This window comes from Acinetobacter sp. SH20PTE14 (genome assembly GCF_021391555.1).
GTDB lineage: Bacteria > Pseudomonadota > Gammaproteobacteria > Pseudomonadales > Moraxellaceae > Acinetobacter > Acinetobacter amyesii.
The window spans coordinates 230,686-461,371 of the sequence record NZ_CP090067.1; the positions used below are offsets into that span (position 1 = coordinate 230,686).

Annotated in this window: 228 protein-coding genes, 6 tRNA genes, 2 pseudogenes and 1 riboswitch (2 of these 237 running past the window's edge); of the genes and pseudogenes, 144 read left to right on the forward strand and 92 right to left on the reverse strand. The window is 41.6% G+C overall.

Features of this window, described 5'->3' with window-relative positions; genetic code table 11:
- From lptG to LXF01_RS01090, 3 genes are all read left to right on the forward strand, one after another.
- Window positions 1–582, forward strand: partial view of an LPS export ABC transporter permease LptG gene (lptG, locus tag LXF01_RS01080; protein WP_180129621.1) — the 3' portion only. Its footprint begins 489 nt before the window's first position; the window shows 582 of its 1,071 coding nt (coding positions 490–1,071); its start codon lies beyond the left edge, outside the window; it ends in the stop codon at window positions 580–582.
- 122 nt (window positions 583–704) lie between these two features.
- On the forward strand, window positions 705–2,252 hold the full coding sequence (gpmI, locus tag LXF01_RS01085) for a 2,3-bisphosphoglycerate-independent phosphoglycerate mutase (RefSeq protein WP_180077179.1): 1,548 nt from the start codon (window positions 705–707) through the stop codon (window positions 2,250–2,252).
- Between the two features lie 17 nt (window positions 2,253–2,269).
- Window positions 2,270–3,445 carry a S41 family peptidase gene (locus LXF01_RS01090; protein WP_233944918.1) on the forward strand — a complete coding sequence of 392 codons (1,176 nt, stop codon included), beginning with the start codon at window positions 2,270–2,272 and terminating at the stop codon, window positions 3,443–3,445.
- 22 nt (window positions 3,446–3,467) lie between these two features.
- On the opposite strand, the gene LXF01_RS01095 is transcribed toward LXF01_RS01090, so the two are convergent.
- From LXF01_RS01095 to gacA, 3 genes are all read right to left on the reverse strand, one after another.
- On the reverse strand, window positions 3,468–4,844 hold the full coding sequence (locus LXF01_RS01095; RefSeq protein WP_233945406.1) for a sigma-54-dependent transcriptional regulator: 1,377 nt from the start codon (window positions 4,842–4,844) through the stop codon (window positions 3,468–3,470).
- A 70-nt stretch (window positions 4,845–4,914) separates the two neighbouring features.
- Window positions 4,915–6,480 (reverse strand): sensor histidine kinase, encoded by a 1,566-nt coding sequence (locus tag LXF01_RS01100; protein WP_111884855.1) that lies wholly within the window; start codon window positions 6,478–6,480, stop codon window positions 4,915–4,917.
- Between the two features lie 22 nt (window positions 6,481–6,502).
- Window positions 6,503–7,138, reverse strand: a complete 636-nt coding sequence (gene gacA / locus LXF01_RS01105; protein ID WP_078189449.1) for a response regulator transcription factor GacA — start codon at window positions 7,136–7,138, stop codon at window positions 6,503–6,505.
- 212 nt (window positions 7,139–7,350) lie between these two features.
- Here gacA and LXF01_RS01110 point away from each other — a divergent pair, with 212 nt between their 5' ends.
- Window positions 7,351–8,400 (forward strand): serine hydrolase, encoded by a 1,050-nt coding sequence (locus LXF01_RS01110; RefSeq protein ID WP_233945407.1) that lies wholly within the window; start codon window positions 7,351–7,353, stop codon window positions 8,398–8,400.
- 122 nt (window positions 8,401–8,522) lie between these two features.
- On the opposite strand, the gene thrC is transcribed toward LXF01_RS01110, so the two are convergent.
- From thrC to xerD, 4 genes are all read right to left on the reverse strand, one after another.
- Window positions 8,523–9,662, reverse strand: coding sequence for a threonine synthase (gene thrC / locus LXF01_RS01115; protein ID WP_233944920.1), 1,140 nt, complete (start codon window positions 9,660–9,662; stop codon window positions 8,523–8,525).
- Window positions 9,663–9,724: 62 nt separating this feature from the next.
- Window positions 9,725–11,029 carry a homoserine dehydrogenase gene (locus tag LXF01_RS01120; RefSeq protein WP_078192857.1) on the reverse strand — a complete coding sequence of 435 codons (1,305 nt, stop codon included), beginning with the start codon at window positions 11,027–11,029 and terminating at the stop codon, window positions 9,725–9,727.
- A 130-nt stretch (window positions 11,030–11,159) separates the two neighbouring features.
- A complete protein-coding gene (locus LXF01_RS01125) occupies window positions 11,160–11,972 on the reverse strand; it encodes a DsbC family protein (protein ID WP_078189446.1) in 813 nt (270 codons plus the stop codon).
- A 96-nt stretch (window positions 11,973–12,068) separates the two neighbouring features.
- Window positions 12,069–12,986 carry a site-specific tyrosine recombinase XerD gene (gene xerD, locus LXF01_RS01130; RefSeq protein ID WP_233944921.1) on the reverse strand — a complete coding sequence of 306 codons (918 nt, stop codon included), beginning with the start codon at window positions 12,984–12,986 and terminating at the stop codon, window positions 12,069–12,071.
- 172 nt (window positions 12,987–13,158) lie between these two features.
- Here xerD and LXF01_RS01135 point away from each other — a divergent pair, with 172 nt between their 5' ends.
- The 5 genes from LXF01_RS01135 (at window position 13,159) to ftsW (ending at window position 18,296) form a co-directional block, all read left to right on the forward strand.
- On the forward strand, window positions 13,159–13,422 hold the full coding sequence (locus tag LXF01_RS01135) for a FeoA family protein (RefSeq protein ID WP_111884859.1): 264 nt from the start codon (window positions 13,159–13,161) through the stop codon (window positions 13,420–13,422).
- Window positions 13,419–15,281 carry a ferrous iron transport protein B gene (gene feoB / locus LXF01_RS01140; protein ID WP_233944922.1) on the forward strand — a complete coding sequence of 621 codons (1,863 nt, stop codon included), beginning with the start codon at window positions 13,419–13,421 and terminating at the stop codon, window positions 15,279–15,281. The genes LXF01_RS01135 and feoB overlap by 4 nt, the downstream gene beginning before the upstream one ends.
- Before the next feature lie 39 nt (window positions 15,282–15,320).
- Window positions 15,321–15,572, forward strand: coding sequence for a DUF6587 family protein (locus LXF01_RS01145; protein WP_233944923.1), 252 nt, complete (start codon window positions 15,321–15,323; stop codon window positions 15,570–15,572).
- A gap of 159 nt (window positions 15,573–15,731) precedes the next feature.
- Window positions 15,732–17,078: a UDP-N-acetylmuramoyl-L-alanine--D-glutamate ligase gene (murD, locus tag LXF01_RS01150; RefSeq protein WP_180122587.1), complete on the forward strand. Its 1,347-nt coding sequence runs from the start codon at window positions 15,732–15,734 to the stop codon at window positions 17,076–17,078.
- 21 nt (window positions 17,079–17,099) lie between these two features.
- Complete coding sequence (gene ftsW / locus LXF01_RS01155) at window positions 17,100–18,296, forward strand: putative lipid II flippase FtsW (protein ID WP_111884862.1); 1,197 nt, start codon at window positions 17,100–17,102, stop codon at window positions 18,294–18,296.
- Here the strand turns inward: ftsW and LXF01_RS01160 are convergent.
- The 7 genes from LXF01_RS01160 to LXF01_RS01190 all read right to left on the reverse strand — a co-directional run bounded on the left by LXF01_RS01160 (window position 18,285) and on the right by LXF01_RS01190 (window position 25,028).
- Entirely contained in the window at window positions 18,285–18,545 is a 261-nt protein-coding gene (locus LXF01_RS01160) for a zinc ribbon domain-containing protein (RefSeq protein ID WP_233944924.1), read from the reverse strand. The two genes, ftsW and LXF01_RS01160, sit on opposite strands and share 12 nt — an antisense overlap.
- Window positions 18,546–18,630: 85 nt before the next feature.
- Window positions 18,631–19,548 (reverse strand): tRNA glutamyl-Q(34) synthetase GluQRS, encoded by a 918-nt coding sequence (gluQRS, locus tag LXF01_RS01165; protein ID WP_442781348.1) that lies wholly within the window; start codon window positions 19,546–19,548, stop codon window positions 18,631–18,633.
- Between the two features lie 4 nt (window positions 19,549–19,552).
- On the reverse strand, window positions 19,553–20,080 hold the full coding sequence (gene dksA, locus LXF01_RS01170; RefSeq protein WP_078189438.1) for an RNA polymerase-binding protein DksA: 528 nt from the start codon (window positions 20,078–20,080) through the stop codon (window positions 19,553–19,555).
- 209 nt (window positions 20,081–20,289) lie between these two features.
- Complete coding sequence (gene cpdA / locus LXF01_RS01175; protein WP_233944925.1) at window positions 20,290–21,093, reverse strand: 3',5'-cyclic-AMP phosphodiesterase; 804 nt, start codon at window positions 21,091–21,093, stop codon at window positions 20,290–20,292.
- 10 nt (window positions 21,094–21,103) lie between these two features.
- Window positions 21,104–21,724, reverse strand: a complete 621-nt coding sequence (locus LXF01_RS01180) for an NUDIX domain-containing protein (RefSeq protein WP_078192575.1) — start codon at window positions 21,722–21,724, stop codon at window positions 21,104–21,106.
- A gap of 76 nt (window positions 21,725–21,800) precedes the next feature.
- Window positions 21,801–23,696: a phosphomethylpyrimidine synthase ThiC gene (gene thiC / locus LXF01_RS01185; RefSeq protein ID WP_078189435.1), complete on the reverse strand. Its 1,896-nt coding sequence runs from the start codon at window positions 23,694–23,696 to the stop codon at window positions 21,801–21,803.
- A gap of 116 nt (window positions 23,697–23,812) precedes the next feature.
- A riboswitch (TPP riboswitch) is annotated at window positions 23,813–23,939 on the reverse strand.
- Window positions 23,940–24,041: 102 nt separating this feature from the next.
- Entirely contained in the window at window positions 24,042–25,028 is a 987-nt protein-coding gene (locus LXF01_RS01190) for a hypothetical protein (RefSeq protein WP_180004716.1), read from the reverse strand.
- A 314-nt stretch (window positions 25,029–25,342) separates the two neighbouring features.
- On the opposite strand from LXF01_RS01190, the gene LXF01_RS01195 reads away from it, so the two are divergent.
- Both LXF01_RS01195 and phoU read left to right on the forward strand, forming a co-directional pair.
- Complete coding sequence (locus LXF01_RS01195) at window positions 25,343–26,698, forward strand: TolC family outer membrane protein (protein WP_180116046.1); 1,356 nt, start codon at window positions 25,343–25,345, stop codon at window positions 26,696–26,698.
- Between the two features lie 83 nt (window positions 26,699–26,781).
- Window positions 26,782–27,498 carry a phosphate signaling complex protein PhoU gene (phoU, locus tag LXF01_RS01200; protein ID WP_078189433.1) on the forward strand — a complete coding sequence of 239 codons (717 nt, stop codon included), beginning with the start codon at window positions 26,782–26,784 and terminating at the stop codon, window positions 27,496–27,498.
- Between the two features lie 58 nt (window positions 27,499–27,556).
- Here the strand turns inward: phoU and LXF01_RS01205 are convergent, their stop codons facing one another.
- Complete coding sequence (locus LXF01_RS01205) at window positions 27,557–29,353, reverse strand: ABC transporter ATP-binding protein (RefSeq protein ID WP_233944926.1); 1,797 nt, start codon at window positions 29,351–29,353, stop codon at window positions 27,557–27,559.
- Window positions 29,354–29,525: 172 nt separating this feature from the next.
- Between LXF01_RS01205 and LXF01_RS01210 the strand changes: the two genes are divergently transcribed.
- The gene (locus tag LXF01_RS01210) at window positions 29,526–30,152 is read left to right on the forward strand and encodes an alpha-ketoglutarate-dependent dioxygenase AlkB family protein (RefSeq protein ID WP_233944927.1); all 627 of its coding nucleotides are present in this window, start codon (window positions 29,526–29,528) and stop codon (window positions 30,150–30,152) included.
- A 230-nt stretch (window positions 30,153–30,382) separates the two neighbouring features.
- On the opposite strand, the gene LXF01_RS01215 is transcribed toward LXF01_RS01210, so the two are convergent.
- Window positions 30,383–31,159, reverse strand: coding sequence for an IclR family transcriptional regulator (locus tag LXF01_RS01215; RefSeq protein WP_078189430.1), 777 nt, complete (start codon window positions 31,157–31,159; stop codon window positions 30,383–30,385).
- A 462-nt stretch (window positions 31,160–31,621) separates the two neighbouring features.
- Here LXF01_RS01215 and LXF01_RS01220 point away from each other — a divergent pair, with 462 nt between their 5' ends.
- The 3 genes from LXF01_RS01220 to LXF01_RS01230 are packed head-to-tail and all read left to right on the forward strand — an operon-like array spanning window position 31,622 to window position 34,938.
- Entirely contained in the window at window positions 31,622–33,721 is a 2,100-nt protein-coding gene (locus tag LXF01_RS01220) for an FUSC family protein (protein WP_233944928.1), read from the forward strand.
- Window positions 33,714–33,920, forward strand: a complete 207-nt coding sequence (locus tag LXF01_RS01225; RefSeq protein WP_180024254.1) for a DUF1656 domain-containing protein — start codon at window positions 33,714–33,716, stop codon at window positions 33,918–33,920. The genes LXF01_RS01220 and LXF01_RS01225 overlap by 8 nt, the downstream gene beginning before the upstream one ends.
- Before the next feature lie 34 nt (window positions 33,921–33,954).
- Window positions 33,955–34,938, forward strand: coding sequence for an HlyD family secretion protein (locus LXF01_RS01230; RefSeq protein ID WP_233944929.1), 984 nt, complete (start codon window positions 33,955–33,957; stop codon window positions 34,936–34,938).
- Between the two features lie 105 nt (window positions 34,939–35,043).
- Here LXF01_RS01230 and ruvX read toward each other — a convergent pair whose 3' ends face one another.
- Both ruvX and LXF01_RS01240 read right to left on the reverse strand, forming a co-directional pair.
- Entirely contained in the window at window positions 35,044–35,487 is a 444-nt protein-coding gene (gene ruvX / locus LXF01_RS01235) for a Holliday junction resolvase RuvX (protein ID WP_078192570.1), read from the reverse strand.
- Window positions 35,480–36,034: a YqgE/AlgH family protein gene (locus LXF01_RS01240; protein ID WP_180022050.1), complete on the reverse strand. Its 555-nt coding sequence runs from the start codon at window positions 36,032–36,034 to the stop codon at window positions 35,480–35,482. The genes ruvX and LXF01_RS01240 overlap by 8 nt, the downstream gene beginning before the upstream one ends.
- 308 nt (window positions 36,035–36,342) lie before the next feature.
- Between LXF01_RS01240 and LXF01_RS01245 the strand changes: the two genes are divergently transcribed.
- Window positions 36,343–37,068 (forward strand): hypothetical protein, encoded by a 726-nt coding sequence (locus LXF01_RS01245; protein WP_162689751.1) that lies wholly within the window; start codon window positions 36,343–36,345, stop codon window positions 37,066–37,068.
- A gap of 61 nt (window positions 37,069–37,129) precedes the next feature.
- Here LXF01_RS01245 and recN read toward each other — a convergent pair whose 3' ends face one another.
- Window positions 37,130–38,791, reverse strand: coding sequence for a DNA repair protein RecN (gene recN / locus LXF01_RS01250; protein ID WP_180156706.1), 1,662 nt, complete (start codon window positions 38,789–38,791; stop codon window positions 37,130–37,132).
- Window positions 38,792–39,391: 600 nt separating this feature from the next.
- On the opposite strand from recN, the gene ppnP reads away from it, so the two are divergent.
- The 3 genes from ppnP (at window position 39,392) to LXF01_RS01265 (ending at window position 41,577) form a co-directional block, all read left to right on the forward strand.
- Window positions 39,392–39,715, forward strand: a complete 324-nt coding sequence (gene ppnP, locus LXF01_RS01255; protein WP_067763086.1) for a pyrimidine/purine nucleoside phosphorylase — start codon at window positions 39,392–39,394, stop codon at window positions 39,713–39,715.
- A gap of 177 nt (window positions 39,716–39,892) precedes the next feature.
- Window positions 39,893–40,651, forward strand: coding sequence for a 23S rRNA (guanosine(2251)-2'-O)-methyltransferase RlmB (rlmB, locus tag LXF01_RS01260; protein ID WP_233944930.1), 759 nt, complete (start codon window positions 39,893–39,895; stop codon window positions 40,649–40,651).
- Between the two features lie 8 nt (window positions 40,652–40,659).
- Window positions 40,660–41,577: a DMT family transporter gene (locus LXF01_RS01265; protein WP_373684229.1), complete on the forward strand. Its 918-nt coding sequence runs from the start codon at window positions 40,660–40,662 to the stop codon at window positions 41,575–41,577.
- Window positions 41,578–41,595: 18 nt separating this feature from the next.
- On the opposite strand, the gene coaE is transcribed toward LXF01_RS01265, so the two are convergent.
- Genes coaE through pilB form a run of 4 tightly spaced genes read right to left on the reverse strand, consistent with a single transcriptional unit; the run spans window position 41,596 to window position 46,036 of the window.
- Window positions 41,596–42,198 carry a dephospho-CoA kinase gene (gene coaE / locus LXF01_RS01270; protein WP_233944931.1) on the reverse strand — a complete coding sequence of 201 codons (603 nt, stop codon included), beginning with the start codon at window positions 42,196–42,198 and terminating at the stop codon, window positions 41,596–41,598.
- Between the two features lie 9 nt (window positions 42,199–42,207).
- A complete protein-coding gene (locus LXF01_RS01275; RefSeq protein WP_180156713.1) occupies window positions 42,208–43,068 on the reverse strand; it encodes a prepilin peptidase in 861 nt (286 codons plus the stop codon).
- Window positions 43,068–44,294 (reverse strand): type II secretion system F family protein, encoded by a 1,227-nt coding sequence (locus tag LXF01_RS01280; protein ID WP_078192563.1) that lies wholly within the window; start codon window positions 44,292–44,294, stop codon window positions 43,068–43,070. The genes LXF01_RS01275 and LXF01_RS01280 overlap by 1 nt, the downstream gene beginning before the upstream one ends.
- A 32-nt stretch (window positions 44,295–44,326) precedes the next feature.
- Window positions 44,327–46,036: a type IV-A pilus assembly ATPase PilB gene (pilB, locus tag LXF01_RS01285; RefSeq protein WP_233944932.1), complete on the reverse strand. Its 1,710-nt coding sequence runs from the start codon at window positions 46,034–46,036 to the stop codon at window positions 44,327–44,329.
- Window positions 46,037–46,311: 275 nt separating this feature from the next.
- Between pilB and tpiA the strand changes: the two genes are divergently transcribed.
- The 12 genes from tpiA (at window position 46,312) to LXF01_RS01345 (ending at window position 54,551) form a co-directional block, all read left to right on the forward strand.
- Complete coding sequence (tpiA, locus tag LXF01_RS01290) at window positions 46,312–47,103, forward strand: triose-phosphate isomerase (RefSeq protein ID WP_180084538.1); 792 nt, start codon at window positions 46,312–46,314, stop codon at window positions 47,101–47,103.
- A gap of 13 nt (window positions 47,104–47,116) precedes the next feature.
- Window positions 47,117–47,446, forward strand: coding sequence for a preprotein translocase subunit SecG (gene secG, locus LXF01_RS01295; protein ID WP_180084539.1), 330 nt, complete (start codon window positions 47,117–47,119; stop codon window positions 47,444–47,446).
- A 52-nt stretch (window positions 47,447–47,498) separates the two neighbouring features.
- Window positions 47,499–47,583: transfer RNA gene (locus tag LXF01_RS01300), tRNA-Leu, on the forward strand.
- A 48-nt stretch (window positions 47,584–47,631) separates the two neighbouring features.
- Window positions 47,632–47,708: transfer RNA gene (locus LXF01_RS01305), tRNA-Met, on the forward strand.
- Between the two features lie 73 nt (window positions 47,709–47,781).
- Window positions 47,782–47,858: transfer RNA gene (locus LXF01_RS01310), tRNA-Met, on the forward strand.
- 58 nt (window positions 47,859–47,916) lie between these two features.
- Window positions 47,917–47,993: transfer RNA gene (locus LXF01_RS01315), tRNA-Met, on the forward strand.
- Window positions 47,994–48,083: 90 nt separating this feature from the next.
- Window positions 48,084–48,160 (forward strand) — tRNA-Met (locus LXF01_RS01320).
- A 216-nt stretch (window positions 48,161–48,376) separates the two neighbouring features.
- Complete coding sequence (gene rimP / locus LXF01_RS01325; RefSeq protein WP_078192559.1) at window positions 48,377–48,901, forward strand: ribosome maturation factor RimP; 525 nt, start codon at window positions 48,377–48,379, stop codon at window positions 48,899–48,901.
- 35 nt (window positions 48,902–48,936) lie between these two features.
- A complete protein-coding gene (gene nusA / locus LXF01_RS01330) occupies window positions 48,937–50,421 on the forward strand; it encodes a transcription termination factor NusA (protein WP_078192558.1) in 1,485 nt (494 codons plus the stop codon).
- Between the two features lie 10 nt (window positions 50,422–50,431).
- On the forward strand, window positions 50,432–53,125 hold the full coding sequence (gene infB / locus LXF01_RS01335) for a translation initiation factor IF-2 (RefSeq protein ID WP_111884116.1): 2,694 nt from the start codon (window positions 50,432–50,434) through the stop codon (window positions 53,123–53,125).
- Window positions 53,125–53,532 carry a ribosome-binding factor A gene (locus tag LXF01_RS01340; protein WP_078189413.1) on the forward strand — a complete coding sequence of 136 codons (408 nt, stop codon included), beginning with the start codon at window positions 53,125–53,127 and terminating at the stop codon, window positions 53,530–53,532. Before infB ends, LXF01_RS01340 begins: the two co-directional genes overlap by 1 nt.
- Window positions 53,533–53,936: 404 nt before the next feature.
- On the forward strand, window positions 53,937–54,551 hold the full coding sequence (locus tag LXF01_RS01345; protein ID WP_233944933.1) for a hypothetical protein: 615 nt from the start codon (window positions 53,937–53,939) through the stop codon (window positions 54,549–54,551).
- A 2-nt stretch (window positions 54,552–54,553) separates the two neighbouring features.
- On the opposite strand, the gene LXF01_RS01350 is transcribed toward LXF01_RS01345, so the two are convergent.
- From LXF01_RS01350 to LXF01_RS01405, 12 genes are all read right to left on the reverse strand, one after another.
- Window positions 54,554–54,955, reverse strand: a complete 402-nt coding sequence (locus tag LXF01_RS01350) for a Na+/H+ antiporter subunit G (RefSeq protein ID WP_111884120.1) — start codon at window positions 54,953–54,955, stop codon at window positions 54,554–54,556.
- Between the two features lie 12 nt (window positions 54,956–54,967).
- The gene (locus LXF01_RS01355; protein ID WP_078192553.1) at window positions 54,968–55,243 is read right to left on the reverse strand and encodes a monovalent cation/H+ antiporter subunit F; all 276 of its coding nucleotides are present in this window, start codon (window positions 55,241–55,243) and stop codon (window positions 54,968–54,970) included.
- A complete protein-coding gene (locus tag LXF01_RS01360) occupies window positions 55,240–55,761 on the reverse strand; it encodes a Na+/H+ antiporter subunit E (protein ID WP_111884121.1) in 522 nt (173 codons plus the stop codon). The genes LXF01_RS01355 and LXF01_RS01360 overlap by 4 nt, the downstream gene beginning before the upstream one ends.
- A gap of 1 nt (window position 55,762) precedes the next feature.
- Window positions 55,763–57,571 carry a monovalent cation/H+ antiporter subunit D gene (locus LXF01_RS01365; protein ID WP_233944934.1) on the reverse strand — a complete coding sequence of 603 codons (1,809 nt, stop codon included), beginning with the start codon at window positions 57,569–57,571 and terminating at the stop codon, window positions 55,763–55,765.
- The gene (locus tag LXF01_RS01370) at window positions 57,571–57,936 is read right to left on the reverse strand and encodes a Na+/H+ antiporter subunit C (RefSeq protein WP_078189407.1); all 366 of its coding nucleotides are present in this window, start codon (window positions 57,934–57,936) and stop codon (window positions 57,571–57,573) included. Before LXF01_RS01370 ends, LXF01_RS01365 begins: the two co-directional genes overlap by 1 nt.
- 1 nt (window position 57,937) lies before the next feature.
- Window positions 57,938–60,778 carry a monovalent cation/H+ antiporter subunit A gene (locus tag LXF01_RS01375; protein WP_233945410.1) on the reverse strand — a complete coding sequence of 947 codons (2,841 nt, stop codon included), beginning with the start codon at window positions 60,776–60,778 and terminating at the stop codon, window positions 57,938–57,940.
- 344 nt (window positions 60,779–61,122) lie between these two features.
- Complete coding sequence (locus LXF01_RS01380; RefSeq protein ID WP_233944935.1) at window positions 61,123–62,526, reverse strand: ATP-binding protein; 1,404 nt, start codon at window positions 62,524–62,526, stop codon at window positions 61,123–61,125.
- A gap of 45 nt (window positions 62,527–62,571) precedes the next feature.
- A complete protein-coding gene (locus tag LXF01_RS01385) occupies window positions 62,572–64,074 on the reverse strand; it encodes a UvrD-helicase domain-containing protein (RefSeq protein ID WP_111884125.1) in 1,503 nt (500 codons plus the stop codon).
- Between the two features lie 9 nt (window positions 64,075–64,083).
- Window positions 64,084–64,866 carry a bifunctional phosphoribosyl-AMP cyclohydrolase/phosphoribosyl-ATP diphosphatase HisIE gene (hisIE, locus tag LXF01_RS01390; RefSeq protein WP_233944936.1) on the reverse strand — a complete coding sequence of 261 codons (783 nt, stop codon included), beginning with the start codon at window positions 64,864–64,866 and terminating at the stop codon, window positions 64,084–64,086.
- Window positions 64,867–64,962: 96 nt separating this feature from the next.
- Window positions 64,963–66,264 (reverse strand): FAD-dependent oxidoreductase, encoded by a 1,302-nt coding sequence (locus tag LXF01_RS01395; RefSeq protein WP_233944937.1) that lies wholly within the window; start codon window positions 66,262–66,264, stop codon window positions 64,963–64,965.
- A gap of 103 nt (window positions 66,265–66,367) precedes the next feature.
- A complete protein-coding gene (locus LXF01_RS01400; RefSeq protein WP_233944938.1) occupies window positions 66,368–67,255 on the reverse strand; it encodes an SDR family NAD(P)-dependent oxidoreductase in 888 nt (295 codons plus the stop codon).
- Between the two features lie 402 nt (window positions 67,256–67,657).
- A complete protein-coding gene (locus LXF01_RS01405) occupies window positions 67,658–68,935 on the reverse strand; it encodes an O-acetylhomoserine aminocarboxypropyltransferase/cysteine synthase family protein (protein WP_078189399.1) in 1,278 nt (425 codons plus the stop codon).
- Between the two features lie 319 nt (window positions 68,936–69,254).
- Here LXF01_RS01405 and ettA point away from each other — a divergent pair, with 319 nt between their 5' ends.
- Entirely contained in the window at window positions 69,255–70,916 is a 1,662-nt protein-coding gene (gene ettA, locus LXF01_RS01410) for an energy-dependent translational throttle protein EttA (protein ID WP_180042172.1), read from the forward strand.
- A 64-nt stretch (window positions 70,917–70,980) separates the two neighbouring features.
- On the opposite strand, the gene LXF01_RS01415 is transcribed toward ettA, so the two are convergent.
- Window positions 70,981–71,391 (reverse strand): SEL1-like repeat protein, encoded by a 411-nt coding sequence (locus LXF01_RS01415; protein ID WP_180024277.1) that lies wholly within the window; start codon window positions 71,389–71,391, stop codon window positions 70,981–70,983.
- 354 nt (window positions 71,392–71,745) lie between these two features.
- Here LXF01_RS01415 and LXF01_RS01420 point away from each other — a divergent pair, with 354 nt between their 5' ends.
- Window positions 71,746–72,717: a zinc transporter gene (locus LXF01_RS01420; RefSeq protein WP_180042170.1), complete on the forward strand. Its 972-nt coding sequence runs from the start codon at window positions 71,746–71,748 to the stop codon at window positions 72,715–72,717.
- Window positions 72,718–72,742: 25 nt separating this feature from the next.
- Here LXF01_RS01420 and LXF01_RS01425 read toward each other — a convergent pair whose 3' ends face one another.
- From LXF01_RS01425 to LXF01_RS01440, 4 genes are all read right to left on the reverse strand, one after another.
- Window positions 72,743–73,084 carry a hypothetical protein gene (locus LXF01_RS01425; protein ID WP_078189395.1) on the reverse strand — a complete coding sequence of 114 codons (342 nt, stop codon included), beginning with the start codon at window positions 73,082–73,084 and terminating at the stop codon, window positions 72,743–72,745.
- Window positions 73,085–73,238: 154 nt separating this feature from the next.
- Window positions 73,239–73,314 (reverse strand) — tRNA-Glu (locus LXF01_RS01430).
- A gap of 91 nt (window positions 73,315–73,405) precedes the next feature.
- A complete protein-coding gene (gltX, locus tag LXF01_RS01435) occupies window positions 73,406–74,914 on the reverse strand; it encodes a glutamate--tRNA ligase (RefSeq protein WP_233944939.1) in 1,509 nt (502 codons plus the stop codon).
- 169 nt (window positions 74,915–75,083) lie between these two features.
- Window positions 75,084–75,377, reverse strand: a complete 294-nt coding sequence (locus LXF01_RS01440) for a hypothetical protein (protein ID WP_078192541.1) — start codon at window positions 75,375–75,377, stop codon at window positions 75,084–75,086.
- Window positions 75,378–75,758: 381 nt separating this feature from the next.
- Here LXF01_RS01440 and LXF01_RS01445 point away from each other — a divergent pair, with 381 nt between their 5' ends.
- From LXF01_RS01445 to LXF01_RS01485, 9 genes are all read left to right on the forward strand, one after another.
- The gene (locus tag LXF01_RS01445; RefSeq protein WP_233944940.1) at window positions 75,759–76,766 is read left to right on the forward strand and encodes a sulfate ABC transporter substrate-binding protein; all 1,008 of its coding nucleotides are present in this window, start codon (window positions 75,759–75,761) and stop codon (window positions 76,764–76,766) included.
- Between the two features lie 249 nt (window positions 76,767–77,015).
- Window positions 77,016–78,032, forward strand: coding sequence for a sulfate ABC transporter substrate-binding protein (locus LXF01_RS01450; RefSeq protein ID WP_078189545.1), 1,017 nt, complete (start codon window positions 77,016–77,018; stop codon window positions 78,030–78,032).
- 185 nt (window positions 78,033–78,217) lie between these two features.
- Window positions 78,218–79,129 carry a 16S rRNA (cytosine(1402)-N(4))-methyltransferase RsmH gene (gene rsmH / locus LXF01_RS01455; RefSeq protein ID WP_180011304.1) on the forward strand — a complete coding sequence of 304 codons (912 nt, stop codon included), beginning with the start codon at window positions 78,218–78,220 and terminating at the stop codon, window positions 79,127–79,129.
- 10 nt (window positions 79,130–79,139) lie between these two features.
- A complete protein-coding gene (gene ftsL / locus LXF01_RS01460) occupies window positions 79,140–79,472 on the forward strand; it encodes a cell division protein FtsL (protein WP_180106813.1) in 333 nt (110 codons plus the stop codon).
- 12 nt (window positions 79,473–79,484) lie between these two features.
- On the forward strand, window positions 79,485–81,311 hold the full coding sequence (gene ftsI, locus LXF01_RS01465) for a penicillin-binding protein PBP3 (protein WP_078192538.1): 1,827 nt from the start codon (window positions 79,485–79,487) through the stop codon (window positions 81,309–81,311).
- Between the two features lie 10 nt (window positions 81,312–81,321).
- Entirely contained in the window at window positions 81,322–82,818 is a 1,497-nt protein-coding gene (locus LXF01_RS01470; RefSeq protein WP_233944941.1) for a UDP-N-acetylmuramoyl-L-alanyl-D-glutamate--2,6-diaminopimelate ligase, read from the forward strand.
- Between the two features lie 9 nt (window positions 82,819–82,827).
- On the forward strand, window positions 82,828–84,237 hold the full coding sequence (locus LXF01_RS01475; protein WP_233944942.1) for a UDP-N-acetylmuramoyl-tripeptide--D-alanyl-D-alanine ligase: 1,410 nt from the start codon (window positions 82,828–82,830) through the stop codon (window positions 84,235–84,237).
- Window positions 84,237–85,355, forward strand: a complete 1,119-nt coding sequence (gene mraY, locus LXF01_RS01480; RefSeq protein ID WP_078189386.1) for a phospho-N-acetylmuramoyl-pentapeptide-transferase — start codon at window positions 84,237–84,239, stop codon at window positions 85,353–85,355. Before LXF01_RS01475 ends, mraY begins: the two co-directional genes overlap by 1 nt.
- A 77-nt stretch (window positions 85,356–85,432) precedes the next feature.
- A complete protein-coding gene (locus tag LXF01_RS01485; protein WP_180106972.1) occupies window positions 85,433–86,236 on the forward strand; it encodes a putative RNA methyltransferase in 804 nt (267 codons plus the stop codon).
- Between the two features lie 53 nt (window positions 86,237–86,289).
- On the opposite strand, the gene ponA is transcribed toward LXF01_RS01485, so the two are convergent.
- Entirely contained in the window at window positions 86,290–88,830 is a 2,541-nt protein-coding gene (gene ponA / locus LXF01_RS01490; RefSeq protein ID WP_233944943.1) for a penicillin-binding protein PBP1a, read from the reverse strand.
- Between the two features lie 165 nt (window positions 88,831–88,995).
- On the opposite strand from ponA, the gene LXF01_RS01495 reads away from it, so the two are divergent.
- The 17 genes from LXF01_RS01495 to LXF01_RS01575 all read left to right on the forward strand — a co-directional run bounded on the left by LXF01_RS01495 (window position 88,996) and on the right by LXF01_RS01575 (window position 108,518).
- The gene (locus tag LXF01_RS01495) at window positions 88,996–90,054 is read left to right on the forward strand and encodes a pilus assembly protein PilM (RefSeq protein WP_078192532.1); all 1,059 of its coding nucleotides are present in this window, start codon (window positions 88,996–88,998) and stop codon (window positions 90,052–90,054) included.
- On the forward strand, window positions 90,054–90,740 hold the full coding sequence (locus LXF01_RS01500; protein WP_078189382.1) for a PilN domain-containing protein: 687 nt from the start codon (window positions 90,054–90,056) through the stop codon (window positions 90,738–90,740). The genes LXF01_RS01495 and LXF01_RS01500 overlap by 1 nt, the downstream gene beginning before the upstream one ends.
- Window positions 90,737–91,459 carry a type 4a pilus biogenesis protein PilO gene (locus tag LXF01_RS01505; RefSeq protein WP_233944944.1) on the forward strand — a complete coding sequence of 241 codons (723 nt, stop codon included), beginning with the start codon at window positions 90,737–90,739 and terminating at the stop codon, window positions 91,457–91,459. The genes LXF01_RS01500 and LXF01_RS01505 overlap by 4 nt, the downstream gene beginning before the upstream one ends.
- Window positions 91,456–91,983 carry a pilus assembly protein PilP gene (locus tag LXF01_RS01510; RefSeq protein WP_078192530.1) on the forward strand — a complete coding sequence of 176 codons (528 nt, stop codon included), beginning with the start codon at window positions 91,456–91,458 and terminating at the stop codon, window positions 91,981–91,983. Before LXF01_RS01505 ends, LXF01_RS01510 begins: the two co-directional genes overlap by 4 nt.
- A 61-nt stretch (window positions 91,984–92,044) precedes the next feature.
- Window positions 92,045–94,159, forward strand: a complete 2,115-nt coding sequence (gene pilQ / locus LXF01_RS01515; protein WP_233945411.1) for a type IV pilus secretin PilQ — start codon at window positions 92,045–92,047, stop codon at window positions 94,157–94,159.
- A gap of 36 nt (window positions 94,160–94,195) precedes the next feature.
- The gene (gene aroK, locus LXF01_RS01520; RefSeq protein ID WP_078189378.1) at window positions 94,196–94,741 is read left to right on the forward strand and encodes a shikimate kinase AroK; all 546 of its coding nucleotides are present in this window, start codon (window positions 94,196–94,198) and stop codon (window positions 94,739–94,741) included.
- A 14-nt stretch (window positions 94,742–94,755) separates the two neighbouring features.
- Entirely contained in the window at window positions 94,756–95,838 is a 1,083-nt protein-coding gene (gene aroB / locus LXF01_RS01525; protein ID WP_180173216.1) for a 3-dehydroquinate synthase, read from the forward strand.
- A 7-nt stretch (window positions 95,839–95,845) separates the two neighbouring features.
- Window positions 95,846–96,685 carry a hypothetical protein gene (locus LXF01_RS01530; protein WP_180173217.1) on the forward strand — a complete coding sequence of 280 codons (840 nt, stop codon included), beginning with the start codon at window positions 95,846–95,848 and terminating at the stop codon, window positions 96,683–96,685.
- Between the two features lie 445 nt (window positions 96,686–97,130).
- Window positions 97,131–101,606 (forward strand): glutamate synthase large subunit, encoded by a 4,476-nt coding sequence (gene gltB / locus LXF01_RS01535; protein ID WP_233944945.1) that lies wholly within the window; start codon window positions 97,131–97,133, stop codon window positions 101,604–101,606.
- Window positions 101,607–101,675: 69 nt separating this feature from the next.
- Window positions 101,676–103,097, forward strand: coding sequence for an FAD-dependent oxidoreductase (locus LXF01_RS01540; RefSeq protein ID WP_233944946.1), 1,422 nt, complete (start codon window positions 101,676–101,678; stop codon window positions 103,095–103,097).
- Between the two features lie 239 nt (window positions 103,098–103,336).
- Window positions 103,337–104,221 (forward strand): metal-dependent hydrolase, encoded by an 885-nt coding sequence (locus LXF01_RS01545; RefSeq protein WP_233944947.1) that lies wholly within the window; start codon window positions 103,337–103,339, stop codon window positions 104,219–104,221.
- Window positions 104,222–104,383: 162 nt separating this feature from the next.
- Complete coding sequence (locus LXF01_RS01550) at window positions 104,384–104,974, forward strand: LemA family protein (RefSeq protein ID WP_180093075.1); 591 nt, start codon at window positions 104,384–104,386, stop codon at window positions 104,972–104,974.
- 29 nt (window positions 104,975–105,003) lie between these two features.
- On the forward strand, window positions 105,004–106,071 hold the full coding sequence (locus LXF01_RS17495; protein ID WP_267967503.1) for a TPM domain-containing protein: 1,068 nt from the start codon (window positions 105,004–105,006) through the stop codon (window positions 106,069–106,071).
- A complete protein-coding gene (locus LXF01_RS01560; protein ID WP_233944948.1) occupies window positions 106,065–106,625 on the forward strand; it encodes a TPM domain-containing protein in 561 nt (186 codons plus the stop codon). Before LXF01_RS17495 ends, LXF01_RS01560 begins: the two co-directional genes overlap by 7 nt.
- Window positions 106,626–106,947: 322 nt before the next feature.
- Complete coding sequence (locus LXF01_RS01565; RefSeq protein ID WP_004994346.1) at window positions 106,948–107,484, forward strand: hypothetical protein; 537 nt, start codon at window positions 106,948–106,950, stop codon at window positions 107,482–107,484.
- A gap of 250 nt (window positions 107,485–107,734) precedes the next feature.
- Window positions 107,735–108,043, forward strand: a complete 309-nt coding sequence (locus LXF01_RS01570) for a hypothetical protein (protein ID WP_233944949.1) — start codon at window positions 107,735–107,737, stop codon at window positions 108,041–108,043.
- Between the two features lie 211 nt (window positions 108,044–108,254).
- Window positions 108,255–108,518 (forward strand): hypothetical protein, encoded by a 264-nt coding sequence (locus tag LXF01_RS01575; RefSeq protein WP_227552263.1) that lies wholly within the window; start codon window positions 108,255–108,257, stop codon window positions 108,516–108,518.
- A gap of 31 nt (window positions 108,519–108,549) precedes the next feature.
- On the opposite strand, the gene LXF01_RS01580 is transcribed toward LXF01_RS01575, so the two are convergent.
- Together LXF01_RS01580 and LXF01_RS01585 are read right to left on the reverse strand one after the other, a co-directional pair.
- Complete coding sequence (locus LXF01_RS01580) at window positions 108,550–109,170, reverse strand: HAD family hydrolase (RefSeq protein ID WP_004994339.1); 621 nt, start codon at window positions 109,168–109,170, stop codon at window positions 108,550–108,552.
- A gap of 104 nt (window positions 109,171–109,274) precedes the next feature.
- On the reverse strand, window positions 109,275–109,541 hold the full coding sequence (locus LXF01_RS01585) for a hypothetical protein (RefSeq protein WP_004994337.1): 267 nt from the start codon (window positions 109,539–109,541) through the stop codon (window positions 109,275–109,277).
- Window positions 109,542–109,700: 159 nt separating this feature from the next.
- On the opposite strand from LXF01_RS01585, the gene LXF01_RS01590 reads away from it, so the two are divergent.
- Window positions 109,701–109,928, forward strand: a complete 228-nt coding sequence (locus tag LXF01_RS01590; RefSeq protein WP_004994336.1) for a helix-turn-helix domain-containing protein — start codon at window positions 109,701–109,703, stop codon at window positions 109,926–109,928.
- A gap of 118 nt (window positions 109,929–110,046) precedes the next feature.
- Here the strand turns inward: LXF01_RS01590 and LXF01_RS01595 are convergent, their stop codons facing one another.
- Window positions 110,047–110,643 carry a LexA family transcriptional regulator gene (locus tag LXF01_RS01595; RefSeq protein ID WP_004994334.1) on the reverse strand — a complete coding sequence of 199 codons (597 nt, stop codon included), beginning with the start codon at window positions 110,641–110,643 and terminating at the stop codon, window positions 110,047–110,049.
- A 75-nt stretch (window positions 110,644–110,718) separates the two neighbouring features.
- On the opposite strand from LXF01_RS01595, the gene LXF01_RS01600 reads away from it, so the two are divergent.
- The 6 genes from LXF01_RS01600 to LXF01_RS01625 all read left to right on the forward strand — a co-directional run bounded on the left by LXF01_RS01600 (window position 110,719) and on the right by LXF01_RS01625 (window position 117,264).
- Window positions 110,719–110,916, forward strand: coding sequence for a hypothetical protein (locus LXF01_RS01600; RefSeq protein WP_004994331.1), 198 nt, complete (start codon window positions 110,719–110,721; stop codon window positions 110,914–110,916).
- A 17-nt stretch (window positions 110,917–110,933) separates the two neighbouring features.
- Window positions 110,934–111,287, forward strand: coding sequence for a phage antirepressor N-terminal domain-containing protein (locus tag LXF01_RS17585; protein ID WP_004994328.1), 354 nt, complete (start codon window positions 110,934–110,936; stop codon window positions 111,285–111,287).
- A 198-nt stretch (window positions 111,288–111,485) separates the two neighbouring features.
- Window positions 111,486–112,913, forward strand: a complete 1,428-nt coding sequence (locus LXF01_RS01610; protein ID WP_075314570.1) for a tyrosine-type recombinase/integrase — start codon at window positions 111,486–111,488, stop codon at window positions 112,911–112,913.
- Window positions 112,910–114,847 (forward strand): hypothetical protein, encoded by a 1,938-nt coding sequence (locus tag LXF01_RS01615; protein ID WP_196077190.1) that lies wholly within the window; start codon window positions 112,910–112,912, stop codon window positions 114,845–114,847. Before LXF01_RS01610 ends, LXF01_RS01615 begins: the two co-directional genes overlap by 4 nt.
- Window positions 114,844–116,901: a hypothetical protein gene (locus LXF01_RS01620; protein WP_233944950.1), complete on the forward strand. Its 2,058-nt coding sequence runs from the start codon at window positions 114,844–114,846 to the stop codon at window positions 116,899–116,901. Before LXF01_RS01615 ends, LXF01_RS01620 begins: the two co-directional genes overlap by 4 nt.
- 3 nt (window positions 116,902–116,904) lie before the next feature.
- Window positions 116,905–117,264, forward strand: coding sequence for a hypothetical protein (locus tag LXF01_RS01625; RefSeq protein ID WP_233944951.1), 360 nt, complete (start codon window positions 116,905–116,907; stop codon window positions 117,262–117,264).
- Window positions 117,265–117,336: 72 nt separating this feature from the next.
- Here LXF01_RS01625 and tfpZ read toward each other — a convergent pair whose 3' ends face one another.
- From tfpZ to LXF01_RS01645, 3 genes are all read right to left on the reverse strand, one after another.
- Window positions 117,337–118,071, reverse strand: a complete 735-nt coding sequence (gene tfpZ, locus LXF01_RS01630) for a TfpX/TfpZ family type IV pilin accessory protein (protein ID WP_233944952.1) — start codon at window positions 118,069–118,071, stop codon at window positions 117,337–117,339.
- Between the two features lie 65 nt (window positions 118,072–118,136).
- A complete protein-coding gene (locus tag LXF01_RS01635; protein WP_326489495.1) occupies window positions 118,137–118,601 on the reverse strand; it encodes a pilin in 465 nt (154 codons plus the stop codon).
- Between the two features lie 189 nt (window positions 118,602–118,790).
- A complete protein-coding gene (locus tag LXF01_RS01645; protein ID WP_326489496.1) occupies window positions 118,791–119,318 on the reverse strand; it encodes a pilin in 528 nt (175 codons plus the stop codon).
- Between the two features lie 538 nt (window positions 119,319–119,856).
- Between LXF01_RS01645 and LXF01_RS01655 the strand changes: the two genes are divergently transcribed.
- The 3 genes from LXF01_RS01655 (at window position 119,857) to LXF01_RS01670 (ending at window position 124,352) form a co-directional block, all read left to right on the forward strand.
- Window positions 119,857–120,027, forward strand: a complete 171-nt coding sequence (locus LXF01_RS01655; RefSeq protein ID WP_178895792.1) for a hypothetical protein — start codon at window positions 119,857–119,859, stop codon at window positions 120,025–120,027.
- A 243-nt stretch (window positions 120,028–120,270) separates the two neighbouring features.
- Entirely contained in the window at window positions 120,271–120,654 is a 384-nt protein-coding gene (locus tag LXF01_RS01665; RefSeq protein WP_326489497.1) for a pilin, read from the forward strand.
- Window positions 120,655–120,716: 62 nt separating this feature from the next.
- Window positions 120,717–124,352 carry a fused MFS/spermidine synthase gene (locus LXF01_RS01670; protein ID WP_233944953.1) on the forward strand — a complete coding sequence of 1,212 codons (3,636 nt, stop codon included), beginning with the start codon at window positions 120,717–120,719 and terminating at the stop codon, window positions 124,350–124,352.
- Between the two features lie 90 nt (window positions 124,353–124,442).
- Here LXF01_RS01670 and bfr read toward each other — a convergent pair whose 3' ends face one another.
- From bfr to gmk, 6 genes are all read right to left on the reverse strand, one after another.
- Complete coding sequence (gene bfr, locus LXF01_RS01675) at window positions 124,443–124,907, reverse strand: heteropolymeric bacterioferritin subunit Bfr (protein WP_180049188.1); 465 nt, start codon at window positions 124,905–124,907, stop codon at window positions 124,443–124,445.
- A 257-nt stretch (window positions 124,908–125,164) separates the two neighbouring features.
- Window positions 125,165–125,359 (reverse strand): bacterioferritin-associated ferredoxin, encoded by a 195-nt coding sequence (locus LXF01_RS01680; RefSeq protein WP_078192519.1) that lies wholly within the window; start codon window positions 125,357–125,359, stop codon window positions 125,165–125,167.
- A gap of 217 nt (window positions 125,360–125,576) precedes the next feature.
- Window positions 125,577–125,960, reverse strand: coding sequence for a RidA family protein (locus LXF01_RS01685; protein WP_078189365.1), 384 nt, complete (start codon window positions 125,958–125,960; stop codon window positions 125,577–125,579).
- A 54-nt stretch (window positions 125,961–126,014) separates the two neighbouring features.
- Complete coding sequence (locus LXF01_RS01690; RefSeq protein WP_233944954.1) at window positions 126,015–128,120, reverse strand: RelA/SpoT family protein; 2,106 nt, start codon at window positions 128,118–128,120, stop codon at window positions 126,015–126,017.
- Between the two features lie 218 nt (window positions 128,121–128,338).
- Window positions 128,339–128,620, reverse strand: coding sequence for a DNA-directed RNA polymerase subunit omega (gene rpoZ, locus LXF01_RS01695; protein ID WP_067762989.1), 282 nt, complete (start codon window positions 128,618–128,620; stop codon window positions 128,339–128,341).
- 76 nt (window positions 128,621–128,696) lie between these two features.
- The gene (gene gmk / locus LXF01_RS01700) at window positions 128,697–129,320 is read right to left on the reverse strand and encodes a guanylate kinase (RefSeq protein WP_078189363.1); all 624 of its coding nucleotides are present in this window, start codon (window positions 129,318–129,320) and stop codon (window positions 128,697–128,699) included.
- 133 nt (window positions 129,321–129,453) lie between these two features.
- Here gmk and ispH point away from each other — a divergent pair, with 133 nt between their 5' ends.
- From ispH to rplS, 12 genes are all read left to right on the forward strand, one after another.
- The gene (ispH, locus tag LXF01_RS01705; RefSeq protein ID WP_233944955.1) at window positions 129,454–130,404 is read left to right on the forward strand and encodes a 4-hydroxy-3-methylbut-2-enyl diphosphate reductase; all 951 of its coding nucleotides are present in this window, start codon (window positions 129,454–129,456) and stop codon (window positions 130,402–130,404) included.
- A gap of 163 nt (window positions 130,405–130,567) precedes the next feature.
- The gene (locus tag LXF01_RS01710; protein ID WP_233944956.1) at window positions 130,568–130,990 is read left to right on the forward strand and encodes a pilus assembly FimT family protein; all 423 of its coding nucleotides are present in this window, start codon (window positions 130,568–130,570) and stop codon (window positions 130,988–130,990) included.
- A 17-nt stretch (window positions 130,991–131,007) separates the two neighbouring features.
- On the forward strand, window positions 131,008–131,496 hold the full coding sequence (gene pilV / locus LXF01_RS01715; protein ID WP_111884162.1) for a type IV pilus modification protein PilV: 489 nt from the start codon (window positions 131,008–131,010) through the stop codon (window positions 131,494–131,496).
- Window positions 131,497–131,521: 25 nt separating this feature from the next.
- Entirely contained in the window at window positions 131,522–132,481 is a 960-nt protein-coding gene (locus LXF01_RS01720; RefSeq protein ID WP_442781363.1) for a PilW family protein, read from the forward strand.
- A complete protein-coding gene (locus LXF01_RS01725; protein WP_111884164.1) occupies window positions 132,481–133,167 on the forward strand; it encodes a pilus assembly protein PilX in 687 nt (228 codons plus the stop codon). The genes LXF01_RS01720 and LXF01_RS01725 overlap by 1 nt, the downstream gene beginning before the upstream one ends.
- 17 nt (window positions 133,168–133,184) lie before the next feature.
- Window positions 133,185–137,312 (forward strand): pilus assembly protein PilC, encoded by a 4,128-nt coding sequence (locus LXF01_RS01730; protein ID WP_233944958.1) that lies wholly within the window; start codon window positions 133,185–133,187, stop codon window positions 137,310–137,312.
- 97 nt (window positions 137,313–137,409) lie between these two features.
- Window positions 137,410–138,006 (forward strand): type IV pilin protein, encoded by a 597-nt coding sequence (locus tag LXF01_RS01735; RefSeq protein WP_180133282.1) that lies wholly within the window; start codon window positions 137,410–137,412, stop codon window positions 138,004–138,006.
- Complete coding sequence (locus LXF01_RS01740; protein ID WP_180173227.1) at window positions 138,006–138,416, forward strand: type IV pilin protein; 411 nt, start codon at window positions 138,006–138,008, stop codon at window positions 138,414–138,416. The genes LXF01_RS01735 and LXF01_RS01740 overlap by 1 nt, the downstream gene beginning before the upstream one ends.
- Window positions 138,417–138,560: 144 nt before the next feature.
- Window positions 138,561–138,818 carry a 30S ribosomal protein S16 gene (rpsP, locus tag LXF01_RS01745; RefSeq protein WP_078189354.1) on the forward strand — a complete coding sequence of 86 codons (258 nt, stop codon included), beginning with the start codon at window positions 138,561–138,563 and terminating at the stop codon, window positions 138,816–138,818.
- Window positions 138,819–138,835: 17 nt separating this feature from the next.
- On the forward strand, window positions 138,836–139,384 hold the full coding sequence (rimM, locus tag LXF01_RS01750) for a ribosome maturation factor RimM (RefSeq protein WP_078189353.1): 549 nt from the start codon (window positions 138,836–138,838) through the stop codon (window positions 139,382–139,384).
- 42 nt (window positions 139,385–139,426) lie between these two features.
- Window positions 139,427–140,167, forward strand: coding sequence for a tRNA (guanosine(37)-N1)-methyltransferase TrmD (gene trmD / locus LXF01_RS01755; protein ID WP_180004770.1), 741 nt, complete (start codon window positions 139,427–139,429; stop codon window positions 140,165–140,167).
- Window positions 140,168–140,306: 139 nt separating this feature from the next.
- Window positions 140,307–140,678, forward strand: a complete 372-nt coding sequence (rplS, locus tag LXF01_RS01760) for a 50S ribosomal protein L19 (protein ID WP_078189351.1) — start codon at window positions 140,307–140,309, stop codon at window positions 140,676–140,678.
- A 63-nt stretch (window positions 140,679–140,741) separates the two neighbouring features.
- On the opposite strand, the gene LXF01_RS01765 is transcribed toward rplS, so the two are convergent.
- The 5 genes from LXF01_RS01765 to LXF01_RS01785 form a co-directional block, all read right to left on the reverse strand.
- The gene (locus LXF01_RS01765; RefSeq protein WP_180173228.1) at window positions 140,742–141,701 is read right to left on the reverse strand and encodes an esterase/lipase family protein; all 960 of its coding nucleotides are present in this window, start codon (window positions 141,699–141,701) and stop codon (window positions 140,742–140,744) included.
- A gap of 224 nt (window positions 141,702–141,925) precedes the next feature.
- Window positions 141,926–142,891, reverse strand: coding sequence for an esterase/lipase family protein (locus tag LXF01_RS01770; RefSeq protein ID WP_180173229.1), 966 nt, complete (start codon window positions 142,889–142,891; stop codon window positions 141,926–141,928).
- 202 nt (window positions 142,892–143,093) lie between these two features.
- Window positions 143,094–144,104 (reverse strand): esterase/lipase family protein, encoded by a 1,011-nt coding sequence (locus LXF01_RS01775; RefSeq protein WP_180173230.1) that lies wholly within the window; start codon window positions 144,102–144,104, stop codon window positions 143,094–143,096.
- A 366-nt stretch (window positions 144,105–144,470) separates the two neighbouring features.
- Window positions 144,471–145,451 carry an esterase/lipase family protein gene (locus LXF01_RS01780; RefSeq protein ID WP_373684461.1) on the reverse strand — a complete coding sequence of 327 codons (981 nt, stop codon included), beginning with the start codon at window positions 145,449–145,451 and terminating at the stop codon, window positions 144,471–144,473.
- Between the two features lie 42 nt (window positions 145,452–145,493).
- Complete coding sequence (locus LXF01_RS01785; protein WP_180084582.1) at window positions 145,494–146,522, reverse strand: lipase secretion chaperone; 1,029 nt, start codon at window positions 146,520–146,522, stop codon at window positions 145,494–145,496.
- Window positions 146,523–146,675: 153 nt separating this feature from the next.
- Between LXF01_RS01785 and truB the strand changes: the two genes are divergently transcribed.
- The 3 genes from truB (at window position 146,676) to LXF01_RS01800 (ending at window position 148,981) form a co-directional block, all read left to right on the forward strand.
- Window positions 146,676–147,584: a tRNA pseudouridine(55) synthase TruB gene (truB, locus tag LXF01_RS01790; RefSeq protein ID WP_180021670.1), complete on the forward strand. Its 909-nt coding sequence runs from the start codon at window positions 146,676–146,678 to the stop codon at window positions 147,582–147,584.
- Between the two features lie 26 nt (window positions 147,585–147,610).
- Complete coding sequence (locus LXF01_RS01795) at window positions 147,611–148,384, forward strand: sulfite exporter TauE/SafE family protein (RefSeq protein ID WP_180173233.1); 774 nt, start codon at window positions 147,611–147,613, stop codon at window positions 148,382–148,384.
- Between the two features lie 135 nt (window positions 148,385–148,519).
- On the forward strand, window positions 148,520–148,981 hold the full coding sequence (locus tag LXF01_RS01800; protein WP_078192502.1) for a hemerythrin domain-containing protein: 462 nt from the start codon (window positions 148,520–148,522) through the stop codon (window positions 148,979–148,981).
- An 83-nt stretch (window positions 148,982–149,064) separates the two neighbouring features.
- Here LXF01_RS01800 and LXF01_RS01805 read toward each other — a convergent pair whose 3' ends face one another.
- The 3 genes from LXF01_RS01805 to serA form a co-directional block, all read right to left on the reverse strand.
- A complete protein-coding gene (locus tag LXF01_RS01805) occupies window positions 149,065–149,943 on the reverse strand; it encodes an EamA family transporter (RefSeq protein ID WP_180145428.1) in 879 nt (292 codons plus the stop codon).
- Between the two features lie 117 nt (window positions 149,944–150,060).
- Window positions 150,061–150,930 (reverse strand): EamA family transporter, encoded by an 870-nt coding sequence (locus tag LXF01_RS01810; protein WP_180173234.1) that lies wholly within the window; start codon window positions 150,928–150,930, stop codon window positions 150,061–150,063.
- Window positions 150,931–151,047: 117 nt separating this feature from the next.
- Window positions 151,048–152,280 (reverse strand): phosphoglycerate dehydrogenase, encoded by a 1,233-nt coding sequence (gene serA, locus LXF01_RS01815; protein WP_180021554.1) that lies wholly within the window; start codon window positions 152,278–152,280, stop codon window positions 151,048–151,050.
- 371 nt (window positions 152,281–152,651) lie between these two features.
- Between serA and LXF01_RS01820 the strand changes: the two genes are divergently transcribed.
- The 5 genes from LXF01_RS01820 (at window position 152,652) to craA (ending at window position 158,514) form a co-directional block, all read left to right on the forward strand.
- On the forward strand, window positions 152,652–154,061 hold the full coding sequence (locus LXF01_RS01820) for an FAD-binding oxidoreductase (RefSeq protein ID WP_078189543.1): 1,410 nt from the start codon (window positions 152,652–152,654) through the stop codon (window positions 154,059–154,061).
- Window positions 154,062–154,252: 191 nt separating this feature from the next.
- On the forward strand, window positions 154,253–154,624 hold the full coding sequence (locus LXF01_RS01825; protein ID WP_180004761.1) for a hypothetical protein: 372 nt from the start codon (window positions 154,253–154,255) through the stop codon (window positions 154,622–154,624).
- Between the two features lie 91 nt (window positions 154,625–154,715).
- Window positions 154,716–156,089, forward strand: coding sequence for an AbiH family protein (locus LXF01_RS01830; protein ID WP_180084586.1), 1,374 nt, complete (start codon window positions 154,716–154,718; stop codon window positions 156,087–156,089).
- Window positions 156,090–156,152: 63 nt separating this feature from the next.
- Window positions 156,153–157,034: a pirin family protein gene (locus LXF01_RS01835; protein ID WP_233944959.1), complete on the forward strand. Its 882-nt coding sequence runs from the start codon at window positions 156,153–156,155 to the stop codon at window positions 157,032–157,034.
- Window positions 157,035–157,284: 250 nt separating this feature from the next.
- Window positions 157,285–158,514: a chloramphenicol efflux MFS transporter CraA gene (gene craA / locus LXF01_RS01840; protein ID WP_180173235.1), complete on the forward strand. Its 1,230-nt coding sequence runs from the start codon at window positions 157,285–157,287 to the stop codon at window positions 158,512–158,514.
- Between the two features lie 79 nt (window positions 158,515–158,593).
- Here the strand turns inward: craA and LXF01_RS01845 are convergent, their stop codons facing one another.
- The 7 genes and pseudogenes from LXF01_RS01845 to LXF01_RS01875 form a co-directional block, all read right to left on the reverse strand.
- Window positions 158,594–158,893 carry a DUF3817 domain-containing protein gene (locus LXF01_RS01845; protein ID WP_078189335.1) on the reverse strand — a complete coding sequence of 100 codons (300 nt, stop codon included), beginning with the start codon at window positions 158,891–158,893 and terminating at the stop codon, window positions 158,594–158,596.
- Window positions 158,894–159,035: 142 nt separating this feature from the next.
- Entirely contained in the window at window positions 159,036–159,335 is a 300-nt protein-coding gene (locus LXF01_RS01850) for a hypothetical protein (RefSeq protein WP_180173236.1), read from the reverse strand.
- A gap of 10 nt (window positions 159,336–159,345) precedes the next feature.
- On the reverse strand, window positions 159,346–159,528 hold the full coding sequence (locus LXF01_RS01855; protein ID WP_180156791.1) for a hypothetical protein: 183 nt from the start codon (window positions 159,526–159,528) through the stop codon (window positions 159,346–159,348).
- A gap of 18 nt (window positions 159,529–159,546) precedes the next feature.
- Window positions 159,547–161,698: pseudogene (yccS, locus tag LXF01_RS01860) on the reverse strand (YccS family putative transporter).
- A gap of 124 nt (window positions 161,699–161,822) precedes the next feature.
- Complete coding sequence (sodC, locus tag LXF01_RS01865) at window positions 161,823–162,371, reverse strand: superoxide dismutase family protein (protein WP_180084590.1); 549 nt, start codon at window positions 162,369–162,371, stop codon at window positions 161,823–161,825.
- A 116-nt stretch (window positions 162,372–162,487) separates the two neighbouring features.
- Window positions 162,488–163,609 (reverse strand): AI-2E family transporter, encoded by a 1,122-nt coding sequence (locus tag LXF01_RS01870; protein WP_180084640.1) that lies wholly within the window; start codon window positions 163,607–163,609, stop codon window positions 162,488–162,490.
- Between the two features lie 150 nt (window positions 163,610–163,759).
- Window positions 163,760–164,404 (reverse strand): ParA family protein, encoded by a 645-nt coding sequence (locus LXF01_RS01875; RefSeq protein ID WP_180035641.1) that lies wholly within the window; start codon window positions 164,402–164,404, stop codon window positions 163,760–163,762.
- Window positions 164,405–164,536: 132 nt separating this feature from the next.
- Between LXF01_RS01875 and LXF01_RS01880 the strand changes: the two genes are divergently transcribed.
- On the forward strand, window positions 164,537–165,007 hold the full coding sequence (locus LXF01_RS01880) for a Holliday junction resolvase-like protein (RefSeq protein WP_078192492.1): 471 nt from the start codon (window positions 164,537–164,539) through the stop codon (window positions 165,005–165,007).
- 55 nt (window positions 165,008–165,062) lie between these two features.
- Complete coding sequence (locus LXF01_RS01885; protein ID WP_180173237.1) at window positions 165,063–165,656, forward strand: hypothetical protein; 594 nt, start codon at window positions 165,063–165,065, stop codon at window positions 165,654–165,656.
- Window positions 165,657–165,703: 47 nt separating this feature from the next.
- On the opposite strand, the gene LXF01_RS01890 is transcribed toward LXF01_RS01885, so the two are convergent.
- Window positions 165,704–166,330: a class I SAM-dependent methyltransferase gene (locus tag LXF01_RS01890; protein ID WP_180161334.1), complete on the reverse strand. Its 627-nt coding sequence runs from the start codon at window positions 166,328–166,330 to the stop codon at window positions 165,704–165,706.
- Window positions 166,331–166,613: 283 nt separating this feature from the next.
- Here LXF01_RS01890 and LXF01_RS01895 point away from each other — a divergent pair, with 283 nt between their 5' ends.
- Window positions 166,614–167,174: a hypothetical protein gene (locus LXF01_RS01895; protein WP_078189325.1), complete on the forward strand. Its 561-nt coding sequence runs from the start codon at window positions 166,614–166,616 to the stop codon at window positions 167,172–167,174.
- A 72-nt stretch (window positions 167,175–167,246) separates the two neighbouring features.
- Entirely contained in the window at window positions 167,247–167,675 is a 429-nt protein-coding gene (locus LXF01_RS01900; protein ID WP_233944960.1) for a protease inhibitor I42 family protein, read from the forward strand.
- A 90-nt stretch (window positions 167,676–167,765) separates the two neighbouring features.
- Here LXF01_RS01900 and LXF01_RS01905 read toward each other — a convergent pair whose 3' ends face one another.
- On the reverse strand, window positions 167,766–168,098 hold the full coding sequence (locus LXF01_RS01905) for a HopJ type III effector protein (RefSeq protein ID WP_078192490.1): 333 nt from the start codon (window positions 168,096–168,098) through the stop codon (window positions 167,766–167,768).
- Window positions 168,099–168,266: 168 nt separating this feature from the next.
- Between LXF01_RS01905 and crcB the strand changes: the two genes are divergently transcribed.
- Window positions 168,267–168,650 carry a fluoride efflux transporter CrcB gene (crcB, locus tag LXF01_RS01910; protein ID WP_180173238.1) on the forward strand — a complete coding sequence of 128 codons (384 nt, stop codon included), beginning with the start codon at window positions 168,267–168,269 and terminating at the stop codon, window positions 168,648–168,650.
- 121 nt (window positions 168,651–168,771) lie between these two features.
- Here the strand turns inward: crcB and LXF01_RS01915 are convergent, their stop codons facing one another.
- Both LXF01_RS01915 and LXF01_RS01920 read right to left on the reverse strand, forming a co-directional pair.
- Complete coding sequence (locus LXF01_RS01915) at window positions 168,772–169,026, reverse strand: type B 50S ribosomal protein L31 (protein ID WP_078189321.1); 255 nt, start codon at window positions 169,024–169,026, stop codon at window positions 168,772–168,774.
- A gap of 107 nt (window positions 169,027–169,133) precedes the next feature.
- Window positions 169,134–170,432 carry an ABC1 kinase family protein gene (locus LXF01_RS01920; protein ID WP_233944961.1) on the reverse strand — a complete coding sequence of 433 codons (1,299 nt, stop codon included), beginning with the start codon at window positions 170,430–170,432 and terminating at the stop codon, window positions 169,134–169,136.
- 201 nt (window positions 170,433–170,633) lie between these two features.
- On the opposite strand from LXF01_RS01920, the gene LXF01_RS01925 reads away from it, so the two are divergent.
- Window positions 170,634–170,846, forward strand: a complete 213-nt coding sequence (locus LXF01_RS01925; RefSeq protein ID WP_078189319.1) for a DUF1737 domain-containing protein — start codon at window positions 170,634–170,636, stop codon at window positions 170,844–170,846.
- On the opposite strand, the gene LXF01_RS01930 is transcribed toward LXF01_RS01925, so the two are convergent.
- The 3 genes from LXF01_RS01930 to LXF01_RS01940 form a co-directional block, all read right to left on the reverse strand.
- Window positions 170,843–171,274, reverse strand: a complete 432-nt coding sequence (locus LXF01_RS01930; RefSeq protein WP_180170873.1) for a hypothetical protein — start codon at window positions 171,272–171,274, stop codon at window positions 170,843–170,845. The two genes, LXF01_RS01925 and LXF01_RS01930, sit on opposite strands and share 4 nt — an antisense overlap.
- A gap of 126 nt (window positions 171,275–171,400) precedes the next feature.
- Entirely contained in the window at window positions 171,401–172,759 is a 1,359-nt protein-coding gene (locus LXF01_RS01935; protein ID WP_326489498.1) for an MATE family efflux transporter, read from the reverse strand.
- Between the two features lie 41 nt (window positions 172,760–172,800).
- The gene (locus LXF01_RS01940; protein ID WP_180003411.1) at window positions 172,801–173,259 is read right to left on the reverse strand and encodes a DMT family transporter; all 459 of its coding nucleotides are present in this window, start codon (window positions 173,257–173,259) and stop codon (window positions 172,801–172,803) included.
- A 125-nt stretch (window positions 173,260–173,384) separates the two neighbouring features.
- Between LXF01_RS01940 and hemW the strand changes: the two genes are divergently transcribed.
- Together hemW and LXF01_RS01950 are read left to right on the forward strand one after the other, a co-directional pair.
- A complete protein-coding gene (hemW, locus tag LXF01_RS01945; RefSeq protein WP_180173239.1) occupies window positions 173,385–174,539 on the forward strand; it encodes a radical SAM family heme chaperone HemW in 1,155 nt (384 codons plus the stop codon).
- 133 nt (window positions 174,540–174,672) lie between these two features.
- Window positions 174,673–175,080: a hypothetical protein gene (locus tag LXF01_RS01950; protein ID WP_078192483.1), complete on the forward strand. Its 408-nt coding sequence runs from the start codon at window positions 174,673–174,675 to the stop codon at window positions 175,078–175,080.
- A gap of 43 nt (window positions 175,081–175,123) precedes the next feature.
- Here LXF01_RS01950 and LXF01_RS01955 read toward each other — a convergent pair whose 3' ends face one another.
- The gene (locus LXF01_RS01955) at window positions 175,124–175,426 is read right to left on the reverse strand and encodes a hypothetical protein (protein WP_180173240.1); all 303 of its coding nucleotides are present in this window, start codon (window positions 175,424–175,426) and stop codon (window positions 175,124–175,126) included.
- 331 nt (window positions 175,427–175,757) lie between these two features.
- Window positions 175,758–177,581: an acyl-CoA dehydrogenase C-terminal domain-containing protein gene (locus LXF01_RS01960; RefSeq protein WP_233944962.1), complete on the reverse strand. Its 1,824-nt coding sequence runs from the start codon at window positions 177,579–177,581 to the stop codon at window positions 175,758–175,760.
- A gap of 230 nt (window positions 177,582–177,811) precedes the next feature.
- On the opposite strand from LXF01_RS01960, the gene LXF01_RS01965 reads away from it, so the two are divergent.
- Window positions 177,812–180,322, forward strand: a complete 2,511-nt coding sequence (locus tag LXF01_RS01965; protein WP_233944963.1) for a hypothetical protein — start codon at window positions 177,812–177,814, stop codon at window positions 180,320–180,322.
- 84 nt (window positions 180,323–180,406) lie between these two features.
- Here LXF01_RS01965 and aroE read toward each other — a convergent pair whose 3' ends face one another.
- The 3 genes from aroE to hemF form a co-directional block, all read right to left on the reverse strand.
- The gene (aroE, locus tag LXF01_RS01970) at window positions 180,407–181,195 is read right to left on the reverse strand and encodes a shikimate dehydrogenase (RefSeq protein WP_180084599.1); all 789 of its coding nucleotides are present in this window, start codon (window positions 181,193–181,195) and stop codon (window positions 180,407–180,409) included.
- Between the two features lie 102 nt (window positions 181,196–181,297).
- The gene (locus tag LXF01_RS01975; protein ID WP_078189308.1) at window positions 181,298–181,519 is read right to left on the reverse strand and encodes a hypothetical protein; all 222 of its coding nucleotides are present in this window, start codon (window positions 181,517–181,519) and stop codon (window positions 181,298–181,300) included.
- Window positions 181,520–181,750: 231 nt separating this feature from the next.
- Window positions 181,751–182,692, reverse strand: coding sequence for an oxygen-dependent coproporphyrinogen oxidase (gene hemF, locus LXF01_RS01980; protein ID WP_180173242.1), 942 nt, complete (start codon window positions 182,690–182,692; stop codon window positions 181,751–181,753).
- 277 nt (window positions 182,693–182,969) lie between these two features.
- Here hemF and hemN point away from each other — a divergent pair, with 277 nt between their 5' ends.
- Complete coding sequence (hemN, locus tag LXF01_RS01985; RefSeq protein ID WP_180173243.1) at window positions 182,970–184,343, forward strand: oxygen-independent coproporphyrinogen III oxidase; 1,374 nt, start codon at window positions 182,970–182,972, stop codon at window positions 184,341–184,343.
- 95 nt (window positions 184,344–184,438) lie between these two features.
- On the opposite strand, the gene ribA is transcribed toward hemN, so the two are convergent.
- On the reverse strand, window positions 184,439–185,041 hold the full coding sequence (ribA, locus tag LXF01_RS01990) for a GTP cyclohydrolase II (RefSeq protein ID WP_168379100.1): 603 nt from the start codon (window positions 185,039–185,041) through the stop codon (window positions 184,439–184,441).
- 311 nt (window positions 185,042–185,352) lie between these two features.
- On the opposite strand from ribA, the gene dxs reads away from it, so the two are divergent.
- From dxs to LXF01_RS02030, 8 genes are all read left to right on the forward strand, one after another.
- A complete protein-coding gene (dxs, locus tag LXF01_RS01995; RefSeq protein ID WP_180121430.1) occupies window positions 185,353–187,263 on the forward strand; it encodes a 1-deoxy-D-xylulose-5-phosphate synthase in 1,911 nt (636 codons plus the stop codon).
- A 112-nt stretch (window positions 187,264–187,375) separates the two neighbouring features.
- On the forward strand, window positions 187,376–188,206 hold the full coding sequence (locus LXF01_RS02000) for an inositol monophosphatase family protein (protein ID WP_078189303.1): 831 nt from the start codon (window positions 187,376–187,378) through the stop codon (window positions 188,204–188,206).
- A gap of 456 nt (window positions 188,207–188,662) precedes the next feature.
- On the forward strand, window positions 188,663–190,474 hold the full coding sequence (locus tag LXF01_RS02005) for a DEAD/DEAH box helicase (protein WP_078189302.1): 1,812 nt from the start codon (window positions 188,663–188,665) through the stop codon (window positions 190,472–190,474).
- 407 nt (window positions 190,475–190,881) lie between these two features.
- A complete protein-coding gene (locus LXF01_RS02010; protein WP_111885426.1) occupies window positions 190,882–191,700 on the forward strand; it encodes an ABC transporter ATP-binding protein in 819 nt (272 codons plus the stop codon).
- Entirely contained in the window at window positions 191,697–192,476 is a 780-nt protein-coding gene (gene mlaE, locus LXF01_RS02015; RefSeq protein ID WP_180077073.1) for a lipid asymmetry maintenance ABC transporter permease subunit MlaE, read from the forward strand. Before LXF01_RS02010 ends, mlaE begins: the two co-directional genes overlap by 4 nt.
- Window positions 192,476–193,156: an outer membrane lipid asymmetry maintenance protein MlaD gene (gene mlaD / locus LXF01_RS02020; RefSeq protein ID WP_233944965.1), complete on the forward strand. Its 681-nt coding sequence runs from the start codon at window positions 192,476–192,478 to the stop codon at window positions 193,154–193,156. The genes mlaE and mlaD overlap by 1 nt, the downstream gene beginning before the upstream one ends.
- A gap of 17 nt (window positions 193,157–193,173) precedes the next feature.
- A complete protein-coding gene (locus LXF01_RS02025) occupies window positions 193,174–193,809 on the forward strand; it encodes an MlaC/ttg2D family ABC transporter substrate-binding protein (RefSeq protein ID WP_233944967.1) in 636 nt (211 codons plus the stop codon).
- Between the two features lie 39 nt (window positions 193,810–193,848).
- Window positions 193,849–194,109 carry an STAS domain-containing protein gene (locus LXF01_RS02030; protein WP_218945760.1) on the forward strand — a complete coding sequence of 87 codons (261 nt, stop codon included), beginning with the start codon at window positions 193,849–193,851 and terminating at the stop codon, window positions 194,107–194,109.
- Between the two features lie 80 nt (window positions 194,110–194,189).
- Here LXF01_RS02030 and LXF01_RS02035 read toward each other — a convergent pair whose 3' ends face one another.
- Window positions 194,190–195,203, reverse strand: coding sequence for a CorA family divalent cation transporter (locus LXF01_RS02035; RefSeq protein ID WP_233944968.1), 1,014 nt, complete (start codon window positions 195,201–195,203; stop codon window positions 194,190–194,192).
- Between the two features lie 155 nt (window positions 195,204–195,358).
- On the opposite strand from LXF01_RS02035, the gene LXF01_RS02040 reads away from it, so the two are divergent.
- Together LXF01_RS02040 and LXF01_RS02045 are read left to right on the forward strand one after the other, a co-directional pair.
- Window positions 195,359–195,967 (forward strand): TIGR00730 family Rossman fold protein, encoded by a 609-nt coding sequence (locus LXF01_RS02040; protein WP_180024338.1) that lies wholly within the window; start codon window positions 195,359–195,361, stop codon window positions 195,965–195,967.
- A complete protein-coding gene (locus LXF01_RS02045) occupies window positions 195,964–196,371 on the forward strand; it encodes an NUDIX hydrolase (protein WP_180173244.1) in 408 nt (135 codons plus the stop codon). The genes LXF01_RS02040 and LXF01_RS02045 overlap by 4 nt, the downstream gene beginning before the upstream one ends.
- Before the next feature lie 43 nt (window positions 196,372–196,414).
- Here LXF01_RS02045 and LXF01_RS02050 read toward each other — a convergent pair whose 3' ends face one another.
- Together LXF01_RS02050 and recG are read right to left on the reverse strand one after the other, a co-directional pair.
- On the reverse strand, window positions 196,415–197,047 hold the full coding sequence (locus LXF01_RS02050) for a ComF family protein (protein WP_180173245.1): 633 nt from the start codon (window positions 197,045–197,047) through the stop codon (window positions 196,415–196,417).
- A 139-nt stretch (window positions 197,048–197,186) separates the two neighbouring features.
- Window positions 197,187–199,232 carry an ATP-dependent DNA helicase RecG gene (recG, locus tag LXF01_RS02055; RefSeq protein ID WP_233944969.1) on the reverse strand — a complete coding sequence of 682 codons (2,046 nt, stop codon included), beginning with the start codon at window positions 199,230–199,232 and terminating at the stop codon, window positions 197,187–197,189.
- A gap of 59 nt (window positions 199,233–199,291) precedes the next feature.
- Here recG and LXF01_RS02060 point away from each other — a divergent pair, with 59 nt between their 5' ends.
- Together LXF01_RS02060 and LXF01_RS02065 are read left to right on the forward strand one after the other, a co-directional pair.
- Window positions 199,292–200,071, forward strand: a complete 780-nt coding sequence (locus LXF01_RS02060; protein WP_180173247.1) for an NAD-dependent epimerase/dehydratase family protein — start codon at window positions 199,292–199,294, stop codon at window positions 200,069–200,071.
- Window positions 200,072–200,222: 151 nt separating this feature from the next.
- Window positions 200,223–200,552, forward strand: a complete 330-nt coding sequence (locus LXF01_RS02065; protein ID WP_233944970.1) for a class I SAM-dependent methyltransferase — start codon at window positions 200,223–200,225, stop codon at window positions 200,550–200,552.
- A gap of 346 nt (window positions 200,553–200,898) precedes the next feature.
- Here the strand turns inward: LXF01_RS02065 and plsB are convergent, their stop codons facing one another.
- Complete coding sequence (gene plsB / locus LXF01_RS02070; protein ID WP_180024343.1) at window positions 200,899–203,472, reverse strand: glycerol-3-phosphate 1-O-acyltransferase PlsB; 2,574 nt, start codon at window positions 203,470–203,472, stop codon at window positions 200,899–200,901.
- A gap of 287 nt (window positions 203,473–203,759) precedes the next feature.
- Between plsB and LXF01_RS02075 the strand changes: the two genes are divergently transcribed.
- Together LXF01_RS02075 and LXF01_RS02080 are read left to right on the forward strand one after the other, a co-directional pair.
- Window positions 203,760–204,632: an acyl-CoA thioesterase gene (locus LXF01_RS02075; RefSeq protein WP_180026061.1), complete on the forward strand. Its 873-nt coding sequence runs from the start codon at window positions 203,760–203,762 to the stop codon at window positions 204,630–204,632.
- Between the two features lie 247 nt (window positions 204,633–204,879).
- Window positions 204,880–206,139 carry a dicarboxylate/amino acid:cation symporter gene (locus tag LXF01_RS02080; RefSeq protein ID WP_233944971.1) on the forward strand — a complete coding sequence of 420 codons (1,260 nt, stop codon included), beginning with the start codon at window positions 204,880–204,882 and terminating at the stop codon, window positions 206,137–206,139.
- On the opposite strand, the gene LXF01_RS02085 is transcribed toward LXF01_RS02080, so the two are convergent.
- The 7 genes from LXF01_RS02085 to LXF01_RS02115 form a co-directional block, all read right to left on the reverse strand.
- On the reverse strand, window positions 206,136–206,561 hold the full coding sequence (locus LXF01_RS02085; protein ID WP_233944972.1) for a VOC family protein: 426 nt from the start codon (window positions 206,559–206,561) through the stop codon (window positions 206,136–206,138). The two genes, LXF01_RS02080 and LXF01_RS02085, sit on opposite strands and share 4 nt — an antisense overlap.
- 220 nt (window positions 206,562–206,781) lie before the next feature.
- Window positions 206,782–207,726 (reverse strand): metal-dependent hydrolase, encoded by a 945-nt coding sequence (locus LXF01_RS02090; protein WP_180173251.1) that lies wholly within the window; start codon window positions 207,724–207,726, stop codon window positions 206,782–206,784.
- A 157-nt stretch (window positions 207,727–207,883) separates the two neighbouring features.
- The gene (yihA, locus tag LXF01_RS02095; RefSeq protein ID WP_180173252.1) at window positions 207,884–208,744 is read right to left on the reverse strand and encodes a ribosome biogenesis GTP-binding protein YihA/YsxC; all 861 of its coding nucleotides are present in this window, start codon (window positions 208,742–208,744) and stop codon (window positions 207,884–207,886) included.
- 85 nt (window positions 208,745–208,829) lie between these two features.
- Window positions 208,830–209,273 (reverse strand): RrF2 family transcriptional regulator, encoded by a 444-nt coding sequence (locus LXF01_RS02100; protein ID WP_233944973.1) that lies wholly within the window; start codon window positions 209,271–209,273, stop codon window positions 208,830–208,832.
- An 86-nt stretch (window positions 209,274–209,359) separates the two neighbouring features.
- Window positions 209,360–210,568, reverse strand: a complete 1,209-nt coding sequence (gene hmpA, locus LXF01_RS02105) for an NO-inducible flavohemoprotein (protein ID WP_078192460.1) — start codon at window positions 210,566–210,568, stop codon at window positions 209,360–209,362.
- A gap of 150 nt (window positions 210,569–210,718) precedes the next feature.
- On the reverse strand, window positions 210,719–212,302 hold the full coding sequence (locus LXF01_RS02110; RefSeq protein WP_233944974.1) for a helicase HerA-like domain-containing protein: 1,584 nt from the start codon (window positions 212,300–212,302) through the stop codon (window positions 210,719–210,721).
- Window positions 212,303–212,316: 14 nt separating this feature from the next.
- Window positions 212,317–213,519, reverse strand: a complete 1,203-nt coding sequence (locus LXF01_RS02115) for a PLP-dependent transferase (RefSeq protein ID WP_180173255.1) — start codon at window positions 213,517–213,519, stop codon at window positions 212,317–212,319.
- Between the two features lie 158 nt (window positions 213,520–213,677).
- On the opposite strand from LXF01_RS02115, the gene LXF01_RS02120 reads away from it, so the two are divergent.
- The 31 genes and pseudogenes from LXF01_RS02120 to LXF01_RS02270 all read left to right on the forward strand — a co-directional run.
- Complete coding sequence (locus LXF01_RS02120) at window positions 213,678–214,415, forward strand: type 1 glutamine amidotransferase (RefSeq protein WP_078189281.1); 738 nt, start codon at window positions 213,678–213,680, stop codon at window positions 214,413–214,415.
- Between the two features lie 268 nt (window positions 214,416–214,683).
- Window positions 214,684–214,995, forward strand: coding sequence for a 30S ribosomal protein S10 (gene rpsJ, locus LXF01_RS02125; protein WP_000070912.1), 312 nt, complete (start codon window positions 214,684–214,686; stop codon window positions 214,993–214,995).
- A 59-nt stretch (window positions 214,996–215,054) separates the two neighbouring features.
- Window positions 215,055–215,693, forward strand: coding sequence for a 50S ribosomal protein L3 (gene rplC / locus LXF01_RS02130; protein ID WP_078189280.1), 639 nt, complete (start codon window positions 215,055–215,057; stop codon window positions 215,691–215,693).
- A gap of 11 nt (window positions 215,694–215,704) precedes the next feature.
- The gene (gene rplD, locus LXF01_RS02135) at window positions 215,705–216,307 is read left to right on the forward strand and encodes a 50S ribosomal protein L4 (RefSeq protein WP_078189279.1); all 603 of its coding nucleotides are present in this window, start codon (window positions 215,705–215,707) and stop codon (window positions 216,305–216,307) included.
- Window positions 216,304–216,624, forward strand: coding sequence for a 50S ribosomal protein L23 (gene rplW / locus LXF01_RS02140; RefSeq protein ID WP_005012992.1), 321 nt, complete (start codon window positions 216,304–216,306; stop codon window positions 216,622–216,624). Before rplD ends, rplW begins: the two co-directional genes overlap by 4 nt.
- An 11-nt stretch (window positions 216,625–216,635) precedes the next feature.
- A complete protein-coding gene (gene rplB, locus LXF01_RS02145; RefSeq protein WP_078189278.1) occupies window positions 216,636–217,460 on the forward strand; it encodes a 50S ribosomal protein L2 in 825 nt (274 codons plus the stop codon).
- 19 nt (window positions 217,461–217,479) lie between these two features.
- Complete coding sequence (gene rpsS, locus LXF01_RS02150) at window positions 217,480–217,755, forward strand: 30S ribosomal protein S19 (RefSeq protein ID WP_004281508.1); 276 nt, start codon at window positions 217,480–217,482, stop codon at window positions 217,753–217,755.
- A gap of 11 nt (window positions 217,756–217,766) precedes the next feature.
- Entirely contained in the window at window positions 217,767–218,096 is a 330-nt protein-coding gene (rplV, locus tag LXF01_RS02155; RefSeq protein WP_035265103.1) for a 50S ribosomal protein L22, read from the forward strand.
- Window position 218,097: 1 nt separating this feature from the next.
- Window positions 218,098–218,914 (forward strand): annotated as a pseudogene (gene rpsC, locus LXF01_RS02160) (30S ribosomal protein S3).
- Window positions 218,854–219,267: a 50S ribosomal protein L16 gene (gene rplP, locus LXF01_RS02165; protein ID WP_068909575.1), complete on the forward strand. Its 414-nt coding sequence runs from the start codon at window positions 218,854–218,856 to the stop codon at window positions 219,265–219,267. The pseudogene rpsC and the gene rplP overlap by 61 nt, the downstream one beginning before the upstream one ends.
- On the forward strand, window positions 219,267–219,464 hold the full coding sequence (gene rpmC / locus LXF01_RS02170) for a 50S ribosomal protein L29 (protein ID WP_005012982.1): 198 nt from the start codon (window positions 219,267–219,269) through the stop codon (window positions 219,462–219,464). Before rplP ends, rpmC begins: the two co-directional genes overlap by 1 nt.
- The gene (gene rpsQ, locus LXF01_RS02175; RefSeq protein WP_078192456.1) at window positions 219,461–219,718 is read left to right on the forward strand and encodes a 30S ribosomal protein S17; all 258 of its coding nucleotides are present in this window, start codon (window positions 219,461–219,463) and stop codon (window positions 219,716–219,718) included. Before rpmC ends, rpsQ begins: the two co-directional genes overlap by 4 nt.
- A gap of 89 nt (window positions 219,719–219,807) precedes the next feature.
- On the forward strand, window positions 219,808–220,176 hold the full coding sequence (gene rplN, locus LXF01_RS02180; RefSeq protein WP_005012978.1) for a 50S ribosomal protein L14: 369 nt from the start codon (window positions 219,808–219,810) through the stop codon (window positions 220,174–220,176).
- 9 nt (window positions 220,177–220,185) lie between these two features.
- Window positions 220,186–220,503 carry a 50S ribosomal protein L24 gene (rplX, locus tag LXF01_RS02185; protein WP_078189274.1) on the forward strand — a complete coding sequence of 106 codons (318 nt, stop codon included), beginning with the start codon at window positions 220,186–220,188 and terminating at the stop codon, window positions 220,501–220,503.
- Between the two features lie 15 nt (window positions 220,504–220,518).
- Window positions 220,519–221,055 carry a 50S ribosomal protein L5 gene (gene rplE, locus LXF01_RS02190; RefSeq protein WP_067762907.1) on the forward strand — a complete coding sequence of 179 codons (537 nt, stop codon included), beginning with the start codon at window positions 220,519–220,521 and terminating at the stop codon, window positions 221,053–221,055.
- Between the two features lie 9 nt (window positions 221,056–221,064).
- Window positions 221,065–221,370 (forward strand): 30S ribosomal protein S14, encoded by a 306-nt coding sequence (gene rpsN / locus LXF01_RS02195; protein WP_067762906.1) that lies wholly within the window; start codon window positions 221,065–221,067, stop codon window positions 221,368–221,370.
- A gap of 12 nt (window positions 221,371–221,382) precedes the next feature.
- The gene (gene rpsH, locus LXF01_RS02200) at window positions 221,383–221,778 is read left to right on the forward strand and encodes a 30S ribosomal protein S8 (RefSeq protein ID WP_078189273.1); all 396 of its coding nucleotides are present in this window, start codon (window positions 221,383–221,385) and stop codon (window positions 221,776–221,778) included.
- A 13-nt stretch (window positions 221,779–221,791) separates the two neighbouring features.
- The gene (rplF, locus tag LXF01_RS02205; RefSeq protein ID WP_078189272.1) at window positions 221,792–222,325 is read left to right on the forward strand and encodes a 50S ribosomal protein L6; all 534 of its coding nucleotides are present in this window, start codon (window positions 221,792–221,794) and stop codon (window positions 222,323–222,325) included.
- A gap of 14 nt (window positions 222,326–222,339) precedes the next feature.
- Window positions 222,340–222,690 carry a 50S ribosomal protein L18 gene (gene rplR / locus LXF01_RS02210; RefSeq protein ID WP_067762903.1) on the forward strand — a complete coding sequence of 117 codons (351 nt, stop codon included), beginning with the start codon at window positions 222,340–222,342 and terminating at the stop codon, window positions 222,688–222,690.
- 2 nt (window positions 222,691–222,692) lie between these two features.
- Window positions 222,693–223,190 carry a 30S ribosomal protein S5 gene (rpsE, locus tag LXF01_RS02215; protein WP_067762902.1) on the forward strand — a complete coding sequence of 166 codons (498 nt, stop codon included), beginning with the start codon at window positions 222,693–222,695 and terminating at the stop codon, window positions 223,188–223,190.
- A gap of 6 nt (window positions 223,191–223,196) precedes the next feature.
- On the forward strand, window positions 223,197–223,373 hold the full coding sequence (rpmD, locus tag LXF01_RS02220) for a 50S ribosomal protein L30 (RefSeq protein WP_005012961.1): 177 nt from the start codon (window positions 223,197–223,199) through the stop codon (window positions 223,371–223,373).
- A 3-nt stretch (window positions 223,374–223,376) separates the two neighbouring features.
- The gene (gene rplO, locus LXF01_RS02225; RefSeq protein WP_078189271.1) at window positions 223,377–223,817 is read left to right on the forward strand and encodes a 50S ribosomal protein L15; all 441 of its coding nucleotides are present in this window, start codon (window positions 223,377–223,379) and stop codon (window positions 223,815–223,817) included.
- 45 nt (window positions 223,818–223,862) lie between these two features.
- Entirely contained in the window at window positions 223,863–225,182 is a 1,320-nt protein-coding gene (gene secY / locus LXF01_RS02230) for a preprotein translocase subunit SecY (protein ID WP_171263746.1), read from the forward strand.
- A 20-nt stretch (window positions 225,183–225,202) separates the two neighbouring features.
- Complete coding sequence (rpmJ, locus tag LXF01_RS02235; RefSeq protein WP_000867907.1) at window positions 225,203–225,319, forward strand: 50S ribosomal protein L36; 117 nt, start codon at window positions 225,203–225,205, stop codon at window positions 225,317–225,319.
- A 107-nt stretch (window positions 225,320–225,426) separates the two neighbouring features.
- On the forward strand, window positions 225,427–225,783 hold the full coding sequence (gene rpsM, locus LXF01_RS02240) for a 30S ribosomal protein S13 (protein WP_078189269.1): 357 nt from the start codon (window positions 225,427–225,429) through the stop codon (window positions 225,781–225,783).
- 19 nt (window positions 225,784–225,802) lie between these two features.
- Window positions 225,803–226,189 (forward strand): 30S ribosomal protein S11, encoded by a 387-nt coding sequence (gene rpsK / locus LXF01_RS02245; protein WP_001040166.1) that lies wholly within the window; start codon window positions 225,803–225,805, stop codon window positions 226,187–226,189.
- Between the two features lie 12 nt (window positions 226,190–226,201).
- Complete coding sequence (gene rpsD / locus LXF01_RS02250) at window positions 226,202–226,828, forward strand: 30S ribosomal protein S4 (protein WP_078192454.1); 627 nt, start codon at window positions 226,202–226,204, stop codon at window positions 226,826–226,828.
- Between the two features lie 17 nt (window positions 226,829–226,845).
- A complete protein-coding gene (locus LXF01_RS02255; protein ID WP_004650465.1) occupies window positions 226,846–227,853 on the forward strand; it encodes a DNA-directed RNA polymerase subunit alpha in 1,008 nt (335 codons plus the stop codon).
- Between the two features lie 18 nt (window positions 227,854–227,871).
- Entirely contained in the window at window positions 227,872–228,237 is a 366-nt protein-coding gene (rplQ, locus tag LXF01_RS02260) for a 50S ribosomal protein L17 (RefSeq protein WP_005012953.1), read from the forward strand.
- 216 nt (window positions 228,238–228,453) lie between these two features.
- The gene (locus LXF01_RS02265; RefSeq protein ID WP_180173256.1) at window positions 228,454–229,944 is read left to right on the forward strand and encodes a flavin-containing monooxygenase; all 1,491 of its coding nucleotides are present in this window, start codon (window positions 228,454–228,456) and stop codon (window positions 229,942–229,944) included.
- 132 nt (window positions 229,945–230,076) lie between these two features.
- Window positions 230,077–230,686: the 5' portion of an alpha/beta fold hydrolase gene (locus LXF01_RS02270; RefSeq protein ID WP_233944975.1), read on the forward strand. The gene runs 188 nt beyond the window's last position; 610 of the gene's 798 nt are visible here — the first part of the coding sequence; its start codon is at window positions 230,077–230,079; its stop codon lies beyond the right edge, outside the window.

Consider the following 230,686-nt stretch of genomic DNA (forward strand, 5'->3'; position numbering starts at 1 on the left):
AATTCGAAAGGTCAAATTAAAGATGTTCAGGTTGTTGATTTTGATGAAAAATATCGTTTGCGAGGCACTTTGGATGCGGAGCAAGGGAATTTTGTCCAAAATGGTTCTTGGTCGCTGCAAAATTCAACCCAAGTGGATCTATTAGCGACGGGTGATGCTGTAGCGAAGCAAAATGCTGAACAACCGCTTTCATTGGCCTTGCAACCCAAATATGTGCATATGGTTACCATTGACCCTGAAGATCTATCACCGAGTCAATTGGTGAGCTTTATGAGCTATATGCATGAATATAGCCAAGTCCCGAAAACTTACCAATTGGCGTTTTGGCAAAAGTTTGGTTCGCCCTTTGCTTTAATTGCCTTGGTGGTGATTGCTTGTTCATTTATTTTTGGACCTTTACGTCAACAGTCGATGGGTTTCCGCTTGGTGATTGCCTTATTTGCTGGACTGGGTTTTTACTACTTACAAGATTTCTTGGGTTATGCAAGTTTGGTGTACGCGCCATCGCCTGCATGGTTCGTCTTTATACCAATTATTTTGATGTTTGTAGCGGGTGGCTACTTGCTGCATCGCGCACGTTAAGTGCATGCAAGATTGAGTAAAACAATGTTGATGACCTAGATAAACCATGGTTGTCACATAGAGTCTTCACCGAAAATTCGGTAAGATAGTATGATTAATTTATAAACGAAAGAGTGTTCATTATGACGGATGCAACTGCTGGCAAAATCCCACACGTATTGGTAATTATGGATGGTGTGGGTCATCGCGAAGCGGTCGAGGACAATGCCTTTTTAGCAGCAAAACGACCAAACTTGACTGCAATGCAGGAAAAGCATCCGCATGGATTGATTTCAGGCTCTGGCGAAGACGTTGGTTTACCTGATGGTCAAATGGGTAACTCTGAAGTGGGCCACATGAACCTTGGTGCAGGACGTGTGCTGTATCAAGACTTTACTCGTATTACCAAAGATATTCGTACCGGTGCATTCTTTGAACATGATGTTTTAGTTGATGCGGTTGAAAAAGCCAAAGCTGCCAATGGTGCAGTGCACATCATGGGCTTATTGTCTGAAGGTGGCGTGCATTCACATGAAGATCACATTGTGGCGATGGCTGAATTGGCATTAAAACGCGGTGCAAAAGTTTATCTTCATGCATTCCTTGATGGTCGTGATACACCGCCAAAAAGTGCACAACCTTCGCTTGAAAAATTAGATGCACTGTTTGCTCAGTATCCGGGTCAAGGTCGTATTGCCACCATGATTGGTCGCTACTTTGCAATGGATCGTGACAACCGTTGGGATCGTGTTGAGCAAGCCTATCGTCTTTTAACTGAAGGTGAAGCAGTGCGTACAGCAGCGACTGCTGTTGAAGGTCTAGAGCAGGCTTATGCTGCTGAAGAATCAGATGAATTTGTGAAAGCGACGCGTATTGGTGATTTAGCACCGATCCAAGATGGTGATAGCGTTGTCTTCATGAACTTCCGTGCTGACCGTGCGCGTGAAATTACCAAAGCTTTTGTGGAAAAAGATTTTGCAGGTTTTGAACGTAAAGTGGTTCCCGCTTTATCAAAATTTGTCATGTTGACACGTTACCAAGCAACAATTGATGCACCTGTGGCTTATATGCCAGAAGCGCTGCATAACTCGATTGGTGAATACCTGTCTAATTTGGGTAAAACACAACTGCGTATTGCTGAAACTGAAAAATATGCACACGTGACCTTCTTCTTCAGTGGTGGTCGTGAAGATGAATATCCGGGTGAAAAACGTATTTTGATTCCATCACCAAACGTTGCGACTTATGATTTAAAACCAGAAATGAGTGCTTATGAAGTCACTGATGAATTGGTTGCCGCAATTAATTCAGGTGAGTACGACTTACTGGTGGTGAACTATGCCAATGGTGATATGGTTGGCCATACCGGTGTGTTTGATGCAGCAGTCAAAGCGGTTGAGGCTGTAGACACGTGCTTAGGCCGTGTATATGAAGCTGTGATGGCAAATAAAGGTCACATGCTAGTGACTGCCGATCATGGTAACGTAGAGCAAATGCAGGATTACCAAAGTGGTCAGGTGCATACTCAACATACCACTGAACTAGTGCCATTTATCTATGTTGGTCCGACCAATGCAACAATTGCAGAAGGTGGTGTTTTGGCTGACGTAGCGCCGACAATGTTAACGCTTATGCACATTCCTGTACCAACAGAAATGCAAGGTCGTAACTTGATTACTCTTGAAGCTTAAAATGTAAGGAAGCATGAATGACTAGAGCACACTGGACGTCAGTTGTAAGCCTTACAGCCTTGCTGCTGTGTTCTAGTCATTCGACATGGGGAGCCGACAAAGCAAAGTCGGCTTTCGATGAATTTGATGGCAGCTATGAACAAAGTTATGCCGAAGTACCTGTCGAATCGATCCAACAATTTGTTCAGATCTATGGCATTGTCAAAGAAAATTATGTAGTTGAAAAAAATGACGATGCATTATTCCAACAAGCCATCAAAGGCATGGTCAGTGGTTTAGACCGCTATTCACGATATCTTTCACCTGAAGACTATAAGCAGCTTTTGCAATACACTGAAGGGGATATTGCGAGTGTCGATTTCAATTTGCGCTTTGATGTAGGTTTACAGCAATGGGTCATCACCAATTTAAAGCCTGATGCTGATTCAGCAAAGCTAGGTCTGAAAAATGGCGCGGCGGTGTTTAAAATTGATGATCAAGAACTCAAAAAACTTAATCAAGATCAAGTGCGACACCTGCTCACAGGCAGTATCGGCTCGACGCTGAATCTACAGCTGATAACTGCAAGTCAACCGGTCAATTTGGTCAGAAACACTAAAGTTGAAACAGATATAGAATCTAAATTATTAAATAATCAGGTTTTAGTTTTACACGTTAAAGTTTTTCAACAAGATACTGCCAACGAAATAAAGCGTTTAATTGAAAGTCATGGCTCACGTGTCAAAGCGGTATTGTTTGATTTAAGAAATAACCCCGGGGGGTTACTGTCAGCAGCAGTGGAGTCTGCCGATTTATTTTTGAATCAGGGCATTATTGTGTCGACTCGAAGTCGATCTGAAGGTGACCAACAATTTCAGGCTTTACCAAGTTTTGAATTTCAAAATATGAAAGTTGGTATTTTAATCAACAATCGTTCTGCTTCTGCCGCAGAGGTCTTTACCGCAGCATTAAAAGAGCATAAACGTGCATGGGTAGCGGGTGAGAAAAGTTATGGTAAAGGTGTGGTTCAAAAACTATTTCCATTGAGTAATGGTGCGGCTTTACAAATGACTGTGTCGCAATATCTGACACCGAATGGCAAAATGATTGAAGGAATTGGGGTGCAGCCAGACTATAACTATCCGCTGCAACATGATGCACGTGAAGATCACTATGTCGATCATGTTGCAGAGTTATTGCTGAATCAAAAATAAACAGCAATACGCTGGAAAACTTTTACTCTTCGTCTTCGGTATCTAAGCCGAATTTTTTCAAACGATAGCGTAATGAACGGAATGACATACCTAATTTTTTGGCGGCAAGTGTTCTGTTCCAGTGAGTCAAATTCAACGCATTCATGAGTACTTCTTTTTCGATATTTTCTAAAAAGAGTTCTAAACCTTCTTCAGGTAGTTTGCGAGGGATCAAACTCTGTTCGTTGCTGTTTGCAGCAAGCTGAGTAGAATCATTCGTTGTTGGAGCGGAATTGAACTGAGTATTCGGTTGTCTTAATGGCGCACTTTGCAGATGTTGAAGATCAATTTGCTCATCATCGCAGAGGGTCATGGCACGTTCGATAATATTGCGGAGTTCACGGACATTACCCGGATAATATTGGTTGAGTAGGAAGTTTTTCGCTCGTTCAGTCAGAGGCTTAGTGGCAATTTCCCATTCATGGCTAATTTTTTGAATAAAATGTTGCGCCAATAAGAGGATATCTTCGCCACGTTCACGTAAGGCAGGCAACACTAAATCCATCACATGGATACGGAAAAATAAATCTTGGCGGAATCGACCTTGTTGGACGAGAGCTTCTAAGTCCTGATGACTGGCACTGATCACACGGAAATCAACATCAATTTCACAGTCTGAACCTACGGGGCGAATACGTTTTTCCTGTACAGCACGTAGCAGTTTAACTTGCATGGCTAAAGGTAATTCGGCAATTTCGTCCAGAAATAAGCTACCGCCATGTGCAGATTGAATCAGACCTTGCTTGTCTTGGGTGGCACCACTAAAGCTGCCTTTTTTATGGCCAAAAAGTTCACTTTCCATTAACTCTGTGGGAATTGCTCCACAGTTAATAGCAATAAATGGCCCTTCATTACGGTTGCTTAAACGGTGAACCAGATTGGCCACGACTTCTTTACCCGTACCAGATTCACCCGTAATAAAAACTGGTGCTTGTGAACGTGCAATTTTCTTTAGAGTTCGACGCAATTGCTGGATTGGAAGCGATTCACCAATCAACATTTTATGTTCTAAAGCATCTTGCGAAGTAATGTCTTCGTCCAAAGGCTTATTCAGGGCTTTTTGTAGCAGTTGTTCAAGATGTTTCGGATTGATCGGTTTGCTGACAAAGTCGAAAGCTCCCGCCTTTAATGCGGCAATGGCAATATCCATGTTGCCATAGGCTGTGAGCACAGCAACGGGCAGGGCAGGACAGTGTTCATTCATCCAATCTAAGAGCTGTAGACCATTACCATCGGGTAAGTTGAGATCGGTTAGACAGGCATCGTAGCTATAGGTAGACAAGGCTTTTTTAGCTTCGTCGAGGCGATGTGCAACATGCGTTTTAACCCCCATCCTTGATAAAGACATTTGCATCAGCATACATAAGTCTTCTTCGTCATCAACTAACAATACCAGTGGTTGTGAATCCACAGTTTTCCCCTAAAAACAATTAAATAACAGCTTGTAAGCACTCAATCCTAAAGCAAGCTCCCTGTTTTTGTTCTACATAGGAAAGCTGTGCTTGATTCGCTTCACAGAAGCTATGAGCAAGATATAATCCTAAACCAGTTCCAGTAATTTCGGTACTAAAAAATGGTTGAAATAACTGTGCGCGGTTTTGTAAAGCAACCCCATGACCAAAATCTCGGACATCGATCTGGACTTTTTTCTGATCGGTACGCGCCACCACTTCGATATACGACATGTCCGGATTGTTATGGCGAATCGCATTACGAATTAGGTTGATTAAAATTTGTCTGAACTGTGCCTCATCAAAATCAATCAAGGTTTTGGCTTGCACATTGAGCCGAATGTTCTGTTGAATGTCTGCCAGATCTTCTTGCAGGAACAGCGGTAAAAATTGTTCTAGATTTAGACGAGTCGGATGGGTTTCCTTATTGCGCACCATATTTAGGGTGTCTTGAATAATTCGGTCAATCCGCACCGCTTGACGTGAAATCATATGATTCAACATGTGCTGTTGTTCGGTATCACTTTGCGGATATAAATCATTGGCATGCACAATTGCGGCTAAAGGATTGCGAATTTCGTGGGCAATACTGGCGGAGAGTTGCCCTAAAGCGGCTAATTTTAGTTGTTGCACTTGCTGATTGAGTTTTTGTGCATCTTGTAAAATCAGCAAGGTCAGCATTTGATGCGGCACAACGAGTTTTTGTACCAGTACCTGAATGTGGTATTGGCTTTGTTGGGATTCAAATTGGAATTTTTCACCGCTTTTTAAATCTTCAAATTTGAGTAATTCAAATAAATCGGGCTGCGTGGTATACAGTGGATATTGGTCATGATGATAAGAATTTGGCATGCCGAGTAAATGGCAAGCAGCAGGATTACTCAACACCACATGACAGTTTTCATCCAATACTAAATAGCCCGTGTCAATCTGCTCTAAAATATAGCGATTAATGTTTTGTAGCCGATGGAGCTCTAAGGATTGCGAAAAATTCAGATTTTCTAATAACTGGAAACGTTTCACGGCAATTTGCGCACTGCCATACACTACACAAAATAAAAAAGCCAAAATCGCACTGTTGGTTAAATTTTTAAGTGAGGTAAATTCAAGAATTGAACCTAAAAACAGTTGATATACCACACAGATCACAGCGATGAGGGTGATGACCAAGGCTTTTTGGGCATCTAATAACAGGGATGCTGCAAAAATCGTAATCACAAACAGCAAACTCAAATGTAAATTGGGTCCATCGATGGCTAAGGTCAGTAAGCTCAGCGAAATCACATCTACGATGAATAACAGCAGTAGCTGGTTTGGAATACGGACTTTGAAGCGTCCAAGCGACATGAATTGAATGCTGGTAAACAGCAAATAAATCGTCAATACATATAGGTATAAACGTGGGTATTCATAATCTGAAGTGAATTGAGTGTAGGTCAGTAAAAAGACCAGTAACAGACAGGCACTGATGATAAAGCGATAAGCACTGTACCAAAGGCCTAAATGATACTGGTTCAATTCACTATGAATTGAACGCTGTGTCATAAGTAACAGGATGTACGTTGTGTTAAGGTTTGATTAACCCGTAGCGAATCGCCAAGTGAGTTAGTTTGACATCACTATCAATATTCAGTTTTTCAAAAATGCGGTAACGGTAGGTATTCACTGTTTTAACACTAACGAATAATTTATCGGAAATTTCTTGTGCACTAATACAATTGACCACCATCATGGCAACTTGCATTTCACGCTCAGACAGGGCGTCAAAAGGTGATTGTTGGGTATCAGACAAATATGAGCTGGCCAGTTGTTCTGCAATGTCTGCACTGAAATATTTGCCGCCTTGCATCACTTTATTAATCGCACGGACCATTTCAGTAACTGGTGCACCTTTGGTGATATAGCCTTTGGCACCTGCTTTTAACAATAAAGACGGGTAGGGTTCTTCAGCAAGTCCACTGACGGCGAGGACTTTTGTATCTGGCGCTGTTTGAAGTAGGCGACGTGTGGTTTCTACACCTCCGATCCCCGGCATATTGACATCTAATAGAACGACATTTGGATGGTGTTGGCGAACAAGTGTAATCGCATCTTCACCCGATTCGGCTTGTCCAATGACTTGGACATCTGCATGGTCTTCGAGCATACGGCAAATACCAGTACGGACTAATTCATGGTCATCTACCACCAAAACTGTGATCACCTACACTCTCCCTCAAATCAAAACCTGTTTTTTTTGTTACATAAAGCAAAATAAGCTTGCAATGAAACGACAAAATTAGCAATCCTATTCTTATATGAAATGAAAAACTTCATACACAATGTGTGAGCAAAAAATGTTCGTAGTTGTGACCAATGTACGGCATATTGCTGGTCTTGCGCAAATGTTTAGTATCCTGAGTTGAGTGAGCAATGGTGAAAAAATTAAATAAATCCTTCATGCACGTTTTGGGCATGTCAATTTTATTCAGTATGAGCAGTTTCAGTTCTGCTGAAATTGTGATGAATAGTGCTGCAAATCAGCAGTCAAATATTAGCTGGTCATCTGAAGATGCAAACCAGTTACTCAATGGTGACGTGTCTTATAGCGCTGAAGAGCCATCTCCTCAAGGGTCAACGAAAGTGACTACTTCTGTACGTAGTACAGGCGGCGTGGTACAGACAGCACCATCGAAAACGGTCCGTATTATTGATACCCATCAATACGCAGGACAGCCCTCTGTAAATGCGCGTGCAGCACTGGTTATGGATGGTCAAACTGGTGAAGTGCTATATAGCAAAAATAGCAATACCGCTTTACCGATTGCATCAATTACCAAACTCATGACAGCAGTAGTGATTTCAGATGCCCGATTAAACATGTCTGAAAAGATTACCTTACAACAGTCTGATTTCTCATGTTCAGGTTGTAAAAGCTCAAGTTCAACGCTGCGTGCTGGCGACAGTATGAATCGTGCAGAAGCATTGCTGTTTGCTTTGATGAAATCTGAAAACCCAGCTGCTTCGGCATTAGCACGTACTTATCCAGGTGGTCGTTCTGCATTTATTGCAGCGATGAATGCGAAAGCACGCTCATTAGGGATGAACTCGACTCATTATGTGGAATCGACTGGCTTGCACCCAGGCAATGTCGCTTCGGCACGTGACTTAGGTATTTTGGTGAATACCGCTTCGCAGTATGGTTTGATTCGTCAATTTTCAACCACACCAAGTTATGACTTTAATTTGGGCTACCGCGTATTGAAATCAAACAATACTAATGCTTTAGTGCGTAATGGTGGTTGGAATATTAATATTTCAAAAACTGGATTTATTAATGAAGCAGGGCGCTGTGTAGTGATGCATACCACATTGAATAACCGTCCAGCGGTAGTGGTGTTATTGGGTGCGGATTCTTCAGTTGCACGAACCAATGATGCGACACGTTTAATGAATTGGGCGAGCCAGTTACCAAAACGTATTTAATAAGATTTCAGATTTTTCATTCTTTCAGTATTTGGATTTACTCAACGTTTAAATGCTGAAGTGAATGCAAGATATAAAAAGCCCTGCAAGAGCAGGGCTTTTTTATTTAGTCAGCATATGAATTACATATTTGACAGAATTGAATCGCGAACTTGATCCATAGTTGCATCAATCGACAACATTACTGCATCTTGGCATTGCTTGATGGCAGTGTCAGGATCTTTTAAACCGTTACCTGTCACAGTACATACGATCACAGAACCTTCAGCAATTTTACCTGCTTTGATGTCACGAATCGCGCCACCGATAGACGCTGCAGAAGCAGGTTCTACGAATACACCTTCGTACATAGACAGTAGACGCTGTGCTTCTAAGATTTCAGCATCTTGAAGTTCATCGAACCAGCCTTCTGAATCGCGGACTACTGCTTTAGCATGGTTCCAGCTTTGTGGATTACCGATACGGATTGCAGTTGCTACTGTTTCAGGGTTTTCTACAGGTGCGCCGCGTAGGAATGGTGCCGCACCAGCAGCTTGGTAACCCACCATTGTTGGTAGACCCGCAGGTTTTGGACCTGTGAATTGATCAGTTTCAGGATCATAAACGACTTGTACAAATTCTTCTTTAGGCTGATTCGCTACAGCTTCGGTATAACCCATCCAGTGTGCTGTAATGTTACCCGCATTACCTACAGGTAAGCAGTGGTAATCTGGCGTACGACCTAATTCGTCAACGATTTCGTAAGCAATTGTTTTTTGACCTTGCAGACGATATGGGTTGATTGAGTTTACAATCGTAACTGGTGCTTGATCTGCAACTTCTTTTACAAGACGCATACCGTCATCGAAGTTACCGTGAATTTGCATCGTTACCGCGCCATACATCATCGCTTGTGCCATTTTACCCATGGCAATTTTGCCTTCTGGGATGAGCACAAATGCTTTAATGCCTGCACGTGCAGCATAAGCAGCCGCTGCAGCAGATGTATTACCTGTAGATGCACAGATAATTGCTTTAGAGCCTTCTTCAACTGCTTTTGTTACAGCCATGGTCATACCACGGTCTTTAAATGAACCAGTCGGGTTTAAGCCCTCGTACTTCACATAAATTTCAACATTTTTGCCAATAATGCGTGGAATATTCTCAAGCTTAATCAGTGGCGTATTACCTTCGCCCAAAGAAATTGCGCGAGTAGTTGCAGATACGGGTAAACGGTCGCGATAGCGGTCAACTAAACCAGTATAACGATTGGCATTAGACATGATGATGTTCCAATTGTGTGTAGAGCTTGGCGAGAGGAACTGAAATATTCCCCTCGACCCGATTAATTATCAAGCGATTCTAAACGAATTCGTACAATTTCGCCATGAATGACAGGCAATGCTTGAATTTGTTGAAGTGCTTCATCCATTTTAGATTCTTTGACTGGATCAGTCAGAATCACGATAGGAATAAGATCTTTTAAGCGCGGTTGTTGCATGATCGCATCGATGCTGATTCCTGCACGGCTTAAAATCGTAGTGACATCTGCAAGAACGCCAGTTTGATCTTCGGCATTAATACGGATGTAGTATCCAGTGGTCATTTCTTCACGTGGAAGAATTGGTAAATCAGTTAGGGCTTCAAACGCAAGCTGTGGAATTGTACCTGCGCCATCTTCGGTATATGAGATGTCACGGACAATATCGACAACATCAGCAACCACCGCTGATGCGGTCGGGCCTGCACCTGCGCCTGCGCCATAGTAAAGCGTTGGACCAACGGCATTGGCTTGAACCAATACGGCATTTTTAACGCCATTTACATTGGCAATCAGTTGGTCTTCAGGGATCAGCGTTGGATGCACACGAAGTTCAATACCCGTTGCAGCACGACGTGCAATACCTAAATGCTTAATACGGAAACCAAGGTCTTCTGCATATTTCACATCTTGCGCAGTAACTTTGCTAATGCCTTCAGTGAAGACTTTGTCAAATTGGAGTGGGATACCAAAAGCAATAGAAGCCAGCAATGTTAACTTGTGCGCCGCATCGATCCCTTCGACGTCGAATGTTGGATCTGCTTCGGCATAACCGAGTTCTTGCGCTTCTTTGAGAACGTCTGCAAAGGCACGACCTTTTTCACGCATTTCAGTCAGGATAAAGTTACCAGTACCGTTAATGATACCTGCAAGCCAGTCAATTTTATTGGCTGCCAAACCCTCACGGAGGACTTTAATAATTGGGATACCACCTGCGACAGCTGCTTCATAAGCAATCTGAACGTGATGATCATCGGCCAATTTAAATAATTCATTACCGTGTTCAGCTAATAAAGCTTTGTTGGCTGTGACCACTTGTTTGCCATGAACGATTGCTTCACGAATCACTTCATACGCAGGGTGAATGCCGCCCATAACTTCAACCACAACGTCTACATCGGGTTGACGGACGATATCCAATAAATCAGCACTTTGCTTCACTGAAGCAGGCAGTTCTAAATCAGGACGAGGGCGACGCGTACCCACATGGGTAATTTCAATTTCACGACCGGTGCGACGTTTAATCTCAGCAGCATTTTCTTTTAGTAGTTTAAGGGCACCACCACCCACAGTACCAAGACCGAGGATTGCCAGACGAACTGGTTTCACGTCACACTCCATTTATTTCATCATTGCTTTAAGTGAGTTTAGATCATAGCTAAAAAAACGTTCGGACTCTAGGGTAGAAATCACTTTATTCCCACCCATAAAAAACATTCATTTAGCCTATAAAAATTAGTTATTTAAGCGCACTTTCAAGTTCGGAAGCCGACATGTAAGCACCGATGTGTTTGCCTTCTGCGTTATAGATCGCTGGCGTACCATTCACACCAATATTTAGCCCCATTTCATACATGCTGCGCACTGGGTTTTTACATGATGCTGGCTCGATTTGCTCACCGGCAATGGCTTTATCAAATGCGGCACGACGGTCTTTGCTACACCAGATAGTTTCCATCATTGGCATGTGTTGTTCACCACGTGGCCAAGCGATGTAACGGACTTCAATGCCACGGGCATTAATATCATCCATTTGTTCATGTAATTTGTGGCAATAAGGACAGCTGACATCGGTAAACACATAAACCACGTGTTTGGTTTTACCTTTGGCTTTATAAATCAGTAGGTCTTCAGTTTTTAATTGATCAAATAATTTTTTGTTGGCCTCTGCTTGTAGTGTATCGCCTACATTAAAGAGTTGTTTTTCACCTAAACGAACCACGTCGCCTTGGAAAATGTATTTACCATCAGCTGTAGCATAGACCGCAGGCATGCCTTCAAAGCTTACCCAAAACAAATTAGGAACTTCAGTCGCTTTCACCCCAGTGACTTTGGCATTGATATTGGCTTTTTGCAGATTGGATTGCAAAGTATCAATTAAACGCTGCTGAGCATTACGTTCAGATAAATTCGAAGCTTCACCAGTTGCAGGCGTACTTGCCGTTAATGTCGCATCTTTCTTTTCGTCATTATTTGAATTAGAACAAGCCACTAACGCCATACTGGCAACAAGTGTCGATGCGAGAAAAATTTTTGAACGGGTAAATAACATAAACAACCCTTTTCTTTTAGCTTTATCAAACAGGTGAGTAAGCATAGCAAAAAATATCGGGCACGATAGAACTTCTTGGTCTGATATTTCCTGCCGTTAAGCTCTCGGATGATAGTCTGCATGTAATTTTTGCATACGAACCTGCGCAACATGGGTATAAATTTGTGTGGTGGATAAGTCACTGTGGCCGAGCAGCATCTGCACGACACGTAAGTCGGCACCGTGGTTGAGCAAATGCGTGGCAAAGGCGTGGCGTAAGGTATGTGGTGATAATTCGGCTTGAATGCCTGCAATGAGCGCATAGCGTTTAATCGCGTACCAAAAGTTTTGGCGACTCATCATTCCACCAAGTTGAGTGAGAAATAAAGCATCGGTTGCACTTTTGTATAAGACGGGACGTGCTTCAGCTAAATACTTCTCGATCCATTCCACCGCCATTTGTCCTAAAGGGACTAAGCGTTCTTTATTGCCTTTACCGGTAATTCGTAAATAGCCTTGTTTAAGATTGATCAGTTCTAATCTTAAATTTAATAACTCAGAGACACGTAAACCACAGGCATACAGCACTTCGAGCATGGCACGATCACGTAGACCCAAAGCGGTGCTGAGGTCTGGGGCATTGATCAGGGCTTCGACATCTGCTTCGGATAAGTCCTTTGGTAGGGCACGACCCAATTTGGGTGTTTTGTGGATTGCAACAGGATTGTCGCTGCGTATTTTTTGTTCGCGTAAGAACTTGAAAAATGAACGCAGTGCAGAAAGTGAGCGGGCGATCGAGCGTGGACTTTTTCCTTGTTTAGTCAGGCTAAGCAAGACATCTGAAATGTCGTCACTGCTCCAATCAGTCATGACATGCGTATGACATTCACTGCATTGAATTAAATCAGATAAATATGCATTTCGAGTGTGTGGACTGACGGTTTGAGCTATTAAATGATCACGATATCCGTGTAAAAAACTGAGTGATTCTGGAATTTGGACTGGGGTTGGAATACGTGGTTTTTTATTTAACATGTGCCGCTCATTTTCGAAATTAAACCAAGAAATCACAATGGTTTAATGCAATGTAATTTAAAAAAATAGTCGTGTCGATGCTAAATTGTTAAATGAGAATTGAAATCGAATCCGATTTGTTAATTATTCTCATTTGTTTGTATAATGTTCAAAATTTTTTAGGGTTAGTTGCGTGCGATTATCTGATTTGAAAGTGAAACAAAGCGCAGTCATTCATAAGGTACATCGTAACCAGAATGGCAACAATGCTCCGGCTGATTTAGTCGCTAGCCGTTTAGAGACTTTGGGTTTTGTTCCCGGAACAAAAGTACAGGTGATTACCAAAGGTATTTTTGGTGGTGACCCGATTTTAATTCAAGTTGGGTTTACTCGTTTCGCACTGCGAAAAATAGAAGCTGAAAAAGTGGAAATAGCAATGGAAGGGGCATCAGCATGAGTGATGCGTTACGTATTGCCCTCGTTGGTAATCCAAACTGTGGTAAAACTTCATTATTCAATCATTTAACGGGTACACGTCAGAAAGTTGCGAACTATGCTGGGGTAACGGTTGAGCGCAAGGTTGGTCAATTTACGTTGCCATCGGGTAAATCTGTTCGAGTTTTGGATTTGCCGGGGACGTATAGCTTAGACGCGACGAGTCCTGATGAAGCGATTACGCGTGATGTCGTGCAAGGTAAAATTGCAGAAGAAGGGCATCAAGATGTCTTTTTATGTGTAGTTGATGCGACAAACTTAAAATTGCACCTCGGTTTGGTCATGGAAATGATCGATTTGGGTCGTCCAATTTTACTTGTCCTCAACATGATGGATGAAGCACGTCGTCGTGGCATGCAAATCAATACCCAAAAGCTGTCTCAGCGTTTGGGTGTGCCTGTCGTAGAAACCGTTGCTGTACGTAATGCGGGTATTGAAAACTTAATGGGTGCTTTGGATGCTGAAGGTTTCAGAAAACCAGATGAATCATTAAGTGATACCAATCTTTCTGGGACTAACCACGAAAAAATTGAACAAATTTTAAAAGACGTGGTGGTGTTTGTTGATCATGAAGATAAACGCTCAGACTTTCTCGATAAAATTTTTCTACATCCAGTCTTTGGTTTAATTACCTTAGCAGTGATGATGTTTATTATCTTCCAAGCGGTGTTTGCGTGGGCTGCGCCGTTTATGGATGGTATTGAAACCTTCTTCGGTTGGTTCGGTGAATTAGTCGGTGAACACATTTCACATCCACTCCTGAACAGCTTGGTGGTTGATGGGATCATTGCTGGTGCAGGCGGTGTAGTGGTGTTCTTGCCGCAGATTTTAATTTTATTCTTCTTTATTTTGGTTTTAGAAGAATCAGGTTATTTACCACGTGCAGCATTCTTGCTAGATAAGCTGATGTTTAAAGCGGGTTTGAGTGGACGTGCTTTTATTCCTTTGCTGTCGAGCTTTGCCTGTGCTGTACCGGGCATCATGGCAACTCGGAGTATTCAAGACCCCCGAGATCGTCTGGTAACGATTTTAGTTGCGCCATTGATGACCTGTTCGGCACGTTTACCGGTTTATGCCTTGCTGATCTCAGCATTTATTCCACAGCAAATGGTCTGGGGCGTCTTTAACTTACAAGGCTTGGTGCTATTTGCATTATATGCAGCAGGGATTGTGAGTGCCTTAATTGTGGCAACAGTGCTGAAATTCTTCCAAAAAGATAAATCACAGCATGCCTTATTGATGGAACTTCCAAGCTACCGTTTCCCAGATATTAAGAGTGTTTGGATTGGTTTACTGGACCGTGCCAAGATTTTCTTGAAACGTGTCGGTGGCATCATCTTCGCTTTATCGATTTTGTTATGGTTCTTGTGTACTTTCCCGCAACCGCCAGAAGGCGCAACTTTGCCGGATATTGATTATTCATTGGCAGGTATGCTTGGGCATGTGCTACAACCGATCTTTGCACCATTAGGTTTTAACTGGCAGATTTGTATTGCCTTAATTCCAGCGATGGCGGCACGTGAAGTCGTTGTGGCGGCATTGGGTACGGTGTATGCCTTGTCTGCAACAGATGAAGATGCCATGTCTCAAGGTCTGGCAAATTTAATTAGTAGCGATGGGTCATTGGGTTGGTCATTGGCAACCGGTCTATCATTATTGGTATGGTTTATTTATGCGCCACATTGCTTGGCGACACTGGCGACAGTTAAACGTGAAACTGGCTCCTTGAAAACGGTGAGTTTCATGACTATCTATTTATTTGGTTTGGCTTATCTAATGGCATTCATCACGTATCAAATTGCAACACGCTATTTTGGATAGTGAATCTTGAATGGCAAAAGCTGAACAAAGGAGAGAGACATGCTTGAATCAATAATTATTGCGGTATTGGTGATTTGGAGTGCTGTCGTGGTGTTTAAGAAGGTATTTCCAAAAACATCGAACTCAGTCTTCACAACTTTATCTGAGCACTGTGCAAACCGTGGTTGGAGCAGTTTAGCCAAATGGTTAAAGCCAAAAATGGCCGCAGGCTGTGCAGGCGGTTGTGGATGTTCAGCTTCGGATAATTCATCTGCAAAAAAAGCTGAAGTACAAGCGGTGAAATGGAAATAAATTCACCGTCAATTGCTTGAAGAAACCGCCCAAGATGGGCGGTTTTTTTACGAGCGGACACAAAAAAACTGCGAGAAAGTGAAAACATAAAAAGCATTCAAAACAGCAAAGTGCTAACATTTTGTCAGATTTAAAAACCGACCAAAAAATGGGGCGAAAATGTTAATACAGCGTGGTGGATTGAAGGTTGTTGCCGGATTAGGGATTTCTGGTGTTTCCGCAGTGAATTTCTTACATAGCCATGGCTACCGCGTTGCAGTCACCGATTCACGAGCAGTTCCACCGGGTCATGATCAAATTCCAAGTGATGTACAAACTAGTTTCGGTCAGTTGGATCAAGATTTATTACTTCAAGCAGAAGAAATTATAATCAGTCCAGGGCTAGATCCAAAATTACCACAAATTCAGGCGGCCATTGCAGCCAACATTCCTGTGGTTTCAGAAATTCAAATTTTACGTCGTGCGACAGATAAGCCAATTGTCGCGATTACAGGTTCGAATGCGAAAAGTACCGTAACGACTTTATTTGGTCTCATGGCAGCAGATGCAGGCAAAAAAGTGGCAGTGGGTGGAAACTTGGGTCGTCCGGCTTTGGATCTCACCAAAGATGATCCTGAACTTTATGTTTTAGAGCTTTCAAGTTTTCAATTAGAAACCACGTCGAACTTGGCTGCAGAGGTTGCTGTTGTGTTAAACATGAGTGAAGACCATTTGGACCGTCATGGCGATATGATGGGCTATCACACTGCGAAGCATCGTATTTTCCAAGCGGTGAAAAAAGTGGTGTATAACCGTGATGACTCATTAACACGTCCATTGGTTCCAGATGTCACCCCAATGCAAAGCTTTGGCCTAAATGCACCGGATATGAATCAATTCGGTATTTTACGCGATACTGATGGCACAATTTGGTTGGCACGTGGTCGTGAGCGTTTACTGAAAAGTGCGGACATGTATATCCAAGGGACTCATAATGTGGCAAACGCCTTGGCATGTTTGGCTTTGGGTGAAGCGATTGGTTTGCCACTAGAAGGCATGTTGGAAACTTTGAAAACCTTTAAAGGTTTAGAGCACCGCTGTGAATTTGTCAAAGAAGTGCATGGTGTTCGTTATTATAACGACTCTAAAGGTACCAATATTGGTGCGACTTTAGCTGCGATTGATGGTCTAGGTGCTGCGATTGAAGCCAAAGGCGGTAAAGTGGCGATTATTTTAGGTGGTCAAGGCAAAGGGCAGGACTTTACTGCGCTGCGTGATTCACTTTCAAAATATGCCAAAGTTGCGGTGTTGATTGGTGAAGATCGTCCAATTATTGAAAAAGCGGTTGAAGGGACAACCACGCTGATTCATGCTGAAAGTTTGAAACAAGCGGTTGAGCTGTGCCAACAAAATGCGGTAGCCAATGATGTGGTCTTATTGTCTCCAGCGTGCGCAAGTTTTGATATGTTTAAAGGCTACAGTGAGCGTGGACACCAATTTGTTGATTGTGTGAATGCACTCGTTTAAAAGAACGATAAGGAAAGTTGTATGGCTGGGTTGGCTCAGACGACCATAAATAGAATAAATGAAGTTGTAGAGCGTTGGCTTCCTCGGTTACCTGCCGAGGTCAACGTGCGCAATGTTTTGGTGTTCTGTGTTTTGGCATTGTTGTGTATTGGTTCGATCATGGTAGCATCTGCATCTATGCCCTATGCAGAACGCATGCATGAAAATGCCTTCCATTACATTTCACGACATGGGATTTCGATTGCCGCCGCCGCCGCCGCTGCCTATATCGCCTATAAAGTGCCGTTGAATGTTTGGTTTAATAACACCTTCTTTTTATGGATTATCACGATTATCTTACTGGCTGCTGTATTGGCTGTCGGGACAGAGGTCAATGGTTCTAAACGTTGGATTCGTATTGCTGGTTTCACCTTACAGGCTTCGGAAGTCGCCAAAGTCATGATGGCGATATTTACCGCGGACTATGTGGTACGACGTGCTGAAGAAGTCCGCAATAACATCAAGGGCTTGGTACGATTGGCAGTGATTATGGCTGCAACCGTCGGTTTAGTCATGGCAGAGCCCGATTTAGGGGCGACGGTGGTGATTGCCTTAACCATGCTAGGGGTATTCTTCCTCGCAGGTGCACCGTTGATTCAGTTCGCAATTGCCTTTGGTGCGATCATCATGGCCTTTGTGTTCTTGATTTTATTTGAACCTTATCGTTTAGAACGTTTGATGTCCTTCTCAAATCCATGGAATGATCCATTAGGCGCAGGCTATCAGTTGTCCAATGCATTAATGGCTTTTGGTCGCGGTGAATGGTTTGGTGTCGGCTTGGGTCATAGTATTCAAAAAATGTCGTATTTACCTGAGGCACATACCGACTTCATGTTGGCGGTTTTGGGTGAAGAATTTGGCTTCTTTGGAATTTTGACCGTATTGACGCTATCATTTGTGATGTTGGTCTGCTGTATTCGCATTGGTCATCGTGCCTTGCGTCATCAGTATTTACGTGCAGGCTACTTGGCTTATGGCATTAGTATTATCTTCTTGCTGCAAATTTTGGTGAATGCCGGCATGAACATGGGCATGCTTCCTACCAAAGGTTTGACCTTACCGTTTATTAGTTATGGGGGGTCTTCTTTGATTATCTGTGCGGTTATGGTGAGTCTGATCTTAAAGATCGATGCGACGACCAAAGAAGTAAACCCAAGTAAAGAAGAATCAAGCTTCTAAATTCGTATCTCGTTGCGGATCGGGAGATGCATGGTGCAGTACACTCGCCGGCATCTCCGTTCCACAATGGAGACATTTGACAAAGCTCGCCTTGGCTTTAGATAGTGGAATCAATGGAATAAAAAATAAAGAAAAATAATTACGTTGCTGTTTCAACTCATACTGAGTTCTGCTGCGGCAGACAGGGCAAGTAAATTGGCTCTTTTCAATGACTTTGGTTTTCGGACCAACTCCAAAAATAAAAAACATTAGGCTCTCCAATGGTCGATTGATCACTTTATTAAAGCATAATTCAATTGAATATCGAGTGATTGGCTCAGATAGGGATGTGGGTTTATTGATAGATTTGAGGCAATGCTGTGCCATGGGGAATTTGTTGAATATCCCACTGCGCAATCGCCTGTTGTAGCATAATACGCGGCGTATCCAAGTCGACTGGCGGTTGGTGTAGGGCTTGCAATGCTTGTTGTAATAAAGGTGCCGCTTGGCTTAAATCAAGAGCTTGAGCCATATTCTGTTTTGACAGCTTTTGTCCCTGATTATTCATTGCCAATGGCAAGTGCATGTATTCAAGGCGCGGATAACCCAAAACCTGTCCGAGCCAAATTTGACGTTCGGTATTGTCCAAAAGATCAGCCCCACGTACGACATGGGTCATCCCTTGTAGGTAGTCATCCACCACGACAGCAAGTTGATAATTGATAATGCCGTCACGGCGTTTTAAGACAAAGTCCCCCAAATCCTGTTGCAGATTGGAGCAATGCGTCCCTTGTAAGCGGTCGGTAAAACAAATGTTCTGAGCATCGACTTTAATTCGAATGGCCTGATCCTGAAGAGGAAGGCCAAGATTACGACATGTACCTTGATAGATATGATTCGAACCGAGCATTTTTCGGGTGCATTGACAAGCATAGACCAAGTCTTGGGCATGCAAATGCGCAATGACTTGCTCATAGATTTCGAGGCGGTCTTTTTGGAAAATGATCTCGGTATCTGGTTCGAATTGAAATGCATCAATACAACGTAAAATGTGTTCTTCGCTGCCGGGGAATATACGTGGAATGTCGGTATCTTCGATACGAACGACCCATTGCCCCTGATGGGCACGGGCATCGCAGTAGCTTGCGACTGCTGTAATTAAAGAGCCAAAATGCAAAGGGCCGGTTGGCGATGGCGCAAACCGACCCACGTAATGCTCTGCAACTTTCCCTCCCTTTTTTAAAGGGAGGGCTAGAGAGGAATTACTCAACACAGAATTAACCGTTATTTTGCTTCTCTTTGATTTCTGCAAGTGTTTTGCAGTCGATACATAAAGTTGCTGTTGGACGTGCTTCTAGGCGACGTAAGCCAATTTCGATACCACACGTTTCACAGAAGCCGTAGTCGTCATTTTTGATCGCTTCAATTGATTGTTCAATTTTACGGATCAGTTTACGTTCACGGTCACGTGTACGAAGTTCAATCGCAAATTCTTCTTCTTGCGTTGCACGGTCGTTCACATCTGGAAGCGCAGTATTTTCGTCTTGCATGGTATTCAAAGTACGGTCTACTTCTGACATTAACTCAGCTTTCCACGCCAATAAGATGTGGCGGAAATGCTCAAGTTGCCCTTCAGACATGTATTCTTCATTCTTTTTAGGCTGATAAGGTTCAATACCAAATAAGCTTGCAGTAGAACCACCTTCAGTCGCCTTTGGCTTTGATTTGCGCACGCGTTTGGTAGACTTTTCGTCTACTACATCAGTTTGTTCGTCTAAGACTTGATTTTGGTTGTCATTCGCCATGTAGGGCATTCCTCATCATATGCATATATCTATACGCAAAAAATATGGTGATATGCAAGTTTTTTATCCACCCAACACAGAGTTTCCTTCTGTGGGGGTCGTCATCATATAGACTTTTTCTGCTTATTGATAGTCTTTGATGTTTGGATTCTAACTATCACTTTTCCTTTAGAAGCCATAAAGTAAAGCAAAAAAATCAAATTGAAAAGTTAATAACCTGAAATTTCAACATTAATTTGAGGTTGTTTCAATTTGACCCGAACAACTTCAGTTTTAAATTCACCATTATCATTCAGATAGAGTGCACGATACCCTGGTAAAGCCTCATCTAAGGCAAAATTTTCACTATGTGGTTTGAACTGAACACTGGTCGAAGGCGTCGATAAAAACTGAATATTGCGCCATTGATTAGACGAGTCTTGATGTACGTGTCCGCATAGTACAATTTTGACATTGTCATGGCGTGAAAGCACATCTATGAGATGTTCAGCGTTCTTTAGTTTATGCTGATCTATCCAATGCGATTGCATGGCAAAAGGGTGGTGGTGGCATGCCACAATGATGTGTTGCTGTTGGTGTGCTGTGAGTAACTGATCTAATTGTTCCAACTGCTGTTGTGATACCCAACCATCCACTTTTCCTTTAACCGCACTGTTCAGTAAAATCAGACACCAATTGCCTAATGCGATGCAGTGAGCACGATCTTCCTGTTGATGAAATGGGAAGCAAGACGCTTCGTCATGGTTCCCCGGAATCTGATAAAACGGAAACGGCTGCTGTTGCATATATTCGAGATAACGCGCATAGGTACGCTCTACCGGCACTTGTGCAAGATCGCCAGTATGGACAAGCGTATCGATGTGATGATGGTTCAACTGAATTTGTTGAATCACATCGTGAAAACTTTGCTCTGGATTCATGCGGACAAATTCAAGATCTTCCTGATCCATTAAATGTGTGTCCGAGATCTGGATCAGTGTCCAGTCGTATTGTGGTGTATCCCTTAAAGTCATGTCCTTCCCCTTAGACATTCCTTGTAGTATGTATTTGTTGTTGTAACCATTGCAAGGCCATAATGACAGGTGCATTTTTTAGCCGACCATTGGTTAATAATTCAGGAATATCAGCATAATCTAAGATATGCAATTGAATATTCTCTCCTTCATCAGGCATGCCAAAGACTCCGCCATGTTCAGGAAGTTCAGCTTCAGCACTATAAAGGTGGAATAATTCCGCGCAGGCACCCGCAGAGGGATAAAAACTAAATAAATGCTGTAGTGCATCTAATTCACAGCCTGATTCTTCCAAACTTTCACGGCGGATGCAGCTTTCAGCAGATTCATCACCATCGAGCACGCCGGCAATAATCTCTAGTTGCCATGGCGAAGTTTCATCATCAATCGCCCCAATGCGGAATTGTTCAATTAAGGCAAATTTTTGTTGTTGATGACTATAGATCAGCACACCTGCTGCTTCAGGACGATGAATCAATTCACGCTGAATGGTTGGAATCATGCTGTCTTGATGGAATAAGCGGTGTCGAAGCTGAACTTTTTCAACTTGAATAAAGCCTTTATAAAGATGTTCACGCCCTTCAATGCTGTAATCTTTTTTGTTATATGTGGCCTGTTTAATAATATTCATAAGCGCTAATTAGGATGAAATCTTCCATTTCATCCTAACCGAGATTTTGTTGAATACAAAAGATTTTTTTTAAGCTTTACACTTTATGGTACAACTTTTGACCATGTTCATGATAGGCCGCTTTCATGCTTTGTAAACCTGTCTCAATTTCAGGATTAGATTCTGAAGAAAGCTGCATATCTTGCTGATTTTTTGCATAATCTCTCACATTTTGTGTGATTTTCATCGAGCAAAATTTAGGTCCACACATTGAACAAAAATGGGCCGATTTATGTGCTTCTTTCGGCATAGTTTCATCATGCATGCTGCGTGCTGTATCAGGGTCTAAGCTCAGATTAAATTGGTCTTCCCAGCGGAATTCAAAGCGTGCTTTCGATAATGCATTATCACGGGCCTGCGCACCAGGATGACCTTTAGCAAGGTCTGCGGCATGGGCTGCAATTTTGTAGGTGATAATGCCATCTTTGACGTCTTTTTTATCTGGTAGACCAAGGTGCTCTTTCGGGGTCACATAACACAGCATCGCGGTGCCGTACCAACCAATCATTGCCGCACCAATCGCAGAGGTAATGTGGTCATAGCCCGGGGCAATATCGGTGGTGAGCGGCCCAAGCGTATAGAAAGGCGCTTCTTTGCAAACCTCGAGTTGTAGATCCATATTTTCTTTGATCATGTGCATTGGGACATGGCCTGGGCCTTCAATCATGACTTGTACATCATGTTCCCATGCCCGGTGAGTCAATTCACCTAAGGTGCGTAATTCACTAAATTGAGCTTCATCGTTGGCATCTTGAATACACCCCGGACGTAAACCATCACCTAAACTGAATGACACATCATAGGCTTTCATGATTTCGCAGATTTCATCAAAATGCGTATACAGGAAGTTTTCTTCATGATGCGCTAAGCACCACTGCGCCATGATGGATCCGCCACGTGACACAATACCAGTTAAACGGTTGGCGGTGAGTGGAACATAACGAAGCAGCACGCCTGCGTGAATCGTAAAGTAATCGACACCTTGCTCGGCTTGTTCAATCAGTGTGTCTTTGAAAATTTCCCAGGTTAAGTCCTCTGCGACACCGTCAACTTTTTCTAAAGCTTGGTAAATCGGCACGGTGCCAATCGGTACAGGTGAGTTGCGAATAATCCATTCGCGGGTCTCATGGATATTTTTACCTGTCGATAAATCCATGATGGTGTCAGCGCCCCAACGAGTTGCCCAAGTCATTTTTGCCACTTCTTCATCGATGCTTGAACCAAGTGCTGAGTTACCAATGTTGGCATTGATTTTCACCAAAAAGTTACGACCAATAATCATCGGTTCACATTCAGGGTGGTTAATGTTGGCAGGGATAATGGCACGACCTTCAGCCACTTCTTGACGTACAAATTCTGGGGTGATTTCAGTTAAATTGCGTGCGCCAAAATTTTGACCGGCATGTTGGCGCATATCAACACCTTCACGCTGGCGCTGATTTTCACGAATCGCAATGTATTCCATTTCAGGGGTGATGATACCTTGTTTGGCATAGTGCATTTGAGACACATTGTGTCCACGACGAGCGCGACGGGGTTTTGAAATATGCGCAAAACGAATCTCTGCAGTACGAATATCTCGAAGACGCTCTTGTCCAAATTTTGAAGTTAAGGTATCGAGTATTTCCGTATCATTTCGTGACTCAATCCAAGATTCACGGACATTAGGTAGACCTTGATTCAGGTCAATTTGAATATTGGGGTCGGTATAAGCACCAGAGGTGTCATAGACCATAATGGGTAGATTTTTTTCTCCACCCAGACCTGTAGGCGTATCTGTAAGGCTGATCTCACGCATTGGTACGCGAATATCAGGACGTGAGCCTTGGATATAGACTTTCTTTGACGCGGGGAGAATACGAGTGAGATCTTTAGCATCTTGTTCATGTTGAGCAGCGCGATCTGAAGCGGTGAGATTCGTTAATTGGTTCATTGCAATGATCCTTATGAATGACATCAACGAATCAAGCACGACCAAAAACGTGGCAGTTTATCTGATGGATTCACCTGAAAATAAAGGCGTAAAACCAAGAGATAAGAAGGGCTTAAGTTTTTAGATGGCTTGATTCCTACGCAGGTATTAACCTGATCAGGTTCAACGGTACTCATCCTTAAATTTAGCGAACTAAATTTAGATGATCTCAGCAGGAAATTACCTGCGCTCCGTCAAGCTTTGTGCGGATATTAGCATGAAGGCTGTTTTAAAACAGTGTTATTTTTCATCGATTTTCAAGTGCAGAATTTTGGCTAGGCCCGTGTGCAATTGAACTTGCATTGGCTAAGTAGAGGACTGATTTACACAGATGGCGTCACTAAAACAGTCTTTCTTATAATGCGGATCAGGATTGCGGACACCAATTAAATTCAACAGCTGTGCTTCTGATCGCTGATTAGATGCAGCAGTATTTTGATCTAATAATTTTAAAAATAAACGCGCCTGATCTGCCAATTTGGAGTTTTTTAATTGAGCCAAGCGTTCAATTTCTTCTAAAGAACTGGCTTGAATACTGAGGCGGTCTGAAAAATCATTGGAAACTGGACTGTGTGCCGAACCAATAAATAACAACTGGCTATATTGATATAGCAATTGTTGTGCATCTTTTTTGTAGGGGCTATCTGGATATTGTTTGAGATAGTCTTCCCAAAAAATTGCACGTGTCGCAATCTCTTGCGGCTCAATGGCTAAACTTTGTTGCAGCAAGGCGGGTTGTGCATTTTGTTCAGCCAGTTTTTCAATGAAGACCTGCTCAGATTCTTCCATATAAGGCGCAAAAATTTTGGCTAAATATTCAGGACTGCGGCGATAGCGTAATTGTCCTTCACCTGCATCGAACAACTCCACATAAGCTTGGCCTTTATGTTTCAGTAAATACTGATCTCGGGCAGTGAGCTGCTCATAATGATTTTGTTGAATGGTGGGATGCTGAGCCATATCAAAGGCAAATTGTTCGAACGCCATTTGCTGTTGAGCTGTACGTTCAACATGTAAAAAGTTGCGATACATTTGATTGGACAAACGCAGTAATTTTTTTTGTTCGTCCGCTTTTAATAGCGGTAAGCAGACTTTGAGATCTTGGTTGATTTGTTCTAAAGCGAAAGTTGTTCGTTGATCGTCTATTTCCAGCATGTTTTTTTCAAGTTTTTTGCACAGCAAAGACAAATCGACTGCTTCTTTTTGAACAGTCTTATTGTTGGGAAACTCTGGTGCAGGTTGAGGTTCAGGCTGTTGTTGGCATCCATTCAACATACTGAAACATAAAAACATTGCACTAAACTTTGCAGGCAGCTGAAAAAATTTTGACACAGGAACTCGATGCGCTATAGAAGTGGTATTGTCCGATAGAATGTCGACTATTTTATAGATGAAACACGTGCAATATGTGTACTATTGTACAGTTCTTTGTTATAGCGTTGTGAGTAGTGTCTGAAAACGACTGAAATTATCCGGTTTTGTCGCATTTGATATAAAAAATTAATAAAAATCATACGGAAATTTGCAAGGATATGATTAGTATCTGCTTAGTTTTAGGCTTGAATATTCAATCTCGGGTATTTGAATATTAGGAATTTACAAAAAAAATGAACAAAAAAGTTGTGGTGGGTCTTTGTTTGCTTTTCACGAGTCAATGGGCGTGTGCGCTAGATCTTGTGCAAGCTTATGAACGTGCAAAACAAGAAGACCCCAATTGGCAAGCCAATAAACTACAATATGAAGCGGATAAATTGAATTTGGGGATTGCCAATGGGAACTTACTCCCGACGGTAACAATCTCCGGAAATGTGACCCGAAAAAATCAAAATTCCAACCAAAGCGGCGCTCAAGCCGGGCTGATCATGCCAGACAGCACCACAACAAGACAAATTGCGCTTACTGCTCGTCAGCCCATTTTTCGTTGGGATGCATGGGAAGGGCTGAAGCAAGTCAAGACCTCGATTAATTTAAGTGAAATCAATCTGCGGATTCAAAAACAAGATCATATTTTAAATGTCTCTGAAGCTTATTTTAATGTCCTACGTCAGCAAGCATTGACGGTTGCCAACTTACAAGAAGAACAGGCGCTATCTGAACAGCTGCGCATGATGAATGCTAAATTAAAAGAAGGTTTGGTGGCAAAAAGTGATGTCAGTGAAGCCAATGCTCAATATCAAAATGCTCGGGCCAACCGCATGGCGACCAATGTTCAATTGGTTTTGGCGCAGGAACAATTACAACAGTTGATTGGGCCATATCGAGAAAATTTGGCGGTGTTACGTGAAGATTTTCAGTTTGAAAAACCGATTCCAAACAATGTACAAGCGTGGGAAGAACTGGCTCAGGAGCAGAACTTAGGCATTTTACAAGCGCGTATGCAACAACGTTATGCGGAAGATGGCAAACGCGTCGAAAAAGCTGCCTTATATCCTCAGATTGAAGCGGTAGGGACCTATGGTTATAACAAGCAAAGTCCACAATCCATCATGTCGCAAGATGGTCAATTTGATCAGGTGGGGATTGAAATGAACTGGAATGTGTTTAATGGCGGACGGACACAGAAATCCATTAAGCAAGCGGCGATCAATGTTGAAAAAAGCCAAGCACAGGTGGATGCAGCAATTCGAAAAGCACAAACCGATGTAAAAAAATCATATATGCAAGTCGAAACGGATCAAAGTAAATTACAGGCACGTAAAGCCGCGATGGATTCTTCCGCGCAAGTGTCGTTGGCCTCACAAGCCCAGTACCAAGAAGGTCTGAAAACTATGGTTGATGTGCTACTGGCACAGCGTAATGCCTTTTCAGCCCGTCAAGATTATTTAAATTCCAAGTACGATTATTTAATACATGTATTACAACTCAAAGCCTCCGTTGGGAAATTAACGGAAGCTGATTTAGTGGAAATGAATGCATGGTTGGTCGATCAGAAAAATCAGCCATCGATCCTACTAAAGAAATAATCCATGGTCATAAAAGTTTCACAATCAATATGCTTTAATATGGCACTAAAATCTGCCGATTCACGTTGTAGTGGAGACTCGCTTTGCCTAATAATCCTGTTTTAAACCATCACATTTCTTCGCAATTCAATGAAGAGTTGCAGGATGTGCATACCAAATTTATGACCATGGGTGGTTTGGTGGAGCAGCAGGTTGCAAATGCCATTCATGCCTTATTGGATACAGATGCAACGATGGCGATCGATGTTCAATTTCAAGACAATACGGTGAACCGTATGGAAACTGAAATTGATGAAGCGCTTACCCTGATTTTGGCGCGCCGTCATCCTGCTGCGATTGATCTACGCATGGTGATTGCGATGTCGAAAGCCAACACCGATTTAGAACGGATTGGTGATGAAGCGGCAAAAATTGCCCGTATTGCACAAAGCTTGTGTGAAGAGGGTGGTTCACCGCGTGGTTATATGGAAACACGGCATATTGGCAACCAAGTCCGGGTGATGATTCATGATGCGCTCGATGCCTTTGCACGTTTGGATGTAGATCAGGCTTTACGTGTTCTTTTGGCCGATGCTGATATTGACCGCGAGTACCAATCGGCAACCCGTACCCTCATGACGTATATGATAGAAGATCCACGGCACATTACTCGGGTGATGAATGTACTTTGGGTGCTGCGTTCACTTGAACGTATTGGTGACCATGCTCGAAATATCTCTGAACAAGTGATTTATATGGTGAAAGGTCTAGATGTCCGTCACACCAGTGTTGAAGAAATTGAGCAAAAAGTTCAGCGTTAATTGAATAAAACAAATATGAACGAAGCCCATCAAACGATGGGCTTTTTTCGGTCTAAAATTAACTATGTGTTTCTTCGTCTTCCTCAAAAGTACGGGCAATTTTGTCAATATTTAAACTTTTCGCCATCGCATCGAAGATTTGCTTATAAGCACCTTCTTGATGGTACAAATCATGATGCTCCCCGTGTTCTACGATTTGTCCGTCTTTCATCACATAGGTGTAATCAGCATCGATAATTTGCGACAAACTATGCGAAATCATGATAACGGTACGCCCTTGCTTAATTTGATCCAGACTATTTTTAATTTGTTCAGCCGCGATAGCATCTAAACTTGCAGTCGGTTCATCCAAAAAAATAATCGGCGGATTTTTTAGGAACATACGTGCCAAGGCAATGCGCTGTTGCTGTCCACCTGAAAGCAGTAAGGCATCTGCTTCATAGGCATGTGGTAGTTTTAAGATCTGATCATGGATCGAGGCTTTCCGTGCTGCATCGAAGACTTCTTGCTCTGTAGCTGTACTTTTGCCATAGCGAATATTTTCAAAAATTGAACCTGGAAAAATATGATTTTTTTGCAATACCAAACCAATATTTTCACGTAAATACTGTGTATCAATCTGTTCTAAATCGATGCCATCGAGTTTGATATTGCCCGCTTGAGGATGATAAAACTTATCCAGTAAGCTAATTAATGTCGATTTACCAGCCCCAGATAAACCAACCAAGGCGGTAATTTTGTTTGGTTGGATGGTCAGATTGATACGGTGCAGTGCCTGAAAACCATTGGGATAGCTAAAGTCGACATTGCTTAATTCAAACTGACCTTGAATCGGAGGTTGAGCAGTGCCACTGGTTTCAATTTCATGATCCGCTTCTAAGATGTTAAAGAAGCTTTCCGAATAAATCATCGCAGAGTTAATTTCATCATAGATACGATGCAGCGAGCGAATCGGGGCAGAGACATTATTAAATAACAACACGTGATACATAATCATCCCGATACTCATTTGCCCATCCAAAACAAAATAGGCTGTCAGAATGATGATCAGTACCACACCGACCTGTTCAATAAAGGTTTTGAGTCCGTCAAAGATATAACTGGTTTGCCGTGTCTGCATCTGGTTTTCAGTCAGCGACTTTTGCAGATTTAATTGCTTTTTCGATTCGACGGCTTCTTTGTTAAAAGATTTAATGACCGTTATCGAATTGATAATACTCAGAATACCCTGATTTTTCTTTTCAAAATTATCGCGTAGGGCACGGCGTTTGCCTGCCAGTTTTTGTGATTGTTTGAAGGTCAGCCAAAAATAAATCGGCACAATAATTGTGGCCACCACGCCAACCCAAACATTGGCATAATACATTAAGCCCAGTGCAATAATCGCACTGGTAAAAAGCGGTAAAATATCAATAAAAAAGATTTGAACCAGTCGTGTGAGCGAGCTAACCCCCCGATCAATTCGAGTTTGGAGTTTGCCTGCTTGGTTGTCTTGTTGATCGAAGAATGCCAATCGATAGGTGATAAATTTTTCAATAATGCCTTGGGACAAATCCTGAGAAATTAAAATACGTAATTTTTCACCAAACGATTTTTGTCCAAATTGCACGATGGCATTGATGACTTCTTTTCCCAGTAAAACTACGGTGATGGTGATTAATATATGCCAACCATTGGCTAGACCGAGGCCTTGCTGTAAAAGCTGATTGATGCTGTCTACGGCATATTTGAGTGTCAGGGCATTCACCTGTGCCGTGAGTGAGCCAATTAAGGTCAAGATCAGCGTCACGACCACCAGCCAGCGGTATGGCTGTACGAATGGACGTAATTTTTGGAAAAGCTGCCACAAGTTCATAAGCAATTATTTTTATTGTGAATATGAGCTTTAGTCTAAGACTGAAAATTCTATGCGACAAGTAATGACAATGTTTTGATTTGTGACGAGAGTTTTTCGGCTAAGATATTTTTTAAATGTGCTCACGACATCAGCATCACGCTGCTGTGCCAAACAGTGTTGAGTTGAACCGATGAATTTTGAATTATTTACGCCTGAACCGCATGCAAATCTGTTGCCCTATGATGGTGAAGTTGAAGATTATGGATTGATCTTCAATGCTGAAGACAGTGAAAAATATTTACGCTATTTCCTCACGCATTTGGCTTGGCAGCATGATGAAGTCATTTTGCATGGACAGTATTTTCAAACGGAACGAAAAGTGGTTTGGTATGGAGATGCTCATTATGAGTATCACTATTCAGGCATGCAAAAGCAGGCATTGATCTGGAATCCAGCTTTACTGCGCTTAAAGAAATATATTGAGCAACGGGTGGGTCAGACGTTTAATTCCTGTTTGGCCAATTTATACGAAAATGGTACGCAAGCGGTGGGGTGGCATAGTGATGATGAGCCATCTTTGCTTTCACCCACACAGCAGGTGGTGATCGCATCTTTGAGTTTTGGTGCAAGCCGAAAGTTTTGCTTTAAACATAAAAGCACTCAAGAGAAAGTACAGCTTTTACTGCAAAGTGGACAGTTGATTGTGATGCGTGGGAAAACCCAACGGTATTGGAAACATGCCCTAATGAAGTCGATGAAAGTGACCGAGCCGAGGGTGAATTTAACCTTTCGTTATTTCTATGATCAACAGCCGTAAAAAAAGCCCATATCTAGATGAGCTTTTTTCTTTCTCTGAGGAAGAGTATAGCGACAATCAACTGAAATCATGGAACACATGGTTGAGATGACTGCTAAAGAACAATAATCATATTATGATAATTTATCTAATATTTATAATTAATAAATTCAATTAATAATATAAATTTATCAGATTAATTAAATATCATCTTTACAACATCGCATCAGTTGTGCGCAATCTGATCAGATTTAAATGGCGTCCGATTCTTCCATCATACTGCTGTATTTTTTCTCAATACGCGCTGTACAGTCTTGCATCATTTCTACGACTTTTTGAAAATTCATAAATTCAAAACGATTTTTAGACGCCAATAGGGTCAAAGCAAGCGGGGGTTCTTTACTGGAAAATTTAATCGGAATCGATAAGCTCGACATATTCGGGTCAACTTCACCATTGGAAAAATAGTAACCCTGCTTTTTAATCTTTTTCATTTGCTGCATAAATTCTTCTTCATTATGCGCAAAACCAACTTGTGATAACTCGTCCGCAAAACGGTGGTAATAATCTAAAATCCGTTGCTTAGGTAACTGCGACAAAATCACTTTAGACGATGAGCCTTTGTACATCGGACGCGGGCTACCTCGACCATAAGCCAAGGCTGCATAGTCTTTATACAGTTCATGATGTACATCAATACATGAGTCGATATTCAGATGCGTCAATAAGCAACAAGACTCTGTGCGTTCCACAATTTCTTTCATGAAGGGAATGCTAATTTGCACCAATGGATCGGTGGTGCGAGAAATAAAATCAAGCACAGCAATTTTTGAACCCAGTGTGTAATCGCCAGAAGTCCCACTGAGGCGCTGCAATAATTCAGCAGAAACCAGTTCTTTTAAATAGCGATAGCTCGTTGGTTTAGATAAGCCTAATTCTTCACTAATAATGTCGACATTGATGATGGGACGAGCAACTGAAAATAAGTCGAGTACGGTGAGAATTTTACCAAAACTGGAAAGCGCCATAAGAACCTGCTTGGTCACAATAAAAATGAATCGTTAAGTTACTTTATAACAAATTGCTCGGCCTGATGTTGCGCTTTTCTACACTGGAAATGAAACAAATCTGAAATATCACAGGGTTTCTTGGGTTATTCTGATAAAAGCATAATAAAAAATTGAAATACGCATTTAAAATATAGGTAAATTATCAAAATAAGATATTGATATTGACTTTAATTTGTTTTTTAGCAAAATTGTTGTGAAAATATCTTATATTGAATAAATATTGCCCATTCTTTCGATGCGCAGGCAATGTTGCACACTACTTTTTGTATTCAAATAGTTTGAAACACGATTTGAATCGCTTCTTTACTTATTGAAATTTCTAGTCATTCCTGTGCCGTGATACAGGTTGTGCTGTCGAATGTTTAAGCATTCGATACGAGGCCGTTTTCACTAAAAAGAAGCAAACCGACGAGATCAATCATGCTGCTGACGAAACAAATACTCGCTTTTCGGCCCAATAAAATGGACTGGATTTTTGCGACCAAAACGTTCATCGCGGGCATGTTGGCATTGTATGTAGCCTTTGTACTGAATTTGGCTTATCCGATTTGGGCAATTGGCACCGTTTTCGTGATCGCGAATCCATATTCAGGGATGACGTCTTCAAAAAGTTTGTATCGTGTATTAGGAACATTCTTAGGGGCGGCTGTGTCAGTGGTGGCACTGCCACATCTTATTCATATGCCAGTACTGTTTACGGTTTTTTTGGCTGTTTGGGTTGGGTTTTGCTTGTATTTGTCACTGCTAGACCGTACGCCTCGTAGTTATGTTTCCATGTTGGCGGGTTATACCACGGTCATTATCTGTTTTAACGTGGTGTATTTTATTGATACCGCTTCGATTTTTGATATGGCCTTGGGGCGTTTTCTCGAAATTACGGTGGGTGTGGTATGTAGTGCCATCGTGACTACGACATTATTTCCAATGCATATTGGTCCTGCAGTCGAAACACGGGTGAGCAAAACCTTTGCCGATACCAAAGAAATTTTTGATCAGATTTTATTAGAGCCTGCCGAACTAGAAAATTATTCAAAAAATCTCGGCAATATTGCACGAGATATCGCGGATATACATGTCATGGCGGTGCATTTGTCATATGAAAAATCCACCTTAAAAGGCATGACACGTCCGTTGCAGGAAATCTTGCATCAGTTGAGTTTGTTGGTCAGTAACTTGGTGGCCATGTCTGAACGGATGAAACAATTAGACGGTCTGGACACACATTATCGGACGGCACTCAAGCAAGCCCATGAACATATTGCCGCGTTTTTATTAGATCAACATCAGATTGAGGAAAGTGAACTTAATCAATTACCTGAACAATTTGAGCAAGATTTTCAACACATTCAGACACAGGCATTGCCATCACAGCAGGTGATTTTGGGTAGTCTAAAAATGGATATTCGCCATTTTATTCAGAATATCCGTGCGATTCGCTTGCTTTGGCAGCGGGTACAGCAAGGCGACTCCACTTTACCAACCACACTGACCGCCTTGAGCAATAGTCATTATCCGACTTTGCACCGAGATGCGGGGGTTGCTATTCGTGGCGGAGTGTCTGCGTGTCTGATTATTTTAATTTCTACGGGTTTTTGGATTGTGAGTGGTTGGAAAGCTGGATTTATGATGGCTGAAATGGCTGCGATCAGTGCCTGTATTTTAACGGCAATGGATAACCCTGTTCCTGCATTGAAAATGTTTATTCGCGCCAATATGTATGCGGCTTTCATGGTGTTTATCTACGCCTATGGCATTTTCCCGCATGTGACCGCTTTTTGGCAGTTGATCGTGGTGTTAGCACCGTTTGTGATGTTCTGTCTGATGCTATTTTTACATCCACCTTTGATTGGAATTAGCTTGCCATTACTGATGGGGGCGATTATGGGACTGAATATTCAAAACCGCTTTAGCCTCGATCAGGTGTTTTTCTTTGATGCATCGATTGGGACGGTTTTGGGACCCATTATTTCGGTGTTTATTATTCATTTAGTGCGTGCGATGTCACCAGATATGACGGCCCAACGCATACTTTCACAGCATTACAAGGCACTGCGTCAGGCTTTATATCTGCCGTACGGCTTACCGTTTCGGGTGCATTTACGCAGTATGTTGGACCGAATCGGCATCCTAAATAGCAAAATGGTGCAATCAGGGAACTTGAAACAACAGATCGAGTGGGCTTTGGTGGAAGCCAGTGCGGTGATTGATTTGACCCGCTTGCAAGAACTCATGAATAAACTCGATCCGAATGATGCACTAGTCAGCGAACTCGAAGAGTTACAACAAGATTTAGATGACTATTTTCGTGCCATGGAACAAGGGCAAAATAATGTGTATATGAGCTTGAAACAGCAAATTGTAGAGCGAATTCAACGATTGAATCAGGCCGTTCAGGGTATTGAAAACGACGATGTTATGCATCGAATTCAGTATTCACTGAACAATATTCAAAGCAGTTTGTGTCATGTTCTAACACAGCAGACTCCAAATCATTTACAGGTCGAGGCACAACATGGGTGAGCTAAATGTATATGGCATTTATGTGCCCATTCTATTGATTCAAGCGGTATTGGCCTATCTGTTATTGCGGGTCATCATGCGTTTGCTTGACCGATGGATGGCGCAAGATTGGGTGCCGATGCCCAATATTTTTTATTTGGGTGTATTTGTGATGTTGCTTTGGCTGGTGCATGAAATCTTTATTTTCTGCCAGTTCTAAGCCCCTAAAAAAATGAAATGATTGAGGTAATCGTATGACCAATTTGAATGTCCGAAAATATGTTCGGCCTGTATTGCTAATAATTGTGCTATGTGGCGCATTACTTGCGCTAAAACATATTTGGGAATATTACAATTCGGAACCTTGGACGCGTGATGGACGGGTACGTGGTGACGTGATTCAAGTGTCATCGGATGTTTCAGGTTTGGTCACAGACGTTTTGGTTCAAGACAACCAACAAGTGAAAAAAGGCCAAGTGTTATTTCGTATAGATGTGGCACGTCAAGCCTTGGATGTTGAGCAAGCCAAAGCAGGACTGGCAGGGGCTGAAGCACAGCTTGCTGAAGCCAAAGCCAATCTAGTGAAGTCACAAGCCAATATCAATCTTGCAGATAAAAATGCAAATCGTTATGCAAGTTTGATGGACGGTGCGATTTCAAAACAAGAACAAGATCAAATGTTTGCAGTGCGTGATCAATCACATGCAGAGCATGAGCAAACTCAGGCAGCGATTGAACAAGCCAAAGCCAGTGTGGTGCAGCAAAAAGCCCTAATTGAAGCAGCGAATAGCAGTTTGCATTTGGCTGAGTTGAATTTAAAACGTTCGGAAGTGGTTGCACCAACAGATGGAACTTTGTCTAACTTTGAACTCAAAGCAGGGAATTACGTCAAAGTAGGACAAGCCGTGGCGGCTTTAATTGATCGTCAACAATTGTATGTTGTGGGATATTTTGAAGAAACCAAACTGGATAAAATCTATGTTGGCGCACCTGCAACAATCCAACTGATGGGAAGTTCTGAAGTTTATAAAGGCCATGTACAAGGCGTTGCCACAGGGATTGAAGACCGTGAACGTACGTCGACTGATGGTTTGCTTGCTAATGTTAATCCAACCTTTAGTTGGGTCCGTTTGGCACAGCGTGTACCAGTGAAAATTGTACTGGATGAAGTGCCGCATGATCAGTTGGCTTTTGTCGCAGGTCGAACCACTACGATTCATATTGTGGATAAAAACTAAGTTATCCCCAATCATTTCATTTGCGCAGCATTGAGTGATCAATCTTGCGCATAAAAAAGCATCCTCTTTTGGATGCTTTTTTATTTGCCTGTTTGTTGAAAGCGCTTAAGGTTTTAGCCCGACTGGATTTCGATACCAACTTTCAATAAACAATGCTGCAGCAAGGCTGTCGGCAGAAAGATTCTTCGCACGGCCTTGGGCTTGATAATGATCTAATTCATCACGCGCTTCACGTGTCGTTAAGCGTTCATCGACCATCAAGGTTTCAATATTGGTTTGGTGGCGAAGGCGTCGTGCAAATTTACGCGCACGTGTGGAGAGTTCAGACTCGCTATCATCCATATTGAGCGGTAGACCCACGATGAACAAATCCGGCTGATACTGTTTCACAATCTTGAGTAGATTATCCCAATTGGGAATGCCATCTTTCATGGGAAAGAGTGGCAGGGGATTTGCACTTTCAATCAAGGCTTGTCCCACAGCCATTCCTGTTTTTTGTGTGCCAAAGTCAAAGGCCATAATCATTTGATATTGTGGTAAATCAGGCATGTCCAATCTCAGATGATAACCACGTGCGGTCTACGCCCATTTTTTTATAGGCAGCGTCCCAGCGGTCGTCATAAGGTAAGTTAAATATTAAATCCATGTCTGAGTCACAAATGAGCCAATCACCCCGAGCAATTTCTTCTTCTAATTGGCTTTTACCCCAACTGGCATAGCCTAGAGCCACCTGATAACGACCAACACCTTCATTGTGTGCAATCGCATCTAAAATATCTTTAGACGTGGTAATGCAGACATTTTCACCTACAGCAATAGATGAATGCCATGTCGGTTGACCGGTATGAAGAACAAAACCTGCCTCTGGGCGCAAAGGACCACCTTGCAACACTTCATGAGGATGCACATTATCTGCCTCAATTTCCAAATCATTCAATAGTTCTTTGATCTGCAAGCCAGAAGGACGATTAATAATGATGCCTTGAGCGCCATCTTCATCATGTCGCGCTAAATAAATCACCGTATTGGCAAAGAATTCATCGTTCATTTCGGGTGGAGCAATCAGGCAGCGGTGTGTGAGGTATTGTTTAGTCACCTAATGGCTTCTCCTTATTGGGGTAAGTTTCATTCTTGGGGTGAATTGCATTCGAATAACGTTGTATTTATCAACATACTAGACTCACAAGTTTTCAACAATGAGTTTTTCCGCAAATTCAATATTTGTCATGCACGACCGGTGAGGGACATGCTAAAAATCTTCATCGTGCAGGCAGGTCTGCAATGTGGTGAATTGTGAAGCGATGATTGGTGATTTGAACAACAGCAGTACAAAAGTGAGGAGAAGATATACGTGATGGATGATAAGGATTGCTTAAAATAGCAGGATAAACTGAGGGTAAAACAATGACACATTTTTCAAAAATAATAGGGATGGCACTCTGTGCAAGCCTACCTATTTCAGGCTTTGCAGGAAGCGCTGACTTACAAAAACATGAATCTCAGGTGATTAAAAAATATAAAAACTTAAATTTTTATGAGGTCAATGAAGCGATAGAACGTGAAATTGTGGATGTCATTGCGGCAGATCCGAGCAGTTTTCACTACGGATTTACGCAACTCGAAAAGCAAGGTTTTGTTCATGTGCAATATTCACCAGATAAAAAACTTAAATTTTATAGTTTTGATGTGTCTGGCGGAGGCACCATGGGGGAGTGGAGCAGCTATGTGCAATATGCAACGGGAAAAACGCAACATTTAGATCAATTTGACTCAGGCTATATCAATCAAATTTTGCCGGTCAACATCCAAAATAAAACCGTATATTTGGTGAAGAGTTATTATAAAGGTGATAATTGCAGTGGACTACATCATTTAAGAGCTGTTGAAGTTGGACCAAAACAGTTACTTAAATCTTATGTATTTCAAACTAAGCAAAAGAAACTAGATCAAATCTCGGTAGATTATGACTGCCATTATGAAACCGATCGTCGTAGCGGTAATGAATATCTCAAAATCAGTCCGAAACACGTGGATGTTATGTTACTCAATCAACAACATCAGCCGCAGTATAAATATTTACGCTATAGCTTAGGCTCGAAAGCCTTTGTGTATCAGGGGATTGTCAAATAGTGTATTTAAGAAAAAAGCCTGTGTACTTTGAATACACAGGCTTTTTTGAAAGCATCAAAAATTAACTATGTTGAAATTTTAATTGTCGCAACTGTTTTGCGTGTTGTAAGGTCGTTTGACTAATCTCCACACCACCAGTCATTCGAGCCAGCTCTTGGATCCGATCATCTTCTTCTAATTCGATAATGATACTGCTTGCAGGATCCGTTTGACGTTTTTTCACCAACAAGTGCTGATCGGATTGTGCTGCAACTTGCGCTTGATGCGTGATACATAGAATTTGAACATGCTGCGCCAAATCAGCCAACAAACGCCCGACAATTTCTGCCGTTCCGCCACTGATCCCGACATCAATTTCATCAAAGACTAACACTTCGGATTCGGTTTTTTCAGCATTCATCACTTGCATGACTAAGGCGATACGTGACAATTCACCCCCCGATGCCACGCGTGCTAGAGGCTGAGCAGGAATCCCTTTGTTGGCTGTGAATAACAGCTGAATAAAGCTTAAACCTTCACTCGAAACATGTTCAAGCGGTTCAAATTTAAATTCAAAATGTGCTTCTGGGAGCGCGAGCTGCTTCACTTGTTCGGTCAATTGCTTCGCCAATGGGGTAGACGCTTCACGACGAATATCATCCAAATGCTGTGCTTTGGCTAAAAAGTCTTGATGAGAAACCTCAACTTGTTCTGCCAACGTTTCAGGATCTTCCAGCTGATGCAGTTGCTCTAACTCAAGTTGCCATGCTTCGTATTCTTGTTTTAAATCTTCAGGCTGAGTACGATATTTACGCGCTAAGCGATGAAAAACTTCCAGTTTGGTATTTAATTCGTCCATACGTTCAGGATCAAAACTTTGACGATCAATAAACTGACGTAAATTTGCGGTGGCATCTTCAATTTCACTTTGAGCGTTCAGTAGCGACGTATAAATTTCAGAAAGTTGTTCACTACGTCCTGCATGCGATTCAATCCGACGAATGATCGCGCCCATTTCTTGATTGATATTTTGCTCGGCGTCATCGAGGGCATTTAGACCATAGCTACAATCTTGCATGATATGTTCATGATGACTGAGACGGTCAAATTCTTGCTCGATTTCTTTGTAGTCCGTTTGCACAAGGTCTTCAAGTTCTTCCAATTGAAGTTCAAGCGTTTCTATCCGTTGCTTACGTGTGGCTTGGGCATCGAGCGCTGCTTGGTGCTGACGAATGTCCTTTTGCCATTTGCTATAGGCATCACGCACGGCTTGAGCAGGCTGATAAAAATTGTAATAGCGATCTAGCCAATGTTTTGGATAAGGCGGTTCCAAGAGTTGTTGTTGGCTGTGTTGGCTATAGAGTTGTACCAATAAGCGGCCAATTTCTTTTAACTCAGATAAGCTGCTCGGACGTCCATTAATCCATGCTTTGCTACGACCTGTTGCAAAAATCACGCGACGTAAATGGATTTCTCCAGACTCATCATCCAGCTCATGTTCTTTGAGCCACAGTGCTTCAGGACTGTGCTCTTGGTAGCTAAAGGTCGCTGTCACATCGGCTTTGTCTGATCCATAGCGCACATAGTTGGTGTCTGTTCGTTCACCTAAACATGCTGATAGTGCGTCTAGCAGCAAAGATTTACCAGCACCTGTTTCACCCGTCAGGACGTTAAAGCCTTGTTCAATGTCGATGGCTAAATGGTCGGCTAATGCAAAATTGATCAGAGTTAAATGTGTCAGCATAAACGCATCCGAGCTGCGAAAAGTTCTAGTTAAAGATAATTAAGTTTTGTTTTGGTCACAAGATAAGTTTTATTTTAAGATGACGAAAAACCTCATAATTCTATCCTAAATTTCAGTTTAATAAGAAATTAGTTTCGTATCTGCCGTAAGCACGCAGTGTAGTGATGCAAAGAGTAAATGATCTTGCATAACGTGAGCTTAAATCATCCAACATTTTGCTAAGTTCTCACAAAACACGTTTGTGTATGTATTCTTGTATCTAATCTAACGTGTTATTGCCTTAAAACGTCATGATTTGGTCTCTTAAATCCGTCCATATAATTCATTATCCATGTATATATCTGTGAAATGATTTTGCAGCGTTTCAATAGACCCTAACTAGGACTTTAGTGGATGAAACAAAAAAGTATTTTGTACAACAGCACAGCTTGTTTTAGACTCTCAATGTTGAGGTGGTGGGATGAAATAGGGGCACATCCAGTACTCAGATTTTTGTAATTATCTATCGCACAGTTTTCAACACAGATTGATTAGTTTTTGCAGCACAATTAAACTACATCGATCAAAATATTATAAATATGCTTTATCTGGAGAAAACGCATGTCAGCACAGTTTGATCATGTATCAGTCATCAAAAAATCAAATGTTTATTTTGGCGGTCTATGCATCAGCCATACTGTGCAATTTGAAGATGGAACAAAGAAAACACTGGGTGTGTTGCTTCCAACTGAACAAGCGCTGACTTTTGAAACCCATGTACCTGAACGTATGGAAATTATTTCAGGTGAATGTCGTGTTCAAATTGCAGATAGCGAAGAAAGCGAACTATTCCGTGCGGGTCAATCATTCTACGTGCCAGGTAATAGCCGATTTAAAATTGAAACAGACGAAGTGTTGGATTATGTGTGCCACTTAGAAGGCTAATGATTCAATCCATTTAGGCACAGTTTTTTAACCTCAAATCGGTTAAACTATGTGTCATAGCATAAATCCTGTAAAGCTTGCTTTGCAGGATTTTTCTTTTTGGCAGCCTATGCTGTGCTCTAGGGATATCATACCCTGTTCAAAAGTTTATCGAAGTTTGCAATTTAGAGGTCGTTCATGGCGAAACCGGAATATTATTATGGCGTTCATTCAGTGGAGTCATTACTGGAACTTGAGCCAGAACGCGTTTTAACTTTATTTGCGTTAAAAGGACGTGATGATCAGCGTTTAAAACGTATTTTTGAGCTTGCAGAACCGTTTGATGTCAGCATTCAAAAAGCTAGCCGTGATAGTTTGGAAAAACTTGCGGGACAACCGTTCCATCAAGGTGTGGTTGCTGCTGTACGTCCACATCCAGTTTTGAACGAAAAAGATTTAGAGGCTTTATTACAAGCCAATCCAAATGCGTTGCTATTGGCATTAGATCATATTACAGATCCACATAACCTTGGTGCATGCATTCGTACAGCGGCAGCCATGGGTGTTGAAGCGGTGATTGCACCGCGTGATCGTTCAGCGACGCTTACCCCAACAGCCCGTAAAGTTGCTGCAGGTGGTGCTGAAAAAGTGAAGTTTATTCAGGTGACGAACTTGGCACGTACCTTGGCTCAAATCAAAGAAGACTTTAATGTACGTGTGGTCGGCACTATGCTAGATGAAAAAGCATTGCCGATTCAAAATTTTGACTTCACAGGTACGGGTGTATGTGTGGTGATGGGCGCTGAAGATACAGGTTTACGTCCTATTACGCAGGCGCAATGTGATCAAACTGTTTACATTCCAATGGCTGGTAATTTGCAAAGCTTAAATGTCAGTGTCGCAACCGGTATGGCATTGTATGAAGCATGCCGTCAACGTAATAATGAATTGAAATAGCAGTGATGATGTCTCCTCAAAAGCAAGGTTATTTATATGTGTTCATTACCATGTGTATTTGGGGTGGATTTACCTTAACGGCGCGTTTAAGCGCCAATTGGGGAATCAGTGCTTGGGATATCACGGCGCTCAGGTTTGCTTTGGCATTTTGCATCTTAATGCCAATTTTGATTTATAAAAAAGATACGGCTTTTTTATGGAAAAAAGAGCCTTTTATCCTTGCTATGCTCGGTGGGGTGACCTATTGTTTAACGGCCTATAGCGCATTTCATTATGCTCCTGCGGCCCATGCTGCAATTTTCCTCAATGGTTGTATTCCTTTATGTACAGCCATAGCCGCGTTTTTGATCTTCAAGCAGCCGCTCGATAAGCATACGTGGATCAGTGTGGTGATTATGGTCTCTGCCATTAGCTTAATGAGCTATTTAATGTACGTCGAGACTGGTGTGGCATTTGGTTTAGGTGATTTGCTATTTTTTATCAGTGCCATTTGGTGGGGGATATTTACGGTATTGCTTAAGCAATGGAGGCTCTCTGCTTGGCATGCCATGGCGGGGGTTGCGGTTTGGTCTGCCGTGGTATTCGTACCTATTTATCTACTATTTTTCCCTAAACATTGGTCTGACCCAGAGCCATTGCAACTCATTGGACAAGTTATCTTTCACGGTATTTTTGTGGTGATTATTGCGACTTTAACGTATGTAGAGGCGATCAAGCGTCTGGGTGCATTTAAAGCCGGAAGTATCGTAACTTTGGCACCTTTTATTGCTGCAATTTTAGCGGTACCGCTGCTGAATGAACCCTTAAGTTTTGCAATTGTGTGTGGATTGGTCGGGATGGGGATTGGAGCGATTCAACCGTGGAAATGGTTGGGACGAAAGGACAGTCTAGAGCAGCAACTCGAACAACAAAAAAAAGCAGTCTGAGTAAGACTGCTTTTTTATTTAGCTTTTTTCAGCGTGCGCTAAGTACTTGAGATGCAACGGCCGAAGCTGTGCATAAAGATGATCTAAATGACCATCATTCAGCACGATATCATCTGCAATTTTTTGCTTTTCCTGACGCGACATTTGCACTTGAATGATTTTTTGGATTTGCTCGATATTTTGACCATCGCGCTGTGATGCACGCTGAATTTGCAATTGTTCTGTGGCATCAATAAGTAAGGTGTGATTGGTTAATTCATGTTGATTGGTTTCAAATAACAGCGGCGAAACCAAGATGACATAGGGGCTGGTGGCTTCATTTAACTGTTGGATAATGGACTGACGTATTGCAGGATGGGTAATGGCTTCAAGTGCTTGACGTGCTGTAGGATCTTTAAAGATATATTCACGTAAAGCGCGCCGATTTAACTCACCATTTTCCAGTAGAACCCAATCACCAAATTGTTGTTGAATCTGAATCAGTGCGGGTTGCCCCGGTTCGACAACCTCGCGTGCAATGATATCAGCATCGACCACTTGAATGCCTTGGAGTTCAAACCAATTGCTTGCAGCAGATTTACCGCTACCAATACCACCTGTTAAACCCAAGACAAATGTCATACAACGACCTTATTGACCCAAATAAATTTTCATAATTTGATCACCCCATAAAAAGGCGATCCATCCAGCGATGGCAATATAGGGACCAAATGCAAAAGGTTGGTTTTCTTTACGAACTTTGAGCAAAATAATGCCAATAATTGCACCTACTAGTGAAGAGAGTAATACAATCAGTGGGAGCAGGAAAGGGCCCATCCATGCACCCAACGCAGCTAAAAGTTTAAAGTCACCATAGCCCATGCCTTCTTTGCCAGTTATGATTTTAAATAAAAAGTAAACAATCCATAGGCATAAGAACCCGATGATATACCCCCAAATGGCTGAGGTTGCAGAGGTATAAATGGCATAGCTATTCACGCCAAGCCCGAATGCAGCCAAAGTAAGGGTATAGCGGTCAGGTAAAAGTTGGGTGTCAAAGTCAATAAATGTTAAGGCAATCAATACATAAGTCAGCACTAGACCAAACAGCATTTGGATAGTTGGACCAAAAACTGCAACAACAATCAGCGCACAGATCATGGTGAGTAATTCAATCAGTGGATAACGGCTACTGATTGAATTTTGGCAACTTCCACATTTTCCGCGTAACACGATCCAACTGATGACTGGAATGTTTTGATACCAACGAATGGGCGTTTTGCATTTTGGGCAGGTTGAAGCAGGTGTGCTCAGGGTGATCTTTGTTTCGTCAATAATCGGTTGATCCGGATGTAAAAACAGTTGGCAATCCGTACGCCATTCTTGTTCCATCATCTTTGGTGTGCGGTAAATTACTACATTCAAAAAACTACCGATGCAAAGACTAAAAATCCCAACTGCGATATATAACGCAATTGGTGTATTAATTAAATATGTTATTAATTCTTGCATTAAACCACAGAACCCATTTGGAAGATTGGAAGATACATTGCAATCACAAGACCACCAACGAGGACACCTAGTACCGCCATAATCAAGGGTTCCATCATCGAAGTTAAGCCATCTACGGCATTATCCACTTCATTTTCATAATGCGTTGCCACTTTGTCTAGCATAGCATCCAAGGCACCGGATTCTTCACCAATAGCCACCATTTGAATCGCCATAGATGGGAATTTATCGGTGACACGCATCGCAAACTGCAGCTGTTGACCAGTCGCCACATCTTCACGAATTTTCATGACCGCTGTTTCATAGACCACGTTGTTGGTTGCACCTGCGGTTGATTCAAGCGCATCAATTAAGGGTACACCGGCAGCAAAAGTGGTTGCCAAGGTACGGCTATAGCGGGCAATAATTGCTTTATAAACCAAATCCCCAAAAATTGGTGCTTTGAGTGCAGCTTTGTCTAAGAAGTCTCTGAAAGCTTTGCTACGTTTTTTTGCTTCCATGAAACCAGCAATCACAGCGCCAATTCCAATGATGAGGAAGAACCAATATTTTTGCATCCATTCCGACATGTTCACTACCATTTTGGTAAAGGCAGGTAGGTCTGCACCAAACGATGAAAACAAGTCTTGGAATACGGGAACTACTTTCACCATCAAAATGATCGTCACAATAACCGCGACAACAATTACCGCAGCTGGGTATTTCATGGCTTTTTTAATTTTTTGCTTAAGCAATTCACTTTTTTCTTTGTAAATTGCAACACGGTCTAACATGGTTTCAAGTGCACCCGATTGTTCACCTGATTCAACTAATGAGCAAAATAGGTTGTCGAAATACTGCGGATATTTACGGAGTGCACCAGCAAATGTATTGCCACCTTCAACTTCACCTTTAATCCCCAAGACCACTTCACGCATGGCTGGGTTTTCTAAGCCTTCCGCCACGATTTCGAACCCCTGAACGAGCGGTACACCGGCTTTCATCATGGTTGCAAGTTGGCGCGTGAATACCGTGATATCCAAAGTGGATACTTTCTTTTTCATCAAGCCTTCGAGAATGTTTTTACGTTTTTCTCGAATGGTTTTAATGGTGATGCCTTGCTTACGTAAAGTGACTTTAGCTAAAGCCATATTACGCGAAGGCATTTCCCCTTTGATTTTCGCCCCTTTGCGATCCACGCCTTCATAACTGAAGGTTGGCATCATCTGCGCTTTTTTTACAGCCATGAATTTATCCTTATTTTTAAATACTAATTCACTTACTCACTGGTCACACGATTGACTTCTTGAAGTGAAGTCACCCCCTGCATGACCTTAATTAAGCCTGAACGGCGTAAATTGTTGAAACCTGCTTGATTTGAAGCTTCGGCAATTTGTAAGGCATTGCCGTCTTCCATAATAATTCTTGAAATTTCAGGTGTCACTTTCATGACTTCGTAAATACCCACACGACCTTTATAGCCTTCACGGCATTCGGCACAACCAACAGGCTGGTATATTTGGAATTCTGGTGTATTTAAATCATCTTCGGTAAAACCAAGCTCCAATAGACTTTGTTTTGGTACGTCTACTGTTTCTTTACATTGTGAACATAGGCGACGTGCAAGTCGCTGCGCAATGACAAGGTTCACGGATGTCGCGATGTTAAATGAAGGCACGCCCATATTGCGTAAGCGTGTCAGTGTTTCAGGTGCACTATTGGTATGCAGTGTAGACATCACCATGTGACCTGTTTGAGCCGCTTTAATTGCAATTTCAGCCGTTTCTAAATCTCGAATCTCACCGACCATCACAATATCAGGGTCTTGACGTAAGAATGATTTTAAGGCTGCAGAGAAGGTGAGGCCGACTTTATTATTTACGTTGACCTGATTGATCCCTTCTAAGTTAATTTCCACAGGGTCTTCGGCCGTTGAAATATTGGTATCTTCACGGTTGAGAATATTTAAACCTGTATATAGAGATACGGTTTTACCGGAACCCGTTGGACCGGTAATGAGTAGCATGCCTTGTGGTTTTTCTAAAGCCTGCATGAACAGTTCTTTTTGATCCGGTTCATAACCCAACGCATCAATCCCTAGCATCGCACTAGATGGATCAAGGATACGTAGAACAAGTTTTTCACCAAACAATGTCGGTAAAGAGTTCACACGGAAGTCGATAGCTTTGTTCTTTGACAGCTTTAACTTGATACGACCGTCTTGAGGTATACGCTTTTCCGAGATGTCCATTTGTGACATGACTTTTAAACGTGAAGCGAGTCGTGTAGCGAGCTGTAATGGCGGATTTGTAATTGTTCTTAACACGCCATCGACACGGTAGCGGACGCGATAGGTTTTTTCGTAGGGTTCAAAATGTAAGTCAGATGCACCCATACGAATGGCGTCGACCAGTAGTTTATTGATGTATTTAACAATCGGAGCTTCATCCCCTGTTGCCTCATCTTCATCTTCTTTCGCTGGATCAATATTTTCCTGTTCTAAATCAAGATCAAAGTCATCATCAAAGTCAAAAGTACTTTCTTCAGCAAAGTTCTGTTCAATTAACTTTTCAAGTTTGTCATGTTCAACAATAATGGTTTCGGTATTGAGCTTACTACCAAATCGGATGGCATCTACGGCTTCAATATTGGTGGGATTACTGATCGCAACGAATAATAAATTGCCATGTTTAAAAATAGGCAAAATACGATGCTTGGTAATGAGTTTATCTTCAAATTCATCACGTATAATTAAAGACGTATCATAAGTTGAAATATCAAAAACCGGTTCACCGAACTCTATCGAGATGGTTTCTGCGATCAGGCGTGCTGAAAGGTGATATTCCTGAATCAAATGCGGCACGATATCTTGATGAGCCTTTTTTGAATTTTGCAGCGCTGTTTGCATTTTTTCGGCAGACAGATGCCCTTCGTCAACTAAGCGACGAATAAACCCCGTAAATCTTGAAGAACCTTGAACTGCTGTCATGCTTTTACTTGCCTATGCTTCAGTCTGTTTATAATTGGTATAGCAAAATTATACTTTTGTTGCACAAAAATACCATATCTTAAAGTGTTGTCACTAGCTAAGAATTGGTAAAAAGCATGAACCAGTCCTTAAATCTGCTTAATTTTTTTACAGAAAAGTGAAGATCTTGGAATGACTGGTGTGCTTCGAAGATGCAAATGTGTTGAAATTTATCTTCAAAATTATGAATTACGTGTAGAATGTGCCCGATTTCATCTTTGTCATGTGGGATAAATATGTCGGGTTCGACGATTACGCCTTGGGTAGTGGGTAACTGGAAAATGAACCCATTGCAAGCCGATGCTGGCGCACTTCTTAAGAATTTTAAGCAATTATTAGATGAACAAAATATTGCTGAAGCGGCATGCCATATTGGGGTTGCACCAACAGCTATTGCTTTGACCACGGTGCAAAATGAATTAGCACAAGCAAGCCGTAACATCATAACCGTTGCACAAGATGTTTCTCGCGTCGCAGGTACAGGCGCATATACGGGTGAGCTCAGTGCAGAGCTATTAAAAGATTATGGTGTTGAGTTTGTACTGATTGGTCATTCGGAACGCCGTGAAATATTCGCTGATCAACCGCATATCATTAATGAAAAAGTAAAAAATGCATTAAACGCAGGTTTGACTGTGATTTATTGTGTGGGTGAAAGCTTAGAACAACGTGAAAGCGGCCAAGCAGAACAGATTGTGTTACAACAAATATGTGATATTGCTGCTGTCGTACAAGCAGAGCAGTGGAAACAAATTGTGGTTGCTTATGAGCCAATTTGGGCTATTGGCACAGGTAAAACGGCGTCACCTGAAGATGCGCAAGCGATGCATGCTAAAATTCGTGAAGGTTTAAGCCAAATCACCCCAATGGGACTTCATACTGCGATTCTTTATGGTGGTAGTGTAAAACCTGAAAATGCAGTAGAGTTGGCAGCCTGTCCGGATATCAATGGTGCGCTGGTCGGTGGTGCATCATTAAATGCAGAGTCGTTTTATAAAATTGCTCAAGCATTTGCAAATACAAAATAATTAGGAGTTCAGCATGCATACGTTTGTGCTGGTGGTACATATTATCTTAGCGATTTTAATGATCGTGCTGATTTTAGTTCAGCATGGTAAAGGCGCAGATGCGGGTGCATCTTTTGGTGGCGGCGGTGCTGCAACTGTATTTGGTGCATCGGGTTCGGGTAACTTTATGACCCGTTTGACTGCGATTTTAACGGCTTTGTTCTTCGTTACGAGCTTGACACTTGCTGTGTTTGCAAAGAAACAAACGACAAATGCTTATAGTCTGAATGCGATTTCTTCAGTACCGACTGCGCCTGCAAAATCGGCTGAAACTTCGCCAACTGCACCAAAAAGCGCTGAATAATTTATTTAGCACTTTCTTTTTTGACGTGTTGCGACTAGAATGCGTCACAGCTGCGGTGGTGGTGGAATTGGTAGACACGCTACCTTGAGGTGGTAGTGCTTTCGGGCGTGGGGGTTCAAGTCCCCCCTTCCGCACCAACTTATAATCCAGAACATAAGTTGGTGTATGCAGCAAAACTCTGTTGATGCGGGATGGAGCAGTCTGGTAGCTCGTCGGGCTCATAACCCGAAGGTCGTTGGTTCAAATCCAGCTCCCGCTACCAATCAATTCTATTTTTAAGATGCAAACTTTTAAATGGACAGCTTTTAAAGCTGAGAAAACTATTTGCATATTGATGCGGGGTGGAGCAGTCTGGTAGCTCGTCGGGCTCATAACCCGAAGGTCGTTGGTTCAAATCCAGCCCCCGCTACCAATCTTATATAGCACACAATCTATATAAGCAGTTTATCTGAAAGTCATTGTGATGTTGATGCGGGATGGAGCAGTCTGGTAGCTCGTCGGGCTCATAACCCGAAGGTCGTTGGTTCAAATCCAGCTCCCGCTACCAATCCTCTGAGATGCAACTCAGTAGGGCAATTCTTCAGGTTGTTTTAGATTGAAAATGACCAAGAAATTGTATATAATTTTTGCATGTTGATGCGGGATGGAGCAGTCTGGTAGCTCGTCGGGCTCATAACCCGAAGGTCGTTGGTTCAAATCCAGCTCCCGCTACCAAGTTTCTAAAAGAGGCTCACAACTAGGTGGGCCTTTTTGCACAGTGGACTATGGTTTTCTGTGTAATAATGGGGCGATTTACGCCCTTTTTTATTGGCTATCGTGTAGTGTCGACAGTATTTTGGTCAAACCGTCATGTTTCACTACTACTATAGTTTCGCATTGGTCTGTAGTGGTCATTTCGACCATCGAATCGCACAAATTTGACGAGAGTAAATGAAGCTATCAAATAAAACTCAAGCACTTCAGGACTTAATTGCCCCAGCGGTGCAAGCATGTGATGTAGAACTTTGGGGGATTGATTTCCAACCTCAAGGAAAACGTTCACTGTTACGTATTTATATCGACCGTGAAGTTGATGAAAATGCAGAACCTGTCATCAATGAAGATGGCGAAGTTGAGCAAGGCCGTGGTATCGGCGTGCAGGACTGTGTTCGTGTCACTCAGCAAGTGGGTGCGATGTTGGATGTACATGATCCAATTTCAGGCGAATATGCATTAGAAGTGTCATCTCCAGGTTGGGATCGTCAGTTCTTTAAATTGGAACAAATGACGGCATACATTGGTCAGCAAGTCGCTTTGCGTTTGATCAGTGCTGTAGATAATCGTCGTAAATTCCAAGCCAAACTTGTAAACGTAGACCTTGAGAACGAAATGATTCAGGTTGAAGTTGAAAAGCAACAAGTGTTGGATATTGACAGCCACAATATTGATAAAGCAAATCTGGTTTTCCAAGATTAATTTAATAAATAAGAATCTGAACGAATAGGTGACTTATGGCTCGTGAAATTCTTACCGTAGTAGAAACGGTTAGTAACGAAAAAGGTGTAAGTCGTGATGCAATTTTTGAAGCGCTTGAACAAGCTTTAGTTGCAGCGACTAAGAAGAAATTCTACGAGGGAACTCACTCGGAAGAAGCTCGTCTACGTGTAGAAATCGACCGTCGTACTGGTGATTACCGTACTTTCCGTCAATGGGAAGTGGTTGCCGACGAAGATCACGAAATGCCAGCATGCCAAGATGCGATCTCTGATGTAGATCCTGCAAAATGGGCAATTGGGGATATCCGTGAACTTGAAGTTGAATCGATTGATTTCGGTCGTATTGCGGCACAAATTGCGAAACAAGTAATTGTTCAAAAAATTCGTGAAGCAGAGCGTGCGCTAATTGCAGATGCTTACGAATCTAAAGTTGGTGAACTCATCTACGGTGAAGTGAAAAAACAAACCAAAGATGGCTTTATCATTGATTTAGGTGACAATGCAGAAGCATATCTTGCGCGTGAAGAAATGATCGCTAAAGAAATTCTACGTCCTAAACAACGTGTAAACGCGATTTTGTTTAACGTAAACCGTGAAGGCCGTGGTGCTCAGTTATTACTTTCTCGTTCTAAACCAGAAATGCTCATTGCATTGATGAAGAAAGAAATTCCTGAAATTGCTGAAGAAATCATTGAGATTAAGGCTGCTGCACGCCAACCTGGCGTTCGTGCTAAAATCGCTGTGAAAACAAACGATCACCGTATTGATCCTGTAGGTGCATGTATTGGTATGCGTGGTACACGTATCCAAGCAGTTCAATCAGAGTTAAATGGTGAGCGTATTGATGTAGTCGTTTGGTCTGATGACGCGGCACAGTACATTGCAAGTGCTCTAGAGCCTGCTGATGTATCAGGTATCGTGATTGATGAAGAAGAACGTACTGCAGATATTATTTTTGCAACGAGTGATCAGTTAGCACGTGCAATTGGCTCTCAAGGTCAAAACGTACGCTTAGCATCTGAATTGACTGGTTACAAGCTCAATATGATGCTTGAAGAAGAATATCACGCACGCCAACAAAACGAAGCGCAACAATATTTAGATATGTTTGTTACACGTCTAGATATTGATGAAGACTTAGCGATGGCGTTAGTTGAAATGGGTTTCACGTCATTAGAAGAAATCGCGTATGTTCCTGCGGAAACATTCGATGAGATCGAACTTGATGCTGAAACTGTTGAAATGCTACAAGGTCGTGCAAAAGAAATTGCATTGGCTGATGCATTGAAGCAACAAGAAAACATCCAAGAGCCAAGCGAAGAGCTTGCTGCAATGGAAGGCGTGACTAAAGAAATCGCATATGCGCTTGCCGCTCGCGGTGTGGTAACTGTAGATGATCTTGCAGATCAAGCCACTGACGATATCTCTGATATCGAAGGTTTAGGTGCTGAAAAAGCAGGTCAACTTATTATGAAAGCGCGCGAATCATGGTTTAACTAGGAGGTAATATATGACGGACAAGTCGATTAAGGAGTTAGCTCTCAGCGTGGGTCGTCCAGTTGAGAAGCTGCTGGAACAGGTTCGTGATGCGGGTTTACCACAAACTAAACCTGACGATATTATCTCCACTGAACAACAAAATGCCCTCGTTAACCATTTGAAAAAAGTTCATGGTCAGGATGCGGGCAATGCAGGACAAATCACGTTGAAACGTAAAACTACCAGTACTGCTAAAGTGGCGAGTACATCGGGCAAGGCAAAAACGATTAATGTAGAAGTTCGTAAGAAACATACATTTGTTAAACCGGATCCTGAGCAAATTAAAGCTGAAGCATTAGCGAAAGCACAAGCTGACCAACAAGCACGTAAACAGGAACCTAAGGTTGAAGCGAAAGCTGAAGAACCGAAGCAACAACCAGTATCTAAAGCGAAACAAGCTTTAGAAGCAATGCGTGCTGCTGCGAAGCAAGAACATGCGAAGCAAGAAACACCGAAAGCTGCGGTTGTTGTAAAACGTAAGTCAAACAACAAGCCAATTACAAAACCTGTTGAAACTCTAGAACAGAAAAAAGCACGTGAAGCTCAAGCAGCACAATTGAAAGCTGTAGAAGAAGCGGCGCGTCGTAAAGCCGCTGAAGAAGCGCAACAACGTACGCTTGAGCAAATGCGTCAAATGGCGTCTAAGTATTCTAACGAAGACACTACTGCGACCATTCGTGTTGTAGATGATTCTCCGCTTGCTGCCGGCCTTGTAGGTCAGGCATATGAAGATTCATTTGCGAAAGAAGACCGTGAAATTAAACGTGGTACCAATACCAACAATTCACGTTCACCTAAAAAAGGTGGTCGTCGTGGCGAAGAGCAATCTTTCCGTGATAACTCACATAAACGTGGTTTAAAAACAAGTCAAGCGAACAAGCATGGCTTTGAAAAACCAGTTAAAAAACAAGTTTATGATGTTGAAATTGGTGAAACAATTGTTGTTGCTGACTTGGCTGCGAAAATGGCGGTTAAAGTTCGCGAAGTTATCAAATCACTCATGAAAATGGGCGAATTGGTTACTCAAAACCAAGCGATTGATCAAGAAATTGCAGCACTTGTTGTTGAAGAAATGGGTCACAATCCAGTACTTGTTTCGGATACACAAGCAGAAGACAACTTACTTGAAGCAGCTGAAGAAGCGCGTGGTGTCCAAACCACTCGTCCGCCAGTTGTGACAATTATGGGTCACGTTGACCATGGTAAAACATCACTTCTTGACCGTATTCGTCGCTCTAAAGTGGCTGCAGGTGAAGCAGGTGGTATCACACAGCATATTGGTGCTTACCATGTGAAAACTGAAAAAGGTATTATTACTTTCTTGGATACACCGGGACACGCAGCATTTACTGCAATGCGTTCACGTGGTGCGAAATCTACAGATATCGTAGTGTTGGTTGTTGCAGCAGATGATGGTGTTATGCCACAAACTGCGGAAGCGATTGACCATGCACGTGCAGCAGGTACGCCAATTATTGTTGCTATCAACAAAATGGATAAAGAGTCTGCTGATCCAGATCGCGTATTGAATGAGTTGACGACGAAAGAAATCGTACCTGAGCAATGGGGCGGTGACGTTCCAGTAGCAATGGTTTCTGCGCACAGCGGTGCAGGTATCGACGAGCTTCTAGACTTGATCTCAATTCAAGCCGAACTTCTTGAGCTTAAAGCATCTGAAGAAGGTGCAGCACAAGGTGTTGTAATTGAAGCACGTGTAGACAAAGGGCGTGGTGCGGTAACATCGATTCTTGTTCAAAACGGTACATTGAAAGTGGGTGACCTTGTTCTTGCAGGTTCGTCATACGGTCGTGTACGTGCGATGACAGATGAAAATGGTCAACGTATTAAATCTGCTGGTCCTTCGATTCCTGTGGAAATCTTGGGTCTACCAGAAGCGCCAATGGCAGGTGATGAAGTTCTTGTTGTAAATGACGAGAAAAAAGCACGTGAAGTTGCTGATGCGCGTATGGATCGTGAACGTCAAAAACGTCTTGAACGTCAATCTGCGATGCGTCTTGAAAATATCATGGCGTCTATGGGCAAGAAAGATGTGCCTATTGTCAACGTGGTATTGAAAACAGACGTACGTGGTACTTTGGAAGCATTACACGTTGCACTTGCTGAACTTGCAACTGATGAAGTGAAAGTACGTATTATTGGTTCAGGTGTTGGTGCGATCACTGAGTCTGACGTAACACTTGCTGAATCTTCAGAAGCGGTTCTTCTCGGCTTTAACGTACGTGCTGATAATACTGCACGTCAAAAAGCTGATGCTGATGGTATCGACATTCGTTACTACTCGATCATCTATCAATTAATTGATGATGTGAAAGATGCGATGAGCGGTAAATTGGCGCCTGAACACCGTGAAACAATTCTGGGTGTTGCTGAAGTACGTGAAGTGTTCCACTCAAGTAAATTCGGTGCTGCTGCAGGTTGTATGGTACTTGAAGGTACATTACACCGTAATAAACCGATTCGCGTATTACGTGATGACGTGGTGGTATTCCAAGGCGAGCTTGAATCTCTTCGTCGCTACAAAGATGTGGTTGAAGAAGTTCGTGCCGGTATGGAATGTGGTCTTGCGGTGAAAGGCTATAAAGACATCAAAGCACAAGATAAGATTGAAGTGTACGATGTTCAATTAATTAAACGGAGTCTTTAATGGCGGGTAGTCAACGTCTGAAGCGTATGGCGGATACAGTACAACGTGAGTTGTCAGAACTGATCCGTCAGGAGCTGAAAGATCCACGCTTAGGTGGTCTCGTGACCATCTCTGCCGTGAAGGTGAGCCCAGACTTAGGATATGCCGAAGTTTATGTGACTGTAATGGGTCGTGAGCTAGGCGATGAGCAAAGTGAAGCCGCAAATAAAGAGACTTTAGATGTCTTGAATAAAGCATCTGGTTTCTTGCGTCATGAACTAAGCCGTCGTATCAAAACACGTATTACGCCACGTTTGCGTTTCCATTACGACAAAACAAATGCTTATGGCAACTATATGTTTGGTCTAATTGCGGAAGCAGTCAAGGACTTACCTCCTACTGACGAAGCAAAAAAAGATGATGAATAATTCAGTTTGCTGAATGAAAAAAGCCACCTTTGGGTGGCTTTTTTATGTTTGAATAACGGTAATTTAAAAACTCAATCACTTTAAAATTATAATATGCCAATGAAAGACAGGTCGAACATGATATTTAATCCGCCAATCTGTAAAAATAATGAATTGAAAAAAAATAATCCTTTTGAGTAGCGCATTATTTATTACTATGCCAAGTTGGGCATGTTTAAATACCTATGTAGAAGATTTTTTATACATCTGATTCACAAAAAGAAAATCGACGCGAAGAACATCATGACGAGAAATTGAATCACTTTGTCTCAAGCATCCTAGCCCAATAGACTATCAGGCAGAAAATGATTATGCCGTAGATCAGATCTGCGCAGGCCGTTACGATTTAGCCATTAAGGTTTTACGTGCAATTGGAAATTGAGCATCTAGGTTTACCGAAGACGGCAGTGAATTTAGGCACAGCTTATGAGTTGATCGGCAATATTAAACTGGCCAAAAATTGGATTGCAGAAGGTATGAAGCGTGATCCATTGATACATCTTGGCAGTGAATGGATTCATCTGAATATTTTAGAAGCCAAAACCAAGCGCGCGACACCAAAATATTTTCATGAATATCCATTGTTAAATGTACATTATGGAACAGGCTATGTTCCTGATGGACATTGGAGTGATCAGCGCAAACCCACAACAGCGGAATACGATGCCATACGAGAACAGGTCAGCTTACAAATCAGTGAGCGGAAAAATTTTGTTTCAAGACAGGATGCCGTGATGGCACAGCTGTTTTATGAATTGGCGAATCTTGAGATGAGTCAATATCAGCCTAAATGGTCTGATCATTTTCAAAGTCGTTATGAAACAAATATGCTGATTGATTTAGCTGAAAAATATGGTTTAAAAACGACGCCATATAACCAAAAGCGTTTGCAATATATGGCTCAGGGAAATATATTTGAGAAATTATGGATGAAAATTAAAGACTTTTGGGCTATAAGGGATAATCAAAACTGGATCTAGATTTAATCCAGATCCTCCGGTTTTGAATGGCGTTTAGAGTGAAATGCACGGCGCCGAGTTCGCTGCCAAGGAAGAGGGCGATTCAGAGCCTCTGGTGCATCACCACTCATCGAGCGCAGTCGTAAATGTAATGCCGCTTGTGCCATGAGGTTTGCAGAAACCGGTGCAGTGATAAAAGCAAAAAGCGTGATCAGGATTTCTGCAAATCCAAAACGGCCTTGAAATGCTGCATAAATAATTGCAGCAATTAGAAAACTTCCTAAACCTAAGGTGCTTGATTTAGTCGGTGCGTGCAGTCGCATAAATAAGTCAGGTAGGCGAACCATGCCAATACCGCCGACCAACATGAAAAAAGCGCCAATCACCAAAAAAATCGAGACCAAAATTTCCATGACTAATTGCATATTAAAGGACTCCTAGTCGATGACGTGGCCAGTAGTGAAATAACGCGCTAAAGCAGCTGTAGATACAAACCCAAGCATGGCAACCAATAAAGCCCCTTCAAACATTGATGTACTTGCCCAATAAATACCTAAAATGACGATTAAGCAGGTGGCATTTAAGAACAAAGTATCTAAAGCAAGTAGTCGGTCCACAACTGAGGGTCCCATCACCAAGCGGATGAGGCACAGTAACATCGAGATCGTCACCGCAACTAAACAAATGCCAAGCGCATAAGGTAAAATTGTCATGCAGACTCTCCTGTATCAGCGCCAAAAATAAGGATGAGAGGGCGCTCATAGCGCTCTTTAATGGTTTGAATTTCTGCTTCAGGATCATCCGTGCTCAGCGCATGGACCAAAATATCACCACGGTCTTGGTCAATTCCGGCAGACACCGTACCGGGTGTCGTGGTGATGATCATCGCAAGCAGAGAATTGACTTCTTCATGCTGTGTATCGAGAGGAACACGGAACCATTTCGGATGTAATTTATGTGTCGGACCAAGGACGAGTTTTGCAACATGGATATTACTGACAATAATATCCCATAACACCACAAAGAATAATTTACATGCTGCCAGCCAGTTGATATTCGGTGTTCGATCAATAAAAGGGCGAACCATTCGCGGAATAACAATGGCTAAAACCAAGGCCATGCATAGTGTGGCCGCATCTAAACTGTGCGCTAACATCACCCAGCTCAGACCAACCATGACTGATACCAATGGATGCGGAAACCAGCGATTAAATAAAGATAGTGTCGCCATGTTAAGGTACCTCCATCGGTTTCAGCTGGGTCTCTTCAGGCAATTTTTCTTCTTGTTGCTGTCCCTGAATTTGGCGTTGCTTATATTCAGAAATATGTTCGCCATTTAAGGTTTCAGGCGCAATCAATGCAGGGATGAGGTGTGCATTTGGATCCGCTGATTCGCCACCATATTTGGTTTCAGGTAAATTTTCAGGATCATAAGGTTGAACACTGATAATTTGACCTTCTTTATCCTTTTTCAATAGCAACGATTCATATAATGGGTTGTCTTGAATTTGCTGCGCAGTCTTGTAGGTATAGTCATAGATTGGTGCAGCAAAGACCATATATCCCACAAGCGCTGTTAATAGTAGATAAATGGTCTTGTCATTGCGTAGCGGAGCCTTATTCGGCAAAGCCTGATAACGTTGATATTCTTCAGTATCAATATCATCTTCTGGACGAGATGAACGCCAGAAAAGTACAAAACCAACGCGGGTAAATGCCATGATACTGAGTAAACTCACCAACAAAACAATTATAATAATCATGATTTGGTAAGGTGAATTGGCTGTTGCTTGTAAGATAAATACTTTACCCAAAAAGCCGCTAAATGGTGGTAGACCAGCCATCATCAACGCAATGATGAAATAGCAGACAGCAACTGTATTATGCTGTTTCATGCGGGGCGCAATTTTAAAATGATCTTTAAATTCGCCGCGTTGTGAGGTAATCCAACCCGATAGAATATAAAAAGCTGCACCAATAATGGTACTGTGAATCAGGTAATAAAGTCCTGCAGCCCATGCATCCGTATTAAAGAGTGAAATCGCAACCAATATTGTGCCGATAGAAGACAAAATCATAAAACCGACAAAACGACGTAAACGATCCGTTCCGATAGCACCATAGGCACCATAGAGCGAGGTTACTAAGCCAATCGGTAATAGCCACTGCTGTAAGATTTCACGGCTAATCCCATCGTCAAACACAGTGCCATTAACACGGAGAATGGCATAAATGCCGACCTTGGTCATAATGGTGAACAAGGCTGCGACAGGAGTGGTTGCCACAGCATAGGTCTTCGGTAACCAGAACCCTACAGGCAGCATTGCTGCCTTGATGCCAAAGACGGTAAACAGTAACAATGCACCAGCTACAGCAATACGATGTTGATCCGCTTCAAGCAAATGCATAAGTCGTGCAACATCTGCCATATTTAAGCTACCTACACTGCCATAAATCATCCCGAGTCCAATCAGGAAGAGGGCAGAGGCAAATAGGTTAATGGTGACGTAATGAATACCCAATTGAAAACGTGCTTTGCCTTGGCCGTGTAAGAGCAAAACGTACGATGCCATCAACAGGATTTCAAAGAACACAAACAGGTTAAATAAATCGCCTGTCAGGAACGCACCACACAAACCCATCAGTAAGAAATGGCACATGGCATGGAAATAACGACCACGCTCGTCCCATTCTTTGCTGGCAAACCACATCACTGGCACAGCAAGTCCATAGGTCAGCACCAACATGAAAGCTGAGAGTCGATCTAGGACTAAGACAATACCAAACGGTGCAGCCCATTCACTCAGGTTATAAACCAAGACTTGGCCAGAGCTGGCGATCATCAAATAACTGATAGATGTGATCAGCCCAAGGATGCCAGAAACATAGCTGATTCCACGACGCCAAGGTTGTCGCCAGTCATGTGCCAACGAGCCAGAGCCGGGGTTGCCCAGCAGGACTAAAATAAATGCAGTAATGGCAGGAATTAAAATACTGAAAATCGGGCTGTGGGTAGTCCAAAATTGGATGAAATCATGCATTATGGCTCATCCTCCCGCGGGTCAATTTGCGGTATTTCTTCTTTGGAGTCCACATGATCTGTTCCGGTTTCATAGCGGCTACGCAGAGCCAATTGTACGATAAACGCAGTGGTCGCAAAGCCAATCACAATGGCGGTTAGGACCAAGGCTTGTGGTAAAGGATCGGTCGCTTTGGTTGTTTCCGTTAACACAGCCGGTGCGTTGACATGAATACGCCCCATGACAAATAAAAATAAGTTCACAGCATAGCCAATCATGGCTAAACCCAGCACGACAGGAAAGGTACGTGCCCGCAAAATCAGGTATACCCCTGTTGCGGTCAGTAAGCCAATGGCTGAAGCGAGTAAAAATTCTAAACTAATCATCTTATTCGCCTCTTGGAACTGGACCAGACATACTCGAGTGACGCGAGTCGCCTAAGACGGAAATCATTAACATCGTCGCGCCCACAACAGTGATATAGACACCTGTGTCGAAGAGGGCAGCGGAGGCAAGGTGCATTTCACCTAAAATGGGTGGTGAGACATAGATATGAGCACTGGTCAGGAATGGGCGGCCCCATAGCCAAGCAGCGATCCCTGTCAAACCCGCAATGGTTAAACCAATACCAATCCACACTTCATATAAGCGACCTGATTTTGCACCAATCAATTGTTCGGCACGGTCTTGACCGAGCGCGATATATTGAATCACTAAGGCTAAAGAGGTAATTAAACCTGCAATAAAGCCACCGCCCGGTAAGTTGTGACCTCGTAGGAAAATATACAGACTGACCACCAAGGCCAAAGGCAAAATCCAAGATGAGGTAATACGGAACATCAGTGGCGACGGATTAAAACGATAGGTCAGACCTTGCGTAATGGTGGTGCCATGAGCACGCATACCATCCATCATGCATAGCGTACCAATTGCAGCAATTCCCAGTACGGTAATTTCACCAAAGGTATCGAAACCACGGAAGTCCACCAAGATCACGTTGACCACATTGGTACCACCACCAAGTGGGATAGACTGCTGCATGAAGAACCATGAAATGGAGTTATGATCACGGGTCATGATCAACCATGAAATCCATGCGATCCCTAGACCTACAATAATCGCAATCAATGCATCTCGCCAACGACGTGACACGCTCGACTCATAAGGGGTGAGCTGTGGTAATAACGATAAGCTCATGAGTAAGAGCACTGTGGTCACCACGTCAACAGTAATCTGTGTTAACGCCAAATCGGGAGCGGAGAAACAGATAAACACCATGGTCACAACCAGACCGACTGCACCACTGATGAGGACGGCTTTAATCCGTTCATGGTGGAACCAAAGCATCATCCAACATGCAGAGAATAATAATAGCCACAGAACGATCGCGATGACCGGTGCATGTACCAGTTCACGACTGCCTGTGCCGATGCCTTGCAGCCAAAATGGAACGATGACGATGGCTACACTAAAGATTAAAATCCACAATACATAGCTTTGTAATTTGCCGTTTTCAGTAAAGCGACGAAATTTTCTTGAGCTGAGTAAAAGATATTTTAAAAATAAGTCGAACAGCACTTTACCTTGCAAACGACCCAAAAATGGATCTAAGTCGATCCGGCGTAATTTGCCGCCCTTTGCCAATGCGAAGTAGAAAATTAAACCACCCAAGAGTGCTATTACACTCATCAAAAGCGGTGCATTTAAACCATGCCAAATCGCTAAATGTGCACCTTCAAACGTTAGGTTTTGAATACTCGCACGTGCTGTGCTGTTGACTATATGCTCAACTAATAGGGCAGGGAATAATCCAACTAAAATACATAAAGCAGCCAGTAATGTTGCTGGTGCGCGCATACCAAACGGTGGTTCATGTGCTTCTTTATTGGGAATTTCTTTCCCCAGTGGACCATCAAAAAACACCCCGTGAACTAAACGTACTGAATACGCGACAGCAAAGATACCGGCAAAGGTGGCAATGATGGCTGATACGATCATCACAGGCCCAGTCAGGTTGGCCAAAAGTTCAGTAAAGAACATCTCTTTAGAAAGGAAACCATTGGTTAATGGGACACCTGCCATAGAGGCCGCAGTGATCATGGTTAGCGTTGCGGTAAACGGAAGTAATTGCCATAAACCAGAGAGTTTTCGTAAATCACGTGTGCCTGTTTCGTGGTCAATAATCCCCGCGATCATAAATAGGGCTGCTTTGAAGGTCGCATGGTTAATGATATGGAAAATGGCAGCCGCAACTGCAAGGGGAGAACCGATCCCCAGTAAGCAAACGATCAGACCTAAATGGCTGATGGTGGAATAGGCCAAAAGCCCTTTTAAATCTTCTTTGAAAATGGCAAAGAATGCTGCCATACATAAGGTAAATAAGCCAATAAAGGTGACCAAGTTGTGATACAACGTAGCGCCTGCAAAAATCGGTAATAAGCGTGCAAGCAGGAAAATTCCGGCTTTCACCATCGTGGCAGAGTGTAAATAGGCCGAGACGGGGGTCGGTGCCGCCATAGCATTTGGCAACCAAAAATGGAAAGGGAACTGCGCACTTTTAGTAAAAGCCCCCATTAATATTAATAGCAGTGTGGGTACAAAAAGCGAGTGCTGCTGAATTTGACTACTCATGGTTAGGATTTGATCAATCTGATAGGTGCCCGTGATTTGCGCCAACAGAACAAAACCACCCAGCATACATAAACCACCCATACCTGTAATGGTCAAAGCCATTCGAGAGCCACGCTGAGCTGCGTCGTAATTACTCCAATAACCAACCAAAAGGAAAGATGAAATGCTGGTAAGTTCCCAGAAAATAAGCAATAAAATTAAATTATTAGACAATGAAATGCCGAGCATGGCAGCCATGAACAGCATCAATAAAACATACAGTTTACTGAGCGAATTCTTTGGACTTAAATAATAGTAGGCATAGATATAAATTAAGGTGCCGATCCCGGTAATGAGCAGGGAAAACAATAAGCCCAGTGCATCAAGACGGAAACTGAAATCAATGCCAACTTGAGTGAGCCATGGCCATGTTTGAATGATGGTTTTGCCATTAAATACATCTTGAGCCTGACTCAATAATAAAACTAAACTGCTGAGGCTGACGCCAATCGCCCCTAAAGCTGTTACCCCGCGAGAGAATTGCTTCAACCACGAGACAAGTGTTGTGCCTAGTATTAACGGTAACAATATAATAATCGGTAGCACACTCGTATCCATTGTCATGATTAGGCGGTGAAACCTAGGTGTATTTCATCTTTCAAGGATTACAGGACAGCAAAGAGCAGTCCAAAAATTCAATCTTGAAAGCCATGTGTGTCAAAAAAAAATTAAAAACAAGCTGTGTTGCGCAACTCGTGAAGCGATAGCAATTTCCGATGTTACTATGAAAATTGCAAATAAAACCGATCATATTACATGCGTAAAACAACATCAATCTTTTTTATGAACCACTTACACATTATACGCCTGACGAAACTGTCTAGACATCTATTGCGGCCTTGTTGCTGAATATTTAAACATCGAGTCGGTGTATTATACTCAGCCAATCAGCCTCAGTATTTTTAACTCAGTGGTTGGATTGTAACGTCCTGATCACCTCGCTGTGATAAAGCCCTAACCAATTCTTGTTGCTGCTGCTCGGTCAGTTGTGTCTGAATTAATTGCAACATGTGTTGGATGGTATCCAGATGGTTCAGCGGCTCATTTAATTCAGTCTCTTCAGTTTTAGGTGGAAGCGATGGTTTAGATCCGAGTTGCAACTGCTGATAAATTTGATCATAGGTTTCTTGTAGTTTTTCAGGCTGAATTTCACTGAGCTTTTTATTCTGTAATTGTAAGCACTGAAAGCGAGAAGCCTGTTCCATCAGTTCAGGACGGTTGCCGCTGGCAATGATTTGGAGTCGTGGAAACGCTTGATTTAAACGGGTCAAAATCACTTGAGTCATGTTTTGATCGAGTTGGTGGTCTATGGCGTCGATCAATAAAATACCGTCACCTTCTTGGCAAGGATATAAGCTATGAGGATTGAGTAGACACAGGCGACGTACAATATCACCAATTAAGGCCACAAGGTTGCGCACACTATTCGACAGCTGTTGAAATAACATGTCTTTGCCTTGATAGCAGACCATTAACTGTAATTTGGGGTGATATTGCAGATAAATATTGCTCACATCGGGCAACACGGTCTCTAACGCTTGTTTTAATGATCTGAGTGACGGCGCGTGTAGATCGGCCTGAGCTTGTGCTAGTTTATGCCCAAAAAGAGGCGTGTCTGATGCGTTGGGTATATCGGCTTGGGTTTTAGGATGTAATAAATTTTGAATTAATTCGGCACTTTGCGCATTTTCAATGTCGGATATTTCTCGAAACCACTCAAAAAAACGAATAAACGTGGTAAAGGGAATGGCCGATATTTCATAAGCATGCGAAGGCTGAAAAATAGCAGGATTATTTTTATTGAGAATATTCACATCGTTGACGAAACGTTCAGCAGGGTAATAGGCAATGAGTGGCAACCCTTGTAACGGATCGGCTTTGAGGGCTTTTTGATACAGCGCAACCATCGATTCTAATTGCTGTGTTTCGGCCTTACTGAGGCCGACGCCTTGACTGTTTAAAGTTTTATACAATTGCCATGAACAACATTGTGGGTCTTGGTCTTGTTGATCACTTGAAAGCTGAAATGAGCCAATCTCTTCGGGAAAACTGACTTGAATATCAAGTTTCGATTGCAAGCGATTTAACATGATGTCTTGATCGAGCATTACCACGCCTGCGGTGCGTAAATCTTTATAACGTGCAGCGAACCAAGTGAGGGCCTGATAACTAAAGCGTAGTAGGGAGGTTTTTCCAGAACTTTGATCACCCAAAATTAAGGTGATCGGCAGATCGTGGTAATTAAAATTGAGGGTGATATCAGTAAAATGAAGGGTGTGCTTGAGTTGGATCGATTGTAATTTCATGGTGCACCTTTACTGATTTATTGTTTATTCACCTTTTTCATCATACTAGCTGACCGCTTGTGCCAAAGATTTGGGCATTTGACGTTTTAAGTGCTGCATCAAGTCATAAATATGATGGATATTTAAACTTACTTTAGCACGTGTGCAAGCCACGTAAAGTAACCGTAACTCTTCGTCACTAATTTTATAATCTTTATCGTTGAGCTTAAATTGGTAGTCATCTTCAATATGTACCCGATCCCATTCTAAACCTTTGGCTTTATGGGCGGTCGAGATGATGTAGTCGGCTTGATCAATCGGGGTGATTTTCGCCAGCGCCTTTTTCAGTGGGTCAGTACCGTGGTCATCGACCAACTTCACTAGCGGTTTAATATCGCTGCCATCGTTGGTTTCACAATATTCATGCACATCATGCCATGAGTTAAACCACGCAAGCTCTGGGACATCGACTACGCGCTTGCCTTGCTTGAGCATGGCTGCAGCATCGACAAAACGATTGAGTCGCGCATGATCTGCTTGCAGGCTAACTTTTTCGCCCTTAACCAAACCCGCCAATAACAGTTCCATCGCACGTGCATTGGTACGACATAAAATGGCATCGCGCATCTTGGTATGTGGTTTATTGACCACTTTAGAGTTGAGCTGCGGATTACCCAATAAAGGCACGGTTTCGTTCAATGCGCCCAGTAGAGCATTGGCGTTCAAGGCAATTTCTTCACCAAAACGGAACGACGTGGTTAAACGTGATTCAGGTAATGGGAGTTGCTGCATGGCATTGACTGCGCCACGCCATGCATAAATTTGTTGATGCGCATCGCCAACATAGATGACTTGAGTATTCCGCTGTTTCAGTAAAATCCCTAGCATTAGCGGGTCAGCATCTTGAGCTTCATCGAACAGCACATAATCCGCAGGAATATTCGGTTCAGACAAAGCCCAAAGTTTTAAATAAATATCGTGTCCAATCCCTGCTGCATGGTTCGGATCAATCGACTCTAACCAACGACGTTCAATGGCAGGATACAAATGCTTTTGTAAGCTTTCGATATCGTCAGGATGCAGCCAACTCGGTGCTTGTAGATGTCGTGGGGCAGGGTATTGCGAACTGGTCGAACAGAAATAACTGACAGCGTTTGCCACCAGACTTGCCAAACGCGAAGGCATGAGTACATATTTTTCATAACGACCGCCCATCATACGACGTAAGGTGATCGGTTCTAGTCGATATTCTTTGGCAATAAAGCTCGGACTTAAACGTGGTAGACGCAGTTTGTCAGTCACTCCACGTGGAACACTACGATAAGCCAATGAGTGGAAGGTTCGACAGTCGACATTTTGATGAAAACGATTCTGTGCTTCGGTGGCAATGGCTTTGTTAAAGGCCAAGTACATGCCACGCCGCTGAGGCATGGCATCACTGATCATTTGCAGTGTGGTTGTTTTACCTGTGCCAGCATAGGCAATCACTTTAAATGATTTACCAAGACGTGCGTTATCTATGGCGGTGGCCTGCTCATAGGTCGCGGTCGGTTTTTTAAGATCTGGCACGGTTGCGTCTTAGTGCTGACGGTTGGCTTTTTCAACCAAACCGGGAAGGCCTTGACGACGAGCGAGTTCGTTAAGTACCAATTGAGGATCAATATCGAAATAACCCAACATCACAATGGTATGGAACCAAAGGTCTGCTACTTCGTAAATCAAATCGTTTTTGTTGTCTTCATTGGCTTCGATTTTGAAATCTTTAGCGGCAATGATGGTTTCAACACTTTCTTCACCGATTTTTTCTAAAATTTTATTCAGGCCTTTATGGTAAAGCTTTGCCACATAAGAGGACTCAGGATCAGCTTGTTTGCGTTCAGCCATCATTTTACCTAAGTAGTCGAGTACTTCGACTTGCTCAGATTGCGCATTGGATGCATTCATCGCAAGGGTATGCGGATTTGCTGATTTTACACCATAAATTGCAGCAGGATCTTTCAATTGCGCATCGACAATTTCCCAGCCATTGGCAGTAAGCTTGCGGTAGAAGCATGACTCACGGCCGGTATGGCAGGCAATGCCGCCATGCTGTTCAATTTGTAGCACAATCACGTCAGCATCACAGTCCAAACGGATTTCATGTACGGTTTGGAAATGGCCAGATTCTTCACCTTTATGCCATAGCTTATTGCGTGAACGTGAAAAGTACACCGCTTGATTTTTTTCTGCAGTTTGCGCCAACGCTTCACGGTTCATCCATGCCACCATCAATACGCGCCCGCTTTGATGATGCTGTGCAATAGCAGGCACTAAGCCTTGTTCGTTAAATTTTACTTCATCGAGCCATTGCAGGTTGTTCATGAGGATTTCACCAATTCAAAAATCAAAAAATAAATGCCGCAGCATTTGAGCAGCACTATAGTGTAAGCCATCAAGAGAATGATGGGGAGTTAATTCTTAATCAAATTTTAAATTGCGCAGTTCAGCCGCAGAATCATCTGCAGGCTTTCGGGCAATGTCAGCATAATTCATTTGCCCAAATGCACCCGTTTTTAAGCCGGAAATCGTAATCGCCATTTCTTTGCGGAAAAACGGCAGCTGATACATGGCACGAAATGAAAAATCACGGAGCGGTGCTGTCCAGCGATGATGTGATTGATAAAAAGGAGTCAGCAGGCGGCTAAAAAGTTGGTAAAACCGTACGGACGGCAACCGCAGTTGATGATACTGCTGCCAGAGGTTTTGCAGTGAGGAGTCCTGTTGATATTGAAGCAGAGCTTGACTGATGGCCCATGCATCGAGCAAAGCCATATTGGCGCCTTGTCCAAGCTGTGGACTCATGGCATGAGCAGCATCGCCTAATATGCCGATACGACCTTCACCAAGTTTGCTCAGCACCACATCACGATAATTGGCAGATAGCCATTGCTGCGGATCATCTGGATGTGGAATCACATGCGCTAACCATTCTGCAGCACTCGGCCAGCGTTTCGAAACTTCAAACAGCCATTGTTGCTGTGCGTTCTTGGTTTTTAAGAATCCTTCTAAATCTGCTGTAGGTAAGCTCCAGAAAATGCTCGAAAGGCGCTGTTCAGGCTGTGTTGGAATTGCTCCTGTTGGCATCACACCCATCATGATGTTGGAGCGGTCATAGAACTGATGCAAGATCTGCGGATTCAGCACTTCGCATTCAGGCACGATGATCCACTTTGCACCCCAAGGATAGGCTTGGTTGAGCTTTTCCCATGCTTTAGGGCGTAAATGGCTGCGTGCGCCATTAGCAATCAGCACGAGATCAAACTGACGTTGAAAGGATTGATCTGCGGACTGCCCAATCACGTTTATACCGTCACTGGATTCTTGAAGTTCATGCACTTCATGCGCCATGCACCACTCAACGTGTTGAGGATATTCACGGACTTTGGATGCGAGGACATGACAGAGCGTGGCACGGTGAATGCCAAGTCCATATGAACGGTCGTCGGCTTGTCGATAATGACTGTTTATCAGCAAGTCGCCGCCTGCCAGTTGACCTTCCAGACCGGTTACCACAGCGCCAAGGCTTAAGGCTTGTTCTAAAATGCCTAAATGTTCGAAAACTGCCAGTCCGGCAGGCTGTAATAATAATCCTGCGCCCACAGGTTCAAGCTGTGGGGCTTTTTCATATAAGCAGATCTGATGGCCTTGAGCAGCAAGCATTGCCGCAGCAGCCAATCCTGCCGTGCCTGCGCCGATGATGGCAATGTTTTGAATTTTCATTGTTATTAAAGTTGATTTTATCCAGCTCCAATGTAGCAAAAGCGCCGTATAAAACCCAATAAAAAAAGCCCATAGAAGGGCTTTTTAAGGAGTGAGTCATGTCTTACCAGTGTTCACCCGGGAATAGGCGGGCATAGGCCTTTTGCACCCAGTTGAGTTTTTCTTGCTTACCAATAGACGCTGAAGAGCTTGGGAACAGGTTATAACCGATCGACATCAATTTGTTGTTAATGTCCGGGGCAATTGAATAAGTAATGGATGCTAAACGGCCCAAACTGGTTGCCACTTTTTTCGGACGTTTCACAATGGCATAGGCAATCAGGTCGGCAGCCTGTTCAGGCGACAGCGTCGGCACGTATTTATAAATTTTGGTCGGCGCAATCATCGGCGTACGCACCAAAGGCATATAAATGGATGTAATGGCGATTTTATGTGAATGCACTTCTGCGGATAGGCAGCGGCTGAAAGCATCCAGCGCTGCTTTAGATGCGACATATGCAGAGAAGCGGGTGGCATTCGCCAGCACGCCAATCGAACTGATGTTGATAATATGGCCGTCACGGCGGATCATCATTTGAGGCAGAATATTCATGACCAAGCGGATCGCGCCGAAATAGTTCAGCTGCATGGTGCGTTCAAAGTCATGAAAACGGTCTGTTGATTCATGCACAGCGCGGCGGATTGAGCGGCCGGCATTGTTGATTAAAATGTCAATATGATCGACTGAAGCCAGAATTTGATTGGATACCTCATCAATCGAGTTCATGTCATTTAAGTCGCAAGGGAATACAGAGGCTTTCCCGCCTTTTGCTTCAATTTCGGCCTGCACTTCCTCTAAAGTTTCTTTGGTGCGCGCAACCAAAAGCACATGCGCGCCGGCATCTGCAAGCTTATGCGCAGCGGTTAAACCGATGCCGCTGGATGCGCCGGTGATTAAAATGGTTTTGCCGTTGACACGGTCAACGAAACGTTTCTCAAGTCTTGAATTCACGATGAGGTTCCCTGTTAAATCAGTTTTATTGTATTCATTTATCGGCCCGACAACGCTATGTGCAGGGCTGTTTTAAGTCAGCGGTATGATAGCGTTTTATTTAAAAAAAGCTATATGATAAGTAATTGATAATAAAAAAATATTTAGAGTTTTTACTCTAAATTAAAATCCCTATTTACTCATTTTTTAACACATAAATATGTGAAAGAGAAGTGCTTTTATCCACATCGTTGCAACGTAAAAAAAGTCGATTTTCAAGATAAATAAAATTGTAAATAAATATAGAAGCAGGGCCATAGATGCGCAAAATTGAAAGGCGGATAATGTGGGGGTGGTTATTTAAATGAAATGGAAATAAAAACAGGCCTTAAAAATAAGACCTGTGGATTGTGCACTTGTGGTTTAAACAGCAGCTAAGGCTTGCTCTAAGTCGGCAATCAAGTCATCTGCATGCTCGATCCCAATCGATAAACGGACCATATCAATGCTGACACCGGCTGCTTTGAGTTCATCTTCATTGAGCTGACGATGTGTCGTGGTCGCAGGATGGCAAGCTAAACTTTTGGCATCACCAATATTCACAAGGCGGGTAAACAGCTGCAAGGCATCGATGAAACGCGTGCCGCCTGCAAGGCCGTCTTGAACGCCGAATGAAAGAATTGCCGACGGTTTGCCTTTGACATATTTTTGCGCCAAAGCATGCTGCGGGTGGTCTTTTAGGCCAGCGTAGTTGACCCATTTTACTTTTGGATGCGCTTGTAAATATTCAGCCACTTTTTGCGCATTTTCGGTATGGCGTTCCATGCGCAGGCTTAAGGTTTCCAAACCTTGTAAGATTAAAAACACATTGTGCGGGCTGATGGCAGCGCCAGTATTACGTAATGGCACTACACGCGCACGGGCAATGTAGGCTGCTTCACCTAAAGCTTCGACATAATTCACCCCGTGGTAGCTTGGGTCAGGGGTGTTGAGGGATTTAAAGCGTTCAGGGTATTTTCCCCAAGGGAACTTGCCACTATCGACAATAATGCCGCCGATTGAATTGCCGTGACCGCCAATATATTTGGTCAATGAATGCACCACGATGTCGGCGCCAAATTCAAATGATTTTTGCAGCACAGGAGTAGCCACGGTATTGTCTACGACTACAGGTATGCCATATTCATGCGCAATTTTCGAAATCGCTTCGAGGTCAATAATATTGCCCAATGGGTTGCCGATAGATTCGACAAAGACCAGCTTGGTCTTGTCATCGATGAGGCTGCGCAGCGCTTCGGGGTTTTGATAATCAAAGAAGCGAACTTCAATGCCTTGTTTCGGCAGGGTGTGGGCAAACAGATTATATGTGCCGCCGTAAAGGGTCGAAACAGAAGCGATATTGTCGCCCGCTTCAGCAATGGTTTGAATCGCGTATGTAATGGCAGCCATACCTGATGCCAACGCCAGTGCGCCTATACCGCCTTCGAGCGCTGCAACACGCTGTTCAAGTACCGCGGTGGTTGGATTCATAATGCGGGTATAAATATTGCCCTGAACTTTTAAGTCAAATAAATCAGCACCATGCTGCGTATTGTCAAAAGAATATGAGGTGGTTTGATAAATCGGCACCGCAACTGCTTTGGTGGTCGGCTCCGGTGTATACCCCGCGTGAATTGCTAAAGTTTCGTCTTTATAGGTCATGGTTGCTTCATCTAAGTGAGTTGGTTTTTTAAACAGTCTATCAGTTATATATATTAATAAAAGTGCTTTATTTCTAAAATTAATATCATAATTATTCATATTGTTGAAAAATTTTCAGCTAAAGATGAGCGAAATCATGCCTAAAACCGCATGTTTAAATTTTGTTCGCCATTAAACTTGTAACAATGCATTGAAGCCGTGTGCGAAACCTTATTTTTTCACGACTTTATGCGTATAATAGCCGATTATTTTTTCGCTCAATTGAGCAGGGGCAGCTTTGTGCTGTTCCTTATATGTTTTGACTATTGAGGAGTCCTAAGTGGCCCAATATATTTACACGATGAACCGTGTGTCGAAGATGGTTCCGCCTAAGCGCGAAATCCTGAAAGACATCTCTTTATCATTTTTCCCAGGCGCAAAAATTGGTGTGCTTGGTCTAAACGGTGCAGGTAAATCTACCTTGCTTCGTATTATGGCGGGCGTAGATAAAGATTTCTCAGGTGAAGCACGTGCTCAACCGGGTATCAAAATTGGTTACCTTGAACAAGAGCCGCCATTGGATGAAAGCAAAGACGTTCGCGGTAACGTTGAAGACGGTTTACGTGAACCGTTAGATGCTTTGGCGCGTCTTGATGAAGTGTTTGCAGAATATGCAGCAGAAGATGCTGATTTTGATGCGCTTGCGAAAGAACAAGAGAAGTTAGAAGCGATTATCCATTCATGGGATGCACATAACATTGTCAACCAAATGGATCAGGCTGCTGCAGCTTTGAACCTTCCAGCTTGGGATGCAGATGTATCTAAGTTGTCTGGTGGTGAGCGCCGCCGTGTTGCGCTTTGCCGTTTGTTATTGTCTAAACCGGACATGCTGCTTCTAGACGAACCGACGAACCATTTGGATGCTTCATCAGTTTCTTGGTTAGAACGTTTCTTGAAAGATTTCCCTGGTACGATCGTTGCGATTACCCATGACCGTTACTTCTTGGATAACGTGGCAGAGTGGATTCTTGAGCTTGACCGCGGCATGGGTATTCCATACCAAGGCAACTACTCTTCTTGGTTAGAGCAGAAAAATGCCCGTTTAGAGCAAGAACAGAAGCAAGAAGAATCTTTTGCTAAAGCATTGAAAAAAGAACTTGAATGGGTTCGTTCAAATGCTAAAGGTCAACAAAAGAAAAACAAAGCGCGTATGGAGCGTTTTGAAGAGCTTAACTCACGCGAATTCCAACAGCGTAACGAAACGTCTGAAATCTATATTCCACCTGGTCCACGTCTAGGTAATAAAGTTGTAGAAGTTGAAGGTATTAGTAAATCCTTTGGTGATCGCACGCTTTATAAAGATTTATCATTCGTTGTACCACCTGCTGCAATTGTAGGTATCGTGGGCGAAAACGGTGCGGGTAAAACGACTCTGTTCCGTATGATGACAGGCGAACAACAACCAGATACAGGTACAGTTACACTGGGTGAGTCTGTTAAAGTGGCTTATGTTGGTCAGATTCGTGACACCTTAGATGACAACAAAACTGTTTGGGAAGAAGTTTCTGGCGGTTTAGATATCTTGAAAATTGGTGAATACGAAATCGCATCTCGTGCGTATATCGGTCGCTTTAACTTCAAAGGTCAAGATCAGCAAAAACGTGTAGGTCAATTGTCAGGTGGTGAACGTAACCGTTTACAACTTGCGAAAATCCTGCAAATGGGTGCAAACGTCATCTTACTCGATGAACCGTCAAACGACTTGGATATTGAAACTTTACGTGCGCTTGAAGATGCCATTTTAGTATTCCCGGGTACAGTCATGGTGATCTCGCATGACCGTTGGTTCCTCGACCGTATTGCAACGCACATCTTGTCATTTGAAGGTGAAACCCCTGAATTCTTCACGGGTAACTACCATGAATTTGAAGAATACCGTCGTAAACGTGATGGTGATGACCTTGTTGCAAAGCGTCAAAAATACCGCAAAATTGGCAACTAAGTTCCGGTTTTAAAATAAAAAAACCAGCCTGCGGGCTGGTTTTTTATTACTTAGGATGCAATGACTATACGACAATGTCTTCATAGGCATGATGTAAGACGTAGTCTGCTTGTTCATGGCCTTGTGCAGCTGCTTTACTGAGCCAAAGCTCTGCAAGTTCATAATTGCGGTCTAAGCCGAGTTCTCCACGTAAATAACCGAGACCTAAGCGATATTGGGCATCTTTATGACCTTTTAATGCGGCACTTAAGAAATTCCACATGGCATTGCGATAGTCAGTAGGGGATTGGTCTGCTGAATCCATAGTATGGTGACTGAGAAAGTCTTGATGGTGTTGAGCCGCAAGAATTTCAAAATAAGTCCCTTGGGCGTAATCACCTTCGGCTTCTGGAATCGAAAGATGCATTCCTTGCAATTTTGGATTCATCTGTTGTGACAACAGTGCATAGATTTTTTTCAGAGCTTGTATCATCATTGTTAAACTCCTTGTTGCTAAATATAACCACTTGATTAATAAAAATATTAATTGCAGTCATTCGTGCGCTGCGATGAATGATTTAATTGTTTTAAACAGATCACACTTAAGATGAAAATTAGCATGCTTGTCATGATATGTGAATAGGTATTGAAAAATATTTATAAGTGATTTCAGTCATCTAGATCGCGAAAAATTAATTTGAATAAATTGAAAGTAGATGCTGAAAAAAGCAGTTTTAAAGTTTGAAGGTAAAACGTAGTACTGAAGGTTGAATAATGTAATTTTATTACGTTTACTGCACCTGTTAAGCTCAAGACTGAAGAATATATAATTTATAAAGGTCAGAAAATAATGAGTGAGCATCATGGGCATGACCATAGCCATGCCGTTGTGACGGAAGGGAATGTCAAAAAATTAAGTTTTGCCTTAGCACTGACCACGACGTTTTTGATTATTGAAGTCATTGCAGGATTTATGACGCAAAGTTTGGCGCTATTGTCAGATGCGGCACATATGTTCACCGATGCCGCAGCCCTTGCCATAGCATTGGTCGCGATCAAAATTGGCAAGCTTCCTGCTGACAACAAACGCACCTTTGGCTATCAGCGTTTTGAAATTTTGGCAGCCTTGTTTAATGCCTTGATGCTATTTGTGGTGGCGATTTATATTTTGTATGAGGCCTATCAGCGCTTTTCAACGCCGCCGGAAATTCAAAGTATGGGCATGATGATGGTCGCCGTTATTGGTTTGATCATTAACTTAATCTCGATGCGTATTTTATTTTCCAGTTCACAAGAAAGCTTGAATGTGAAGGGGGCGTATCTAGAAGTGTTGAGTGATGCCCTAGGTTCGGTTGGTGTAATTATTGGCGCAGCGATTATTTATTTTACCGGCTGGATGTGGGTCGATACACTAATTGCAGTGCTCATTGGCTTTTGGGTTTTACCAAGGACTTGGATTTTATTAAAACAAAGCATCAATATTTTATTGGAAGGTGTACCAGAAGAAATTGACATAGAAAAGTTACGCAATGATTTATTGGCACTCAATGGGGTAGAGAGTATTCACCAGTTAAAGGTCTGGGCAATAACATCAAAGAATGTGCATTTGACAGTTCATCTCTTTGCACCTGAAGCCGATCGTAATGCCTTGTATTTTGAGGCTATTGAAATGTTGCAACATGAACATGGAATCACGGAGATGACATTACAAATCGAAGAAGATGAATGTGTGGTACACCAACATACCCAAAAGTCTGATCATGCACATGGGCATCATCAAGATGATCACGCGCATTCTCATGATGAATCACATCAGCACTAACGCTGATGTAATTTAAATGGCCGGCTTAGATTTCCCACTCATGATTACATTCGCGGCATTTCCATTTTTTCTGTGATTGCATAAAACCTTGCATTGAAATTTTGAAATCTGGCAGGTCGCGATAGAACATGAAGCCAGCAATCAAGCAAGCAATAAATACAACAACAGTCGCAGTTTGTAATGTAGTGCCTGCACCGTCACCAAAAATCCACATTGCGATGCTGATAATCACCAACAGTAAAAGAATAAATACCGCAGGGATGAGGATAATCAGGCTTTTAGGCACGACAGGACGAGCAACAGGCTGGCCTGCTTGCGCAAGAGGCATAATTTTAGGGCTTTGACATTTTGGGCAACGGTATTGCATTGCAACTCCATAATTTTAATCTATGGTTTATTTTAATCAGAATGACGCAGAAAGCAAAAATACCGTAAATTTAAATTAGATAAAATTTAGGCAATAAAAAACCCAAGTCATAATGCTTGGGTTTTTTATAAGATGATTTGCATCACCTTGAATATGGCGTCCCTACGGGGATTCGAACCCCGGTTACCGCCGTGAAAGGGCGATGTCCTAGGCCTCTAGACGATAGGGACAATTTGAGGCAACTTAGAGTTGGTTGACACCATCTCTCGGTATGGGCGCTATATTAGGGGGATAACGCCCATCCGTCAACTAAAAAATCAATTAAGCTTCATCAACTGCATCATTTTTCGGCAGTTTTAAGGTTTCATTGAGTTTTTCCCATGCTTTTGTTTCTTTTTTACTCGGGCCACCCACAATTTCAAGTGCATGACGTAAGCGAGCAAAGGTTAAATCAGGACCAATGGTTACCATCGATTGCATAACCGGTGTCGAAGATGTCGAACCAGCAATAGCAATAAAGAAGGTTGGCATGAAGTCACGAAGTTTAATGTCCATTTGGTTCGCCAAATCCATAAGCGTTTGGCTGACGGTGTCATTGTTCCAAGTGAACATGCTTTCTAGACGCCAAATGGCAAATTGAAGGCTTTGACGCACTTGTTCTTCAGTCAATTTTTTGCTTTCAAACTGTTCTTTGCTGAGTGTTGGGAATTGGTTGAAATAAAAACCTGCCCAATTCACTGCTTCAGATAATAAATTAATACGCGGTTGAATCGCAGCCGCAATTTCTTCCAAGGTATTACGATCTGATTTCCAAGCCAGCAGGGTGTCGAGCAATTGACCTGGTGTTAAACCTTTAATCCATTGACCATTTAACCAGTTCAACTTTTCAACATCAAAGATTGGACCGCCTAGTGATACACGTTGAATGTCAAAGTGTTCAATCATTTCAGCCAAAGTGAATTTTTCACTTTCATCCGGCATTGACCAGCCCATACGGCCTAAGTAGTTCAATAATGCTTCAGGTAAAACGCCGATGTCTTTGTAGTAGTTAATTGACGTTGGGTTTTTACGTTTAGACAGTTTTGATTTATCTGGGTTACGTAACAGCGGCATGTGGCAAAGTACAGGCATGTCCCAACCAAAATATTTGTACAATAATTGGTGTTTAGGCGCAGATGGAATCCATTCTTCACCACGAATTACGTGAGTGATTTCCATTAAATGGTCATCAACCACGTTTGCCAAGTGATACGTCGGTAAACCATCGGTTTTCAGTAGAATTTGCATGTCGACTTGCGCCCAAGGAATTTCGACTTCACCACGCAGTAAGTCGTTAAATTTACAAACCCCTTCTTCAGGCACTTTCATTCGAATAACATGCGGTTCACCAGCAGCCAAACGCTGTGCCACTTCTTCTGGAGTGTGTTTTAAGCCACGACCGTCATAACGCGGTGATTCACCACGCGCTTGTTGTTCCGCACGCATTTGATCGAGTTCTTCTGCTGTTGCGAAGCAGTAGAATGCATGGCCTTTTTCAACCAGTTCCAAAGCATATTGTTTATAAATGTCCATACGTTCAGATTGACGGTATGGCGCATGAGGGCCACCCACATCTGGACCTTCTGACCAGTTCAAACCTAACCAACGCAATGAATCTAAAATCATTTTCTCAGATTCTGGGGTAGAGCGCAGTTGGTCTGTATCTTCAATACGAAGAATAAATTCACCGCCATGTTGCTTCGCAAAACATAAGTTAAACAATGCAATATAAGCAGTCCCAACATGCGGGAAACCAGTAGGAGAAGGTGCGATACGAGTACGAACAGTCATAATCAGCTTTTAATCAGAATGTAAATTGGGATCTATTATAACGAAAAAGCCTGATCACTTAATGCTTAATTCAACATTGAATGATCAGGCGTTTTTTAGTATTTTTTAGACGACAGTAGGGGAACTCGTCTAAAACAATAGCTTGAACAGCATCAATATACTGATGTCGTTATGAGTTGCTACCAGAGAAAATGGCTTGAACAAAACGAGAAAAACTTTGGTTTTGTGATGCAAAGAAACTTTGAGTCGGTGCAGCTTTAATAGACGTAAGTACTTTTAAATTATCGTCTGTACGGCCTTTACCTTCAGATTTTTGCTGATTAATCGCTTTTTCGATCAATGAGGTACGTTCAGCAGGCATCGTAAGTTTGTTATTCGATGCGGTGCTGGTTGCAGCACAAAATCCAGTCTGTGCAGTCACGCTTAAACTTAAGCCTAGGCATAGTGCGTATGAAAATTTCATGTCCAAATCTCCCCCTAGTTTTGGTGATGGAACTTTTTATTTGCAAAATAGTTTTAATATTTAGACTACGATTTAACCATCTTTCGTAATTAAAAAGTAGAACTACGTCACAATTTTTACAAAAAAACTAAAAAAGTCTGTACTAGGATTACCTAAATAGACTGTTTTCTCCAGATTTTCGGATGTTTTAGCAAACAACTATGAAGATAGCATGGAGATCGCTTCTGATTGTTGCTGTATTAGCAGAATTAAAGCTTTAAATACGTTATTTTTAGATATCTTTAAAACAGAAATAGATTTGAATTTGTATTATAGATAGTTGATTGTTAAAGTTATTTTTGATTTATATAGTGCTCTCAAGATCAATTTGAGTTTGAGCAGATGAAAAAAATAATAGCATCGGGCATTTTCGCTTTGTTGGGTGGGGTGGCGGTACAGGTGTATGCCGCAAAAGATTTCTTAAATGTTTCTTATGACCCAACACGTGAGTTTTATCAGGAATATAACCAAGAATTTGGACAATATTGGAAAAAACGTACAGGACAAGAGATTAACTTTAAACAATCTCACGGTGGCTCTGGGAAGCAAGCTCGTGCAGTGGCAACAGGTTTGCAAGGAGACGTTGTCACTTTGGCATTGGCCAATGATATTGATGAAATTGTGGCGACCGGACAAATCAAGAAAAATTGGCAAAAACAATTTCCGCATAATTCTGCACCGTATACCTCAACCATCGTATTTTTGGTGCGTAAGGGCAACCCGAAAAAAATTAAAGATTGGAATGACCTGACCAAACCGGGTGTTGAAATTATTACGCCAAATCCAAAAACAGGTGGGGCACCGCGTTGGATCTATTTATCAGCTTGGGGATATGCTTTAAAACAACCGGGTGGAAATGAGGCCAAAGCCAAAGAATTGGTGAAAAAACTCTATAGCAATGTCAAAGTATTGGATTCTGGTGCACGTGGTTCGCTCACGACCTTTGCTGAGCGTGGCATTGGAGATGTCTTACTATCTTGGGAAAATGAGGCACTATTAGCGACTCAGGGCCTAGGCAAAGATAAATATGACATTGTTTATCCGTCTATTTCGATTTTAGCTGAACCTTCGGTGGCTGTAGTAGATAAAACCGTCGACAAAAATGGTAATCGAAATTTGGCGAAGGGTTATTTAAACTATCTATATTCACCTAAGGGCCAAGAGCTGGCAGGTAAATATTTCTTCCGCCCTCGCGATGCAAAAGCCACAGCAAAATACGCTGCTCAATTCCCGAAAGTTCAAACCTTTACCATTGATAAAGTGTTTGGAGGTTGGGCAAAAGCGCAAAAGACACATTTTGTGAATGGTGCGATTTTCGATCAAATCTATAGTGAAAAGAATAAAGAGTAAGTCTGCAAATAAAGTTGATTGGTGTAAAAACGGATAATTGGGGTTATCCGTTTTTTTGCATATGTAATGCATAAAAATCTATATATAGGGAATAAGTAGATTGTTTTTGTGTATTTTAATATGAAAAACAAACAATTAAATTCGCTGCGTTAGCTGTATCCAGCAAGACGTTTAAACACGCTGCAATTGCGATTTATGACTTTATTTCATATATTTAGCAGTATTGAATATAACTTTATGCTGGCTGTTATGAAAACTCAATTTAAGGCGTGGCTCAGTGCTGCGTTGCTTGCCACTGGTGTTGCTTTCTCAGCGTCTGCTCAGGCCGCTGATCGTGAATTTTTAAACGTTTCTTATGATGCAACGCGTGAATTTTATGACGAATTTAATAAGTCATTTGGCGCATATTGGAAAGAGCGTACGGGTAAAACGGTTGCATTTAAACAATCACATGGTGGTTCAGGTAAACAAGCCCGTTCTGTAGTAGACGGTTTAAAAGGTGATGTCGTGACTTTGGCCTTGGCCAATGACATCGAAGAAATTGTAAAGTCTGGTCAGATTCAGCCGGGTTGGCAAAAAGAGTTTCCACATAACTCAGCGCCATATACGTCAACGATTGTCTTCATGGTGCGTAAGGGCAACCCGAAACATATTAAAGATTGGTCTGATTTAACCAAGCCGGGCGTACAAATTATTACCCCGAACCCGAAAACTGGCGGTCTCCCACGTTGGGTTTACTTGTCAGCTTGGGGTTATGCTTTGAAACAGCCGGGTGGTAATGAAGCGAAAGCCAAAGATTTCGTGGGTAAGATGTACCATAACGTAAAAGTAATGGACTCTGCGGCACGTGCATCGATGACTACATTTGCAGAACGTGGTATTGGTGATGTGTTATTGACTTGGGAAAACGAAGCTTTAGTTACGCAAAAAACTTTGGGTAAAAATAAATTTGATATCGTGTATCCATCGATGTCGATTTTGACTGAGCCTTCAGTGGCAATCGTAGACAAAACTGTCGATAAGAATGGTAATAAATGGTTAGCTCAAGGCTATATCAATTATCTTTATTCTCCATTAGGTCAAGAGATGGCAGCTCGTCATTTTTACCGTCCACGTAATGCAGCAGTTTTAGCAAAATATAAATCACAGTTCCCGCCATTAAAAACCTTTACCATCGATGAAGTGTTTGGTGGTTGGGCAAAAGCACAACAAACACATTTTGTGAATGGTGCGATCTTCGATCAGATCTACAATAACAAGCGTTAATACATCGAAATCTAGGATTTGAGATGTTCAAAGACCTCCTTCGGGAGGTTTTTTAATGGATGGCAAAAAATAAAAACGGTTTTCTCTATGGAAAGTAATATTTCTGTACAAAAAGACGTTTGGAGCTTTGCTAAAACAAGGTAATAATGTGCAGTTACATTTTTAGCTGTGTTGAACGAACCCTTATGTCGCATATTTCTGTATTACTTCATGAAACTGTTGATGCTTTACTGGCAGATCGCAATACAGGAATTTTCGTAGATGGCACATTTGGGCGTGGTGGTCATACGCGTTTATTACTGTCTAAATTAGATGAAAATGCACGTGTTTATGCCTTTGATAAAGATCCGCAAGCGTTGGCTGTTGCAGCAGAATTAGAACAAGAAGATGCGCGTTTTAAAATCATTCACGCTAGTTTTGCCGATTTAAAAGAGGAACTGCGTAGTCGTGGTATCGACTTGGTCGACGGTATTATGGCGGATTTAGGGGTGTCATCTCCGCAGCTAGACCAAGCAGAGCGTGGCTTTAGCTTTATGAAAGATGGCCCACTTGATATGCGTATGGACAATTCACAAGGTCCAACAGCCGCAGAGTGGTTGGTTGATATTGAAGAAGAAGATTTGGCCAATATTATTTTTAAATATGGTGAAGAGCGTTATAGCCGCCGTATTGCCAAAGCGATTAAAGCGGCAGGATATATTGAAACTACAGCTCAATTGGCAGAAATCGTGAAAGTTGCCCACCCGAAATGGGAAAAAAATAAACATGCAGCGACACGAACTTTCCAAGCAATTCGTATTGCTATTAACAAAGAACTCGACGATATTGATATCTTCTTACCTCAAGCGGTGGAGATGCTGAAACCTGAAGGCACTCTGGCAGTGATCAGTTTCCATTCTTTAGAGGATCGTTTAATTAAACAATTTATTCAAAAAGAATCTACACTTGCAGAAGACACAGGCTGGGGGTTGCCACAAAAACGCGAAGATACCCGCCGCTTAAAAAAAGTGTCACGAATTAAAGCAAGTGAAGAAGAAGTTAAAGCCAATCCACGATCTCGTAGTGCTTGGCTTCGTGTGGCAGAGCGTTTAGCTTAAAAGGCAAAGAATGAAAACCGAAGCAATCGAAAAAAACTCTGATCAATCGCAGTCTAAGAAAATCATTACATACAGCATTTTATTGCTCTTGGTTTTTGTGAGTGCGATTATGGTGGTGTTTCAAGTCTTTGAATATCGCCAAGATTATCGTCAATTGAGTACCTATATGCGTGAAAGGGATGACCTCAATGCAGAATGGGGACGTTTGCTGATCGAACAACAAACTTTTGGTGCAACAGCCCAAATTGGGACACGTGCAGTTACCCAATTACGGATGTATTCGCCTCCTATTGCACAAACCGTTGTTATTTCATTGCCACAAACTCCAGAACAGAAAAAATAGGCTGCCGGTCACATGGTTGAAAAGAGAAACAAACAAACTCCGCGTAAAAAACAGCAGTCTGTTACTGGTCGTACAGCAATTTCGGTGGAGATGTGGCGCTATCACTTGATGTGGGCGGTGGTTTTACTGTGCTTTATTGCATTGGTCGGGCGGGCTTTTTATGTACAAATCATCAATAAAGACTTTTTACAAAATAAAGCCAATGCCAAAATTTTAAGAACTGAAACCTTAAAAGCCATGCGCGGTGTAATCTATGACCGTCACGGCGTTCCTTTAGCCATTAGTACTCCGATCATGAAAATCGTGATCGATCCACGTGATTATTTTGACAATAAAAAACTCTTTGAAGAAATTACGGCCGAATTGGCTAAAGATCCAAACAACCGTAAGTTAAAACGTCAATTACCAGATAAAAATCTGAATTTAGATGAACTCGCTGATGCTGTAGGGATGGATCGTGCTGAACTGAGACGCAAAATGAATGAGCGTCCACGTTCACGTTATTTAGTTTTAAAGAAAGAAGTGCCACCACAACAAGCTGAATTGATCATGAAACGTGACTTTCAGGGGGTATATACCGAGAAAAACTATAAGCGCTACTATCCACAGCCTCAGCCAAACTCACAAATTATTGGTTTAACCAATAGTGAGGGTATGGGCATCGAAGGTTTAGAGATGCAATTGAATGAACGTCTTGCAGGCGTAGATGGTGCGCAGCAAATTGTCCGAGATAAAAAAGGCAACCGCGTTAAAGACCCTGAGATCGTGAAAGAGGTTGAGTCGGGTGAAAATATCACGCTGAGTATTGATTCACGTTTGCAATACATTATGTATCGTGAGTTGACTGCAGCCGGCGTAGCCAATAACGCACGTTCTGCAACCGCGATTGCCGTGGATGTCAAAACAGGTGAAATTTTAGCGATGACGTCTTGGCCGTCGTACAACCCGAATGATAAAAAAGGTGTCTTAAATAAAGATGCTATGCGTAACCGTGGTGCGATTGACTCCTTTGAGCCAGGTTCAACCATGAAGCCATTGACCGTGGCAATGGCATTGGAAAGCGGTAAATACACGGCAAATACCGTTGTAAATACCACACCCGGTTCTATGCGTGTAGGGAATCATACTATCCGAGATACGCATAACTATGGCCCTCTGACTTTGGGCGGAATTATTCAAAAATCGTCTAACGTCGGTGTGGCAAAAATCGCTTTATCTCTCCCTTATGAAACATTACCAACGTTCTATCAACGTCTTGGCTTTGGTCAACGTTCAGCGGTGAAATTCCCCGGCGAAAGTGCTGGTCTGATTTTGCCGAAGAGTAAATGGAATGTGTCAGAAGTAGCGACCATGGCTTATGGTTATGGTTTGAACGCTACAGTGCTTCAACTGGCTGATGCTTATGCCATGATTGCCAATAAGGGCGTCAAAATGCCACTGAGCTTGTACAAGCTTGAGGAAAAGCCGAAAGGTGAGCAGATGGTTGACCCTAAAATTGCTGATCAAGTACTTTTAATGATGGAAGCAGTGACCTTGCCGGGTGGTACAGCACGTCAAGCCAATATTCCGGGTTATCGCGTGGCGGGTAAAACTGGTACAGCACATAAATTACGTGCAGACCGTAAAGGCTATTCGACTTCAGAATATCGAGCACTCTTTGCCGGTGTTGCACCAGTGAGTGATCCACGTTTGGCCATGATTGTTGTAGTGGAAAACCCGACAGGTCAGTATTACGGTGGTCTGGTGGCTGCACCCGTTTTTGCTCGTGTAATGCAAGAATCTTTACGTTTAATGAACGTACCATTAGATAAACCTTTAGACACTCCTAAGATCCAGTAATAGGTGATGAATGAAAATTACGTTTCAAGATCTATACACCGTTGAACAGCCCGCAGAATGGATGTTGCAATCCTTTCAGGGCTTCAATCTGGATAGTCGCAAAGTTACAGCAGGGCAAATATTTATTGCCCTGACTTCGTTTTCGCAACCTGAAAAAACAGCACAATTTGCAGGTACAGCGTTAGAAAATGGTGCGTTGGCAGTCATTTCAGAAACTGATTTGGGCTTGGATCAAAGTGTTGTGATTGCGGATGTGCGTCAATTGATGGGGCAGTGGCAAAAGCAATATTTACAGGCGACTCAACCAGCTCAAGCTGCACGAATTTTGGCAGTGACGGGTACCAATGGTAAAACCACGATCTCTCGTTTAATCGCTGAATTAATCATGCTGCAAGGCAAAAAATGTGCAGTGATGGGAACCACTGGAAACGGGATTTTACCGAATTTAGAAGCCTCATCTCACACTACTTTAGATGCGTTACATATGCAAAATGCATTGCATGCCTATGCGCTTGAGGGTGCAGAGTTTGCTGCCATTGAGGCAAGTTCGCATGGCTTAGAACAAGGTCGATTAAATGGCTGTGCAATTGAAATTGCCGCTTATAGCAATTTAAGTCGTGACCATTTGGATTATCATAAAACCCTTGAAGCCTATGCTGAAGCGAAATCACGTTTGTTTCAGTTTCCATCGCTCAAAGTTGCAGTCATCAATCTCGATGATGAACATGCAGAAGTGATGCTGAATGCCGCACGCCAAAATCCGGCTCAGCCTAAAATTTTGACTTATTCAACGCGTCAGGCTGCGGATTATCAAGTGACGGATATTCAATACAGCTTAACGGGCGCAAAATTTAAATTGCGTACTGCTCAAGCTGAATTTGTGGTGCAAAGTCCATTATTGGGACACTTCAATATTGAAAATATTGTGGCGAGCTTAATTTCAGCGGAGCAAGCGGGTTTTGACTTATCTGCCTTGATCGCAACTGCGCCCGAGTTAAAAGGTGCACCGGGGCGTATGCAAGTGATTCGTGATGATGAACGCCTGTTTGTGGTGGATTATGCACATACACCAGATGCTTTAGTTCAAGTGTTACAGACTTTAAAACGTCATGTGTCGCAACAGTTATGGGCGGTGTTTGGCTGTGGTGGTGATCGTGACCGTGGTAAGCGTCCATTGATGACACAAGCGGCATTAAACCATGCAGATGTTGCGTTGATTACCTCGGATAATCCACGTACTGAAAACCCAGAACAAATTTTTGCAGATATGAAGGCTGGTATTGATTTTACTGGAAAAACTATCCATGAAATCCATGACCGCCGTGAAGCGATTAAATTCGCAGTCAACCATGCGCAAGCGGGTGATATTGTGGTGATTGCTGGTAAAGGCCATGAAAACTATCAAGAAATTGATGGTGTTCGACATTGGTTTGATGATGTGGTGGAAGTGAAATCGGCGATTGATTCACAGCATCACAACACTGATTCGGCTTATCCAGCGCAATAGGAAACAGATATGCATACTTCAACGACCAGTACGGTTCCGTTAGAACCATGGACTGCCGAACAGTTGGTTCAAGCGACACAAGGGTACTGGCATAACAATCAAGCGCCGACAGGTTCTGTAAAACGAATTTTGACCGATTCACGTCATGCAGAGCAAGGTGATGCTTTTCTTGCCCTGAAAGGTGAACGCTTTGACGCGCATGACTTCCTTGCTCAAGTGGCTGAAAAGGGTTGTGAAATTGCCATTGTGAGTCATCCGGTCGATGTGGATATTTATCAGTTGGTGGTTGCAGATACACGTTTGGCGCTTGGACATTTGGGTGCATTTCGTCGTGCCCAAAACCCAGCTTTAAAAGTCATTGCCTTGACAGGAAGCAGTGGTAAAACTACGACCAAAGAGATGCTCGGTAGTATCCTTTCTCGTCTTGCACCAACGTTGATTACGCGCGGTAATTTAAATAATGACCTTGGCGTACCGATGATGTTACTTGAGTTGTGTCCAGAACATCAGTATGCCGTGATGGAGCTTGGTGCCAGTCATAAGGGTGAAATTGATTACACCTCAAATTTGGTACAGCCTCAGGTTGCCGGTATTTTAAATATTGGTACTGCTCATATGGGTGAATTTGGTGGGCGTGATGGCATTTGTTGTGCCAAGTCTGAAATTTATGCACATATAGCGAAAATAGGAACTTCGATTGTGCCTGCGGCAGATGATTTTACAGATGCCATTCGTCAAGCGGTGCAAACTGAGCAAGTAATGAGTTTTGGTCAGGGCGGGGATGTCTTTGCGACTGAGACGGAGCTTCAGGCTCAATCTTCACGTTTTATCTTAAATACGCCACAAGGTGCACGCCCTGTTCAACTGCCATTTGCTGGTGAACATAATGTGCAAAATGCCACTGCAGCCGCAGCTTTCGCGTTGTCGATTGGTGTGAGTTTAGATGATATCGTTGTGGGGCTTGAACATGCGACAGGTGCCAAAGGTCGTCTAAACTTTATTCAACACAAAGATTATTTGTTTATTGATGATACTTACAATGCAAATCCAACCTCAATGCGTGCTGCTGCTGATGTACTTGCGCAGCAAGATGGCATCAAAGTCATGGTCATTGGGGATATTGGTGAGTTAGGTTCATCTGCTGCACAGCAGCACTACATGTTGGGACGTGATCTTGTATCACACTCTGGTCTTCAATTTGTCGTTGCTGTCGGTGAGTTTTCACCTGCCGTGCAAGAAGGCGCGCGCAGTACCCAATATGGTAAAAAATTACAGGCCTTTCTTACTCAAGAACAGGCTTTACCGTTATTAATTAGTCTAGTCAAAACACATCAGCCTCAGTCCATGAGTTTCCTGTTTAAAGGTTCTCGTTATACCCACATGGAAACTTTGATGGCTGACTTGATGGAGAAACTTTAATGCTGTTATGGTTATTTGAGCAGCTTGCGGGTTATCACAGCTCGTTTCAGGTTGTTCGTTATTTAACGCTTCGTTCGCTACTCAGTGTCTTAACGGCATTGGCCATTGGTCTGTTGCTTGGACCTGTGATGATCCGCAAATTGCAAGCTCTCAAATATGGTCAGGCAGTCAGTTCATTTGCACCTGAAAATCATGCAAAAAAAATGGGCACACCGACTATGGGCGGTGTGTTGATTTTACTATCTATTGGGATTTCAACCTTACTTTGGGCCGATCTTTCAAACCCTTATGTATGGATTGTACTTGGCGTGATGGTGATCTTTGGTGCTGTTGGCTGGGCCGATGACTGGATTAAAATCCGTTATAAAGATAATGCCGGTCTACCTGCGAAGAAGAAATTCTTTTGGACTTCTGTGGCATCGTTAGGCGCCGGTATTGCGCTCTATGTGATTGCGACACAGCAAGCAAACCCAGTACATACCTCAAATATGTTGGATCTGCTGATTCCATTCTTTAAAGAAATTAGCATTCCGTTGTCTATTATTCCACTCGGTATTGGCTTTATTGTCTTTACTTATTTGGTGATTAACGGCGCATCTAACGCTGTGAACTTAACCGATGGTTTAGATGGTCTGGCGATTATGCCGATCGTTTTGGTTGCCGCAGGTTTAGGTGTATTTGCTTATCTGGCTGGTGATGTTCGTTTTGCCGATTATTTACATATCCCTTATGTGAAATACGCATCTGAACTTGTCGTGATCTGTGCGGCAATGATCGGTGCTGGTTTGGCATTCTTATGGTTTAACGCGCATCCAGCTCAAGTCTTTATGGGTGATGTCGGTGCCTTATCTCTAGGTGCGATGCTCGGTACGATCGCAGTCATGGTTCGTCAAGAAATCGTTTTTGCCATTATGGGCGGTGTCTTTGTGGTTGAAGCTATTTCTGTTTTCTTGCAAATTGGCTCACTGCGTATGCGGAACAAGCGTGTATTCTTAATGGCACCGCTGCACCATCACTATGAGAAAAAGGGATGGCGTGAAACTCAGGTGGTGATTCGTTTTTGGATTATCACAATTATGCTGGTAGTTTTGGGTCTAATGACTTTAAAATTACGTTAAGCAAATAAATAAACGAAACCGGCATTTGCTCCCACAGATGCCGGTTTTTTTATTTCAAAAATATAGTGGAGTAAATGATGAACCTGTTGATGTGTCCTGTATGCCGTGAAGCATTGAAACTCACAGAGCGGACATGGCGCTGTGAAAATAATCATAGCTATGATGTTGCAAAACAAGGCTATGTCAATTTACATGTAGTTCAGCATAAACACAGTAAAAACCCGGGCGATACGCCTGAATCTGTACAGGCGCGTCGAGCATTTTTAAGTGCAGGTCACTATGCACCTTTGCAACAGACAGTAGTGGCTTTGATTCAAAAGTTACGTGTTGAAAACTTGTTGGATATTGGCTGTGGTGAAGGCTATTACACCAATGCGATGCAAGCTGAAGTATTACAGTGTGTGGGTGTCGATATCGCTAAAAATGCAGTACAAGTGGCCGCTAAACTGAATAAAGAGGTGACTTGGGTGGTTGGGACAGGGGCAACCTTACCTGTATTAGATCATTCGATTGACTTGTGTACGAGTTTATTTAGTCCTATTCCTCAAGAAGAAATCCTTCGTGTGTTAAAGCCTGAGGGGCACTTGATGGTGGTTACACCTGCGCCAGAGCATCTTTATGCAATGCGTGAAGCCCTGTTTGAAGAAGTAAAACTACATGAACCGCATAAATTTGTGGAACAACTGGCGAATGATTTTGAACTGGAAAGTGAGCAAGTGGTACAAGCGAAAATGTCACTTTCTCAGCAGGATCTCAAAAACTTAATTGCAATGACACCTTATGCCTATAAAGTCAAAGCTGAGCGTCGAGAAGCTCTAGAAAAAAATGAACAATTTGAGTTGCAAGCGCAGTATCAAATTTATCTCTTTAAAAAGAAATAATGCATTGGAAGTGATAAAAAAGCCCTCGTTTGAGGGCTTTTTTTATGCAGTATTTACTGAACTTGATCGATGAGATGATCAAGTGCGTCCGTTTTATGCTCTGCACCTTGTGGTTTAGGCTGCATTGGCGGAGGCGCAGTTCGAGTCGGTGCAAGATTGGTTTCAGTAGACCCAGGAAGGTCGTCAAAATCATTTTGCGAAGCCTGCGGCTTCGGTGCAACAGGAGCAGGACGATACAGCGGTTGAGCCATTGGTGGCGTTGCTGCACGATCTTGTTCAGGTTGACCTTGAGTCGCTTTAGCTGAATTACGGTTGATTGGATTCTTGGCATGGGTGTCTAAACGCACCCAAGCTTCAGGTGTGCCTTTGAGTGATTTCGCCATAAAATCTGACCAAATTGGCAGAGCTGCAACACCACCATATTCACGACGACCTAAGGTAGAGGGTTGGTCAAAACCGACCCAAGCCACAGTGACTAATTTTCCATTAAATCCAGCAAACCACGCGTCTTTTGCGTCATTGGTTGTACCGGTTTTACCGCCTAAATCTCCGCGACCAATTTTTAAAGCCGCTCGACCTGTACCATGTTGGATCACGTCACGCAAGATGTTCGCCATATCAAAGGCCGAACTCGACTTCAAAATTCGCTGAGCTTGCTTATAGTTTGCTGCTTCAGTATCTGAAATTTTCGATTCAGCAGGTTTATTATCCTGATTAGTGACTTCAATCACTTCATCATCCGGCGTGGTCGGATCTGCTGATTCAACTTCGTCTTTTTGATTGATACATTGAATACATGCATATTCAGGATTGGCTTGATAAATCACTTTGCCATAAGCATCTTCAATACGGCTAATAAAGTGCGGTTGAATACGATATCCACCGTTGGCAAATGTCGCATAACCTGTCGCCATTTGAATCGGCAATACCTGTGGGGTACCTAAAGCAATGGTGTAGTTACGTGGAATTTGGTTTTCTTGCAAACCAAAATCCATAAATAATTGGCGAGTACGTTCAATCCCGACGACTTGTAATAAGCGAACTGAAACTGTGTTACGTGATAAATAGAGGGCGCGGCGTAGAGGAATCATCCCCAAATAGCGACCGTCAGAGTTTTTAGGCGTCCATTTGCCAATCGTAATTGGATTGTCATTGACCATGGAGTATGGAGTCATACCGCGTTCAAGTGCTAAAGCATAAACAAAGGGTTTAATGGTTGAACCCGGCTGACGCCAGCCTTGTAGAGCACGGTTAAATTTAGATTGATAAAAATTATAACCACCGACAATGGCTTCAATGCCACCATTATTGGGGTTGAGTGCGATCAATTGACCTTGCGCTTTTGGAATTTGCACCAAAGCCCATGAGCTTTTATCAGCATTCGGACGTAGGCGAATAATATCTTTTACTTTAACAATTTGTGAGGCTTTGCTTGGCGCATTGCCTACACTATTGGCATTGCGATAGGGACGTGCCCAAGACAGACCTGACCATGGAACAGTCACACTACTGCCGTCTTGCATCAACACTTCGATGCTGGTGTTGTTGACTTTAGTGACTTCGGCAGGATAAGTGTTAGCATATGGAATAAAGTTTTTTAATGGCTCATCATGTGCTTCTGCACCACGCCAACCATGTCGTCTATCGTAAGCTTCAAGACCATCTTGCACAGCTTGCTCAGCATAGGCTTGGCGTTGGCTGTTGATGGTGGTATAGACTTTATAGCCAGAATCTGTCGCTTGTTCGCCAAACTTTTCTACGAGCTCAGAGCGAACCATTTCCCCGACATAGGGGAATTTGTTGCTAACTCCGCGGTCAGGCATATCGAGATTAATTGGTTCAGCAATTGCTTCTTGATATTCCGATTGATTGATATAACCCAATTGCAACATACGTCCTAAAATCCAATTACGACGCTCTAAAGCACGTTTTGGATTGGCTACAGGATTATATTTTGATGGTGCTTTGGGGAGGCCTGAAATCATTGCCATTTGAGCCAAGCTCAAATCTTGCAAGCTCTTGTTATAATAAATTTTTGCAGCTGCTGCGATCCCGTATGCATTTTTGCCCAAAAAGATTTTGTTAACATACAGCGTTAAAATTTCTTCCTTACTTAGATTTTGTTCAATTTTTCGAGCAAGGAAAACTTCGGTTAGTTTACGTTTTAAAGTACGCTCTGGAGTCAGATAATAGTTTTTTGCAACCTGCATGGTGATGGTTGAACCACCCGTTTGCACATCTGAGCCTGTAATACTTTCACTGACGGCACGCCCCAATCCTTTGAAACTAATTCCGCTGTGTTCAAAGAATGAAGAATCTTCCGCAGCTAAAAAGCCATGAATGAAATGAGACGGGATTTGGTCGTACTCTACAGGAACCGAAAGTTTGCCACCATATTCTGCAATCAGCTCATTATCAGCACTATAAACTTGCAATGGTTTTAATAATGGAGCCTTTTTTAAGATGGACATTTCAGGCAAAGACGGGGCAATATAGAGATACATGCCATAGAAACCCATTGGAATTGCGACCAAAACAATAATAATGGCCAAAAAAAATGGATGAACAAGGCCTGAACAAGATAGCTTTTTCATAACAAGTAAGTTTTAATAAGAGCTAATGGCAAACTAATTGGTGGTCAGTATATCCTTTCGATATACGGATTGTTAGATGAGTTATTGTATCTGTATAAAATTATAGACCAATGCTAATTAGTGGGTTAATTTTTTTGGGGATAAAAAAATAATAGGAATTATATTGTGCTCAGGTTATATCGTAAGCCAAATAAGGGGTTAATAGGAGTAGATATTAGTTCGACTTCTGTTAAGGTTTTGGAACTTTCTGTAAAGAGTGGGCGGTATTGGGTAGAAAGCTATGCTTTGGTGCCATTACCAGAAGGAAGTGTTGTTGAAAAGAACATATTGAATCCGGAAGCTGTCGGTGACTGTTTAGAGCGCGCAATTAATTTGGCCAATACGCAGACCACTAATGCAGCTTTGGCGGTTCCAACGTCGATGGTGATTACAAAAATCATCGAAATGGACGCAGATATGAACGATGATGAACGTGAAATTCAGATTCGTGATGATGCTGAGCAATATATTCCGTTCCCACTTGATGAAGCGAGCCTTGATTTTGAGGTCTTGCCAGATCGTCTGTCCAACCCAAATCGTGTCAATGTTTTGCTTGTCGCTACGCGTATTGAAAATGTTGAAGCGCGTGCGGAAGTCATTCAGCTTGCTGGTCTTACACCAAAAATTGGTGATGTAGAAAGCTTTGCAATTGAAAATGCATTTAAAGTTTTCTCAGATACTTTGCCAATGGGTGTGAATACCGTGGGTATTTTAGATATTGGTCATAGTATGACGACCTTATCTGTCATGCAGAATAACAAAGTGATTTATACCCGTGAGCAAGTGTTTGGTGGCAAACAATTGACACAGGAAATTCAAAATCGCTATGCATTGTCTTTCGAGGAAGCAGGTCGAGCGAAAAAAACACGTGCCTTGCCAGATGATTATGATATCGAAGTCTTAGAACCCTTCTTAGAAGCTGTCGTTCAACAAGCAGCACGTTCTTTACAGTTCTTTTTCTCATCTTCACAGTTCAACGAAATTGACCATATTTTATTGGCAGGGGGGAATGCCAATATTCCGGGGCTTGCAAAATTACTTCAACAAAAATTGGGTTACCGCGTCACGATTGCCAATCCATTCTTACAAATGGGTTTTTCACCTCAAATTGATATTAAAAAAATTGAAAATGATGCCTCATCACTCATGGTGGCATGCGGTCTAGCATTGAGGAGTTTTGATTAATGGCAAAAATTAACTTGCTCCCTTGGCGTGATGAGCTAAGAGAGAAACGAAAAAAAGAATTTATTGCACTTTGTATTGGGGCTTTCTTAATTGGGGTAATTGGGGTTGGTTTAACATGGTTGTACTTTGATCACAAATTAAAAGATCAAGAACAAGCGAACCAATTGATTATCAGTCATAACCAAAACCTAGATGTTCAATTAAAGTCTTTGGATGGTTTACAAGAACAGCGTAATGCTATTATTGAACGAATGAAGTTGATTCAAGGCTTACAAGGTCAACGTCCAATCGCTGTACATCTTGTAGATGAATTGGTTCGTGTGACACCTGCCAATATGTACATCACAAAATTTGAACGTAATGGCGACAAATTTATGATCGAAGGGCGTGCGGAAAGTCCAAACACTGTTGCAGATCTACTGCGTAATTTGGAAGCATCACCTTGGTATCGTAATGCCTTCATGAGCTCATTCCTTGTGGCGGAAGAGAAAAAAGACAAAGCACCGACGTCAGTGGTTCCTCGCGTAGAAGAATCTTATGGTGCATTTACTGTGACTGCTGATTTGGAGCAAATTGCGCAGCCGACCATTAATGATCCAGCAGCAAATGCAGGACAGTCAGCTTCATCGGCGCAAACATCTGACGCACAAACAGCAGCAACACCAACTCCGGAGGCTGCAAAATGAGTCGTGATGAATTTGAACAATTGAATCAAGATGCTGTGGTCATTCCGAAAAAGAAAATGACTTTTGATAAGTTTGTACAGCAGTTCAATACGCTAGATCCGAATAACTATGGTAGTTGGCCAATTTCAGTCAAAATTACATGTTGGATTTTTATCATTATCCTTGTGGCAATTTTGGGCTATTTCTTGGCGATTAAAGGCAAGATTGAAGCTATTTCAAGTGCCAATGCACAAGAACAAAATTTGTTAAATGAGTTTCGTGAAAAAGATTCAAAACTACGTAATTTGCAACAATATCAATTGCAGTTGCAGGATATGGAAGCACGTTTTAATCAACAGTTAGAACAATTGCCGAAAGAAACTGAAATTCCAGGTTTGGTTGAAGATATCAACTTAACAGGCGTGAATTCTGGATTGAAATTTAAAATGATTCGTCTTGAGCCTGAAGTGAAGCAAGAGTTCTTTACTGAACAGCCAATTCATATTGAGGCAACAGGTGATTACCACGCCTTTGGTTCATTTGTAAGTAGTATTGCGGGGCTTTCACGGATTGTGACTTTGCATAATTTAACGATTACAGCAACTGAAAATAAAGAAAAGAACTCAGATATTCCAAAAATTGACTATGTGATTTCTGCAAAAACATATCGTTATGAAGGGAATACTGAAAGTGCTGCAAAAGCTGCAGATTCAGCAAGCACACAGGAGGCTCCAAAATGAAAATGAATAAATTGGCACTTTCTGTGATGGTTGGATTTGTATTGGCTGGTTGTGAATCACGTATTGATGTGGTCAATCAAGAGATGGCAAATATACGCAATCAAGCGCCACTAGCGATTGAACCTGCGCCAGATTTTGTACCTGTCGAGACTTTTAATTATGCGGCGCATTCTTTAAAAAGTCCGTTCTTGCCAAGTTCATTGGCAGCAGAACTTAAAATCATGGCAGGTAAGCGTGTTTATCCAAACTTGAGCCGTCAGCCTCAACCTTTGGAGAGTTATGCACTCGAAACCCTGAATATGAAGGGTAGTATGCGTAACCAATCTGGGCAAATATTAGCCTTGATTCAGACACCTGATGGTGAAGTTGAGCGTATTCAACGTGGAAGTTATATGGGGCTCAATCATGGTCGAGTGGTAAATATTACCCCGACTCAAATTGATTTGATTGAGATTATTCCGGATGGGCGAGAAGGATATGTAGAGCGTCCTAGAAGTCTCATATTAATTGGACCAGCACCTTAAGCTTAAAGGAATAAAAATGAAGAATAGTGTACAAGATTTTATTTTTGGGGATGGCAATACAATGAATCATGTGTTTCGTCAGTTTTCGATGGGGGCTGTTGCAATGGCGATGATGCAAGTTGCCAATGCTCAGGTGAGTGTAACCAATGTGGTACCAATGCAAATTCCAGGTCAAGGGACTGAAATTCGCGTGATGTTTAATGGCTTGCCGCCACAACCACAAGCTTATCAACTCGATCAACCATCACGACTAGTTTTAGATTTTGATAAAGCACAGCAAAATTTAAAACAAAGTTCAATTCCTGTGGCAACGGCTGAAGCGAGCACTGTGGATGTGAGTTCGGATGCACAACGTGCGCGCTTAACTGTGAATTTAGCCAATGCTGGCGCTTTTACCACGCGTGTTGAAGGTAATACCTTTATTTTAAAAATTAACTCTGCACAAGCTGCAAATTATGTACAGCCTGTAGCACAACGTCAGCAACAGGGCATCTCAAATATTGGTTTCCACCGTGGTTCTAATGGTGAAGGTCAAGTTGTTGTTGATTTACTGGGTGGAAACACCCCTGTTGATGTTCAACAGCAAGGCAGTAAAGTGGTGATCCGTACTTTAGGCAATAAAGTACCTGCACATTTGACTCGCCGTTTAAATGTCAATGATTTTGCAACACCTGTTGCAACGGTAGATGCACATAATGATGGCGGTAATGGTGTGATTACCATTCAGTCGACGGGTAGCTATGAATATATGGCGTACCAAACTGATAATAAATTAACGGTAAGTTTGAAACGTCCGGAAGATAAGAATCCATTACGTCCTAAAGCTGCCAATCATTATATCGGTAAGAAGATTTCATTAGACTTCCAAGATATTGAAGTACGTCGTGTGCTGCAACTTTTGGCTGATTTCACTGAAATCAATATGGTTGCTGCTGATACGGTGCAAGGGAATATTACACTTCGCTTAAAAGATGTGCCTTGGGATCAAGCACTAGATATCGTATTGAAAACCAAGAATTTGGACAAACGTCGTAATGGTAATGTGATTTGGATTGCGCCTGTATCTGAGTTGATTAAAGCGGAAGAAGAAGAAGCAAAAGCCTTACGTCAAAGTATGAAGTTGGCACCATTACAGACTGAATATTTAACGCTGAGCTATGCAAAAGCAGCTGAGATAGAGAAGCTGATTACGCAGTCTAAAACTGCGGGTAATAGCGGTTCGTCAAATAATAGTAATAATGCTGATGATGATCGGGGTAATTTGTTAAGTCCACGCGGAACGATTTCTGCAGATACGCGTACAAATACACTGATTATTAATGATACCGCGCAAAACATTGATCAGATTCGTAAGATGGTGGATTTGCTTGATGTATCAGTCAAGCAGGTCATGGTTGAAGCACGTATTGTAAAAGCATCTACTGACTTTACCAAAGAAATGGGTGTGAAATGGGGTCTCTTGTCTCAAGGGATTAACCAAAATGACCATTTATTGGTGGGTGGTAGTGATACTACGCTTTGGGACTTAAAAACACCGGATGATGATGGGAAATATACTATTCAACGTCCAAGTAACTTAAACGTGGACTTAGGGGTGACTACCGCAGGTGCCAGTCGAATTGCGTTCGGCTTAATTAGTCTTTCTGATTTTATGTTGGATTTAGAGCTTTCTGCTTTACAAGCGGATGGTTATGGTGAAGTCATTTCTACACCAAAGGTACTGACAGCGGATAAACAACCCGCCAAAGTTGCATCAGGTCAAGAAATTCCATATCAAACCACAACGGGTACAGGTTCAAATGCGACTTCTTCTACCGAGTTTAAAGAAGCTTTATTAAGTCTGGATGTCACGCCTAGCATTACTCCAGATGGTAAAGTGCAAATGAAGCTGAATATCAAGAGCGACTCACCAGCAGGATATGCACAAAATGGTGAAATCATCCTGAATAAAAATGAAATTAATACCGATGTCTTAGTCAACAATGGTGAAACTGTTGTGCTCGGCGGTATTTTTAATCAGGAAACACAAAGTAAGCAAACTAAAGTACCGTTCTTAGGTGATATTCCTTATGTGGGTCGCTTATTCCGTAAAGATATGAAAAGCGATGCAAAAAATGAGTTACTGATTTTTGTTACTCCGCGAATTGTTAATGACAGTGTTACGAGAAATCATTAATATATTTTCAATTTAACAAAAGAAATAGGTGACTCCTTGCCAAGCAAAGAGTTTGAAACCCTACCAAATATCTATTTGGTAGGGCCAATGGGGGCAGGAAAAACAACCGTAGGGCGACATTTAGCAGAATTGTTAGGACGTGAATTTCTAGACAGTGATCATGAAATTGAACGTAAAACAGGTGCGACCATTCCTTGGATTTTTGAAAAGGAAGGGGAAAAAGGCTTTAGAAGTCGTGAAACGAATGTCATTGATGAGTTAACTGCAAAGAAACAACTGGTCTTGGCGACTGGCGGTGGTGCTGTGACTCAGCCCCCAAATCGTGAATTTTTAAAACAACGAGGTATTGTTGTTTATCTATATACTCCGGTGGAAATTCAGTTACAACGAACCTACCGCGACAAAAATCGCCCACTTCTTCAAGTGGAAAATCCAGAGCAAAAGCTACGAGATTTATTGGCTGCCCGTGATCCTCTTTATCGTGAAGTCGCCCACTATATTATTGAAACCAATCAAGGTGCGGCGAGAGATCTTGCGCAAAAAATTTTTAATTTAATTGTTTCACAAAATATATCTCGTTAGAAAAGGTTAAATTCATGCAAACCTTACATGTTGAACTCGGTGATCGTCGCTACCCTATTTTTATTGGGAGTGACCTTAATCCACAAACTTTACTTGAGCCTTATATTCAGGGTAAACAAGTGATGATTGTCTCTAATACCACAGTTGCCCCGCTCTATTTAAAACATTATGTAGAAGCAATTGAGGCATTAGGGAAAACTGTTGCGACATGTATTTTGCCTGATGGTGAAAAGTATAAAAATTTAGACCATTTGAATTTAATTTTTGATGCCTTGCTCGAAGCAGGCTTTAACCGCGATTGTACGGTTTTGGCATTAGGTGGTGGTGTTATTGGAGATATGACCGGTTTTGCCTCTGCATGCTATCAACGCGGTGTATATTTTATTCAAGTGCCGACGACTTTGCTGTCTCAAGTGGATTCAAGTGTCGGTGGAAAAACCGGGATTAACCATCCACTGGGTAAAAACATGATTGGTGCCTTTCAACAACCCCAAGTGGTCCTTGCGGATATGGCGCAATTAAAAACTTTGCCGGCGCGTGAACTTTCTGCAGGTTTGGCCGAAGTGATCAAATATGCATTGTTAGGTGATGTTGAATTCTTAGCTTGGCTTGAACAGCATATGGATGCTTTAGTTGCAGGTGATGCAACCTTGTTGGCTGAAGCGGTTTATCGTTCATGTGCTCATAAAGCGCGTATTGTGGCCAATGACGAAAAAGAACAAGGCGAACGTGCGTTATTAAACCTGGGTCATACCTTTGGTCATGCGATTGAATCGTACTTGGGATATGGTGAATGGTTACATGGTGAAGCCGTTGCAACAGGGATGGTAATGGCTGCAGATTTGTCCCAGCGTATGGGTTGGATCACTGCTGAAGATTTAGAACGTACAAAAAAAATCATTTTACGTGCACAATTACCGATAGTTTGCCCTAAAATTCCGCTAGAGGATTTTTTGGCGTATATGTCTCATGATAAAAAAGTATTGAATGGGCAATTACGACTTATTTTACTGAAATCATTAGGTCAGGCCATCATCACCAAAGAGTTTGATGTTGAGTTAATGAAACAGGCAATTTTGGCAAATCAGGCAGAGTAGGTACATCATGGCAGCGCGGCAGTCTCAATGGCAAAAAGTTCATCACTACGCATGGTTGGTGGGTGGAGCTGTGTGTCTGTTCGCTGCATTGGTTTTCTGGGCGATTACAGATACCAAAGAATTGGTTGAAGTTGAAAAGCAAGCGGAAACCGAAGTGGATTTGCAAATTCAGCCAGAGAAAGTGGCAGCAATGTCCCATCTTGGTGCATTAAATGAAGAAGTACGTCCACTTGATATGACGACCCGTGTGGTTGCTACAGCTCAACATGAGCCAGAATTTCGCGGCACTAAATTTATCAATGATTCTGCCAAACTTTATGGTGTTGAATTATTTCGGGTTTCTGAGGAAGATATTTTAAAAAGTTTCTTACGCAAGCAGCCTGAGCGTCATAAATTTATTTATCTACGTCTTTCAGGTGAAGACCATCCTGAGCAATACGTCATTTTAACTGGACCATATTCGTCGCAAAATGATGCCAAAGCTGCAATGTCGAGCCTCAACATCGCTTTGCCTGCTTCAATCAAACCTGAAGTTGTGGAATTTAAACAATATCAAGCATATGTGAATGATTTAGGCACGGAAGAAATGTCGTCGAGTCAAAAGTTATATGCTGTTAAATTAAAATCTGTGCCTTTACCGAAAATTGATGAAGCTCAAATCGCCGCACGAAAAGCAGCGGCTGCAGCGACGGTAACAACACCAACTAATGCAACGACAAGTACTACGGTGACACGTCGTGATGCTGAAGGAAATGTGATTGATGTGCAAAAATCACAAAGTAGTGTAGATGCACCACGTCCAAAACCTGCACCGCTAGAACAAGAAGTAACCGATCCTTTTAATTAGTTCTAAAATAGCGCAAGACGTCTTAGGAAAAGCTTAAACTGCACAGAAAAAGTGCATAAAATAAAAAAATAACAATTTGAATTATTTGTTATAACTAAAAAATGCTTGTAATCAGCCATCTTAGGAGAAAATGCATCAAGTTGGCATATAAATTGCTTAATTGGTGCGTAAATTGAACTTTTCTCCCTGTTTTGGCGCGAAAATGATTCGATAAAAGTGCGAAGTCATTAATCCAGTCGTTATCCCTGATCTGAACTGCAAAAGCAGAAAATTTGACTTTTATTCATGCATCTAAGATGAATTCGGTTTATCTTAAGGGTGTGAATAAGAAATAATTTTGCTCGACAGAACAATTCATGTGAGTAAGTTAAGACGAATCGCAACAAGAAATTAGTTTGTTAAGTGCTCGAAAGAGCTGTAAAGAAAAGAAGGGTACGCTATGCACATGCCATCGCCTAATACTGTAGCTCCCGCTCAAGGTTTATACCAACCGGATGAGTTTAAAGATAACTGTGGTTTCGGTTTAATCGCCCATATGCAGGGTGATGCAAGCCATGATCTCGTCAAAACCGCAATGCATAGTTTAAGTTGTATGACCCACCGTGGTGGTATTGCCGCAGATGGTAAAACCGGTGACGGCTGTGGTCTACTCCTTGCTATGCCAAAAGAATTTTTCCGTGAAGAAGCGAAAAAACTCAGTGACATTACATTGAGTGAAATCTTTGCTGTGGGTACGGTATTTCTAAACCTAGACCCTGCATTAGCCGCACATGCAAAACAAATTTTAACCAAAGAAATCGAAGACGAAGGTTGTAAAGTCATCGCTTGGCGTGTTGTGCCAACCAATAACGATGCGTTGGGTTCAATCGCGATGCAGTCATTGCCAGCATTTGAACAAATTATCGTGAATTGCCCAATGGGTGTTTCAGAGGTTGAATTCAACCGTAAGTTGGTGATGGCACGTCGTCGTTCAGAACAACAGCTGACTGCTGACCCATATTTCTATGTAACCACTTTATGCTCAACTGTGATCAGCTATAAAGGTTTGATGATGCCAGCAGCCATTGCTGATTTCTATACCGATCTTGCTGATGAGCGTTTAAAGTCACACATTGTTGTATTCCATCAGCGTTTCTCAACTAATACCTTGCCTCGTTGGCCATTGGCTCAGCCGTTCCGTTACTTAGCACACAATGGTGAAATTAACACCATTACCGCCAACCGTAACTGGGCGATGGCACGTACACCAAAATTTGAAAACCCATTATTGCCAGGTTTAACTGAGCTAAATCCAATTGTAAACCGTACAGGTTCGGATTCTTCAAGCTTAGATAATATGCTGGAAATCCTTGTCGGCGGCGGTATGGACTTGTTCCGTGCGCTGCGCATGTTGGTTCCACCAGCTTGGCAAAACGTTGAAACTTTAGATGCGGACTTACGTGCATTCTACGAATTCAACTCGAAACATATGGAAGCTTGGGATGGTCCAGCAGGTCTGGTAATTCAAGATGGTCGTCATGCGATTTGTATGCTTGACCGTAATGGTTTACGTCCAGCACGTTGGGTAATTACCAAAAATGGTTACATCACATTGGCATCAGAAATTGGTGTTTGGGGTTATGAACCTGAAGACGTTGTGTCTAAAGGTCGTGTCGGTCCGGGTCAAATCTTGGTGATTGATACCTTTACCGGCAAAATGCTCGATACTCAAGATGTGAGTAATCACCTCAAACGTATGCGTCCGTACCGTCAGTGGTTACGTGAAAACTCAGTACGTGTGCAAGGCAGTCCAGAGCTAGAAGAATATTTATGTGATCAAGGCTTAAAAGGTGATGACCTGAAAGCTTCACAAAAAATGTTCATGGTGACATTTGAAGAACGTGACCAATTGCTTCGTCCAATTGCTGAAAGCGGTCAGGAAGCCGTGGGCTCAATGGGTGATGATACGCCAATGGCAGTATTGTCTCGTCAAGTCCGCCATGTGTCTGACTACTTCCGTCAGCAGTTCGCTCAGGTTACGAATCCGCCAATCGATCCATTACGTGAATCGATCGTAATGTCGTTAGAGACATGCCTCGGCCGTGAACAAAATGTATTTGAACAAGGTCCAGAGCATGCAGATCGTCTGATCATTTCAAGCCCAGTATTGTCAAATTCGAAAATGCATCAAATCCGTACCCTTGGCCGTAAAGGTTACGAAATTGCAGACATCGACCTGAACTATGCAGAAGATGAAGGCTTAGAAGCTGCTATCGCGCGTATTTGTGAAGAATCAGCACAAGCGATTCGCGATGGAAAAACATTACTTGTATTGTCTGATAAGAAAATCCGTCAAGGTTTCTTACCTGCCAATGCCTTAATGGCAACTGGCGCGGTTCACCACTATTTAATCAATGTGGGTCTTCGTACTGATGCCAACATTATTGTCGAAACTGGTTTGGCACGTGATGCACACCAGTTTGCGGTGATTCTTGGTTTCGGTGCGACAGCGATTTATCCGTACCTAGCTTATGACGTGATCAATGACTTAATCGCGAAAGGCGAGTTGTTGGGTGACCCAATCCATGCGCAAGCGAACTTCCGTAAAGGTATTGAGAAAGGCTTATTGAAAGTACTTTCTAAGATGGGTATTTCTACTGTTGCCTCTTACCGTGGCGGTCAGTTGTTTGAAGCAGTCGGCCTTTCTGATGAAGTGGTTGCAAAATGTTTTACTGGCGTACCGAGCCGTATTAAAGGCGCAACATTCTCTGATCTAGAAAATGACTTGAAAAAATTGGCAGATTTGGCGTGGAAATCACGTAAGCCAATCGATCAAGGCGGTATGCTTAAATTTGTATTCGGTAAGGAATATCACGCATTTAACCCAGACGTGATCAATGCGCTGCATAAATCTGTGCGTTCTGGTAATTATGCGGACTTTAAAGAATACGCAGAGCTAGTGAATAACCGTCCAATCGCGACGATTCGTGACTTATTTAAGCTAAAAACAGATCAATCGATTGCACTCGATCAAGTTGAATCCGTAGAAGAAATTCTGCCACGTTTTGACTCTGCAGGTATGTCTTTAGGTGCATTATCACCTGAAGCGCACGAAGCTATTGCAATCGCTATGAATACCATTGGTGGTCGCTCGAACTCAGGTGAGGGCGGTGAAGACCCAGCGCGTTACGGCACTATTCGTAACTCGAAAATCAAACAAATTGCATCTGGCCGTTTTGGTGTGACCCCTGCATATCTAACTTCTGCAGAAGTCCTTCAAATTAAAGTGGCACAAGGTGCAAAACCAGGTGAAGGTGGTCAGTTGCCGGGCGGTAAAGTGAATGGCTTAATTGCACGTTTACGTTACTCAGTACCGGGTGTGACATTAATTTCTCCGCCGCCGCATCACGACATCTACTCAATCGAAGATTTATCACAGTTAATTTTCGATTTAAAACAGGTTAACCCACAGGCGATGGTGTCAGTTAAGCTGGTTTCTGAGCCCGGTGTTGGTACGATTGCGGCAGGTGTGGCAAAAGCATACGCAGACTTCATTACCATTTCTGGTTATGACGGTGGTACAGCGGCTTCTCCACTTTCTTCAATTCACCATGCAGGTTCTCCATGGGAGCTTGGTCTATCTGAGGCGCATCAGGCGCTACGTGTGAATGACCTGCGTGGCAAAGTCCGTGTACAAACTGATGGCGGCTTGAAAACGGGTCTAGATGTTGTGAAAGCAGCGATTCTAGGAGCTGAAAGTTTTGGTTTCGGTTCTACACCGATGATCGCATTGGGTTGTAAATACCTACGTATTTGCCATTTAAACAACTGTGCGACCGGTGTTGCAACACAACAAGATCATTTACGTCAGGAACACTATATCGGTGAGCCTGAAATGCTGATCAACTTCTTCCACTTTATTGCGGAAGAAACACGTGAATGGTTAGCAGCGCTAGGCGTTGCAAGTCTGAAAGATTTGATTGGCCGTACAGATTTACTGGAAATGCTTCCGGGTGAAACTGAAAAACATGCACACCTTGATTTGAGCGCATTGCTCCAATCGCATCCTGCGGCTGAAGGCAAAGCACAGTACTGTGAAGTACAAGGTAATGCACCATTTGATAAAGGCCTCTTGGCTGAAAAAATGGTGGCAGAAATGCTGCCAGCGATTGAGGCAGGTACAGGCGGTGAATATGGTTTCACTATTGGTAACTGTGACCGTTCAATTGGCGCGCGTATTTCGGGTGAGATTGCAAAACGTTATGGCAACCTCAGTATGGAAGCGCACCCTGTTAAAGTTAAATTAACAGGGACTGCAGGTCAGTCATTGGGTGTTTGGAACGCAGGTGGTTTACACATCAGCCTAGAAGGCGATGCGAATGACTACGTGGGTAAAGGTATGGCTGGTGGTCGTATCTCGATCTTCCCACCGAAAGGTTCACCGTTCCAAACGCAAAATACTGCGATTATTGGTAACACCTGTTTATATGGTGCAACCGGCGGTAAATTGTTTGCTGCAGGTACAGCAGGTGAGCGTTTTGCAGTACGTAACTCTGGTGCGTTTGCTGTGATTGAAGGTGCAGGCGACCACTGCTGTGAATACATGACGGGTGGTATCGTGACGGTATTGGGTAAAGTGGGTCATAACTTTGGTGCGGGTATGACAGGCGGTTTCGCTTATGTGCTCGACCTCGACAATGACTTTGTTGACCATTACAACCACGAACTGATTGAATTGAACCGTATCTCTACAGAATCAATGGAAGAACACAAAGAGTTCTTGTGCCGTATCTTAGATGAACATATTAAAGAAACAGGTAGTGCTTGGGCGTATAAGATCCGCAACGAGTTTGACTTCTATAGCCGCAAATTCTGGCTTGTGAAACCAAAAGCTGCTAATTTGCAGACTTTGTTGAAAACAACTCAAGCTGATCCACAATAATTCCACTACTGCAGATTTGATAGGCAGGTGTAAGTCCAAACATGCTTACACCTACCCACGGAGAGAGACATGGCAGAGCGCCTAAATAATGACTTTCAGTTCCTGGATGTAGCACGCCAAGATCCAGAGAAAAAAGATCTAGTTGTCCGCAAAGCAGAATTTGTGGAAATCTATAAACCGTTTACAGCTGAAGTTGTAAAAAACCAAACTCACCGCTGCCTTGGCTGTGGTAACCCGTATTGTGAATGGAAATGTCCAGTACATAACTACATTCCAAACTGGTTAAAACTGATTGCAGAAGGTCGCATTTTCCAAGCGGCAGAATTGTGCCATCAAACCAATACATTACCTGAAGTCTGTGGTCGTGTTTGTCCACAAGACCGTTTATGTGAAGGCGCTTGTACGCTAAATGACGGCTTTGGTGCAGTCACCATTGGTAATGCTGAAAAATACATTAACGATACGGCTTTTGCATTGGGCTGGCGTCCAGATATGTCACACGTTAAGTGGACAGACAAAAAAGTTGCGATTATTGGTGCAGGCCCTGCTGGCCTTGGCTGTGCCGATATTCTTGTACGTAATGGTGTGAAGCCAGTTGTATTCGACAAACGCCCTGAAATTGGTGGTTTGCTGACATTTGGTATTCCAGAATTCAAAATGGAAAAAGATGTGATGAAACGTCGCCGTGAGATTTTCTCTGGCATGGGCGTTGAATTCCGTCTAAATACTGAAATTGGTACAGATGTGACCATTGATCAGCTTTTGGCTGATTACGACGCTGTATTCATGGGTATGGGAACCTATACTTACATGAAGGGTGGTTTTGCGGGTGAAGATCTTGTTGGTGTTCATGATGCACTGGATTTCTTGATTGCCAATGTCAACCGTACGCAAGGTTGGGAAAAAGATCCATCTGAATACATCAGCATGGAAGGCAAAAAAGTGATTGTTCTCGGTGGTGGTGATACCGCGATGGACTGTAACCGTACCTCGATCCGTCAAGGTGCCGAATCGGTTGTCTGTGCCTACCGTCGTGATGAAGAAAACATGCCAGGTTCACGTCGTGAAGTGAAAAATGCGCGTGAAGAAGGTGTGGATTTCCAATTTAATCGTCAGCCGATTGAAATTGTAGGTGAAAATGGCAAAGTGACGGGTGTTAAAGTTGTGACTACACAGCTAGGTGCACCTGATAGTCGCGGTCGTCGTAGCCCTGAACCAGTTCCGGGTTCAGAAGAAATTTTACCAGCAGATGCAGTATTGCTTGCCTTCGGTTTCCGTACCAGCCCTGCAGATTGGTTTACTACATCAAACATTAGTATGGATGGTTCAGGTCGCGTCATTGCTGCTGAACAGCAAGAATTTAAGTTCCAGACATCCAATCCGAAAATTTTTGCCGGCGGTGATATGGTCCGTGGATCTGACCTTGTGGTAACCGCAATCTGGGAAGGTCGCCAAGCTGCAGAAGGTATTCTTGACTACTTAGATGTTTAAGTCATGACATGCCAGTGATTGCATTGGATTTATTCAAAAAACTCGCTTCGGCGGGTTTTTATTTTTTGGAATTTACCTCAAATGACAAGTGAGTGGATTTTGCAGATAAATACGCTGAAAAGTTGTCAGACAGCGCTTTAGAATGGTGAATTATGCAAATGTGCTAGCACATTTTGCCATGTGTGAAAGAGCTTAGGAATTACATACTGCGATCATGATCTAAATCTTAGGAAGCGACCATGACGCAAGTGACGACACAAAAAACATATCTAAATCGTCCGAAAGCCATTGGCATTACGGTACGTCGAGCACAATTCAATCCTAAAGCGATTCGCCGGCATTATTTTGCCAACTCACCGGTGATGTCGCATTTGTTGACGGCATTGTCATCGACCTTTCCCATTGGTGAACAATTCTTTGTGCATAGCGTGCGCAATGTACGCGATAAAGTCAGTGATGAAAAATTACAAGCTGAGATCGCAGCATTCATTGGGCAAGAAGCGATGCACTCCAAAGCCCATGCTGAATTTAACGATGCTTGGCGCAGTGAAAGCTATAATTTAGATCGTTTCCAAGCATGGCTGGCGCGTAAAGACAGCTATGTAAAAAACTTACATCCAAAAATACAGTTAGCAATCACCTGTGCATTTGAACATTTTACTGCTTTACTTGGCGGCTATATTTTAAGACATCCTGAAGTACTAAGTACTTTAGATGATGATGCAGTGAAACTTTGGGTTTGGCATGCGATTGAAGAAATTGAGCATCGCGCAGTGGCATTTGATGTATATCAACATGTCTATGGAGATGACAAAATACGCCGCATGATTATGCGCAGTGTGACCACGGGTTTTGCAAGTCTTACGTTTTATTCTGCAACGAAGCTATTTATGCAGGATAAGAAAAAAAGTTTGCCGAAGGTTGGTGGAAATATATTCGGAGCGTATTTATTGGCAAAAATGTTTATTCAGTTGACGCCAGAATATTTGTCATATTACAAAGCGGAATTCCATCCGAGTGACATTGATTACAGTCAGATCGTGAAATATTGGAAAGAACGCCTTGCTGATGAATATCAAATGGAAAGTTTTCAGTCTGACATTACCCCGCAACTGTATAGTTAATCTAACATGATAAAAAAAGCCCGAATAATGGGCTTTTTTTTATGCTAAATATTTTTCGAGTAGATCAGTTTAATCACAAAGAAAATACATAATTCATTCGAAAAATAAGGTTAGAATGAATTTATTTAAACAATTACTAATAAATACTTGAGGTTAAGGGTTATGAAATCAATGAAAAAAAGCATGCTCGCAATCGCATTAGTCAGTACGTTGACCCTGAGTGGTTGTGGCTATAACACATTACAAGTCAAAGACGAGGCCGTTACAGCAGCTTGGTCTGAGGTGCAAAACCAATATCAGCGTCGTGCAGACTTGGTGCCGAATTTAGTGAATGTCGTAAAAGGCTATGCAAAACATGAAGAGCAAGTGTTGACGGAAGTAACACAGGCACGTGCCAATGTAGCAGGTCTAAAAGTGGATAAAGAAGTTTTAGAAGATCCAGCATTGTTCCAAAAATATCAAGAAGCTCAAGCGCAGATGACCAGCGCACTTTCTCGTTTAATTGCAGTCTCGGAAAATTATCCAGACTTAAAAGCCAATGAGCAATTCCGTGATTTACAGGTACAGCTTGAAGGCACTGAAAACAGGATCGCTGTCGCACGTAATCGCTACATTACTACGGTACAAGACTTTAATGGCTATGCACGCCAGTTCCCGCAAGTGATGACAGCTAAAGTCATCGGTATGGATACCAAGCCTAACTTTAGCGCAGAGCAAAGTGCACAAACTGCACCAAAAGTTGATTTTAATTAATTGGCATCACTGCATTGTGAGGTGGGCTGATGGTGGATTTTGAGCTAAAACATACAGGTTTGTTGTGGTTGCAGCGCATGGTTTTAGCATGCTTATTGTGTGTGGTGGGTTTCACACATGCAGAAACTGCCACCGCTACAGATGTAGATACTGAAACAGTTGTTGTCGGTAAAATATTAAAAGATCAACAGTCAGCTACGCATAAAGATACAACAGCACAGCCTGAAATCAAAATTCAGCAGCCGAATATCGCTAATGATATGGCAGATGGCGAGTCGATTCGTGGCTTGCCGACGCTCAATGAACCTGTAGTTGATCAGGCAAACTTACTTTCCGCTGCTGAAAAGCAAGCCATTAGTCAGAAAATTCTACAGTTGCACGAACAAGGCAAGGCACAAATTGGCGTCGTGATTGTGCCAACCACAGGTCAAGAAGATATTTTTGATTATGCCATGCGTGTTGCAGAAAAATGGCAACTCGGTTCAGCAAAACGTGACAATGGGATATTGATGGCGATTGCTGTGAATGATCACAGAATTCAAATCCTGACGGGTTATGGGCTGGAAGGAATCATGCCCGATATCATCGTTAGTCGCATTATTCGAAGTCAAATCACACCGTATTTTAAGCAAGCTCAGTATGCTCAAGGCATTGATGCTGGCTTAACGGAAATAACACGTATTTTAAATCAAGACCCTGAAGTTGCCGCTCAAGCAGCCCAAGAGCTGAAAGAACGTCAGGAACAAGCCTTACACGAGCAACAAGCCAAAGAGAAAACGTTTACAACGGTTCTCATCATTTTGGTGATTGGTATATTTGCGTCTTTTATAGTGGGTAAGCGCTTAAGTGCGTCAACTGCTGCTGTTGCAGGTACCGTTGCGGGTTTGGTCAATGGTGCAGGTCTACTCACCAGTCTGTTGATGGGTGGAGCAATTTTCTTTCTACTGATTACTGCTATTGCTCAAACCATTTTTCAAATGTTTCTTGCTGGTGGTGGGGGCGGTGGAGGCCGTAGCGGAGGTGGTGGCTTTGGTGGCGGCGGCTATAGTGGGGGCGGTGGTGGCTTTGGCGGTGGGGGAGCATCAGGTTCATGGTAACGAAAACAGAAACAACAGAAATTGTCACCTGTCCTAAAACACAGGAAATACAGCAACCAAGTTTTAAACGCTGGTTGAAGCACTTCTTTTATATGCCCGCAGCAAACCGTTTTTTTAATAAGCAAGATCAGCAGGCCATTGCGCAAGCGGTGACAGAAGCTGAGCATGGCCATGTGGGCGAAATACAGGTGGTGATCGAAGGGCATATTCCTTCGAACCAAGCCTATTATCAAAATACCCGTGCACGTGCTGAACAGCTTTTTGGTGAACTGGGTGTGTGGGATACAGAATTTAATAGTGGTGTTTTGCTTTATTTAAACTTGTGTGAACGTCAGGTGGAAATTGTTATTGATCGTGGGATGAGACAGGCAACCGATGCCCAAGTATGGCAGGATATTTGCGCGCGAATTATCCAAAGCATGCAAAATAAACAATACAGAATAGCTTTGACGGCAGGCGTAAAAGAGATTGGTGAAGTGATGGATCACTTTTATGCTGGAAAGTCTGTAGATAGAACGAATGAAATCGCAAATGCGCCCATTATTTTGCGCTAAAAAACGGTGATAAAGTGACACAAATCGTCACTTTTAAACACAAAAAGAGACGTAATGATTACAAAAAATAAAAATATTTTTTTAAAGTGCTGTTTTTTCTGTCATTTTCACTATAATAAATCTTGGCACGCTCTGTGCTATTTATAAAACAAGCTACATAGCTTTATTAAATAATTAAATTAAAAAACATTTGTGGAGAATGTTATGAATGCTCAAAAAGGTTTTACCCTTATTGATACTCCATAAGTGTCCACATAAAATGAACAATCCATAAGTAAGTCAATATGGACATCATCGAATAATCGACAGACCCGTTCCCGCTATGAAGCAGAAATATTCCTTTGCTCTTCTTTTGTTTCTTCCTACATTGATTCATGCACAAGCGTTAGACTTAATTCAATATTCAGATATTTCATCAATTCCTCAAATTGCTTTGAATCCAAAAATCCAAACAGAACTTCAAACATTGTTAAAGCATGATTATCTAAAATTTCAATCTAATTTCGATAATTACTCAGCGCCCTATTTACTAAAGACAGATGAGGCTCTGTATTATGAAGGTCGGTCTGGAAGCAGTTTAGATGCTTCATCAGCGATTGTTTTTAAAGATGGGCGATTGTTTGCTGCAATTTATTTTGCCAAAACCAAGACGTTAAAATACTTTAGCAATGATGCAAGTTGCTCAAAACAGTTACATCCTGCGATTCAAGTCTTTGCTCAGCAGCGTGAAATTCAAAGTATTGAGTATGTGACAGCAAGAGTGGAAAGCGCTTTAAAATATCATCTTGGTTTAGCTGCTCAATGTGAGGCTTATATAGAAAAACTAAAGAAAGGAAACTCAAGCTTTTTGAACATCTAAACCAAGATGAAAAATCTATAATGGCTCAATGGAAAGGTAAGTGAGTCGTATAAAATAAACGGGGAATATTTTTCCTTCAATAAGCTCAGGAAACTGTTGGCTGAGACTTCGGCGTGAGCTTAGTCGGACGCTTGTCGAAGCCATTGTGTGACAATATACTCCTATGGACTAACTTATACTCAACTTGCACAAATTATGTTGTGTAACGTATGTAACATGTTGAAATTGTTAAAAAATAGGATAACTAAAAATGCAACAGACTGAATTAAAACAATTACCAGACTGGTTATTAGAACAGTTACCCAAAATAACTGAACCAGCAATTTTATCACTGTGGGATACGAAACTTGTGGTCACTTACCCTGATCGTATGGAAGCAATTCACGAAAGCTTAAAAGACGTACAACACCAGATCCATCATGTCAAACCTAAAGATTCACAGATTCTACCAGAGGGTTATCAATATTTTGGTGAGGATAAAGAGAGTGGTTGCCTATTTTTTAAAACCTCTGAGTATCTTCCTAGTAGTTTTTTTCCTACACCGATAAAAAAAATTTGAGCATTTACAATCTGCTTTACAGACTGCCTTTGAAAATGAGCAAGCATATCTCGCAAATCCAACAGACTTTTTAACTGCTTATCATTTTATTGATACACAGCCAGCTTTTTAGACGGTTATTGGTGATGTACCATCATGGCACTGGAATACAGGGGGGCATTGCCAAAATGTTTATCACGGTGCATATAATGATGAAGATAATGGACAATTAGTGATTTATTTAGAAACTGGCTCACATCTCAATAAAGTAGAAGATGGTGGTAAATTATACCCAGAGCATTATCATGATTATCGTTTAGATGTTTGGGCAAATACGTTTGAACAGGCGTTTATCAAGTTGGCGGCAATGGTATATAAGTTTTTTGACCATCAAGGTGTTGAGCGTCCAAATGTGCCACATATAAAACCAGCATGGGTTCTGGAGCTTGATGAACGAATTGCAGAATTTAAAAAATGGAAAAATGAGGAGCTGTGAGTATTCACTATTAGGTGGCGTCCATGAGTTATTAAAGTATGTCGTTTAAAACATCTGCTAGCTTTTGACCATTCTTACGATCAATTAAACGTGCTGACATACCAAATTCATTTGGACCACTATAATCAGCTAAAGGTGTATCTCCGATAAACAAAACATCTTTGGCACGACATTCTAATTGATCTATTAAATATTGATAAATTTGTGACTCTGGTTTAATTGCACCAACTTCATAACTCCAAGCATAAGTATCGATGTTAGGTAATAATGAAGAAACAACTTTTCCATATGGCATGGCTAAATTTGAGCATAATGCCAATCTGAATCCCAATTCTTTTAATTCTTCTAAAGTTGAGAGCGTATCTTCATATAGAACAATGGATTGTAATTCATCGTTTAAATCATGCTCAAGTTCTTGTAATAATTGGTCTGGAATATTTATTCCTAGTAATTTTACAAGTTCAGTAAAACTTAAATTTTGAGACATAATGAATTTGGCATCATCAGGTTTTGGCTGTCGCCCATTTTCCTTAAGCCATTTTATTAATTTTCTATATGGGGAGCGTCTTTCCCCTATCTTCACAAGTGTGCCAAATACGTCAAAAATAATGACTGAAGGCTCAATATGGCCTGCTTTTATAAATGATTCCATATTTCTATACCCAATTAAATTAAGCTTTATTTCTTGTTCAGATTACCATAAGAGCATTACTATAAAAATTTAAGGGAGATATTTGATATCTCCCTTTGATTATTTTATTCACTGAAGTTTGCAAACATAATTTTAGGAAAGTTTTTCATGAAATGACGTCTAACATGATTGAAGTCGTTGAGGTCATTTTGAGTTTTTGAAAAGTAATTAACCCAAGCTAAAGTTGCATCTTGGTCATTTAAGTTAGGATTAACATTCAGAAATAAGGCTAAATCAAATGTACGGTCAATATTAAACTCTTTGATTAGAGCAACAGCAGTTGAGCGGACTTCTTCTGAAACAGAGAATTTTGGAGAAAAATAGTTATTCATAGCTGAACTCGCATAGAAATTATATAATGATATTTAGAAAGGTTAAATTGCCTCACTATGAAACAAAATAACCTTCTATAGGTTAAATTATCATTTTAAAAATTATTTATCAAGTTAAATTAACTTACTGTAGGTTATTATTCTGATTTGAAGGTTGCTATGATTAGATGTAGATTGTCAGCTTTAATGGGTGAACGAAAAATTTTAAAGTTAAGTGAGGTAGCTCAGGCGACCAGTATTAATCGCAATACGCTAACGAGTCTTTACTATGACCGGGCAATACGAATTGAACTTTCGGTTGCTGATACTTTGTGTAAATATTTTGATTGTAATATGCAAGATCTATTTGAATATACTAATGGGGATGAAGAAAGGGATGACACCTAGTAAAATGTCATCTCTTTTTTTAAAGCTCAATAGGATGTTTTAGATACAACTCAGGATCATTTCAAACAGTCTGAATGTATTAGGCAATACTCTTGCCCTCATACTTGATAACTATTATTTAGATCAACCCTTGCCTGTATACTACTTTACCTAAAACTATTATTTCTGACTCGTTCACCGTGTTGTCAGGATAAGCTGAATTGTCTTTAGTTATTTCAATCAACCCATTAGCACTACGGTGTAAACGAACAACCATTCTTTCACCATAGAAATATATTAAATAAATTAATCCCGATATAAAGTATTTATCTGACGTATCAACTAAAACTAAATCATCATTAAAAAGGGTTTCCTGCATTGCATCCCCCTTAATCTTAAAAACGCTTAGTATATCTACTTCATTTAAATGATTTTTAGTGCAAAATGATTTAGAGAGCATAATTTTATCTCCATCATTATTGCTAAAAGATATAACCTGATCGCCATCTAAATCATTTATATCAAGAGAACAAAGATCACTTTTACTGAAAATCTGATCACTTATATCAAGCGCTTTTAAGATTTTCATATATGTAGCTTGACGTGGTTTTGCGGTACCAACTTCATAATCAGAAATTTGTTTTCTTGAAATACCAACTGCATTAGCCAATTCTTGTTGAGATAGCCCTCGCTGTGATCGAAAAAACCTTAAACGCTCAGAGAAATCAGCAACCATAAAAAAATCCTTGACAGCTATCAAAACCTATCATAAATTATCAATTGCTATCTTGAAGTTATGAAAGGAGTTATCATGTACACATGTTCTTATGATGACGAATTAGCAGATATTGTCAAGGCTGCTGCAAAACGCGAAAACCGCACATATCGCGGTCAATTCAACCACTATTTAAAATTGATCCTTCAGCATGAAGGTCTTTTAGAAAGTCCAGACAACAAAAAAGCAGATTGCACTCGCCAAAGTAACCAATCTGCCCACATTCAACCCTAACCAAAGGAATCGAAACCATGAGAAGTCTAACCCAAATCGCAGTACCTTTCCATAATGCTGAATTATATGTTGTTGAGCATAAAGGGCAACCCTACACCCTCATGCAAACTATTGTTGAAGGTATGGGCTTGGATTGGAAAAGGCAATTCGTCAAACTAAAACAGTGTTTTGCACAAGGTATGGTGGAAATCACCATACCTACAATATGTCATTTACATTTAATAGCCGTCTTGGAAAACCATAAGTATCATTTATTTCAAAAAATTCTTGGATACTGGATAGCGAAAATATTGCAGGAATCATTGGTGATCCATCTGGACCTAAGAAAGAGCTTCTATCTGAAATTATTCAAGCAGCAGCTAAATGCTTAACCAAATAATTTCACTACTTATTCCGTAGAGCAATTATTTTCATTCGGCAAAAAGTATAAAAGCCCATGCGGGAACATGAGCTCTTATGAATGTCTTGATTGGCATCCAGACACTTCGATTTTGATCGATAGGGGCATTTTTGTCAATCCTATCTCAAGGTCACTTTTTGCCTGTTTTTTAATAAACAGGAGGCTCAAAATGAGCACTAAACTTAAAAATGGTCAGTCACGCTACCAATCAAAAGCCAAAGTTGTGACCATTAAAAAATTTCAGTTATTGACGTTGAGACAGGCAACTGATCGTTTAAATGATGCAGCGTTTGAAAAACATGGTGATGCTTACCTTGAATTCCCTGTAATTGTTCAGGGAGATGGTAGCCCTTCTGATGTTTTTAATCTATATTTGCTGAAAAAACTTGAGCAAACAATACAGTATGATTTTAAAACATTTTCATCTATTGCCAATCAGCTTGTTGATTTTCAGCGTTTTTTAGAAGATGAGCAACTGAACTGTTTGAAGTTCCATAAAGTAAAACAGTCAAATGCGATTTTTAAATATCGTACTCGTCTTATTGAGCAGGCAAATGCAGGTCTAATTTCAGCTCGCTCTGCAAGTAATCGAATTAATGCGGTAGTGAATTTTTACCGATTTCTCGTTACAGAAGATTTGATCGATCATCAGTGCTATGGCATACCGTTTAAAGACGTTTACAAATATATTGCTGTAGATAATGAATTTGGTGCACGTCGAAAAATGGCAATTAAGTCACATGATTTTGCAATTCATGTTCCAGCCAAAGCTCCAAATTCTGAAGCGATTGTGGATGGTGGTGAATTAAGCCCTCTCAGCGTTGAATCGCAAACTGTCATATTAAAAGCACTGCAAAAATCATCACGTGAATATCAGCTGATGTTCTATCTAGCATTATTCACAGGTGCCCGTTTACAAACGATTTGTACTTTACGAATAAAAAGCTTAATTGGTTGTGAGCTTGATAGTCATGGCTTTATTCGTCTGCCTGTTGGAGCAGGGACAGGCATTGATAGCAAATTTCAAAAGCCAATGACCTTATTGATCCCCAATTGGTTAGCGCAAGATCTTAAAATTTATATCAATAGTGAGCAAGCGAGTCAGCGTAGACAGAAGTCAAACTATGGCGAATCGGATGAAAACTATGTGTTTCTCACAAAATTAGGGACACCATTTTATACAAGTAAAGTAGAGCAGCAAGAGTTGACCGAAAAGATCAAAAGCTCTGACTCATTTGGGATGAGGCTTAAACTGTATGAAGGTGAAGCCGTTCGTAGTTACTTAAAAGTCGTGTTGTTACCCGAAATTCGCCTGATTGATCCGCAATTTCCAAGCTTTAAATTTCATGATTTACGTGCCAGTTTTGGTATGAATCTACTGGAAAGCCAGTTACAGCATTTACCTGAAGGGCATTCAGCTATGACAGCAGTTGAATATGTGCAAGCTCGGATGGGTCATCGTAATATTAGTACGACTTTGCAATATTTGAACTATAAATCACGGTTGCAATGGCGCAGTAAAATTCAGCATGAGTATGAGTCTAGCTTGATGAAATACGTCAAGTCCTCTGTGGATTTAGCAGGAGATTTGTCATGAATTTTATTCGTACTCCATTGTTTGTACATATCACTGATATTCATAAACAGATTACTGAGCATGAGCGTTTAATACTCGTGCTCAAAGATAAAACGGCCTCATTTTCTTTTAGAACTTTAGATATTGGTACATTCTTTTTTGCTAAAAGAGCATGTTCTTCCGATATATCAGACAATGAGCTTGTCGCTTCTTTTGATGAAAAAAGACGCTATTTTTTAAAATATTTTACAGATTATATACTGCAAATGGATGGATCGGACCTATCAAAAGGGTTGTTCTATTCCATCATCAAGATGTTTTTGGATTGGATTGATCAACAAAAGAAAATTTTTGATTTATCCGATAAGGACAGTATGATCGATGCCTATCGTCGCTATAGTAAATCTCTGGTTGATCGGACTTTGCTTGCGGACACTGATGAAGATAACTTGGCTGCGCATACCGCAAAGCAGTATCAGCGTTATGTTGCAAAACTGATTGCATATGTATTTGATTGTCATGAAATTGATATTTCTAGTCAAGCGATGCAAGTACAAGCACAGCATTATGATGTTCCTGTTTTACCGATTGCACAGGAAGATCATCAGAAGACGTATGCAACTTTGTTGAATGTCTTTCTTGAAATTTATCGTATTGTGATGCAAGGCGCAGATTTTCCAGCACATTTTCAGTCCGTGGATCAGGAAGAGTTCTATTTTTACTCAGGTTTTCATCATCAAACTGAAAAACAACATATTCAGTTTGATATGCACAGCTATTTATCTAAATATTCAGCTATTCCCGATTTTTCAAAAATGCTGGTGGATTTCGGGCTTGCTGAGGATAGTGAACATCGAAAACGTTTACGTGAAAATCGTAATCAAGCTATTCGCAACCTTGAGGAACGTAATAAAGACAAACGACATATGGAGCGAGAGCGACTTGCTTCATATGGTCTAGTCATCGGTATGTTACTCTTTATTGCACAAACGGGGGCTAATTTAGACACAGCTCAGCAGTTACAGCTGGATACGATGGAAATCTTGCCCTCAACTCAGGGACGGAGATTTTCGGGCACAAAAAGCCGTGCTGGTGGGAAAGAAGTTCAGCCTGAGTTTGGGGTGAAATTTGAACCTGTTTTTAGACAAATTTTAGAACTTCGAGCATGGTATATCCAAGATGAAACCTGTATTTTTGTCTTTCCACAACGTAATGAAATTCAAAGACTTGTGCCGATTGGGAATGGTAAGTTGCAATTACTCAAAAGCTTTTTACAACGCATTTTCCCTCAAATGGTTTGGATTACTCCACAACAGTGGCGTAAGCACGTCAGTAGTCAGTATGTCGAACTAAGCGATGGCGATTTATTGCTTGAAGTCGAAAAAATGGGACACTCACTCGATACTGCGAAGAAAAACTACAGTCGAACTTCATTTAAAGATGCAAGCCAACAGATTTCACAATTCTTTTATGAACTGCGAGAAGTTGCAGTGTCACAAACTCGAACCGTTGAGCGTATTCCTGTGCAAATGCTAGATGAAACTATTGATGCTCAAGCCTCACCTGTCGGTGCATGTGCCTCTATCCATCCACAGCCTGAAAAAGCTATTGGGTTTACTGAACGAGCCCCTACACCCAATTGTCAGCAATTTGAGCATTGCTTATTCTGCCAACACTATGCAGTCCACGCTGATGACGAAGATATGCGTAAGCTTTTATCACTGAAAAGCCTGCTCGGCTACGTTAAGCAAAAAGCCACGGACTTAATCAAGTGGGAACAGCAGTTTGGGGTTGTGCTACATCGAATTGACGAAGTACTCAAGGAGTTATCAGATACTTATGAAAATTTACGTGATCATATTTTTTCAATTCAAGAAGAAGTAGAAAGCGGTGATTTAGATGCCTATTGGCTCAATCATTTTGAATTGCTAATTGATTTGGGGTGGATATCATGAGTTCATTTAATTCATATCTATATTCATTGGGTATTGCTGAGCAGTTCTTACCTGATGAGTACAATCTACTGAATAATCAGCTGACTGTTCCAAGTACTTTTGTATTATCGCGAATGAAGAGTGGTGAGATATTGTCAGTTTATTCAGACAATATCTGGGATCTTTCTCCATATTTACCGAAGTGTGATTGTCGCCTGAATTTTGATAGTTGGCTTGAAAATGCCCGAGAAAATGACTTTCTTTACTGTCAAATTCGGGCAGAAATGAAAAAAATCAGTTTTGCTTTGCTTTATATAAAATCTGGTAAGTCGATTATTAAAAGTATCGAACAGCGGCATACGGTTTTACGCCAGTTTGCAGCAATTGCATATAAAAATGGCTGTACATTGCAGCAGTTATTTAGCGATGTTTCTTATATGTCAAAAGTAAATGATGCTTATGTTGGGGTAAGCTATCAAAAAGCCATTCACATTAAAGCATTTATAACGGATTGTTTTGCCTTACAACAGCAATACCCATTGCTCATTCCTGCGTTTAGTACATATAAGCCAATAGAGCATTTAGCAAAGTTGGCTGCTCAACTCAGGTTGCAGTCAGGCAAAGTAGGCCCACAAACCAAAGTTGTTCCTTCACGGCTTTATATAGCCTTAATTAATGCTTTAGCAGATAAATTGAATGAATTTAATCAAAACGCATCAGCACTTCTGAAATGGTTTCAGCGCAAGCAGCAGGATGCAAATTTTGCTTTGATGCCGACAGAATTTAAGCGTGAAAAAAATGCGGTAAGTTTTGCTGATGCTCGAGATTTACTCGGTTTAACGGCACTGTTTGAAAATAATCAGATTCAAAAACATGCCAACCTCACCCGTTATATGACGCTGATTCAAGGTATGGCCAAACTTTGGATTCATTTGTTTACAGGGATGCGTGATAATGAAGTGAATCAGCTGTCATCTGATTGCTATCAAACTATTCAAAGTAATGAGCATCTTGTGCATGTCATTATGGGTTATACCTCCAAGTTGCATGGTGGTGGAAATAAATCGACGTATTGGATCACGTTTGCAGATATTCAAGTAGGCGTACACGCAGCACAAAGTATTGGTGAAATATACGCCCTGCTCAACCCACATTATGATATGTCTAATTCTGCTGAATACCCATTATTTCCAACGCTAAACTCGCAAAAGCATCGAAATAAAAAAAACCGCAATATTGAGCATGAAACGGATTTTATCTCTAATTTTGAGGGTGCTCCGACTCGAACACAGTCTAATTTTAATCAGTATTTAAGCCGTATTTCTGTCTTGCTTGGAGATGGGTTGAAAATCACAGAAAGTGATATCGCCGAGCTTGAAGCTTTTGATGGTTTCCGCAATTGGCGAGAAGAAAAAGACTGCCAAGTTGGTGAGTACTGGAATATCTGTACCCATCAATTTAGACGTTCGCTTGCAGTTTATGGCGCTCGTTCAGGCATGATCGGACTAGGCGCTTTGTCAGTCCAATTTAAGCATCTAACAGAGTCTATGACGTTGTATTACCGAAACAATGCGGTATTTGCACCAAATATTTTAGTGAGTGACAGTCAAAAAGAGTTTATTCAAGAACTGGAATATCAGCGCTTGGTGCATTCTTATGCTCAGTTTGAAGATGGGGTAATTAATAGTGCTAGCCGTTTACTTGGCGGGGCAGGAACCTATTTGCAGCTACAAAAAGACCGCGAGCAATTACTCACAGTATTTCCGAATCGTGATGAAACCATCAAGCGTATGAAAAAAGGGGAAATTTCTTGCAAGACTAGCCTGTTTGGTGCTTGTACTAATCCTGATTCTTGCGAAAAAATTTCATTTACTGCGATTACGAGCTGTTTGAGTTGTGCCCATGCAGTGTTTGATGCAGAGAGTGCGGAAAAGATGCAAAAAGCAGTTCATCGACTACAACGGCAGCGAGATATGCAAGTACAGAACAGTCTGCTATACGGGCAAATGGACAGTGATATTTTGGCTTTAAACAAAATGATTCAAAGAATTAAAACGATTAATATTGAGGTTTAAAATATGGGTGCACTTAATGATTATTACGCTGCTTTAGAGCGATTAAAAGCCAACAAACCAGAGGTTCTACCGAAAGGCTCTGCCATTAATAACGATACGGTTGCAATGGAAGCTGGACGTAAGCGTGGTTCGATTAAGAAGAGCCGCCATGCTGCATTAATTGAGGCAATTGAGCTAGCTGCACAGGCATTAGGACAAAATGTTCTTTCGCCTACGCAACGGATTGAGCAAGTGAAAAGTAAGACCAAAGCTGTGAAAAATGATTATGAGCAGCTGAAAGAAGATTATGAAAAACTGCTGCAAAAGTGCAATTCGCTGCTGCTGGAAAACTTTGAGTTGAGGCACAGCGCTCGAATTCTTTAATTAATATAGCCACTCAGTTTATGAACTCAGTGGCTTTCTAATAAAATAGAATAAAAAATATACCGTTAAATATTACTTCCACGGCCTTAAGTCTACAATTTTGATGATGCTGGCGCTTTCTTTATTTACTAAAACTACCATATCTACCGCAGTGGCTTTTAAAGGTAGCCAAGCATCTGCTTTTGGATATTTGGCTAAAGTTTTTTCAACTTCTGTTTTTGGGTTGTACCGTTGCAGTTCTACAAGCGGTAATGCACGTTGTTGGATTTGGTTTTTGGCTTGAGTGAGTTCTACATAGCGTTCTGGACGCTGTGAAATTGAAATACCGCTAAAAATTTCCGCAAACATTTCATCATTGCGTTGTTGTGTGTCTTTGGCGAATTCAGTAGCCACATATTGCGGCTTAAACCATGAAGGTTGTTGGAATTGTGGCTGTGCTTGCTGAATATTCGTAACAACTAATTCATTTTTTCTAACCAATTCAAAACGATCTATATTATAAACCAACCATGCAGGGCGACCTTGTTCAATACTAAACACCCCATAACATAAAGCCGCAATTTGAATGAGAATAATGACACTAAGATCAAATTTAAGTGTTTTTTTACCTTCTTTATAAACCAATAAACCTAAAAGTGGTCCTAAAATCACGTCGATGACCAAGAGCATTAAAAAGATATTCGTCACACCTACTGCTATGGCGAGAGGCGATGGATACCAAATAAAAAAGACTAATCCAATCACGAGTAAAGCAATTAGAAATGAAATAGATAAATGGCTGAGGAAAAATTTAAGGCGTTTAGACATATTAAATATTCGATTAATTTTTATCGACACTCTGGTGGTGCATATTTTGCTGGCAATGTACCTAGCTATGCAACTAAATTTTTAGCAGCAGCACTTGTAGATGTAGTAGAAGCACATGCCCAATCAATACTACCAGAAATATGAGCGAGCTTCGCACCTTGAACATTAGGCGTTAAGACCAGAGTTTTAGCTAACATATCATTTGTAAAGCCTGTATTTATATTTGAACTCAGCGTAACTGTTATTACGCCACTTCCATCTATTTGTATATCAGAAATATATTTAGTTTGTTTTTCTGATATGGCTCTTGCATTGTAATCTGCTGCAATTTCAGCAACTGCTGCTGCACCATTGGAAACAAAAGCCTCACTGACTAAAGTTTTTACAACATTGCTTTGTGCAAGAGCTTCTGTGACTTTTGCCCGTACTGCATTGTACTGATAGGCAGGTATTGCGATTGCTGCAATAATAGCAATAATAGCAACCACAATCATAAGCTCAACAAGTGTAAAACCCTGGGACTTAAACATGATACTCTCACTTGTTCGTTTATCAATAAACTTTATGAAGCAAACAACATGCCAATAAAAATATAAATTCAATGACTAAAAAATGAACATAAATAGTTAGAATATGACAATTTTTTATCCTAACTCTATAAAATAAAAAAGAGTGCCAAAGCACTCTTTTTAAACCTTTAAGTTTTAATCTTTATAAGATTAACGGCACTCAGAAGGTGCATATTTTGCAGGTAATGGATCAGCAGGTATTGCTCTACTAGCTAATGCACGTGTAGTCGCAGTAGTAGCTGTAGAACTCGTGCAGGCCCAATCAACCGCACCAGTTGCTCCTGCAGCTAAAGCAACTCCATTCACGTTAGGTGAAAAGTTTACATTTTTAGCAGCTGCATCCGTTGGTAAACCAGAAGTTGCCGCTGCTGCGGTCGTCACAGTAATTACGGCTGTAGTTGCATCTATAGCAATACCACCAACATATTTACTTGTCTTTTCTGCGGCTGGACGTGCATTATATTCCGCAGCCGCTGCTTGTGCACCAACCAAACTATCACTTTGGAAAGCTTCGCTGATTAAGCTTTTTGGAGATGCTGCAGCAGTTAATACTTCAGAAATTTTAGTACGTACAGTATAGTCTTGATAAGCAGGAATCGCTACTGCAGCCAAAATACCGATAATAGCGACCACAATCATAAGCTCGATGAGCGTGAAGCCCTGTTGAACTGATTTCATAACATTCTCCACAAATGTTTTGTTAATTTAATTATAAGCTTTGTAAGCTAGTTTATAGTTTGCACAAAGCGTGCCAAAGCATATTATCGAATTATTTATTGTTAAATCAATAGATTGTTTAATACATTAAAAATTTTAGTATATGCATAAGTAAAATTATGTAACTAAATGACAAAAAATGTCAGTTTTATTCTTTAAGTTGCGCCATATTTCTTGTGGTGTGTTGAAGCTGACAGACAGCTACTATGAAGAGAGAACTGATTGACTATTGCATGCCTTTTATTGCAGCCCAAAAACCAGAGTAGCAAATATTGGTTGAATGTCATGGTTGGGCACTAACATAGAATAATATGGGTGAATAACTTTTTATTCTCCTTAAACTTAACAATACAAAAGATATAAATGAAAAATTTCGTGATCTATATATTCATTTGAACGGTATGAAGCTCGATGTTTTTACCAAATATTATTTGGAGATTCTGGATATCAATAGTTATGCCATGTAAATGGCAGCATCCAAAGGATGAAAGAGGATAGAATGAAACGACTAGCAGACTTTAAAAATAATGAACGGATACCTCGCTCAGTAATAAAAGCTTTGCCTATGCAATTTGGTGATGACGAACCAACTAGACGTATTGTTCTGCATCATGCAAGACGTGTAATTCTTCAGCATAAAGAAGAAATACAGAAGTTGGCTTATAAATGAGTCTGGATTTTTTTATTCCATTTTTAGCTTATCAAAATTTTAAAATATCTCCCGATCAGTCTGCTTTTATAAAATTAATCCTATCGCAATCAACAAAAGCTATTTTCTGATATGGACAAAAATCAAAATTTTGTCTATCAAAAAGCCTGTCCATATGGACAAAATGAAGAATGAAGTAAAACAAGGTAATTCAATAACTTAATGTGTGTCCATATAAAATGACTTATGGAATGGATCGAATTAATGATCGTTGTTGCAATTATCGGTATTCTTGCTGCAATTGCGATTCCAGCTTATCAAGATTACACAGCACGTGCGAAAATGGCTGAGGTTATTGCTCAAGCCGCTCCAGCAAAATTAGCTGTAGCAGAAACGGCAAGTTCTTTAGGTGCTTTATCTGGTGTTACATCTACGAACACTGGCTATGATTTCCCTGGGGCTACTGACTTCGTTAGTGGTGTTACGATTGCTGCTGGAGGTGTGATTACTGTTAACTCTACAGTACCTAATGCATCTGGCGAACTTCTTCTTACACCAAGTGGCACCACAGGCAATTTAAAATGGGTTTGTTCTAGTCCTTCTACTGGTGGAATTTCAGCGAAGTTTTTACCAACCAATTGCCGTTAATAGAATATAGAAGAAAAAAAAGAGGGCTATGCCCTCTTTTTTTGCAAGAATAGGGTTAATAAATGCGACTTAATAATGATTTAAAATTTTGGTTATTCATAGCCTTATCATCTACAATTGTTTTACAACTAACAGCTCTAATTATTTTTAATACAAGTATTTCTTTAAATTTATTTAATAAAAATAATATATTTTTAAATTTAGGTAGTTTTTTAGGCGTTAGTGGGCTAATGTTCGCGATTGCCAGACCTAAAATTATAAATTATAAAATTGTATTAATTTTGATGTTATTAGGATGTTTTTTTTATATATACAATTATAATTTTAATCAGCATTTAGTTTTTTTTAGCCCTGTTAACAACTTGATGTCAATTTTAAGTTTTGTAGGTTTTTTTATTTTTTTATTCAATTTAAAAGAAATATGCTTAAATAAAAATAAAGAAGATTATATTCTTTATTTTTATTTAACTTTACTTTTTTTATTAATGGCTTTGTCAACTTCATCAGCCTTATCCATTACAAAGGTAATCTATCCTTTAACCTTTGATCAAATCATATATAAAATTGATTCAGCTTTTTTAAATATAAATATACCAATCGTAAATTATTATGAAAAATCTCATCCAATAATTATCACGATAGTTATGGAAGCATATAGTCTATTATCTTTTTTATTATTTATGGTTGTTGCTTTATTTATAAGAGAGTCAAAACATGAAAAATATCATATAGTAAGAGTTTTAGTTGTACCATTTGGATTGGCTTTTATATGTTATAGCATAATACCTCTTACAGGCCCAATTTATGCGTTTGGCACACAGTATTTTCCATCAAATATGCCAAATTCAAATGAACTTTTTGCAAATACAATATTTGTAACTCCTGCCGCTAGAAATGCTATGCCATCTATGCACTTAACTGGTGCGCTTTTAATTTTTTTATTGACAGCAGCACTCAATAAAAAAATATATTTTTATGCATCAATATTATTTTTGTTTTTAACAGCTTATGCCACATTAGCATTAGGAGAGCACTATGTTCTCGATTTGGTTGTAGCACTACCCTTTTCAGCCTTTATAGGTATTGGATTGGCAAATCCTGATAATTTTATATTCAAAAATAAAAAAGTTACAACCCTCTGGGTTGGGGCAGGTATAACGTTCACTCTATGGATGCTCATGCTATTAACATCAGCAGAATGGCTATCCAATAATTTATTATTTGTACAAATATTTGCCATTTGGAGTGTATTGATAGCAACTATTTTATTTAGTATATATATCAAATATGTATGGAATGATACTGAACTAAAAATTCCTAGCTTAGAAATAGAGGATACAAAAAAACTAGAAACATCTACTATCCCTCGCTGGGTGATTGGTGTATTTGTTGCTTCGGGTTTTGCAGGTTTATTGTATGAAGTGGTTTATGCAAAAAGTTTAGCAGTTACATTTGGTAGCACCTCTTTAGCTTCATATACTGTTTTAACAACCTATATGTCTGGTATGGCTTTAGGTGCTTGGTTGGGTGGGTATATTGCTGATAAAGTAAAAAAACCGCTTTTGTATTATGCAGGCATAGAAGCATTTATTGGTCTATATGCAGTTATTACCCCATTTTTATTTAAGGTCATTCAGAATATTTATGTTGTGTCTGTCACTGGATTATCCGCAGATGACCCTTATGTAACATTTTTACGAGTGGCGTTGGGTGTGATTGTTTTAGGTATTCCTACTATTTTGATGGGTGCAACTTTACCCATCATGTTTAAATATTTAAAACAACTCAACATTCAAAGTGATACAGCAATTAGCCGACTATATAGTGCAAATGTGATTGGTGCTGCATTAGGTTCATTTATTGGTGGGTATTTCTTTATTTCTGCAATAGGTCGAATCGGTGCGACGAATTTAGCTGCCGTTTTTAGTTTGATGATCGCCCTCTATACCATAGAGCAGTTTAAAAAACAAAAAAAACAAACTCAGGAAATAAATGATGACAAATCTATCATTTCTAAAGTTTATGTACCAAAAATATTTGGCATAGTAGCACTAATTGTATTAACTGTTGGTGGAGCAGTTACGCTAGGCCTAGAAGTTGTTTCAATTCATATGCTAGCAGTAGTGGCTGGTAATAGTGTTTATGCTTTTGCCTTAATGCTTGCGGTATTTTTATTGGGTCTAGGTTTAGGCTCAATCTTTGGTAAAAAAGCACTTAACTATATAGATAGAACAACATTAATTGTTCTTGCCCAATGTGGAATTGCTGCATCTATTATTATTACAGCATTATTATGGGATAGAATTCCTGCTTATTTTGCTAGCTTTGGTGAGATGCAAAACTATATCCATTTAGGATTTTGGGCAAGAGAGATTTTAAGGGGGGCAATTTGTGCTTTGGCCATGCTTCCAGCGACACTCTTCATCGGTGCAAGCTATCCTGCAGCAATGAGTTTAGCTGCGGATTGGCTGGGACAAGGTAATGCAAAAGGTTTAGGTATTTCAAGTGCATTAAATACTATTGGTAATATATCTGGAGTTTTATTGGTTGGATTTTTATTGTTACCATTAATGGGTTCAAATAAGGTTTTTTTATTACTTGCTGTGATTTCATTAATTTTAGCAGTACTAGTATTAGTATCCGTAATTAAAGTAAATTATAAATTTAATCCTTATACTGCTGGAGTGGTAGTATCAACTCTGGTACTTTTCCTAATCTACCCAAAAAATTGGAATTTTACCAGCTTGGCACAAGGGGCGAATGTTTACTTCATGCCGTCATATTGGGGAGATGTAATAGATCATACTGAAAGTATAGAAGGTGGCGTGACTTCCGTTACACGTAGTTCTGATGGTAAATATCTAACCTTATTAACTAATGGTAAATTTCAAGGGAACAATTCAGGTGAAACTTTAGCACAGGAATCTTTTGCGTTAATTCCTCTTCTGCATAATGCTGAACGTAAAAGCGCTTTAGCTATTGGTTATGGTACAGGTATGACTGCTCGTGTATTACATGAACAGGGATTTCAAGCCCTTGATGTTGTTGAGTTATCTAAAGATATTGTGTTTATGGCAAATAAATATTTTGCTGATATTAACCATAATGTAATAAGTCAGTCAGGGGTCAATTTAATTTATACGGATGGGCGAAATTTTTTATTAACCCAAGATAAGAAATATGACTTAATTAGTTTAGAAATTACAAGTATTTGGTTTGCTGGTGCAGCAAATCTTTACAATAAAGAATTCTATGAGTTATCTGAAAAGAGATTAAATAAAGAAGGGGTTCTACAACAATGGGTTCAACTACATCATATGCATCCGATTGATTTAGTGTATATTTTAAATACAGTTCGCTCAGTCTATAAACATGTATGGCTTTATTCTGCGGGGGGGCAGGGTATCATTGTTGCCTCGAATAGTGATGAGGCCTTAAAATCGCATAGCTTAAAATATCCTTATAATGACTTAACGATTGACGAATTAAAGCATAAAGAAAAAACCTTTAAAGATTCTGTCGTATTGTCACCTAAAGGAGTAGATAATCTTGCAAATAATACAGATAAGACATTAAGCCGATTGATTTCGACTGATAGTAATTTATATTTAGAATACGCAACACCAAAAGGTAATGCTATTATGAGTGATAGTCTAAAGAGTAATTTAGAATATCTTTCTAAATTTGAAATAAATTAATATTGATAGGTTTAAATATAACTGTTAAAGAAATAGTTGATTATAATTCAGATAATAAAAAACCCGCATCCGCGGGTTTTTTTAATAAATTTAAATATGACTCTGAATATAATTCTCTATACCCACAGACTCAACAAGGTCTAACTGAGTTGTGGCCCAATCCAACCATTCTTCTTCTTTTTCTAAGATTTCTTGAGCCAGATCTCGAGTGACATAATCTAACTGCTCTTCTGCTAGTTTAACTGCAGTTTGAATGGCTTCAATGTTCTCTTTGACTTTACGTACATCACAATTTAAAACTTCAACGGTATGCTGACCGATATAGAGCTTACCTAGGTGTTGTAAGTTAGGTAAACCTTCTAAAAATAAAATACGTTCAATTATTTTATCAGCATGCTTCATTTGACGAATTGATTCTTTATATTCCGCAGAGCCCAGTTGCTCAATACCCCAATCGTTGAACATCCGTGAATGAAGAAAATATTGGTTAATTGCAGTTAAATGATGATAAAGCACCTGATTTAACTGATTAATTACATCACGATTGCCTTTCATGTCTGACTCCTTAACTGCAATAAAGCTCGAACTAAGCAATATAAATTCGATATTAGAATAGAAATATCTTAAACAACAAAGTGCAAATTAGCGAGTATTTTATAGAACAGCAAATGAAAATCACAATCAAAACAAGGCGCTAATTTTCAGGGCTTTAATAAATAAAAACCCGCTTAGAGTCAGAAGCGGGGGAGGAGGAATGGTCGAAGACCATTGGTTTTATAATTATGATTGTTGAGGAAACTTTAAAGTTTAGTTTATGCAGCAATTGCGATGCGTGCTGCAATTTGAGCAACTTCATCACTGATGATCATACGTGCTTCAGGAGCACAGCGACCACAACAGGTGCCTAAATCAAGCATATCGCGAACTTCACGATAGCTTTCTGCGCCATTGGCAATTGCATCTTTAATGTCTTGATCAGTAATACCACGGCACAAACAAACGTACATGAAATCAAACCAAGTGAATAAATGGGATAAGTAATATTATTGATAATTATTATCGTTTGTCAATACAAATCATTTGAAAATGCTTTTAAGGTGATTGAGTTTTTGAATAAAAAATGTCATTTAAGCGGAAATCTGAGTAATGCTCAGATTTCCTTATGAGGCTTCTGTTCTTTTGGGGTGTGATATTTAGTGAAGGGCTTAAGCAATGTTTACTAACTTATTGATTAATAATCACCACACCATCCATTTCAACTAGGGCGCCTTTTGGTAGGCTGGCTACACCGAGTGCTGCGCGTGCAGGGTAGGGTTGAGCAAAGTATTCGCCCATAATTTGGTTGACCAATTGGAAGTTAGAAAGGTCAGTGAGGAAAATATTCAGCTTAGCAATATCTGCTAGCGTACCACCTGCAGCTTCACATACCGCTTTTAAGTTGTCGAATACACGGCGAATTTGAGCTTCAATGCCTTCTACCAGCTCCATGCTATATGGATCTAAGCCAATTTGACCTGATAAATACAAAGTGTCGCCCACTAAAATGGCTTGTGAGTAAGTACCAATTGCAGCGGGTGCATTTTCAGTATGGATTACCTGGCGGGACATCTATTTCTCCTATTATCATCACAGACACAACATATATAAAAATGCGGTGTCAGGTTAGCTGGCAACTTTCGCAGGCTCAGCAATGGCAACAGGTTGTGCCAAACGACTGATGCGTGGGAAGCCAAAATGCATTCTTAAATTACGGATAATTTCGGCAATTTGTTTACGATTGTGTACAACAATATTCACATAGGTTTTTTCTTCATGTGAACGGACAGTTTCTACACCGACTTTTTCTTTACGGCATAGATAGATCAGCTCTGAAATTTGTTCATCATTTAACAGCATGTTTAAGCATAAATAGGCTGTAAAACTAATGTCCTCACTGTCTTCTGTAGTCCAGTGTAAAGGCATGATATTTTCAGGATGTAAATGCTGTTCATGCAATAAGTTGTGACAACGTGAACGGTGCACAATCAAACCACGACGCGATAAATGACCTTGAATGGGATCGCCTAAAACCGGGTTACAGCAGTGCGCATATTTAACGTCGACACCATCAGTACCCAAGATTAAGCGTGCAGAGTTTGAAGTCTGAATGGTATCTTGAGCATATAAATGATTGGCAACCAATTGAGGTAGTAAGTCCCCCACAGCAATCTGTTCAAATAATTGTTCTTTATCATTTAAATGACGCCAATTCAGCACATTTTCCCAATCCGCTAATGTCAAATCACTTACAGAACGGTTAAAGAGTTTTAATGCGCGATTTAAAGCTTGCTGACCAACTAAACGTTGTTCATCTTGGTCTTGGTCACGGAGGATATTTTGTAACGCGCGGCGGGCTTTTTGGGTATTAATAAAGCTTAGCCAGTCAGGGTTTGGTGTTGCAAGAACATCAGTAATAATTTCAATCACTTGACCACTCAGTAATGGTGTTGAAAGGGGCTTGGTTTCCCCATCAATTTTCGCACCAACGGCATGGTTGCCCAAAAATAAGCTTGCTGAATAAGCGAAATCAACAGCTGTGGCACCCTGAGGGAGTTCATGCAAATGACCGTGTGGGGTGTAGACCCAAATTTTTTCTTGATGTAGATAATCCAGTAATTCACTAAATGTGGTCTTTGCACATGCGCCATCGACTAACACGTTTAAATTTTGCATGGAGGCTTGGATCGCTGAGCGACAAGCTTGTGGTGCATTTTCACCGAGGACCACACCAAATCGCGCTGCTTTACGCATCAACTCTGTTTGGATGGTCAGAGATAAAATAGTCTTTTCGCCTTTTAAGCGCATCATCAGTGACTGGTTACCACCAGGGAGTGGGCGACGAATATGATCGGCGTAATTTAAAACTTTAAAGCTTTCTTTGAGGATGTCTGCAAGTTGGTCACAGTCTGCGATGCTTTGTAAAATAATTTCAAAGGCATGACTATGGGTGAGCTCTTGCAGATCGATATCGTTTTTTACAAAGTGGCGAAGTAATTCAATATTATTGTTTTTCTTTTTAATTCGACCTGAAATATGGTGCTGTTCAAGCAGGGTAGTGAGGTTGTTTTCCCACTTGGTTTGGTATTCGCAGCGTTTCGGTTTGGTTTGCAATAGAGCTTCTTGAACATTGTTATACATATCTAAGTCTAGATTTTGATAACACAAATGTTCAAGGTTGTCGGCCATTTCATTCATACCGACGAGGCGTGCCATTGGCACAAAAATTTCAAAGGTTTCTTGGGCAATGCGAGCACGCTTATCGGGGCGTAAAGCGCCCAGTGTGGTCATATTGTGATAACGATCTGCCAGTTTAATAATAATGACACGTGGGTCTTGTAGGGTGGCTTGCAGAATTTTACGGAAGGATGCAGCTTTATTATATTCTTTATCGCTGGAGTGGCTGAGTTTTGTGACGCCGTCGACGAGTTCAGCAACGGTCAGACCAAATTTTTCAGTAATATCTTGTTTGGTAAATTCAGTATCTTCGATGACATCATGCAATAAAGCGGCCATTAAAGTTTCCGCATCAAGACGCATATGCGCCAAAATACAGCTCACCGCAATTGGGTGAAGGATGTAGGGTTCGCCACTTTTACGTGTAATGCCATCATGGGCAATATCCGCATAGTCGCAAGCTTCAAGCACGCGTTCGACATCACTTACTGCAAGGTAAGCGTCGATTATCACATTTAACTGTTGCTTGGCTTGGCTGACCATTGGGCCTGGCATAGAACACCCTTTTACTACTGATTTACAAATGAAACGGTTAATACTTTAATGAAATGCATATTGCATGACTTGTCAATTTTTTAGTTTAAAAAAATGAAAATCTTTTTCGCTTACTTTGCACTTCTTAAGTTTATGTTATAACTGTTCTGAGTAAAATATTAAAGAGAATCCATAAAAAAAGCCTAGTTAAAAACTAGGCTTTTAAGGTCAGGTTTATCTTATTGGAAAGAAAAACCGTCTAAGTTTAGGTTATTTGCAGAAAGTGCAAGGTCTAAACTTGAAGTTTGGTAGTCTTGTTCACGTTGTTTCAAAATGTCTTTAGAAACGTGACCCGCTGCGATTTCACGAAGAGCAACAACGGTTGGTTTGTCATTGTCCCACTCAACAGTAGGTTCGATACCTTGACGTGCCAATTGACGCGCGCGTTTGCTTGCCACTAGTACAAGCTCAAAGCGGTTGTCTACATGGTCTAAACAATCTTCAACGGTTACGCGTGCCATAAGAATTCTCGTTTGAATATAAATTTTTAACAGACTGTGCAGTATAAGGTGCTTTGTCTATAGACTCAAGTTTTAATCACTGTTCCGTAGGGGTGATTAATTTCTCAATCAGTTTTTCATGGCGCATGGCTTGTTGTTTTAAAACAAGACGATTGGCAATAATCACAGACTCTAAGTCATGCAGTGCTTTATTAAAGTCATCATTAATAATGACATAGTCAAAATTAACATATTGCTGCATATCTTCTACGGCACAGCTGAGGCGATGTTCAATCACTTCAACAGAGTCTGTACCACGATTGGATAAACGTTGACGTAAATCGAACTGACTCGGAGGGAGAATAAAAATTTGTCTAGATTCAGGAAAAAGTTTACGAACCTGTTCAGCACCTTGCCAGTCAATTTCAAGTAAAACGTCATGACCTTTGGCCAATTGTTCTTTTACTGTGCGCTGTGCAGTACCGTAATAATTACCAAAAACTTCTGCATATTCAATGAAGCCGCCTTCATTTACCAAAGATAGAAAATCTTCTTTTTTAGCAAAATGGTAATGTACGCCGTCTAATTCGCCAGGACGCTGACCACGAGTGGTATGAGAAACAGAGACATGTAAATTGTTTACACGTTCAAGCAGGGCTTTAACGAGGGATGTTTTGCCCGTTCCCGAAGCAGCAGAAACGACAAACAAGAGACCCGACATGATATTTTTCCTGATATGATAAAATATCTTCTCTATTTTAGAGTAGACGCGCGCCAAACAAAATAGTCAGACGTCTATTGTTTACATTTATTTCAAATGATACCCGTAAAATTGAGTGGGCATTGAGGATTCTATGGAAATTGTTTTAGCTAATCCACGCGGTTTCTGTGCAGGTGTTGATCGCGCCATCGCGATTGTGAACCGTGCATTGGAATGCTTTAACCCACCCATTTATGTACGTCACGAAGTAGTACACAATAAATTTGTGGTGGACGACTTGCGTCAACGCGGTGCGATATTTGTGGATGAACTGGATGAAGTGCCAGATAACAATATCGTGATTTTCAGTGCGCATGGTGTATCTAAAGCGGTACAACAAGAAGCTGAACGCCGTGGGCTAAAAGTTTTTGATGCGACGTGCCCTTTGGTGACCAAGGTGCATATAGAAGTGACCAAGTATGCACGTGAAGGTGTGGAAGCGATTTTGATTGGTCATGAAGGTCACCCAGAAGTTGAAGGGACGATGGGCCAATATGACACCAAAAATGGTGGTTCGATTTATTTGGTTGAAGATGAACAAGATGTTGCTGAACTAAAAGTGGTGCATCCTGAAAAAGTAGCGTTTGTAACTCAGACAACGCTTTCTATAGATGACACAGCAAAAGTGATTGATGCTCTACGTCAGAAGTTCCCTGAAATTCAGGGGCCGCGCAAAGATGATATTTGTTATGCCACTCAAAACCGCCAAGATGCCGTACGTGATCTGGCTGAGCAATGTGATGTTGTATTGGTTGTGGGTTCGCCGAACTCTTCGAATTCGAACCGATTACGTGAATTGGCTGAACGGATGGGTAAGCATGCGTATTTGGTGGACAATGCAGATCAGTTGCAGCAAGAATGGTTTAATGAACAGACTAAAATTGGTGTAACTGCAGGAGCATCTGCACCTGAAATTTTAATTAAACAGGTAATTCAGCGACTACAAGATTGGGGGGCAAAAGCGCCGCAAGAATTGGATGGTCGTGAAGAAAATATTACATTTAGTTTGCCAAAAGAGTTACGTATTCCTGTAACTCAGGCATAAAGTGTTAATGACTTAACATTCTGAATTTTTTAAGAATTGACAGATAATTGCTTTTTGGCAATTATCTGTTTTTTTATGCCTTTTATCCTTATTTGTGTTTGTTTTGTAATTTAATTAGATATTATTTTTAATAGGGTAAAGTTTGGCGCGCCTTGGGGGGAGTATGCAGAAAAATAAAGGATTTACATTAATTGAATTGATGGTGACGATTGCCATCATGGCGATTATCGCCATGATGGCTGCGCCTTCATTTATTCAATTAGTTCGAAATTATCAATTAACCACAGATACTCGTGATTTTATTGATCTGTTGGCTGAAACTCGCTCGGAAGCAATTTTTAAGCAGAAACCACAAATTTTAGCCGTAAATACAACGGTTGCTGATGCATATAAAACGTGGGTGCCGTCTCATATGCAAAAAGATAGTGGTGAGACGTCTATAACATTTAAACGCTTAGGTCAGACAGATAATGCAGAGTGCTTTATTTTTTCCCATAAAAATGATTCAACATTAAAGGCTTATGTTTATGTACAAAAGGGTGGAACAGTTGTGTACAACAAATCTTTAACCAGTTGCCCAACCTAAAATTAGGGAAAAATATAATGATAAATTCTCAAAAAGGTGTTGGTTTGATTGAGGTGTTGGTCGCGCTCATACTGCTAAGTATTGCTGTATTGGGTTTTGTTGCATTACAGATTAGAGCGGTTACAGCAACGACTGAAGCCAGTATGAATGTTCAAGCGACTAATATTGCCCGTGATTTGGCAGAAAGAATGCGTATGAATCGGGATGGTCTGCTTGAATATAAAAGTGATGCGAGTGCGGCAACGAAATGTGCTTCAGAATTTTGTACACCTAAAGAAATGGCTCAATACGACTATGCGCAAGTAAGTAAACATGCTACCGATTTAGGTATGAATATGAATGTTTTAAATTGCCAAGGCTCAACATTGGTTCGTAAATGTGTATATGTTGCATGGGGCGGTACTACAGCAACAAATGGCACGGCAGCAACAGACTGTACAAACGGTGCGGCATATATCCCAAATGCACAATGTATCATTATGGAGGTCTATAACTATGGAAGCTAATAGACATACGACTTCTTATCACCCGATCAACGGTAATAGAGTAAATGCTGGTTTTACCTTAATCGAGCTTATGATTGCATTAGCATTGGGTCTAATTATCGTTGCTGCAGGATTGGCTATCTTCTTAAGCAGCTCAAGATCCTTAAATTTACAAAATAGCATGGGCGAATTACAACAAAATGCGAATTTTGGTTTATCTGTAGTTACGCATGATATTCGTCATACAAACCTAAATACATTGTCTTCTCAGCGCGTAAACAATATCACTAATGGTTCAGGTGTCATTTTTACTAAAGAAAATCTTCCAACCACTTTATCTGCTTTTAGTGATTTAGAAAGTAAATACGCAACTGCACAAGATAAAGATGCTGATAATACTTCGGGGAATAGTGACCAATTTACGATGCAGTATGTTCCAGTGGAAGAAACAATTACAGATTGTGAAGGAAATAATATTGACGATGCTTCGTCAAAGATTATTGTACAACGCTATTTTTTGGCTGAAACACCACAACAAGTTGCGGGAGAGCCAACGTCTTATTCTTTATATTGTGATGCAGGTTATTACGAATCGACTAGCACAACGATAGACGGTTTGGGCGTGAATGCACAACAACTTATGCAACGAGTGGATGCATTTAAAATACGTTTAGGTGTTAAGAACCCGGCTGGTAATTTAAGATACATGACCATAAACGACTATAAAAAAGACATGGATGATATTCTAGATGCCGAGCCTTGTGAGGCTGATAAATATGCTACGTCATGTACAAGTACTTATTTAAATGTGGTTTCAATTGATGTTGGCGTGCTATCTCGTTCAACTGGAACAATAGGGGTAGATGCAAGTCTAAATACAAAAAAGACGTTTGATGTGGCGGGGCAAAATGTGACTTTAAAAGGTGATGAAGCATTAAATAAAAAATATCTTCGCCAAGCTGTAAATCAAGTCGTTGCTATTCGTAATACATTGGGGGCATCGTAATGAATCAACAAAAAGGTGCGACATTAATTACAGTATTAATTATTTTGGTCATTATTACTTTAATAGGAACAATTGCGGTGAAGTCAGGAATTTTGGGGCTTAAAATCGCAACAAATAGCCAAGTTAATTCACTACTTATGGGGAATTCTGACTCAGCATTATTTAATATTGAAAACCCAGATCAAATTGCAAGACAAATGGCACTTGATGGAATGTTTGCTTATTTTAACTCTGCTGCAAATGCAAAGGATGAATTGGTTTTTTGCTATAGAGCAAGTGAAAGTAGTTTTTTTAAACTGTCTAAAGCAAGTGCAATCTCAGCAGATGGTTCAACGACTAAACAAGGTGTTAGTGGGTTTTGTAAAGCCAATCAGTTTTCAATGGGGCGTTCAGCCGTTATTTCTCAAATTTATTTAATGAAAAATACAACAACTGAAACACCGTTTAGTAGTGTTCCTAAAGGTACCAGTATTGGTCAAAGTTCAGTTCCATCAAGCACCAATAATATTGGTGCGACAGTAATTTCTATATTACCAAGTTTTTCTGCTGCATCTAAATCTGAAATCGAGGCTTGCTTTAAAAAGAAAAGTTCTGAAGTGGCGGCGTGTTTTGAAAATTTAAATATTCCATACAATATGCAACATTCTGATTATGTCGTTGGCGGTCAGCCGAAATTGGTATCGTAAGGAAAGAGGGTTTAGTGATGAAAAAGTTATATCAAAAAAATATACTTTCGGCTTCGGTATCAATGGTGATGACATTGGTGTTATGTCAAAGTGCCGCAACTCAAGCGAGTGATATTGATATTTATAGCAGCACAACTGGTGGTAAAACTTCTATTTTATTAATGTTGGATACATCGGGCAGTATGGGTATAAGTTCTCTAGTATTGCCCAAAAATAATAGCTATGGTAGTCCAGGTGATGTGGATAGCCCGTTGTGTGCGCAAGTTGATGTAAAAGAATTTAAAAATGATTATAAGGACTCCACGGCGGTCAATTTTAAGGAGTGGGCCTATAATTTAAGGGATACTGCAACTAATAGAACATCAATCCAAAAATCAGTGACAATTGGTACAACTACCATAACTTACTACGTTCGCGGATGTACTAGTGGCGGTGTAACTCAATACGATCGACTATCTCGCCTCAAGGATGCAATTTTACCACTGTTGGCAGAAAGTCCAACAACAGGATTGTCTGATAGTGTAGTTATGGGGCTAGGCCAGTTTTCATCTAGAACAGAGTTGACTATTGGTAATGTACCTACAAAATTAGTCGATGGTCATTCCGGTCGGATTGTTGTGCCAAATGCTCCGTTGACAACAGCGCAGCGTATCAAAATAGCTCAAGCTTTAGCAGCAATTAAATCCATTGATACATCAACAAATGAAGATGGAACTCCAAATAGTAATTTAAAAATATCCAGTCAAACCTATCCAGATATAATTAAGGCAGCCAGCGGTACGCCAACAGCACACGCTTATGCAGAAGCTGCTGCCTATATGATGGGGACAAATACAGGTGTTGCTACAACATCAACAAAAGTTAGCTATATTTATGATGGCTATATGTTGAAGCAAAAAGGCTCGGAACAGGTTTATTTCCTTTGTGCGACTTCTGGGGGAGGGACAACCACAGCATTAGGTGCAACTGTGAAACAGTGTCCAAGTGACTGGCCTGAATGGAATAATAATGATAAGACAGTTCAAGGTACAACTATTTATAAGCCTTATGATGGTACATGTACGAGGGCAAATGCTCCCAACCAGAACTGGTGTACTGTTAACTTTAATAATTTTAGAACCGCAGTTGGTGGAGGAATGTCATCGTTATGGGATGCGTATAAAAAACTTCCTGTTGGTTGGCGTTTTGATGGTTGGGTGAAAGTACCTACAGAACCAATGGATATTGAACCAGTTGTTGGTACTGTTTGGGGGTATCCAGATAGTATCAATGGTTTGGTATCGTATCGTACTAATCCTTTTTCACTAGATGGAACTAGTGATAATAATGTTGGTGGTTTTGCATATTCAGTGCCTGAATCGAAAAATAGCAGTAATTATATTGCTGGCGGTTCAACGAATAGTTGTGATGGGAATGGGATTTATTTCTTAACAGATGGTGCACCAAACTCGACGAAAGATGACATGGCGCGAACAATTTTAAATCGATCATTAACTGATACTTATAAATTTTCGGCAAAGCCATCTGGTACAGGCGTTTTAGTTTCACCGACGTTAAAGTCTGATTTATTTGCTGGTGAAACTGGTGGTTGGGAATATATTGGTGAATATGCCAAAAAAATGCGTAATAGAACTGCAACATCAAATACGCAAAAGAACCCTGCTGATATGAATATTAAAACTGCAGTTGTTGGTTTTGGTGCTTCATTTGCTGGTTTAACTAAGAATGCAGATGGCACATATAATTGTGCAAGTGCGCCAAATGAAGATGCTAAAAATGCCTGCTTATGGGGTAGTTCAGCTTATGGTGATGGTGGATTTTATTATGCTGAAAACTCAGCCGATATTAAAAATAGTATTAAAAAATTCGTTACGAATGTAACACCTGATTTTGAACCCATTGCAACAGGTTCACCTACATTACCTCAAGATGCTTTAAATCCATTAACGATTCAACCTTATGGTTATTATGCGTCTTTTACACCAAAGCCTCAGGCGCAATATCGTTTGTGGATGGGTAATCTTAATAAATACAATGTCTATAATGGTGAACTGTATAATAGTTCCAACACTATTAAATTGATTAAAGACGATGGTTCACTTAACTCAAATGCCAATGGTCTTTGGAGTGGTGGTGTGCTTGGTCAATTGGCTTTAGGTACTGCACTTAATTCTGATAATGAAACTTATGTTCGACGCACTATTTTTACAAATAGGACAATTAGTTCGACGACGCCATATACTGCAACTGAAACAAATTCTTTAAAAGAATTAAATGTAAATGCATTGTTTGGAACAGGTGCGAATGCTTCTTTTGTTAATGATCCGCAAAAAAATTATTGGTTGAATTTATTGGGTTACAACGTTGCTGCTGATGCAACGGGGATTACCTTAGATAATTTATCTTCTGCTGCTGAACTTCGTCAGTTTGGTACAGTAATGCACTCAACACCAATATTGCTTACCCAACGTGGTGCAATTAAAGTTGATGTTGCAACAGGCGCGTTAGATACAACAGATCGTGATGATTATTTACTTTTTGGCAGCTCACAAGGGCTTTTACATGTTGTAGATGTGAAAACAGGTAAAGAAAAATTTGCATTTGCTCCTCATGAGATGATGGAAAGACAGCGAGATGCATTTTTAGCTGAGAATTCGACCACTGGCGGATCTGCTAATTTGTTTTATGGGATTGATGCACCATGGACTGCGTATACTCAATATGTTTCAAAAGAGGATGGTTCATTAACAGTACAAGCATCGGATAAAATAAGTGATGGTGGGACAGACAAAGATTTAGCACTCAAAGGCTTACAATGGGTATATGGTGGTCTGCGCATGGGCGGTAACAGTTACTATGCATTGGATCTTACTAACTTAGATACGCCGAGCTTGAAATTCCATATTGATCCAAAATTAACTGACTCAAAAATTTATAAATCTGGCTCAACAGTGTCTATAGAAGCGCTAGATTACATGGGGCAAAGTTGGTCTAAACCGACGCTGGCTTATGTAAACTTTGGGGGGGAAAAACGTCCAGTGATGTTTGTAGGTGGTGGTTATGACGGAGGTTATGAAGCCGCTGATTACAATCAAACTACAACCAAAGGGGGTGGTGCTGGTGTTTACATGTTTGATGCAGATACTGGTGATTTACTGTGGTGGACAAGTGCAAATGCTACAAAAGCCTTAGGAGCTCAAGCATTCACCGATGCGAGCGACGCAAATATCAATATGAAATACAGTGTTGTGAGTCAGATTAATGCAGTCGATCGTGATAATGATGGTTTAGTGGATAATCTTTATTTTGGGGATTTAGCAGGGCAAGGCTTCCGTGTTGATTTAAATAATCTTGCAACGGGTACAGATGAAAATGCTAAAAAAGCTAACTTTGCTAAACGTGTTGTTCGCTTATTTAGTGAGTATAAAACTGGAGGAGCAAGCCCACGTTTCTACGAAATGCCAAGTGTTTCTATTCATGAAAGTAATGATGGTTATATTGCCGCTGTTGCTTTTAGCTCTGGGAATAGAAGTAAGCCTTTAGTAGGTGCTGCAGGTACAAATCAGAATGGTTCAACGGTTAGTGCAGATGATGGTGTATTTGTTGTTTACGACAAAGATGTTGCTAAACAAGCACTATATGGTGAATTGACACTTGTAACGAATAATATAGCCTTAGAATCGTTAAATGATGTAATGGATGACGGTGTTCCTGTCTCCGATAACGATGGTTGGAAGTATACTTATTCTGACAAGGCAGGTGTGTATAAAGGCATGAATGAACTTTATGCACTGGATAGCATGCTATATGTAAACGTATTCCATCGCGATGGTACGGGTATTGGTGGTAATTGTGGTGCTGGTGTTAAAGGTGATTCCTATGTGTATCAGTTCTGCTTACCAACAGGTAAATGTCCGTTTGCAACAACAACCTCTGGTGAGCCGAATAAAGCTAAAATAGGTGCTGGTATTTTAGGTTCTGGCCTTGGATTGGGTCATAACAACAATAAAAATAATACTGGCTTAGTAGTAACTCGTCCGGATAGTGTGGATTGTGATGCTACTGCAAATAAAAACTTACCTGAATGTCAATTGTTTAGTACGACAGCAAATTTAAGACAATTGCGTTGGTATGAAACACGCTAGGAGTAAAGAGATGAACTTTTTTTCTAGTTTAATACGAACGTATGTTACGGAGCTGGCTGTTTCTTCTTCAGATGCACAGTTAAATTCGGTAGCAAAAATTAAAAAGGTAAAAGGTTTTACATTAATTGAACTGATGGTCGTGGTTGTTGTTGTTGCAATTGTGGCAGCAATTGCGATTCCAAGTTACAGTCAATATATAGAACGTAAAGATCTTGCTGTCGCTCGCCAGGAAGCATTGCGTCTGGCAGGAGAGCTTGAGCGCTTTAAATCTAAAAATTTTAGTTATAAAGGTTTTGATGCAACATACTTATATGGTTATCAAGGTACTGATTCCGATGGAAACTCTACCAGTGAAAGCTATTATGATAAAGCTACAGGGAAATTATCATTGCCTTTAGGGGCGAGTGGCTCAGATGTTAAATATATCATTACCTTAGTTGATGGTGGTACTGACCATAAACCTTTGACAATTGAAAAAAATAGTGAAGGTGCAGAAACAACTGATTCTGAAAGCGTTAATGGATTGAGTTGGGCTATTTCTGTGGAACGTGCTAAAGACGGCACTGAGCCTAAACAGCCACGTAATTATGATTTGCTTTTAACTAATGCAGGCCTTCGCTGTATGACCAAAGTAAAAAATGTTGTGACAACATTCGTAGACTGTGGTAATGAAGATAATAGTGAGTCATGGTAATGAAGAGTGTGAAAGGATTTACATTAATTGAGCTAATGATTGTTGTGGTTATTATTGCAATTCTTGCAGCAATTGCTTATCCCTCATATCAAAACTATGTACAGAGAACTAAACGTGCTGATGCACAAGCCGAAATGATGCAAATTGCACAAAAAATGCAGAGCTATTATGTCATCAACCATAATTATTCGTCCGCAACGATAGATGGTTCAAATACTACAGTAGATTTCCCAAGCCATGATGCACTGTACTCTATAGATTTAGATGCTGGGGATCAAACTTGGACACTCACAGCGGCTCCTAAAAATACTAGCGCTATGAAAAATACAGGTAGCTTAACGTTAGATAGTACCGGCAAACAATGTTGGGAAAAAATTTCTGGCGCTTGTGAACCATGGGACGGCAAATAACCTCAAATTCAAAATTGTGGATAAACACTTTTTGATCTTTCATTCAGGGCAAATTTCACGTAAAATATTGCCCTCTATGAAAGGGGTTTGAAATGTATCGATGGTCGGTACAGGGATAATCCGTAAAAACTATAAGGTTCTATCATGGTTGTTATTCGTCTTGCACGCGGTGGTGCTAAAAAACGTCCGTTCTATCAAATCATTGTGACTGATAGCCGTAATGCACGTGACGGTCGTTTCATCGAACGTATCGGTTTCTTCAACCCTACAGCTCAAGGTAAAGCAGAAAAACTTCGTTTAGATGCTGACCGTTTTGCTCACTGGGTTTCACAAGGTGCTCAACCTTCAGAACGTGTTGCTTCTTTAGCTGCTGAAGCTAAGAAAGCTGCAGCTACTGCTTAATTAGTAGTAGGTTACCCATGACACCAACACAGAATGTTCCCGAAGATCGTATTCAGATTGGACAGCTACGTTCAGCATATGGATTAAATGGGTGGCTCTGGGTCTATTCCAATACAGAACCTATGAGCAATATTTTTGACTACCTTCCTTGGTACATTGAGACCAAAGCAGGTTGGCAAACAGTAGATGTAAAACGTTGGAAACCACATGGCAAAGGCTTGGTTGTTTCGCTAAAAGGTGTGAGTGATCGTACCGCGGCAGATAACTTGGTTGGTGCAAATATCTGGATCTCTAAGTCGCAACTACCTCAAGCAGGCGTGGACGAGTACTACTGGTCAGATTTGAAGGGCTTAACAGTGTTAGGTCTTGGAGAAGATGAGCAAGAAGTCAACCTCGGTCAAATCCACGAATTGTTTGAAACAGGTGCTAACGACGTGATGGTAGTTCGCGCTACTGCTGACAGCGTCGATAGCGAAGAGCGAATGATTCCATGGCATAAAGATGTGGTACAGCGTGTTGATCTCGAAGCTGGTCGTATCTACGTAAATTGGGGCGTAGATTATTAATCCTTTAAGGATTGACGCAGCAGGAAAATAGAGGAGTCTGCGATGTTTTTTGCAGTCATTACGCTTTTTCCTGAAATGTTTGAAGCGATTACAGCCTACGGTATTAGCGGGCGCGCAGCAAAACGTGACATTGTGCAAGTTCATTGTATCAATCCACGCGAATTTGCTGAGGGCAACTACAAAAGAGTGGATGAACGTCCATTTGGTGGTGGTCCAGGTATGGTGATGATGGCTGAGCCATTAGCGAAAGCAATTCATCGTGCCAAAGAGCTTGCCAAGCAAGCGGGTGCTGTTCATGTCCCTGTGGTGTATATGTCGCCGCAAGGAAAAACCTTAAATGAACCTGCGGTACAAGATTTCGTCAAATATGATGGATTGATTGTATTGTGTGGTCGTTATGAAGGTGTAGATGAGCGTTTGATCCAACAATATGTTGATCAGGAATGGTCAATAGGCGATTACGTTTTATCTGGTGGTGAACTCCCTGCGATGGTTTTATTGGATAGTGTGATTCGGAGACTTCCGGGTGCAATGTCTGATGAGCAATCACATGTGCAAGACTCATTTGTGGATGGTCTTTTAGATTGCCCACAATATACCAAGCCAGACCATTTTGAAGGTTTAGATGTTCCTGAAGTATTAAAATCGGGACATCATGCCAATATTGAGAAATGGCGGTTTTTGCAGCGATATCAACGCACTTTAGAACGCCGACCTGAGTTGGTTGAAAAAGTTGAATTGACCAAGCAGCAAAAGAAATGGCTAAAAGATTCCAAGGTTTAAATTTTTTAAATCTTATATTAGGCTCTTTATGCATTGAAGCGGTCAAGCATAAAGGGAAAGTCAATCGGGTCTATGCGCTTTAGCCTCTAGCCCCAGCGATGATTAGACCTCTTCTAACTCGCATAATCGGAGATACCCCATGAGCGGTAAACATCCTTTAGTACAAGCTGTTGAAAATGCACAGTTGAAACAAGACATCCCTGCTTTTGCTCCTGGTGACACAGTAGTTGTTCAAGTAAAAGTAAAAGAAGGTGAGCGTGAGCGTCTTCAGGCATTTGAAGGTGTTGTAATTGCTAAGAAAAACCGTGGTTTGAACTCTGCGTTCACAGTACGTAAAATTTCTAGCGGTTTCGGTGTTGAGCGTGTATTCCAAACTCACTCACCAATCGTTGCTGGTATCGAAGTGAAACGTCGTGGTGACGTTCGTCGTGCTAAACTTTACTACCTACGTGAATTGTCTGGTAAAGCTGCACGTATTCGTGAAAAATTACCAGCTCGTAAAGCAAAATAATTTGTTTTACAACGCTGTAAAAAAATGCGCCTTTTGGCGCATTTTTTTATCCATGAAAGAAAATTATAACCCTTGAAGTTTCAAACGATTGGCATGTTGACGGTAGACTGAAACAGGGTCTGGTGCAAATAGTCCCTTCAAGCCCAATACTTGATTCACTTCATCGAAATGGTTCCACTTGTAATTATCACGGACGGTTTTACCTAATTTACTGCTGCATTGGCTCACTAAGCCGTCGTTCGGTTGTCCGCTAAATGCAATTGGCCCCATTGCGGTAAAGATCGTGTCTGGATCAAGTAGGTTGGTGGTGTTGGAAATACCTGTCCATGAATAGAAGCTAATGCCATTGGCTACACTTGGGCCATCAGCACATTTGGTTGCAGGCATACCCAGTGAGAATTTTGCATTAAAGGCTTTGACTCCCGGTTGAGACATACTATAGATCGAAGCTTTAAAATTTGAAGGCAGATTGGACTGCTGGGCGAAGTTAATCACTGGGGTCATTAATGCATCCATAACAGTCGCTAATACGCCATTTAAAATCGGTACGCTCTGTACTAAATCCGCCACAGGTGAACCGTCATTAGTGCCTGCGACTGTACTGACAGAGGCAACCAAGTCAGGTCGTACGCCAGCAATATATCGAGCCGTAGGGCCACCATGTGAGTGACCAATTAAATTCACTTTAGGTTTGCCAGTAATGGCAACTACTTGTTCAACTTGGTCTAACAGTTGTTCACCACGAACTTCAATGGACTCCAACGGGGAGATTTGTGTCGCAAAGGCCGTAGCTTTATGGCTTGCCAAATCGGGAAGAACTTGATACCAATAATCCAGACCAAAAACGGCACCGCCTAAGCGATTAAAACCAAACATCCCGTGTACAAACACTAGGGGGTATTGGGTTTCAGCATAATTGTCGATGGCTTTTTTAGTGGTCGCTTGTTGTATACCCAATGCAGCATGCGTTTGGGTCACTGCCATACTTGCAAGGAGCGTGGCGCAGAGCAATTTTCCTTTCATTTTTCATTCCTTTCTTTTTGTTTTGGTATTCAAACTGTGATTGAGTTCAGTTTGGAAATAGACAAACTCGTCTATTTGACAATTTTTATTGTCATTAAGGATTATAAAAAAAGGAAAGCAAAATGTGAGAACTAATCGACAGAATGAAAGATATTTTGTACATTGATTAATGAAAATATCATTAAACCCTGAATTTACAGGGTTTAATGTATAGCTTTACTAAATTATAAACCTTGAAGTTTTAAACGATTGGCATGTTGACGATAAACGTCGACAGGATCTGGTGCGAACAACGCTTTGAGACCAAGCACTTGGTTGACTTCATCTAAATGGTTCCAGTTGTAGTTATCACGAATGGTTTTACCAAATTTGGCACTACAGCGTGATACGAGGCCATCATTGTCTTTTCCGCCATCGATCAGTAATGCGGTCACTTTTAGTGCTGAGTCTAAATCTAAAATATTAGTGATTTGGCCCACACCTGTAAATGAATAGTTATAAATGCCTTTTTCCACGCTATTGCCATCAGCGCAATTGGATTTAGGCAAGCCCAGAGGGAATGCGGAGTTATACTTTGCAGAACCCGCTAGCGTTAAACTTGAACCACCTGCCAATGCGTCATGAGGATAAGTCGTTGGATCTAGACCTTGCGCCCAAACGATGGCTTTAGAGACAAAATTCACAGCTCCAACCAAGGGTGCTTCGACAGCGGTGCCTTCAGCTTTTAAAATTAAGTCTGCTACAGGGGAGCCTTGATGAGGTCCTGCTACACTGGTTAATGAAGCCACTACATCTGGGCGCACACCGGCAACATAACGAATCGTTGGTCCACCATGACTATGTCCTATCAAATTCACTTTATCTGCACCGGTGAGTGCGCGGATTTCAAGGACCTGTTGTAAAAGTTGTTCGCCACGTACTTCGGTGGAGTTAAATGGCGATACGCGCGTTGCCCAGACATTTGCACCATTGCGGGCAAGATCAGGCAGGATTTGATACCAATAGTCGAGTCCAAATGAGTCTGTACCAACGGTAATGAAACCACCCATACCATGGTTAAATACGATTGGATATTTGGTCTTTGCATAGCTAGAACTAGCTTTGGCGGTGACTTGGGTTGCTTGCGATGCAGATACATTACTGATGAACGTAGCTGCAATTAAACCTGCTAAAAATGATCCGTATTTCATGAGCGATCCTCAATGTATTATTGTTTTATGACAATATTTATTGTCACTTCTAATAAAGCAATAAAGATCACCTGTTGCAAATTGAAAAAGATTAACTGTGACGCTAAATGTAACAAAATAAAAGAGCATGATTTATCAGATCGATTAAAGTAAATAAGAGGGCCGAAGCCCCCTTATTGCATTTAAATTTCAACGATAAGAATTAAAGTCCTTGCAGTTTTAAACGGTTTGCATGTTGACGGTACAGCGCCACAGGATCTTGTGCAAATAGCCCTGTTAAGCCAAACATCATATTGGCTAAATCGGTATGGTTAAGTTTGTAGCTATCGTTAATGACTTTACCGATATAAGCACTACAACGTGCAACCATACCGTCATTGTCTTTATTGCCATAAGACAATGGCCCGAGTTGCATTAGGATCGTGTCGATATCAAGTAAATTCGTGGTTTGCGCAACACCGGTCCATGAATAGTATTGAATGCCTTTGCTGTCGACTTGCTTTAAGTTCTTACTGCAATTTTCTGAAGATGCCAAAACACCGTCAGCTACAGCAGATTTTGCAACCGTACTGTTAAATGCAGCAGAACCTGTTTGTGATAATGATTTCATTGAAGCATCGAAATTAATTTCAAGCTCAGGTTTTGCCTGACCTAAAGCAATCAGTGGACCGACAATATAATCACCTAAAATATTAAAGGCAGTGCGAGAAAGTGAGTTGCCTTGAATATCATCCGCTACTTTAGAGCCGTGATAGGTTCCTGCAACACCTGTAATAGACGCAATGTACTGTGGTTTTGTTTGAGCAACATACAATACAGTTGGACCACCATGAGAGTGACCGATTAAGTTAAGTTTTGGCTTCCCTGTAATAGCCAAAACATCTTCAACTTGTGCAATTAACTGCTCACCACGATGTGCTGTGGTATTTGCAGGAGATAATTGCGCTGCGAATACGGTTGAGCCATTTCGTGCCATATCTGGCAAGATTTGGTACCAATAATCTAGTCCGATGGTGTCAGTGCCGATACGTGACCAACCGAGCCAACCATGCACCATTAAAATTGGATATTTGGTTTTTGCGTAGTCAGATTTTGCCGTTTCCTTCACCTGGAGGGCGCTAGGCGCAGCTTGAGTGCTTGCCGATATACTCATCGCTAAGCCTGCAACTGTAGCTACAGAGGCCATCTTGGCCGTGTTTACTAAAGATCGCATAAATGTTCCTTGATCTGATGTTGTTTTTATTACTTTTTAATAATGAAAATACTCTCTGTTTTTAAGCAACATCTTTGTGATTGGCTAGGCCATATCTTTGATTTTAGAGAGTTTGAATAGACAAAGATGCCTTGTCATTTTTTCATGCTCGGTTTGAAATTCCATGTCATTTTAGGACATGGACGGCGTTGAGGTGACAAGTATATTTATATACATTCGTTTTTTATTTTTATCGTTTATTTTAGTTGTTATGATTTAAGAACTTATTGAATTAAATTGTTTAATGCGTACAAATAAAAAAATTGTAAACAAAAAAGGACGTCCAAAGACGTCCTGTTCAGTGCTGAAAGGGAACTAACTTTTGAGTTAAAGTCCCTGTAATTTTAAACGATTGGCATGTTGGCGGTAGAGCGCAACTGGGTCAGGTGAAAATAGGCTGCGTAGGCCAAAGATCATATTCACTTCATCTAAGTGGTTGTGATTGTAGTCGTCGCGGATTACTTGTCCGATGTGGGTGCTACAGCGTCCAACCAAACCGTCATTGTCACGATTTCCATAGGCCAAAGGGGCAAGCTGACTAATCACTGTATCTAGTACATCTAATACATTTGTGGTTTGCGCTGTACCTGTCCATGAGTAGTAATACACGCCATTGTCGACTTTGGCACCCGACTGATTGCAGTTCGCAGCCAGTGCTGCAGTTGGAAATTTCGCATTAAATTCAGCAGAACCTTTTTCACTGATCGCGGTAAGTGATGCATCAACACTGTTGGGTAGACTCGAGTTGCCTTCAGCCCAAGTAATAATCGGTGCTAAGAGTTGATCGCCAAGGATCCCAAAGACTGAGTTAATAGTTTTATTCGCTTGGATTTTATCTGCGACTAGAGAGCCACGATAAGTGCCTGCAACCCCAGTCACCGAAGCCACATATTCAGGTTTGATCGCTGCAATATAGCGAGTTGTCGGTCCACCATGTGAATGACCAATGAGGTTCACTTTGGGTTGGCCGGTCAGAGCAAGAACTTCTTCGACTTGAGAGAGCAATTGCTCACCACGGACTTCTGTCGACTCTAGCGGAGAAACTTGGGCAGCAAAGGTATTGGCCCCATTACGAGCTAAATCTGGCAAAATTTGATAAAAATAATCCATGCCAAAGCTGTCAAAACCAATGCGAGTAAACCCGAACATACCATGGGTAAACACAATCGGATATTTGGTCTTGGCATAGTTTGCCGAGCTGTTGGCGGTGACATGTTGGAGTCCTGCCGCCGCTTGGGATTGTGTGCTGGCGATCACTGCTGATGCAGCGATGATTGCGCATAAAAGAGCTTGTGGTTTTTTCATCATTTCATCCTGAAATTGAGGTTGTTTTTAAATTGTTGTTTGCAGTTATTCTGCGAAAGGTAATTTCCCACCTTGATCATGCACAGATTCAAAGGTACTGACGCGGAGCTGATCTTCCTTCGATTTAAAATGTTGATTACGGAGTTGCTGCACCGCTTGTTGTTTAGCACTGTCACTCATATTGCTTTTCACAATGCTGTCACGCTCTGTGAGGTATTGATTTACGCTAGATTTCCAAGAGCTGCGCTGGCTGTCTAGATTTTCAAGGCGCTGAGTAGCTTCTGGACCCACTAAATTTAACCGCATTTGATGGATTTCTTCGCTTGAACCACCACGGGCTTTAATGTCTGCTGTGAGCTTGCGTAAATCTTCAAGTTTATTGATTTGTTCCAGATTTTCTTTCCAATCTTCTGGGAGTTCATCAAACAGGGCTTTTAGTTTTTTGGCTTTTTCTGATTCAGACAGTTTTTTGTCATTTACTACTTCCATCCGTTTCAGCGTGTATTCGTGATAAGTATTTTCCTTGCCAAATAAACCTTCAATTTCATAATCAGAAAAGAACTGTTTTCTTAAATTCTGGGTGCTGCTGTAGATCGAGCGATAGTATTGTGGTGATTCTTTGTCGTCGCTTGGTGGCTGTAAATGACCTAACTGTTCACGATATTTCATATAACGATCCCACAAATCATAAATTTGGGATAGCGCCGGTTCTTTATGACCTTGTGCAATGTAGGATTTAAAATCCTTTTTAATTTGATCTATCGACTTTTCACCATACTGAGTAATGAAATATTCAAAGCAATTCCGTGTTTGTTCATTCACGATCAAACGGTTTGAACCATCCATACTGATTTGACAGTTAACTTCCGTGTCTTGTTGACTTGGACTGAGCAGCGAAGAACCGCTTGTTGCTTGAGCCGTAGCGGTTTCGCCCTGAGCTAAAGGCGTATTTTGTTGTTGAATCGATTGATCTGAAGGATCGTTTTGTGATGCTTTTGGCGCCAGCCAAAATATAAATGCAGCAACTGCGATAACGACCAAGGCTATGATGAGCCAAAGTTTATTTTTTTGCATATCCCAATGCACCTTTATTCCGTTTTTAATTGTTCTAGAGTTCTAAATGCGAACTCAATATGACATAAAATGCAGATAAAAACATAGAAAAGTTGTAAACGCTTAGCATGGATTGATACCATGGCGCAGTTCTCTTTTTGCCCTATTTTAGTCATGAAAAAAGCTTCTCCTAAGATTCAGCGTCGTCCTGTACATGGTGTATTTTTATTAAATAAGCCTTTGGGCATTAGCTCGAATGCTGCATTACAAAAAGTGCGTTGGTTGTATCGAGCACAAAAAGCAGGACATACAGGTGCGCTAGATCCATTAGCCTCAGGTTTATTACCAATTTGCTTAGGTGAAGCAACAAAGTTTTCGCATTTTTTATTGGATTCGACTAAACGTTATAAAACCACCGTCTTTTTAGGACACAGTACCACGACGGGTGATGTGGAAGGTGAAATACTATTAGAGCAAGCTGTTCCAACATTGACTGAAGAAAATATTCAAAATGTCTTGGCGCAATTTGTAGGGGATATTCAACAAATTCCACCGATGTATTCTGCGCTGAAAAAAGAAGGTCGCCCGCTGTACGAGTTGGCGCGTAAAGGTATAGAAATAGAGCGTGAAGCACGTCCAATTTCGATTTATGCCATCGAGTTATTATCATTTAATGAGAATAGTATTACACTCGACATCACCTGTTCCAAAGGCACATATATTCGTGTTTTAGGCGAAGATATTGCCAAAGCATTGGGTACTTTTGGACATTTGACCTATCTACACCGTACGCAAACAGGGCATTTTGATCTCAATCCAACTTACACTATTGAATATTTAGAGAGTCTGACCGAAGCTGAGCGTGAAGCATTATTGCTGCCGGTGTATTCGCCTGTCGATCATTTCTGCAAAGTGCAAGCGCCGGAAGGTCGAGCTGAATATTTTAGTCGTGGAATGGAAAGTAATATTGAGCATGCTGCGGAAGCGCAGGTTTTGGTATTTGATGGGGAACGTTGCTTAGGTCTAGCGGAAATTACCGATCGTAAGCGCTTAGTACCAAAACGTGTATTAAATCTTGAATAGTCATCAACAGCCACTGAAGCCAAATTATGGAAATTGAAATCATCTTAAGCCTCTTATTTTTTGCATTTTTTGCCGGTGCAATTGATGCAGCAGTGGGGGGCGGAGGATTAATTCAAATTCCAGCCATTATGAATGCCATGCCGCACTTATCTCCGGCGACGGTGTTTGGCACCAATAAGTTGTCTTCGATTTTTGGTACAGCGTCAGCTTCCTATTCTTTTTTACGCCAAGTCAAACTCCGTTGGAAATTACTTGCGGTCATTGCAAGCTGTGCATTTGTTGCTTCTTTTGTGGGAGCAGCCTGTGTATCAATGATTCCTAAAGAAGTCTTACGTCCTTTTGTTTTGGTCATGTTGATCGTGATTGCGATCTATACCTTTGCCAAAAAACAATTTGGTCAGGTGCATGTACGCCAAGAACTGACCCCTAAAATTCTCGGTCTTGCCGCTCTTGGTAGTCTGGTAATTGGTTTTTATGACGGTATCTTTGGGCCTGGCACGGGCAGTTTCTTTATCTTCTTTTTTATTCGTTATCTACAAGCAGACTTTTTGCATGCCTCTGCTTTGTCAAAAGTCGCCAACTTAACCACCAACCTTGCAGCACTGAGTTTTTTTGCGCCCACTGGCCATGTGTTATTTGCGATAGGCTTAATGATGGCTGTAGCAAATATTTTAGGCTCGATCGTTGGTGTACGTGCGGCAATTAAATACGGTAGTGGCTTTATTCGAATTCTATTTTTGATTTTGGTGAGTATTTTGATTGTACGGTTGTGTTATCAAACCTTTACGGGACAAGCTTAAAACAAATCTTAACAGTGCGTTGCTGAATTCTGTCGCTGAAATGATTAGTATGAAAATAAGCGACTCGTTTGAGTTGTGGATAATAATTAAATTTCATAATACACAATTAGCTAAGCATCAGAGGTCATAACTACAATGAATATATTTGAAGCTTTACGCCAAAGTCATGAAAAGCAACGTGAACTTGCTGAAAAACTCATTCAAACATCAGGGGATACACCTGAGCGTCGAGATTTATTTGAGCTGCTCAAAAATGAGTTATTTGCTCATGCTGTTGGCGAAGATCGTTATTTTTACATCCCGTTAATGATGACTGATTCAGGTCTAAACATCACCCGTCATGCATTGGCGGAACATCATGAGATGGATGAATTATTAGAGCAACTGACGGAAACTGAATTTAGTAATCCAGGTTGGTTGGCAATTGCGAAAAAGTTATCTGAAACGGTACATCATCATTTGCAGGAAGAAGAGCACGGCTTTTTTCAGCAAGCAGGTAAAATCTTAGATGAAAAACAAAAGGAAAGTTTAGCCAAACAATATTTGGCGGAATATAAGAAATACAAGAAAGCAGATAAAGACAGTTTGACGGGATAAATATTAGTGAGTTTTGAGGACAAATTCCAAATTAAAAAAGACGGCAGAGGCCGTCTTTTTGTTTCAACTATAAATATAAAAAATTAGTCTGATACGCTGCTCGGAGTATTGCGAGAGGAACGTAAAGTCACCCCGACGGACGCCAACATAATGCAGACTAAGGCCACCCATTGCCACGTCCCAATATTTTCGCCAAGCAGAACCATACCTGTAATGGCAGCTAATGCAGGCGACAAACTCGATAAAGTCCCATAACTAAGTTTACTGAGGATTTTCAACGCTTTTAAATCCAGTGCATAAGGTATGGCCGTGGCTAAAATCGCAATCAATAAGGCTTTCGGCCAATATTGGGTATCGAGTAGGGCGGGTGCATTGTTATATAGTCCAATCGGGAGCAAGGTCAGTGCGGACAGTGTGATGGCAATCGTTAGCGCATGCATACCAATATTTTGGTGTACGACTTTTTGCCCGAAATAAATATAGAATGCCCAACAGAGTCCCGCTGCTAAGGCACAGGCTGCCCCAAGTATTGAGAAATTACCATCATGAGCTTGTCCCCAAGGCACCATCAAGGTAATGCCTAAGATTGCTAAAAAGACCCAAATATAATCACTGCTGTTTTTAATGGATAACAATGCCAGACCCAAAGGGCCGATAAACTCTAAACCCACGGCAATGCCTTGTGGTAATTTACCCAGTGACATATAGAACAACACATTCATCAAACAGAGTGCCGCGCTATAGCAGAGCAGATCCCGCCATTTTAAAAAAGACAGCCGTTTTAAAATGTGCCATGAACGAAACATTAAACAGATAATAATTGAAGCAAAACAGAGTCGTAAAATGGTCACACTGAGTGGATCAAGCACCAAAAATAATTGCTTGGCGAATGATGCACTGATTTGATAGGAGATCATGGAGAGCACCATGAAAACAACAGCGAGAAGTTGTGAATTTGGCATGCGGCACACAGTTGTTGGGCGGTGTTGAGCCCTATTTTTGAGTCAGTACAGTATAGCGGTTAATGCTAACAATTGAGTGAATTTTAACATTTGACCAAATCATGATGGATTTTGAATTTAAATGACTTTGGCTTTTTGCGTGGTATAGGTACACCCAATCGATGCACAGATGATGACAGCAAGGGCTAACCACTGAGTCCACAGCAATTGTTCATTTAAGAAAACAAAACCAGAGAGTGCTGCAATTGCAGGTTCTAGGCTCATGAGCGTTCCGAAACTGAGCGCAGTCATGTTACGTAGCGCAATCATTTCTAGAGTAAAAGGTAAAGCACTGGCTAGGGTCGCAAGTGCAATAAAATACAGCAGACTACTTGGCTCAAACGCCTGTGCCGGCATACCTGCAAAGAGTGCGATGGGCATCAAAACACACATGCCGACGAACATGCCTAAGCAAACGGTATGATTGCCTGAGACCCCTGACGGTTTTTGACCAGCCACGATATAGAGTGCCCAACACGCACCTGCACCGAGGGCAAGCAAGATCCCAATTGGGTCAAGACGTTGTGCTGCTTGATCAAATGGAAACAGCAAAATTAGGCCTAGAATTGCAAGGCCGACCCAGACGAAGTCGAATTTTCGTCTTGCTGCCAATAGTGCAACACTTAAAGGGCCAATAAATTCAAAAGACACGGCAATGCCGAGAGGTAGGCGATCAATGGACAAGTAAAACAGCATATTCATGCCTGCAAGCGCACAGCCATAGCTGATAATTGCAGACCATTTGACTTGTTTAAAATTGATTTGCCAAATTTTAAAGATAATCGCCAAGATTAATGCACCAAGCAGTAAACGCATCGCGGATACGGTCAGGATGGGAAACTGACCAAACAGGTACTTAGCGAACGAACCACTGCTTTGCATACTGATCATGGCAATAAGCAAGATCAGCGGTGCTTGGACAGTCGGTGCAACTTTAAAATTTGGCATAAACTAAATTTGTTTCGATGACTCGAAGAGCGGGAGAGTGGCACTAGCCAGATTTTAAAAGTTTATAACAATAAAAAAACCACAGCCCGAAGGCTGTGGCTTCAGAGTCTAATGCGATTAGAACAATACGCGAACTCGGATTGTACCTTCAACTTCGTGAAGTGTATCTAAAGCTTCTTTAGAGGCAGTTGCGTCAACGTCCATCACTAAGTAACCCACATCACCTTTAGTCATTAAAGACTGACCAGAGATGTTTATACCGTGTTCAGCAAACAAGTTGTTGATTTTTGAAAGAACGCCCGGCACGTTTTTGTGGATGTGAAGTAAACGGTGTTTACCTTCAGTCAACGGTAACGCGATTTCTGGGAAGTTCACTGCAGATAAAGTCATACCTTTATCAGAGTAAGCAACGAATTTTTCAGCAACCTCAAGACCGATGTTCGCTTGCGCTTCCATTGTTGAACCACCCACGTGAGGAGTCAAAATCACGTTGTCTAAGCCACGAAGTGGAGAAACGAATTCTTCACCGTTTGCTTTCGGTTCTTTAGGGAATACGTCTACAGCCGCACCAGCAATATGACCAGATTTGATTGCATCAGCAAGATCTTCAATGATGACACATGTACCACGTGCAGCATTGAGGAAGATTGCGCCTTCTTTCATTTGAGCAAATTGCTCTTTACCGAAGAAGTTACGTGTAGATGGAACGTCAGGAACGTGTAAAGAAACCACGTCTGCATTGGCAAGAAGTTCACCCATAGAACCGACTTGACGTGCATTACCCATTGGAAGTTTAGTTACAGCATCGTAATAAATTACGTGCATACCTAAACTTTCAGCAAGTACAGAAAGTTGCGAGCCAATCGAACCGTAACCAACAATACCTAAAGTTTTACCACGAGTTTCAAATGAACCGACTGCAGACTTGTTCCAACCACCACGGTGAGTTGAAGCAGATTTTGCAGGAACACCACGAAGTAATAGAATCGCTTCAGCAAGTACTAGTTCAGCAACTGAACGCGTATTTGAGTATGGTGCGTTAAATACTGGAATACCACGAATCATGGCAGCATTTAAGTTCACTTGGTTTGTACCGATACAGAAACAACCCACAGCAATCAGTTTGTTCGCCGCTTCAAAAACTTCTTCAGTTAATTGAGTACGTGAACGAATACCAATGAAGTGAGCATCTTTAACCGCTTCTTTCAACGCTTCACCCTCAAGCGCAGTTTTACGGTAGTCAATGTTGGTGTATCCAGCAGCATTTAGAGTGTCGATTGCGTTTTGGTGAACGCCTTCTAACAACAAGAAACGAATTTTATCTTTAGGTAAAGAAAGATGTTGGCTCATTACGGCTCCGCTACAAAGGCCAAATTTAGTGCGCATATAATAGCATAGGAAGTCGCCTGATATACATTTCCTTTATGACCGACGTCATGGCTATTTTGGCGAATGATGAGTCAATTTTTTTAGATTTGGTCTAATTAACTTGGTCATATTCCTCGTGACATTTTGAAATCACGTTTTTCTTTGGGTTTTGTCAAAAAAAGCCCAGTTATAGCTTATAATGGTGCCGCTCAAAATCATCTTGAACAATTCCCTGACATTTTGATGCGCTCTGTTTCAGGCTTTTTCCCTTGAAATATGCGTTACCGCAGTTTTGACTGAATGAAGTCTGGACCTTTAAAAAACTTGTTTACTTCTTGCAAGGTCTGAAAACGATGAATGCTCCAGTCGCTTTAACCCCAGAGTTATTGACCCAATTGACCGCTATTGTTGGCGAAAGCCGAATTAAAACCGATGCGGATAGTCTCCAAAATTGGGGTCGTGACCATACTAAGCACTTCGATCCAAACCCGTCGGTCGTCGTTTTCCCTTCAAGCACAGAACAAGTTCAACAAATTGTAAAACTTGCGAACCAATTTAATGTCGCGATCACACCAAGTGGCGGTCGTACAGGTTTGTCTGCGGGTGCTGTGGCTGCTAACGGTGAAATCGTGGTAAGCATGGACAAGATGAACCAAATCTTGGAATTCTTTCCAGCTGACCGTATGGTTCGCGTACAAGCAGGTGTAGTGACTGAACAACTTCAGAACTATGCTGAAGAACAAGGCATGTACTACCCAGTTGATTTTGCATCTTCAGGTTCATCTCAAATTGGCGGTAACATTGGTACCAATGCGGGTGGTATTAAAGTTATCAAATACGGCATGACTCGTAACTGGGTGTTGGGCATGACTGTGGTTACTGGTAAAGGTGACATCCTGCGCTTGAACAAAGGCATGATCAAAAACGCGACTGGTTATGCACTTCAACACTTATTTATTGGTGGTGAAGGTACGCTAGGTTTAGTGACTGAAGCTGAAATCAAACTTGAACGTCAACCCCATGACTTACAAGTGTTGGTTCTCGGTGTGCCTGATTTTGATGCGATTATGCCTGTTCTACATGCCTTCCAAAAGAAAATCGACCTGACTGCATTTGAGTTCTTTGGTGAACTTGCGATGCAAAAAGTATTGGACAATGGTCATGTACAACGTCCATTTGAAACACCATGTCCGTTCTATGTTTTACTTGAGTTTGAAGCACCATTTGAACCGATCATGGATGCGGCAATGGAAATCTTTGAACATTGCATGGAACAAGGTTGGGTACTGGATGGCGTGATGAGCCAAAGCTTAGACCAAGTACATAGCTTATGGCGTTTACGTGAAGACATTTCAGAGTCAATCGCACCGTTCACACCATACAAAAATGACATCTCAGTTCTGATTACACATGTGCCTGCATTTATTAAAGAAATTGATGCAATTGTGGAAGCGAACTACCCAGACTTTGAAATTTGCTGGTTCGGTCATATTGGTGACGGTAACTTGCACCTAAATATTTTGAAACCTGCGGATTTAAGTAAAGATGAATTCTTTGCAAAATGCCAAGTGGTGAACAAATACGTATTTGAAACTGTGAAAAAATATGACGGTTCAATTTCTGCAGAACATGGCGTGGGTATGACTAAGAAGCCTTACCTCGATTACACACGTTCAGCAGAAGAAATCGAATATATGAAAGCATTGAAAAAAGTATTCGATCCAAATGCGATTATGAACCCAGGTAAATTGTTCGATCTTTAATTTTTAAAGACGATTGAAAACGCATCTTCGGATGCGTTTTTTTTATGGCTATAGCACGACTTTTTAGCCACGCATGGATGAGAGACCACACATTGATTTTTGGAATGGAGTACTTCTTTTACATTGCTTAAATAGTGTTTTGGACAAATGTTCGGCATGATAGGACTGAATAATAATTTTGAGTTGCTTCTATGTATCGTTTAATTGCTGTGTCTGCATTGTGTGTGGGGATGTTGGCGGGTTGTGCGACAACGCAGAAAATTGTGTCTAAAGTCGGTTCTTCTGCTACGCCACTCGATCAGGTATTAAAAGAACGTCCTGATTTGCGTAAAGAACTGTCGACTGTGGAAATTCGTCAGTATTTTAACCGTGTTGAGTCGCCAAATGCGGGGCAGGTGAAAGTGACGGAAACGGGTTTGATGGATGATTCGGTGAAATCGGTTCGTACCATTTATAGTTTTAGATTGGTGGATGGTGACTGGCAGCGTGTAAATACGCAAAAGGAATATCAGTGCCAACGTGGTAAAAATACCAAGACTTTCCAATCGGCGAAGTGTCCTTAATAAATCTTTGATTTATGGTTGAAATTTAGGCATGTGTGCCTCATAAAAAGCGTATCGATTGATGCGCTTTTTTATTGGGGAAATAAGAATAATGAATATTTTAATTGTCGGAAACGGTTTTGATTTATCACATTATTTGCCGACGAAATATGACCATTTTATGGTGGTAATGGATGTCATAGAAAATTGGGACGAAGCCAAAGGTGATATGGGCTTTGATGATCTTTTTGGATCCTTGTATGAAAAAGAAGATTATTTCTTTGGATATACGAAAGCAATGTATAAAACTGAAGAAATTCAGATTCCTGTAGCACAAATTGAGCAATTACAATATAGATTAAAAGAAAATGTGTGGTTTCAGTATTTTTCTGATCATGTGAGAGAAGTTCAAACTTGGATAGATATTGAAAATAAAATTGAAGAAATTCTATTAAGTTTCGCACATGTATTGCCTTTTATTGAAAGAATAAATCATCAATCACAACATGCTTTTAATCATCATGAATTCGATACAGAAGTTGGAAAAAGAAATTCAATTATTTTAAAGAAGTTCGATTTATTTGAGGAGAAAGGTCTGCATAAAGGATTTAACTCCAAATTTTGTTATGGTAGTAACGACAAAAATGGGGTGAATCCATCGTTATTTTTAAATTTTTTGAACAAAAAATTAGATGAGTTTATTGAAATTTTTAATTTATATCTTGAAATGATAGTCAGCAAATTATCTCGAACTAATGATTTCACTTTTAAAGGTGATAATTGGGTTTTTCCAGAAAAAATTTATTCATTTAATTATACAAATACATATGAGCGTATTTACAATTCAGTAAAAATTGAATATTTACATGGTCGTCATGGTGAGCAACAAAATATCGTTTTAGGTGTTTCAGATATAGATGATGAATATCTAAAGAAGTTAAAAGCTTATGGCTTAACGAAATATCATCAAAAACTTTTTAAAGAAACTGATTATTTATTTCTTAGTGAAATCGTTGATCATTTTTTTTCAACTGAAAAAGCAAAAAAAACTTTGGAAGATGAAATAAATACATATTTAGATAACCCAATGCTTACTTCTGATGTGTATTTTAGAGCTATGTTTGATGCAAAGCGGAATGATTTTATACATCTTAGTACGAGCACAGAGGAAACATATAACATAAAAGTTTGGGGGCATTCTTTAGATCGATCTGATTCTAACTATATAAAAGAAATATTTTCTTTTAATGGAGAACTAATTGAGCATAGATGCAATGTAGTAATTTATTATTTTCATGAGCAAGCTAAATTTGATTTGCTTAATAATTTGTTGGATATAATTGGAAAGATAATAGTAGAAAAATGGATGAAGAAAGGCTGGCTAAAATTTGAGAAAAATCCAGATATTGCAAAACTTAATGGAATAAAGCCCGTCGAATTACCAAAATATCAGCATCCTAAAACTGTGACACTGAAATCCATTTAGCCTATCGAATCAGCTATCTCTAGTAAGCTAAGATCAAACGATCCTAAATAAACCTAAAACAATATGAAAACCCTCGCTTTTATTCACGTCAATGATTCAGGTTCACCCGTTGGTGACTTTGCACCAGTCACATCAGTATTTTCCCATTATGAATTGGGAAATACCGTTTCGCCATTTTTATTGCTCGACCATTTAGGGCCTGGGGTGCTGAAACCAACCCAACTGAAAAAAGGTGTGCTGGAACACCCACATCGAGGCTTTGAAACCGTCACATTGGTGTTTAAAGGTGAACTTGAACATCATGATACGACTGGCGGCGGTGGTGTCATTGGTGAGGGCGATGTGCAGTGGATGACTGCGGCTTCAGGCATTCAGCATGAAGAAGTCTTTAGCCATGCCTTTGCACAGCGGGGCGGAGCATTTGAAATATTGCAATTGTGGGTCAATTTACCTGCTAAAGATAAAATGAATCCTGCACGCTATCAGAGCTTAGCCAAAGCCAGTATTCCTATTGTGAATTTAGCCCAAGATGCTGGTTATGTAAGGGTGATTGCAGGGCAATATTTAACAGCCCATGGCCCTGCAGAGACACATACACCCATGCAAGTATTTGATGTCTTTGTCAGAGCCAATCAAAGCATCACCCTTCCTGCACAGGAAGGGAATACCACGCTTGTGTATTTACGTTCGGGCAAGCTGAAATTTAATGAAACGGATGAACTATTAAATGCACAGCATATGGCAGTTATGTCGAGCCAAGGTGAAAATGTCGAATTGACGGCAGTTGAAGATAGCCACATGTTGTATTTATCGGCGCAGCCTTTAAATGAACCCATCTATGGGCGAGGTTATTTTGTGATGAATCATTTTGCAGAAGTCATGCAAGCCTATGAGGACCTAAAACAAGGTCGCTTTATCCAAAAAGCAGACAATGAAAAGCCATAAAAGTGGCTAGATAAAAAGACCAATACAACGCCAGCAAACACTGTTAAAATAGTCGGACTCAAACCGACAGATCGGTTCGTTGAAGTTCATTTTATCTCTATCTAGCGTCTTGTGAATACGACGCACATATGGCGGATATGCCGCAAATTCATTTTTAAAATTAATATTACAGTGCTCGTCATTGGGCTGAAGTGTCTCTCCCTATTTGTCATTTCAAGCTCGACAGCACACATTTGATATGTAGATAACAATGCAAAACGTACAAACCACAAAATTAAGTCGTGCCACCTTAATGTTTCCCTTGGCACTGGTTTTATTTGAATTTTCTGTCTATATCGGCAACGATTTAGTCCAACCCGCCATGCTTGCGATTACCCAAGAGTTTGGTGTGAGTAGTGCATGGGCACCCTCGTCGATGTCATTTTACTTATTGGGAGGTGCTTGTGTCGCTGCAATATTAGGGCCATTGTCAGACCGATTAGGCCGTAAAAAAGTCCTGTTGGGTGGTGTAGCGTTCTTTAGCTTATGCTGTTTAGCGATATTGCTCACACATAATATCGAAAGCTTTTTAACTTTGCGTTTTTTACAAGGTTTTGGTTTATCGGTCATTTCTGCCGTGGGCTATGCCGCTGTTCAGGAGACCTTTGAAGAGCGTGACGCCATCAAAGTCATGGCGATCATGGCGAATATTTCACTACTGGCGCCACTGATCGGTCCCGTCCTCGGTGCCTTTATGATTGATCACGTGTCATGGCATTGGGGCTTTATTGGAATCGCATTGCTATCTTTTTTGAGTTGGTTTGGTTTAAAAGCCAAGATGCCGACTCAGCACATCAGCATTCCAAAGCAACCGGTGGGCTATATTATCGATGACTTTAAACAGGTGTTAAAAAATAAACGCTTTTTGGCACTGACACTGGGTCTACCGATGGTGGCAATGCCACTGATGCTGTGGATTGCGCTATCTCCGGTGATATTGGTGGAGCAGCTAGGACTGAGTAGCATGCAATATGGCATGGCACAGTTTCCTGTTTTGGGCGGTCTGATCCTCGGTAATATTGTCCTGATTAAAATCATCGACAAACTGCCATTAGGTCAGTCTGTGATGATCGGGCTACCGCTGATGTTACTCGGGACGAGCCTCGTGGTGATTGGGACGATGACTGAAAGTTATTTTCTGACCTTTCTCATTCTCGGCATGAGTTTGGTCAGTTTTGGTGAAGGGATTAGCTTTTCTGTGCTCTATCGATTTGCCTTAATGTCGTCTGAAATGTCGAAGGGCACTGTGGCTGCGGCAGTGTCTGTGATCATGATGCTGACGTTCTTTGCCGTGATTGAAATCGTGCGCGTGCTGTATGAAAACTTTGGCCTTTGGGCCTATAGTTTGGCAGGCTTTACCCTCATTATCTTGTGGTTCAGCCTACCACGCTTGGTGGTGCGAGATATTATGCGACAACGTAAATTGACGGGTGAATTTTAAATTCGAGTTCATGCCATCATAGAAAAAGCCCAATGCTGTGTAGAACAACATTGGGCTTTTTTATTTGCTGTATACCGTCTTAATTTGATGTTGCAGGTTGTTCTGCATTTTTTAATTTGCGATCGAAAATAAACGGACCAAAAGGCAAAATCGATGCAATCAGGCCCATTAGAAATACGCTGAGTGACCATTTTTGCTTTTCACAGACCACAAATAGCACCACCAAGAAGGCAATAAACAAGACGCCATGTCCCATACCGACGTATTTGACCAATATTGGATTATCCATCAGGTACTTCATTGGCATAGCAATGAACAACAATAATAAAAAGGAGATGCCTTCGAGTAGGCCCACAAAGCGTAAGGTCTTGATATTCATGCGAAGTCTAAATTCAAAGTGATTTCAGCCTTGAGTGTACCTGAAAGCACTGCAGGAACGAAGCATTCCCGTTGAAATAATTGATCCGCATATTGAGTCTAAGTTGATGTATTTAAAGTTAATTCTGAGTCGTCTGCTCGGATTAACCTTCTAGATCCGTTAAGGCATCTTCAATCGAACCCTGATCAAATTCATAGTTACAGCCGAGTAAAATCATCGGGCTTTTTCCGGTCATTTCAGACAGGCTTAGTTTGTGATTGATGGCATGCAGATCATCCGTTTCAGCTTCCGTACGTAGGATTTTTTGACCACGGAAAAACGGCATATTGGCAACCATCGGATGCTGTTCAATACCATATTTTTGGGCAAGTTTTTTCACATCGGCTTGGCGATAGATCGCGAATACTGCATTGGAAGACAGGCCAATTTCTTGGGTTGGCATGCCAAAAAATTCAACAGGCTGCTTCATAATCGAGTAAAGTGTCATGGTAGGTGTCGTAATCGGCCTGACATTCCAAAATACGCTTCAAATCTTGTGCTGTCGGTGCTGCAAAAACAGAAGACGCAGCTAAACATGAGGTCGCCACAATCGTGGGTAATATGAGGCGTTTAAGACCTAAACTAAGCATTTTCATTATGAGTCTCAAATGATTCTATTTTATTTCTGCCTGAATCAGCTGTGTTCGAAGCTGAATCAGTTCGGCTAATGTTTCTAATAATAAACTGATTTGCTTGAGCACCAGTTGCAGGTGATTAGACCGCATTTCTTCAGTGCTGAGTGTTTGAATTTCGAAAAGTTTTTGCTGAATTTTCTCAGGGTTGAGCGGTTTTTGCTGAATTAAGACCTCGTCTAAGGTGCTTTGACACCATTGCAGCAGTTCAAGGACTTGTTGGTCTTGTACCTGTTCACGGTGGCTCCCCAATGCCGAAATATAACTGAGCTGACTATGGCTATAGACCAAATAGCGAAAAGCATGTTGAATCAAAGTTTGGTCGGGTTCAGGCTCGGTACTTAAACTTGAAATCATGCTCGATAGTTCAGTTTGAGCATTATGGGCTGAACGACGGGCACGCCGATAATCAATGCTATTAGTTTTCCCATGGAGATATTGCTCAACTACGGCATCAAAATAATGCAAGGTCGCAGCAGAGCTTTTTTGAATGGTCTTGGAAATATTGCGAAAGTCCCAATCTGGCCAGATGACATTCACTGCGAACCATGCAATAAAACAGCCGAGTAGGGTATCAACGATACGCGGTAAAATAACTGCATAACCAGCGCCTTTTAAATTAAAAATCAGCAAGACCATTAAGGTTGCCATGAGGGTCGCCATGGCATATTTTTTGGCACTCAGATAGAAAAAGCACACGCCAAAAATAATCGTCAGTAGTAATTGACCTTCGACACTAGGCACAAAATACAAAATAGGAATGCCAAGTAAGACCCCTAATATGGTTCCCAATGTCCGCATTTTTAAACGACTTTTGGTCGCAAAATAACGCATCTGACAGACAAATAAACTGGTCAATAATATCCAGTAGCCATTTTTAGCAAAGGGCAATAGCGAAATGGCATAGCCCATCGCAAAGACAAAAGCGATGCGAACGGCATGGCGAAATAAGGCAGATTCGGGACTCAAATGCTGTTTCAGTTTGAGCCATAAATCATGCCAGCCATGAATATCGTCATCAAGTAAATTGAGGTTATCAATATGCTGCTGATAAGCCTGTTGCTGTGAATGATCTAAATCCTGCACATGCGAAAAACGTTCTTGCACACTGTCCAAATTACTCAAGATCAGCTGTAGGTTTTTCACTTCTATGTTTTGCGGATTATTGGCCATCCACTCCTGCAAAGAGGCATGCAAATGTGCCAGTGCTTGTGCGGTAATGGGATCAGGCTGATAGGGCTTGTCGATGCAAAATACAGTAGGCCAACTGTTGGCAAGCCTGCGCTTGTAATCGAATATTTTTTTGAAAACGGAAAATTAAATCAGTACGGCTAAAATTTGGATGAATTTGTTCGTAGTGTAAATAATTCGCACTGGCCTGTTCGTGAATATCTTGTGCCAAGAAATATAAATTCAGCCAGTAGATGGTGTTTTTATTGGCTCTTGATGCTTTTAAACGGGTGAGTAAAGAAGCTTTGGTCGTGTTTAAACTCGGGATGACATCACTGTTTTTGAGTGATAATTCATACAGTAAGTGTTCCACATTGTCGACATTATCTGGGTCAAATAAGCGTGCTTTTGCATTCAGTACTTCGGCGATTTGTAAAAAACAACGCGAGAGATTGTCCTGTACGGGTAGGGTGGGTTTAATCAGGTAAAAAAGAATTGAGGTCAGGCCATACCATAAGGCCCCTAGAACAAAGCAGCTGGGTTGAAAATACCAGGTGTCATATTCGCCCAAGCCGAACATGGTGTAAATCGACAGTAAAATCGTGCCAAAAGATATCGTGGCATAGCGTTGCCCCAAAGCTCCTAATAAAATAAATCCTGCACTGGACAGTGAAAGATACAATATAAACAGCAGCTTATAGGGAAAGAGAAAATCTAAAATACTACTGACACTAAAGAAGAGTACGCAGACATAGAGCAAATTACGCAGTCGGATGCTGAGTCGGTCGTCAAAGTCCGTGAGCGCGGTGGCAATCGCACCTAAGGTGACGGGCACAATAAAACTATGAAAACCGAGAAAATATAATCCGAGCGTGGTGCCACTCAAAACAATACAAATTTGCAGGCAATACATAATGATTGCACTGGATTGAAACTGTTGAAACCAAGAGAGTCGCGTGTTCACAGAGTTATGAAGTATTCGAATGATTTTGTAAATTAGACTGAGCTTTTTTCTGTGAACTGTCAATTTTTATTCAATAGAAAAGCGGACTTAAAGTCCGCTTATTCAAATCTATGTGCAAGGTCGATTATTGAATCACACCACAGGCAATACGGTCACCGCCACCGCCTAGAGGTTTAGGGTCGTCAGAGTAATTATCACCACCAGCATGGATCATGATGGCTAAGCCTTGTACATCCGCCAATTTCAAACGTGGTGCAATTAAATTCACTTTTGCTGTGCCATCGGTTTGAACTTGAAGGATCGGTAAGTCACCCAAGTGACCTGTTAGCGGCGTACCGTGGTGAGGTGCAGCTTTAGGGTTAAAGTGACCACCTGCAGCAAGAGCAGCACCCGCTTTTCCATCTTTTTCAGCTGGGGCACAAGAGCCTTTTTCATGAATATGGAAACCGTGTGGACCCGGAGGAAGCTGGGTTAAATTGGTATGAATAACCAAGCCAGCAGGGCTATCAACCAAGTTAATTTGACCGATGCTTTGACCAATACCTTGAGCAGTCACGGCATTGACCGTCACGGTTTTTGCATTCAGACCTGTTGAAGTCGAGGTACTCGCACAGCCTGTAAACATCAGGGCACTGACCGCAGCAAGCGCACCGAATTTAAATAGTGAAGACATGTTTGGCATCCTGTCTGTTTTTATGGAGTTTCAACCATTGAAACAGATGCGGATACAGGATGACAGATAATTTAAGTATTTGATTGTAATATTTGTTTAATGAATTCAAGCCTGAATTAAGGTTGTTCAGGCTTATCATCTATATTGTCTAAGTTATGTGCCAACGTTGCTTTGGGCATCATGACGGGTTCAATTTGGGTTTCATGCAACCATTCACGCCAAATGGCTAACAATACTGCCAAAATCACTGGGCCGATAAATAAACCGACAAGACCGAAACTGGCGATCCCACCCAAAACACCAAACATGATTAATAAGAATGGAATCTGCGTTGCCCCTGAAATCACTAAAGGACGAATCACGTTATCGGCTGTACTCACGATACATACACCCCAAGCCATGACGCCAATGGCTTCAATGGTTTGACCTTGTGAAAATAACCACAACGACACAGCGGTATATGAAATTGGTGGGCCAAACGGAATCAGTGCCAACATGAAGGTAATGATGGTTAGTAACATCGGGTTAGGGACATCGGCGACAAAATAGCTCACACCGGCAAGTAAAGCTTGGGCAATGGCGGTGAGACCGATGCCATACACTACGGCACGTGTGGTATCCGAGATGGTGGCAAGATAATGATGAATACGAGGCCCAATGACCATTTCGAGGGCTTTACTGACCTGACTTAAAATGGTTTGACCGTCACGATAGAAGAAAAATAAAGACATCACGGCAAAACACAGCTTAAAGATATTTTTACTGACTTCGCCGACCAAAACTTTACCGTAGTTCAAATGCCCCTGAATCCAAATTTGTACCGATTGAATAATACTGTTTGGGTCATTGTTCAGCTCATGCAGGGTACGACTGACTTCTTTACCAATAAACGGCAGTTGGCGAATAAAATCAGGCACATTGACATGACCAGAGAAAACTTGCTTTTGTAATTCAAAATACAAGTTACGGCCTTCATGTTGTAGCAAGAAGATCGCAAAAATCACCGGCAGACCTACCACGAGCACCACCAGTAAGATCATCAGCGCCGCACTTAGATTTGCACGATTGCCACAAAAACGATGCACCGATTGATACAGCGGCCAAGTCATATAGGCAATAATCGCTGCCCAAACAACGGGCACAATAAAGTATTTGAGTACGCTAAAGCTCAAAAAAATCAGGATAAAAAATAATCCGAACAATAAGACTTTTTGTAATGTAGGTGCGAACGTTGGCAATGCGTGCTCTGATTTTTTCATCATGTTGTGTTCAATCTTAACCGAAAAAAAAGCTCCCGAAAACGAGAGCTTGTTAACTTATGGTGAATATCTTTCAGGCTAGATCCTTGCAAGATTGGCCTTTATATCAGCAAAATGTGGAATGATGGGTTAAAACCACTCGGCTTCGTCTTCAATAATGGCATTGAGCACAGGTTGCCATTGTTGCTGCATGCCGAGGTACAATTTTTGCGTTTTATCAAAAACCGAAAGACCTTGCATGGCAAGTTGACCATAAGCAGTACGTTCAGAAATCCAAGCAACGGGCTGTTGTTCAACTTTATTGAAAAAATCTTGAATTTCTTTGGAATGAGCAGAATTGGGTTTGACACGATTGGCCAGCAATAAGATTTGGACTTTACCTTTACGAATCCGTTTAATTTCTTGTAAATGCTTTAAAAAACGACGGGTCGAGTCGATGTCGAAGAAAGATGGTTGTAGCGGGGTAACGATGGCGTGAGCTTCACTGACCAACTGATCTGCATGTTCACCCGATAACGCACCCGGTGCATCGATAATCAGATATTCAATCCCTTTCGGCACATCACCAATCGACTTTTCATGACGCCAATCTAGGCTCTGAATTGGGGCGGCAGTCTCTGGGCGCTGTTTGAGCCATTGACGTGCAGACTTTTGATTGTCAGCATCTGCCAAGGCCACTTTATAACCTTTTTGCGCAAGTGCAGAGGCTAAACTGATTGCTGTGATGGTTTTGCCACAACCACCTTTTTGATTGGCAATTAATATCGTTTTCATCGACCTAAATAGATTTTATTCTGCTCATCCCTAGCATATCATTGTTTAATGCGGGGAATATGACAAAGAACCAAAGTCTAAGTTTTTTCTATACGTTTCGCTGTAATATATTAAAAAGATTAGGAATTTTAAATGTCTGTCTGGATGGCCATGCTCATTGGCGCGTGTATTGGGATTGTACTGACCACCTTAATTTTAAGTGGCAGTCGCAATGGAAGGATTAAGGCAGAATACGAGCAATATATTGCAGAACTAGAATTGGAACATCAGCAGGCCTTGGCCCATGCACAAAAACGCAGTGTAAATACCAGTCGTGCTGTTTTAAAAGGCAAAATGGCCGAACAAATGGCGCCGATCATGCCTGAATTTCAGTATTTACCTAGCGATGCAAAGTTTCTCGGTGACCCGATCGATTATGTGGTTTTTGATGGCTATACCGACTTTCGTGATGGTGATGGACTCGCTGAAGACATCGAAGTGGTGCTGATTGATATTAAAAGTGGTGGCGCACGTTTGACCAAAGGGCAACAAGCGATTGCACAAGCCATTGCCGAAGGGCGAGTACGTTTTGAAACCATCCGAATTGATTTTGAGCATATTTAAGCTCGCGTGACTCAGCCTCAGAACCGTCGAAAAGTAATAAGGACAGAATATCCACATGGAAAAACTCTTAGCGACTGCAGCCGTTTTTTCGCTCATGCTGTGGATATGGTCAGAATATTTTCGTGCCATTCCACATTTAGAGCAGACTGGTGTGCTGAAAAATTTTCAGGTCACAGCGACTCAGGCATTTTCCGGTGAATATTTGCTGTTGGATAAACGCTACTACAGTGCGAGTAGTCGTACATTACATCCGGCCGCACCGACCGTGGTGGGTGGCTTTCAAGACTTGGCGTATGTCAGCAATATTGATTTGCTACTGGGTTCAGGCGCAAATGATTTCCAGTCTTTAAAATATCATCTTGAATGGTCGCAGCAGAACCGCTGTTTTAACGTACAAGCGAAAAATGTACCCTCGACACAAGTTGAACAGCTCAAGTCTGAATTGCAAAATGTCAGTGTGATTGCTCAATCCGAAGACGTTGCAAATCGTATTCGTCGTTTGAAATCAGGGGATCGTGTGGAGATTTTGGGTGCATGGGTGGATGTACATTCCATCAAAACAGGCAAGTCGTATAACACCTATAATGTGTTGAATAAAAAGCCCTGTCATATCCTAAAAATTAATGCCATTCGATTAATCAAAGACTAGGTATTTTTATCTAGATTTGATTGTGCTTAAACATGGCCTTGGACGCTTTAACTCAACTTCCGTGCGCGGGCGAGCAACATGCGCTGACCAATTTTTGGAATGCCTTCAGCATCAAAATACTGCGTTTCAAAACATTCAAACTGGGCATCTTCAAGCAACTTTTGCATATTACGATCCAAATGACAGCCATCCGCGACTTTCTTTTGAATGGGCGTCAGTAGGTGTTGTAACTGCTTAATTTTCCCATTTTCATTGTGTTGTACATGCTCAACCAAATGAAATGTCCCTGTTGGTTTAAGGACGCGGTAGATTTCTTCAAGCGCAGTTTCAATATCGGCAATGCTGCATAAGGTCCATGTACTCACGACATGATCTAGACTTTCATCTGCAAAGGGTAATTTTTCAGCACCGGCTAAAATATGCTGTACCTCAAAGGGTGCCGCATGTACACGTTCAGCAGCTAAATGAAAAATATCAGGATTGGGCTCAAGGGCAAAAACCGTATCAACATTTTGATAAAACGCTAAATTCAAACCTGTACCAAAGCCAATTTCGAGTACTTCACCAGACACGGCTAAAAGGAGTTCGCGTCGTTTATCCATCAGGCTCGGTACTTGCATGACTTGATTTAAAAGATGCGGAAAAATGTGTTGTTGATAAAATTTATAAATCATAGCGGGTATTGTTGTTGGCTTTTTTTAAAGTGTAAATCATGTCGTGGAGCATGAATATGGGCCAATTGACTGAATAACAGCATTTTGTTACCAAGTTCATAAGGTTTATGCAGACTGTGTGCGTAATATAGAGTTACAACTAGTGAAAACGACATTCATCAGGCTCAACCTACGCGATTTTAAGCTCATATTCAGGTTGGGGCATTATGAATAGATGAAGTCGGCTCAATTGCAGAATTAAAATTGAGTAATGTGAAGTATTACAGGGTAAGAGGATAACGCGATGATCAAGCGAATTGCATTAAGTACTGTGCTTGCAGGCTTTTTATTGAATGTCGGTGTCCAAGCGTCTTCAGATTATAATATTGCCAAAGGCTTAGCACCTGCTGCCAAAGGCCAGTCGATTTCCACTTTGAAAGAATTTAAAGGTGATTTCCGAATTTTAGGTTCAAAAACCTATCAAACAGATGAACAAGCAAAATTTTCTCCGATTGATTATGCAGTCAGTTGGGGCTTATTTGCAGAGCCAGAAATTGCTCGTACGATTTCAGTCAATCAATATGACCGTTTCTTAAATTGGAAAATGGATCGTGTTCCTGTACCGCAAAAGCAAGCCATGATGATGGTGTCGAATATGCACATCATTCCTGCAAACCCGCAAATTGCTAAACAAATTACTCAAGTAAAACGTGGTGATCTTGTGCGTTTAAAAGGGGATTTGGTTGAGGTGAAAGACAAAGATTTGGTTTGGACTTCATCTTTGACCCCAACAGATACGGGTGATGGGGCTTGTGAAGTTTTTCGTGTAAGTTCGATTCAGTGGATTGAAAAAGTCAAAGGCTAAACTTCGATTACATCGAGATCGTATTGAAATCGGTGTGCATTAGATTCAAGGTAAAATAATTTGATGATGAAAATGACGATAAAGAAACAGCTTATTTTGAGTCTAATGTTGGCGAGTGGTTTGGCGCTTGGTGGATGTACCAGTATGAGTTCAACTGTAGATGGGAAAACCCATGTATTTACTGAACAGCAAAGTTGTCCGACCTTGCTTGAGATGGATCGTGGACAGACTTTGGAAGTACTGTTAAACGAAAATCCAAGTACTGGTTATGTATGGTCTTTGGCTGAGCAACCGAAACTTTTTAAAGTTGAAGAAGTGTTTCAGTCAGCTCAACAACAAGCTGCTGCTGCAGATACGACACCAGTGCTTGGTGCCGGTGGTCAAAAAACTTATCGTTTTACCGCAACGACTGCGGGTGAAGAATTACTACATTTGAAGCATGCACGAGCTTGGGAAAAAACCGCGATGGCTGAATGGACTTGTAGAGTACGAGTGTCTTGATTTGAACCGATGATGAACGATAAAAAAAGCCAGTATTTATACTGGCTTTTTTTATTGCAGACGAACTGATTTAGAACGTCTATCTAGGCATTATTTCGCGCTGAGCGCTTGACCGTCAAATTGAATACCTTCCCAACCATTTTGCATAAATTGGCGAATGTTTTGGTGGTCAGTTGCGTCTGGTGTCGCCAAAACAGCAGCATAATGTTCAGCAAAAAGACTTAATGTTTCAGCTTGGTTTAGACCATTCAATTGGGCAAAAGAAAATACTTTGGCACTGCCTTGGTTTTCAGTCGCTGCATTGGCTTGTTTGCCATTGGTAAAAGCAGTTGGTGTGTGGTTATAACGCGCTTCAATAAATGCAATCACATCTGAAAATTTCGCAGTCCCTGCTTGAAGTTGATCTAATAATTCCTGAGCCATAATGTCCTCTTTCAATAAAAAATACCGCAAAGTGTTGCAGACTATAGCAAGCTTTGGCCCAAACATTTAACACTATTTGCGTAAATTAAATGCGTGTATATTGAAGGGCGACCTTAGGCAGTCTGTTGCCTAAATTGTAGATACCAATGATGTTGAAGTAGGACAACTATGAACTGGCTTTTGGTCGCATGTGGCGGCGCAATTGGGGCAACACTTCGCTATGCGGCAGGACTGTTATTAGCTAAGTCAACCGTGCTCTTTCCATGGGCAACATGGTGGGTGAATATTTTAGGTTGCTTTTGTGCAGGTGTGTTCTTTGCATTTAGCCAAAAATATCCTGTTCTACAAAATGAAGCACGCTTATTGCTTATGGTCGGGATCTTAGGTGGCTTTACCACATTTTCCAGTTTCGGCTTAGAAACCTTTCAACTGCTCAGACAAGGGCAAAGTGGGCTGGCATTTAGTTATGCCATTTCCAGTGTGGTGATTGGTGTCATCGTATTGGGGCTGGGATATTACTTATTTCATTCGATTTTAAAAATAGATGTTTAAAACAACGCTTGAAAACCACAAAATTTCAGACATAAAAAAAAGAAGCTCAGGCTGGAGGAGGGGAACCCTGAACTTCTTTAATGTTTTAATTTTAAAAGAAAAAACTTAATCTAAACTGAACTTATTGTGAGCGTTTGAAACGCGCAAAGCGTTTATTAAAGTTCGCAATACGTCCTTCGTTATTCACTTGACGTTGTTCACCTGTATAAAAAGGATGTGATGCACTTGAAATATCGAGTGTCACATACGGATAAGTTTTGCCTTCAAACTCTTTGGTTTGATTGGTGCTTAAAGTACTGCCAATCACAAAAAAGGCATTGGCATTGGTGTCATGAAAGAGCACTTCACGGTATTCGGGATGGATGTTGGCACGCATTCTTCTGTTCCTTAAATTTATTGATTAAAGAAATGTTATAACATAACAATTAAAAATGCAAATATTGCCCGAAATTCATCGGGCAATCATCAGCGCTTTACGCTCCCTTAAGCGCTAGGTGGGACCAACTCATCAAAGAGATCATTGAGATTGTCATTCACTTTCAAATGAATCAAATTCCAATAATGTCCTGAAACAGTCCGGTTCACCATCAAGGTATCCGGTGACGGTTTAAACACATCCCAGTATTTAAGAGATGGCTTAATTAATTCTACCCCGTCATGGTGCGCTGAATTTTCAGCAAAGTCGTATTGTGTGGTCAGCGGACGCATCAGTACTTCCAGCCATTGTTCATACAACTCTGTAGGGAATTTACCGAGTTCATTGAGGGAATGTAGGGCATCGAGTTGCTGTTCCATCAGTGGAATATCGTGCTTGCGTGCAGCATTAATCAATTGCTTAAAGTGCGACACGATTTCAGGAGAGAGGGTTTTAACACCGCCGTAGTCATATACGATGACTGAACCATCTTCACGAAAGGCGAAGTTGCCTGGATGCGGGTCACAGTGGAAACGTTTAAGGAAGAAAATTTCACGGCCTATGGCACGGAATAAGCGCCTTCCCAAGGTATTTCGTGTTTCTTGTGACCATGTGCTGGCAGTTTCTATACTGTCGCCAAGCTCTAGACTTAAAGTCAATATATGACGTGAAGAATAATCTTTATAGACCTGTGGAATAATGATTTTGTCATCCAGCGCACTATGAAAAGCACGGGCCACATCTAAGTTTTGCGCTTCAATTTCATAGTTCAATTCGTTGTCTAAACTGTCCTGAATTTCACGAAATAGCTTGTCTTGTAACTTCCGATCAATTTTCAATACGCCCATCAAACGAAGTGCAAGCCGAACTTGTTTTAAGTCACTGTCACAGGCTTCTTCGACACCCGGATATTGCACTTTCACCACCACCTGCTGACCATTAGGTAACACGGCTTTATGCACCTGCCCAATGGATGCAGCGGCAAAAGGTTGTTCTTCAAAACTTTTAAAAATCTGCGCGAGGGGCTTGCCGAGTTCTTGTTCTACTTGAGCCTTAATTTCAGCAAAAGGCATGGCTGGCGCTTGGCGTTGTAATTTACTAATGGCTTTTGCGACTTCAGGTGGAAAAATGTCTTTGTACTGCGAGGCAATTTGTCCGACTTTCATTACCGCACCTTTCATTTCACCCAAAGTGTCTGCAATTTGCAGACCGATGTCCTGAAAAAGTTTACTGCGAGATGCATTTTTCTGTTCTTCATCGGCAGTGATATTGCGGATGGAATTGGAAACGGTTTTAGTAGCAATGCTTGCCGTCATACTGGCAAGTTTCATAAAGCGACGACCCGGTGTGCTAGCCGTTTTTGCCATGTGATGTTCCTCAAGATCATCATTTATTATCTAATACCGATCATAGGCGACAAAACACAAACTGCCTACTTTAAATTGTTAAGACTTTATTTCCATTGATAAAATGATGGGCAAAAATGTAAATACTGAAAATAATACAGGTAAATTTAAGCCACGTGCTGAATGGTTTAAAATATCGCGTCGCTAGAAGAGAACTGAACGATGAAAGTGTATCGCTATTTAACCGGTAAAGATGATGTCAATTTCTGTGCCCGTGTGACCAAAGCTTTAAATGAAGGCTATGAATTGTATGGATCACCGACCATGAGTTTTAATGGGACAGATGTGATTGTCGGGCAGGCGATCGTGAAAGACGTAGAGGACGACAGCCAAGTGCCACAAGGTTTAAAAAATGCCATCGAGGCGCTTAATTAGTTGGTTTTTGCTGCTTCGCTAGATTCAGTTTTTTCCAGTTCTAAATGTGGACCGAGATATTTACTGCATTGGTTATGGTGTAAATTTTCATTCAATGTGATGAGGTTTTGCGTCACGATAAAATCCTGATTATCCGCAGAGGCAAACTTTTGATTGGCCTTGATGAAGTCCTGATAGGTATACGCCATACCAGACTGCTGACAACTTAACTTTAAACGTGCGGTATATGAGTCTGCTTGTTGTTCATGATAAAAGCGAAAGGCTGTCCAAAGTGCTTGATTGATGTAATCAAATTCGGGTTGTGATTGGACTTTGATGGGTGCGTGATACAAAGGAAATTCATGTCGGTTGATTGTTTGTTCAGCCTGTAGTGACATGGAGAAGCCCAAGCTCAGACAGAGACTGATCGAGCGAAATACATGGGACATGTTTATCTTCCTCTTCTTCGTGCTTTTTATTTATGGCATACGCTATGCAGCGTGTTAATTTGCATTAATCTTCTGCATAGCCTAGCCGTCTTTTTTTAAGTAATTTTTTAGATGATTTTTAAGGGCTTATCCCGCTTGAGCTAAACGTTTATTCATCATAAATAAACGTGTAAGTAGCAGTATACAGGCGACAGTCAGACCCACAATTAGGCCAATCCAAACGCCTGCAGCACCAGTCGTGGTGAAGCGTGCAAGATAGATCCCGACAGGGAAGGCAATGATCCAATACGCGATCATGGTGATCCACATCGGCCCTTTAGTGTCTTGCATGCCGCGTAAACACCCTGCGGCACTGACTTGCCATGCGTCCATCAACTGATAGGCAATCGCGAACAAGACCAAATATACTGCAAGCTGAGTCACATCATAGTCATTGGTATAGAGTGACACAATTTCATTACGTAAAAGCCAAAGCAGCAACATGGTAATCAGGGCAAATACCGTCCCTGTCAACATACCGACTTTCTGGACTTTTCGCATAGCCAGCCAGTTCTTTTCCCCATAATAGGTACCGACCCGAATGGTCAGCGCAATCGCTAGTGACATGGGAATCATAAACAATTGCGAGGTAATCGAAATGGCGACTTGATGCGCGGCAATGGTGACTTCGCCCAAAGGACTCAAAACAATAGCGGCTGTACTAAAAATACTGACTTCAAAGAAAATGGCTAAGCCAATAGGAAAGCCGAGTTTTAAAATACGTTTGATCCATTCACTGTTCATTTTTTCAAAAGCAGCGAAAGGTTGGGTTTTTTGATAGGCCGATCCTTTGAAAACGTACATCGCCAAAGCAAAGAACATTAACCATTGCAAAATCGCGGTGGCAAATCCACATCCAGCAGAACCCAGTTCAGGGACTGGGCCTAAACCATACATAAAAATAAAGTTCAGTGGAATTAACACCAATAAGGCCAGCAGACTCAGCACAGTGACTGGACGTGGATGCCCCAATGCTTCTGAGTAACCACGTAAAGCTGCGTACATGGTGACAGCAGGCATACCTAAACTAATGGCGTGTAAGAATAAGCTCGCCTTCGGAAGCAATGCTTCAGGGACACCCAATAACGGTAAAAGCAGCGGCATAGCTTGTAAGACTAATGCGGCAATGATCCCTAAAAATAATGCGACCCACAAAGACTGACGGGCGATGGTGGCAATTTTTTCAGGCGTGCGCGCACCATTGGCTTCGGCCACCAATGGGGTGGTTGCAATCATAATGCCGCTGAACAGCAGCATGACCGGTATCCATAAACCGACCCCGACCGCAATGGCTGCAAGGTCATTGGCGGACATGTGTCCAGCCATGATGGTATCAATGAGACCAAATCCCGCTTGCGCAAACTGCGTGATCAATATCGGGATCATTAAATGAAACAGTTGTTTTAATTCATACTTGCTGCTTGTTACAGCCGTGACAGTAGACACAGAATGTACTCATTTCTTGTGAGGTGCTTAGGAATGAGGTCTTAGCGTTGGAAAGTGAGAAGCACACCAATAAAAATCACCACGCCACCCAATAAGCGTTGCCAGTTAATCGGGGTTTTTTCAGTGCCGAGCAAGCCAAAATGGTCAAATACCATCGACATTAAGATTTGTCCAAAAATAATCAGACCGGAGAGGGATAAAAAACCCAGTTTCGGTGCGGTATAAATACTGATACTGATGGCATAAACACCCAAACATCCCCCCAGCCATAAATACCAAGGGATTTGAGCAAAACTTGCAAAGTCCGGTTTTTCGGCCGATTGAAAAAACACCATAAAGGCGAGGACTATTGTACCAACCAAAAAAGAAAAAAGGGCAGCTTGCAGCGGTGAATATAAATATTCACGCAATTGGCTGTTGATCGCTGTTTGAATGGTCATGGCGATACCAACACCCATCGCGAGCGGCAGTAAGTACAATAAATGGCTGCTTATTTTCATCTTCTAATCATCTAATTCTTCTTTAATTTTATTAGTCTACTGTATTGTGGATGAGTTTTCATAAGCGCTCTGATGCAGTCATGTTAAAATGCGCTTACTTCTTTTGTTCCTTTTGAGCATTTTCCTTGGCTGAATTAAATCCTGCAGTTGTTCCGTTATCTTTATACATTCATATGCCGTGGTGTGTGCGCAAATGTCCATACTGTGACTTTAATTCGCATGCGGTGCCGAATGGTGAATTGTCTTTAGACTTAGAACAAGAATATTTACAGGCGTTGGTTGAAGACTTTAAAACGCAAGTCGATTTTGCTCAGGGTCGCCTGATTCATAGTGTATTTATTGGTGGGGGTACACCATCGCTCATTTCATCCAAAGGCTATCAATGGTTATTTGCTCAACTCAAAGCGTTAGTGCCATTTGAAGCGGACTGTGAAATTACCTTGGAAGCCAATCCGGGCACGGTTGAGCACGATCCTTTTGCCGGTTATTTAGATGCAGGGATTAATCGTCTATCTATCGGTGTGCAAAGTTTTAATACCGACCAGCTGAAAAAGCTGGGGCGGATTCATTCGAATGATGATGCGATTTCTGCCATTCAGCATGCGCGAGAAGCAGGCTTTGAACGAGTGAATGTTGATTTAATGCATGGCCTTCCTGAGCAAAGTCTAGAACAAGCACTGTTGGATTTAAAACTTGCTGTTGAAAATGGCGCAACGCATGTGTCGTGGTATCAGTTGACCATTGAACCTAATACGGTTTTCTTCCGCACAAAACCGATTTTACCTGTCGATGATGTGCTTGAAGATATTCAAGAACAGGGCGAAGCCTATTTAACAGCGCAAGGCTTTATCAATTATGAAGTATCGGCATGGCGTAAAGAAAAGCCGTCGGCACATAATTTAAATTATTGGCAGTTTGGCGATTATTTGGCGATTGGCGCAGGCGCACATGGTAAAGTGACCATGCCAGACGGGGTGTATCGTTTCCAAAAAACCCGATTGCCGAAAGACTATTTAGCCAAAGTACCTGCTGAACATCTTCAGTTTAAGCGCATCGAAGCAGCCGACATGCCTTTTGAATTTATGATGAATGTACTTCGTTTAAATCATGGGGTGGAAGCCAAGCTATATAGTGAGCGTACAGGGGAAAGTTTAGCGCCAATTTCTGAATTATTGGCTTCTTTACGTGAGCGCCAATTGATGGTGAATGATCCTGCGCGTTTGTCTTGTACCGAGCAGGGGCATATCTTTTTAAACTCAGTATTGGAAGAATTCCTGTAATGAAAGCTATGTCAAACTTGTTTTAAAATTTGAGCGACAAGTAATTTTTCATATTTGGAATGTAATTTGCAGAATGTGTATGAAATTATTCAGTTGATAATTGAATTTACATGGCATAAAGGAACTTCAGAAAATGAAATATATTTTAACTGCGACGTTATTAACTATAGCTTTGGTGGGTTGCACCGATAAAAAAGCACCATCAGAACAAAATGTTGCAACAGAGGCAACGGCCACAACTGCACAAACAAACGATGTTGCAGTAGCTCAAGATGAGCAAGTGATTCACTTTACAGGGCCACAAGATCTTAGCCTTGAGTTAAAAACCAAAGATAATTTTGAAACCGCACAATTGACTGATAATTCTGATCGTGTGTATGAATTGAAACGAGCAGTTTCAGGAAGTGGTGTACGACTTGCCAACGACCAAGGTGTTTCAATTCACTTTAAGAACTTTAATGGTGTGAATGAAGGCACAGTTGAGTTGGTAAAAGATAAACCCATAGAGATTAAAGAATTTATTGCTGATAAAGCAAAGTAAATATTAAAAAAGACCGCATGAGCGGTCTTTTTTTTAATTTAGCTTAACGATGTTTCGGTGGCATTGGCGGTAATTTATGCTGCGAAGCAGGTTTGTGTTGATTGCCTTTAAAAGCTACTGCCTTATGATTTTGTTTGGCAAATTTTGCATGAACTTTTTGATGCTCTTTTTTCACCATGTGGGGCCCAGCAGATTTGTGATGTGTTGCTTTAGGCGGTACAGGTTTTTTATCGAAGTGTGCAGCAGGTGGCGGATTTTTATGATCGAATGCAGGCGCTGCCATTGCAGACATTGTCGCAGTTATTGCAATCAGACCAATCATTAATGAAGACATTAATTTTTTCATGGTTACGCTCTCTATGAATCAATGAAGTCATCATAGGGAGAAGATATGAAGTTGTATGAGATACAAATGTAAAGCTAAAATTATGGAGTTAAATTTACTTTAAGTATTTAATATTTATTAAATAAAATTATGTTTTAGCGATAAGGTGTTCTATTTTTGTTGAAAAATACAACAATATTTCTCCATATAAAGTTCATCTTTATACATTGTTATTACCTCATGAAGAAATTAAGAATACTACTCGTAATTCCTATAGATCAAAATTAAAAGAGAAGACAAAAAAGACCGCCGAAGCGGTCTTTTTATAGAGTCATTTAACTCGGTTTAAAGCTTAGTAGTCAAAGCTAAAGTGTTCAGGAGCCAAAGAAGTCATGGTCTTCGATGGGTTAACCATTGCTTCAGCGTGACCTTGTGAGCGTGGTAATAGACGTTCAAAGTAGAAGTCAGCCACTTTGATTTTTGCTTTATAGAACTCAGGAACTTCTGCACCATTGCCTTCTGCTAATTTTTCAGAAGCTACAGCGGCTTGTTGTGCCCAGAAGTAAGCCATCATCACGTAGCCAGAGAACATCAAGAAATCTACAGATGCAGAAGATACGATGTCACGGTCTTTACGTGCAGCAAGCATGATACGAACCGTTAATGCATTCCACTGTGCGCAAAGCTTCGTTAAGTCCCACGCAAAACGACGCATGTATTTGTTACGTGCATGTTGACCACAGAACTTCAAGATTTCTGCTGTGTAGTCACGAATCACTTTACCTTTAGAGGTCAACAGAACTTTACGACCAATCAAGTCTAGTGCTTGAACACCGGTTGTGCCTTCGTAGAGAGTAGAGATACGTGAGTCACGAACAATTTGTTCCATGCCCCATTCTTTAATATAACCATGACCTCCGTATACTTGCATACCATGGTTTGCAGCTTCATAACCCATTTCGGTTAAGAAACCTTTGAGAATCGGGGTGTAGAAGCCTAAGTGGTCATCATGTGCTTCAAACGCTGCTGTATCACCGCGGGTTAAAGCATCAGTCATTTTGTCCGCAATTTGAGCTGCATAGTAAATCATTGAACGGCCGCCTTCAGCGATCGCTTTTTGAGTTAAAAGCATACGACGTACGTCTGCATGGTGAATAATCGCATCGGCTACTTTTTCAGGATCTTTTTTACCTGAAAGTGCACGCATAGACATACGTTCTTTGGCGTATGGAAGTGCGCCTTGGAATGCCAATTCAGCATGTGCAATACCTTGAATTGCTGTACCAATACGTGCAGTGTTCATGAAGGTGAACATTGCATGTAGGCCTTTGTGTTTTTCACCGATCAAGTAACCAATGGCATTGTCAAAGTTCAGTACGGCTGTTGCTGAAGCACGGATCCCCATTTTGTGTTCAATCGAACCACACGTTACAGGATTGCGTTCGCCCACTGAACCGTCTGCGTTCACAAGGAATTTTGGAACGATGAACAATGAAATGCCTTTGGTGCCTGCAGGAGCATCTGGAAGACGAGCAAGTACGATATGCACGATGTTCTCTGTTAAATCATGCTCACCCGCAGAGATGAAGATTTTTGTACCAGAAATTGAATAGCTACCGTCAGCTTGAGGTTCCGCTTTGGTTTTAACCTGACCTAAGTCGGTACCGCATTGAGGTTCAGTTAAGCACATGGTGCCTGACCAAGTTCCAGCAACAAGGTTCGGTAAATATTGGTTTTTCTGTTCTTCTGAACCAAATTGAAGAATGGTGTTGATACAACCTACGCTGAGACCTGGATACATTTGGAATGACCAGTTCGCTGTACCCATCATTTCAGATTTGATGAGATTCAACGACTGTGGCAAGTTTTGACCGCCGAATTCTTCAGGGAAAGACAGACCTTGCCAGCCACCCTGTACAAATTGGTCATAGGCTTCTTTAAACCCTTTTGGTGTTTTCACATCACCATTTTCAAAATGACAGCCTTCTTCATCACCCGTTTGGTTTAAAGGTGAAAGGATGTTTTCACAAAAATCCGCTGCACCTTCTAAAATCATGTCGACAGTATCTGCATCAGCAGCTTCACCATTAGACAAAGTTTTGTAGTGTGCTGGGTAATCGAGCACTTCATTCATTAAGAAACGAATATCGTGTAAAGGCGCTTTATATGCAGGCATAGTCTTAATCCTAATATCTAAATTTTTTTGGATTATCTGTATTGATGATTTGATTATTCATAATTTTATCCAAAAAACATTGATGAATACGCCCTTAAAAAATGTCAGAAAGGCGAATTGTAATATTTAACCAACATGTGAAATGTAAACTTCTGATAGACTTGATGTTGATCTTTTGATCATTTTTTTCTTTTAATAAATCATAAAGAACTTAGGTCTTTCGTACAATTATGCGATTAAAATATATAACACTTTGTTTACTGGGTTTGAGTATTACTGGGTGTGCTCAACATGTCATAAAAACCAATTCAACGGAGCAGTCTCTCGGGCAACAAGCCACTCAAGGCTTAAACGCAATGTTTGAAAATGCCAGTTATGACATGAAAGGGCAATTTTCAATTCAGACCGATATTCAGTTCGATGAAAAAAAGCCTGAAACCAAGTCAAAACCTGCGATAAGCACACAGCCAGAGCTGGATCCTAAACTTAAAAAACAACTGGATCAGTTGATTAAAACCCAAAATATTCCATTTAGCCAAAAAGAAAAGAAACAGCTCTATCAAGCGATTGCCAATGAATCGATCCCACCATCAGCGCGTTATAGCGATGAAGAGGATGGCGTTTCTCCGCAATCTAAAATTGCTCAATCACTGCTGAATGTGTTGAATGATTTACAGTTTAGCTATAGCGGTTCAGTACATTTTAGAGAAAAGCTTGCTGCCTTAACCTTGCAATTGAGTTATCAAAAACCGACTTTGCAGGTCAATGCACAGTTGCCGATGATCATTGATTTTAATCAACATAAATTTTATACCAACTACTTTGCGTTCATGCCGTTTATGGTAAATCGTGAAAGCCAAAGCAGCTTGGCTTATGTGGATTTTTCAAAACATAAAGACACGATTGCTCAGTACGATTTGAAAAAATTTGCTGACTATTTAAAACAAATGAATGCTTTGCCTTATGTCTTGGCAGAACCGAATCAAGTGCAAAATATTGCTTTAACACGTGATGAAAAAAATGCAGGGCTGACTAAAAAAATCCGCTATGTGGGTGATCTCGATGCGCTATACACCCAGCTTGAACTTTTCGATTTTGTGAATGCCAACTATTACACCACGCAAATCAAAGGTCAGCGTAATAGTGACGCCGAGCAAGATGAATCTGTGGACGCTGCTGTGCATCACAGTGCTTCCGAAGAGGCGATGGCTGCGGCTGAAGCTGCGGGAGGGACTGCAGTAGCGGCAGCAGTTGAGGATGAAGACTTTGATGAGGCTTATGCATCTGTAGAACGTGTGAATGAGCTGCTCAATGCGAAAATGCATGGCCTGATGTATCACCAACATGAAACGGAAGAAGAACAAACGTCTTCTGCCGCTGAATCTGCTGAATACGCGATTGATACTGCAAGTGCATATGCGGAGGCGACCGCGGGTGATGACGAAGAAGCCTATAGTTCGGATACTGAAGTAACCGAAGCTTATGCGGCTTCCGAAGAAGATGACGAAACAGCGAACTTATCTGAGGAAGCCTGTCAGGCCTTGATGAACACCAAACAGGTGCCGATTGGTAAAGTCACGCTGTGTCAGGATTATCAAGATGTTCGGGTGATACCGCTGCAAGAAGATTCTGTACCATCGGCCTCTGCTGCGGACGCATCCAATACAGATTCTGAGATTGCGGACGCTGTTGAGCAGTTAAAGCCGGTATTCCAGCAATATCAAAGTGAACAACTTATCGATGTAAAACAATTTCAGCAATTATGGCAAAAGCATCAAGCTGAAATTGCGCAGGTGCTGAATGCACAGGATAAATCATCTTCGAATGTTGTGATGGATGTAGGCTTAGATCACAAAGGCCGCGTCCAAGTAATGGACTATCAATTGGCCTTTAATGAGCCACGTTTAGGTCAATTAAAGCTGAAAAGTAGCAACCAAATCTTGAATTATGGCAATGCGACTAAAATTGATCGTCAAGCCATGAAACAGGCAAAATCCATTGAGGAAGTCAGTAAAGATTCACTCTTTGAAAATATGTTGAAAGGCCTGCTTGCGCCGATCACAGGAAATGATCCTCTGCTTGCTGAAGCAGAAACTGCATCGGTCGATGATGTCCGTGCTGCAAATGAAGAAATCGAACTTCCTGAATATCTCAGTACTGTGGCATTGCAAAGTTATAAACGTCATCAATCTGAAGTGAAAGCCTATCAAGCGGCATTTGTCGTGGCATTTGCTAATTATCGCGCTCAGTATGTGCGTTATTACTCAGCCAATGATTTGAATGAAATTGCTGAAGTTTATGCATATCGATTTGTTGATGGCTTAAAAGAGCCAACAGGCAATGCGCTGAAACGTTTAAATCAATTACGTGATAAGCATGCTTTGCATCGCTATCAAGACTTTGATGACTTAGGTTCTTCAGTCAATCATTATGTGCAGTCGGGGATTGGTGAGTACAAAGCTCAGGTTGAGTGGAAACAATTGCAAAAAACCTATAAGACTGATCAGGCGATTTTTGCACATTTATATCAACAAAACTTTTTAGCTAGCTATGAACTGGAAGGAACTGAAAAAGCGCATTTGGTGAAAGCATCAAAAATCTACGCGCAAGCCTTTGCTGATGATATCAAAGGAAAATTATCAGAAGCGTCATTGCAAGGCCTAGCAGCAGAACACAAAGAGTTGTTCAGCCAATCGGCTTATTATGAAACCTATAAGGCCATTCAAAAACACAAGAACTAAGTTGAATAAAAAAGAACCTCAATCGAGGTTCTTTTTTTAGGTGTATTGACTGCTCTGAAAGTAAATTGAGCAAATCATTTTGAATTATAGAAAGTCTTTTAGATCAGGTTTGACGCCATTCCAAATGGAAAAAGATTCAATCGCTTGACCAACCAACATGCCAAAACCTTCTGAGGTTGGAACATGGCGTGCTTTGGCTTGATCCAAAAATGTCGATGGTTTGCCATAGGCCATTTCATAGGCGTGCGTGAATTGTAATGCTTCAGGCAAAATTAGCGGATCACCCGTTAAGCTGGCCGATGTGGCATTAATCACCAGATCAAATTGACCTGCTAAGTCAGTGAGGGCAATGGCTGCAAGTTCGGCATTGGTGACAGCAGTTTTTAAGTCAGCGACCAATTGTTCAGCACGCGCTAAAGTCCGGTTGGCAATGACGATTTTTTTGGCCCCAGCTTGTACCAGTGGATAAATTACGCCACGTGTTGCACCGCCTGCACCTATAATTAAAATATCGGTCTGTTCTAAATTCCAATCTAAGGCATGAATGGCATTCACCAAGCCTTGACCATCAGTATTATCACCGTGTAATTGACCATCTTGCATCCATAATGTATTGACCGCACCTGCAATTTTGGCACGTTCAGTAAGGACGGTACATTGTGCATACGCTTGTTCTTTAAATGGAACAGTGACATTCATACCGATACCACCTTCGGCAAAGAAGGATTCGACACTGTGCTGAAAACCATCGAGTGGCGCAAGTCGTTTGCTGTACTGAATGTCGAGGCCTGTTTTTTCAGCGAAGGCATGATGAAGTTCAGGTGAGCGTGATTGTTCAATCGGGTTGCCAATCACGGCAAATTGTTTGCTCATTGCACAGCGTCCATGTAGATGTGAAAGAGCAGACAATATACGCCAAAACCGAAGATGGCTAAAGTTCGGGCAGTCTTAAAATCGTGAAATAAAGGAGGAAAATTAAGGATTACAAATATCTAAGACGCTTTGAATCAAGATGCTGGCAGCACTGATGACTAAACCAATCAAGGCAACCACCATGAAGCCAATAGCCAAATTGTCATTCAAAGACGTTTCGGAAAAAATATTAGTACTGATAGCGCTGATCAGCACAACAGCAAAGCTCCAAAACACCAAGGCAGTAAGACTGACTGCTTTTTTATTGAGTGTTTGATGTGTCATGTGCGTTGTACTCCGTACAAGAAAGTTACAGCCATGAGTTTATTGACACATTGTGCAATGACATAGCGTAAAGCTGTTTAAAAGATGTGTCATTGTTGAGCAATATGATTACAAAGTAAATGCTTAAAAAATTTATTTATGCATCAAGATATTACCTAGAAATATAAATACTTTAATTAAAAGGCAATGAAAAGCCCCTGATGGACAGAGGCAAATACATGTCTATCTATTTTATTTCAATATATTAAGCCAATCATGCGGTTTTAAATAAAAGTCGGTAAGCTTTTTCTCGGCAGAATTTTCTTCCCATTCAGGACGATACGACCAGCCCGCCAAAGGTGGCATACTTACTAAAATGGATTCAATACGCCCACCAGTTTGTAAACCAAATAAGGTGCCACGGTCATACACTAGGTTATATTCAACGTAACGACCACGACGGTAAAGTTGGAAGTCTCGTTGTGCTTCGGTATAGGCTTTGTCTTGGTTTTTTTGGAAGATTGGTAAAATCGCCTCTAAATAACCATTACCCACGGCCTGCATATATTTGAAGCAGGTTTCAAAGTCCCATTGGTTGAGATCATCAAAGAATAAACCGCCCACACCACGTTGTTCATCACGGTGTTTGAGATAGAAATAGTCATCACACCATTTCTTATGTTCATCATAGAGTGTATCGCTAAATGGGGCACAAAGATCATGGGCAGTTTGATGCCAAGACAAGACATCTTCATCATTTGGATAAAATGGAGTGAGGTCAAAACCACCGCCAAACCACCAAATCGGATCTTGGCCTTCTTTTTCCGCGACAAATAAACGCACATTGGCATGTGAGGTTGGGACGTTGGGGTTTTTCGGGTGAATTACCAACGACACGCCCATGGCTTGTGCTTTTGCACCTGCAATAGCGGGATGGCGTTCAGTCGCAGAGGCCGGTAATTTTGAAATGTTGATGTGCGAGAACATCACGCCGCCTTTTTCAATCACCGTTCCATTTTGAAGAACACGTGAGCGACCACCACCACCTTCAGGGCGTTCCCAGTCATCGATCGAAAACTCGGCACTTCCGCCACCAGCACGTTCTTGCTGTTCCAATGCGGCACAAATCCGTGCCTGTAAATCGCGAAGGAATTCATCTACACGTTGAATATCGGCTGAAGTTGGATTCTGCATGGTGACCTTTATTAAAATAATTTAAAGATAAGTGTCATCAAAGCATAAATTAGGTGAAAACTTAAGGCATTTTTCCCGATACTCAGCATCGGATCTTTGCTTTAAATCTAGAAATCTAGTGATTAAACCAAAAGATCATGCAAAGTTAGCAGCAATTGCTCAGACTCAAATTGGGACTATTCCGACAAATTTGCTAGGTTGAATTCACATCTGAAGCTCAGCACAATAATCATCAGGTAGATTTAAATTGAATCTCATTGATTGAAATGGTGCATCGATGTCTCAGCAGGCGAGTTCTTTAATTCAAAAATACAATGTACCGGGTCCACGCTATACCAGTTATCCAACCGTGCCGTATTGGGAGGAAGCTGAATTTTCATTGCAACAGTGGAAACAGGGATTGAAGCGTTCATTTGATGAGACTAATCACAGCGAAGGCATCAGTCTGTACATCCATTTACCATTTTGTGAAAGCTTATGTACGTTCTGTGGTTGCCATAAAAAAGTCACAAAAAAACATGAGATGGAGCTGCCTTATATTCAGGCGGTGCTGAAAGAATGGGACTTATATTGTCAGCTCTTGGTCGACCGGCCAATAATTAAAGAAATTCATTTGGGCGGGGGAACGCCTACTTTCTTTTCTCCTGAGCATCTCACCCAGTTGATTCAAGGCATTCTAGTGCATGCTGATATTGCCGATACACATGAATTTAGCTTTGAAGGGCATCCGAACAATACCACACGTGAGCATTTACAAGCTTTGTATGATGTTGGTTTTCGACGCGTAAGTTATGGAGTGCAGGATTATAATGAGAAGGTGCAAAAAGCCATCCACCGTATTCAGCCCTTTGCACATGTTGAACAAGTAACACAGTGGGCACGTGATATTGGCTATACCTCTATTTCGCATGACTTGGTTTTTGGTCTGCCATTTCAGGATTTAAACGACGTGTTGCATACCATTGAACAGACCAATCGTTTGATGCCAGATCGTCTAGCCTTTTATAGCTATGCACATGTGCCGTGGATTAAGGGCAATGGTCAGCGTGGTTTTAAAGATGCCGATGTCCCGAAAGATGATTTAAAGCGTCAATGCTATGAAGAAGGTAAAAAACAGCTACTGGCGCAGGGCTATCATGAAATTGGGATGGATCATTTTGCATTAACCCAAGATCCGATGTATCAAGCTTTTCAGCAGGGCAGTTTGCACCGTAATTTTATGGGCTATACCGCATCGAAAACCCAAGTAATGATTGGACTCGGCTTATCCTCGATCAGTGATAGTTGGTACAGCTTTGCACAAAATGAAAAGAAAATTGAAGACTATTATGCACGTTTAGAAGCGAATGAAATTCCAGTCTATCGGGGGCATGTGCTGACAGATGAGGACTTAATCATTCGTAAACATATTCTCAATTTGATGTGTACCTTCCAAACTTCTTGGGCAGGTCAAGAAATGCAATTTCCTGAGCTTGATGAAGTATTAGCGCAATTGGCTGAAATGCAAGAAGATGGCTTGCTCGAGATTTTTGATCAGCACATTCAGGTGAGTGATGCAGGCAAACCTTTTGTACGTAATATCTGCATGGCTTTTGACTTAAGGTTAAAACGCCGTGTGCCGGAAAATCGTATTTTTTCGATGACGATTTGAATCTCCCCTAACCCCTCTTTATTTAAAGAGGGGAAAGCCTCCCTTTTGTAAAGGGAGGTTTGGAGGGATTTATAGATGGAGAATTTAAAGGACTTTTAAAAATCGTCCTTTTGATACATATGAGACATACGATCATGTTTGGTTTTTAAATATTGTTCGTTAAAGGGATTTAAACCCACAGTCAGCGGAACACGATCAACGACATTCACACCTTGCTCTTGGAGCGCTTCAATTTTTAATGGGTTATTAGTAATGAGACGCACAGCCGTAATGTTGAGATGATTCAACATGATAGGGCACATATCATAACGACGTGCATCGGCAGGAAGATCCAATAATAAATTGGCATCCACTGTGTCATGGCCTTGGTCTTGTAGGGCATAAGCACGGATTTTATTGGTCAAGCCAATACCACGACCTTCTTGGCGTAAATATAAAATCACCCCTTGACCTGCTTCATTAATTAATTTTTGGGTTGCTTGAAGCTGTGGGCCGCAGTCACATTTGAGTGAAGCGAAGGCATCACCGGTGAGGCATTCGGAGTGGATACGAACTAAAACAGGTTCAGTGGGAGCTTGTTCTAGTCCTTTAGAGAGTGCGACGTGTTCTTCACCGGTTTCAGGATCCTGAAAAACCGTAATATTGAATTCACCAAAAGCGGTCGGTAATCTTGACGTTGCGACAAATTCTATAGGCACTGCTTAACCCGTTTATTCGATTATAAATTGGCTAAAGTATAGCGTAATGCTTGGACATTGGTAGAATTGCAACGACGAATTTATGCAGAACATTTTCTTTTTTGTATAAAGCGAACGATAATAGTTGATAAATAGGAAGATTATTCAGGATAATCTGACTCATTCAAAATCTCCCCAACGAGATCATTGCTAAAAATTACATCGCTACAAGTTTGGCTGATTGTAAGGTGATACAATTCGACGATATGATCGAGTTACCCATTTAGACCGAGCTTAGGAATTTGCCAGGCTTTAGAAGGCTTTGCCACATTATGCTGTATAAAGAAATACCATTTCAACGCCCTGTAACACCGTTGCTGGATACGATTAACCATCCTCAACAACTTCGTTTACTCGAGCGCAGCCAATTAGAGCAAGTGGCGGATGAGTTACGTCAATTTATTTTGTATGCGGCCGGACAAAGTGGTGGGCATTTTGGTGCCAATCTTGGGGTGATCGAATTAACCGTGGCATTGCATTACTGTTTTGATACGCCACGTGATCGTCTGATTTGGGATGTGGGTCATCAAGCCTATCCGCATAAAGCCTTAACGGGTCGTCGTGAACAATTAGTGACGATTCGTGCCAAAGATGGTTTGGCTGCGTTTCCTGCCCGTGAAGAATCTGAATTTGACACCTTCGGTGTAGGCCATTCATCAACCGCGATTTCTGCTGGTCTTGGGATGTCATTGGCACGTCGCTTCAAGCAAGATCCCTGTCATGTGGTTGCAATCGTGGGTGATGGCGCGATGACAGCGGGCATGGCTTTTGAAGCCATGAACGATGCGGTGGCACACAATGCTGACCTCATGGTGGTATTGAACGACAACGATATGTCGATCTCATGTAGTACAGGTGGTTTTGCTAAGCATTTGGCTGCGATTTGGGAAAGTGGTCAATCGGTGAATATTTCTGAAAATGGCGAAGCTTATATTCAACCTCATCCTGAATGGGCGTATAACTCACGCCTACATTGTGCTGCGACCGATGCTGCAGACAACCTATTTAAAGCCATTGGCTTTGACTACTTTGGTCCTTTTGATGGGCACGATGTTGAACAATTAACACACGTGTTTGAAGCCTTAAAAAAACGCAAAGGCCCACGTTTAATGCATGTCTATACCAAAAAAGGTAAAGGCTTTGCACCTGCCGAAGCAGATCAAATTAAATACCATGCCATCAGTAAACTGAATGCACCTGCTGCTGTGGCAACTGCACCGAAATATTCAGATGTTTTTGGTCAGTGGTTATGTGATGAAGCTGTACAGGATGATCGTTTATTAGCGATTACTCCTGCGATGTGCGAAGGCTCAGGCATGGTGCAATTTGCAAAGCAGTTCCCTGAGCGTTTTTTTGATGTTGCCATTGCAGAACAACATGCGGTGACTTTGGCTGCGGGTATGGCCTGTGAAGGGGTAAAACCGGTTGTTGCAATCTATTCAACCTTTTTACAACGTGGTTATGACCAACTGATTCATGACGTCGCTTTGCAAAATCTTGATGTGACATTTGGTATCGACCGTGCAGGTTTGGTTGGTGAAGATGGCCCAACGCATGCCGGTGCATATGATTATGCCTTTATGCGTACCGTGCCGAACATGGTGATCATGGCGCCGAAAGACGAAAATGAATGTCGTCAAATGTTGCATACGGCTTATTTGTATAAAGGCCCAGCGGCAGTACGTTACCCACGAGGTAATGGACTAGGTGTTGAGATTCAGCAAGAGATGACCGAGCTTGAAATTGGCCGTGGTGAAGTTCTTGCAAACTTCAATGTTCAGCAAGATGCAACAATTTCTATTTTAGCATTTGGTAGCCGTGTTCAGGCAGCGGTTGAGGCGGCTGAAGTATTGGCTGAAAAACTGGATGTTGCAGTTCGTGTGCTAAATATGCGTTTTGTAAAACCATTAGATACACAGTTGATCGATCAAATCGCGGCAAGCACGCAACTATTTGTGACAGTTGAAGAGCATGCAGTGATGGCGGGTGCGGGTAGTGCGGTAAATGAATATTTAGCGCAGGCTAGTATTGTTAAACCGATGCTGAATTTAGGTTTGTCAGATGAATTTATGCATCAGGCGACACATGCTCAAATGCTACAACAAGCTGGACTAGATGCTGAAGGCATTATCACTTCTGTGACACAAAGCTGGATAAAGCATAAGTCAACTGTAGTTTGCTGAATTTCTAATTTTTAGAAACATTTTTTCCCTAAAAGCCCTTATATTTGATAAGATATAAGGGCTTTTATGCATTATTCTTTATCAGTATCTTCAAATTTGTAGTGGGTGTTCAATGGAACCTATGGTGGTTATGGCTGCGCGTGCGGCTCAATTAGTTGGTCAAGAGCTTTTAAAAGCGCATCAAAATCGTCATAAACTCGATCTACAAGTCGAAGAAAAAGGAATTGATGGTCCAGTAACGCGTGTAGACCGTTATTTGGAACAATTGACTATCGATACCCTACGTAAAAGCTATAAAAATCACAGTTTCCTAGGCGAAGAGTTTGGTCTTCAAGAAGGTAAAGGTCATGACGCTGATTGGTGTTGGATCATCGACCCACTTGATGGCACATTAAACTTCGTTAATGGTGTTCCACATTTCTGCATCTCTATCGCAGTTCAACATAAAGGTGTAACTCAGCACGGTGTTATTTATGACCCTGTGAAAGATGAGTTGTTCTCTGCAAGCCGTGGTCGCGGTGCGATGATGAACCAACGCCGTATTCGTGTAAATGTAAAAGACAGCTTAGAAAACACTTTCCTTTCAGTGGGTCATGCGTATCGTAAAATTCGTAATGGCGAAGTGGTTTCTTATGCGAAAAACCATTTCAACTCATTGTTAAATGTAACTGAAGCCGGTGCTCAATACCGTCGTTCAGGTTCTGCTGCTCTTGATCTAGCATATGTTGCTGCAGGTCGTTTCGATGGTTATTTCGAACTTGGTTTGAAACCATGGGACATCGCTGCGGGTGAACTTATTGTGAAAGAAGCGGGTGGTACTGTGGTTGATGCTCGTGGTGGTAACGACTCAATGGACAATGGTCAAGTACTTGCATGTTCTATGAAAATGCTTAAACCACTTATGCAAGCTGTTGTTCCAGCTTGGGGTGAAGCTGCTAAATAATAGAACGCTTAGTTCGAGTTTATTGACAGAATAATGAAATAAAGCCCTCTTTATGAGGGCTTTATTTTGTCTAATTGGTCAAAAATAAAGGCTTAAACACCTATAATTTAAAGCTTCTTACAAAAAACATTCTGAAGTTGACTAAAACAGGTGACATTTAAAAACTTTCTGCTATAATCGCCGCACGCACTAAATTTCGTTCATTACCTGAACATTCTCTTCTATCATTGTGTATGCGCGTTCCGGTCCAAAGAGAGGACGATATTTCGCGCCCCACCCAATCGCTAAGCGATTCCTTCAGGTTGCGGCTGTAATCATGTGTGCGTTATACACATCGTCGTTCTCGGATCGCCGCTGATTCTATATTTTCAGCGTTTTTTGCTGTGCCGCTTTTTGCCGATGTCCATCTGAATTTATATTTTTAATGGAGCACCCATTTTTGGGGTGAAATACTCTATGAGCAAAACTTTTGCTGATTTTCCTTTACATGAGTCGTTACAACTAGCATTACAAGGTCTAGGTTTTACTACTCCGACTCCAGTGCAAGAACAATCAATTCCAGCTGCATTAGAAGGTAAAGACCTTCTTGTATCAAGCCAAACTGGTTCTGGTAAAACTGCTGCATTCTTACTCCCAACTGTGAATGCTTTGGCTGGTCAAGACACTTTGATGTCTTTCAAAGAGCGCATGAAAGCGGTAACTGCACCGTCTATTCTTGTACTTTGCCCTACACGTGAATTGGCTCAACAGGTGAGCCAAGACGCAATTGCTTTAGTACGTCATATGAAAGGTGTTCGTATTGCTGCAATTATGGGTGGTATGCCTTTCGGTAAACAAATTCAACAGCTTAAAGGTGCACAAGTTGTCGTAGCGACTCCAGGTCGTTTACTTGACTTGGTGAACCGTCGTCAAATTAAATTAGACAACGTTGATGCGTTAATCGTTGACGAAGCTGACCGTATGCTTGACTTAGGTTTCTCTGAAGACCTAGAAGCGATCAGCGACTTGGCTGCTAACCGTAAACAAACATTAATGTTCTCTGCAACATTTGCGCCGCGTATCATTACACTTGCAGAACGCATGATGAATGATCCACAGCGTATTGCGATTGAAACTGGTCACTCTACAAATACTGACATTACTCAGACTCTTCACTGGACTGACGGTTTCGAACACAAGAAAAAACTTTTGACTCACTGGTTATCTGATGAGTCTGTAGATCAAGCAGTTGTATTCGCATCTACTCAAGAAGATACAGATATGTTGGCTGAAGAACTTGCAGAAGCAGGTCACTCAGTTGTCGCTCTTCACGGTGCAATGCCACAAACTGTACGTAACCGTCGTTTACGTAGCATTCGTGAAGGTCGTGCAAAAATCTTAGTTGCGACTGACGTTGCTGCACGTGGTCTAGACGTACCAACTATTTCACACGTAATTAACTTCGGTCTTCCAATGAAGAACGAAGACTATGTACACCGTATCGGTCGTACAGGTCGTGCAGGCCGTACTGGTAACGCGATTACTTTAGCGACTTACCGTGAACGCGGTAAAATTCGTGCTTTAGAAGACTTCTTAGATGCACGTTTAAATGTATCTGAAATTGAAGGTCTTGAGCCATCTCCACCTCCTGCACGTGGTAGCCGTGATGGCGGTCGTGGTCGTCGTGATGGCGGTCGCGGTGGTCGTGGTGGTTTCGGTGGCGGTCGTCGTTTTGAAGGTGAGTCAAACTTCAAACGTCGTGAAGGCAACCGTGATGGCGAACGTCGTTCATTCGGTGGCGAAGATCGTCCACGTCGCGAATACAACAACGATCGTCCACGTCGTGAAGGCGGTTTCGAAGATCGTCCACGTCGCGAATTTAACAACGATCGTCCACGTCGTGAAGGCGGTTTCGAAGATCGTCCACGTCGCGAATTTAACAACGATCGTCCACGTCGTGAAGGCGGTTTTGAAGATCGTCCACGTCGCGAATTTAACAGCGATCGTCCACGTCGTGAAGGTGGTTTTGACCGTCGTTCTAACGATGACAACCGTGGTAACCGTGTAGATTACAAACCAGCTCGTGAAGGTTATGGCGATCGTCCAAAACGTTCATTTGGTGAAGATCGTCCACGTCGTGAATTCAACGGTGACCGTCCTCAACGTTCATTTGGTGAAGATCGTCCAAAACGTTTCGGCGATGACCGTCCAAAACGTTTCGGTGATGATAAACCACGTGGCGAACGCACTTTCGGTGAAGACCGTCCACGTCGTAAATTCAATGACTAATTGAATTTCGAAAGAAATATCGAAAAAACCGGTGGAAACACCGGTTTTTTTTATGGATTTAAATTAGCTTTTTAATCAGAAAAATGTATACTTGATCAAACTTTATGTGTTTAATGATAATTAATATGAACGGAAACGCGTTGGCAAATATGCGTACAGTGATGATCGAGGTACTTATGCCTTATATCGGTTTGACACTATTATTGTGTAATATCGTTTACTATATATACAATTATTTTAACTAAATTCTTCTATTGGGTTGAAAACACCCTCTATAAAATCGCATTAATAATAAAAAACAATTTACCTGATGGAATGCAGGGATATGCGCTCATGCAATGGTAACATTTTAAACTTCAATCCTTTATAGTATGCATGCTGAAAAAAATGCAGGAAAATCCTCAGCTATGAATAATCAAACGTCTTCTCAGACTCAGGCACTGATCGAAGTGAAAAACCTGAGTTTTAAGCGAGGAGAGCGCGTCATTTATGACAATGTCAGTTTAAAAATTCGTCGTGGTCAGATCACTGCAATTATGGGTCCATCTGGTACAGGTAAAACGACTTTACTCCGTTTAATTGGTGGTCAATTGACTCCCGATAATGGAGAAGTGTTGCTTGATGGGCAGGACATTGCACAGATGTCACGTCAGGAACTCTTCGCTGCGCGTGCGCGTATGGGGATGTTGTTTCAGAGCGGTGCATTATTTACCGATATGTCGGTATATGAAAACGTAGCCTTTCCAATTCGTGCCCATACCAAGTTGCCAGAGCATTTGATCGCTGAAATTGTTGCGTTGAAATTAGAGTCTGTTGGTTTACGTGGTGCGGAACAAATGATGCCCTCTGAACTATCGGGTGGTATGAATCGTCGTGTGGCTTTGGCCCGTGCAATTGCACTGGATCCTGAGTTAATCATGTATGACGAACCTTTTGCAGGGCAAGACCCGATTGTGATGGGGGTTTTAACCCGCTTGATTCGTTCGCTACGTGAAGCTTTAGATTTAACCACGATTATTGTTTCGCATGATGTAGCTGAAACTTTATCAATTGCAGATTACATCTACGTCGTGGCTGAAGGGAAAGTGCAGGGCGAGGGAACACCTGAGCAGTTAAAAGCACATGCCTCGCCGTTTGTGAAGCAGTTCTTGACGGGTTCGGTAGAAGGTCCAGTCGATTATCAATTCAGTCATCAGCCCTATTTAAATCATGAGGTTCGTTCATGAATGCTATTGCCGCATTAGGTAGACGCGTCATTGAACGTGTTCGAGGAATCGGCGTAGCAACCATTATGTTGCTGCAGATTCTTTTTTCCATGCCGACTTTACTTGGCGTGAAATTGTTTATTGATCAGATGTACCGTGTTGGTGTGCTTTCATTACTGATTATTGTGGTATCTGGCTTATTTATTGGCTCGGTACTGGGTTTGCAAATGTATAGTATTCTGTCGACCTTTGGTAGTGAAGCAATGCTCGGTACCGCCGTTGCACTGACGTTACTGCGTGAACTTGCACCTGTGGTGGCGGCTTTACTCTTTGCAGGTCGTGCAGGCTCTGCTTTGACGGCTGAAATTGGTTTGATGAAAGCCACTGAGCAGTTGTCGAGTATGGAAATGATCGGGGTCGATCCATTAAAACGAGTGATCTCGCCTCGACTTTGGGCCGGTATTTTTAGCTTACCAATGTTGTCTGTGATTTTCGCTGCGGTCGGCATCATGGGCGGTAAATTGGTGGGTGTTGATTTTCTGGGTGCGGATGAAGGCTCTTATTGGAGTGGCATCGAGAACAGTGTGCAATTCTTTAAAGATGTCTTTAATGGCACCATCATCAAAAGTTTTGTTTTTGCATTAATTTGTACTTGGATTGCGGTCTATCAGGGTTATGCCTGTGTCCCAACTTCAGAAGGTATTGCAACGTCGACCACGCGTACTGTCGTGTATTCTTCGTTGTGTGTTTTAGGTTCAGATTTCGTGTTGACTGCGGTCATGTTCGGAGGTATTTAATGAAATCACGTACGAGTGAACTGGCCGTCGGTTTTTTTGTCATTCTGTTTGCTATCGCTATTTTCTTCTTGGCGATGCGTGTGAGTGGTTTGGTCGGCAATAACATTGAAGACAGTTATGAATTGACCGCGACATTTGAAAATGTAAACGGGATTAAACCCCGTGCCAAAGTCACCTTAAGCGGTGTTAAAGTTGGTCAAGTGGAATCGTTGAAACTCGATCCTGTGACGCGTTTAGTGACAGCACATCTCATTATGGATGGCTCATTAACCTCTTACAATGCAGAACAATTAAAAGAAGTGCAAAAGAATGCACTCGAAGAACTGCGTTACACATCAGATTATGAAGCAGCAACACCTACGAAACAAAAAGAAATGGAACAGCAACTGATTGCTAACATGAAATCCATCACCAATATCGATGAAGATGCTTACATTATGGTGGCAACCAATGGTTTATTGGGCGAGAAATATTTGAAAATTGTACCGGGTGGTGGTGTCAACTTCTTAAAACGTGGTGACCAAATTGGTAATACCCAAGGTACGATGGAAATCGAAGATTTGGTGTCTAAATTTGTGACCGGTGGTGCAGGGAACAAATCTGACAACACAGCAGATGCTGAACAAAAAACAGAAGCTGCTGACACAACAACGGCAGACGAACCTGCATTTGTTGAATAATTTTTAGGAGAAATTAAGTGAACACATTGTTAAAACATACGCTTACAGCAAGTATCTTATCAACTATGATGGCAGGTACAGCTTTTGCTGCTCCAAGCGAAGCACCACCTGCATTTGTAAAAAAAGTGGCTGATGGCCTCATTACACGTTTAAAAGCAGACCACGCAAAACTACAAAATAACCCTGCGGCTGTGAAAACGATTGTTCGTCAAAACTTAGACCCGTATATCGATTCACAAGCGTTCACACGTATCGTGATGGGTACTTATGCAACGAATCAATACAGCTCAGCGGCTCAACGTGCGCAGTTTGAACGTAACTTCCGTGCAACACTGATCGAAAACTATGGTTCAGCTTTTGCTAAGTTTAGTAACCAAACATATAGCATGCGTCCTTATAAAGCATCGAACAGTAAGAACCCTGTTGTAACGATTGATTTCCATAACAACGGTGAAAAAATTCCAGTCTCTTTCCAGTTGACGGATAAAGGTTCACAATGGAAAATCCGTAATATCAACGTTTCGGGTATCGACCTTGGCTTACAATTCCGTAATCAGTTTGCGGCAACTGTAAAACGTAATGGCGGTAACATTGATAAAGCAATTGCGAACTTCAAACCTGATGCTGATGCAGCATTAGACAAGAAAAAATAAGATAGGTGATGTGTGATTAAACTTCATCAACAAGAATTGATGGTTTCAGGCAAAATCGATTACAACAATGCCGAATTGTACTATCAAGACGGCTTGAAATTGATTCAACAACAGCAAGCTTTTCCCTTGGTGGTCAATCTTGCTGAGCTTGAGCATGGCAGTACTTTGGCTTTAGCTGTTTTGGTCCGTTGGTTACGTCAAACGCCAAAAGCGCAAGGTTTACAGTTTAAAGCAGTCCCTGAAAAAATGATGAAGATTATTCAAGCCTGTCATCTTGAGCATGACTTGCAATTGATCTAAATAAAAAAAAGCACCTTACGGTGCTTTTTTTTATTTTAGCGGGACAAGAAACTCTCGCAAGTCTACGCAATAGGAACGGATTAAATCCATTTCTTCCAGCGGAAGTAAATCAATGGGCCAATAAAGAATGCCACGATGATTAAGCTGACCACGATAAAACTGGTTGTACCATGCGCGAATGGCAGTACATCGGTGTTCATCCCATAGACGCTAGCCACTAACATCGGTGGCGCAAGCATACTTGGTAAAATCGAGAATCGACGAATCGTATCATTCTGTTCGGTGTTAATGAACCCAGAAGTGGTATCCAGTAAGAAGCGAACTTTTTGGAATAAGAAGGCATCATGCTCAACAAGAGAGCGAACGTCTTCGCTGAGTTCTCGGATGTCGGCATCATAAATATGACTGCCCAAGGCCCGAGGACGTGACAGGAAGGTGAGAACACGACGTAAATCGATCAGACACAGCTGAGCTTTTCCGAGCATATCTTCTAAATGCGCAAGTCGGGTAATCATGTCATCTAAGTCTAAAATCATCTCACGATGACGGTTATTCAGTACTTCTGTGGAATACTTTTCTAAGTCCTTGTGGATATCTTCCAAGATATCCGCAAGCTCATCGAGTTTGGCTTCTAAAAGACCCAATAAAATCCAAGTTGGATCTTTATAGTCAATTTCATAGTCATTACGACGCGCACGGGCACGAAAGGCACGGAAAGCCACCAGCTTTTCACCCCGTAAAGTGAATAAGCGCTCTTTATGCAAAATAAAGGCAACTGTCTGCACGGTAGCTAAGGTGCTGGCATTTTCTTCGGGTTCGCCATCGACCTGAAAATTTTTATTTTTCGTTAAAAAATAGGTGCTGATGTGCAAAATACCATCGTCATCACGGTAGAATCGTGCACTCGACGAAATATCTTCTAATGATTTTAATGTAGGTAAATTCTGATCATAGGCATCCATAATCCATTGCTGTTCTTCCTGAGACGGGGCAATGAGATCGAGCCAGACTAAATCCTGATGTAAATCGAAGTCACCATTGATGGTGACATCTTCCAGGCTACCGCGCTCTGTGGCGTAAAAGGCTTCAAGCATGTTGTCTTTTCCCCTTACGCAGTAAGTTAAAAATGAATGGGTGTATTTTAGACAAGGATTTGCTGAAAAACACTGTTCTAATGCTTAATTTATGAAAAAATCTGTTTAAAGTTGATTTTTCCAGCATAGCGTTCCTGATCTGATGGTGATTATAAATGAAATCTATCGCAATTTTCTGTGGTTCCGCCCTTGGTAACAATCCTGCCTATTTACAGGTGGCTGAAAAAGTCGGTCGTCATTTAGCGGCCCAAGGTATTACATTAGTCTATGGTGGTGGCCGTTCAGGTTTGATGGGTGTTGTGGCAGATAGTGCTTTGCGTGCAGGTGGGCAAGTCATTGGGGTGATTCCAAAAGTCTTGGTCGATAAAGAATTGGCACATCCAGATTTAACCGAATTGCATGTGGTAGAAAATATGCAACAACGGAAAACTAAAATGTCTGAACTCTCGGATGGTTTTGTGGCGATTCCAGGTGGAGCAGGGACTTTAGAGGAAATTTTTGAGCAGTGGACGTGGGCTCAATTGGGCATTCATTTAAAGCCATGTGCCTTTCTCAATGTAGATGGTTTTTATGACGATTTATTGAATTTTCTAAAAACAACTGCAGAAAAAGGCTTTACCCATCCGCGTTTTATCGAAGGCTTAATTGCAGAAGATAATATTGAAACGATTGTTGAGCAGTTTCAACATTTCACTGCGCCAGAGCCGAAATGGGGCATGGTTGAACGTACAGCCTTTATCGCCGATTTGGAACAAGATAGATGAAAATTATCACTGTTGCCGCAGCCATTATTTTAAATGAACAGCATGAACTTTTAGTGGTTCGTAAAAAACACACGGCATTCTTTATGCAAGTAGGTGGAAAATTAGAACCCCATGAAGCTCCTGAAATCACCATGCTACGTGAAATTCAGGAAGAAATTGGCTGCGCTGCGCAGATTGAACAATTCATTGGCCGTTTTGAAACGGCCGCTGCGAACGAAGCAGATCATCTACTGGTGAGTTATGTCTATCTGGTCCAGTTGCAAGGTGAACCGAAAATTGATGCGGAAATTGCAGCGATGCAATGGGTCAGCTTGGATGATACACAAACAAAACTCGCCCCTTTAACACGTGAGGTGGTGATTCCTTGGGTGAAGCAGCAGACTCGATCTCTTGCTGAAAGCTAAACCGCTTCGCTTGTTCATTTTCTTTAGAGGTTGATGTTTGAAACTAAGGCTGTGCCGCAGCAATGCATGCGGCATATACCTGCGTGCAATGTAGCTGATGTAACAGCTTGCTTAATGCATGGATTGAACTCCCTGTGGTGACTACATCATCGATAATGAGGACTTTACGGAAACGGCGTTTTTCAGTTGGGTTGATAATAAATTGCTGTTCGATATTTTCTAGGCGTTCTAGCCGACTTAAACCTTTTTGAGCGTGCTGTGCTTGACGAATCACTGGTTGCCAAACAGGGATGCGCAATTGCTTTGCCATCATGTGTGCAACGAGCAGCATTTGGTTGTATCCACGGTCCTTGAGGCGTTCAACTGAAATAGGCATGGGAACAATGGCCTGAACTCGAGCTAAGCGCATGCTTAAAAGGCTCTGTGCCAGTAAATTTTGATAGTGCAATTGTTGCTCATACTTATAGCTTTGGATGATGCGATCTATTGGAAAATCATAGTGAAAGGCACAAGAGATGCTGTGTTCATGGCGATTAACCATTTGTTTAAACCAAGGCAGTTGTGCCCAGCAGTCGGTACAAAGCGAATGATGTTGTTGTCGATCGATACCACAGAGCAAGCAAGGGGAAACGCTCTGCATCCCTTTTTGGATGTAGTGTTGGATAGATTGGAGCATGTTTTTATTCTAATCATTCTTTTTTGTGTATTTTGCACAGTTTGTGGTGAAGTGCAATCACGACACCACAGAAACCTGTTCGACAAGCTTATTCGTTAAAGCCAATCTGTATTTTAGGATGATCGAACCATCATCCTAATTATACATAGGCATAACGGGGTGCTTCAGGCAGCCATCGTTTTAAAAGCGCTTGAGCCTGTGCAGGATAATCATTTAGGACTTGTTGAGCCACATAGTGTGCCTGATTGAGTAAATGATCATCTCGCTCCAATTTGGCTACACGAAAGCCCATATCGCCTGTTTGTTTAGTGCCGAGGAGCTCACCGGGGCCGCGAATTTCCAAATCTTTTTCAGCAATAATAAAGCCATCATTGGTCTCGCGCATGATGCGTAAACGCTCTTGCCCATTTTGCGATAAGGGATTTTTATACAGCAAGGCACAGAAACTGGCTTTTGCACCACGTCCTACACGACCACGTAGTTGATGCAATTGTGAAAGCCCTAAACGCTCTGCATTTTCAATTACCATGATTGAGGCATTCGGGACGTCAACACCGACTTCAATCACTGTGGTTGCAATCAGTAATTGCAATTCATTATTTTTAAATTGCTGCATCACTGCTTGTTTTTCATCGGCCTTCATTTTGCCGTGAACAAGACCAATATTGAGGTCTGGAAAGCGTTCTTTAATTTCATTAAAAGTCGCTTCAGCGGCCTGAGCATCTAAAGTTTCTGATTGTTCAACTAAGGTACAGACCCAATAGGCTTGTTTACCTTCAGCACAATTGCTGGCAATCCGCTGTAGCACTTCTTCACGACGGTCAAGTGGAATAGTGACTGTTTGAATCGGTGTACGACCGGGCGGCAGTTCATCAATGACGGAGGTATCTAAATCGCCATAAGCCGACATGGCCAAGGTACGAGGAATAGGGGTTGCCGTCATCACAAGTTGATGCGGTGTCATGCCATTGAGACCTTTGTTCCGAAGTGCCAAACGCTGATCGACACCAAAACGGTGTTGTTCATCAATAATCACTAAACCCAATTTGGCAAATTGTACATTGTCTTGAAATAAAGCATGTGTGCCGACCACTAAATTGGCTGAACCATCTTGAATACTTTGTTCTGCAGCAGCTCGAGCTTTACCTTTTTGCTTGCCGGAAAGCCAAGACACGGTTAGACCCATCGGCTCAAACCATTTTTTGAAATTTAGATAATGCTGTTCGGCCAAAATTTCTGTTGGCGCCATCATGGCCACTTGCCAACCTTCCTCAAGCGCATGACAGGCTGCCACACCTGCAACCAAGGTTTTACCTGCACCCACATCGCCTTGTACGAGTCGAAGCATAGGTTTGTTCTTTTTCAGATCGACCGCAATTTCTTTGGACACGCGTTTTTGTGCGCCGGTCATTTCAAATGGCAGCGTACTTAAAAGTTGTTTGGTGAAGTTCTTACTTGCAGAGAATGACGGTGCTTCGATTTGTTGAATATAAGCACGGCGGCTGAGCAAACTGACCTGATGGGCAACCAATTCTTCGAAAATTAAACGTTGCTGTGCTGGATGAGAACCTTGGCTGAGTTGCAACATATTGGCATCGACAGGGGGGTGATGAATATAGTCCAGTGCTTGTTTTAGGGCATAGCCATTGGTGAATTTTTCCGGCAATAATTCAGGTAAGTCATCACTATATAACTGTAGTGCTTGTTTGACATATTCACGCAGTTTGGACTGCGTTAAGCCTTCGGTTGCGGGGTAAATCGCAGTGAGTTGGGTTTGTGGTAAAGGCGTGTGTTCAGTAATCACCTGTAGTTCAGGATGATACATTTCTAAGCCACGAGCACCAACACGGACTTCACCAAAAATCCGTAAACGATTCCCTGGTTTCACCCGATCAGTAATGCCTTTGTAAATATGGTAAAAACGTAAAGTAACTTTGCCACAATCGTCATTCAGTAGGGCGGCCATCGATTTGCGCTTACCGGGAGGAAAGTCGATACTTTTGACAGTGCCTTCCAGTAAATAACTGCGCCCCACGGTCAATTGGTTCATGGGGATGATCGTGCTACGATCTTCATAGTCGCGTGGCAGATGAAACAAAAGATCATCTGTTGTGAAAATATTTAGTTTTTCAAGTAAAGCAGCGGCGGCATTGCCAACCCCTTGCAATTGATGGACGGCAGCCATGTCCCCTCAACTTCGGTTTATATGATCTAAATGGATCAGTTCTGAGAATAGGTCGTTTGATGCATATTCTATTTATCGGTTATGGTAAAACATCGCAACGTGTTGCTAAACAATTATTTCAGCAAGGTCACCAAATTACCACAGTGAGTCGTAGTGCGAAAGAGGATGATTTTGCAGAACATTTAATCCAAGATGTTCACCAACTGGATTTATCGCAGGTTCAACCGATTGATGCTGTCTATATTCTTTTGGCTCCTGCACGTCATGCTCAATTCAATGCTGTGGATGCTTATCGATACACTTATGTCGATTCTGTACAGCCGATTGTTCAAGCATTAGCAAGTCATCCAATACAACGTTTAATCGTGGTGTCGTCCACTCGTGTCTATGGTGAGCATGCGGGGGAGCGCATTGATGATGACACTGTGCCACAACCGATCGATGAGCAGGGGATGCTGTTACTCGAAATGGAGCATTGCTACTCACAAGCATTTCCTACTGAATGCGTGATCGTACGTCCATCAGGGATTTATGGCACATCGACAACACGAATGCAGAAATTGGCCGAAACGACTCATCGCTATCCCAATATTCATTGGTCCAATCGAATACATATCGATGATTTGACAAAATTTCTGTGTCATCTACTCCACGTGGAACATCCTGAAAAATCATATATTTGTACTAATAACCAACCTCAACCTTTACATGAGCGAATCTTGGATTTGCAAAGAGCTATGCATTTACCCGAATTGGTTTTAGGGAGTGAAGTAGAAACAGGTAAAAAGCTTTATGCAACGCGGATGACGAAGAGTAGTTTTAAGTTAGCGCACGATTGATTGTGATGTGCAGTGTAAAATTGTCGTGACGTATAAAATTCAGTGCAGCTTTGTGAGTATTAAAAGAAATTCTATAAATGAATAAGATAGGTCTTTTACAACATGTATTGTTCAAATTTTCGAATGGATCTCAAAGGCTAAAAATTAAATAATGACAAAATCATTTGCTGAACTTACTCAGAATCTACCCCATAGACCGATTTTGGAAAAAGCTTTGAGTTATTTTGAGAATTTACCAAAGATCGCGATTGATTGTGGTGCAGGAAATGAATCATCATTTCTACTCCGTCATCATTTTAAAGTAAATGCATTTGATCCGTCTGTTGACGCTAAAAATATCTGTCTAAGTAAATTTAAAGACAATAAGAATTTTTTATTTTCTAATCAGGCCTTTGAAGACTATAGCTTTCCTGAAGCTAGTTTAATTATTGCTTTATTCAGTTTGTTTTTTGTTCAACGGATTCGCTTGGAAGTGTTTTAAAGAAAATGCAGGAATCCTTAAGTGAGTAAGGCATCTTACTCATACAACTATTAGGGAAAGATGATGATTGGATAAATAATTTTTCTGAAAAATTTATAGGTTTTGAACAGGAAGAGCTTAAACAATTGTTTGATGCGGACTTTGATATTATTTATATCGATGAATTTAAAGGCAATAAACCGCTAGCCAATGGAACTCCAAAATTTTGGAATGTATATACCTTAATTTTAAAAAAGAAAAAACTAAATACTTGTGTATAGTCCAAAAAAAAGAGACAAGTTTTTTACAACTTGTCCCTGATTTTGCTCATCTTCTTCCGCTTTTATGGCGAAAAAATCATAACGGTTTATTTCTTCTTACGTTTCAAGCGTTTTTTGGCTTGTTCCGCAGCAACTTTATCTAATGCTTCTTTTAACTCTTCATCACTAAAGGTCGTAATGTGTTGCAACATTTGCAGGGTCACATCATCCAAAACGAGGTTGGCATACTGCGCAACATTTTGGAAATTTTCATCAAACACAATGGCGTTGTTTTCATTGGTGCTGATATAACCTTGTTGGGTTAAGACTTTAATAAAGCTTTGGAATAAGGCCTTATCAAAGAACTCAGGCGAGTTAAATTCATACAACACAGATAGACGTTGACCAACCAAGTGACTGAGTTCTTCAACCTGACGCGTAGAGATATTGCCCGAACCACGTTGTGTAATTAAAGCCAAAGTCATGTAGTAACGCTCAAGACTTTGCATTACAGGTGCAGCCAAGACTACTAACTGATTGTGCTGCTCTGAGTTAGGCGCAGGGGAGATCAGGTTGCCTTCTGCATCTTCAGAAATCAGTTTAGCTTTGATCAGTACTCCTGCGTACGCACAGATCTGATCTTTAAGCTCTTCATTATTCCATTTGAGGAATAACTCAGCTTTTAAGAATGGATACAGTGTACGTATGACATTAATTAAATCACCACGGCGAATAGAACCATTATGTTCAACCAAAGCGGCAATGAGTGATGGCAAAATAAATGCGTGCAGGATGTTGTTACGGAAGTAGGTTAACAACACCGCTTGATTATCAGCAATGGCAATAATATCGCCAAGGACATGATTAACACGTTTAATCAGCTTGAGTTTTAAACCATAAGCAATGATTTCTTTACCTGACAGCGGTGTCACTTGCATGCGCTCATCGTAAGGTAAGGCAGTTAAAAGATCGCGATAGGTATCTAACTGCTTAATGCAAATCTCTTCATCTAAAGTATGTTTAGATGTCGCCAATAAAATCAGTGAAAGCAATGAAACCGGGTTCACCACTGCTGCACGGTTAATATTTTCTAAAATCACATGCGCAGAACTGTTAATGGCATCCGAAACTTCTGGCGGAATTGGGTCGTCATTTTTCTCGATTTTGATGTTGCTTGCATTGTGCTGTTTCAGCATATCATCAAGGAAAACTGGCTCACCAAAGTTCAAATGAACTTTACCGAAAATACGTTCGATCTTACGCAGAGTTTTCATAATCCCAATGATCGATTCGCCTTCTTTCGGCTTACCATTCATTTCGCCAACGTAGGTCGCACCTTCCATTAAACGCTCATAACCAATATAGGTCGGTAAGAACACGATTGGTTTGGCTGGATTGCGTAAATGACCATGGACAGTCATCGCGAGCATGCCGGTCTTCGGTGGTAATAAACGACCAGTACGTGAACGACCCCCTTCGATGAAGTATTCAAGTGGTGTATTACGCGCCAAAATACTATAGAGGTATTCTTTAAATACGGTGGTGTAGAGACCATTGCCACGGAATGAACGACGAATAAAGAACGCACCGCCGCCACGTAAAATTTGCCCTACAAATGGCATGTTCAAGTTATCACCCGCAGCAATGTACGGCACCATCAAACCACGCTTATAGATCACATATGACAATAATAAATAGTCGATATGACTACGATGACATGGGGTGTAAATGATCTCGTAGTCTTTGGCCAGTTCACGAACGGTACTGAAGTTATGTACTTCTACACCATCATAAAGCTGTGTCCACAGACGAGTCAGTGCTAAGTCAGCAAAACGTACTGTTGATGCTGAATAGTCAGAAACGATTTCATTTAAATAACCAATCGCACGACGCTCAGCTTCAACCATACTGATTTTACTGCGAATGCTTTCACGACGAATCGCATCTTGCACATCCGTAGATTTGATCAGGCCATGCATCACATTACGACGGTCGGATAAATCCGGACCCAAAACCACTTCACGCTGCGCATCTAAATAATCATTCAGTGTGCTAACAATATAAGTCGCAGGTGACAAGTTTGGATGTGTAGTTTTGGCATATTCAACCAAACGACGCAAAGACTGTGGCTCATGGAATTCGAGGTACGATTGACGACCGTGCAAACCAATATTGACCAGCTGCTTCACTTTGCTTGGTGTAGACCATGTATCGGTAAATAATAATTTAAACCAAGAATCTTCTTTATCGGGTTCACGACCCCACAGCACGGTTACAGGAACGAGCTCAACATCCGCATCAGGATTTTTTTCCAAAACCTCAATTAAACGCAATAAACGAGGTGGAAAGGCATGTGGCGGTGGATTGAGTAAGTTGTCTTCATCATGATGTTGTAAAAACACCACAGATGCTTTTTCTGTTTGCGTACCCACTGTCATTGGGTCGAGTGCAGGGTGTAGCTTTAAACGACGGGTTTCACCATCGACAATTAAAGCATTACTCCGTGAATGATTTTGCAGAACGTAGCAGGTAATTTTCGTTGTCTGTACGCCGGTATCTGTATCGGTTTCAGTCACTACAGGTTCTACAGGGACTTCACCTAAAACATGCGGTGTTACCACAAGGTCAAGCAGTTTACTCGAAAGCTTTCGATACATCTGACCAAAGCCGCTCTTGGACATACAAACTCCTACTTTTCATGACCAAACCACAGAGATTCTGAGGGGAATCTATTCTGCGTAATTGTACTTAAAAACTGTATGTCATTTTCTGACAAATTGCATAGATATTGTAAGATTTTATCGTTAAAAAACGTATTTTTAGCAGTTATATTGCATCAGCAAGGTGACAGATCAGTCAGCGAATCTTTAGGGTTTTAGTTTGGATTTATGGCAAAATGGAAAATATATTTAAACATCTGTTGATGTTGCCTGCGTTAGCTTAATCCCGAATGATAGATAGGTTTGTTATGAATGCCTTAACACAAGAGTTGGTTGATTTACTCAGTCTTGAAAAATTAGAAGAAAATATTTTTCGTGGGCAAAGCCGAAATTTGGTCGGGAAACGTGTCTTTGGTGGACAGGTTTTAGGTCAGGCGCTCCGTGCGGCATCTTATACGACAGATCGACCAGCTCATTCCTTACATGCCTATTTCTTATTCGGCGGTGATATCAATGCACCAATCATTTATGAAGTGGATCGTATTCGCGATGGACGCAGTTTTGTGAGTCGTCAGGTTCGTGCGATTCAACATGGTAAAACCATTTTTATGTGTATGGTGTCATTTGCAGAGCAAGAAGAAGGGTTGAACTACCAAGTTGCAGAGCCAGAATATCCAGCCGTCGAAGATTTAAAATCTGAAGCTGAGTTGAAACGAATGATGGTGGAGTTTGTCCCTGAAAACGTCCGCGCATCTTTTATGCGCGACCGTCATGTGGAAATTCGCCCGATTGATCCACAAAACCCGTACCAACCGCAGCCTGCTGCGCCATCGTATGCACACTATATTCGTACCCATGACACGATTGCTGCCGATGTTGATGACATCTCTTTACATCAGGCCATTGCGGCATTCTATTCAGACTTTACGCTGATGACGACTGCACTACGTCCACATGGTTTAAGTTATTTATCACCAAGTTTACAGTGTGCAAGTATTGACCATGCCATGTATTTCCATAAGCCATTCCGTGTGGATGAATGGATGCTTTATGACATGGATGCCACGGTCAGTGCTAGTTCACGTGGTCTAAATTTCGGTCGCATGTGGCAAAACGGTGAGTTGGTCTGTAGTACGACACAAGAAGGCTTGATCCGTTTACGCGAAATTGAAACCCAGTAAGCTTTGAGCACTATGTGTTAAGTCGTAAAAGCTGAATACTGAAAAAACCGAATCTTCTGATTCGGTTTTTTTATGCCGTCAATTTTTAGTATGAATCTACTCATGGATTCGAGTTATCTAATTAGGGTGCAGTACAAATTGAATTGGGTTGAATACATGCTTTGCAAAATTGTAGCAGTATATGTGACAAAAAATTCCTCGATTCCCAGTGGGGCGCATGGCATAGTGCCTGAATAAAGGATGATAAATGCAAGGCACAATGAGCTTAAATACGCAGATTTTAATTGCCGCAATATTGGGTGTGGCATTTGGGTTTTTATTAATTCAGTTTCCAGAGACGCAGTTTTTATCCGCCAGCCTGTATGGTTTGGGGATTGCCAGTAGTATTTTTATTGGCTTGCTGAAAATGATCTTGGTTCCGCTGATCTTTAGTTCGATTGTGGTGGGGGTATCGAATTTACAGGCAGGTGGTCAGCTGAGTCGTACGTGGAAAATTACCTTGGCTTGCTGTGTCACCACCACGACTTTGGCACTGATCTTGGGTCTAGCATGTGCGCATATTTTTAAAGTTGGGCAGGGCGTGGACATCGTCATGTTCCAAGATGCAATGCAACAGCATCAGAGTCCTGACACCCTCACAGCAGGTTCATTCTTTACCAATTTTATTCAAAATACACTGATCAATCCGTTTAAAGCCTTTAGTGATGGCAACGTACTCGCAGTCGTGGTGTTTTCACTATTTCTCGGTGTGGCCTTGGTCAAAGGTGGTGAAAAATTCCGAAGTGTGAGAAAGCTCAGTCAGCAATTTTTTGACATCATGATGATGATCATCGGCTGGGTGATGAAGCTTGCACCGATTGGTATTTTTGCATTATTGGCTAAATTGATTGCTACAGAAGATATTTCGGTGTTGAGTCGCCTCGCGGAGTTTGCTGCCGTAGTCACAGGGACCACGATTTTTCATGGGGCAGTGGTGTTACCTCTGCTGCTTTGGATCTTTGGGAAAATGAGTCCACTGACATTTTTTAGAGGAACACGAGCTGCCTTAATCACTGCTTTTGCAACCAGTTCAAGTTCAGCAACGATGCCACTGTCGATGAAATGTGCGCAGGAAAATTTAGGCGTACGTCCTCAAACAGCAGGTTTTGTGATTCCATTGGGCACACAGTTAAATATGGATGGTACAGCGTTGTATGAAGCTGCTGCTGCGTTATTTATTGCCAACTTGATGGGCTTAGATTTAACCTTGGGTCAGCAGTTAATTGTCTGTGCAACCGCCATGATTGCTTCACTCGGCGCGCCGGGTATTCCAAGCGCTGGAATGGTGACGATGATTATAGTTTTACAATCGGTTGGACTCCCTGCAGAAGCCATTGCGATTTTACTGCCGATCGATCGTCTCTTAGATACGGTGCGAACTGTGGTGAACGTACAGGGCGATATGATGATTAGTGTGGTGGTGGATCGTCATACGCGAGATGTAGATGAACCAGCGTTGTCGAATTAAGCAGATAAAGAACTAAAATGTGGGTTGTAGACGATCTCCCACAGATGCCCATCTAAGTCTTGAAAATAGCCTGCATAACCACCGTAAAACGTGGGCTGTGCGGGCTTAATTGTTTTTGCACCTGCGCGTTGGGCTTGTTGCATGATTTGATCGACGGCTGCGGGACTGTTGACGTTATGTCCGAGAGACATTTGAGTTGGACAAAACGCTGATGTACTGATTCCGGTGTCATGACTCAGGCTATCTTGCGGCCAGAGTGCGAGCTTTAAACCGTGTTGTAAATCAAAAAATGCCACAGCGCCATGTTCAAATTCAGTCCCAATAATCCCCGCGCTATTAGGACCTAAACCCTCTTGATCAAACGCGAATGCAGCATGTAAATCTTTCACGGCCAGTGTAATGACGGAGATGTGAGCGTGCATGGAGATGCTCCTGAATGGCTTATTTTTATTTTAGGATGAGACTGAGTATAAATACATTTTAAAGAGAATAGGGAACTCGGAATAACTGTACTTTAAACCTTGAACTTATGAGCGTATCCATCTTGAGTTTGTTGATTGCTCAATAAAAAACGGAGCGTAATGGATGTGAGCACAAAAAAAGCAGGGCGAACCCTGCTTAATACAGATTTTAAAGTGGTGTTTAAGCGACTTTCAGTGCGGCACGTTTTGCAGCAGGAGAGTTGTCGAGGTATGCAATCGCATCTTCCGTTTTTGCTTCATGCACAGGATCGTACCAAGGCATTAAATACCCCAATTGCTGCGACACTAACCAAAGTGGATGTGGCAATAAGCGATTGTCTTTTTGCGCGATACGCGCCCATTCACGCCAAATCCACGGTTTATATACGGCAGGTTTAATCGATGCATAGCGCGAGTCTTGCTGCATGATATGTGCTGCACCATCGACCCACAGACCTAGTACGGCTGCAATTACGATCACACTTTGATAATAGCGAGAAATATAGCCCCCACCAAGATGACGATACAAATCAAAAGCCACGGTACGATGTTCTATTTCCTCTGCACCATGCCATTTTACTAGATCGAGCATATTCGCATCAGCGCCTAGTCGTTCCCACTCTTTGTTATATAAAGCATATTTACCTAGTACACAGGTCATGTGTTCAACAGTTGCAATCACCCCTAAACGAAAGAGATCCCATTGATGATCCAAGGCTTTGGGTACGTTGAGCCCTAGAGGTTGGTCCGCAAGCAGTTTGCCAAAGAGAAAGTCCATGATTTCAAGGTTGCGTTGAATACTGATATTGCGCTGAGATAAGTATTCTTTATTAGCAGAGTTATGTGCTTGAGCATGCATGGCTTCTTGGCGGATAAATGCTTTAACGTCCTCGGCTAGTTTTTCATCTCTAATTTGTGGCAATACTTTGTTATACAGACGGCAAAACCAAAACTCACCAGCCGGTAAGATCATGTTAATTTCATTAATAAAATAGCTGACAAAAGGTTGGTTGGGCACCCAGTCAACTTGGGTATCTTGCCACTCAAATTTCACTTTACGTGGTTTAATTTTATATTCGATTGATGATCCAAGTTTTGTGTTTTTCAAGCGGGAGAGTAATTTCATGACCTATCCTTGTTTTTATGTGATCGAGTGCACATCTGATATATTCAGTATCCAAAAAAAATCCTGCATTGTGATTAGCAATACAGGACATTTCATTATCTTCAGATGATACTTTTTGTCAGACAATCATCCTTGCGCTGACTTTAAAAATACTGGATTAGTGGTCTGAATTTTTGCCTTCAGCTTGGGGTAAATCTTCAGATGTGGTGTCGACGTCATCGAATGCTTCCGCATCCACATTGATTTCAATATCATCTTCCGATGCTTCAGGTATGCTGTCGAGATCAAACTCTGTGGATTGCTCTAGAGTGAAGTTTAGACGACCCGCCATGACACTCGCTAACTCTTCTAAACCTTGTTTATTCAATGATGAGAACAATTGGATAGAGAAGTTAAGTTTCATTTTTTTCAATGCCGCTTTCACTTCTTGTAGTGCTTTAGAGGCTGGGCCACGGTTTAATTTATCTGATTTGGTGAGCAGTACATGCACGAACAATTTACGTGAATGTGCCCATTCCAACATCATGACGTCAAAATGTTGTAGTGGATGACGGATATCCATCAACAGCACAAGACCTTGTAAACTTTCACGGTGTATCAGATAGTTTTCTAACTCTTTTTGCCACACGATTTTCATCGCTTCAGGTACAGCGGCATAGCCATAACCCGGTAAGTCGACCAAACGTTGATCAGGATTTCCTAGACTGAAAAAGTTGATCATTTGGGTACGACCCGGTTTTTTCGACGCACGTGCCAATTGTTTTTGGTTAGTGAGCGCATTAATAGCACTCGACTTACCCGCATTGGAACGGCCAGCAAAGGCAATTTCATAGCCGGTATCTTCAACGCAGAGGTTGAGTTTAGGCGCACTCATTAAGAACTCAGCTTTGCGTAGCCAGTTGAGCGAGCGCACAGCATATTCAGTAATCGCAGAGTCTACTTTTTTCTCATAAGTAATCTTTTGCTTCGGCGCATTGGCCGCTTTACTGTTTCGTGATTTTCCTCTGTGCTGATGCATAACCCAACTTCAATAACTGATTTAACAACACGCATTATAAAGGAAGTCGGGCAGGCAAGCGAATTTTGTCGCAGGCAAAGTGAAATTAGAGATTGATCATTTGAATTGGAGATTGTGTTGTAAATTTAGATGCGCTGCTTGGTTGTAAGACGTCAGCAAGTTTGTACTGATCGAGACTTTGATAAAACTGTTCTAAAGCTTGATCTAAGATGCTTTTTAAACCACACTGACTGCGCAGTACGCAGGGTGGGTCGTTGCATTCAACAATCTGGTGATTACCTTGCAAAATCCGTACGATTTGACCGAGCTGAGCCTCAAGTGCTTCAGGGTTTAGACGAATACCGCCACCTTTGCCGCGGTTGGTGATTAACCAGTTTTGCTTTGCCATAAAATGCACAATTTTCACCAAGTGATTACGCGAAACGTGCAGGTCTTCTGCAATTTCAGCAATGTTATAAGGCACATCACGAGGACGTGCGATATAGAGCAAAATGCGTAATGCATAATCGGTGAATTTATTGAGTTGCATGATAATACTGTGAGTCTGAGAGAAATAAATAAGGGCTAGTCTAGCATAACTAAACTAACCCTTTGTATTTCAGGTGAATAGCTTAGTTAGTGTTTTACACCACCAGTGCCGAAAGCTTCGCTGTGAATATTGCTAGCAGGAATACCACGAGCAATTAAAGCTTTCTGTTGTTCAGCCATAAATGGCATTGGACCGCAAAGGTAATAATCCGCATTGATCGGTAACAGTGCAGTATCCATGCTGCCTAAGTCTAGACGACCAGCAGCATCATAATCTTCACCTAACTTATCATTAGCATGAGGGAACTCATACGCTGTAAAGGTGCTAAGACGTGGGTATTTAGCTTCCAAATCCTGAATGTGTTTATGCATTGCATGCACTTGTTTGCTACGGCAGGCATGGATAAATGTTACAGGTTGTGGCATGTCTAAAGTCACCAACTGATTTAGCATCGCAATCATTGGTGTTAGACCTACACCACCACTGATAAAGACATTGCGTTTTTGTGAATCAATCAGGAAGAAATTACCTGTTGGTGCAGACACTTCGATTTCTGAACCGATCTCCAAGCCATGCAGTGTATTTGATACCCAACCTGGAACCAAGTCACCTTTCTGATCTTCACGTTTTACAGAGATACGTAAGTAGTTGTCTTGTGGGCTGGTAGACAGTGTATATTGACGTGGTTGTTTTAGACCCAGCTCATCGACCAATACACGTACAGAGATGTACTGACCTGCTTCATATTTTGGTAAATCACCACCATCAGAAGGCTCAAGGTAGAATGAGGTGATTTCATCACTTTCAGCCACTTTTTTCGCGATTTTGAAATTACGCCAACCTAACCAACTGCCTTTAGTTTGCTGATGTTGCTCATAAATCGCTTTTTCAGTGCTGATAAACAAGTCTGCCAATTGTCCATATGCTGCTGCCCAAGCTGCAATCAGTGGATCTTCCATTGAAATGCTTAATACTTCACTGATCGAGTGCAGCAAATTTTCGCCGACAATATTATAGTCTGGCGCTTGAATGTTAAGACTCACATGTTTATGCGCAATTAATTCTACAACTGGTAAAAGTACAGATGGGTCCTCAATATTTTCAGCATAAGCCAATACAGCACCCGCCAAGGCTTGTGCCTGAGCACCGCTGCGCTGATGTCCCATGTTAAAGGTTTCTTTGAGGTCAGGGTTATTGCCCAACATACGATTATAGAAGTAACCAGTCAGCGCGACACCATTTTCACGTAGAACAGGAACAGTAGCTTTTACTAGGTCAATTTGCTGCGGAGTCATAGCTGATCTCTCATGGCTGTTATTTATAAGATGTATTTAAAATACATTTTTAAATACATCCGCGCAATACATGTTTTAGTAAAAACCATAAAAAAATTATGGAATATAAAAAGATTCCATAAATTTGTACTTTTTAATTGGGCTTTTAGATTATTTCTTGCCGAAGATAGAACCTAAGAGGCCACGGATAATTTTCTGACCTGTCGACCCGCCCAAGCTGCGTGCAGCACTTTTTGCAAAAGTTCCTACCGTGTCTTGAATCAGTTTTTCACGTTGTTTGGCTGAACGCTCTGCTTCTTTTTGTTGTTCGCGCGCAAGGCGTTCTTGTTCACGTGCTTGCTGTTTGGCGAGTGCATCTGCTTCTTTGGCTTGTTGTTTGGCCAACGCTTCTTGTTCTTTGGCTTCTATTTTATCTTGTTCCGCTTGGACGGCTTGTTGTTGGCGCTCCGCCACTTTATTTTGTAAAAGTTCATAGGCACTTTCACGATCTGCTTCGGTGTCATACACACCTGCGACAACGCTATTTGCCATCAGAGCTTTGCGTTCTTCTACAGCAATTGGGCTAAATGAAGAGTAGGGTGGCATCACCCAAGCACGCTCAACGATTTGGGGTGTGCCTTGTTCATCTAGACAGCTAATCAGTGCTTCACCTACAGCCAGTTCCGTAATCACTTGATCGACTTTAAACGCAGGATTGGCTCGAAAAGTATCTGCTGCCGTCTTAACAGCTTTCTGATCTTTCGGGGTAAATGCACGTAGCGCATGCTGAACGCGGTTACCCAGTTGTCCTAAAACACTCTCAGGTAGGTCAAGTGGATTTTGCGTTACAAAGTAAATGCCGACCCCTTTAGAGCGAATCAGACGAACCACTTGTTCAATCTTTTCTTGTAAAGCAGGGCTGGCGTTATCAAACAATAAATGTGCTTCATCGAAGAAGAACACCAGTTTGGGTTTATCCATATCTCCAACTTCGGGCAATTGTTCAAACAGTTCTGACAGCATCCACAGTAAGAAAGTCGCATAGAGCTTAGGGGTATTCATTAACTTGTCGGCGGCGAGCAGGTTGATGTTGCCACGACCTTGTGCATCCGTTTGAATGAAATCCATGATATTGAGCGCAGGCTCACCAAAGAACTTGTCACCGCCTTGATCTGCCAAGGCAAGCAAATTACGTTGAATTGCACCTAAACTTGCAGGCGATAAATTGCCATATTCATTTTTAAATTCAGCTGCATGTTCACTGACGTAGCTGATCATGGCTTTTAAGTCTTTAAAGTCGATGAGCAATAAGCCCTGATCATCGGCAATACGAAAGACCGCAGATAACACGCCTTCTTGCGTGTCGTTTAAATTCAGAATTCGGGCAAGGAGCAGTGGACCAATTTCAGAAATGGTGGTGCGAATGGGATGTCCTTGTTCACCAAACAAATCCCAAAACACCACAGGGGAGGCAGCAAAAGGAATGCTCTCGATATTTAAACTTTTAATTCGTTCGTCAAACTTAGGATTGCTTTCACCTGCTTTGGCAAGGCTAGAAACATCCCCTTTGGCATCGGCTAAAAATACAGGTACACCCAGCCGAGAAAAACTTTCTGCCAACACCTTCAACGTCACCGTCTTACCAGTACCTGTGGCCCCAGCAATCAAACCATGGCGGTTTGCAAATTGTGAATGAAGCACCACATCTTGTGTAGTGTCTTGTGTTTTTTTGCCAATAACAATTGGTGTACCCATAGATGTTCCTGTATTTATTCGAGTTGCTGTTTATTTAAATGTTGTAGTGCGTTTTCTATATCTTGTATTAAATCTGCAGGATGTTCTAGTCCTATACAAAAGCGAACCAGTAAGCCGGTTTGAATATGTGAATGTTCGAGTACACGCATATCTTTTAAGTTATATAACATGACTAAACTGACTGGGCCACCCCAGCTAAAACCGAGTTTAAATAGTTTCAGCGCATCGCAAAAACGGCGTACATCTTGCAAGCTATATTTTTCATTAAATACCACGCTGACCAAGCCGGCACTGTGTTGTTCTGTACAAATTTCTTTCCAATACTGATGTCCTGCGGAAGCTTCATCAGCAGGATGTAAAACCTGTACAAAGGCTGGTTGCTGTTTTAGCCAATTTAATAAAGTTAAAGCACTTTGTGACTGGTGTTCATAGCGCAGGCGCATAGAAGCCAGACTGCGTTGTACTTGCGCGGCGTCATCACCAGAGATACTAATGCCTTGAATGGCGTGCGCACGAAACAGTTTGTGATGAAGCTTTTTATCTCGTGTAATTACTGAACCCATCAAAATATCCCCGCCGCCACTTGGGTATTTGGTCAAGGCATGCACACTGATATCGACACCCAGGTGCTCAGCACTAAAATCAAAAGCATTAAAGGCAAGTCCTGCGCCCCACGTATTGTCCAGTGCAGTGAGAATGTTCTGCGCTTGAGCTTTTTTGACCAAGCCGACTAAATCTGGAAACTCTAAAGTGACAGAACCTGCTGCTTCTAACCAGATAAGCTTGGCTTGCGCTGAAGGGCTAAATGAATCGACATCAATAGGATTATAAACCTTGACCACGATGCCATAGCGGGTTTCTAAATTGCGTAAATGGTCCATATTGGGGCCATAGATATTATCTGCGACCCACACTTCATCCCCTTGACTTAAAAAACATGAATTGACCAAATTAATTGCAGATAAACCGCTTGGTGCGAGTAAGTGATACAAGCCACCTTCAATCTGAGCAATCTGATCGCCTAGGGTAAATGTAGTGGGTGTGCCATGTGTTCCATAGCTATAGTCATAATCATCAGTCCAATGGCGATTAAATAGCGCATCTGTATTTTCGAAAATTATAGTGGATGCACGAAACAGGGGAGGTTGAACACTATTGATGTATTGCGGTGCCTTTCTTGGTGCATGAATGAGTTCGGTTTGAGGATTCTTTTTCACGTGGCGCTCTGAAATGATCAAAATAATAATGAATGTTCAAAAGAATACGACTAAAACGCATGGATTTACGATGCTTTTGTATAGAAAATTAAGTGAAAAGCAAAGTTGGCTTCATTCTTGCAAAACCGATATCAGAGCAACAACAATAGGTTTAGCGCATGAAGTCGCATTTAAAAGTACATTATTTTCAGCATATTGCTGGCGAAGGGTTCGGCAGTTGTTATGAATTTTTAAAACAGCATCAGGCCAAAATTACAGCCACGGAATTCTTTGCATTACCTGTCGATCAAGCCTTAGATCTCGAGGCTTTACCGCATGTTGAAGATGTCGATTTACTCATCATCATGGGTGGGACCATGAGTGTGAATGATGAGGCCAATTTTCCATGGTTAAAAATAGAAAAACGGTGGCTGCGACGCTATTTAGCACTCGGCAAACCCGCAATCGGGCTTTGTTTAGGTGGGCAATTGATTGCCAATGCCTTGGGTGGGGCGGTGAGCCGAAATGCACAACAAGAATTGGGTTGGACGACTATCCGTAAGGTTGCTAACGTACCGCATGACTGTTTCAAACTACCTGAAGAGTTTAAAGTCATGCAGTGGCACAGTGAAACATTTGAAATTCCCAAAGGAGCGGTATTACTGGCGGAAAATGATGCATGTCGTAATCAAATGTATCAAATTGGACAAAATGTTTTGGGCTTCCAATTTCATCCTGAAATTACCCCAGAAGTACTCGATTTATTTTTGGAAAATGATGAAGAGGTGGCATTTTTTTCAGGAACACATGTACAGCCAGTACATGATCTACGGAAAAGCGCAAAAAACAAATTTATTGAGGGAAATCAAATACTAAACCAAGCAATAGAGTATGTATTAAGAAAAAATGCCTATTGATTAAAAGTTAAGCAATTGATCTTGCATAAAAAATGAAAAATATAAGAAAAACAGCAAAAGGGATTTGCTTATGCATTAAACAATAGCTATAATGGGCGACCCTTTGATGAAGGGGGTTAGCTACGAATAAAGTAGTTAACATCGTGACAGTCACGGCATCGATCGTGACCTTAGTGATATTTCACTGCTCTTGACACTTGCCTCTTTTAAAGTGGGGTGAGATGCGTCAAGGGTGATTCTTTATATATTTGGCTTGGAGTTAACTGGTATGTCTAACCAGAGAATTCGTATCCGTCTTAAGTCTTTTGATCACCGTCTAATTGATCAATCAGCTCAAGAAATCGTAGAAACAGCAAAACGTACTGGTGCACAAGTTTGTGGTCCAATCCCGATGCCTACACGTATCGAACGTTTTAATGTTTTAACATCACCACACGTTAACAAAGATGCGCGTGACCAATACGAGATCCGCACTTACAAACGTTTGATCGACATCGTTCAACCTACAGATAAAACTGTTGATGCATTGATGAAGTTAGATCTTGCAGCTGGTGTTGATGTTCAGATCGCTTTGGGTTAAGGCTTTCGGTTAATTAACGCTCTAAGTTAATTAGGCCGCTTTTTTAGAGGTTTATGCACATGGCTATTGGTTTAGTCGGTCGCAAGTGCGGTATGACACGTATCTTTACAGATGCTGGTGTTTCTGTACCTGTAACAGTGATTGAGGTTGATCCTAACCGCATCACACAAATCAAAACGCTTGAAACTGATGGTTATCAAGCGATTCAAATCACTACTGGTGAACGTCGCGAATCTCGCGTAACTAATGCTCAGAAAGGTCACTTTGCGAAAGCTGGTGTTGCTGCTGGTCGTCTAGTTCAAGAATTTCGCGCTACAGAAGCTGATCTTGAAGGTCGTGAAGTTGGCGGAACTATCGGTGTAGATGTGTTTACAGTGGGTCAAATTGTTGACGTTACTGGTACATCTAAAGGTAAAGGTTTCCAAGGTGGTGTTAAGCGTTGGAACTTCCGTACTCAAGACGCTACACATGGTAACTCTGTATCTCACCGTGTTATCGGTTCTACAGGTCAAAACCAGACTCCTGGTCGCGTGTTCAAAGGCAAAAAAATGCCTGGTCACTTAGGTGCTGAACGTGTAACTACACAGGGTCTTGAAATCGTTGCTATCGACGCAGAACGTTCAGTTCTAGTTGTTAAAGGCGCGGTTCCTGGTGCTACTGGTGGCGACGTTACTGTTCGTCCTACTATCAAGGCCTGAGGGGAAATAACGTGAATTTAAATACTGTTTCCGGCTCTGCTGTTGAGTTATCTGAAGTTGCGTTTGGTCGTGATTTTAACGAAGCTCTTGTACACCAAGTTGTTACAGCTTACTTAGCTGGTGGTCGTCAAGGTTCTAAAGCGCAAAAATCACGTGCTGACGTTTCTGGCGGTGGTAAAAAACCTTTCCGTCAAAAAGGTACTGGCCGCGCTCGTGCTGGTTCTATTCGTAGCCCAATCTGGGTTGGCGGTGGTAAGACTTTTGCTGCTCGTCCACAAGACTGGTCTCAAAAAGTAAACCGTAAAATGTATCGCGGTGCTATGCAATGCATCCTGGCTGAGCTTGTTCGTCAAGATCGCCTTGTTTTAGTTGAAGAGATTGCTGTTGCAGCTCCAAAAACTAAAGAATTGCTTGCAAAACTTAACGACTTGAATGCACCTCGTGCATTAATCGTTACAGATGCTGTTGATGAGAACTTGTATCTTGCTGCTCGCAACATTCCACACGTTGATGTGGTTGATGCTGCTGCAATCGATCCTGTTAGCTTGATCGCGTTCGATAAAGTTGTTATGTCTGTTGCTGCTGCTAAGAAAATTGAGGTAGAACTCGGATGAACAACGAACGTATCTATCAAGTCCTACAAGGACCTGTATTCTCAGAAAAAGCACAAGTTTTAGGCGAAACTGCTGGTGTTCAAGTGTTCAAAGTTGCACTAGATGCAAACAAACTTGAAATCAAAAAAGCTGTTGAGCAACTATTTGGTGTTCAAGTTGTTAAAGTTAACACAACGATCACTAAAGGTAAGACTAAACGCTTTGGTAAAACATTAGGACGTCGTTCTGATGTTAAAAAAGCATACGTCACCCTGAAAGCTGGCCAAGATGTTGAAATGGCTGACTTGGGCGATACCGCTGAAAACGCAGCGGAATAAGGACGAAAATTATGCCGATTCAAAAATGTAAGCCAACGTCTCCAGGACGTCGCTTTGTAGAGAAAGTGGTTCACAACCACCTTCACAAAGGCGCGCCATATGCTCCGTTGGTTGAAGCTAAAAAACGTACTGGCGGTCGTAATAACAACGGTCACATTACAACTCGTCACGTTGGTGGTGGTCATAAACAGCACTACCGTATCGTAGACTTCAAACGTAACAAAGACAGCATCCCAGCTGTAGTTGAGCGTATTGAATACGATCCAAACCGTACAGCTCATATTGCTTTATTGAAATATGCTGACGGTGAACGTCGCTATATTATTGCACCTAAAGGCCTTCGCGCTGGTGATCAAGTTCAGTCTGGTAACGATGCTCCAATCCGTCCAGGTAACTGCTTGCCACTTCGCAACATGCCTATCGGTTCTACTCTTCACAACATCGAGCTTAAAATCGGTAAAGGCGCACAATTAGTACGTTCTGCTGGTACATCTGCTCAATTGTTGGGTCGTGACGGTTCTTACGCTATCATTCGTCTTCGTTCAGGCGAAATGCGTAAAGTACACGTTGAATGCCGTGCTGTGTTAGGTGAAGTTTCTAACTCAGAAAGCAACCTTCGTTCACTTGGTAAAGCAGGTGCATCACGCTGGCGTGGCGTTCGTCCTACCGTACGTGGTATGGCGATGAACCCAGTAGACCATCCACATGGTGGTGGTGAAGGACGTAACAAAGGTATTCAACCTGTAAGTCCATGGGGTCAAAAAGCTAAAGGGTACAAAACACGTACCAACAAGCGTACGACTAAGATGATCATTCGCGACCGTCGCGTTAAGTAACAAGTAAAGGAATCTGACAATGCCTCGTTCTCTGAAAAAAGGCCCATTCGTCGATGCGCACTTGTTCGCTAAGGTTGAAGCGGCTATCGCGGCTAATAACCGTAAGCCGATCAAAACTTGGTCGCGTCGTTCGATGATCTTACCGGATTTTGTTGGTCTAACAATTTCTGTACACAATGGCCGTAACCATGTTCCAGTGATTGTATCTGAGCATATGGTTGGTCATAAATTAGGTGAATTCGCGCCAACTCGTACCTATCGTGGTCACGGTGTTGACAAGAAGTCTAAACGTTAATAGGTGCTATGATGGAAGTAACTGCTAAATTACGCGGTGCCGCTATCTCGGCACAAAAAGCACGTTTGGTTGCAGACCTAATTCGCGGCAAATCTGTTGCGCATGCTTTGAATATCTTAAACTTCAGCAACAAAAAAGCTGCAGTTTTAGTTAAAAAAGCATTGGAATCTGCGATTGCAAACGCTGAACACAATAACAGTTTAGATGTAGACGACCTTAAAGTTTCTACGATCTACGTTGATGAAGGCATGAGCCTGAAACGTATTTTGCCACGTGCTAAAGGCCGTGCAGATCGTATTACTAAGCGTACTTGTCACATTACCGTTAAGGTAGGGGTTTGATATGGGTCAGAAGGTTCATCCAATCGGTATCCGCCTAGGTGTTGTGAAACGTCATAACGCTAACTGGTATGCGAATCCGAAACAATATGCTGAATATTTGCTAAAAGATCTTCAAGTTCGTGAGTTTTTAACTAAAAAACTTAAGAATGCGATGGTGAGCAATATTCTTATCGAACGCCCTACAGGCGCAGCTAAAGTAACTATTAGCACTGCACGTCCTGGTATCGTGATCGGTAAAAAAGGCGAAGACATTGAGAAATTACAACGCGAATTAACAGCCATTATGGGTGTTCCTGCGCAAGTAAGTATCAACGAAATCGATCGCCCAGATTTAGATGCTCGTTTAGTTGCTGAGGCAATCGCTTCTCAATTAGAAAAACGTGTAATGTTCCGTCGTGCTATGAAGCGTGCGGTTCAAAACTCTATGCGTGCTGGTGCTAAAGGTATCAAAGTAGAAGTTTCAGGCCGTCTAGGTGGTGCTGAGATTGCTCGTACTGAATGGTATCGTGAAGGTCGTGTACCTCTTCATACTCTTCGTGCTGACATCGACTATGCTACTATGCGTGCTGAGACTACTTACGGTACGATCGGCGTTAAAGTATGGATCTTCCGTGGTGAGATCTTGGGCGGCATGAAACAAGTCATGAACCCAGCTCCAGCTGAAGAACGTCCAGCTAAACGTGGCCGTGGTCGTGGTGAAGGTCAAGAGCGTCGTGGTCGTCGCAATGATCGTTCTGCTGAAAAAGGAGAATAATCCATGTTACAACCTAAACGTACTAAATTCCGTAAAGTGCAAAAAGGCCGTAACACTGGTCTAGCACATCGCGGTAGCTCAGTATCTTTTGGTACTATTGCACTTAAATCAGTTGAACGTGGTCAAATGACAGCACGTCAAATTGAAGCAGCGCGTCGTACAATCAGCCGTCGTATTAAACGTGGTGGTAAGATCTTTATCCGTGTTTTCCCAGACAAACCAATTACTGAAAAACCATTAGAAGTTCGTATGGGTAAAGGTAAAGGTTCTGTGGAATACTGGGTTTGCCAAATCAAACCAGGTAAAGTCTTGTACGAAATTGATGGTGTTAACGAAGAACTTGCTCGCGAAGCGTTTACGCTTGCTGCTGCAAAACTTCCGTTTAAAACCACTATCGTGACTCGGACGGTAATGTAATGAAAACTAATGATCTACGTGAAAAGTCGGTAGAAGAGTTGACAGCTTTGCTTGATGAGCAACAGCTTAACCAATTCCGTCTTCGTATGGCGAAAGCAACTGGTCAATTGGGTAAATCGCACGAAGTTGCGCTTACTCGTAAGACAATTGCTCGTATTAAGACCCTCCTTACCGAAAAACAGGGGAACGGACAATGAGTGAACAAACAGTTCGCACGTTAACCGGTAAAGTAGTTAGCGACAAGATGGACAAGTCTATCGTTGTTCTTATCGAACGCCGCGTTCAACACCCGTTGTATGGCAAATTAATCCGCCGTTCAACTAAATTACACGCTCATGATGAAAACAATGTTGCTAAAGTTGGCGACGTAGTAAGCATCAAAGAAAGCCGCCCAATGTCTAAAACTAAGTCTTGGACTTTAGTTGAAGTTGTTGAAGCTGCTGCTGAGTAATTAAACGTTCTTGCATCATCGGTCAATTTCGAGTACTCTTTGAGCCTTTCGAAATTGCGACCGGTGATGCTCGGTTTTGGAGTAGGGCAATGATTCAAACCGAAAGTATGCTCGACGTAGCAGACAACAGTGGTGCTCGCCGCGTACAATGTATTAAAGTACTTGGTGGTTCACATCGTCGTTATGCTTCTGTTGGCGACATTATTAAAGTTACTGTAAAAGAAGCTATTCCACGCGCACGTGTTAAAAAAGGTGACGTGATGAATGCTGTAGTTGTACGTACAAAATTCGGCATCCGTCGTGCAGATGGTTCAGTTATTCGTTTCGACGATAACGCAGCTGTTATTTTGAACAACAACAAAGCGCCGATTGCAACTCGTATTTTCGGACCAGTGACTCGTGAACTTCGTACTGAACAGTTCATGAAAATTATTTCATTGGCTCCTGAAGTTCTATAAGAGGCACTCATGGCTAAGATTAAAAAGGGCGATCAAGTAATTGTGATCGCAGGTAAAGAAAAAGGCAAACAAGGTACTGTTTTGTCTGTTTCAAATGACCGTGTTAAGGTTGAAGGCCTTAACTTGGTAACGAAGCATCAAAAGCCTAACCGAGCTACTGGCGCTGAAGGCGGCATCGTAACTCAAGAAGCTGAGCTTCATATCTCTAACGTGGCAATTTTTAATGCTACAACCCAAAAGGCTGACCGTGTTGGTTACCAAGTGATTGAAGGCGTGAAAACTCGCGTATTCAAATCTAATGGTGAATCAGTGGCGGTAGCGAAGTAATAGGTTGACTAGGCAATGGCCAGACTTAAAACGCGTTACAACGACGAACTTAAGGCTCAATTAAAAGAAACATTGGGCGTTAAGAATGTGATGGATATCCCTCGCATTACAAAAATTACCATCAACATGGGTGTTGGTGCTGCATCAGCTGACAAGAAATTGTTAGATGGCGCTCTTTCTGATATGCAAGCAATTGCTGGTCAAAAACCAGTACTTACTTTAGCTCGTAAATCTATCGCTGGTTTCAAAATCCGTGATGGTTGGCCGATCGGCTGTAAAGTTACTTTACGTGGCGAACGTATGTACGAATTCTTAGACCGTTTGATCTCTATCGCGATCCCTCGTATCCGTGACTTCCGTGGTTTCTCTGCGAAATCATTTGATGGTCGTGGTAACTACTCAATGGGTCTTAAGGAACAAATCATGTTCCCTGAAATCGATTTTGATAAGATTGATCGTATTCGTGGTATGGACATTACCATCACTACGACTGCTCGCACCGATGACGAAGGCCGTGCGCTTATGCGTGCATTCGGCTTCCCGTTCAAATAAGAGGTCGATATGGCTAAGAAAGGTATGATTAATCGCGAATTGAAACGCGAAGCTACTGTTGCTAAATACGCTGCGAAACGTGCTGAATTAAAAGCAATTATCGCAAACGTAAATGCATCAGACGAAGAACGTTTCGAAGCGATGATGAAATTTCAAGCATTACCACGTAATGCGTCTCCAGTACGTCTACGTAACCGTTGTGGTTTAACTGGTCGTCCTCATGGTTACTTCCGTAAGTTCGGTTTAAGCCGTAACAAATTACGTGAAACAGTAATGCAAGGTGATGTACCGGGCGTTGTTAAGGCAAGCTGGTAAGGAGCACTATAAATGAGTATGCAAGATACCGTTGCCGACATGCTAACACGTGTTCGTAACGCACAAATGGCAAAGAAACAAACTGTTTCTATGCCAAACTCAAAGTTGAAAGTTGCGATTGCTAACGTACTTCAACAAGAAGGTTATATCGCTGATGTAGCTGTTGCTGACAATGAAGGCAAAGCAACTTTAACGATTACTTTAAAATATTTCGAAGGCAAACCAGTTATCGATACTGTGAAACGCGTAAGCCGTCCTGGTCTACGTCAATATCGCGGTAAAGATGCACTTCCTAGCGTTAAGCAAGGTTTAGGTATTGCAATTGTTTCTACAAGCAAAGGCATCATGACTGATCGCGCTGCACGTGCTGCAGGTATCGGTGGTGAAGTTATTGCTTTTGTTTCTTAATAGGTGATTCCTCATGTCTCGTGTGGCTAAAGCCCCAGTAACTGTACCTAACGGTGTTACAGTTACTCAGAACGGCCGGCAGGTCGAAGTGAAAGGCAGCAAAGGTACATTGTCTTTCAACCTGCATGCGCTGGTCGAGCTAAAACAGGAAGACGGTACTCTAGTTATTGCTCCTAAAGCTGAATCTAAAGATGCTTGGATGCAAGCTGGTACTGCTCGCGCTGTGCTTAACAACCTTGTAAAAGGTGTTAACGAAGGTTTCGAACGTAAGTTACAGCTTATCGGTGTTGGTTATAAAGCTGCGGTTAAAGGTAACATTGTTAACCTTAACCTTGGTTTCTCTCACCCGATCGACTACAACCTTCCTGAAGGTGTAACTGCAGAAACTCCTACTGCAACTGAAATTGTACTTAAATCAGCTGATAAAGCTAAATTAGGTCAAGTTGCTGCAGAAATCCGTGGTTACCGTCCGCCAGAGCCTTATAAAGGTAAAGGTGTTCGTTATTCTGACGAAGTTGTACTTCGTAAAGAAGCTAAGAAGAAATAAGGCGCGAGGTTCTTATGAACGAAAAGAAACAATCCCGTTTGCGTCGTGCGAAAAGCACACGCTTGCACATCCGTGCATTGGGTGCGACTCGTTTGTGTGTAAACCGCACTCCGCGTCACATCTATGCTCAAGTTATCTCTGCAGATGGTGGCAAAGTATTAGCGCAAGCTTCTACTTTAGACGCTACTCTACGTGCTGGTACTACTGGTAACGTTGAATCGGCTCAGAAAGTTGGTGCTTTAATTGCAGAACGTGCTAAAGCGGCTGGTGTAACTAAAGTTGCATTTGACCGTTCTGGTTTCAAATATCATGGTCGTATCAAAGCCTTGGCTGATGCTGCTCGTGAAAACGGCTTGGAGTTCTAATCATGGCTAAAGTTGAACAAAACGAAGGTCTTGTTGAAAAGCTGGTTGCCGTTGATCGTGTAGCCAAAGTTGTTAAGGGTGGTCGTATCTTCTCTTTCACAGCATTAACTGTTGTGGGTGATGGTAATGGTCGCGTAGGTTTTGGTCGTGGTAAAGCACGTGAAGTTCCAGCTGCTATTTCTAAAGCACTTGAAGCTGCTCGTCGCAACATGATTACTGTTGACCTTGTTGACGGTACTGTTCAGCACCCTATCAATGCTCGTCACGGTGCAAGCCGCGTTTACATGCAACCTGCTTCTGAAGGTACTGGTGTAATTGCTGGTGGCGCTATGCGTGCAGTTTTAGAAGCTGTAGGTGTACGTAACGTATTAACTAAGTGTTATGGTTCTACTAACGCTGCTAACGTAGTAAACGCAACTTTTAACGGTTTGCGTGATATGACTTCTCCTGAGAAAGTTGCTGCGAAACGTGGTTTATCAGTAGCACAAATTCAAGGGTAATCAATCATGAAAACGATTAAAGTTACCCAGACTAAATCTTCATCGCATCGCTTGAAAAATCACAAGCTTAGCCTTAAAGGTTTAGGTCTGCGTCGTATTGGTCATACAGTTGAAGTGCAAGATACGCCTTCTAACCGTGGTATGATCAACCAAGTTTACTATATGGTTAGTGTAGAGGAATAAGCCATGACTCTGCGTTTAAATACAATTGCACCTGCAGAAGGTGCTAAGCGTGATAACCTACGTTTAGGCCGTGGTATCGGTTCTGGCGTTGGTAAGACTGGTGGCCGTGGTGTCAAAGGTCAAAACTCACGTAAGAGCGGTGGTACACGTCCTGGTTTCGAAGGTGGTCAAACTGCGTTATATCGTCGTTTACCTAAATTCGGTTTCACTAGCCAAATGGCTTTGAAAACTGCTGAAGTACGTTTATCAGAACTCGCTAAAGTTGAAGGCGACATCGTGTCTCTTGAAACTTTAAAAGCTGCTAACGTTGTGCGTAAAGATATGTTACGTGCACGTATCGTACTTTCTGGTGAAATTACTCGTGCGTTCACTGTTCAAGGTGTTGCATTGACTAAAGGCGCTAAAGCTGCTGTTGAAGCTGCTGGCGGTAAAGTCGAGGAGTAATCCCCAGTGTCTATGACTCCTAGTTCGACAGGTCATGTTAACATGATGAAAGGCCAGCCTTTTCATGTGAAATATCGTGAAATTATCCGCCGTATGATGTTCCTCATCGGGGCGTTGTTGGTTTTTCGACTGGGAGCACATATTCCAGTACCGGGCATTAACAATGCCGCACTAGAGAATCTGTTTAATGCAAACCAAGGTACGATCCTTGGTTTGTTTAACATGTTCTCAGGTGGTGCATTAGAGCGTATGTCAATTCTTGCTCTTGGGATTATGCCGTATATCTCTGCATCGATTATTGTGCAGTTAATGTCTACGGTTGTTCCTTCGCTGGAAGCTTTAAAGAAAGAAGGCGAACAAGGTAAGCGTAAGATCAATCAATATACGCGACAAGGCACATTGTTTCTTGCACTTGTGCAAGCTGTTGGGATGTGTGCAGGTCTGATTAGTCAAAATATTACTTTGACTAGTGGACTTGCTTTTTACGTTCCTGCTGTAACTTCTTTAGTTGCAGGTACAATGTTCCTGATGTGGTTAGGTGAGCAAATTACAGAGCGTGGAGTAGGGAATGGTATTTCCATGATCATCTTCGCAGGTATTGTTGCTGGTTTGCCGAACTTGGTTCTGCAATCTTTAACCTCAGTAGATAATGGCCAATCAAGTTTAATTGGTCTTGCAATTTTTGCATTGCTGTCTGTTGCAGTGTTAGCAGCAATTGTGTTTATTGAGAAGGCGCAGCGTCGTATTCCGGTAAACTATGCTCAAAAACAACAAGGTCGTCGTGTATTTACTGCCCAGCAAACACATTTGCCATTAAAAATTAATATGGCGGGTGTGATTCCTGCAATTTTTGCTAGTTCATTGCTATTGTTCCCAGCGAGCTTAGGGCAATGGGTAGGCAGCGCAGATCCAAATGCTGGCGTGATTAAACGTGGCCTACAAGATTTGGCACTCGTATTGTCGCCGGGTCAACCGATGTATTTGGTGCTATTTGGCGCATTAATTATCTTCTTCTGTTACTTCTATACTGCGCTAGTATTTAGCCCGAAAGAAGTGTCAGAGAATTTAAAACGTAGTGGTGCTTATGTACCGGGTATTCGCCCTGGTGAGCAAACTGCACGCTATTTAGATCATATTTTGAATCGTTTGACTTTTATTGGCGCGGTTTATATCACAATCATCTGTTTAATGCCGATGATTCTACAAAGTTCATTTGGTATTCCATTTAGCTTAGGTGGTACGTCTTTACTGATCGTAGTGGTGGTGGTGATGGACTTTATGGCTCAGCTTCAAGCTCATCTCACATCGCATCAATATGACAATCAATCGTTAATGCGTAAAACGACTGCTCATCCGAAAGGATAAGCGCACTTAGAGGTTTCATTATGAAAGTTCAAGCTTCTGTAAAGAAAATTTGTGGTAGCTGTAAAGTTATCCGTCGTAATGGGGTTATTCGCGTAATTTGCAGCGCAGAACCTCGTCATAAGCAGCGTCAAGGTTAATCTGATCAAGACCTGTTGATTTCAGTAGGCTAATTAGGTTATTATCCGCCCCTCAAAGATTTTGTCGGGCGGTTGATTATCTTAACTGCCTTTTTGGAGAAAATTGAATGGCTCGTATTGCCGGTGTAAACATTCCGGATAACAAGCATGCTGTTATCTCTCTAACGTACATTTTTGGTATTGGTCGCCACACTGCAAAAGCTATCTTAGCTGCTGCTGGTATTGCCCCAACAACTAAAATTCGTGAATTAGATGACGCTCAGCTTGATGCGATTCGTGCAGAAGTTACTAAGGTTCCTACCGAAGGTGATTTACGTCGCGAAATTTCCATGAACATTAAACGTTTAATGGATTTAGGCTGCTACCGCGGTCTTCGTCATCGTCGCAGCTTGCCTGTCCGTGGTCAACGCACCAAAACTAACGCACGTACCCGTAAAGGTCCGCGCAAACCTATTAAGAAATAAGATTTCTGGAAGCTAAAAGATGGCTAAAGATACTCGCACACGCAAGAAGGTCACTCGTACCGTCTCTGAAGGTGTTGCACACATTCACGCTTCTTTTAATAACACCATTGTGACTATTACCGATCGTCAAGGTAATGCACTGGCTTGGGCTACCTCTGGTGGACAAGGCTTCCGTGGATCACGTAAATCAACTCCGTTTGCTGCTCAGGTAGCTGCTGAGGTTGCTGGTAAAGCTGCTTTAGATTACGGTTTGAAAAACTTGGACGTCCTTGTAAAAGGTCCTGGTCCAGGTCGTGAATCTGCGGTTCGTGCTTTAGGTGCAGTGGGTTATAAAATTAACAGCATTACCGATGTGACGCCAATCCCGCACAACGGTTGCCGTCCACCTAAAAAACGTCGCGTGTAAGGAGAAACATTCATGGCTCGTTATATTGGTCCAAAATGCAAACTCTCTCGCCGCGAAGGGACAGACCTGCAATTAAAATCTGGCGTTAAACCATTTGACGTCAAAACAAAAAAAGCTGCTAAAGCACCTGGCCAACATGGTGGCGCTCGTGGCGGCAAACAATCTGAGTACTCACTACAATTACGTGAAAAACAAAAAGTACGTCGTATGTACGGTGTTTTAGAGCGTCAATTTAGTAACTACTACAAAGAAGCTGCTCGTGTTAAAGGCGCAACAGGTGAAAACTTGTTGAAACTTCTTGAAAGCCGTCTAGATAACGTTGTTTATCGCATGGGTTTTGGTTCTACACGTGCAGAAGCTCGTCAGCTTGTATCTCACCGTTCAATCACTTTAAATGGTCGTCGTGTTAATATCGCGTCTATCCAAGTTAAAGCTGGTGACGTTGTTGCAGTTCACGAAGGCGCTAAACAACAATTGCGTATCAAAAACGCAGTTGAGTTAGCGACTCAACGTGGCATTCCATCTTGGATTGAAATTGATCATTCTAAATTGGAAGGTACATTCAAAGCTGCACCAGATCGCTCTGATTTACCTGCTGAAATCAACGAAAGCTTGATTGTAGAATTGTATTCTAAATAATCCTTGAGGTAGCAATAATGACGCGTACTGCAAATGAGTTTCTAACTCCGCAAGCGATTAAGGTCGAAGCGGCAAGCGGGACCTCGGCAAAAGTTATTCTAGAACCATTAGAGCGTGGCTTTGGTCATACTCTTGGTAATGCTTTACGTCGTATCCTTTTGTCTTCTTTACCTGGCGCAGCCGTGGTTGAAGTAGAGATTGAAGGTGTCGAGCACGAGTACAGTACTTTGGAAGGCTTGCAGCAGGACATCGTCGAGCTCTTGCTGAACCTAAAAGGATTGTCTATTAAGCTGTTCGATCAAAATGAAGCTTATCTGACATTGGAAAAACAAGGTCCTGGCGACGTTACAGCCGCTGACCTTCGTTTACCACACAATGTTGAAGTGGTTAACCCTGAACATTTGATCGGTACTTTAAGTGCTTCTGGCTCATTAAAAATGCGCCTGAAAGTTTCTCAAGGTCGTGGTTATGAGACTTCTGATTCACGCTTCCCTGAGGGCGAAACTCGCCCAGTGGGTCGTTTGCAATTAGATGCTTCTTACAGCCCAATCAAACGTGTGTCTTACACAGTGGAAAACGCTCGTGTAGAACAACGTACTGACCTTGATAAATTGATCATTGATCTTGAAACCAACGGTACTGTTGATCCTGAAGAAGCTATCCGCAAAGCGGCAACAATCTTGCAACAACAAATTGCAATTTTTGTTGATCTTCAGAAAGATCAAGCACCAGTTGCTCAAGAGCCTCGTGAAGAAGTTGATCCGATTTTGCTTCGTCCAGTAGATGATCTAGAGCTTACTGTTCGTTCTGCTAACTGTTTGAAAGCAGAAAATATTTACTACATTGGCGATCTTGTTCAACGTACTGAAGTTGAGTTGCTTAAAACTCCTAACCTAGGTAAAAAATCGTTGACTGAGATTAAAGATGTTCTGGCATCGAAAGGCTTGCAATTGGGCATGCGTTTAGAGAACTGGCCACCGGCTAGCCTCCGCATGGACGATCGCTTTGCTTATCGTAGCCGTTAATTAAGTAGGACTATCACCATGCGTCATCGTAATAGTGGTGTGAAATTAGGCCGTACAAGCAGTCATCGTAAAGCGATGTTCCAAAACATGGCTAATTCTTTGTTCGAACACGAGTTAATTAAAACTACTGTTCCTAAAGCAAAAGAATTGCGTCGTGTTGCTGAGCCTTTAATCACTTTAGCTAAAGTCGATTCTGTAGCAAACCGCCGTTTAGCGTTTGCTCGTACTCGTTCAGCTGCAACTGTTGGTAAATTATTTACCGTTCTTGGCCCTCGTTACAAAGAACGTAACGGCGGTTATCTACGTGTTCTTAAAGCGGGCTTCCGTGCAGGTGATGCTGCACCGATGGCTTACGTTGAGCTAGTAGATCGCGAAGTTAACTAATTTCGTGAAGAGCAGCGTACGTTGTTCTAAAAAAGGTCGGTTTTTAACCGACCTTTTTTAATGCCTGCAGTTTTGTGGTGGCTATATATTGTTAGACAATAATTCAATTTGTCCTTAAAAGATAAAAATAAAACGCCTTTTGCTTAAACTTGACATTGTGCATTGTCAAAAATGTGATTTAATAAATATAAATCTAAGATAGGTTAAAAGAACAACATGGAAAAACAAGTTGATATTCTCATTGTAGGTGCAGGGATCTCCGGTGTAGGTTTGGCTGCTCATCTTTCAAAAAATTGTCCTAATCGTTCATTTGAAATTATTGAACGTCGTGAAAGTTTCGGTGGTACATGGGATCTTTTTAAATATCCGGGTATTCGTTCTGATTCGGACATGTCAACTTTTGGCTTTAATTTTAAGCCGTGGAAAAAATCTAGTGTGCTTGCAGACGGTCCTTCGATCAAAGGCTATCTTTCTGAAGTAATTGACGAATATAAGATTAAAGGAAAAATTCATTTTCAACACCGTGTTGTGAGTGCAAATTACGACTCACAGACTCGTAAGTGGTCTGTTGTTATTGAAGATGCGAAGAAGAAGCAACAAACCTGGGTTGCAAATTTCGTCTTTGGCTGTACGGGTTATTATAATTACGACCAAGGGTTCCAGCCTGAGTTTAAAGGGCAGGAAAACTTTAAAGGTACCTTCATTCATCCACAACATTGGCCTGAAAATTTTAATTACGCAGGTAAAAAAGTGGTCATTATTGGCAGTGGTGCAACAGCGATTACCTTGGTCCCTGCCATGGCAAAAGGAGGTGCAGCTCATGTAACGATGTTACAGCGCTCTCCAACTTATATTGCCTCAGTACCTTCTATTGACATCATTTATGACAAGATGCGTAAAGTATTACCTGAAGATGTTGCTTATAAACTGACCCGTGCCCGAAATATCGGTGTCCAACGGGCTGTTTATGCTGTTGCACAAAAGCAACCTAAATTACTCCGTAAATTTTTATTAAAATCAATTGAGTTGCAGTTGAAAGGTAAAGTGGATATGAAGCACTTTACCCCAGATTACAATCCTTGGGATCAGCGCCTTTGTGTGGTGCCAGATGGTGATTTGTTTAAAATTTTACGCGATGGCCGTGCATCTGTTGAAACCGATCAAATTGAAAGTTTTACTGAAAATGGCATTCAATTGAAATCAGGTAAACATCTTGATGCAGATGTAGTAATTTCTGCTACAGGTCTCAACATTCAAATTTTAGGCGGCATTAGTGCCACAATCGATGGACAGCCACTGAATACCTCTAAGCATATGTTGTACCGTGGCGTGATGGTCAGTGATGTACCCAATATGGCGATGATTATTGGCTATATTAATGCTTCATGGACTTTAAAAGTCGATATTGCTTCTGAATACATCTGTAAATTGATTAACTATATGGATCAAAATGGTTATAACCAAGTGATTCCACAAGGCGATGCGACCGAGTTGTTAGAAGATACCGTAATGGGCAGTTTGACCTCAGGCTATATTGCACGTGCAGCAGATGTGATGCCAAAACAGGGTAAACATGCACCGTGGAAAGTCAGCAATAACTATTTGGCAGATCGCAAAGAATTAAAGCATGCTTCATTTGAGGACGGCGTGCTGAAATTTGAAAAAAAGTCAGATCAAGTGGCGGCTAAACCCAGATTAGTTTCTTAAGTCAGTTATAGAAAAAGGAGCATCATGCTCCTTTTTTTGCTTTAGATGAGTGACTTTAGGGTTTTATTTGATGCGCTTTATTTGTTGAAAAATATATCATGTTGAAAACAAGGAAAATCACACAGGGTTAATGTGAATATTCAACAACATTTAGAATTTATAAAATTAAATGCTTATGAGCTATATAGCAAAGCTTGGCAGCCTGAAACTGCAGATAAAGCTGCAAATCTGGCCCCGATTATATTGATGCATGATTCACTGGGGAGTGTGGATTTGTGGCGTGATTTTCCTGCGCAATTGGCTTCTGCGTCTGGCAGAAAGGTCATTGCTTATGATCGGTTGGGTTTTGGTCGTTCGTCAGCAAATCCTGATGTATTAAGTACTGATTTTGTCTATGCCGAAGCACAGCAGGGCTTTAAGGCGCTACTTCAACATTATTCCATTCAACAGTTTATCGTGATGGGACATAGTGTCGGTGGGGGAATGTCTGTCGTGATTGCCACTACATACCCTGAACAATGTCGAGGTCTGATCTCCATAGCAGCACAGTATGAAGTGGAAGAACTGACATTATCGGGTATACGTGAAGCCAAAATAGGGTTTGCGCAGCTGGGACAACTTGAACGCTTGGCTAAATATCATGGGGATAAAGCCCAATGGGTTTTGGATGCTTGGACTGAAACTTGGCTCTCACCGAGTTTTCGTCAATGGAACCTCGAGCAATATGTTGGAAAAGTACAGT

Excerpts from the sequence above, each read along its gene's own strand:
- gpmI (WP_180077179.1), top strand. The coding sequence starts at position 705 with ATGACGGATGCAACTGCTGGCAAAATCCCACACGTATTGGTAATTATG.
- LXF01_RS01090 (WP_233944918.1), top strand. The coding sequence starts at position 2,270 with ATGACTAGAGCACACTGGACGTCAGTTGTAAGCCTTACAGCCTTGCTG.
- LXF01_RS01095 (WP_233945406.1), bottom strand. The coding sequence starts at position 4,844 with ATGCTGATGCAAATGTCTTTATCAAGGATGGGGGTTAAAACGCATGTT.
- LXF01_RS01100 (WP_111884855.1), bottom strand. The coding sequence starts at position 6,480 with ATGACACAGCGTTCAATTCATAGTGAATTGAACCAGTATCATTTAGGC.
- thrC (WP_233944920.1), bottom strand. The coding sequence starts at position 9,662 with ATGTCTAATGCCAATCGTTATACTGGTTTAGTTGACCGCTATCGCGAC.
- LXF01_RS01125 (WP_078189446.1), bottom strand. The coding sequence starts at position 11,972 with ATGTTATTTACCCGTTCAAAAATTTTTCTCGCATCGACACTTGTTGCC.
- xerD (WP_233944921.1), bottom strand. The coding sequence starts at position 12,986 with ATGTTAAATAAAAAACCACGTATTCCAACCCCAGTCCAAATTCCAGAA.
- feoB (WP_233944922.1), top strand. The coding sequence starts at position 13,419 with ATGAGTGATGCGTTACGTATTGCCCTCGTTGGTAATCCAAACTGTGGT.
- LXF01_RS01145 (WP_233944923.1), top strand. The coding sequence starts at position 15,321 with ATGCTTGAATCAATAATTATTGCGGTATTGGTGATTTGGAGTGCTGTC.
- murD (WP_180122587.1), top strand. The coding sequence starts at position 15,732 with ATGTTAATACAGCGTGGTGGATTGAAGGTTGTTGCCGGATTAGGGATT.
- ftsW (WP_111884862.1), top strand. The coding sequence starts at position 17,100 with ATGGCTGGGTTGGCTCAGACGACCATAAATAGAATAAATGAAGTTGTA.
- LXF01_RS01160 (WP_233944924.1), bottom strand. The coding sequence starts at position 18,545 with ATGTTTTTTATTTTTGGAGTTGGTCCGAAAACCAAAGTCATTGAAAAG.
- dksA (WP_078189438.1), bottom strand. The coding sequence starts at position 20,080 with ATGGCGAATGACAACCAAAATCAAGTCTTAGACGAACAAACTGATGTA.
- cpdA (WP_233944925.1), bottom strand. The coding sequence starts at position 21,093 with ATGACTTTAAGGGATACACCACAATACGACTGGACACTGATCCAGATC.
- LXF01_RS01180 (WP_078192575.1), bottom strand. The coding sequence starts at position 21,724 with ATGAATATTATTAAACAGGCCACATATAACAAAAAAGATTACAGCATT.
- thiC (WP_078189435.1), bottom strand. The coding sequence starts at position 23,696 with ATGAACCAATTAACGAATCTCACCGCTTCAGATCGCGCTGCTCAACAT.
- LXF01_RS01190 (WP_180004716.1), bottom strand. The coding sequence starts at position 25,028 with ATGTTTTTATGTTTCAGTATGTTGAATGGATGCCAACAACAGCCTGAA.
- LXF01_RS01195 (WP_180116046.1), top strand. The coding sequence starts at position 25,343 with ATGAACAAAAAAGTTGTGGTGGGTCTTTGTTTGCTTTTCACGAGTCAA.
- LXF01_RS01205 (WP_233944926.1), bottom strand. The coding sequence starts at position 29,353 with ATGAACTTGTGGCAGCTTTTCCAAAAATTACGTCCATTCGTACAGCCA.
- LXF01_RS01210 (WP_233944927.1), top strand. The coding sequence starts at position 29,526 with ATGAATTTTGAATTATTTACGCCTGAACCGCATGCAAATCTGTTGCCC.
- LXF01_RS01215 (WP_078189430.1), bottom strand. The coding sequence starts at position 31,159 with ATGGCGCTTTCCAGTTTTGGTAAAATTCTCACCGTACTCGACTTATTT.
- LXF01_RS01220 (WP_233944928.1), top strand. The coding sequence starts at position 31,622 with ATGCTGCTGACGAAACAAATACTCGCTTTTCGGCCCAATAAAATGGAC.
- LXF01_RS01225 (WP_180024254.1), top strand. The coding sequence starts at position 33,714 with ATGGGTGAGCTAAATGTATATGGCATTTATGTGCCCATTCTATTGATT.
- LXF01_RS01230 (WP_233944929.1), top strand. The coding sequence starts at position 33,955 with ATGACCAATTTGAATGTCCGAAAATATGTTCGGCCTGTATTGCTAATA.
- ruvX (WP_078192570.1), bottom strand. The coding sequence starts at position 35,487 with ATGCCTGATTTACCACAATATCAAATGATTATGGCCTTTGACTTTGGC.
- LXF01_RS01245 (WP_162689751.1), top strand. The coding sequence starts at position 36,343 with ATGACACATTTTTCAAAAATAATAGGGATGGCACTCTGTGCAAGCCTA.
- recN (WP_180156706.1), bottom strand. The coding sequence starts at position 38,791 with ATGCTGACACATTTAACTCTGATCAATTTTGCATTAGCCGACCATTTA.
- ppnP (WP_067763086.1), top strand. The coding sequence starts at position 39,392 with ATGTCAGCACAGTTTGATCATGTATCAGTCATCAAAAAATCAAATGTT.
- rlmB (WP_233944930.1), top strand. The coding sequence starts at position 39,893 with ATGGCGAAACCGGAATATTATTATGGCGTTCATTCAGTGGAGTCATTA.
- LXF01_RS01265 (WP_373684229.1), top strand. The coding sequence starts at position 40,660 with ATGTCTCCTCAAAAGCAAGGTTATTTATATGTGTTCATTACCATGTGT.
- coaE (WP_233944931.1), bottom strand. The coding sequence starts at position 42,198 with ATGACATTTGTCTTGGGTTTAACAGGTGGTATTGGTAGCGGTAAATCT.
- LXF01_RS01275 (WP_180156713.1), bottom strand. The coding sequence starts at position 43,068 with ATGCAAGAATTAATAACATATTTAATTAATACACCAATTGCGTTATAT.
- LXF01_RS01280 (WP_078192563.1), bottom strand. The coding sequence starts at position 44,294 with ATGGCTGTAAAAAAAGCGCAGATGATGCCAACCTTCAGTTATGAAGGC.
- pilB (WP_233944932.1), bottom strand. The coding sequence starts at position 46,036 with ATGACAGCAGTTCAAGGTTCTTCAAGATTTACGGGGTTTATTCGTCGC.
- tpiA (WP_180084538.1), top strand. The coding sequence starts at position 46,312 with ATGTCGGGTTCGACGATTACGCCTTGGGTAGTGGGTAACTGGAAAATG.
- secG (WP_180084539.1), top strand. The coding sequence starts at position 47,117 with ATGCATACGTTTGTGCTGGTGGTACATATTATCTTAGCGATTTTAATG.
- rimP (WP_078192559.1), top strand. The coding sequence starts at position 48,377 with ATGAAGCTATCAAATAAAACTCAAGCACTTCAGGACTTAATTGCCCCA.
- nusA (WP_078192558.1), top strand. The coding sequence starts at position 48,937 with ATGGCTCGTGAAATTCTTACCGTAGTAGAAACGGTTAGTAACGAAAAA.
- infB (WP_111884116.1), top strand. The coding sequence starts at position 50,432 with ATGACGGACAAGTCGATTAAGGAGTTAGCTCTCAGCGTGGGTCGTCCA.
- LXF01_RS01340 (WP_078189413.1), top strand. The coding sequence starts at position 53,125 with ATGGCGGGTAGTCAACGTCTGAAGCGTATGGCGGATACAGTACAACGT.
- LXF01_RS01350 (WP_111884120.1), bottom strand. The coding sequence starts at position 54,955 with ATGCAATTAGTCATGGAAATTTTGGTCTCGATTTTTTTGGTGATTGGC.
- LXF01_RS01355 (WP_078192553.1), bottom strand. The coding sequence starts at position 55,243 with ATGACAATTTTACCTTATGCGCTTGGCATTTGTTTAGTTGCGGTGACG.
- LXF01_RS01360 (WP_111884121.1), bottom strand. The coding sequence starts at position 55,761 with ATGGCGACACTATCTTTATTTAATCGCTGGTTTCCGCATCCATTGGTA.
- LXF01_RS01365 (WP_233944934.1), bottom strand. The coding sequence starts at position 57,571 with ATGCATGATTTCATCCAATTTTGGACTACCCACAGCCCGATTTTCAGT.
- LXF01_RS01370 (WP_078189407.1), bottom strand. The coding sequence starts at position 57,936 with ATGATTAGTTTAGAATTTTTACTCGCTTCAGCCATTGGCTTACTGACC.
- LXF01_RS01375 (WP_233945410.1), bottom strand. The coding sequence starts at position 60,778 with ATGGATACGAGTGTGCTACCGATTATTATATTGTTACCGTTAATACTA.
- LXF01_RS01380 (WP_233944935.1), bottom strand. The coding sequence starts at position 62,526 with ATGAAATTACAATCGATCCAACTCAAGCACACCCTTCATTTTACTGAT.
- hisIE (WP_233944936.1), bottom strand. The coding sequence starts at position 64,866 with ATGAACAACCTGCAATGGCTCGATGAAGTAAAATTTAACGAACAAGGC.
- LXF01_RS01395 (WP_233944937.1), bottom strand. The coding sequence starts at position 66,264 with ATGAAAATTCAAAACATTGCCATCATCGGCGCAGGCACGGCAGGATTG.
- LXF01_RS01405 (WP_078189399.1), bottom strand. The coding sequence starts at position 68,935 with ATGACCTATAAAGACGAAACTTTAGCAATTCACGCGGGGTATACACCG.
- LXF01_RS01415 (WP_180024277.1), bottom strand. The coding sequence starts at position 71,391 with ATGATGATACAAGCTCTGAAAAAAATCTATGCACTGTTGTCACAACAG.
- LXF01_RS01420 (WP_180042170.1), top strand. The coding sequence starts at position 71,746 with ATGAGTGAGCATCATGGGCATGACCATAGCCATGCCGTTGTGACGGAA.
- LXF01_RS01425 (WP_078189395.1), bottom strand. The coding sequence starts at position 73,084 with ATGCAATACCGTTGCCCAAAATGTCAAAGCCCTAAAATTATGCCTCTT.
- gltX (WP_233944939.1), bottom strand. The coding sequence starts at position 74,914 with ATGACTGTTCGTACTCGTATCGCACCTTCTCCTACTGGTTTCCCGCAT.
- LXF01_RS01440 (WP_078192541.1), bottom strand. The coding sequence starts at position 75,377 with ATGAAATTTTCATACGCACTATGCCTAGGCTTAAGTTTAAGCGTGACT.
- LXF01_RS01445 (WP_233944940.1), top strand. The coding sequence starts at position 75,759 with ATGAAAAAAATAATAGCATCGGGCATTTTCGCTTTGTTGGGTGGGGTG.
- LXF01_RS01450 (WP_078189545.1), top strand. The coding sequence starts at position 77,016 with ATGAAAACTCAATTTAAGGCGTGGCTCAGTGCTGCGTTGCTTGCCACT.
- rsmH (WP_180011304.1), top strand. The coding sequence starts at position 78,218 with ATGTCGCATATTTCTGTATTACTTCATGAAACTGTTGATGCTTTACTG.
- ftsL (WP_180106813.1), top strand. The coding sequence starts at position 79,140 with ATGAAAACCGAAGCAATCGAAAAAAACTCTGATCAATCGCAGTCTAAG.
- ftsI (WP_078192538.1), top strand. The coding sequence starts at position 79,485 with ATGGTTGAAAAGAGAAACAAACAAACTCCGCGTAAAAAACAGCAGTCT.
- LXF01_RS01470 (WP_233944941.1), top strand. The coding sequence starts at position 81,322 with ATGAAAATTACGTTTCAAGATCTATACACCGTTGAACAGCCCGCAGAA.
- LXF01_RS01475 (WP_233944942.1), top strand. The coding sequence starts at position 82,828 with ATGCATACTTCAACGACCAGTACGGTTCCGTTAGAACCATGGACTGCC.
- mraY (WP_078189386.1), top strand. The coding sequence starts at position 84,237 with ATGCTGTTATGGTTATTTGAGCAGCTTGCGGGTTATCACAGCTCGTTT.
- LXF01_RS01485 (WP_180106972.1), top strand. The coding sequence starts at position 85,433 with ATGAACCTGTTGATGTGTCCTGTATGCCGTGAAGCATTGAAACTCACA.
- ponA (WP_233944943.1), bottom strand. The coding sequence starts at position 88,830 with ATGAAAAAGCTATCTTGTTCAGGCCTTGTTCATCCATTTTTTTTGGCC.
- LXF01_RS01500 (WP_078189382.1), top strand. The coding sequence starts at position 90,054 with ATGGCAAAAATTAACTTGCTCCCTTGGCGTGATGAGCTAAGAGAGAAA.
- LXF01_RS01505 (WP_233944944.1), top strand. The coding sequence starts at position 90,737 with ATGAGTCGTGATGAATTTGAACAATTGAATCAAGATGCTGTGGTCATT.
- LXF01_RS01510 (WP_078192530.1), top strand. The coding sequence starts at position 91,456 with ATGAAAATGAATAAATTGGCACTTTCTGTGATGGTTGGATTTGTATTG.
- pilQ (WP_233945411.1), top strand. The coding sequence starts at position 92,045 with ATGAATCATGTGTTTCGTCAGTTTTCGATGGGGGCTGTTGCAATGGCG.
- aroB (WP_180173216.1), top strand. The coding sequence starts at position 94,756 with ATGCAAACCTTACATGTTGAACTCGGTGATCGTCGCTACCCTATTTTT.
- LXF01_RS01530 (WP_180173217.1), top strand. The coding sequence starts at position 95,846 with ATGGCAGCGCGGCAGTCTCAATGGCAAAAAGTTCATCACTACGCATGG.
- gltB (WP_233944945.1), top strand. The coding sequence starts at position 97,131 with ATGCCATCGCCTAATACTGTAGCTCCCGCTCAAGGTTTATACCAACCG.
- LXF01_RS01540 (WP_233944946.1), top strand. The coding sequence starts at position 101,676 with ATGGCAGAGCGCCTAAATAATGACTTTCAGTTCCTGGATGTAGCACGC.
- LXF01_RS01545 (WP_233944947.1), top strand. The coding sequence starts at position 103,337 with ATGACGCAAGTGACGACACAAAAAACATATCTAAATCGTCCGAAAGCC.
- LXF01_RS01550 (WP_180093075.1), top strand. The coding sequence starts at position 104,384 with ATGAAATCAATGAAAAAAAGCATGCTCGCAATCGCATTAGTCAGTACG.
- LXF01_RS17495 (WP_267967503.1), top strand. The coding sequence starts at position 105,004 with ATGGTGGATTTTGAGCTAAAACATACAGGTTTGTTGTGGTTGCAGCGC.
- LXF01_RS01560 (WP_233944948.1), top strand. The coding sequence starts at position 106,065 with ATGGTAACGAAAACAGAAACAACAGAAATTGTCACCTGTCCTAAAACA.
- LXF01_RS01565 (WP_004994346.1), top strand. The coding sequence starts at position 106,948 with ATGAAGCAGAAATATTCCTTTGCTCTTCTTTTGTTTCTTCCTACATTG.
- LXF01_RS01570 (WP_233944949.1), top strand. The coding sequence starts at position 107,735 with ATGCAACAGACTGAATTAAAACAATTACCAGACTGGTTATTAGAACAG.
- LXF01_RS01580 (WP_004994339.1), bottom strand. The coding sequence starts at position 109,170 with ATGGAATCATTTATAAAAGCAGGCCATATTGAGCCTTCAGTCATTATT.
- LXF01_RS01585 (WP_004994337.1), bottom strand. The coding sequence starts at position 109,541 with ATGAATAACTATTTTTCTCCAAAATTCTCTGTTTCAGAAGAAGTCCGC.
- LXF01_RS01590 (WP_004994336.1), top strand. The coding sequence starts at position 109,701 with ATGATTAGATGTAGATTGTCAGCTTTAATGGGTGAACGAAAAATTTTA.
- LXF01_RS01595 (WP_004994334.1), bottom strand. The coding sequence starts at position 110,643 with ATGGTTGCTGATTTCTCTGAGCGTTTAAGGTTTTTTCGATCACAGCGA.
- LXF01_RS01600 (WP_004994331.1), top strand. The coding sequence starts at position 110,719 with ATGTACACATGTTCTTATGATGACGAATTAGCAGATATTGTCAAGGCT.
- LXF01_RS17585 (WP_004994328.1), top strand. The coding sequence starts at position 110,934 with ATGAGAAGTCTAACCCAAATCGCAGTACCTTTCCATAATGCTGAATTA.
- LXF01_RS01610 (WP_075314570.1), top strand. The coding sequence starts at position 111,486 with ATGAGCACTAAACTTAAAAATGGTCAGTCACGCTACCAATCAAAAGCC.
- LXF01_RS01615 (WP_196077190.1), top strand. The coding sequence starts at position 112,910 with ATGAATTTTATTCGTACTCCATTGTTTGTACATATCACTGATATTCAT.
- LXF01_RS01620 (WP_233944950.1), top strand. The coding sequence starts at position 114,844 with ATGAGTTCATTTAATTCATATCTATATTCATTGGGTATTGCTGAGCAG.
- LXF01_RS01625 (WP_233944951.1), top strand. The coding sequence starts at position 116,905 with ATGGGTGCACTTAATGATTATTACGCTGCTTTAGAGCGATTAAAAGCC.
- tfpZ (WP_233944952.1), bottom strand. The coding sequence starts at position 118,071 with ATGTCTAAACGCCTTAAATTTTTCCTCAGCCATTTATCTATTTCATTT.
- LXF01_RS01635 (WP_326489495.1), bottom strand. The coding sequence starts at position 118,601 with ATGTTTAAGTCCCAGGGTTTTACACTTGTTGAGCTTATGATTGTGGTT.
- LXF01_RS01645 (WP_326489496.1), bottom strand. The coding sequence starts at position 119,318 with ATGAAATCAGTTCAACAGGGCTTCACGCTCATCGAGCTTATGATTGTG.
- LXF01_RS01655 (WP_178895792.1), top strand. The coding sequence starts at position 119,857 with ATGAAACGACTAGCAGACTTTAAAAATAATGAACGGATACCTCGCTCA.
- LXF01_RS01665 (WP_326489497.1), top strand. The coding sequence starts at position 120,271 with ATGATCGTTGTTGCAATTATCGGTATTCTTGCTGCAATTGCGATTCCA.
- LXF01_RS01670 (WP_233944953.1), top strand. The coding sequence starts at position 120,717 with ATGCGACTTAATAATGATTTAAAATTTTGGTTATTCATAGCCTTATCA.
- bfr (WP_180049188.1), bottom strand. The coding sequence starts at position 124,907 with ATGAAAGGCAATCGTGATGTAATTAATCAGTTAAATCAGGTGCTTTAT.
- LXF01_RS01680 (WP_078192519.1), bottom strand. The coding sequence starts at position 125,359 with ATGTACGTTTGTTTGTGCCGTGGTATTACTGATCAAGACATTAAAGAT.
- LXF01_RS01685 (WP_078189365.1), bottom strand. The coding sequence starts at position 125,960 with ATGTCCCGCCAGGTAATCCATACTGAAAATGCACCCGCTGCAATTGGT.
- LXF01_RS01690 (WP_233944954.1), bottom strand. The coding sequence starts at position 128,120 with ATGCCAGGCCCAATGGTCAGCCAAGCCAAGCAACAGTTAAATGTGATA.
- rpoZ (WP_067762989.1), bottom strand. The coding sequence starts at position 128,620 with ATGGCACGCGTAACCGTTGAAGATTGTTTAGACCATGTAGACAACCGC.
- gmk (WP_078189363.1), bottom strand. The coding sequence starts at position 129,320 with ATGTCGGGTCTCTTGTTTGTCGTTTCTGCTGCTTCGGGAACGGGCAAA.
- ispH (WP_233944955.1), top strand. The coding sequence starts at position 129,454 with ATGGAAATTGTTTTAGCTAATCCACGCGGTTTCTGTGCAGGTGTTGAT.
- LXF01_RS01710 (WP_233944956.1), top strand. The coding sequence starts at position 130,568 with ATGCAGAAAAATAAAGGATTTACATTAATTGAATTGATGGTGACGATT.
- pilV (WP_111884162.1), top strand. The coding sequence starts at position 131,008 with ATGATAAATTCTCAAAAAGGTGTTGGTTTGATTGAGGTGTTGGTCGCG.
- LXF01_RS01725 (WP_111884164.1), top strand. The coding sequence starts at position 132,481 with ATGAATCAACAAAAAGGTGCGACATTAATTACAGTATTAATTATTTTG.
- LXF01_RS01730 (WP_233944958.1), top strand. The coding sequence starts at position 133,185 with ATGAAAAAGTTATATCAAAAAAATATACTTTCGGCTTCGGTATCAATG.
- LXF01_RS01740 (WP_180173227.1), top strand. The coding sequence starts at position 138,006 with ATGAAGAGTGTGAAAGGATTTACATTAATTGAGCTAATGATTGTTGTG.
- rpsP (WP_078189354.1), top strand. The coding sequence starts at position 138,561 with ATGGTTGTTATTCGTCTTGCACGCGGTGGTGCTAAAAAACGTCCGTTC.
- rimM (WP_078189353.1), top strand. The coding sequence starts at position 138,836 with ATGACACCAACACAGAATGTTCCCGAAGATCGTATTCAGATTGGACAG.
- trmD (WP_180004770.1), top strand. The coding sequence starts at position 139,427 with ATGTTTTTTGCAGTCATTACGCTTTTTCCTGAAATGTTTGAAGCGATT.
- rplS (WP_078189351.1), top strand. The coding sequence starts at position 140,307 with ATGAGCGGTAAACATCCTTTAGTACAAGCTGTTGAAAATGCACAGTTG.
- LXF01_RS01765 (WP_180173228.1), bottom strand. The coding sequence starts at position 141,701 with ATGAAAGGAAAATTGCTCTGCGCCACGCTCCTTGCAAGTATGGCAGTG.
- LXF01_RS01770 (WP_180173229.1), bottom strand. The coding sequence starts at position 142,891 with ATGAAATACGGATCATTTTTAGCAGGTTTAATTGCAGCTACGTTCATC.
- LXF01_RS01775 (WP_180173230.1), bottom strand. The coding sequence starts at position 144,104 with ATGCGATCTTTAGTAAACACGGCCAAGATGGCCTCTGTAGCTACAGTT.
- LXF01_RS01780 (WP_373684461.1), bottom strand. The coding sequence starts at position 145,451 with ATGATGAAAAAACCACAAGCTCTTTTATGCGCAATCATCGCTGCATCA.
- LXF01_RS01785 (WP_180084582.1), bottom strand. The coding sequence starts at position 146,522 with ATGCAAAAAAATAAACTTTGGCTCATCATAGCCTTGGTCGTTATCGCA.
- truB (WP_180021670.1), top strand. The coding sequence starts at position 146,676 with ATGAAAAAAGCTTCTCCTAAGATTCAGCGTCGTCCTGTACATGGTGTA.
- LXF01_RS01795 (WP_180173233.1), top strand. The coding sequence starts at position 147,611 with ATGGAAATTGAAATCATCTTAAGCCTCTTATTTTTTGCATTTTTTGCC.
- LXF01_RS01800 (WP_078192502.1), top strand. The coding sequence starts at position 148,520 with ATGAATATATTTGAAGCTTTACGCCAAAGTCATGAAAAGCAACGTGAA.
- LXF01_RS01805 (WP_180145428.1), bottom strand. The coding sequence starts at position 149,943 with ATGCCAAATTCACAACTTCTCGCTGTTGTTTTCATGGTGCTCTCCATG.
- LXF01_RS01810 (WP_180173234.1), bottom strand. The coding sequence starts at position 150,930 with ATGCCAAATTTTAAAGTTGCACCGACTGTCCAAGCACCGCTGATCTTG.
- serA (WP_180021554.1), bottom strand. The coding sequence starts at position 152,280 with ATGAGCCAACATCTTTCTTTACCTAAAGATAAAATTCGTTTCTTGTTG.
- LXF01_RS01820 (WP_078189543.1), top strand. The coding sequence starts at position 152,652 with ATGAATGCTCCAGTCGCTTTAACCCCAGAGTTATTGACCCAATTGACC.
- LXF01_RS01825 (WP_180004761.1), top strand. The coding sequence starts at position 154,253 with ATGTATCGTTTAATTGCTGTGTCTGCATTGTGTGTGGGGATGTTGGCG.
- LXF01_RS01830 (WP_180084586.1), top strand. The coding sequence starts at position 154,716 with ATGAATATTTTAATTGTCGGAAACGGTTTTGATTTATCACATTATTTG.
- LXF01_RS01835 (WP_233944959.1), top strand. The coding sequence starts at position 156,153 with ATGAAAACCCTCGCTTTTATTCACGTCAATGATTCAGGTTCACCCGTT.
- craA (WP_180173235.1), top strand. The coding sequence starts at position 157,285 with ATGCAAAACGTACAAACCACAAAATTAAGTCGTGCCACCTTAATGTTT.
- LXF01_RS01845 (WP_078189335.1), bottom strand. The coding sequence starts at position 158,893 with ATGAATATCAAGACCTTACGCTTTGTGGGCCTACTCGAAGGCATCTCC.
- LXF01_RS01850 (WP_180173236.1), bottom strand. The coding sequence starts at position 159,335 with ATGCCAACCCAAGAAATTGGCCTGTCTTCCAATGCAGTATTCGCGATC.
- LXF01_RS01855 (WP_180156791.1), bottom strand. The coding sequence starts at position 159,528 with ATGAAAATGCTTAGTTTAGGTCTTAAACGCCTCATATTACCCACGATT.
- sodC (WP_180084590.1), bottom strand. The coding sequence starts at position 162,371 with ATGTCTTCACTATTTAAATTCGGTGCGCTTGCTGCGGTCAGTGCCCTG.
- LXF01_RS01875 (WP_180035641.1), bottom strand. The coding sequence starts at position 164,404 with ATGAAAACGATATTAATTGCCAATCAAAAAGGTGGTTGTGGCAAAACC.
- LXF01_RS01880 (WP_078192492.1), top strand. The coding sequence starts at position 164,537 with ATGTCTGTCTGGATGGCCATGCTCATTGGCGCGTGTATTGGGATTGTA.
- LXF01_RS01885 (WP_180173237.1), top strand. The coding sequence starts at position 165,063 with ATGGAAAAACTCTTAGCGACTGCAGCCGTTTTTTCGCTCATGCTGTGG.
- LXF01_RS01890 (WP_180161334.1), bottom strand. The coding sequence starts at position 166,330 with ATGATTTATAAATTTTATCAACAACACATTTTTCCGCATCTTTTAAAT.
- LXF01_RS01895 (WP_078189325.1), top strand. The coding sequence starts at position 166,614 with ATGATCAAGCGAATTGCATTAAGTACTGTGCTTGCAGGCTTTTTATTG.
- LXF01_RS01900 (WP_233944960.1), top strand. The coding sequence starts at position 167,247 with ATGACGATAAAGAAACAGCTTATTTTGAGTCTAATGTTGGCGAGTGGT.
- LXF01_RS01905 (WP_078192490.1), bottom strand. The coding sequence starts at position 168,098 with ATGGCTCAGGAATTATTAGATCAACTTCAAGCAGGGACTGCGAAATTT.
- crcB (WP_180173238.1), top strand. The coding sequence starts at position 168,267 with ATGAACTGGCTTTTGGTCGCATGTGGCGGCGCAATTGGGGCAACACTT.
- LXF01_RS01915 (WP_078189321.1), bottom strand. The coding sequence starts at position 169,026 with ATGCGTGCCAACATCCATCCCGAATACCGTGAAGTGCTCTTTCATGAC.
- LXF01_RS01920 (WP_233944961.1), bottom strand. The coding sequence starts at position 170,432 with ATGGCAAAAACGGCTAGCACACCGGGTCGTCGCTTTATGAAACTTGCC.
- LXF01_RS01925 (WP_078189319.1), top strand. The coding sequence starts at position 170,634 with ATGAAAGTGTATCGCTATTTAACCGGTAAAGATGATGTCAATTTCTGT.
- LXF01_RS01930 (WP_180170873.1), bottom strand. The coding sequence starts at position 171,274 with ATGTCCCATGTATTTCGCTCGATCAGTCTCTGTCTGAGCTTGGGCTTC.
- LXF01_RS01940 (WP_180003411.1), bottom strand. The coding sequence starts at position 173,259 with ATGAAAATAAGCAGCCATTTATTGTACTTACTGCCGCTCGCGATGGGT.
- LXF01_RS01950 (WP_078192483.1), top strand. The coding sequence starts at position 174,673 with ATGAAATATATTTTAACTGCGACGTTATTAACTATAGCTTTGGTGGGT.
- LXF01_RS01955 (WP_180173240.1), bottom strand. The coding sequence starts at position 175,426 with ATGAAAAAATTAATGTCTTCATTAATGATTGGTCTGATTGCAATAACT.
- LXF01_RS01960 (WP_233944962.1), bottom strand. The coding sequence starts at position 177,581 with ATGCCTGCATATAAAGCGCCTTTACACGATATTCGTTTCTTAATGAAT.
- LXF01_RS01965 (WP_233944963.1), top strand. The coding sequence starts at position 177,812 with ATGCGATTAAAATATATAACACTTTGTTTACTGGGTTTGAGTATTACT.
- aroE (WP_180084599.1), bottom strand. The coding sequence starts at position 181,195 with ATGAGCAAACAATTTGCCGTGATTGGCAACCCGATTGAACAATCACGC.
- LXF01_RS01975 (WP_078189308.1), bottom strand. The coding sequence starts at position 181,519 with ATGACACATCAAACACTCAATAAAAAAGCAGTCAGTCTTACTGCCTTG.
- hemF (WP_180173242.1), bottom strand. The coding sequence starts at position 182,692 with ATGCAGAATCCAACTTCAGCCGATATTCAACGTGTAGATGAATTCCTT.
- hemN (WP_180173243.1), top strand. The coding sequence starts at position 182,970 with ATGTCTCAGCAGGCGAGTTCTTTAATTCAAAAATACAATGTACCGGGT.
- dxs (WP_180121430.1), top strand. The coding sequence starts at position 185,353 with ATGCTGTATAAAGAAATACCATTTCAACGCCCTGTAACACCGTTGCTG.
- LXF01_RS02000 (WP_078189303.1), top strand. The coding sequence starts at position 187,376 with ATGGAACCTATGGTGGTTATGGCTGCGCGTGCGGCTCAATTAGTTGGT.
- LXF01_RS02005 (WP_078189302.1), top strand. The coding sequence starts at position 188,663 with ATGAGCAAAACTTTTGCTGATTTTCCTTTACATGAGTCGTTACAACTA.
- LXF01_RS02010 (WP_111885426.1), top strand. The coding sequence starts at position 190,882 with ATGAATAATCAAACGTCTTCTCAGACTCAGGCACTGATCGAAGTGAAA.
- mlaE (WP_180077073.1), top strand. The coding sequence starts at position 191,697 with ATGAATGCTATTGCCGCATTAGGTAGACGCGTCATTGAACGTGTTCGA.
- mlaD (WP_233944965.1), top strand. The coding sequence starts at position 192,476 with ATGAAATCACGTACGAGTGAACTGGCCGTCGGTTTTTTTGTCATTCTG.
- LXF01_RS02030 (WP_218945760.1), top strand. The coding sequence starts at position 193,849 with ATGGTTTCAGGCAAAATCGATTACAACAATGCCGAATTGTACTATCAA.
- LXF01_RS02035 (WP_233944968.1), bottom strand. The coding sequence starts at position 195,203 with ATGCTTGAAGCCTTTTACGCCACAGAGCGCGGTAGCCTGGAAGATGTC.
- LXF01_RS02040 (WP_180024338.1), top strand. The coding sequence starts at position 195,359 with ATGAAATCTATCGCAATTTTCTGTGGTTCCGCCCTTGGTAACAATCCT.
- LXF01_RS02045 (WP_180173244.1), top strand. The coding sequence starts at position 195,964 with ATGAAAATTATCACTGTTGCCGCAGCCATTATTTTAAATGAACAGCAT.
- LXF01_RS02050 (WP_180173245.1), bottom strand. The coding sequence starts at position 197,047 with ATGCTCCAATCTATCCAACACTACATCCAAAAAGGGATGCAGAGCGTT.
- recG (WP_233944969.1), bottom strand. The coding sequence starts at position 199,232 with ATGGCTGCCGTCCATCAATTGCAAGGGGTTGGCAATGCCGCCGCTGCT.
- LXF01_RS02060 (WP_180173247.1), top strand. The coding sequence starts at position 199,292 with ATGCATATTCTATTTATCGGTTATGGTAAAACATCGCAACGTGTTGCT.
- LXF01_RS02065 (WP_233944970.1), top strand. The coding sequence starts at position 200,223 with ATGACAAAATCATTTGCTGAACTTACTCAGAATCTACCCCATAGACCG.
- plsB (WP_180024343.1), bottom strand. The coding sequence starts at position 203,472 with ATGTCCAAGAGCGGCTTTGGTCAGATGTATCGAAAGCTTTCGAGTAAA.
- LXF01_RS02075 (WP_180026061.1), top strand. The coding sequence starts at position 203,760 with ATGAATGCCTTAACACAAGAGTTGGTTGATTTACTCAGTCTTGAAAAA.
- LXF01_RS02080 (WP_233944971.1), top strand. The coding sequence starts at position 204,880 with ATGCAAGGCACAATGAGCTTAAATACGCAGATTTTAATTGCCGCAATA.
- LXF01_RS02085 (WP_233944972.1), bottom strand. The coding sequence starts at position 206,561 with ATGCACGCTCACATCTCCGTCATTACACTGGCCGTGAAAGATTTACAT.
- LXF01_RS02090 (WP_180173251.1), bottom strand. The coding sequence starts at position 207,726 with ATGAAATTACTCTCCCGCTTGAAAAACACAAAACTTGGATCATCAATC.
- yihA (WP_180173252.1), bottom strand. The coding sequence starts at position 208,744 with ATGCATCAGCACAGAGGAAAATCACGAAACAGTAAAGCGGCCAATGCG.
- LXF01_RS02100 (WP_233944973.1), bottom strand. The coding sequence starts at position 209,273 with ATGCAACTCAATAAATTCACCGATTATGCATTACGCATTTTGCTCTAT.
- hmpA (WP_078192460.1), bottom strand. The coding sequence starts at position 210,568 with ATGACTCCGCAGCAAATTGACCTAGTAAAAGCTACTGTTCCTGTTCTA.
- LXF01_RS02110 (WP_233944974.1), bottom strand. The coding sequence starts at position 212,302 with ATGGGTACACCAATTGTTATTGGCAAAAAAACACAAGACACTACACAA.
- LXF01_RS02120 (WP_078189281.1), top strand. The coding sequence starts at position 213,678 with ATGAAGTCGCATTTAAAAGTACATTATTTTCAGCATATTGCTGGCGAA.
- rpsJ (WP_000070912.1), top strand. The coding sequence starts at position 214,684 with ATGTCTAACCAGAGAATTCGTATCCGTCTTAAGTCTTTTGATCACCGT.
- rplC (WP_078189280.1), top strand. The coding sequence starts at position 215,055 with ATGGCTATTGGTTTAGTCGGTCGCAAGTGCGGTATGACACGTATCTTT.
- rplW (WP_005012992.1), top strand. The coding sequence starts at position 216,304 with ATGAACAACGAACGTATCTATCAAGTCCTACAAGGACCTGTATTCTCA.
- rplB (WP_078189278.1), top strand. The coding sequence starts at position 216,636 with ATGCCGATTCAAAAATGTAAGCCAACGTCTCCAGGACGTCGCTTTGTA.
- rpsS (WP_004281508.1), top strand. The coding sequence starts at position 217,480 with ATGCCTCGTTCTCTGAAAAAAGGCCCATTCGTCGATGCGCACTTGTTC.
- rplV (WP_035265103.1), top strand. The coding sequence starts at position 217,767 with ATGGAAGTAACTGCTAAATTACGCGGTGCCGCTATCTCGGCACAAAAA.
- rplP (WP_068909575.1), top strand. The coding sequence starts at position 218,854 with ATGTTACAACCTAAACGTACTAAATTCCGTAAAGTGCAAAAAGGCCGT.
- rpmC (WP_005012982.1), top strand. The coding sequence starts at position 219,267 with ATGAAAACTAATGATCTACGTGAAAAGTCGGTAGAAGAGTTGACAGCT.
- rpsQ (WP_078192456.1), top strand. The coding sequence starts at position 219,461 with ATGAGTGAACAAACAGTTCGCACGTTAACCGGTAAAGTAGTTAGCGAC.
- rplN (WP_005012978.1), top strand. The coding sequence starts at position 219,808 with ATGATTCAAACCGAAAGTATGCTCGACGTAGCAGACAACAGTGGTGCT.
- rplX (WP_078189274.1), top strand. The coding sequence starts at position 220,186 with ATGGCTAAGATTAAAAAGGGCGATCAAGTAATTGTGATCGCAGGTAAA.
- rplE (WP_067762907.1), top strand. The coding sequence starts at position 220,519 with ATGGCCAGACTTAAAACGCGTTACAACGACGAACTTAAGGCTCAATTA.
- rpsN (WP_067762906.1), top strand. The coding sequence starts at position 221,065 with ATGGCTAAGAAAGGTATGATTAATCGCGAATTGAAACGCGAAGCTACT.
- rpsH (WP_078189273.1), top strand. The coding sequence starts at position 221,383 with ATGAGTATGCAAGATACCGTTGCCGACATGCTAACACGTGTTCGTAAC.
- rplF (WP_078189272.1), top strand. The coding sequence starts at position 221,792 with ATGTCTCGTGTGGCTAAAGCCCCAGTAACTGTACCTAACGGTGTTACA.
- rplR (WP_067762903.1), top strand. The coding sequence starts at position 222,340 with ATGAACGAAAAGAAACAATCCCGTTTGCGTCGTGCGAAAAGCACACGC.
- rpsE (WP_067762902.1), top strand. The coding sequence starts at position 222,693 with ATGGCTAAAGTTGAACAAAACGAAGGTCTTGTTGAAAAGCTGGTTGCC.
- rpmD (WP_005012961.1), top strand. The coding sequence starts at position 223,197 with ATGAAAACGATTAAAGTTACCCAGACTAAATCTTCATCGCATCGCTTG.
- rplO (WP_078189271.1), top strand. The coding sequence starts at position 223,377 with ATGACTCTGCGTTTAAATACAATTGCACCTGCAGAAGGTGCTAAGCGT.
- secY (WP_171263746.1), top strand. The coding sequence starts at position 223,863 with ATGAAAGGCCAGCCTTTTCATGTGAAATATCGTGAAATTATCCGCCGT.
- rpmJ (WP_000867907.1), top strand. The coding sequence starts at position 225,203 with ATGAAAGTTCAAGCTTCTGTAAAGAAAATTTGTGGTAGCTGTAAAGTT.
- rpsM (WP_078189269.1), top strand. The coding sequence starts at position 225,427 with ATGGCTCGTATTGCCGGTGTAAACATTCCGGATAACAAGCATGCTGTT.
- rpsK (WP_001040166.1), top strand. The coding sequence starts at position 225,803 with ATGGCTAAAGATACTCGCACACGCAAGAAGGTCACTCGTACCGTCTCT.
- rpsD (WP_078192454.1), top strand. The coding sequence starts at position 226,202 with ATGGCTCGTTATATTGGTCCAAAATGCAAACTCTCTCGCCGCGAAGGG.
- LXF01_RS02255 (WP_004650465.1), top strand. The coding sequence starts at position 226,846 with ATGACGCGTACTGCAAATGAGTTTCTAACTCCGCAAGCGATTAAGGTC.
- rplQ (WP_005012953.1), top strand. The coding sequence starts at position 227,872 with ATGCGTCATCGTAATAGTGGTGTGAAATTAGGCCGTACAAGCAGTCAT.
- LXF01_RS02265 (WP_180173256.1), top strand. The coding sequence starts at position 228,454 with ATGGAAAAACAAGTTGATATTCTCATTGTAGGTGCAGGGATCTCCGGT.